General features: G+C 72.1%; 110 protein-coding genes and 4 pseudogenes (2 of these 114 running past the window's edge). 65 read left to right on the top strand and 49 right to left on the bottom strand.

The window, feature by feature from the left end; all coding sequences use genetic code 11:
* Positions 1–1,784, top strand: partial view of a helix-turn-helix domain-containing protein gene (locus QQM39_RS02705; RefSeq protein WP_301994975.1) — the 3' portion only. It extends 25 nt beyond the left edge of the window; the window shows 1,784 of its 1,809 coding nt (coding positions 26–1,809); its start codon lies beyond the left edge, outside the window; it ends in the stop codon at positions 1,782–1,784.
* Positions 1,785–1,813: 29 nt separating this feature from the next.
* Here QQM39_RS02705 and QQM39_RS02700 read toward each other — a convergent pair whose 3' ends face one another.
* Entirely contained in the window at positions 1,814–2,356 is a 543-nt protein-coding gene (locus QQM39_RS02700) for a hypothetical protein (RefSeq protein ID WP_301994974.1), read from the bottom strand.
* 237 nt (positions 2,357–2,593) lie between these two features.
* On the opposite strand from QQM39_RS02700, the gene QQM39_RS02695 reads away from it, so the two are divergent.
* The 4 genes from QQM39_RS02695 (at position 2,594) to QQM39_RS02680 (ending at position 7,453) form a co-directional block, all read left to right on the top strand.
* The gene (locus QQM39_RS02695; protein WP_301994973.1) at positions 2,594–3,772 is read left to right on the top strand and encodes an NAD(P)/FAD-dependent oxidoreductase; all 1,179 of its coding nucleotides are present in this window, start codon (positions 2,594–2,596) and stop codon (positions 3,770–3,772) included.
* Positions 3,773–3,916: 144 nt separating this feature from the next.
* A complete protein-coding gene (locus QQM39_RS02690; RefSeq protein ID WP_302003454.1) occupies positions 3,917–6,016 on the top strand; it encodes a xanthine dehydrogenase family protein molybdopterin-binding subunit in 2,100 nt (699 codons plus the stop codon).
* A gap of 40 nt (positions 6,017–6,056) precedes the next feature.
* Complete coding sequence (locus QQM39_RS02685; protein ID WP_301994972.1) at positions 6,057–6,512, top strand: (2Fe-2S)-binding protein; 456 nt, start codon at positions 6,057–6,059, stop codon at positions 6,510–6,512.
* Between the two features lie 74 nt (positions 6,513–6,586).
* A complete protein-coding gene (locus QQM39_RS02680) occupies positions 6,587–7,453 on the top strand; it encodes a fructosamine kinase family protein (protein WP_301994971.1) in 867 nt (288 codons plus the stop codon).
* 30 nt (positions 7,454–7,483) lie between these two features.
* On the opposite strand, the gene QQM39_RS02675 is transcribed toward QQM39_RS02680, so the two are convergent.
* Complete coding sequence (locus QQM39_RS02675) at positions 7,484–8,347, bottom strand: hypothetical protein (protein WP_301994970.1); 864 nt, start codon at positions 8,345–8,347, stop codon at positions 7,484–7,486.
* Between the two features lie 93 nt (positions 8,348–8,440).
* Positions 8,441–9,277, bottom strand: a complete 837-nt coding sequence (locus tag QQM39_RS02670; RefSeq protein ID WP_301994969.1) for a helix-turn-helix transcriptional regulator — start codon at positions 9,275–9,277, stop codon at positions 8,441–8,443.
* A gap of 101 nt (positions 9,278–9,378) precedes the next feature.
* On the opposite strand from QQM39_RS02670, the gene QQM39_RS02665 reads away from it, so the two are divergent.
* A complete protein-coding gene (locus tag QQM39_RS02665; RefSeq protein WP_301994968.1) occupies positions 9,379–10,086 on the top strand; it encodes an SDR family NAD(P)-dependent oxidoreductase in 708 nt (235 codons plus the stop codon).
* Between the two features lie 59 nt (positions 10,087–10,145).
* Here the strand turns inward: QQM39_RS02665 and QQM39_RS02660 are convergent, their stop codons facing one another.
* Positions 10,146–11,339 (bottom strand): CaiB/BaiF CoA-transferase family protein, encoded by a 1,194-nt coding sequence (locus QQM39_RS02660; protein ID WP_301994967.1) that lies wholly within the window; start codon positions 11,337–11,339, stop codon positions 10,146–10,148.
* Between the two features lie 49 nt (positions 11,340–11,388).
* Positions 11,389–11,847 carry a MarR family winged helix-turn-helix transcriptional regulator gene (locus QQM39_RS02655; RefSeq protein WP_301994966.1) on the bottom strand — a complete coding sequence of 153 codons (459 nt, stop codon included), beginning with the start codon at positions 11,845–11,847 and terminating at the stop codon, positions 11,389–11,391.
* A gap of 154 nt (positions 11,848–12,001) precedes the next feature.
* Between QQM39_RS02655 and QQM39_RS02650 the strand changes: the two genes are divergently transcribed.
* Complete coding sequence (locus tag QQM39_RS02650; RefSeq protein ID WP_301994965.1) at positions 12,002–12,355, top strand: hypothetical protein; 354 nt, start codon at positions 12,002–12,004, stop codon at positions 12,353–12,355.
* 31 nt (positions 12,356–12,386) lie between these two features.
* Here the strand turns inward: QQM39_RS02650 and QQM39_RS02645 are convergent, their stop codons facing one another.
* Both QQM39_RS02645 and QQM39_RS02640 read right to left on the bottom strand, forming a co-directional pair.
* Positions 12,387–13,379: a helix-turn-helix domain-containing protein gene (locus tag QQM39_RS02645; protein WP_301994964.1), complete on the bottom strand. Its 993-nt coding sequence runs from the start codon at positions 13,377–13,379 to the stop codon at positions 12,387–12,389.
* A gap of 182 nt (positions 13,380–13,561) precedes the next feature.
* Complete coding sequence (locus QQM39_RS02640) at positions 13,562–14,536, bottom strand: alpha/beta hydrolase (protein WP_301994963.1); 975 nt, start codon at positions 14,534–14,536, stop codon at positions 13,562–13,564.
* Between the two features lie 235 nt (positions 14,537–14,771).
* Here QQM39_RS02640 and QQM39_RS02635 point away from each other — a divergent pair, with 235 nt between their 5' ends.
* Positions 14,772–15,767, top strand: a complete 996-nt coding sequence (locus QQM39_RS02635) for a TerC family protein (protein WP_301994961.1) — start codon at positions 14,772–14,774, stop codon at positions 15,765–15,767.
* Positions 15,768–15,994: 227 nt separating this feature from the next.
* On the top strand, positions 15,995–16,876 hold the full coding sequence (locus tag QQM39_RS02630) for an LLM class F420-dependent oxidoreductase (protein WP_301994959.1): 882 nt from the start codon (positions 15,995–15,997) through the stop codon (positions 16,874–16,876).
* Between the two features lie 10 nt (positions 16,877–16,886).
* Here the strand turns inward: QQM39_RS02630 and QQM39_RS02625 are convergent, their stop codons facing one another.
* A complete protein-coding gene (locus QQM39_RS02625) occupies positions 16,887–17,105 on the bottom strand; it encodes a hypothetical protein (protein ID WP_301994957.1) in 219 nt (72 codons plus the stop codon).
* 115 nt (positions 17,106–17,220) lie between these two features.
* Between QQM39_RS02625 and QQM39_RS02620 the strand changes: the two genes are divergently transcribed.
* Positions 17,221–18,165 carry a LysR family transcriptional regulator gene (locus QQM39_RS02620; protein WP_302003453.1) on the top strand — a complete coding sequence of 315 codons (945 nt, stop codon included), beginning with the start codon at positions 17,221–17,223 and terminating at the stop codon, positions 18,163–18,165.
* An 88-nt stretch (positions 18,166–18,253) separates the two neighbouring features.
* Here the strand turns inward: QQM39_RS02620 and QQM39_RS02615 are convergent, their stop codons facing one another.
* A complete protein-coding gene (locus tag QQM39_RS02615) occupies positions 18,254–18,817 on the bottom strand; it encodes an NADPH-dependent FMN reductase (protein ID WP_301994956.1) in 564 nt (187 codons plus the stop codon).
* 100 nt (positions 18,818–18,917) lie between these two features.
* Between QQM39_RS02615 and QQM39_RS02610 the strand changes: the two genes are divergently transcribed.
* Genes QQM39_RS02610 through QQM39_RS02595 form a run of 4 tightly spaced genes read left to right on the top strand, consistent with a single transcriptional unit; the run spans position 18,918 to position 23,349 of the window.
* A complete protein-coding gene (locus tag QQM39_RS02610) occupies positions 18,918–19,592 on the top strand; it encodes a TetR/AcrR family transcriptional regulator (protein ID WP_301994955.1) in 675 nt (224 codons plus the stop codon).
* Positions 19,593–19,638: 46 nt separating this feature from the next.
* On the top strand, positions 19,639–20,685 hold the full coding sequence (locus QQM39_RS02605) for a LacI family DNA-binding transcriptional regulator (protein ID WP_301994953.1): 1,047 nt from the start codon (positions 19,639–19,641) through the stop codon (positions 20,683–20,685).
* Positions 20,686–20,703: 18 nt separating this feature from the next.
* A complete protein-coding gene (locus QQM39_RS02600) occupies positions 20,704–21,882 on the top strand; it encodes a 4-hydroxybenzoate 3-monooxygenase (protein ID WP_301994952.1) in 1,179 nt (392 codons plus the stop codon).
* Positions 21,883–21,912: 30 nt separating this feature from the next.
* The gene (locus QQM39_RS02595) at positions 21,913–23,349 is read left to right on the top strand and encodes an aldehyde dehydrogenase family protein (protein WP_301994951.1); all 1,437 of its coding nucleotides are present in this window, start codon (positions 21,913–21,915) and stop codon (positions 23,347–23,349) included.
* 9 nt (positions 23,350–23,358) lie between these two features.
* Here the strand turns inward: QQM39_RS02595 and trxA are convergent, their stop codons facing one another.
* Positions 23,359–23,745 (bottom strand): thioredoxin, encoded by a 387-nt coding sequence (gene trxA / locus QQM39_RS02590; protein ID WP_301994950.1) that lies wholly within the window; start codon positions 23,743–23,745, stop codon positions 23,359–23,361.
* A 131-nt stretch (positions 23,746–23,876) separates the two neighbouring features.
* Here trxA and QQM39_RS02585 point away from each other — a divergent pair, with 131 nt between their 5' ends.
* Entirely contained in the window at positions 23,877–25,310 is a 1,434-nt protein-coding gene (locus QQM39_RS02585) for an NAD(P)/FAD-dependent oxidoreductase (RefSeq protein ID WP_301994949.1), read from the top strand.
* 7 nt (positions 25,311–25,317) lie between these two features.
* On the opposite strand, the gene QQM39_RS02580 is transcribed toward QQM39_RS02585, so the two are convergent.
* Positions 25,318–26,901, bottom strand: coding sequence for an ABC-F family ATP-binding cassette domain-containing protein (locus tag QQM39_RS02580; RefSeq protein WP_301994948.1), 1,584 nt, complete (start codon positions 26,899–26,901; stop codon positions 25,318–25,320).
* 145 nt (positions 26,902–27,046) lie between these two features.
* Positions 27,047–27,691: a peptide deformylase gene (locus QQM39_RS02575; protein WP_301994947.1), complete on the bottom strand. Its 645-nt coding sequence runs from the start codon at positions 27,689–27,691 to the stop codon at positions 27,047–27,049.
* A 170-nt stretch (positions 27,692–27,861) separates the two neighbouring features.
* On the opposite strand from QQM39_RS02575, the gene QQM39_RS02570 reads away from it, so the two are divergent.
* Positions 27,862–29,262: a PepSY domain-containing protein gene (locus QQM39_RS02570; RefSeq protein ID WP_301994945.1), complete on the top strand. Its 1,401-nt coding sequence runs from the start codon at positions 27,862–27,864 to the stop codon at positions 29,260–29,262.
* Positions 29,263–29,324: 62 nt separating this feature from the next.
* On the opposite strand, the gene QQM39_RS02565 is transcribed toward QQM39_RS02570, so the two are convergent.
* From QQM39_RS02565 to QQM39_RS02555, 3 genes are read right to left on the bottom strand one after another with little or no spacing between them, the layout of a single operon-like run.
* On the bottom strand, positions 29,325–29,672 hold the full coding sequence (locus tag QQM39_RS02565) for a tetratricopeptide repeat protein (protein WP_301994944.1): 348 nt from the start codon (positions 29,670–29,672) through the stop codon (positions 29,325–29,327).
* Between the two features lie 55 nt (positions 29,673–29,727).
* Positions 29,728–30,198, bottom strand: a complete 471-nt coding sequence (locus tag QQM39_RS02560) for a MarR family transcriptional regulator (protein WP_301994943.1) — start codon at positions 30,196–30,198, stop codon at positions 29,728–29,730.
* Positions 30,195–30,686: a MarR family winged helix-turn-helix transcriptional regulator gene (locus QQM39_RS02555; protein WP_301994941.1), complete on the bottom strand. Its 492-nt coding sequence runs from the start codon at positions 30,684–30,686 to the stop codon at positions 30,195–30,197. The genes QQM39_RS02560 and QQM39_RS02555 overlap by 4 nt, the downstream gene beginning before the upstream one ends.
* Positions 30,687–30,843: 157 nt before the next feature.
* Between QQM39_RS02555 and QQM39_RS02550 the strand changes: the two genes are divergently transcribed.
* Positions 30,844–31,809 carry a pirin family protein gene (locus QQM39_RS02550; protein WP_301994940.1) on the top strand — a complete coding sequence of 322 codons (966 nt, stop codon included), beginning with the start codon at positions 30,844–30,846 and terminating at the stop codon, positions 31,807–31,809.
* A 663-nt stretch (positions 31,810–32,472) separates the two neighbouring features.
* Positions 32,473–32,994 (top strand): annotated as a pseudogene (locus QQM39_RS02545) (TrkA C-terminal domain-containing protein); the annotation flags it as partial.
* An 85-nt stretch (positions 32,995–33,079) separates the two neighbouring features.
* On the opposite strand, the gene QQM39_RS02540 reads toward QQM39_RS02545, so the two are convergent.
* Entirely contained in the window at positions 33,080–33,283 is a 204-nt protein-coding gene (locus QQM39_RS02540; RefSeq protein ID WP_302003452.1) for a cold-shock protein, read from the bottom strand.
* A 910-nt stretch (positions 33,284–34,193) separates the two neighbouring features.
* Between QQM39_RS02540 and QQM39_RS02535 the strand changes: the two genes are divergently transcribed.
* Both QQM39_RS02535 and QQM39_RS02530 read left to right on the top strand, forming a co-directional pair.
* On the top strand, positions 34,194–35,078 hold the full coding sequence (locus tag QQM39_RS02535) for a universal stress protein (protein ID WP_301994939.1): 885 nt from the start codon (positions 34,194–34,196) through the stop codon (positions 35,076–35,078).
* A gap of 292 nt (positions 35,079–35,370) precedes the next feature.
* Positions 35,371–36,066, top strand: coding sequence for an ester cyclase (locus QQM39_RS02530; protein ID WP_301994938.1), 696 nt, complete (start codon positions 35,371–35,373; stop codon positions 36,064–36,066).
* A gap of 363 nt (positions 36,067–36,429) precedes the next feature.
* On the opposite strand, the gene QQM39_RS02525 is transcribed toward QQM39_RS02530, so the two are convergent.
* The 3 genes and pseudogenes from QQM39_RS02525 to QQM39_RS02515 all read right to left on the bottom strand — a co-directional run bounded on the left by QQM39_RS02525 (position 36,430) and on the right by QQM39_RS02515 (position 38,875).
* A complete protein-coding gene (locus QQM39_RS02525) occupies positions 36,430–37,188 on the bottom strand; it encodes a hypothetical protein (RefSeq protein WP_301994937.1) in 759 nt (252 codons plus the stop codon).
* 328 nt (positions 37,189–37,516) lie between these two features.
* A pseudogene (locus tag QQM39_RS02520) lies at positions 37,517–37,702 on the bottom strand (trehalase-like domain-containing protein); the annotation flags it as partial.
* A 33-nt stretch (positions 37,703–37,735) separates the two neighbouring features.
* Entirely contained in the window at positions 37,736–38,875 is a 1,140-nt protein-coding gene (locus QQM39_RS02515; RefSeq protein WP_301994936.1) for a CdaR family transcriptional regulator, read from the bottom strand.
* Positions 38,876–39,073: 198 nt separating this feature from the next.
* On the opposite strand from QQM39_RS02515, the gene QQM39_RS02510 reads away from it, so the two are divergent.
* From QQM39_RS02510 to QQM39_RS02490, 6 genes are all read left to right on the top strand, one after another.
* The gene (locus QQM39_RS02510; protein ID WP_301994935.1) at positions 39,074–40,417 is read left to right on the top strand and encodes a nodulation protein NfeD; all 1,344 of its coding nucleotides are present in this window, start codon (positions 39,074–39,076) and stop codon (positions 40,415–40,417) included.
* Positions 40,414–41,202 carry a slipin family protein gene (locus tag QQM39_RS02505; protein WP_301994934.1) on the top strand — a complete coding sequence of 263 codons (789 nt, stop codon included), beginning with the start codon at positions 40,414–40,416 and terminating at the stop codon, positions 41,200–41,202. The genes QQM39_RS02510 and QQM39_RS02505 overlap by 4 nt, the downstream gene beginning before the upstream one ends.
* Positions 41,203–41,270: 68 nt before the next feature.
* Positions 41,271–41,672, top strand: coding sequence for a DUF3040 domain-containing protein (locus QQM39_RS46040; protein WP_367668872.1), 402 nt, complete (start codon positions 41,271–41,273; stop codon positions 41,670–41,672).
* Entirely contained in the window at positions 41,659–42,117 is a 459-nt protein-coding gene (locus tag QQM39_RS02500; protein WP_301994933.1) for a CBS domain-containing protein, read from the top strand. Before QQM39_RS46040 ends, QQM39_RS02500 begins: the two co-directional genes overlap by 14 nt.
* Before the next feature lie 59 nt (positions 42,118–42,176).
* Positions 42,177–43,541, top strand: coding sequence for a Na+/H+ antiporter NhaA (gene nhaA / locus QQM39_RS02495; protein WP_301994932.1), 1,365 nt, complete (start codon positions 42,177–42,179; stop codon positions 43,539–43,541).
* Between the two features lie 152 nt (positions 43,542–43,693).
* On the top strand, positions 43,694–44,824 hold the full coding sequence (locus QQM39_RS02490; protein WP_301994930.1) for a site-2 protease family protein: 1,131 nt from the start codon (positions 43,694–43,696) through the stop codon (positions 44,822–44,824).
* A 999-nt stretch (positions 44,825–45,823) separates the two neighbouring features.
* Here QQM39_RS02490 and QQM39_RS02485 read toward each other — a convergent pair.
* From QQM39_RS02485 to QQM39_RS02470, 4 genes are read right to left on the bottom strand one after another with little or no spacing between them, the layout of a single operon-like run.
* Positions 45,824–46,141, bottom strand: a complete 318-nt coding sequence (locus QQM39_RS02485) for a helix-turn-helix transcriptional regulator (RefSeq protein WP_301994929.1) — start codon at positions 46,139–46,141, stop codon at positions 45,824–45,826.
* Positions 46,142–46,151: 10 nt separating this feature from the next.
* Positions 46,152–46,565, bottom strand: a complete 414-nt coding sequence (locus QQM39_RS02480) for a tyrosine-type recombinase/integrase (RefSeq protein ID WP_301994928.1) — start codon at positions 46,563–46,565, stop codon at positions 46,152–46,154.
* The gene (locus QQM39_RS02475) at positions 46,535–47,230 is read right to left on the bottom strand and encodes a hypothetical protein (protein ID WP_301994927.1); all 696 of its coding nucleotides are present in this window, start codon (positions 47,228–47,230) and stop codon (positions 46,535–46,537) included. The genes QQM39_RS02480 and QQM39_RS02475 overlap by 31 nt, the downstream gene beginning before the upstream one ends.
* Positions 47,208–48,173 carry a YafY family protein gene (locus QQM39_RS02470; protein WP_301994926.1) on the bottom strand — a complete coding sequence of 322 codons (966 nt, stop codon included), beginning with the start codon at positions 48,171–48,173 and terminating at the stop codon, positions 47,208–47,210. Before QQM39_RS02470 ends, QQM39_RS02475 begins: the two co-directional genes overlap by 23 nt.
* Before the next feature lie 92 nt (positions 48,174–48,265).
* On the opposite strand from QQM39_RS02470, the gene QQM39_RS02465 reads away from it, so the two are divergent.
* From QQM39_RS02465 to QQM39_RS02455, 3 genes are all read left to right on the top strand, one after another.
* A complete protein-coding gene (locus QQM39_RS02465; protein WP_301994925.1) occupies positions 48,266–48,631 on the top strand; it encodes a VOC family protein in 366 nt (121 codons plus the stop codon).
* Between the two features lie 90 nt (positions 48,632–48,721).
* Positions 48,722–49,705: an IS481 family transposase gene (locus tag QQM39_RS02460; RefSeq protein WP_302003451.1), complete on the top strand. Its 984-nt coding sequence runs from the start codon at positions 48,722–48,724 to the stop codon at positions 49,703–49,705.
* A 9-nt stretch (positions 49,706–49,714) separates the two neighbouring features.
* Complete coding sequence (locus tag QQM39_RS02455) at positions 49,715–50,035, top strand: hypothetical protein (protein ID WP_301994924.1); 321 nt, start codon at positions 49,715–49,717, stop codon at positions 50,033–50,035.
* A 193-nt stretch (positions 50,036–50,228) separates the two neighbouring features.
* Here QQM39_RS02455 and trxB read toward each other — a convergent pair whose 3' ends face one another.
* Genes trxB through QQM39_RS02440 form a run of 3 tightly spaced genes read right to left on the bottom strand, consistent with a single transcriptional unit; the run spans position 50,229 to position 52,348 of the window.
* Positions 50,229–51,251 carry a thioredoxin-disulfide reductase gene (gene trxB / locus QQM39_RS02450; RefSeq protein WP_301994923.1) on the bottom strand — a complete coding sequence of 341 codons (1,023 nt, stop codon included), beginning with the start codon at positions 51,249–51,251 and terminating at the stop codon, positions 50,229–50,231.
* A complete protein-coding gene (locus QQM39_RS02445) occupies positions 51,248–51,667 on the bottom strand; it encodes an arsenate reductase ArsC (RefSeq protein WP_301994922.1) in 420 nt (139 codons plus the stop codon). Before QQM39_RS02445 ends, trxB begins: the two co-directional genes overlap by 4 nt.
* 51 nt (positions 51,668–51,718) lie before the next feature.
* Positions 51,719–52,348: a low molecular weight phosphatase family protein gene (locus QQM39_RS02440; RefSeq protein WP_301994921.1), complete on the bottom strand. Its 630-nt coding sequence runs from the start codon at positions 52,346–52,348 to the stop codon at positions 51,719–51,721.
* A gap of 75 nt (positions 52,349–52,423) precedes the next feature.
* On the opposite strand from QQM39_RS02440, the gene QQM39_RS02435 reads away from it, so the two are divergent.
* The 5 genes from QQM39_RS02435 (at position 52,424) to QQM39_RS02415 (ending at position 55,606) form a co-directional block, all read left to right on the top strand.
* The gene (locus QQM39_RS02435) at positions 52,424–52,732 is read left to right on the top strand and encodes a helix-turn-helix transcriptional regulator (RefSeq protein ID WP_301994920.1); all 309 of its coding nucleotides are present in this window, start codon (positions 52,424–52,426) and stop codon (positions 52,730–52,732) included.
* Positions 52,729–53,835: an ACR3 family arsenite efflux transporter gene (gene arsB / locus QQM39_RS02430; protein WP_301994919.1), complete on the top strand. Its 1,107-nt coding sequence runs from the start codon at positions 52,729–52,731 to the stop codon at positions 53,833–53,835. The genes QQM39_RS02435 and arsB overlap by 4 nt, the downstream gene beginning before the upstream one ends.
* Positions 53,835–54,086: a DUF2180 family protein gene (locus QQM39_RS02425; RefSeq protein WP_301994918.1), complete on the top strand. Its 252-nt coding sequence runs from the start codon at positions 53,835–53,837 to the stop codon at positions 54,084–54,086. Before arsB ends, QQM39_RS02425 begins: the two co-directional genes overlap by 1 nt.
* Positions 54,086–55,150: an ArsO family NAD(P)H-dependent flavin-containing monooxygenase gene (locus tag QQM39_RS02420; protein ID WP_301994917.1), complete on the top strand. Its 1,065-nt coding sequence runs from the start codon at positions 54,086–54,088 to the stop codon at positions 55,148–55,150. The genes QQM39_RS02425 and QQM39_RS02420 overlap by 1 nt, the downstream gene beginning before the upstream one ends.
* Positions 55,151–55,267: 117 nt before the next feature.
* On the top strand, positions 55,268–55,606 hold the full coding sequence (locus QQM39_RS02415) for an STAS domain-containing protein (protein ID WP_301994916.1): 339 nt from the start codon (positions 55,268–55,270) through the stop codon (positions 55,604–55,606).
* Positions 55,607–55,657: 51 nt separating this feature from the next.
* Here the strand turns inward: QQM39_RS02415 and QQM39_RS02410 are convergent, their stop codons facing one another.
* The 3 genes from QQM39_RS02410 to QQM39_RS02400 form a co-directional block, all read right to left on the bottom strand.
* Positions 55,658–56,035, bottom strand: coding sequence for a helix-turn-helix transcriptional regulator (locus QQM39_RS02410; RefSeq protein WP_301994915.1), 378 nt, complete (start codon positions 56,033–56,035; stop codon positions 55,658–55,660).
* Positions 56,036–56,121: 86 nt separating this feature from the next.
* Positions 56,122–56,643 carry a hypothetical protein gene (locus QQM39_RS02405; RefSeq protein WP_301994914.1) on the bottom strand — a complete coding sequence of 174 codons (522 nt, stop codon included), beginning with the start codon at positions 56,641–56,643 and terminating at the stop codon, positions 56,122–56,124.
* Positions 56,559–57,104: an FAD-dependent oxidoreductase gene (locus QQM39_RS02400; RefSeq protein WP_302003450.1), complete on the bottom strand. Its 546-nt coding sequence runs from the start codon at positions 57,102–57,104 to the stop codon at positions 56,559–56,561. The genes QQM39_RS02405 and QQM39_RS02400 overlap by 85 nt, the downstream gene beginning before the upstream one ends.
* Positions 57,105–57,485: 381 nt before the next feature.
* On the opposite strand from QQM39_RS02400, the gene QQM39_RS02395 reads away from it, so the two are divergent.
* Positions 57,486–58,295, top strand: coding sequence for a thioesterase II family protein (locus tag QQM39_RS02395; protein WP_301994913.1), 810 nt, complete (start codon positions 57,486–57,488; stop codon positions 58,293–58,295).
* Positions 58,296–58,306: 11 nt separating this feature from the next.
* Complete coding sequence (locus tag QQM39_RS02390; protein ID WP_301994912.1) at positions 58,307–59,338, top strand: GDP-mannose 4,6-dehydratase; 1,032 nt, start codon at positions 58,307–58,309, stop codon at positions 59,336–59,338.
* 76 nt (positions 59,339–59,414) lie between these two features.
* On the opposite strand, the gene QQM39_RS02385 is transcribed toward QQM39_RS02390, so the two are convergent.
* The gene (locus tag QQM39_RS02385) at positions 59,415–61,310 is read right to left on the bottom strand and encodes an ABC transporter ATP-binding protein (protein ID WP_301994911.1); all 1,896 of its coding nucleotides are present in this window, start codon (positions 61,308–61,310) and stop codon (positions 59,415–59,417) included.
* Positions 61,307–63,034, bottom strand: a complete 1,728-nt coding sequence (locus QQM39_RS02380) for an ABC transporter ATP-binding protein (protein WP_301994910.1) — start codon at positions 63,032–63,034, stop codon at positions 61,307–61,309. The genes QQM39_RS02385 and QQM39_RS02380 overlap by 4 nt, the downstream gene beginning before the upstream one ends.
* A gap of 167 nt (positions 63,035–63,201) precedes the next feature.
* Here QQM39_RS02380 and ccrA point away from each other — a divergent pair, with 167 nt between their 5' ends.
* From ccrA to QQM39_RS02350, 6 genes are all read left to right on the top strand, one after another.
* Positions 63,202–64,557 (top strand): crotonyl-CoA carboxylase/reductase, encoded by a 1,356-nt coding sequence (gene ccrA / locus QQM39_RS02375; protein ID WP_301994909.1) that lies wholly within the window; start codon positions 63,202–63,204, stop codon positions 64,555–64,557.
* Positions 64,554–65,762, top strand: a complete 1,209-nt coding sequence (locus tag QQM39_RS02370) for a cytochrome P450 (protein ID WP_301994908.1) — start codon at positions 64,554–64,556, stop codon at positions 65,760–65,762. The genes ccrA and QQM39_RS02370 overlap by 4 nt, the downstream gene beginning before the upstream one ends.
* 170 nt (positions 65,763–65,932) lie before the next feature.
* Positions 65,933–92,980 (top strand): type I polyketide synthase, encoded by a 27,048-nt coding sequence (locus tag QQM39_RS02365; RefSeq protein WP_301994907.1) that lies wholly within the window; start codon positions 65,933–65,935, stop codon positions 92,978–92,980.
* Between the two features lie 125 nt (positions 92,981–93,105).
* A complete protein-coding gene (locus QQM39_RS02360; RefSeq protein WP_301994906.1) occupies positions 93,106–113,304 on the top strand; it encodes a type I polyketide synthase in 20,199 nt (6,732 codons plus the stop codon).
* Positions 113,305–113,322: 18 nt separating this feature from the next.
* The gene (locus QQM39_RS02355) at positions 113,323–118,491 is read left to right on the top strand and encodes a type I polyketide synthase (RefSeq protein WP_301994905.1); all 5,169 of its coding nucleotides are present in this window, start codon (positions 113,323–113,325) and stop codon (positions 118,489–118,491) included.
* A 50-nt stretch (positions 118,492–118,541) separates the two neighbouring features.
* Complete coding sequence (locus QQM39_RS02350) at positions 118,542–119,726, top strand: cytochrome P450 (protein ID WP_301994904.1); 1,185 nt, start codon at positions 118,542–118,544, stop codon at positions 119,724–119,726.
* 69 nt (positions 119,727–119,795) lie between these two features.
* Here the strand turns inward: QQM39_RS02350 and QQM39_RS02345 are convergent, their stop codons facing one another.
* From QQM39_RS02345 to QQM39_RS02330, 4 genes are read right to left on the bottom strand one after another with little or no spacing between them, the layout of a single operon-like run.
* Entirely contained in the window at positions 119,796–119,990 is a 195-nt protein-coding gene (locus QQM39_RS02345; RefSeq protein ID WP_301994903.1) for a ferredoxin, read from the bottom strand.
* 33 nt (positions 119,991–120,023) lie between these two features.
* Positions 120,024–121,232: a cytochrome P450 gene (locus QQM39_RS02340; protein ID WP_301994902.1), complete on the bottom strand. Its 1,209-nt coding sequence runs from the start codon at positions 121,230–121,232 to the stop codon at positions 120,024–120,026.
* Positions 121,229–122,290, bottom strand: a complete 1,062-nt coding sequence (locus tag QQM39_RS02335; protein WP_301994901.1) for a DegT/DnrJ/EryC1/StrS aminotransferase family protein — start codon at positions 122,288–122,290, stop codon at positions 121,229–121,231. The genes QQM39_RS02340 and QQM39_RS02335 overlap by 4 nt, the downstream gene beginning before the upstream one ends.
* Positions 122,287–123,669 (bottom strand): glycosyltransferase, encoded by a 1,383-nt coding sequence (locus QQM39_RS02330; RefSeq protein ID WP_301994899.1) that lies wholly within the window; start codon positions 123,667–123,669, stop codon positions 122,287–122,289. Before QQM39_RS02330 ends, QQM39_RS02335 begins: the two co-directional genes overlap by 4 nt.
* Positions 123,670–123,949: 280 nt before the next feature.
* Between QQM39_RS02330 and QQM39_RS02325 the strand changes: the two genes are divergently transcribed.
* A complete protein-coding gene (locus QQM39_RS02325; RefSeq protein ID WP_301994897.1) occupies positions 123,950–126,712 on the top strand; it encodes a LuxR family transcriptional regulator in 2,763 nt (920 codons plus the stop codon).
* A gap of 6 nt (positions 126,713–126,718) precedes the next feature.
* Here the strand turns inward: QQM39_RS02325 and QQM39_RS02320 are convergent, their stop codons facing one another.
* Together QQM39_RS02320 and QQM39_RS02315 are read right to left on the bottom strand one after the other, a co-directional pair.
* Entirely contained in the window at positions 126,719–128,341 is a 1,623-nt protein-coding gene (locus QQM39_RS02320) for a bifunctional 3-(3-hydroxy-phenyl)propionate/3-hydroxycinnamic acid hydroxylase (protein WP_301994896.1), read from the bottom strand.
* Between the two features lie 96 nt (positions 128,342–128,437).
* Positions 128,438–129,466, bottom strand: a complete 1,029-nt coding sequence (locus QQM39_RS02315; protein WP_301994895.1) for an FkbO/Hyg5 family chorismatase — start codon at positions 129,464–129,466, stop codon at positions 128,438–128,440.
* 263 nt (positions 129,467–129,729) lie between these two features.
* Between QQM39_RS02315 and QQM39_RS02310 the strand changes: the two genes are divergently transcribed.
* The 8 genes from QQM39_RS02310 to QQM39_RS02275 all read left to right on the top strand — a co-directional run bounded on the left by QQM39_RS02310 (position 129,730) and on the right by QQM39_RS02275 (position 200,784).
* A complete protein-coding gene (locus QQM39_RS02310; protein ID WP_301994894.1) occupies positions 129,730–137,601 on the top strand; it encodes a type I polyketide synthase in 7,872 nt (2,623 codons plus the stop codon).
* Positions 137,602–137,652: 51 nt separating this feature from the next.
* Positions 137,653–165,579 carry a type I polyketide synthase gene (locus QQM39_RS02305; RefSeq protein ID WP_301994893.1) on the top strand — a complete coding sequence of 9,309 codons (27,927 nt, stop codon included), beginning with the start codon at positions 137,653–137,655 and terminating at the stop codon, positions 165,577–165,579.
* A 25-nt stretch (positions 165,580–165,604) separates the two neighbouring features.
* Positions 165,605–195,415, top strand: coding sequence for a type I polyketide synthase (locus QQM39_RS02300; RefSeq protein WP_301994892.1), 29,811 nt, complete (start codon positions 165,605–165,607; stop codon positions 195,413–195,415).
* 90 nt (positions 195,416–195,505) lie between these two features.
* Positions 195,506–197,200 carry a 3-hydroxyacyl-CoA dehydrogenase family protein gene (locus QQM39_RS02295; RefSeq protein ID WP_301994891.1) on the top strand — a complete coding sequence of 565 codons (1,695 nt, stop codon included), beginning with the start codon at positions 195,506–195,508 and terminating at the stop codon, positions 197,198–197,200.
* A gap of 81 nt (positions 197,201–197,281) precedes the next feature.
* Positions 197,282–197,761 (top strand): hypothetical protein, encoded by a 480-nt coding sequence (locus QQM39_RS02290; protein WP_301994890.1) that lies wholly within the window; start codon positions 197,282–197,284, stop codon positions 197,759–197,761.
* A 973-nt stretch (positions 197,762–198,734) separates the two neighbouring features.
* Positions 198,735–199,352, top strand: coding sequence for a PAS domain-containing protein (locus tag QQM39_RS02285; protein ID WP_301994889.1), 618 nt, complete (start codon positions 198,735–198,737; stop codon positions 199,350–199,352).
* On the top strand, positions 199,349–199,540 hold the full coding sequence (locus tag QQM39_RS02280; RefSeq protein ID WP_301994888.1) for a hypothetical protein: 192 nt from the start codon (positions 199,349–199,351) through the stop codon (positions 199,538–199,540). The genes QQM39_RS02285 and QQM39_RS02280 overlap by 4 nt, the downstream gene beginning before the upstream one ends.
* Positions 199,541–199,782: 242 nt before the next feature.
* Positions 199,783–200,784: a beta-ketoacyl-ACP synthase III gene (locus QQM39_RS02275; RefSeq protein WP_301994887.1), complete on the top strand. Its 1,002-nt coding sequence runs from the start codon at positions 199,783–199,785 to the stop codon at positions 200,782–200,784.
* 72 nt (positions 200,785–200,856) lie between these two features.
* Here the strand turns inward: QQM39_RS02275 and QQM39_RS02270 are convergent, their stop codons facing one another.
* The 3 genes from QQM39_RS02270 to QQM39_RS02260 form a co-directional block, all read right to left on the bottom strand.
* Positions 200,857–201,309 carry a DUF6069 family protein gene (locus tag QQM39_RS02270; RefSeq protein ID WP_301994886.1) on the bottom strand — a complete coding sequence of 151 codons (453 nt, stop codon included), beginning with the start codon at positions 201,307–201,309 and terminating at the stop codon, positions 200,857–200,859.
* 198 nt (positions 201,310–201,507) lie between these two features.
* Positions 201,508–201,699 (bottom strand): hypothetical protein, encoded by a 192-nt coding sequence (locus QQM39_RS02265; RefSeq protein WP_301994885.1) that lies wholly within the window; start codon positions 201,697–201,699, stop codon positions 201,508–201,510.
* On the bottom strand, positions 201,692–202,432 hold the full coding sequence (locus QQM39_RS02260; protein WP_301994884.1) for a class I SAM-dependent methyltransferase: 741 nt from the start codon (positions 202,430–202,432) through the stop codon (positions 201,692–201,694). Before QQM39_RS02260 ends, QQM39_RS02265 begins: the two co-directional genes overlap by 8 nt.
* A gap of 152 nt (positions 202,433–202,584) precedes the next feature.
* Between QQM39_RS02260 and QQM39_RS02255 the strand changes: the two genes are divergently transcribed.
* A complete protein-coding gene (locus tag QQM39_RS02255; protein ID WP_301994883.1) occupies positions 202,585–204,189 on the top strand; it encodes an FAD-binding oxidoreductase in 1,605 nt (534 codons plus the stop codon).
* 2,111 nt (positions 204,190–206,300) lie between these two features.
* Here the strand turns inward: QQM39_RS02255 and QQM39_RS02250 are convergent.
* The 5 genes from QQM39_RS02250 to QQM39_RS02230 form a co-directional block, all read right to left on the bottom strand.
* A complete protein-coding gene (locus tag QQM39_RS02250) occupies positions 206,301–207,011 on the bottom strand; it encodes a GntR family transcriptional regulator (protein ID WP_301994882.1) in 711 nt (236 codons plus the stop codon).
* A gap of 39 nt (positions 207,012–207,050) precedes the next feature.
* Positions 207,051–208,391, bottom strand: a complete 1,341-nt coding sequence (locus tag QQM39_RS02245; protein WP_301994881.1) for a Gfo/Idh/MocA family protein — start codon at positions 208,389–208,391, stop codon at positions 207,051–207,053.
* A gap of 77 nt (positions 208,392–208,468) precedes the next feature.
* Positions 208,469–209,752, bottom strand: a complete 1,284-nt coding sequence (locus QQM39_RS02240; protein ID WP_301994880.1) for an ABC transporter substrate-binding protein — start codon at positions 209,750–209,752, stop codon at positions 208,469–208,471.
* 80 nt (positions 209,753–209,832) lie between these two features.
* Positions 209,833–210,723, bottom strand: a complete 891-nt coding sequence (locus QQM39_RS02235) for a carbohydrate ABC transporter permease (RefSeq protein WP_367668866.1) — start codon at positions 210,721–210,723, stop codon at positions 209,833–209,835.
* Between the two features lies 1 nt (position 210,724).
* Positions 210,725–211,702 (bottom strand): carbohydrate ABC transporter permease, encoded by a 978-nt coding sequence (locus tag QQM39_RS02230; protein ID WP_301994879.1) that lies wholly within the window; start codon positions 211,700–211,702, stop codon positions 210,725–210,727.
* Between the two features lie 642 nt (positions 211,703–212,344).
* Here QQM39_RS02230 and QQM39_RS02225 point away from each other — a divergent pair.
* The gene (locus QQM39_RS02225) at positions 212,345–212,872 is read left to right on the top strand and encodes an FCD domain-containing protein (protein WP_301994878.1); all 528 of its coding nucleotides are present in this window, start codon (positions 212,345–212,347) and stop codon (positions 212,870–212,872) included.
* Between the two features lie 63 nt (positions 212,873–212,935).
* On the opposite strand, the gene QQM39_RS02220 is transcribed toward QQM39_RS02225, so the two are convergent.
* Complete coding sequence (locus QQM39_RS02220; protein WP_301994877.1) at positions 212,936–213,601, bottom strand: GntR family transcriptional regulator; 666 nt, start codon at positions 213,599–213,601, stop codon at positions 212,936–212,938.
* A 98-nt stretch (positions 213,602–213,699) separates the two neighbouring features.
* Between QQM39_RS02220 and glyA the strand changes: the two genes are divergently transcribed.
* The 12 genes and pseudogenes from glyA to QQM39_RS02160 all read left to right on the top strand — a co-directional run bounded on the left by glyA (position 213,700) and on the right by QQM39_RS02160 (position 226,927).
* Complete coding sequence (gene glyA, locus QQM39_RS02215) at positions 213,700–215,025, top strand: serine hydroxymethyltransferase (RefSeq protein ID WP_301994875.1); 1,326 nt, start codon at positions 213,700–213,702, stop codon at positions 215,023–215,025.
* Complete coding sequence (locus QQM39_RS02210; RefSeq protein ID WP_301994873.1) at positions 215,022–216,242, top strand: sarcosine oxidase subunit beta family protein; 1,221 nt, start codon at positions 215,022–215,024, stop codon at positions 216,240–216,242. Before glyA ends, QQM39_RS02210 begins: the two co-directional genes overlap by 4 nt.
* Before the next feature lie 23 nt (positions 216,243–216,265).
* Positions 216,266–216,562: a sarcosine oxidase subunit delta gene (locus tag QQM39_RS02205; protein WP_301994872.1), complete on the top strand. Its 297-nt coding sequence runs from the start codon at positions 216,266–216,268 to the stop codon at positions 216,560–216,562.
* A complete protein-coding gene (locus tag QQM39_RS02200) occupies positions 216,559–219,435 on the top strand; it encodes a sarcosine oxidase subunit alpha family protein (RefSeq protein ID WP_301994871.1) in 2,877 nt (958 codons plus the stop codon). Before QQM39_RS02205 ends, QQM39_RS02200 begins: the two co-directional genes overlap by 4 nt.
* Positions 219,428–220,036 carry a sarcosine oxidase subunit gamma gene (soxG, locus tag QQM39_RS02195; protein WP_301994870.1) on the top strand — a complete coding sequence of 203 codons (609 nt, stop codon included), beginning with the start codon at positions 219,428–219,430 and terminating at the stop codon, positions 220,034–220,036. Before QQM39_RS02200 ends, soxG begins: the two co-directional genes overlap by 8 nt.
* A gap of 86 nt (positions 220,037–220,122) precedes the next feature.
* Positions 220,123–220,983: pseudogene (gene purU / locus QQM39_RS02190) on the top strand (formyltetrahydrofolate deformylase); the annotation flags it as partial.
* Positions 220,976–221,213 (top strand): annotated as a pseudogene (locus QQM39_RS02185) (DUF6766 family protein); the annotation flags it as partial. The pseudogenes purU and QQM39_RS02185, both read left to right, overlap by 8 nt.
* Before the next feature lie 44 nt (positions 221,214–221,257).
* The gene (locus tag QQM39_RS02180; protein WP_302003448.1) at positions 221,258–222,004 is read left to right on the top strand and encodes an SOS response-associated peptidase; all 747 of its coding nucleotides are present in this window, start codon (positions 221,258–221,260) and stop codon (positions 222,002–222,004) included.
* Between the two features lie 153 nt (positions 222,005–222,157).
* A complete protein-coding gene (locus tag QQM39_RS02175; protein WP_301994869.1) occupies positions 222,158–223,099 on the top strand; it encodes a zinc ABC transporter substrate-binding protein in 942 nt (313 codons plus the stop codon).
* Positions 223,100–223,110: 11 nt separating this feature from the next.
* The gene (locus QQM39_RS02170; protein WP_301994868.1) at positions 223,111–223,944 is read left to right on the top strand and encodes a metal ABC transporter ATP-binding protein; all 834 of its coding nucleotides are present in this window, start codon (positions 223,111–223,113) and stop codon (positions 223,942–223,944) included.
* Positions 223,941–224,813, top strand: a complete 873-nt coding sequence (locus tag QQM39_RS02165) for a metal ABC transporter permease (RefSeq protein WP_301994867.1) — start codon at positions 223,941–223,943, stop codon at positions 224,811–224,813. The genes QQM39_RS02170 and QQM39_RS02165 overlap by 4 nt, the downstream gene beginning before the upstream one ends.
* A 113-nt stretch (positions 224,814–224,926) precedes the next feature.
* Positions 224,927–226,927, top strand: a complete 2,001-nt coding sequence (locus QQM39_RS02160; protein ID WP_301994865.1) for a heavy metal translocating P-type ATPase — start codon at positions 224,927–224,929, stop codon at positions 226,925–226,927.
* A 15-nt stretch (positions 226,928–226,942) separates the two neighbouring features.
* Here the strand turns inward: QQM39_RS02160 and QQM39_RS02155 are convergent, their stop codons facing one another.
* The 3 genes from QQM39_RS02155 to QQM39_RS02145 form a co-directional block, all read right to left on the bottom strand.
* A complete protein-coding gene (locus tag QQM39_RS02155) occupies positions 226,943–228,010 on the bottom strand; it encodes a LacI family DNA-binding transcriptional regulator (RefSeq protein ID WP_301994864.1) in 1,068 nt (355 codons plus the stop codon).
* Positions 228,011–228,110: 100 nt separating this feature from the next.
* On the bottom strand, positions 228,111–230,483 hold the full coding sequence (locus QQM39_RS02150; RefSeq protein WP_301994863.1) for a beta-galactosidase: 2,373 nt from the start codon (positions 230,481–230,483) through the stop codon (positions 228,111–228,113).
* Positions 230,480–230,686: the 3' end of a glycoside hydrolase family 35 protein gene (locus QQM39_RS02145; protein WP_301994862.1), read on the bottom strand. 1,560 nt of this gene lie beyond the right edge of the window; only the last 207 of its 1,767 coding nucleotides appear in the window; its start codon lies off the right edge, out of view; its stop codon occupies positions 230,480–230,482. Before QQM39_RS02145 ends, QQM39_RS02150 begins: the two co-directional genes overlap by 4 nt.

The raw sequence follows: 230,686 nt of genomic DNA, 5'->3' as shown, positions 1-230,686 counted from the left end.
CCCTCGCCCCTCTCCGCCATGCGCGCGAACGGTTCCTGACGGGGCGCCCGCTCCCGGACGGTGTACCTGAGGATGTCGTCGCGGCGTGGCGGCGCGCCCGGTTCTTCGGCGTACGGCCCGATCTCGACGGCCCGGCGGGGGAGCCGGCGCACCCCGTCGACTCGCCCCTGCTGGAAGCGGCGCGTCCCGTGCTCACGCGTATCGCGCAGGCCCTCGACGCCGGACGGTCGGCCCTCGTGCTCACCGACGAACGGCTGAGGGTGCTGTGGTCGGCCGGCAGCGCGCCCGGCGACGACGCGTGCCGCGACCTGTCCGAGCGGGAGGTCGGTCACAACAGCGCCGCGCTCGCCCTGCGCACCCGGCGCCGGGCGGACGTGCACGGTCCCGAGCACTTCCTCGACGTGTGGCAGGACGTCTGCGCGGTCAGCGTGCCGCTGCTCTCCCCGGAGACGGGACAGGCGCTCGGCACTGTCACGGTCGCCTCCGGCCTGTGCGCCGGCTGCCGCCCGCACCCCGGCGCCGCCCTCGCCGAGGCGGCCGCCACGGTGGTGGAGGCGGAACTGCGGGCACGCGCGCGTACCCCGGAACGGGCACTGCTGGACGCGTATGAGCGGGCCGCGCGGGGGCGCGAGCGGGCGGTCGTCGCACTGGACGGCCGCAACCGCCTGGTGAGCGAGGCGGCGGCACGCCTTGCCTCGCCGCAGGCGCTGGAGGCGTTGGAGCGGGGCGCGCGGGCGTGGGGGAGGGAAGGCGGGAAGGGAAGCGGGAAGGGAGGCGGAAGGGCGGCCGGTGAGTCGTACGAGATCTCGCTTCCCGAGGACGCCGGCTGCACCGCCGAGATCACTCCGGTACGGCATGAGGGCCACGCCCTCGGCCTGGTCGCCGTGCTCGCACCACGCGCCGTGGAGCCGGCGCCGCCGCTGCCGCGTCGGGGGAGCGCGCCGGTGGGGAGTTCGGTGCCGTGGCGGCACGCGGTCGCGCAGGCGACGGCCTTGGCCCGGACCAAGGGACCCCTGCTCGTCGTGGGTGAGCGGGGAACGGGCAAGACCACGCTCGCTCTCGAACTCCTCGACGGCATGGCCCCGTTGGTCCTGGACGCCGCCGAATCACCCGAACTCGGCTTCAAGCACGACGGGCGCAGCGAGACGGGGGTCCTCCCGGCCGAAGGCTGGGGCAGGGTCGGCGACCGCCCGCTGCTCCTGCGGCACGCCGAACGGCTGGCCCAGCCGGACGTCGCCGCCCTCAACTCCCTCCTCGACGAACGCCCCGACGTCCACCTGGTCGCCACCTACACTCCCGGCCCCTCGCCGGGCCCCTGTCTGCAGCGCCTCCTCGACACCCTCGCGGCCCGCTCGGTGACCCTGCCCGCCCTGCGCGAACGCCCCGAGGACATCAGGGAGTTGCTCCCCGCACTCGTACCCGGCCCGGCGCCCGGTAGCCCGCCGCTGACCTGGACGCTGGAGGCGCTGCGGGCGCTGGAGCAGCACCCCTGGCCCGGGAACGTCACCGAACTCGCCCACCTCGTACGGGCGTTGGCGAGTCAGCGGCGGGTCTGCGGGCCGGTGCGGCGCGGCGAACTGCCCGATCCCGTCCGGGAGGGGCCCGCGGGACGCAACCTCAGCCCGATGGAGCTCGCCGAGCGGGCCGCGATCCTGGAGGCGCTGCGCCGCCACGGCGGCAACAAGGCGCGCGCCGCGGCGGCGTTGGGGATCGCCCGGGCGACCCTCTACCGGAAGCTGCGGGGGTACCAGGGGCGGGACGCCTCGATCACCCAGAAGCCCTGATCGCCCGCAGCCCGGTCCAGATGCAGCCCTCAGCGCGCCCCCGTCCAGTTGTGCGCCACGTCGACCACGATCCGGTCGGTCGCCACCCAGACCCGGAACGGCAGCCGTGCCCGGACGCCGAGCCCGATCTGCGTGTCCCCTTCGAAGCTGCCGGCGAACCGTGCGTCCCTGAAGGTGCGGTAGCCCGTGAGGTCCACGCCCTTCAGACGCTGACCCGCGCGCACGGGATACGTGGGCTGCCCGGTGTCGGGGTCATAGGCGGGGGCGGCCACCCGCACCTCGATGACGGCTCCGCCGCCGACGGGAATGTGGTTGCCCGAACCGTCCTGGTAGAGGCGGCTGACGTACCTGACGGAATAGCCGAGGCCGCGGGTGCCCGCGCCGGGGACATCGACGACCATGCGGTCGAAGCAGGCGTGCCGGCCGGTCCTGATGTTCGTCACCGACTCCGACGTGGCGGCGGAGCGGGTCTTGGCCTGACTGCCCCAGCCGGTGGGGCAGGCCGTGGTCTGGGTGGTGGTGGCCGTCGTGGCGTCGGCCGGGACCGCCGCCACACCCAGCGTGGCGGCCATGAGCGCGACTGTCGTCGCCCATGCGGTTCTGTTTCGTCCCATTGCGTCCCCTAGAAGGGTGTTGTGTCTGATATTAGGCAAGACATTCGGGTCGGCGGAATGGTTGCACCGTTCCGGAGGTCATCGGTCCGGGCTGTACAACGATCGGCGGCTCGCTCGGGAACCCGCACCGGGCCCGGGACGTTCCACGAAGGACGGCTGCTGCTCACGGGGGCGGCATGCATACCAGGGGGCGATGTGACGCGGTTGATCGTCATCGGGGGCGGGATCGCCGGTGCCGGAGCGGCTCTTGCCCTGCACAAGGCCGGATTCGACGTCACGGTGCACGAGGCGCACCCCGACTCCGCCGAGGACATCGGCGCGTTCCTCACCCTCGCGAGCAACGGCATGCGTGCCCTGGCCCAGGTCGACGCCTCGGCGGCGGTCACCGCGATCGGCTTCCCGCTGACCTCGATGCGGGTCCTCGACGACACGGGAGCCGAGGTGGCCCACGTGCCGCTCGGCGAGGCAGCCACCCCGCACCTCGGATACCGGTGCCTGCGCCGCGGCGACCTCAACGCCGCCCTGCAGGCCGAGGTCGAGCGCCGGGGCATCGTCCTCCGGCACGGCACCCGCCTCGCGTCGGTCGAGGACGGCCCGCACGGCGTCACCGCCCACTTCGCCGACGGCAGCACGGCGACCGGCGACCTGGTCATCGGGGCCGACGGCCTGAACTCCACCGTCCGCCGGCTCACCGCCCCCGAGGCGCGCCCGGGTTATGCCGGCCAGTACGTCTTCTACGGCTACACCGGCGCCGCACCCGCATCCGCTCCCGCATCCGGCGACGGCGAGACCATCACCATGGTGCGCGGCAGCACCGTCGCCTTCGGGTACGCGGTGTCGCCGGAGGGGGAGACGTACTGGTTCGCACGCGTCTCCGACGCCCCCTTGGCCGCTGACGCCGTCGCGCACGGCACCCCCGCCCAGTGGCGCGACCTGCTGCTGCCGCTGCTCCGCAAGGACTCCACCCCCGCCGCGGACCTCGTCGCGGCCACCCCCGACCACCTCATGGTCACCAACGCCACCGAACTCCCCACCGGGACACCTTGGCGCTCCGCCCGGACCCTGCTCATCGGCGACGCCGCCCACGCCGCGTCCCCCGCCACCGGGCAGGGCGCCTCGATGGCCCTGGAGGACGCCGTCGTCCTCGCCAAGTCCCTGCGCGACGCGCCGGACACCGACGCCGCGCTCCGGCTCTACGAGACGCTCCGCCGCCCCCGCGTGGAACACAACATCACCGTCAGCGGCAACATCTCCCGCGGCACCCACACCCCCTCGGGCCCCGGCCCCCGAGGCGCGAGTGCGAACCGGCCGGGCGACGACGAGCTCATACGGCACCTGGAGTGGGGCACCGACCTCTGGCAACTCGCGCCGTAGATCGATGCGGTAACCGACGCGGTGATCGATGCAGCGGCCAACCGGCGCAACCCCGGAGCGCACCGGCCCCTCATACAGATCGAACCAGCCCGGGTTCGCGGAGAGGAGCGCCTGTTGGCCCGCCAGTTGTCCCGCCGCCAGTTCGTGGTCTACTCGCTCGCGGCGACCACCCTGACCGTCGCGGCCCCGCTCGGCTGCGACGGCTCGACCGCGGAAGGCGCCGAGGAACCCGCGGACGGCGGCCGTGGATCGTCCGACGTCCTGGTGACCGGCACCGACGCGGAGATGCTCGTCCTGGAGGTCACCCCGGCCAACAGGGTCGTCGTACGGCTGCCGCGCGTCGAGGTCGGCCAGGGCGTCACCACCGCCGTCGCCATGATGATCGCCGAGGAGCTGGACGCCCGGCTCGCCGACGTGGACATCCCGCTCGCGGACGCCCGCAGCGAGGGCAACCAGTTCACCGGCGGCTCCAGTTCGGTCAGTTCGCTGTACGGACCGGCCCGGCAACTGGCCGCCACCGCCCGCGCCAAGCTCGTCACCGCGGCCGCCCGCCGCTGGCACGTCCCCGCGCGGACCCTGAGCACCCGGGGCACCAGAGTCTTCGCCCCGGACGGACGCACCGCCACCTTCGGATCGCTGACCAGGAGCGCCGCCCGGATCACCCGGCCGACCGTGTCGACCCGGCCCAAGCCGGCGACCGAGCATCGGGTGATCGGACGGCCGACGACCCGCATCGACGCCCGCGACATCATCACCGGCAAGGCGAAGTACACCGGAGACCTCACGGTGGCCGGAGCGAAGCCGACGGTCGTGGCCCGGCCGCCGACCATCGGCGGGAAGGTCGCCTCGGTCGACTCCCGGGCCGCCCGCGCCCTGCCCGGTGTCCACGCGGTCGTCCGGATCGACGGCGGTGTCGCCGTGGTCGCGGACACCTTCCACCACGCCTTCCAGGCCAGGGACGCCCTGCGGATCGAGTGGGCGCCGGGCCCACTGGCGGACCTCTCCGACGCCCAGATCCGCTCCCGGCTGCGGGCCGCGGTGCCGAAGCTTCCGACCCCGCCGCGCGGATCCGCGCAGACCGGGGCCGAGTTCGAGTTCGCGTTCGTCAGCCACGCGCCGATGGAGGTGCTCACAGCCGTGGCGGACGTACGCGCACAGCGGGCCGAGATCTGGTTCTCCTCCCAGACGCCGCAGTCGGCACGCGAGGAGATCGCCTCGGCGACCGGCCTGCCGGTGTCGAAGGTCCGGGTCCATGTCCTGCGCGGCGGCGGCTCGTTCGGGCGCCGCCTGAACTACGACGCCGCGATCGAGGCGGCCCTGATCTCCAAGAAGGCACGCCGGCCGGTGAAGCTGATGTGGAGCCGGGCCGACGACATCCGGCACGGCAGAATGCGCCCGGCCACCCACCACCGGATCCGGGCCAGCCATGCCCAGGGCAGAGTGGTGGCCTTCGCCCATGCGACGGCCTCGGTCAACGAGTCCTTCGAGAAGCAGGGTCTGTCCACTCAAGGCGGCGTGCGCTCCGCCGTACGCGCCCCCGCGGCGGCCCCGCTTCCCAGCGACAGCGGCCTCTACAACTTCGGCCGCCTCTCCGGCGACTCGGGCTCGGTCGATCTCGCGATCCCGCTCGGCGCCTGGCGCTCGGTGGACTCCGGCACGGTGCGCACCGCCGAGGAGATCGTCGTCGACGAGGTCGCCCGCAGCCTCGGGAAGGACCCGGTCGCCTTCCGCCGTACGACACTGCGGAGCAAGACCGTCAAGGCCGTCCTGGACAAGGTCGCGACCGCCGGGAAGTGGGGCCGGACCATGCCACCGGGGCACGCCCAGGGCGTCGCCCTGCACGAGGAGTACGGCTCCTGCGTGGCCTGCCTCGTCGAGATCGACGCCGTCGACCCCAAGAACCCCCGGGTGACCAAGGTCGTGATGGCGGCCGACGTCGGAACGGCCGTCAACCCGCGCGGACTTGAGGCCCAACTCATGGGCACCGCCGTCGACGGGATCTCCACGATCCTGAGCGCCGGCCTGCACATCGACCGGGGCGCCGTCCGCGAGAGCAGCTTCGCCGACTTCCACTACGCCCGCCAGCGGCACGCCCCCCAGCACTTCGAGGCGCACATCATGCCCTCCCGGCGCGACCCCGGCGGAGCCGGCGAACTCGGCGTCCCGGCCGCGGCCGGCGCCGTCGCCAACGCCTACGCCCGCGCCACCGGCACCAAGCCGCGCCGCTTCCCCCTCGACTTCTGAGCCGCCTTCGGCTTCCGAGCCACTTTTCGAGAAGGTACCGATGCCGTCCTACTCCTTCACCCTCAACGGGACACGCGTCACCGTCGAGGCACCCGCCGACATGCCCCTGCTGTGGGTGCTGCGCGACCTGCTGAACGTCACCGGCCCCAAGTACGGCTGCGGCGTGGGCGCCTGCCGCGCCTGCACCAGCCATCTCGACGGCGACGAGATCCAGCCCTGCGTCGTCCCGGTCGCCGACTGCGCCGGCCGCAAGGTCACCACCATCGAGGGCCTGGCCGACGGCGACCGGCTCCACCCCGTTCAACAGGCCTGGCTCGACTGCGACGTCGCCCAGTGCGGCTTCTGCCAGCCGGGCCAGATCATGGCCACGGCCGCCCTCCTGAAGAAGACGCCCCGCCCGACGGACGCCGACATCGACCGGATCGAGAACGTCTGCCGCTGCGGCACCTACTCCCGGATCCGCGAGGCGATCAAGAAGGCGGCCGCCGACAGTTGACCCGCCGGGAGTTCGCCGGCCGACAGCTGACCGGGTGACTTCAGTACGGCCGAAGGCCGCCGTACCCTGATCGCGTGCACAACTCCTGCGAGGGTCCGGGCGCCACGGCGGCGCGGTTCACCGGGCTTGCGGTGACCGGCGAGCGACAGCTCTCCGGGGCGCTCGCCGAAGTCACCCTGGACGGCGGCCGAGTGGTGATGGTCAAGCGCGGCGACGGCCATCGCGCCGCGCAGGCGGAGGCGGCGGGACTGCGCTGGCTGGCCGACGCCCACGCCGTCCGCATCCCGGCCGTGCACGGCCACGACGGGCAGTGGCTGGTCACCGACCGCGTGGCGACCGGCCGGCCCAGCGCGGACGCGGCGGAACACCTCGGCAGCGACCTGGCCGCCCTGCACGCCGCCGGTGCACCCGCGTTCGGCGCCCCACCGCCCGGCGGCCCCGAGGACGCGTACATCGGGCTCGCCCCGATGCGCAATGTCACCGGCCCCGACTGGCCCCGCTGGTACGCCGAGCACCGGGTGCTGCCGTATCTGCGCCGCGCGGTCGACGACGGCACGGTCCGCAGCGCGGAGGCGCCCGTGATCGAGCAGGTCTGCGAGCGGCTCCCCGAACTGGCGGGCCCCGCCGAACCGCCCGCCCGGCTGCACGGCGACCTCTGGAACGGCAACGTCCTGTGGGGCGCCGACGGGCACGCCTGGCTGATCGATCCGGCCGCGCACGGCGGCCACCGCGAGACCGACCTGGCCATGCTCCACCTCTTCGGCTGCCCCCGCCTGGACCGGATCCTGGACGGCTACCAGCGGACGGCCCCTCTGGCCGAGGGCTGGGCCGACCGCATCGCCCTGCACCAGCTCTTCCCGCTCCTGGTGCACGCCGTCCTCTTCGGCCGCGGTTACGCGGAACAGGCCCTCACGGCGGCCAGGGCGGCCTTGACGAGGTGACCCGCACGAGTCCCGCACAGGAGCAGTGACTCAGCCGGTGCCGCGCAGGGGACGGCCCGTGAACGCGTCCAGCAGGGTCCGGTCGCCGAGCGGGCGGTCCAGTTCGACCGTCACCTTCTTGGCCAGCAGTTGGAGCGTGCAGGGACCGTCACTCGTTCCGACGATGTAGCCGGACAGGACCACGCTGCCGTCCGTCTCCAGCAGGTCCACGGCGGGTCCGTCGTCGCAGGCCCCGTGGTGCGCCAGTACGGTGACGGACCGGCCGTCCGGGGCCACCTCGACCAGCTTGTCGAGTTCCCACAGATCGTCGCTGAGGTGGTCGGCCGGTCCGATGGGCGGCTTCGGAGGCTTCGAAGGGTTGAGGGCGACCTGCGTGAGCGGGGTGTCATAGCCCTCGAGGGTGAACAGCCAGACCGGCACGGTGGCCGGGCCGCGGCTGGTGGCCAGCGTCGTCTCGCTCAGCTTCGCACCGGTCACGGTGAGGCGCGGCGCGGACGAGTCGCCGCCGTCCAGCTTCTCGTACGCCTCCCGTGCCCCCATGAGCGGCAGCGTGAGCGAGTCACCGTCCCGCCATGTCACCTTCGCGTCCTTCTTCGGGGTCTCGGGGAGGTCACCGCGCAGCACGAAGTTCTGGGTGAGGTACGCCTCCTTGTCGGCGTCGTTGTGGAAGGCGTCCTCCGGCAGCCGCATCTGGTCCCCCATCGGGTAGTAGCCCTTGCTCCAGATCTCGGCGGCCGCTGAACCGTCCCACGCCTTGGCCACCTTGAGGGCGCGAGGCCTGGTGTCCGGCGTCGGTTCGGATGCGCCCGAGCCTGCCGCGCCGGGGCCGCAGCCGGCGGTGAGCAGGCCGAGCGCGGTGAGCAACTGGACGGTGCGTGAGGCGGTCGTACGCATGGATTCCCCCGAACGGACTGTGATGGACGCGGCAGCAGGGACGGTGCCGGGCCGCCCCGACACTGTGACGCACGCGGGGCGCGCCGCGTTCGGTCAGAGCAGTGACCGGGTGCCGAGGACGGCGAGCAGCGCCAGTTTCTCGGCCGCCTCGGTGCCCGGCTCGGCCGAATACACGAGGATGCGCAGGTCGTTGCCCTCGACGCGGAGCAGGTCGCAGTCCAGTGTCAGCAGGCCCACCTGCGGATGTTCGATCGTCTTGCGGGAGGCCTCGAGCCGGCCGACGACGCCCGCGTCCCACAGCTGCGCGAAACGCTCGCTGCTCGCGCGCAACTCGCTGATCAGGTGCCGCAGTTGACAGTCGGCGGGATACCTGGCGGCGGTCGCGCGCAGCTCGGAGACCATGCCGATCTCGAAGGCACGCCGTTCCTCGGGCGTGTGCCGGACCCGGGTCGGCGCACCGCGGAAGTTGCGCCATGCCCCGTTGCGCTCGAAGCCGCGCCGACCGTGGGGGTCGCCCATCAGCGCCGCGTACATCGGGTTGGCCAGGAGCAGGGTGTGGGCCGCGTCGGTGACGCCGACGGGCGTGTCCACCAGCCGGTCCAGCAGCCGCTGGACACTGGGTGTGATGTGCGCGGGGACGGTGTCGGGCCCCGGCGGCGCCAGCCCGGCGAGCTGGAACAGATAGGCCCGCTCGTCCCCCGACAGCCGCAGTGCCCGGGCCAGGGCCTCGACGACCTGCCCGGAGGGGCTGGTCGCCCTGCCCTGTTCGAGGCGGGTGACGTAGTCGACCGATATCCCCGCCAGCAGGGCCAGCTCCTCGCGCCGGAGTCCGGCCGCACGCCGCTGTCCGCCGACGGGCAGCCCGGCGGCCTCCGGGGCGACCCGATCGCGCCAGCGGCGCAGCGCCCGTCCCAGTTCCGTCGCCGTCATGCCCCCAGTGAACACCGCCGTTCGCGGCGGTGCCTGGTACTGGGAGTCCCAGGAAGAAGGGTCTCCTGGCTGTCCGGCCGGCCGTACAGCACCGTGGCGGCATGACCACCACACTGATCACCGGCGCCAACAAGGGGCTGGGGTTCGAGTCCGCCCGCCGGCTCGTCGCCGCGGGCCACACCGTCTACGTCGGCGCCCGGGACGCCGAGCGCGGACGCCGCGCCGCCGAACGGCTCGGCGCACGCCACGTCCGGATCGACGTCACCGACGACAGCTCCGTCCAGGCCGCCGTGCAGACCGTCGAGGCCGACGGAGGCCTCGACGTCCTCGTCAACAACGCGGGCATCGAATACCGAGACGAGAACAACGCCGTGCCCGGTGCCGCGGACCTGACCGCCGACGCCATGCGGACACTGTTCGAGACGAACGTCTTCGGAGTCGTCCGCGTCACCCACGCCTTCCTGCCGCTGCTGCGGAAGTCGGCCGCGCCGGTCGTGGTCAACGTCAGCAGCGGCCTCGGCTCGGTCACCCACGTCTGCGATCCGGATCACCCCGCGTACGCCTACCCGGGCGTCGCGTACCCCGCCTCGAAGGCCACCGTGAACATGATCACCGTGCAGTTCGCGAAGGCGTTCCCGGATATGCGGATCAACGCCGTGGAGCCGGGCTTCACCGCGACCGACCTGAACGGGCGCACCGGCACCCAGACCGTCGAGGAGGGCGCCGAGATCATCGTGCGCATGGCACAGCTCGGTCCCGACGGCCCGACCGGAGGCTACTTCGACATCAACGGGCCGCTGCCCTGGTGACGTTGGACCGCCGACGCACTCCGCCCCCTCAGATGACGGCCCTCTCAGGTGACAGCCCCTCAGATGACGGCGTCCGCGCGCAAGGTCTCGATCTCCTCGCCGCTACGCCCGAGTTCGGTGAGGATCGCCTCGGTGTGCTCGCCCACCGCAGGCACCGGCTCCATGCGCGCGGGCAGTCCCGCGAGGTCGGCCGGCGGCAGCAGGGCCTGCACCGTCGCGCCCCCGGGCACGGCCACGTCGCGCCAGCGGTCCCGGGCGGCGAGGACCGGGTGCTCCAGGAACGCGGCGACGTCGTTGACCCCGGCACAGGCGATGTTGATGGACTCCAGGTCCTTGAGGATCTCCTCGGCGCCGGAGCGGGCACAGCGCTCGGCGACGACGGCGTTGAGCTCGTCGCGATGGGCCACGCGGGCGGAACTCGTCGCGAAGTGCGGATCGTCGGTCAGCTCGGGCCGGCCGAGGAACTCCGCACACAGGACGGCCCACTCGCGCTCGTTCTGGATCGAGAACAGCACCTGACTGCCGTCGGCGGCCGTGAAGGCGCCGTACGGCGCGAGGGTGGGATGCTGGGTGCCCAGCCGCCGGGGCTGGCTGCCGCCGTACTGCGTGTAGTAGGCGGGCTGGCCCATCCACTCCGCCAGCGCCTCGAACAGGGACACCTCCACAGGGTGGGCCGTGCCCGTGGTGGCGCGCGTGAACAGGGCGGTGAGGATGCCGCTGTAGGCGTACATCCCGGCGGCGATGTCGGCGACGGAGATGCCGACCCGCGCGGTCTCGTCGGGCGTCCCGGTCAGCGACACCAGACCCGTCTGGCACTGCACCAGCAGGTCGTACGACTTCCGGTCGGCCCACGGTCCGGACGTGCCGTAGCCGGAGATCGTGCACGGGATCAGCCGTGGCCACCGCTCGCCGAGCGCCTCGACACCGAGGCCGAGGCGGTCGGCGGCGCCCGGCGCCAGGTTCTGCACGAACACGTCTGCGCCGTCGAGGAGTCGGTGCAGGATCTCGCGGCCGCGGGGGTCCTTGAGGTCCAGCGTGAGGGACTCCTTGGACCGGTTGAGCCACACGAAATAGCTGGAGTGCCCGTGCACCGTCGTGTCGTACCGGCGGGCGAAGTCGCCCTCCCCGGGCCGCTCGACCTTGATCACGCGCGCCCCGAGGTCGGCGAGCTGCCGGGTGGCGTACGGGGCGGCCACGGCCTGTTCCAGGCTGACCACGGTGATGCCGGACAAGGGGAGAGGGGGCGCGCTCATGCGGGCCATTAGTACGTGCCTGTCAGAGGGTCCGTCAACGGGCCGCAGGTCAGGCGGGCACCCGGAGCGTCTCCACGGCTCGCACCAGCGGGGTCAGTTCGGGATTCTTGGCAGCCTCGTCGAGGGCTTCGCGCAGCGCGGCCTCGTTGGTCGGCCGTGCCTCTTCCAGGAGCTTGCGGCCTGCTTCGGTGACGTCGGTGTAGATGCCGCGGCGGTCGGTGGGGCAGAGGTAGCGGGAGAGCAGGCCGCGGTCCTCGAGGCGGGTGACGAGCCGGGTGGTGGCGCTCTGGCTGAGGACGACGGCGTCGGCGACCTGCTTCATCTGCAGATGCCCGCCTTCGCCGTCGTGCTGGCGGCCGAGCACGTCGAGCAGGGAGTACTCGCGCACGCTCAGGTCGTGCCTGCTCTGCAGAGCGCGCTCGATGTGCGCCTCGATCCTGCCGTACAGCAGGGAGAGGGCGCACCAGCCCTGGGCGAGGGCGGTGAGCGCGGGGTCCGTGGCGGTCATGGCGCCGGTGTCCTCCGTCCCGAGGTGAATGACGTCCAGGATATGCCATACGTGAAACTTCCAGCGAAGGCGTGTAGGGCGCGCCTGCAAGCATCGCGGGGACTCGGTGAAACTCCGTGCCGTCGCGCCCGCGGTGTGGGTATCGTCGGCTGCCATGATCAGCTCGCGCCCGACCACCACCTTGTGGCGACCCACCGGCCCCGAGGAGCTGGACCTGGTGCGCGCACGCGACTGGCGTGCCTGGCCGCCGCGGTTGCCCGAACAGCCGATCTTCTACCCGGTGCTCAACGAGGACTACGCGGTGAAGATCGCCCGGGACTGGAACGTCAAGCACGACGGCGCCGGCTTCGTGACCCGGTTCGAGGTCGAGTCGGAGTTCCTGCGCCGGTACCCCGTCCAGCAGGCGGGCGGCGAGACGATTCTCGAGCTGTGGGTGCCCGCCGAGGAACTCGACGAGTTCAACGCCCGTGTCGTCGGCACGATCGAGGTCGTGCACGAGTTCCGGTGACGGCGGCGACCCCCTGAGGTCGCGGCCTGCCCTAGGGCCGCGCCAGGTGCCGCATCGCCAGCGCCAGCCCCAGCCGGAACCGGCCTTGCGGAGTGCGCAGCGGCCAGCCCAACAGGTGCTCGGCATGCACCAGTCGCTCCTGGAGTGTGGAGTGGTGGACGTTGATCTCGGCCGCCGCCGCCCGCAGGCTCACCGTCGAGGCGACGGCGTGCAACGTGGTGAGCAGCCAGGGCGCGGCCGCCGCGGCCGCCTCCAGGGCCTGCACGTCGGGTGGCGGCTCGGCGCCCGGTACGACCAGGTCGGCGAGGAGCGCGACATCGCCCAGTTCGTCTGCGTGCACGACACCCGGGCCCGGGTCCTGTGCGGTGGCCTCGGCCGTGAACCGGAGCGCGATGCGGGCCTGCGCCCAGGAGCGCGGCAGGTCGAGCACCGGGACGGCGGGACCCACACCCACGCGGCCGGCGGGCGGCTCGGCGTCCGGGAGCGCAGGGACGATGCGGGGGCGGTCCTCCAGCAGGGCGAGGACACGGGCCCGAGCGGCGGTGTCGAGGCCCAGACGGCGGGCCGCGTGCAGCCGGGCCGCCTCCGGAGCCGTGGCGTCGAGGACGGTCTCGACCAGCGCGGGATCATCGGCCGGCGCCCGCCCGCGCGTCCGGTCGAGAACGAGCCGTATCGCCCCGGCGGCCCGCTCCAGGATCACCGCGTCGACGACACTCGGCTCCGCTTCCTGAGCCCGCTCCAGCCACAGCGCCGGGGCGCCGCCCGGCGTCAGCGCGGCGGAGGGCCAGGCGGCATCCGGGGGCAGCTCGCTCTCCCGCCGCGTCCCGTCGGCCTCGACCCGCACATGCACCCGCCGATCCGCGTCCACCAACCGCGCCGGCACCCCGGCCAGCACGGCGGCACCGCGCACCAGCGCCTCCAGCCCGGCCCGCGACTCGGCGAGCCGATCGAAGTACGCGATGACCCGGACGGCGGCACCGGCATCCGGATCCAACGCGGTCAAGCGTCCGGCCAGCTCTCTCATAGGCCCATGGTGCGGCATGGCGTCAAGCGGAACCGCGTCCGCTTCAAGGCGCCGGGAAGGCCAACCCCCCAAGGGGCGCGGGGAACTGCGCGACAAGCCACCTACGACCCGCACCCGCGAAGCCACAGAACCCGGCAGAGGAATAGGCGCACCACAGCCCCCGCTCCAGCGCCCCCGGCGTTTCAGCTGCTCAGCAACCTCGTCAGCCACGCCAGATGCGCCCCCCGGCACGCCTGCGACAGCGCCGCCTGAGGGGCGAAGCCGTCGAAGCCGTGGAACCCGCCGGGCCACACGTGCAACTCGGCCACCCCACCGGCCTGCCACAGCCGCGAGGCATAGGCGACGACCTCGTCACGGAACGTCTCCGCGGAACCGACGTCCAGGAAAGCCGGGGGCAGCCCGGCCAGATCCTCCGCGCGGGCCGGCGCCGCATACGCCGGCACGTCGGGCCCCCCGCGGCGCTCGCCGAGCAACGCCGTCCAGCCGGTCTCGTTGGCCGTACGGTCCCAGACGCCGAGCCCCGCCATCTGGTGGACGGACGGCGTGTCATTGCGGTCGTCCAGCATCGGGCACATCAGCATCTGGCCGATCGGCTCCGGGCCCCCACGGTCCCGCGTCAGCAGCGCCAGCGCCGCGGACAGTCCGCCGCCCGCGCTGGCACCGGCGACGACGATCCGCCGCGGGTCGCCGTCGAGTTCGGCGGCGTGCTCGGCCGTCCACTCCAGACCGGCGTACACGTCCTCGATCTGCGCCGGATACGGGTGCTCGGGCGCGAGCCGGTACTCCACGGACACCACGACCGCGTCCAGCTCCTTCGCCCAGGCCAGAGGCACGTCGACGCCGACGCGGTTGTTGCCGATGACCAGACCGCCGCCGTGGACGTGGTAGATCACCGGTCGCGGGCCCGCGACCGGTGGGGCGGCCGGCCGGCAGATCAGCAGGGAGATCTCGGGCGCCCCCGCGGGACCCGGCACCGCCCTGTCCTCGATCTCGAAGAAGCCGTCCATGGTCAGATCCAGCTGGGCCAGCATCTGGATCCCCGGACCCTGGCGGATGTCGGCTATCTCGTCCATCGTGAGGCCGGGCGAGATGACGTCCTTGATGAGTTCCAGGGCGGCGGCGAGCTCGGGATCGAACGGGGGCGGGACGTGGGTCATGGCTTCTCCTCACACGGGGGCACCTGATGCCCGGGCGGCTCTGTCGTCATGATCAACGCACCGGCCCCGACCGGAGGGCCGCCGTTCGGCGGAACCTGCCCGCCGTACGGCGGGTGGCACCCGGCGTAACCCGGAGATTGCCAGGACATGACCCGCTGTTCACCTGCTGTAGGTGGAAGTCATCACCATCGGCGACAACGCTGTCAAGGCCCCACCTGCACCAGGAGTACACCAAGTGAACGTCTCCCTCTCCGTCTGGCTGCTGACCGTCGTCGCCCTGTGCGCGCTCGTCGCCGTGGACTTCTTCATCGGTCGCAAGCCCCACGACGTCTCCATCCGGGAGGCGGGCACGTGGACGGTCGTCTGGATCGTCCTTGCCTGTCTGTTCGGCCTCGGCCTGTTCCTCTACGGCGGTGGCAAGCCGACGGGCGAGTTCTTCGCCGGGTACATCACCGAGAAGTCGCTGAGCGTCGACAACCTCTTCGTCTTCGTCCTGATCATGGGGAAGTTCGCGGTGCCCTCGCAGTACCAGCAGCGCGTGCTGATGGTCGGCGTGATCATGGCCCTGGTGCTGCGCGCCGGGTTCATCGCGGCCGGCGCGGCGATCATCTCCGCGTTCTCCTGGGTGTTCTACCTCTTCGGCGCCTTCCTGATCTGGACCGCCTGGAAGCTGGTCCAGGACGCCCGCAAGGAGGAGCACGAGGAGGAGTACCAGGAGAACAAGCTGCTGAAGATGGCGGAGGAACGCTTCGGCGTGGCCGACCGCTACCACGGCACCAAGCTGTTCATCACCGAGAACGGCAAGCGGATCATGACCCCGATGCTGGTCGTGATGCTCGCGATCGGCTCCACGGACGTCCTGTTCGCGCTCGACTCCATCCCCGCCATCTACGGGCTGACGCAGGACCCGTACATCGTCTTCACCGCCAACGCCTTCGCCCTGATGGGTCTGAGGCAGCTGTACTTCCTCATCGGCGGCCTGCTGAAGAGGCTGGTCCACCTCAGCTACGGCCTGTCGATCATCCTCGGCTTCATCGGCGTGAAGCTCGTGCTGCACGCGCTGCACGAGTCCGGCGTCCACGTCCCCGAGATCAGCATTCCCTTCTCGCTCGGCTTCATCGTGCTGGTCCTCGCGGTCACGACGGTGACCAGCCTGCGTGCTTCGAAGAAGCAGGAGCAGGCAGAGGCCGAACGCGCGGCGACAGATCCCACGCGAGCACCGCGGCGCTGACCCTCGCGACCAGCGCGCACCCGCCGGTCCACCCGAAGCGGCCATGGGCGCGGCCATGGGCGCGGCCGGCCAGGAGCCGACCGTGCCACCGAGGCGCGCGCAGGCCATGTACGGCGGGTGCCGTACCGCACTCGGCGACCGACTCGCCGGCCGGGCTTGACTTGGAGAGCGCTCGACGTCCTAGCGTCGTCGGAGTCGGTATCAGGGCGGGTGAACGGAGACAGGTCATGCGGGTCGGCGTGCACATCAACCGGTTCGACCATCCCGGAGGAGGCCCCGCGCTCGGCGCCGAACTCGCCGCCGCGGGCGCCGCCGCCGAGGCGGGCGGCGTGAGCTGGCTGTCGGTGATGGACCACTACTTCCAGATGGAGTTCAACGACCGCGCCGAGGACCCCATGCTGGAGGCGTACACGACCCTCGGCTTCCTCGCCGCCCACACCTCCACGGTCCGCCTCGGCGCCCTGGTGACCGGCGTGACCTACCGCCATCCCGGCCTGCTCGCCAAGATCGCCACCACGCTCGACGTGCTGTCCGGAGGCCGGGCCACCCTCGGGATCGGCGCCGCCTGGTACGGCCGGGAGCACGAGGGGCTCGGCGTGCCGTTCCCGCCGGTCGCCGAGCGCTTCGAGCGACTGGAGGAGGCCCTGCGGATCTGCCTGCAGATGTGGGACCCGCAGGCCGACGGCCCGTTCGAGGGCGAGCACTACCGGCTGGCCGAGACCCTGTGCGTGCCCGCCCCGGTCAGCGCCCCGCACCCCGAGATCATGATCGGCGGGGGCGGGGAGAAGAAGACGCTCCGGCTGGTGGCCCGCTACGGCGACGCCTGCAACCTGTTCTCCACGTCCCCGGAGGAGGTCGGGCACAAGCTCGACGTGCTGCGCGGCCACTGCGACACCGAGGGACGCGACTACGACGAGATCCGCAAGACCGTCCTCTACATGGGCGAGGCGGCCGCCGGGGGCGACCTCGACGCCTTCACCCGGGACATCGCGGGCTACTCGAAGCTCGGCATCGACACGGTGATCCTCGGCCCGCGCACCGGCGAACCGGCGGCGTTCATCGAGAACTTCGCGGCCCCCGCGGTCCCACGGCTGGCCGAACTCGACTGATCCGCCGCGCTCAACGGCACGGCGCGTCCGACCGGGCGTCGGCCGGGCGGCCGCGCGAGACGATCCGCATCCCCCGGGCGTCGACGACCCGGACCTGCAACGAGCCGCAGCCGCACCGCGTCCACACCGTGCTGCCCGCCGCCGTGCTGTGCCGGGAGACCACCTGGAAGGGCTCGGCGCCGTCGGGCCACCCGCAGTGCGGGCAGATGGTGCCGGTGGTGCTGGTCATGGCGACTCCTCGTGTGTCGTGGCTGGTTGACCGTCGCGACACAACCAAGGGTGCGGTGCGGCCTTCGTACAAGTCCAGGTTGACTTTCTGGACCTCACCTTGAAGCGTGGGCTTCATGATTGACCTGCGCCGACTGCACGTCCTCAGGGCGGTCGCCCACTACGGCACGGTCACCGCGGCCGCCCGCGCCCTGCACTTCACGCCCTCCGCCGCCTCCCAGCAGATCCGGCAGCTGGCCCGCGATCTCGGCGTCGACCTGCTGGAACCGCAGGGGCGCGGGGTGCGCCTCACCGCGGCCGCCGAGAGCCTGCTCGCGCACGCGGACGCGATCCAGGCCCGCTGGGAGGAGGCCGAACTCGACCTGCGCGCCGAGTACAGCGCGCCCACCGGACAGCTGCGCGTCATCGGCTTTTCCACGGCCGCGTCGGTGCTGCTGGCGCCCATGGCCGTACGGCTGCGGGAGCGGTATCCGCAGCTGACCGTACGGATCCAGGAGACGGGGGTGCCGGAGAGCTTCGACCTGCTCTTCGAGGGGGAGGCCGACCTGGCCGTGGTGGAGGTCACCCCGCACAACCCGCCGCTGAGCGACGCGCGCTTCGACCAGCAGCCGCTGCTGGACGACCCGTACGACCTCGTCGTCCACGACGACCATCCGCTGGCCGGACGCGAGCGAAGCGAGATGGGGGTCCCCCTGCCCGAAGGGTGGGGGAGTGTCGACCTCGCGGAGGCGGCGCACGAGGACTGGATCGCGCCGATGCCGGAGAGCGCCTGTCGCCCGCATGTGATGTCGGCGTGCGCGGCGGCCGGGTTCACCCCCGGCGTGGCCCATCTCGCGCGGGACTGGAACGTCACCGCGCACCTGGTCGCCCACCGGCTCGGCGTCGCCCTGGTCCCACGGTTGGCCCAGCTGCCTCCGCACCTGCCGATCACCCGGGTGCGCTGTGCGGGCGACCCCCATCGCAAGGTGCTCACCTGCACACGCCGGGGCTGCCGGGAACGCCCGGCGGTGAAGGCGGCGCTGGAGGAGCTGCGGGAGCTCGCGGTCACGGCGGTGGTCTGACGTGAGGGGGTGGCAGGAGGTCGCGGCCCGGTATGACGAGAGGCCGGAGCTCTGGGCTCCGGCCTCTGCGGGGGGACCTCCGGTCCGATCAGGCGGCAGCCGCCTCGCCCGCGTGCCCGTGGACGCGGGCGATGACCTCGGTCAGCTGGGCGGCGACCTCGGCGTCGTCGACCGGGTGCGTCTCGGCGAAGCGGGTCAGCGAGCCGGGGATCGCCAGCTTGACGTCCTCCAGCACCTTGCCGCCGGCGATGCCCACCGACTTGCGGGTCTCGTCCTGCGCCCACACGCCGCCGTACTGGCCGAAGGCGGTGCCGACCACGGCGACCGGCTTGCCGCCGAAGGCGCCGGCGCCGTACGGGCGGGACAGCCAGTCGATGGCGTTCTTCAGTACGGCCGGGATGGTGCCGTTGTACTCGGGGGAGAAGAGCAGGAACCCGTCGGCGGCCTGCGCGGCCTCGCGCAGCTTGGTGGCGGCGGCGGGGACGCTTCCCTCGACGTCGATGTCCTCGTTGTAGAAGGGGATGTCGGCGAGGCCCTCGAAGAGCACGACCTCAGCGCCCTCGGGAGCGAGCTTGACGGCCGCCTCGGCCAGCTGACGGTTGTGCGAACCGGCGCGAAGGCTGCCGACGAGCGCGAGGATGCGAACAGACATGCGGACTCCAAGTTGCTGAAACACTGCCGTGACGATCCGGACCGAGGTCCGCTTACGTTTCTAGCACCTTAACCGGACCGCGGTCCAGTTTCATTCCCCGATGCTTTACGCTGGTTTCATGTCCGCCGTTCTGCCGCCCTTCCCCCAGCCGCAGGAGCCCGTCGACAGGCCTCAGTGGCTGGAGGTCGGTTCCGCCGCCGACGAGCCCTGCCTGCGCGCCGACGCGGCCCGTAACCGCGCCCGGCTGCTGGAGGCCGCCGCCCGGCTGATCGCGGAGCACGGCGCGGCCGGGGTCACCATGGAGGCGGTGGCCGCGGAGGCCGGCGTGGGCAAGGGGACGGTCTTCCGCCGCTTCGGCGACCGCACCGGTCTGCTGACGGCGCTGCTGGACCACTCCGCGAGGAAGCTGCAGGCCGATTTCCTCGGCGGGCCGCCGCCGCTGGGCCCCGGGGCGCCGCCGGTCGAGCGGCTGCGGGCGTTCGGCGTGGCGGTGCTGTACCGCGCGGCCGAACAGCTGGACCTGCAACTGGCCGCCCAGCCGGAGCCGACCCGCCGCTACTCCCACCCCTCGCTCCGGGCGCTGCACACCCACGTCACGGTGCTGCTGCGGCAGATCCTGCCGGACGCCGACTGCGATCTCCTCGCCCAGACGCTCATGGGATACCTCGACCCCGCCCTGGTCCACCACCTGACCAGGCAGTGCGGTATGCCCATGGAGCGGCTGGAGAAGGGCTGGCTCGACCTGGTCAACCGTGTGACACACACGGGGGCGTGAACGCCCGCAGACCCTGACCCGGGCCCCGCTCACAGGCTCTGCGAAGATGCCGTACGTCATGGTGCAGATACCGAAAACGCCCGCGCCCGCTTCCCCCGCACAGCGCTCGGTACCCACGAGCGCCGATGTGGCCCGCCTGGCCGGCGTCTCGCGCGCGACCGTCTCCTATGTCCTCAACAACACCAGCGCCGTCCGGATCAGCGAACCCACGCGTCGCCGCGTCCACGACGCCGCGAAGGAACTCGGCTACGTCCCGCACGCGGCGGCCCGCAGCCTGCGCGCCGGGCACAGCCGCATGGTCCTGACGCCCGCGCCGAGCTTCCCCGTCGGCTCCCTGTACGGCCAGTTCCTCGGCGACCTCCAGACGGCGCTCGGCCGCCTCGACTACACCGTCGTGCAGCACGGCAGCGTCGGCCTGCACGGCGACGAGGCCGCCCGCGCCTGGGCCGAGCTGCGCCCCGTCGCCGTCCTGGTGTCGGGCTCCGGCCTCGGCCCGAAGGGCGTGACGGTGCTCAAGCGCTCCGGCGTCCGGGCCGTGGTCTCGCTCGGCCCCGAGTCCGTCGAGGGTGCCCACGCCCTGCTGATGGACTACGAGGCCGTGGGTCACTGCGCGGGCAGCCACCTGTACGACCGCGGCCGGCGCCGCATCGGCGTCGTCGTGCCCGAGGAGGACGGCCTGGAGTCCTTCTCCACGCCCCGCCTCGAAGGCGTACGGCGCGCCCTGCACGGCACGGACGCCTCCGTGACCGAACTTCCCCTCGCCTACACGGAGGAGTCCGCCGCCCGGCTCGCCGCCCGCTGGCGCGACCTCGGCCTCGACGCCGTGTTCGCCTACAACGACGAGTACGCGATGCTGCTGATGCGCGCCCTGCAGGACGAGGGCGTCCGCGTCCCCGCCGACACGGCCGTCATCGGCGCCGACGACCTGATGCTCGGACGGCTGCTGCGGCCTAGGCTGAGCACCGTGCACATCGAGCTGCCGTCCGGCCGCGAGCTCGCGGAACTGGTCGACCGCGCGGTGCGCAACCCCGGCGCCGCACCCGAGACGCACAAGGTGCTGGGAGCGACGGTGGTGCACCGCGAATCCAGCTGAACCCAGGGGAGGCGGGACATGCGCACGACCGTCGGCATCATCGGAGGCGGCCCCGCCGGACTGCTGCTCGCCCGCCTGCTGCACCGCGCCGGCGTCGACTGCGTCGTCCTGGAGAGCCGCACCCGGGAGTACGTCGAGCGGCGCCAGCGGGCCGGGATGCTGGAGCAGGGCACGGTCGACGCGTTGCGCGAGGCCGGCGCCGCCGAGCGGCTGACGGCGGAAGGCCTGGTGCACCAGGGCATCGAGCTGCGCTTCGAGCGGGAACGCCACCACATCGACTTCCCGGCCCTCGCCGGCGGCCGTACGGTGACGATCTACGCCCAGACCGAGATCGTGAAGGACCTCGTCGCCCTCCAACTCGCCGACGGCCCACCGCTGTTGTTCGAGGCCGAGGCGCTCGCCGTCGAGAAGCCTCAGAGCGCCACGCCCGTCGTACGGTTCCTGCACGAGGGCCGCGAGCAGACGCTGACCTGCGAGTGGGTCGCCGGCTGCGACGGCTTCCACGGCATCTCCCGCGACGCGTTCCCGGCCGAGGCGAGCCGCTCGTACGGGCACGACTATCCGTACTCCTGGCTCGGGGTTCTGGCCGAAGTGCCGCCGTCCTGCGACGAGTTGATCTACGCGCGCGGTGAACGTGGCTTCGCCCTGCACAGCATGCGGTCGGCGTCGGTCTCCCGGCTCTACCTCCAGGTCCCCGACCACACCGACCCCGACGACTGGCCCGACGACCGCGTCTGGGACGAACTCGCCGCGCGCTTCGCCATCGACGCCGACTGGACCCTCCATCGCGGACCCATCACCGCCAAGTCCGTGACGACGATGCGCAGTTACGTCCACGAACCGATGCGCCACGGACGGCTCCTGCTCGCCGGGGACGCCGCCCACATCGTCCCGCCGACCGGCGCCAAGGGCCTCAACCTCGCCGTGTCGGACGTACGGGTCCTGGCCCGCGGCCTCGTCGAGCTGCACCGCACAGGGAGCGCGCAACTCCTCGACAGATACTCCGAGTTGTGCCTCCAGCGGGTGTGGCAGGCGACCCGTTTCTCGGACGACATGACTAGGATGTTGCATGTTCAACCAGACGGGGATGCGTTCGACCACCGGATGCAGCTCGCGCGGCTGCGCCGGATCACGGCATCCCGTCACGCGGCCGCCGAACTGGCGGCGAACTACTCGGGACTTCCGCTCCCCCTGTGAGTCCCGCCGGTGATCGAACGGAGAGTCGCAATGCCGTTGCTCGACCCGAAGGCCTGGCAGTCCAGTTCACTGTCGGGAGATGAGTACGCCGTCACCGAGCCCGCCACCGGCGACACGCTCGGCACCGTCACCCTGGCCGGCGCCGAGGACGTCGGTACGGCCGCCGGGGCCGCCCGCGCCGCCCAGGCCGAGTGGGCACGCCTCCCGCACTTCGTCCGCGCCGCCGTGCTGCGCAAGGCCGGCGACCTGTTCACGGCGCACGCCGACGAGCTGCGCGAGTGGCTCGTGCGTGAATCCGGCTCGATTCCCGGCAAGGCCGACTTCGAGCTGCACGTCGCCTCCCAGGAGTGCTACGAGGCCGCCGCCCTCGCCTCCCGCCCGGCCGGGCACATCCTGCCCAGCGAGGCGCCCCGGCTGTCGTACACGCGCCGGGTCCCCGTCGGCGTCGTCGGCGTGATCGCCCCGTTCAACGCCCCGCTGATCCTCTCCATCCGCTCCGTCGCCCCGGCCCTCGCGCTCGGCAACGCGGTCGTGCTGAAGCCGGACCCGCGCACGGCGGTCTGCGGCGGCCTCTCCCTCGCGGCGATCTTCGCCGAAGCGGGCCTGCCCGAGGGGCTGCTGCACGTCCTGCCGGGCGGTCCGGAGGTGGGCCAGGCGCTGGTCGCCGACCCGCGCGTGCCCGTCATCTCCTTCACCGGGTCCACGGCCGCGGGCCGGGCCGTCGGCGAGGCCGCCGGGCGTCATCTCAAGCGCGCGCACCTGGAGTTGGGCGGCAACTCCGCCCTGATCGTGCTGGAGGACGCCGACATCGACGCGGTGATCTCCACGGCCGCCTGGGGTTCCTTCTTCCACCAGGGCCAGATCTGCATGACGACCGGCCGCCACCTCGTGCACCAGTCCCTGTACGAGGAGTACGTCGAGCGGCTCGCCGCCAAGGCCGACGCCCTCGCCGTCGGCGACCCGCACCGCGCCGAGGTCCACCTCGGCCCGCTCATCGACTCGGGCCAGCTGGGCAAGGTGCACGGCCTGGTGGAGGCCAGCACCTCCCGGGGCGCCAAGCTGGCCGCGGGCGGCACCCACGAGCAGCTCTTCTACCGGCCGACCGTGCTCGCCGGCGTCGACGACCAGACCCCCGCGTACACCGAGGAGGTCTTCGGCCCCGTCGCGCCCGTACGCCCCTTCAGCACCGCCGACGAGGCCGCCGCCCTCGCCGCGGCGAGCTCCTACGGCCTCTCCCTCGGCATCGTCACCGGTGACGCCGCCCGCGGCCTCGACCTGGCCGAGCGCATCCCGACCGGCATCGTGCACATCAACGACCAGACCGTGAACGACGAGGCCGTCGCGCCCTTCGGTGGCATCGCCGCCTCCGGTACCGGCGCCCGGTTCGGCGGCGAGTCCAACCTGGAGGCGTTCACCGACGTGCGCTGGACGACGGTGCGCGGCGACGTGGCGGCGTACCCCTTCTAGACCTGGGCTCTACTGGCCGTTCTGCTCGGCCTGTGCCTGCTGAGCGGCCACGGCCTGGTGGACCTCGTCCATGTCGAGCTTCCTGGCCTGCCCGATGACGTCCGCCAGGGCGGCCTCGGGCAGCGCCCCGGGCTGCGCGAACACGGCGACCCGGTCACGGACGATCATCAGCGTCGGAATCGACTGGATCCCGAAGGCGGCGGCCAGCTCCGGCTGCGCCTCGGTGTCGACCTTGCCGAACACAAGATCAGGGTTCTCCTCGGCCGCCTTCTCGTAGACCGGGGCGAACTGACGGCACGGCCCGCACCAGGACGCCCAGAAGTCGATCAGGACGAACTCGTTGTCCGTGACCGTCTCATCGAAGTTCTCCTTGGTGAGCTCCACGGTGCTGCTCATGGCGTATTCCCTCTTCCTGGTGTCGGGGCGAAGCCGTCGGCGACAACACGACCGTACGGTGGTGTATTCCGTCGTATCTCCGCGCGCGTACCCGTGTGGCCAGGCAGCACACCACCCGTAAGACTGACCCCATGACGGAAACGGATTCCATCGCATACGACGTCGTAGTGCTCGGGGCCGGGCCCGTGGGGGAGAACGTCGCCGACCGCACCCGCGCGGCCGGCCTGTCCACCGCGGTCGTGGAGAGCGAGCTGGTCGGCGGCGAGTGCTCGTACTGGGCGTGCATGCCCAGCAAGGCGCTGCTGCGCCCGGTCATCGCCCAGGCCGACGCCCGCCGCCTGCCAGGCCTCAGCCAGTCGGTACAGGGCACCCTCGACGCGGCCGCGGTCCTCGCCCGACGCGACGAGTACACCTCGCACTGGCAGGACGACGGCCAGGTCGGGTGGCTGGACGGTATCGGCGCCGACCTCTACCGCGGCCACGGCCGCCTCGCCGGACCCCGCGCCGTGGAGGTGACCGGCTCCGACGGCGTGCGCCATGTTCTGACCGCCCGGCACGCCGTGGTCGTCTGCACCGGCAGCGGCGCCCAGTTGCCCGACCTGCCCGGACTCGCCGAGGTCAAGCCGTGGACCAGCCGCGAGGCCACCAGCGCGAAGGCCGCGCCGGGCCGGCTGGTCGTCGTCGGCGGCGGCGTGGTCGCCACCGAGATGGCCACCGCCTGGCAGGCCCTCGGCTCCCGGGTCACACTCCTGGTCCGCGGCAAGGGCCTGCTGTCCCGCATGGAGCCCTTCGCCGGCGAACTGGTCGCCGAGGCGCTCACCGAGGCGGGCGTCGACGTCCGCACCGGCACCTCCGTCGAGGCGGTGACCCGGGAGAACGGCACGGTCGTGGTCGTCACCGGCGGAGGCGACCGCATCGAGGCCGACGAGATCCTCTTCGCCACCGGACGCACCCCGCGCACCGACGACATCGGCCTGGACACGGTCGGCCTGGAACCCGGCTCCTGGCTGGAGGTCGACGACAGCCTCCGCGTCACCGGCAGCGCATGGCTGTACGCGGTCGGCGACGTCAACCACCGCGCCCTCCTCACCCACCAGGGCAAGTACCAGGCGCGCATCGCGGGCGCCGCCATCGCCGCCCGCGCCTGCGGCGTGCCCCTGCTGGAGTCCGACCCCTGGGGCGCCCACGCCGCGACAGCCGACCACGCCGCCGTCCCGCAGGTCGTCTTCACCGACCCCGAGGCCGCCGCGGTGGGCCTGTCCCTGGCGGAGGCCGAACAGGCCGGCCACCGCGTGCGCGCCGTCGACGTCGAGTTCTCCTCGGTGGCCGGCGCGGGACTGTACGCCGACGGCTACCGAGGCCGCGCCCGCATGGTCGTCGACCTGGAACGCGAGATCCTCCTCGGCGTCACCTTCGTCGGCCCCGGCGTCGGCGAACTCATCCACTCGGCGAGCATCGCCGTCGCCGGCCAGGTACCGATCGGCAGGCTGTGGCACGCGGTTCCGTCGTATCCGACGATCAGCGAGGTGTGGCTGCGGCTGCTGGAGTCGTACCGCGACAACTGAGCCCGCCTCATCCGGCCACCCACTCGAGGTACTCCTCGCTCCACAGATCCTCCTCGCAGTCCGGTAGCAGCAGGACCCGGTCCGGGCGCAGCGCCTCGATGGCGCCCGCGTCGTGGGTGACCATGACGATCGCGCCCGGATACGTGCCCACCGCGGCCAGGACCTCGGCCCGGGAAGCGGGGTCGAGGTTGTTGGTGGGCTCGTCCAGGAGCAGCACGTTGGCGCCGGAATGGACCAGGCCCGCCAGGGCCAGGCGAGTCTTCTCCCCTCCGGAGAGGACACCGACCCGTTTGTCCGCGTCGTCGCCGGAGAACAGGAACGCGCCGAGGACACGCCGGACCTCACCGTGGGTCAGATGCGGGGCAGCCGAGGCCAGTTGTGTGCGCGCCGTCGCATCCGGGTCCAACGTGTCGTGTTCCTGGGCGAAGTAGCCCAGGCGCAGTCCGTGCCCGTGGACCACCCGGCCGCCGTCGGGACGTTCCTGACCGGCCAGGACGCGCAACAGCGTGGTCTTTCCCGCGCCGTTGGGCCCGAGAACGACCAGACGGCTGCCCCGGTCGACGGCCAGATCGACGCCCGCCAGCACGCGGTGGTCGCCGTACGCCTTGCTGAGGCCGACGGCGCCCAGGGGGATACGGCCGCACGGCTCCGGTTCGGGCAGCCGGATTCTGGCCACCTTGTCGCTGCGCCGGGCCGGTTCGAGGTCGGCGAGCATACGGTCGGCGCGGCGGGCCATGTTCTTCGCGGCCACGGCCGTCGCCACGCGGGCGCGCATCTTCTCGGCCTGAGCGTGCAGCGACGCCGCCTTGCGCTCGGAGTTCGCCCGCTCCCGAGCCCGCCGCCGCTCGTCGGCCTCCCGCTGGGCGAGGTAGGCGTCCCAGCCGGTGTTGTGCACGTCGATCGTGGCGCGCTGCGGATCCAGGTGGAACACCCGGTTCACCGTGGCGGCGAGCAGGGACGTGTCGTGGCTGATCAGCACGAGCCCCGCGTGATGGCCGGCCAGGAACGTGCGCAGCCAGGCGACCGAGTCCGCGTCCAGGTGGTTCGTCGGCTCGTCCAGCAGCAGGGTGCCGTGCCCCGCGAACAGGATGCGGGCCAGCTCCACGCGACGGCGCTGTCCGCCCGACAGCGCACCCAACGGCCGGCCCATCAGCCGGGCCGGAAGCCCGAGACCCGCGGCCACCCGGGCCGCCTCGGCCTCCGCGGCGTAACCGCCGGCGGCCTGGAACCGGGCCTCGACGCGCACATAGGCGTCCATCGCACGCCGCGTACCGTCGGCCATGGCCTCCTCGGCACGGCGCAGGGCGCGTACGGCCCCGTCGAGGCCCCGCGCGGACAGGATCCGGTCGGTGACGGTGATCGTCGGGTCGGCGGCGCGGGAGTCCTGGGGCAGATGCCCGACCTCGCCGGTGCGGGTCACCGTCCCGGCGGCCGGGGGCAGCGTGCCGGCCAGCGTGTTCAACAGGGTGGTCTTTCCGGCGCCGTTGCGGCCGACCAGGCCGATGCGGTCGCCGGGGGAGATGTGGAAGGAGATGCCGGACAGCAGCAGACGCGCGCCGACGCGCACGTCGACACCACTGATGGTGATCATGAAAAGACGCTCCGAACAAGCAATCCGAACAAGCAAGAGGACACACGGGTGGCGTGGAACCGGGTCCTCGGCTAGGAGATTCGGGGCGTAGACATGCGGTCAGGCTAACGCGGGCGCCGGGCCGGACGCCTGCGAATTTTCTCGGTCACGGCAGCTCGAAGCCCAGCGCCTCGGCGGCCCGCGCGGGCGTCGGCTCCGCCCAGCGCTCCGCGATCGCCTGGTTCGAGGCGAGCGAGCGCAACTCGGCCCGGTCCAGGTAGAGAACCCCGTCGAGGTGGTCCGTCTCGTGCTGCACGATACGGGCGGGCCACCCCGTGAACACCTCGTCGACCGCCCGCCCTTGCTCGTCCTCGCCCGTCAGCCGCACCTCGGCGTGCCGGGCCACCACCGCCTGATAGCCCGGCACACTCAGACAGCCCTCGAAGAACGCGGCACGAGCGGCGCCGACCGGCTCGTACGACGGGTTCACCAGCACCCGGAACGGCTGCGGCACCCGCCCGCGCGCCAGCCGCACCTCCTCCGGCACCGGCGCCGGGTCCTCGATCACCGCGATCCGCAGCGCCACACCGACCTGCGGTGCGGCGAGGCCGACGCCCGGCGCCGCGTGCATGGTGATCCGCAGCGCCTCGACGAAGCGGGCCAGCAGCGCCGGCTCCAGCTGGCCGTCGAAGCGTTCGGTGGGACGCCGCAGCACCGGGTCGCCGGCCGCCACGATGGTCAACGGGCCCTCGGTGGCCAGGAGTTGCTCGACCTGCTCGGCCAGGGGTGCGCGATCGCTCGGAGTTGCCATCGCGCCAGCATGCCACGGCGCACCCGCCACTCACCGACTCGCCTGTGATGTACGCCACTTAACAGGCCGGGAACTCGACGGCCCCTTCGCCCGACTACTGGACCGCTACCGCAGACAGAGAACGTCCCCACTCCCCGTCCCACTCCCCGTCACTCCCGGAGATGCCGCCGATGTCCACCGCTCCCTCGACCGCCACCGAGGAGACGACGCAGCCCGACGCCCCGGCCTCGGCGCCCCGCAGATGGGCACCGCTGCGCCCGCTCGTCCTGCGTCTGCACTTCTACGCCGGAGTGCTCGTCGCGCCGTTCCTGCTCGTCGCCGCGGCCACGGGCTTCCTGTACGCCGGCGCGTTCCAGGCCGAGAAGGTCGTGTACGTCCACGAGATGACCGTCCCGGTCGGCGACGCGAAGCTGCCGATGTCCGAGCAGGTCGCCGCCGCGCGCAAGGCCCATCCCGAGGGCACGGTCTCGGCGATCCGGCCCTCCCCGGCGGACGACGCGACCACCAGGGTCCTGCTGTCCGGCGTCAAGGGCGTCGACGCCGACCACACGCTCGCCGTGTTCGTCGACCCGTACACCGCGAAGGTGCGCGGCGCCCTCGAACAGTACGGCTCGACCGGCGCGCTGCCCCTGCGCACCTGGATCGACGAGTTCCACCGCGACCTGCACCTCGGCGCGAACGGCCGCCTCTACAGCGAGCTCGCCGCGAGCTGGCTGTGGGTGATCGCGGGCGGCGGCCTGATGCTGTGGTTCTCCCGCCGCCGCGCCCTGCGCAAGGTGCGCGGGACCAGCGGGCGCCGCCGCACGCTCGGTCTGCACGGCACGGTCGGCGTCTGGGCGGCGGCCGGGTTCTTCTTCCTCTCGGCGACCGGTCTGACCTGGTCGGCGTACGCCGGCGCCAACATCGACGAGCTGCGCACCTCGCTCGGCCAGGCCACCCCGTCCGTCTCGGCCTCGGCGGGCGGCGATCACGCGGCTCACGGCGCCGCCGCGGGCACCGGCGGGAGTGGCGAGCACGGCGTCGGTCTCGACAAGGTCCTGGCCGCCGCGCGCGCCGAGGGCCTGGGTGACCCGGTGGAGATCGTGCCGCCCGCCGACGCCTCGTCCGCGTACGTGGTGAGGCAGGTGCAGCGCAGCTGGCCGACGAAGCAGGACTCGGCCGCGATCGACCCGGCCACCGGCGAGGTCGTCGACGTGCTGCGGTTCGCCGACTACCCGGTGCTGGCCAAGCTGACCCGCTGGGGCATCGACCTGCACACGGGCGTCCTCTTCGGCCTGGCCAACCAGATCGCCCTGATGCTGCTCGCGCTCTCGCTGATCGTGCTGATCGTGTGGGGCTACCGCATGTGGTGGCAGCGCGGCCGCGGCTCGGCTTTCGGTCGCCCCATCCCACGGGGCGCCTGGCAGCAGGTGCCCCCGCAGATCCTGGTCCCGCTGGTGGCGGTCGTCGCCGTACTCGGCTACTTCGTGCCGCTGTTCGGTATCTCGCTGGCCGCCTTCATCGTGGTGGACGTCGTCCTCGGAGAGGTGGCCCACCGGCGGGGGAAGCGGACGCCCGCGGAAGCGAACTAGCGGGAGGAAGGACTTGGGGCCCGGTTCCGGGGGAACCGGGCCCCGAGCAGTGCTCGCACTGTTCAGAGCCGCTCGAAGTCACCCGCCAGCGCCGCGGCGAGGCGCATGTGCGGCTCGGCTTCCTCGTGCCGCCCCTGCCGTTGCAGGGTGCGTCCCAGCATCAGCCGGGCGTAGTGCTCGACAGGGTCGCGCTCGACGATGACGCGCAACTCGTCCTCCGCGCGCCGCAGTTGGGCCGAGTGGTAGTACGCGCGTGCCAGCAGCAGCCGCGTCGCGGTCTGCTGCGGGGCCTCCTCGACCAGTTGGCCGAGGACGCGCGCTGCGGCGGCGTAGTCCTTGGCGTCGAAGAACATCTGCGCGCGCTCCCAGCGCTCGGCCGGTGTTCCGTGGTCGTAGTACGTCGTGTCCACTCGTGCCTCCTCCGACTTCGACGCTGTCAACGGAGCCGGTTGGTTCAATATTCCACTACTGGGTCACTGCTTCACTGGGGCGCTGGGCCGTGGCGGCGAGTTCGGCGTTGGCCCGCTCGGTGATCAGGGTCAGCACGCGTCCGGCGGCGGCCAGGTCCTCGGTCGGGATACCGGCGTAGATCCGGGCGGTGATGGGGGCGGTCGCGGCGGAAGTCCTGTCGTGCAGCTCCTGTCCGGTGTCCGTGATCCGCACCTGGGACGGCCCCTGAGGGGCCAGCAGTTCCGCGGCGATCAGCTCGTCGACCACGGAGTGTGCCTGCGCGGCGTCGATCTTCAGCGCGCCTACGACACCGTCGATGACGTGGCCCCGCTCGACCGGCCCGTCGGCGACGGCGGCGAGTCGGAGCGTGACCGACTGCTGGAATGTCGCGCCGTGGCGGTCCAGCGCGCGCTCGAGGACCGCGCGGGCGGCGTAGTGGGCCAGAGCTATGACTCGGGGGTCGACCAGGGGAGTGGTGGCGGTCATGACTGCTCCTTGTCGGACTCGCTGTCGGTGGCAAGCGGGCCAAGAGGTGCGTCGAGCAGGGTCGCCAGGTCGTGTGTGAACTCCCGGGTGCGGGCGCTGTCCAGGCCGCCGAGCGGCGCCAGCAGCTGCTGCAGGAGCCCCTGGACGACCTTGATCGCCTGCCGGGTCCGCTCACGTCCCTGTTCGGTCAGCGCCAGCTGCACCGCGCGCGGGTCGCGGGGATCCCGGGTGCGTTCGAGGAGGCCGGCGGTTTCCAGGGAACGTGCCAGCTTGGAGACGTACAGCGGTTCGAGCCCGGTGTGGTCGGCGAGGCGCCGCTGACTGGGACGCTCTCCGCGGCGCTGCATGCCGTACAGCGAGGCCACCAGCGCGTACTGCGCGTGGGTGAGCCCCAGCGGGGTCACGGCCCGGTCGACCGCGACCCGCCACTTCGTGGACAGGCGCCACACCAGGAAACCGGGCGAGACGTTCTCGGAACCCTTACTCATGACAAATACCGTACATGGCTACTATGTACATGGCTACTATTTTCGGGAACGCATCGGGAACGCATCGGGAACGCATCGGGAACGCATCGGGATTGCATCGAGACAGGCCCGGGTGACGGACTGACGAAGCGACCCCGGCGGGGCTAGTTTGGGCGACATGAGCAATCTTGATCGCGAGCCGGTGCCCGCCGTCTGCGGCGGCCGCGGTTTCGTCGTGGCGGAGCCCGTACGCGAACTTCTCAGCCCTCGCCACGTCAAGCTCGGCGAGTCCACCGAAGTCCGCCGTCTGCTGCCCAACCTGGGCCGACGCATGGTCGGTGCCTGGTGCTTCATCGATCACTACGGCCCCGACGACATCTCCGACGAGCCCGGGATGCAGGTGCCGCCGCACCCGCACATGGGGCTGCAGACGGTGAGCTGGCTGCACGAGGGAGAGGTGCTGCACCGGGACTCCACGGGCAGCCTCCAGACGATCCGTCCGCGCGAGCTGGGCCTGATGACCTCCGGCCGGGCGATCAGCCACTCCGAGGAGAGCCCCAAGTCCCACGCCCGCTACCTGCACGGCGCCCAGCTGTGGGTCGCCCTCCCGGACAGCCACCGCCACACCGACCCGCACTTCGAGCACCACGCCGAGCTGCCGGTCGTCACGGCCCCGGGCCTGCGGGCCACGCTGATCCTCGGCGGCCTCGACGGCGCGACCTCACCCGGCACGACGTACACCCCGATCGTCGGCGCCGACCTCGCCCTCTCACGCGGCGCCGACGTACGCCTCCCCCTGGAACCCGACTTCGAGTACGCCGTCCTGTCCATGTCCGGCGAGGCCCACGTGGACGGCGTGCCGGTACTGCCCGGCTCCATGCTCTACCTCGGCTGCGGACGCACTGAACTCCCGCTGCGCGCGGAGTCGGACGCCGGGCTGATGCTCCTCGGCGGTGAGCCGTTCGAGGAGGAGTTGATCATGTTCTGGAACTGGATCGGGCGATCTCAGGAAGAGATCGTACAGGCGTGTGAGGACTGGATGGAAGGGACACGGTTCGGGGAGGTGAAGGGGTACGACGGGGCTCCACTGCCCGCACCGACCCTGCCGCCGGTGCCGTTGAAACCGCGGGGAAGAGTACGCTGACCTGCGGGAATGCCTCAGCTTTGGTGGCCGCCGACGGAAGGCGGTCGGGTAATTCCTACTGCCTTCCACCTGCCTGCCGGAAGGCGTCCGAACAGCCGGCACGCTCAAGCCGGTGCGGTTGGCGATTCCACAGTGTGGCTGTCTGTGGGCAGCGGTGACAGGACTCTTGCTGACTCAATGCTGACCTTGCTGACGCCTCGTCAGGCTGGGGCGGGAGTTACTTTTCCAGCTTCAGTGCCTGCGCAGGCGTATGCAGATTCGATGGCGTCCGGACCAATTCGGTGGCGTCCGGACCAATTCGGTGGCGTCCGGACCAATGCTGACCTGGCTGGCGGTCGAGTCAGGGCTTGCGGAAGGGCGGCGTCGCTCACGCTGCCGCCTTGTGGAGATCCCACATGACTCCGGTGTCTCCGCTGTCCGCCGGCCGCCGCTCGTGTCCGACCCGAGAAGCGCTGCGCCGGAGAGTGACTAGCAGGTTCTTGGTCTGCTGGTGGTACAGCGCTCACGGGAGCGTGACCTGCGAGAGCGTTGGATCGGAAGGGGTGCGCTCGGGTTGTGGCCCGCGTATGGTCCGGATCTTGGTTGGGAGCCGACGGGGGGCAGGGCGAGGGCAGGGAGCGTCGCGAGATGAGTCGTAGTCTGTGGAGCCGTAGGAGCGAGATCCTCTCCTGGGCCGGGCTGCGCGGCGCGATCCCGATCGTGCTGGCCACCTACCCCATCGTCGAAGGCGTCACCGACGCCCGGCACCTGCTGAACATCGTGTTCGTGCTGGTCGTACCGTTCACTCTGCTCCAAGGCCCCAGCTTGCCCGCCGCCGCTCGCCGGCTCGGCGTGACCCGCCCCGACGCATGCGCGAGGTCCGGGTCGAGACCGCACCACTGGACGTACTCGACGCCGACCTGCTCACCGTCACCATCCCGCCGGGCTTCCGGCTGAAGGGCGTGGCCGTCTTCGAACTGAGGCTGCCGCCCCCGACCGTGCTCACCCTGATCGTCCGCGACGGAACCACCATCGCTCCGCGCCCGGCACCGTACTGCGCACCGGCGACGAACTGCTGCTGATCACCACGCCCCAGACCCGGGAGGCCGCCGAACGACGGTGCCCGCGATCGGCCGCCGCAGCAGACTCGCCCGCCGGCTCGGCGAACACGGCCACCCCCGACCTCCCGGCCTCGGTGCCGACTGAAACGGGCGGCAATCCCGGCGGCGCGGGCACTGGGCCGCCGGACGGCGCTTAATGAGCATCCAGCGCTGTACGCGCCGGATCCGCGTCAGGCGGGAGTGACGTTTTCGGCTTGGGGTCCTTTGGGGCCTTGCGTCACGTCGAACTGGACCTTCTGGCCCTCGTTGAGCTCGCGGTATCCGGTGCTGGCGATGGCCGAGTAGTGGACGAACACGTCGGGGCCGCCGCCGTCCTGGGCGATGAAGCCGAAACCCTTCTCTGCGTTGAACCACTTCACAGTGCCCGTAGCCATTTCGATCTCCTTCACGGGCCCAGCGCGAGTCCGCTTCTGTGCCATTGAGCTTCGATAGGTAGCGAGTTTCCCGGGGCTGCGGGAGGCAAACTCTGGCCATCCGTGAGGGTGTGACTTCACTTCTCGGCGAAGACAGGCCGCGACATCGCCCGCCGCGACTATCTTCCCCCGCCCGAGCGGGATGCGGCCCACCCCGCTGTCGAGGCGCTCGCCCCGTGCCGGGGACACTGGAACGCCACGGTCACCCCCGCTTGCCTCCTTGACGCACCTCGTCTCAGGCGCTTTCTCCGCACGTGAGCGGGGAAGTACCGGAAAATGAGAGGCGCCGCTGCGCCATCTCGCCGGGTGAAGGGTGGACCGCATGACCCCCTGGGTCCGTCGTGCCGTGTACGCGGTGGTGCTGCTGGTGGCGCTGGCCGCCACGCTCGTCGCCGCCACCTGGCTCGTCAACCAGTTCTGATGTCGATCGTCCGCGGCCCCGGTGCTCGGGCACAAGGGAACCGTGGAGCGGCAGGAGCAAACGGCTGGGAGTCCGAGGAGGCGCCACGGCGCCACTGGCGGCCGAGGTCCTTGCCCTGACCAAGAAGGGGAACCAGCCCTGCTTGGACGGACGGGTCCCCGTCACCTTGCGCACAGCGAAACAGGTCAAATCTGTCCTGCGGGCGCCCGAAAGCCTGTCAGCGCCGCCGATCTTGCGCACGGAGTGCGGAGCCCAGCACGAGTCGTTTGGTCCAGATCCTGGCCGCCTCCCTCGAGGCCATGAGCGCGCCCAGCAAATGGGAGCGGGTGGCGCCCCGGCCGCGGGGGCTGGGTGGACGGACGCTGAGTGCTCGACGACACGTATGAGCCGCGCCGGCTCGGCGGCGGGAGAATGGGAGGGCATACCGGCGCGCGGAAGGCGGTGGGAACCATGGAGCTGCCCCTGGTCGTGGGGGTCGACGGCTCGGAGCCCAGCCTCCACGCCGTCGACTGGGCCGTGGACGAGGCGGTCCGTCACGGATTCCGGCTGCGTGTCGTCCACGCCTCGCTGTGGGAGCGGTACGAGCGTGGGGCTCTGGCGGACACCCCCGGAGTCGTCTCGGATGTGGTGACCGAGCAAGATTTCGCCCAGAGCATTGTGGCGCGAGCGGCTCAGCGTGCCGGGCGGCGCGCGCCGATGCTGGAGATCAGCACCGACGTGGTACCGGAGGATCCCGTGGCGGCGCTGCTGAGCGAGGGACGCCGCGCCAGTGCCGTCGTGACCGGTGAACGAGGCAGGGGCCCGATCCGGGAACTCCTTCTGGGATCGGTCAGCCTCTCCCTCGCCGCCCGGGCCCCCTGCCCGGTTGTCGTCGTACGCGGCCGGGCGCAGAACACAGAAGCCGCCATCGGTCGTATCGTCCTGGGCGTCGGCGGTACCACAGCGCCGGCAGCGGTCCGGTACGCCTTCCGGGAGGCCGCGGTGCGCAGGTGCGAGGTCGAGGCCATACGGGCCTGGCGTCGCCCGGCGCACAGGACTGCGCCGCATCCGCTGCTGACCGGGGAGCCCGCCCATGCCGAGGAGGAACACGCCTCGGCTCTGCTCGACGAGGCGTTGGACGGCGTTGCCAAGGAGTACCCCGGCGTGATCGTGCACCGCGCGCTTGTCGAGGGCTCCGCACGCCACACGCTGGTGGCCCGGTCGTCGGCGGCCGATCTCCTGGTCATCGGGGCCCGTCGGCGTCACGGCCACCTCGGACCGCAGCTCGGCCTGGTGGGACACGCGGTGTTGCACCACTCCGAGTGTCCGGTGGCGGTGGTTCCGCAGCAGGAGTGAAGGTTCGCCTGAGCCGGACGGGGACGCAGTCTGGAAACCAGGGGCGCCGTACCGACGACGGGCCGACGGGCGCCCATCGCCGGGCTGGGTGCCCCGGAGGACTTGGCGGTCGCAGGCGGTCGCGTACACGGGCTTCTCGCTGTCCGAAGTTGATCAGCGGCGTACCGCAGGCCACGGCAGTTGCCCTGCGGGCATGCGGGCGGTGGCGAAGAGAGGCAAGGGCAAAGAGCCGGGTATAGCCTGAATTTTGCCGATTGATTGGCATGTGTCACTCAACACGCGGGAGAGGCTCATGACCTTCGTCCAACTCATCGACTGCAAGACCAGCAACGTCGATCAACTCAACCAGCTGATGGACAGCTGGGTCGAGGCGACCCAGGGCAAGCGGACTGCCACGCACTCGATCGTCGGGCGGGACCGCGCGGACTCCGCCCATGTCGTCGAGATCGTGGAGTTCCCGTCCTACGAGGAGGCGATGAAGAACTCCAACCTCCCCGAGACCAACCGCATCTTCGAGGAACTTGTCGCCGCCTGCGAGGAGACGCCCACCTTCACGGACCTCGACGTCGTACGGGACGAGCAGCTCAACAAGCTCGTCGTCCGCCGCTTCTTCGACGAGGTCATCAACGCCAAGAACCTCGACCTCGCCGACGAGCTGTGCACCGGCAACTACCGGGAGCACGACCCCTCCCTCTCCTCCTACGACGTGGACCTCGCCCAGGCCAAGCGGGAGAACGGCGAGATCCTGGACGCCTTCAATCCCCGGCTCACAGTGGAGAGCATGATCGCCGAGGGCGACCTGGTGACCTGCCGGATCACCTTCCAGGGTCGGCACACCGGCACCTACCAGGGACTGGAGCCCACCAACCGGGACGTCGCCGGAACCGGGCACGCCACGTTCCGCTGCCAGGGCGGCAAGATCGCCGAGAGCTGGTGGAACTGGGACGACCTCGGCCTGCTGCGGCAACTGGGGGCCGTGGAAGCCTGACCCGTCCCAGGCTCTGGTTGCGTGAGGCGGCACGCCGAGTAAGGGGCGGTCTTATGGAGGCCGCCCCTCGATCGTGTGCCGTGGCCGTCGGTAACGGCAGCGGCGAGGAAACTCGCGATGTGATCACCGAGCGCTCGGCCGTCGCCCGGCACGCCGTAGCAGCTGTCCTGCGACGACACCGAGAGCCGCAACGCCTTCGACGACCTCGCGGGCGCCTACGGCCTATGCCCTTCGCCGGGTTCGTCGACCTGCTGGCGGACGCCTGCGCCGCGAACCTTTGTCAGCGACGACCGGTTCGCTTGCGCCGGCCCCGGCCGACTGCTGCGCGAACTCTCCTGCGCGGTCGCCCGCTTGCCCTGGCCTTCAGGATGCACCGCCCAATTGTTCCAGCTCCTCCCCATCGACTACGTCCTCAGATGATGGAGCGGTCGCCGAAACGGGCTTGTCGTAATCGGTCAGTGTGAGATCGCCGGGCTCGTCCCCGCCTTCTGTGACGACCCTGAGGATGTAGGGCTCGTCCTCCGTGGCGACGTAGGTGTTCGTGGTGGTGCCGTCCTCTTCCTTGGTCAGTGTGATGGCTGGTTTGCCGTCGACCTCGGTTTCCCCTCCCTTACTCACCCCGTCGCTGACGTACGTCTCGAAAGCTTGGACCAGGGCGTCGATGTCGCAGAGCTCGGCCGCATCACCAGCGCCGTACGCCCCGGGCGGCACCTTGAGCCAGCGGCCATCGATCAAATTGATCAGCTCTTGCGCGTCGACACCCTCCTCTTCCGCCGTCCTGGTCCAGAACGCGTCGTCACCGTTGACGTAAGTGATGTCCTCGATCTTGATGAGCCGGAGAGTGCCACCGTTGATGCCGAGGGTGCCTGTGCATTCCCCTTGCTTGTCCACGGCGAGATCGATGCGGATCTTGTCCTGATCGCTGCGACCCGAGCCCTTTATTCGGAGCGAGTCAGCGCCCTTGGTGGTGTCCATCGCCTTTTCCGCGATCTCTTGCGGGGGGAGGTCCTCGACGTTGTTCGGGTCCTGCTGGGCGCTGACGGCCGTGAGTCCGGCGACCGCAAGCATTGTGGTGCAGGCCGCTGCCGTCCCTCTCGCCAGACTCCGGTGCTGGGGAGCCATGGTTGTCTCCTGTCGTCGAACTGGCTGCCTACTCCACGATGTGACTGGCCTCCGGAAAGCGCCTGGTGATCACGCGGTTCGGAAATGCCGATGAGAAGTGACAACACTGGCGGCCGCGGTCCATGGCATCGAGACCGAAACGGTCCCTCGCGGCTCGCTGCTGGGATGATTTCTGGGCCACGCGGAGTGTCGAGGTCTCCGGAGGCAGCAGTGGTGCATCCATCTGAAGCAAGCTACGGAGTTCTGGCAGGAGCGAGTCCGGAACTCGTGGAGCGCGCAGGGGCTGTGGCTAGAGGCTATTTGCTCGTGCTGGCACCGGGGGACAGAAGAAGGAACCGCCGCGGTGGCGGTCGAGCAGTGAGCAGAACAGGGGCGGCGCGTCGAAGCGGGGCACACACATGAAGCTGATGGCGCCGTCGCGGCCCACCAGGGCACAGCCACGGACGTCGCCGATCAGGCCGTGGTCTTCGATCGGCAGATACCCCTGCTGGGGCACCGGCGAGGGCTCACTCATGTCTGTCCTGGTACCCACTGAGGGCGGAGCGGGTCATTCGGCGGGCTGCAGGGGGCGCGAGGGCCAGTTGAGGAGGCGGGCGCCGAGCGCGGCGGTTTGCAGGATGTAGCGCTGGTCGGGATCGGTGGGGTCGTGGCCGGTGAGCTCGCGGATGCGGGTCAGCCGGTAGGTGACCGTGCGCACGCTCACCGCGAGCTGGCGGGCCGTGGCGGTGTTCAGGCAGCCGCTGGCGAAGTACGAGGTCAGGGTGTCCAGGAGTGCCCTGGGCCCGCCGCGTGCCCCTTCGAGGCCGCCGAGGACGGTGGCCACAAGGTCGGTGATGGCCGCGCGGTCCCTGCCGAGAACCTGGAAGACCAGCAGGTCCGAGGCGTGCACGAGCGGGGTGGTGAGGCCGAGCAGGGCGGTGAGGTCGAGGGTGCCGCGTGCTTCCTGGTAGGAGCGGACGATGCCGCTGGGGCCGGGCCGCGGCCGGCTGACAGCGACCTGGTACGACTCGTCGACAGCATCCCCCACCTTGGCGGCGAAGCAGTCGGGAACCTCCGACACCGCGCCGGGCGACACGCACACGAGCAGGCCGTCCTTGGTGGTGATGAGCACGTCCTGCGTCCGGAATCGGCCGGTCAGCGCTTCCTCGACATAGCGGGTGGTGTCATCGCCTGCCTCGAACGCGCTCTCGGCACGGGCGACGGTCACCTGGTGCGGTCCTATCAGCCGCAGCCCGAATCGTTCGGCCCGTTCGGCGAGTCGGCCGAGGTCGGTGCGGCCTTCGAGGAGATCGCCGACGAATTCCCGCCGCGTCGCCTCCTCGCCTCGGATGGCTGCCCGGTGGGCGGTTTCGTAGCCCTCGGTCAGCGCAACCGTTGCGTCACCGATCGCCCTGATCACGGCGGAGGCGACCTCTTTGAGGCCCTGAGGGTCCGTAGCCTGCCGGAAACCGGGCAGGTCCATCCAGGCGCGGCAGACGGAGTCGAGGTAGTCGGCGACCAGGAACCGCAGCGCCGTGCCGCGGTCGGCCGCGGCGGCGGCGAACTGTCGCAGACCCGCGAGATCCTCCTCAGTCAGTCGCCGTTTACTGAGGGAGACCGCTGCGAGGTGCTCCACGTGGCGGCTCATGTCCGCCACCGAGGTTGGAGGCTTGCTCTCGGCGGCGGGTGCGGCATTCGGTGCGGGCACCGTGGCACCTGTCGCCGCACGCGGTTCCTGGCGGCCTTTTCGCGACGGCATGCTCCCATTTTGCCGAACAGCAGCAAAACGGGGGTCCGTGAGACGTCCTTGGTTGGCCGCCGTCGGCAGGCGTCCGGCTGAGCCGCGAGGGTAATCCGTGGGTAAAGCGCCTGACGGATACCCAAGCGAACAAGGGGGTACCGCGCTGTGCCCCGAAGCCGCCTCCTGTTCCGGAGGATTGCCGGGATCCTCCTGGTGGCGTTGGGCTGCCTTCTCGCGGCCCCCGCGGTGAGCGCGGCGCAGACGCCGACGGTGCTCGTGATGCGGATCGACGACACGATCACGCCGGTCGTCGCCGATCACCTTGAGGAAGGGCTGCGCACCGCCGAGCGAGAGGGCCACGTGGCGCTCCTGGTCGAAATGGACACCCCGGGTGGGCTGCTGCAGTCGACCAGGGAGATCGTCCAGGGCGTCCTCGCCTCCGACGTTCCGGTGATCGTCCATGTCACCCCCTCCGGCGCGCGGGCGGCGTCGGCCGGCGCCTACGTCGCGCTGTCGGCGCATGTCGCCGCCATGGCGCCCGGCACCCATATCGGGGCCGGCACGCCGGTGACCGGGCAGGGCGAGGAGGCGAGCGAGAAGGTCGTCAATGATGCGGTCGCCTTCGCGGTCTCGATCGCCGAGCAGCGTGGGCGCAGCACGGATTTCGCCCGGGACATGGTCCGCGACGGCACATCGGTGTCCGACCAGGAGGCCCTGCGGATCAAGGCCGTCGATCTCGTGGCGCCGTCCCGCGATGCGCTCCTCACCGAGTTGGACGGCCGCAGTGTCATGGTCGGCCCCGACGCCGCGGAACGCGAGGTCGTTCTGCACACGGCGGGGGCACAGGTCGTAGAGCACGAACTCGGCTTCTTCGGCGAGCTGCGCCAGCTCCTGGCCAGCCCGGAGCTGGCGTACCTGTTCCTGTCGATCGGCACGCTGGCCGTGATCTACGAGCTGGCCAGCCCCGGCATGGGTATCGGCGGAGTCCTCGGCCTCATCCTGCTCGTTCTCGGGTTCGTCGCGCTGAGTGTGCTGCCCTTCAATGTCGGCGGGCTGCTGCTCCTGCTCCTCGCCGCCGCCCTGTTCGCTGCGGAAGTGATCACCCCGGGGGTGGGGGTCTTCGCCGCCGGGGGGACGGTGTCCCTGTTGTTCGCGGGAGTGCTGCTCTTCCGCGGTGAGCTCGGCGTGGATCCCGCCGTGCTGTGGCCGACCGCCCTGGTGGTGGGAGGCGGCTCGGTCCTCGCCGGCCGACTGGCCTGGCGTGCCCGCAGAACGCCGGCGACAACCGGGCACCAGGCGCTGGTAGGCCACGAGGCGGTCGTACGGCGCGCCGCAGGCGGCACGGGCCAGGTGTGGCTCGAAGGGGCCTGGTGGACCGTCCGCGGCCGCGATGCCCCGGTCGCCGAAGGACAGCACATCCGCGTGGTCGACCACGTCGGCCTGGAACTGATCGTCGAACCCGTCGAGCCCGCACCGGGCCAAGGCACGGAACAGGAGGACCGACCATGAACTCAGCACTGCTCGGCATCATCCTCGGCGCAGCCGTCCTGCTCCTGCTGCTCATGGCTGCCGTGAAGATCGTCCCCGAGTACGAGCGTGGAGTGATCTTCCGCCTCGGCCGGATCATCGGCGCCAAAGGGCCGGGGCTGTTCTTCATCATTCCCGTGGTGGACCGCATGGTCCGCGTGTCCTTGCGCACCATCACGATGGACATCCCGCCGCAGGACGTCATCACCAAGGACAACGTCACCGTACGGGTCAACGCCGTCACCTACTTCAACGTCGTCGACCCCAACCGCTCCGTGGTGGCCATCGAGGACCACATCAAGGGAACCTCCCAGATCGCCCAGACGACGCTGCGCAGCATCCTCGGCCAGGTCGACCTGGACGAGCTGCTGATCAACCGGGACGAGATCAACCAGCGACTCCAGCGGATCATCGACGACGTCACCAACCCGTGGGGAGTCAAGGTCACCCTCGTCGAGGTCAAGGACGTCGAGCTGCCCGAGGCCATGCGGCGCGCCATGGCCCGGCAGGCCGAGGCCGAGCGCGACCGCAGGGCCAAGGTCATCCACGCCAAGGGCGAGTTCGAGGCCGCCCAGACACTGGCCGATGCCGCGGAACGGCTCGAAGGCCACCCCGCGGCCATGCACCTGCGCATTCTGTCGACCATGGCCGAGATCTCCAGCGAGCGGAACTCCACCCTCATCTTCCCGCTCCCGATGGAGGTGCTCCGCCTCGTCGACATGCTCCGGCCACCAGACGCAGCGCAGAGCGGCGCACGCACCGCATAGCCAGGACCCCGCCGAGCGGCCGCGCGCTCTGCGGGGAGTCCTCAGCCTCAAGGACAGAGGTGATCGGCATGAACCCCTCGATGGACGACCGGCGCATCCTCGCCGAAATCGAGCGACGCCTCACCCGGGACGACCCCGAACTCGTCTCGCTGATGGACGCGCTGAACCACCAGTTCCCTCACGAACCGGATGACGCCGACGACCACGGCGCAGGGCACGGCCCACGCCGGAAGGTCATCGTGGCACTGCTTGTCGCAGCGCTGGCGGGCCTGATCCTCACCGCACTCCTCACCAAGCCACCCCCGGCCGACGACAGCCCGGGACCACCGGCAAGGGGCCTCGCTCCGGCCGTAGCTGTCGTTACCCAGCGCCGTGCCCCTCGGTCTCGGACAGGCACCGGGCCAACACTGCCCGCGCAACGGGCGTCAGCAACCGAACTCCCAAGGAGGGGGACTCATGCGTGCACGTGATCTCGCGCAACCGTACGTGTCGGTCAGCACGGACACCGATGCCGTAGAAGCGCTGAGACTGCTCGTCGAGCATGGTCTGCCGGGTCTGCTGGTTGTCGGCCGGGCCGGGCAGCCGTTCGCCATGCTGCCTGCCAGCGACGTGGTCAGGACGGTGGTTCCTGGCTACATCCAGGAGGACCCGGTGCTCGCCGCCGTGATCGACGAGCCGCATGCCGATCGCCTGTGCCGCGCACTGGCGGGACGCACGCTCGCCGACAGCCTCCCGACGGGAAGGCCCTTTCTGCCCACTGCCGCTCCCGATCGCACGGCCATGGAGCTCGCAGAGCTGATGGCCCGGACCCGAAGTCCGCTCGTCGCCGTCGTCGAACGGGATGCCGGGAGCCCTGGCCGCCTCCTCGGTGTCGTCACCGCAGCCCACCTGCTGGAACGGCTCCTCCAGGTGTGAGCAGCCCTGCCGGCTCGAAGTGCCGGGACGCGCTGCTGGATCACTGAAAGGTCAACCGCATGCCCGGTGGCAACCGCAAGAACCGCACCTTCCTCGGACGTCTCCCGCTGCCCGAGCGTACGTTCGTGACGGACGCTCTGCGCACCGAGACCGTCGGTGGCATGGTGCTGCTCGCTGCGGCCGCCATAGCGCTGGTCTGGGCCAACACACCGCTGAGCAGCGCATACGAGTCGATACGCGACTTCCACTTCGGCATCGAGGCACTGGGCCTGGATCTCTCCGTGGCCCACTGGACAGCCGATGGACTGCTGGCAATCTTCTTCTTCGTGGCCGGTGCCGAACTCAAGCGCGAGCTGGTGGTCGGCGAACTGCGCCACCCGGGGACAGCGGTCCTGCCCGTGGTCGCAGCCGCCTGCGGCATGGCCATACCAGCCCTGCTCTACGGCCTCGTCGCCACCTCCTTGGGAGGCACCTGGAACGGCTGGGCCGTCCCCATGGCCACCGACATCGCCTTCGCGCTCGGCGTCCTCGCCGTGATCGACACCCACCTGCCCTCCGCGCTGCGCGCCTTCCTGCTGACGCTCGCGGTCGTCGACGACCTCGGTGCCATCGTCGTCATCGCCCTCTTCTACACCTCGACGATCAACTTTGCCGCCCTCATCGGCGCCGTACTCGGCCTGGGGCTGTTCTTCCACCTGCACGACCGACGCCGGGTGCACGGCTGGTACTGGTACCTGCCGCTCGCCCTGGTGATCTGGGGCCTGACGTACGCCAGCGGCGTGCATGCGACGGTGGCGGGAGTCGCCATGGGACTGCTGCTGCGGGTGGCGAAGGACGGCGAGCGAGGCCGGCGTCCGGCCGAGCACATCGCGCACCTGGTCCGCCCCGTCTCCGCTGGGGTGGCCGTCCCTGTGTTCGCGCTGTTCGCGGCGGGCGTCAGCGTGTCCGGCGACACGCTGGGAGATGTGGTCAGCAGGCCTGAACCGCTGGGCGTGGCCCTGGGCCTGGCCGCCGGCAAAGTACTGGGTATCTTCGGCGGCTCCTACCTCGCGGTCCGCTTCACCCGGGCACGCCTCAGCCCGGATCTGGCCTGGGCGGACGTGATCGCCGTGGCGATGCTGGCCGGCATCGGCTTCACCGTATCGCTGCTGATCGGCGAACTCGCCTACCCGAACCCCGCGGACCTGGAGCACATCAAGGCCGCTGTCCTCCTGGGCTCCCTGGCCTCCGCCCTCCTGGCGTGCGTGCTGCTGAGAGCACGGAACAGCAAGTACCGGCGGCTCTATGAGGAAGAGAACCTCGACGAGGACGCCGACGGCATTCCCGACATCTACCAGCGCCACAGCGCCGCTCCGGACACTCCGAACGAGGACCGGACCCGCCGCAGCGGCAACTCAGGTAACCCAGCCGCACGCGAAAGGTGATCCCACGTGCCCAGGAAAGCCATGCCTTCGGCCACTCGCCCACGGCGGGTGAGATTGTCAGCGGGGGGACACCGTGCCGGCTCAATCCCGTGGACGCCCAGGCATGTCGGCACGGGCACAGGAGTGTCGGCTTCAGTCCCCAGGAGACAGTGATGAACGGCTCGGTACGGATGGGACGCGTTCGCGGGGTGCCACTGCGCATCCACTGGACGGTGCCCCTGCTCGTGCTGCTCTTCGGATACAGCCTGGGCAGCCACACGCTCCCCGCCGCGGTCCCGGAACAGTCGAATGCCGCATACACCGTCGCCGGCCTGGTCGGAGCCTTGTTGCTCCTGGGGAGCCTGCTGGCGCACGAGGCCGCCCACGCGATCACTGCCCGGAAGAAGGGCATCGAAGTCCAGAGCATCACCCTGTGGGCACTGGGCGGGATGACCGAGATGGGCCGGCCGCGTGGGGCCGGCGCGGCCTTCCTGGTCGCCGTGACGGGGCCGCTCACCAGCTTCCTTGTCGGTGCGGCGGCGCTCGGGGCGGGCATCGGGCTCGACGCGGTGTCCGGCTGGGCGATGCCCGCGGCCGTCCTGGTGTGGCTCGGCTGGGTGAACGTCGTTCTGGGCGTGTTCAACCTGCTGCCGGCCGCGCCGCTCGACGGCGGACGAGTGGTGCAGGCGCTGATGTGGTGGCGTACCGGGGACCGGGACCGGGCCGAACAAGCAGCCGCGCGCAGCGGACAGGTCCTCGGCATCCTGCTGATCGCTCTCGGATTGATCGCTGTCCTGCGCGGCGCCTTCGGCGGTCTGTGGCTGGCCGTCATCGGCTTCTTTGTCATGATCGTCGCCGGCGCCGAACGTCAGCGCGCACGGCTGATCCCCGCTCTGCGCGGAGTGAAAGCGGCCGATGCCATGTCGAGTCCTGTGGAGACCTGCCCTGACTGGTTCACCGTGGCACGCTGCGTCGAAGACGTGGCTGTGCGGACCCACCACTCGACGCTCGTCCTGACCAACTTCGAGGGGCGCCCCAGTGGCCTGCTGCATCTGCCTCAGCTCGCACGGATCCCCGCCGAGCAGCGGCAGACACTGCGCGTGCGTGACGTGGTGAACCCGCTGGCACACGCCACGACCTGCGCGCCGGACGACCTCCTGGAAGACGTGCTCGAAAAGCTCCGCCCGGGCAGCGGCCTGCCCATCCTCGTCACCGACGGCCAGCACCTGGTGGGCATCATCACCGCGCGCGACATCTCCCGGATCGTCCAGCGCCACACACTCCGCGGAACGGAGAACCACTGATGGCCAACCCCCGCTAGACCGCGCGGACAGCCGGAGACACCTCGGCCATCGGTCGTCTGACGGCGGCCGATCGACAAGTGCCGCAAGCGCCGGCGCACAAGTCTCCACAGCGACGGCCACGTGACCGGATGCCCCGGGATCCCGGCAGTGGGAGACGGCGCCCGGCGAGCGGCGCGTAGGGCATTACCTCACGCGCACCGTCGCTCTCCAGCAGACAGACGGGCAGACTCCCCGCCTCGACGTCGGTTGCCCGGAAGGGGGTGCCGGGGGTGTCCTGCAAGGCGAGCAGGATGCGCAGTCCGCGACCGAGGCCGAAGGCGGATCCCTTCTTCAGCCCGTGGCGCCGTGCGTAGTCATCGGCTGCCCCCTCCAAGGCCGCTGCGATCCCCGGGGCGTCGACGTCGGGGAACCCGTGTTGCTGCCCGCGTCGCAGATCACGCCCGTGCGGTGGGAACAGCACGAGTTGCCGGTGCGGGACTGGGACCAACGGTGGTGGCGGATCGGTCGAGAACGCAGGCTGCTGGTTTTTCGGGGGTGGGCCATGCGTCAGTTGCAGGCGTCGTTCCATGTCGGCCAGGAATAATTGCTGCCCGTGCCGGTTCGCCGCCTCCAGCTCCAAGGCGCGCTTGGGGTGCCGCAGCAGCCGGGCCTGCCTCCAACACAAGCGACAGGAACGGTCGCGTAGGCATCGTTCCCGTCTGCAGATCCGGCACGGCCGCGGTCCGGGGTAGGTCCTACGCCGGCCTCGGCACCCCAGGCACAGCCCGCCCGAACCCCGCAGCATTCCCCACGCGAGACAGTCCGGGCAGGATGCTGGGAGTTCAGGAGAACTTCGGTAGCAGCTACGGCATTTGTAGGCTGTCCAGTAGTCCTCCGTCGAGCCGCATTGTTGGCACGGTGGCGGGTCGCACGGTTGCGGCCGACAGCGATGACAGTACTTCGAGTGGTGATTGGCCACCGGCCGCTCGCGGCACGTCGGGCAGGTCCTCGGCGCTGTCATCAGATCGGCGGGAGGGTTCGGCCGCGCCCGAGCCACGGGACAACTGTCGGAGATCCGGTCGCGGCCTGTGGTCCGGACCTCGGCCGGCGGGCTGCCGCCACTTCCGGTTCATGGATCAGCAGGTCTGCGGTCGTGCAGTTCAGCACCGCGCAGATGATGTCCAGGTCATCGAGTCGGACCGTGGTGGGCGTTCCCGTCCACAGCGCAGACATTTTCCCCGTACTGATCTCCAATCCGGCCTCCGCCAGGCGGCGACGCATCTCGGTGGACTTCCAGATCCCCTGCTCGGCGGCTTTTATCCGCAAGTTCCAGCGCATACCCTCCTCCTCAGCCCAAGCCCAGCCGAGACGCGACCCGCTGGTTCGCCGCGACCCACGTCTGCTCGATGTGGTTGTCACGCACGTTGATGTACCGGGTCGTCGTGGACAGCCACTCGTGGCCCAACAGCTCCTGCACAGCCTTCAGATCGACACCCTGCAGGTAGAGCGAGGACGCGCAGAAGTGCCGAAGCACATGCGGCGTCGGCCTCCCGGACCAGGAGGGCAGGAACGCATCGACCGCGCCCTTCAACCCCGACCGCAGCGCGTCATCTCCGGCCCGGCGGCAGAACCCCGTATAGGGATCACGGCGCTCGCTGGGGAACATCGGGGCGTCGGGGTCGGCGTAGTCGTCACCGAACCGATGCCGCACATCAGCAAGCCACCAATCCATCAGGATGTCCATCGAGTTGATGGCTGGCACAAGGCGAGCTTTCGGCCCACGCCCTCGGCTGCCCTTACCATGCCGGACGTGCAATTTGCCGAAGTCGCCCAGGTCTGGCCGTCTGGCCGCCAGTCGCGAATATCCAGCTTGACCGTCTCGCCGATCCGCGTACCGACCCTGCGCCACAGCGAGGCGGCCATGTAGTCCCGGGCGGCCGGCAGGAACTTCCGCGCCTGCGGCCGTGATTTCCGCCATCCGGCGAAAAGTTGGTCCACCTCCCCCTCCGACGGTGGGATTCGCGGCGTCCCGTACTCGCTCTTGGCCGGGCGGTTGTACTCGTCGATCGGCTGAACCAGCACATGGCCGGTCAGCGCGTGCACGTCGCCCTGGTGTCGGGCGATCAGGAAGTCGAAGAACTGGGCGAGCGTCCATGCCTTGCTCTGGACCGTGCTGTGAGCCAGCCGCTTCACCTTGCGTTGATGGGCAAGGAATCGGTCTGCGTCCTCCGGTGCTGTGGCCCATACCGGCTGGCTGAGGAACCGCACGAACTCGAAGATTGCCCGGCGGTCGTCTGCGATGGAGTCGTCGCTTGGCCCCGCGCCGACTCCGGCCAGCAGGAACTGGTCGACCAGTTCCTGCTCGAAGTCTTCGTATTCCTGTGCCGTCTCTGGCTGTTGCGGGTCAGGACGTTGGTGACGGCGCATAGTGGTGGGCAAGATTGGTGGCGAGGTCGCGGAGGTGAGCCCTGGCTTCGGTGGGGCCGTGCACAGTGATGGCGCTCCCGAACGGCAGTAGTGCTCGCACGTCCTCCAGATGCAGGAAGCGGATCGTCACCTTGCGGCCGGTGGCGGATTCTTCATGGTCGTCCCGGACGAGTCGTAGGCCAAAGATCCGTTGCGCTCGCTCGATCTGGGTCTGGTCGATGGTGGCGCTGACCTCTATCGCGTGGTTGTGTTCCCACTGAGCAATGAGCGCTGCAGCGACGGTGGCCAGGGTCTGGCTCTCGCGGATCCGTCGTGGCTGGTCGACTTCTTTCCACGTCGTGATCCGTTCGAGTCGGTACATCCGTGGCACTCGGGCACAGTCGGCGACGAGGTACCAGATGCCGGCCTTGGCGAACAGCCCGTAGGGATCCACGACCAGGTCGCGTGGGCATGACTCGCGTGGGCTGTCGTACTCGATCCGTAGCCGGCGACCTCGCCGCACTGCGCCGATCAGCGAAGCCGGAGTCGTGCCGAAAGCTCGTGCCTGACGCCAGGGACGGCTGTCCACGTGCACTACGTCGGTGAGCGGCAGGACCTCATGAACTCGACGTGGCTGTGTAGCGGCGATCTTGGAGAGCGCGCGCCGGCTTTCGACCGATGTGTTGAGCTCCGCGCGTTGCTTCTCGTCCAGCCCGGTGAGCGACAGATGATCCCGCTCGTCCGGTGTGAGTCGCGTGAGGTCGAGTCCGGATCCGGGCAGCATGGTCACGCCTCCGAGGCGGCCCCGGTGTGCGGTCACCGGCAGACCGGCGTCGCGGAGCCAGTTCAGATCTCGGGTGATGGTTCGAAGGGACACCCCGAGCGCTGAGGCGAGTTCCTGTGTGGTCACGGCATCCCTCGATGTGAGGAGCAGCATCAGGGTGAAGAAGCGGTCTGGGGTCACACACCAATTTTTTCAGGAATTGCGACACGATGCGGCGCATATCCCGGTCAGGCTGGTGGATGCGTACCTACCACCGGTGAGAAGGAACAACCGTGACCACATCCGTCGTGTCCATCGTCTACGTGAACGACGCTCCCACCGCAGCTCGTTTCTACGGCGACCTCCTCGGCATGAGCCCCTCGTTCGAGACTCCGGGATACATCACCTTCGACCTCGGGCCAGGCGCTGACCTCGGTCTGTGGTCTGGCCAGTTCGAGCATCTGTCACCGGACGTCCCGCGCACCAGTGAGGTGTGCCTGGCCATCGACGGTGGACCCGACGAACTCAACGCGACCTTTGAGCAGTGGAAGTCCAACGGGGTCACGATCCTGCGCGAGCCTCATGATGCGGGGTTCGGGCTGACCTTCCTCGCAGCCGATCCTGACGGGAACCGTATCCGCGTCGCACCGCAGTACTGAAAGGCCGCAATGCGGCAGGCGCGCACGATAGGTGTCGCGCCTGCCGTCGTCTGACTTCGAGAGGACGACGAGTGCCCCACGCGAGCGCCCCTGAGCGTCGAGGGCCGTAGGCGGCTCGTGAAGCGGTGCCAGACACGTCCCATCGCCCACGTCGCCGCTGAGATGGGTATCTCTCGCGCATGCGCCGGCAAGTGGGTAAATCGCTGTCGGCTACACGGTGATGCGGGATTGCAAGACCGGCCGTCGAGTCCGCACCGGAGTCCGAACGCGACACCGGCATGGGTCATCGAGCAGATCGAGTCCTGGCGCCGCGGGCTCAAGTGGTCCGCGCAACGGATCACCGACGAACTTGTCAGTATCGGTTTTGTGATCGACCGGCGAACTGTCAGCCGACACCTGACCCGGCTCGGCCTCGGCAAACGCCGCTTCATCGACCCAGGCGGTGAGAACAACCGGAAGCCGGAGAAGATCACTGCCCGCCGGCCCGGACACATGGTGCACCTGGATGTGAAGAAGGTCGGCCGGATCCCTGATGGCGGCGGGTGGCGGATCCATGGCCGGGACAGCGATCAGGCCAAGGTCGCTAGTCGGGCGAAGTCGGCCGGGGCAAAGCGTGGCTACGTCTACCTGCACTCCGTCGTCGATGGTTTCTCACGGCTCGCCTACACAGAACCGCTGGGCGATGAGAAGGGCGCGACGGCTGCTGCTTTCCTCGCCCGGGCGAAGGTCTGGTTCGCCGCCCACGGCATCAACCACATCCACCGGGTCGTCACCGACAATGGCGCTTGCTACCGCTCCGGCGACTTCGCCCGCATCGTCGGGCAAGGCACCCGGCATCAGAGAACCAGGCCATACACACCTCGGCACAACGGGAAGGTGGAGCGCTACCAGCGCATCATGGCCGAGGAAGTCCTCTACGCCCGCGAGTTCACCAGCGAGGACGCCCGGTCAGCCGCGATCGCAGTGTGGAACATCCACTACAACTACCACCGGCCGCATAGTGCTGCCGCCGGAAAGCCGCCAGCAGCACGCCTCCGCGAGAGCGTCACCAACGTCGAGCCCTCGTACTTCTAGGTTTACCGGGTGAGCAAGCGGCCTCAGCTTCCAGGTGATCCCTCCGACCTGTACCTGCGCATCTACTCCGACGACGAACTCTGCGACACCCCGCAGGCCGACACGCTGGAGCGATGGAGCGTGTCCGTCCTCCACCGCCGGTCTGTGCACGACGGAGGCCAGGGGCCGGCGGCCACGAGCAGCTGCGTCACCGTGGAGTGCCCCGCGTGCACGGTCGAGGACGCCACCGTGGGGTCGGTGACGTTCTACCGGGTGCACCTCGACCGCGGACGGAGTGCGTACTTTATCCCGCCATTTCCTGACCGGCAGCTGCTTGCCATGGCGGTGTAAACGCCCAGTTCAAGCGGTGAGCAAGGACGGAAGTGTTGCAACAACGGTGTTGCGTCTCGGGGGCCTCGACTTCGGCAAGAGAGTGCTGGCCGCGCCGCCTATACGTACGTCGGTCAACTGAGCACTGTTTAACCGTTGGCCAACTGGCCACGGGCCCGGGCCTCGCCGAACGGCAAGGCCCGGGAACAGGGCTTCACGCGGCGACCGGGTGGATGCCGCTGTCGGTAGGTACGGTGCTGTGTGCGCCGGCGCGGTCGGCGAGGGCTGCGATGTATCGCTCGGCGTCCAGGGCTGCGGCTGCACCGGTTCCGGCGGCGGTGATCGCCTGGCGGTAGGTGTGGTCGACGGCGTCTCCAGCGGCGAAGACGCCGGGGAGGTTCGTTTGCGTGGACGGGGCGGCGACCGTGATGTAGCCCTCGGCGTCGAGGTCGAGTTGGCCGGTGAACAGTTCGGTGCGCGGGTCGTGGCCGATCGCGATGAACAGCCCCGTGACGTCGAGGTCGCGCGTGGTGCCGGTGGAGACATCGCGCAGGACGACGCCGGCGAGCATGCCGTTCGTCTCCTTGATCTCGGCGATCTCGGCGATCTCGCTGTCGAAGGCGAAGGAGATCTTGTCGTCGGCGAAGGCCCGGTTCTGCATGACCTTGGAGGCGCGCAGTGTGGGGCGGCGGTGGACGACGGTGACGGAGCGGGCGAAGCGGGTGAGGAAGGTCGCCTCTTCCATGGCGGTGTCGCCGCCGCCGACGACCACGATGTCGCGGTCGCGGAAGAAGAAGCCGTCACAGGTCGCGCACCAGGACACGCCTCGGCCGGACAGCTCGTCCTCCTTGGGCAGGCCGAGCTTGCGGTAGCCGGAGCCGGTCGCCACGATCACGGTCTTCGCTCGGTGCACGGTGCCAGCCGAGTCGGTCAGCAGCTTGATGTCACCGGTGAGGTCGACGGACACGATGTCGTCGTCGATCATCTCGGCGCCGAACTTCTCGGCTTGGGCCCGCATGTTCTCCATCAGGACGGGGCCGTCGATGCCCTCGGGGAAGCCGGGGAAGTTCTCGACCTCGGTCGTGGTGGTGAGCGAGCCGCCGACGAAGATGCTGCTGCCGAACAGCAGGGGCTTGAGCTGCGCGCGGGCTGCGTACAGGGCGGCGGTGTATCCGGCGGGGCCGGAGCCGATGACGATGACCTCGCGCACGTCGTCGGGGCGCGTCGCGGTGGTCACGCCTCCTGCTTGGCGTCGATCTCGGCGATCAGGGCCTCGATGCGGGTCTTGATCTCGTCGCGGATGGGGCGGACGGCCTCGACGCCCTTGCCCGCCGGGTCCTCCAGGGCCCAGTCGAGGTACTTCTTGCCGGGGAAGATCGGGCAGGCGTCGCCGCAGCCCATGGTGATGACGTAGTCGGACGCCTGGACGGCCTCGGTGGTCAGGATCTTCGGCTTGGCGTCGGCGATGTCGACGCCAACCTCGGCCATCGCCTCGACGGCGGCGGGGTTGACCTGGTCACCGGGGATGGATCCGGCGGAGCGGACCTCGATCCGGTCGCCCGCGAGGTGGTTGAGGAATCCGGCGGCCATCTGTGAACGGCCGGCGTTGTGGACGCAGACGAACAGCACGGAGGCGAGCGGGGCGGCAGGCATGGGTTCTTCCTTCACGAAGTGGTTCAACAGCGGGTGCGGTCGCGTGGTCAGTCAGGCGGGCAGGGTTGCCAGCAGATCGGTGATGCGAGCGTCGATGTCGTCGCGGATCTGGCGAACGAGGGCGAGCGGGGCGCCGTCGGGGTCGGGGACAGGCCAGTCGAGGTAGCGGCGGCCGGGCACCACCGGGCAGGCGTCCCCGCAGCCCATGGTGATCACGATGTCGGCGGCCTGGACGACCTCGTCGGTCAGCGGCTTGGGGAAGCCTGCCGGATCGGCGCCCGCCTCGTCCAGGACCTGCACGATGTGCGGCTCGACGCCGCCGGCCGGGTGGGTGCCCGCGGAGGAGACAGTGACCCGACCGGCCGCCCGGTGCTCCAGCAGCGCGGCCGCGAGCTGGGAGCGTCCGGCGTTGTGGCTGCACACGAACAGCACCCGCGGTAGCCCGGAACCCGGCGCGCCCTGGACATGAGCGAGGGCGTCGAGGCGTTCGGCGGTGAAGCGCTCAGCCAGCACCACCAGGTGGGTGTGCACGCGCGCCGTCGCGGCAAGACGGCGGTAGGAGTCGGCGAGCAGGCCCTGCACGGTCTCGACCGCGAAGCGGCCGGCGTGCCGGGTGGCCAGCCGGGCCGCGCCTGCGGCCAGGCGCTCATCGGGCAGGACAGGAGGCGAAGAGGCGGACATGGCAAGACCCTTTCCCTGGGCCTGAAGGTCAGCCCGGACTGGTATCAGCACCGGGTGATGTGACAGTATCAGCCCATGATGACGTCAGTCGACACTGACCTGATCCGGGTGCTGGCCGACCCGCTCAGGCTCCAAATCGTGACCCTGCTCGCCAAAGAGACGCTGTGCACCACCCACCTCGTGGAGGAGACCGGCGCCCGGCAGACGAACCTCTCCAACCATCTGAGAGTGCTGCGCGAGGCGGGGGTCGTCGAGACGGAGCCATGCGGCCGGTACACGTACTACAAGGTCAAGCCCGATGTCATCGCCCAGCTCGCCGGCCAGTTCGCCGACCTGGCCGAGTCCGCCCGTAATGCCGCCGACAACAAGAGGGCCTGTCCGTGACCCGCACTGAAGTACCCGCGACCACCGAGGAATCGGTTGTCGCGAAGCTGTCGACGCTCGACCGCTTCCTCGCCGTCTGGATCCTCGCCGCGATGGCCCTCGGGCTCGGCCTGGGCCGGGCCATCCCCGGCCTGAACGACGCCCTCGCCAAGGTCGAGATCGGCGGCATCTCGCTGCCCATCGCCGTCGGCCTGCTGATCATGATGTATCCGGTCCTGGCCAAGGTCCGCTACGACAAGCTCGACGCCGTCACCGGCGACAAGAAGCTCATGGTCTCGTCGCTCGTCATCAACTGGATCGTCGGCCCCGCGATCATGTTCGCGCTGGCCTGGATCTTCCTTCCGGACCTGCCCGAGTACCGCACCGGCCTGATCATCGTCGGCCTCGCCCGCTGCATCGCGATGGTCATCATCTGGAACGACCTCGCCTGCGGCGACCGCGAAGCGGCAGCGGTCCTGGTCGCGTTGAACTCTGTCTTCCAGGTCCTGGCGTTCGGCCTGCTCGGCTGGTTCTACCTCGACCTGCTGCCCGGCTGGCTGAACCTGGGCAACGGCGAACACCTTGACATCTCCATGTGGAAGATCGCCCTGAACGTCGTCATCTTCCTCGGCATCCCGCTGCTGGCCGGCTTCCTCACCCGCCGCATCGGCGAACAGAAGCTGGGCCGCGAGAAGTACGAGACGGGCTTCCTTCCCAAGATCGGCCCGTGGGCGCTGTACGGCCTGCTCTTCACGATCGTCATCCTCTTCGCCCTGCAAGGGAAGACCATCACCTCGCAGCCGCTGGACGTGGCCCGCATCGCGCTCCCGCTGCTGGTGTACTTCGCGGTGATGTGGTTCGGCACCTTCGCGCTCGGCAAGGTCATCGGCCTCGCCTACGACCGCACCGCGACCCTCGCCTTCACCGCGGCCGGCAACAACTTCGAGCTGGCCATCGCCGTCGCCATCGCCACCTTCGGCGTGACGTCCGGTCAGGCACTGTCGGGCGTGGTCGGGCCGCTGATCGAGGTCCCGGTCCTGGTGGCGCTGGTGTACGTCTCCCTGGCCTGGCGACGGAAGTTCAGTGCGAGCCGGCAGCTGACGGCAGCACCGCAGGAGAGCTGATGCACTGCCTGGACTGCACCGGCATCGGGGCGCAAGTCGCCGCGGTCGGCCTCTGCTCCCAGTGCGGAGCCGCCGTCTGCGCGGTCCATGCCGAAGCTTCCGAGCAGTTCCTCACCTGCACGAAGCCGATCTCCCGTCCGGTGGCCACCGAGCCACCGGTGCGGCGGCTGCTGTGCGGTACCTGCGCCGCGGCTCACCGCGCTCACGCGGCGTGCTGCCCGCAGACCGCGCACACCATCCGGACCTCGTGATGAGCGCCCAGCGCACGCAGGTGGTGATCGTCGGCGGCGGCCAGTCCGGACTTGCCGCCGGCTACCACCTGCGCCGCCACGGCGTGGACTTCGTCATCCTCGATGCCGAGGCCACGCCGGGCGGCGCCTGGCAACACACCTGGGACTCGCTTCGCCTGTTCTCCCCAGCCGCCTACTCCTCACTGCCCGGCCGTCTGATGCCCGCGCAGCCCGGCGAGACCTACCCGGACGCCGGGCACGTGGTGGACTACCTCGCCGACTACGAAAAGCGCTACGAGCTGCCCGTCCAGCACGGCGTCCACGTGAAGGCCGTGCGCCGCGACGGTGACCGACTGCAGGTGGAGACCGACGCGGCCAACTGGTCGGCGCGGGCGGTCATCAGCACCACCGGCACCTGGTCGCGCCCCTTCATCCCCGCCGTCCCCGGACGCGGCGCCTTCACCGGAACGCAGCTGCACACCGTGGGCTACCGCAGCCCGGCCGACTTCGCCGGGCAGCGCATCATCGTGGTCGGCGGCGGCAACTCCGGTGCACAGATCGCCGCCGACCTCGCCCTCGGCGGCATCGACATGACGTGGGTGACCCAGCGCCCGCCCCGGTTCCTGGCCGACGACATCGACGGACGCGTCCTCTTCGACGTCGCCACCGCCCGCCGCCGCGCGCTCGACAAAGGTCACACGGACACCGGCGGCGTCGCCTCCCTCGGCGACATCGTCGCCGTCCCGCCCGTGCGGGCTGCCCGGGACGCCGGACGCCTCCAGGCCCGGCCGATGTTCACCCGGCTCACCGCCACCGGCATCCAGTGGGCCGACGGCAGCCGCGCCGAGGCGGACACGGTCATCTGGTGCACCGGATTCCGCCCGGCCCTGGCACATCTCGCCCCGCTCCAACTGCGAGGACCGCGCGGCCACATCGCCACCGACGGCACCCTCGCCCTCGGCGAACCCCGGCTGCACCTGCTCGGCTACGGGGACTGGACCGGGCCCGCCTCCGCCACCCTCATCGGCGTCGGCCGCCCCGCCCGGGACGCTGCCCGCACCATCGCGCAGCTCCTGCGCGAATAGGGCACGCGGCCAGACGCCGGCCTGCGCGATCGCTCGGGCCCGTCATTCGCGCCCCGGCGCACAGACGGTGCGCTTGAGAGAATGGAATACGCACCCGCGCCTGCTGAGGAGGTCGCCGTGGCAGACGAACACGCCGCGCGGCCCCAGGCGAGAACGGTGACGATCTCCGAGGCTGACGAGCAGCGCGCCATCCTGACCTTCTCCGGCGTGCTGGACGCGCACGCGCTGCGCGAGCTGGAAGAACGACTCCTCGACCAGCGCCTGAGGCAGGCCCATTCCTGGGTGCTGGAGATGAGCGACCTGGAGCAGACAGACCTCGCCTGTGCCTACGCCTTGCTCCGCGCGGTGACGCGTGCACCGCAGCCGGCGGCCCTCACCGTCCGCGGCGCCCGCCGCAACGTCCAGCGGACCCTGCGGCATGCCGGCGTCGACGTGGTAGCGACGACCGAAGAGTAGCCGACGACCTGGTCGCACACGCACGGGTCCCGGCCGTCCCCAGGCTGAAGGTCAGGCCGCCGGGACAGCCGTGGTCAGCAGCTTGCCCATCGCGGCGAGCACTGACGGCTCGACCCGGTAGTACACCCAGGTCCCACGCCGCTCAGAGGTCAGCAAACCGGCTTCCTTCAGCTTCTTCAGGTGATGGCTCACCGTGGGCTGAGAGACGCCGACGTCAGAGATGTCGCACACGCACGCCTCGCCGGACTCGTGCGAGGCCACGGCGGAGAACAGCCGCAGCCGCACCGGGTCACCGAGCGCCTTGAACATCCGCGCAGCCGTCTCGGCCTCCTTCGCGGTGAACGGACGCTCGGTCAGCGGCGGGCAGCACGGCACCACATCCTGAGCGGTGTCGGGCTCCAGCAGCGGCAACACCTTCGCATTCGACATGCATCTATGTTGACATACATCGAACCAGCGGGCGAGGGGCGGCCGACAGGCCCGCGGGGCGCCCCTCGCCCGCCGAGGGGGATGCGTCAGAGTCCGGCTGCGGCCGGGGCCTTGCGGACGTACGCGGCCAGCGCGTCGATCACGTACTCCGCGTCCCGACACACCCCGCGCAGCGTGTTGGAGGCGAAGGAACGCTGGAACTCCAGGCCGAGGTAGACCAGCCCCGGGTGGGTGGCCGATATGCCGCCGCTGTGCAGCGGTGTACCCGCCGCGTCGAGGGCGCCTAGCTTGGCCAGGTAGGCCAGGTTCGGCCGGTATCCGGTGGCGAGCAGCACGGCATCGACCTCCTCCCGGAGTCCGTCGGCCCAGACGACCGCGTCACCGTCGAGGGCGGCGCACATGGGTCGCCGCTGCAGACGTCCCTCCTTGATGACCCGTTCGTAGAGGCCGGTGTCGAGCACGAGGGTGCCGCCGACGAAGTGGATGAGCCACTCGGGCGGCAGGTGATCGAAGCCGGTGGTCGTCAGCCAGTGGTGCAGGTCCTTGCCGTCGCGCAGTTGCGGGAGGAAGCGGACGGGGCGCGGGTGGCCAGGGTCACCCGGGCGCACTCGCTCAGTTCATGCCCGATCTGGACGGCGGAGTTGCCGCCGCCCACCACCACGACCCGCTTGCCCGCGTACGGTGCGGGGTCGCGGTAGTCGGCGACATGCCGCAGCTCGCCGGCGAAGCCCTGCTGCCCGGGAAGCTCGGGCCGCAGCGGGTTACCGAAGGCTCCGGTCGCGGCGACGATGCCCGCCGCACCGAGGCTGCGGCCGTCGGTGGTGCGCAGGGTGTAGCCGCCGCCGTCGCTCTCCACGCTCTCAACGCGCGTGTGGGTGCGGATTTCGGCGTCGAGGCGATCCGCGTAGCGGGTGAGGTAGTCAATGACCTCGTCGCGGTGCGGGTAGCGGTCGCCGTCGCCGCCGAAGGACAGGCCCGGCATGGCGCTGTACCGCGCGGGCGAGAACAGCGTGAGGCTGTCGTAGTAGCCGGGCCACGAGCCGGCCGCCTGCCCGGACGCCTCCAGCACCACCGGAACCAGTCCCCGCGAACCGGGACCAACCGTCCAGCAGGGGGTCGATCTCGGCCGGGTCCGCCCAGCCGCGGGCGGCGGCCGCCTGGAGCAGCAGCGGCATGGCGATCCGCTCGGAGCCGTCCGTCCAGTCCGACCAGCCGTTGGCGGACAGGGTCAGCCCGGTGCGGGTGTCCACCGGCACGTGCACCGCCTGCGCCAGGGACTCCTCGGCCGTCGTGTACAGGTCGGCGAAGGGGGTCTGGATGCCGAGCCCCGTGATCGTCAGGACCAACAGGCAGCAGAGCGACGACCTTTCGGTACGAGGTACAGGAGGTGCGCGGGGCTGTCGGCAGACTAGGGCTTTTCTCAGGTGGGACGCTGGTTGGATCCGGAACCATGCCCCTCGTATCGGATACCGATCTCTGGTTGCGCCGTTTCCACGACGCGCCGCAAGGTGCCGCGCCCCGTGTGGTGTGCTTTCCGCACGCCGGCGGTGCGGCCAGCTGGTACCGGCCGCTCGCCACCGGGCTGGCCACGCGCGCCGAGGTGCTGGTGGTGCAGTACCCGGGCCGCCAGGACCGTCACAACGAGCCCCTGATCGACGACGTACACGTCCTGGCCCGGCGCATCACCGAGGTGGTCGCCCCGCTGCGCGACCGCCCGCTGGTGCTGTTCGGGCACAGCATGGGCGCCTCCGTGGCGTTCGAGGTCGCGACGGCGCTCCAGGCCGGGTCGGCGGAGGTGGCCCACCTCTACGTGTCCGGGCGCCGGGCGCCGCAGCACTCCCACGACGAGCAGGTGCACCGGCTCGACGACGCGGGCGTGATCGCCGAGGTGCGCCGGCTGGCCGGCACGGACTCGCGCGTCTTCGACGACGAGGAACTGGTCCGCATGGTGCTGCCCGCGATCCGCGGCGACTACCGCGCCGCCGAGACCTACCGCTACCGGCCTGGACCACCGCTGACCTGCCCGGTCACGGCGCTCACCGGGGACGCCGACCCCAAGACGACCGTCCAGGAGGCGGCCGACTGGCAGGAGCGGACCACGGGCCCGTTCCAGCTGCGGGTGTTCCCCGGCGGCCACTTCTTCCTCGCCGAGCACAGCACAGCGGTGATGGACCTGCTTTCCGGCGAATCACCTAGTGCTCGGCGCTCTACTTTGACACCAGTTCCGGGTCCGTCCCCTCGCGGACCTTCCGCGTGCTGAGAGGAAACCGGATGACCAGGCGTGCACTCATCACCGGCATCACCGGGCAGGACGGCTCGTACCTCGCAGAGCATCTGATCAGGCAGGGCTATCAGGTGTGGGGACTGATGCGAGGTCAGGCCAATCCGCGCAAGTCGCGGGTGGCCCGGCTGATGTCCGAACTGTCTTTCGTCGACGGCGACCTGATGGACCAGGCGTCCCTGGTCTCGGCGGTGGACCTCGTCCAGCCGGACGAGGTCTACAACCTCGGCGCCATCTCCTTCGTACCGATGTCGTGGCAGCAGGCCGAACTCGTCACCGAGGTCAACGCCATGGGCGTGCTGCGCATGCTGGAGGCGATCCGCCAGGTCTCCGGCCTGTCCGCCTCGCGGCACGCCACCGGCAAGCAGATCCGCTTCTACCAGGCGTCGTCCTCGGAGATGTTCGGCAAGGCCGCGGAGACCCCGCAGCGCGAGACGACCATCTTCCACCCGCGCAGCCCCTACGGCGTGGCCAAGGCGTACGGCCACTTCATCACCCGCAACTACCGCGAGTCGTTCGGCATGTACGCCGTCGGCGGCATCCTCTTCAACCACGAATCCCCGCGCCGCGGCGCGGAGTTCGTGACCCGCAAGATCTCCCTGGGCGTCGCCCGGATCAAGCTGGGCCTCCAGGAGAAGCTCCCCCTCGGCAACATCGATGCCCTGCGCGACTGGGGCTTCGCCGGTGACTACGTGCGGGCCATGCACCTGATGCTGCAGCAGGAAACGCCCGACGACTACGTCGTCGGCACCGGCGAGATGCACTCGGTGCGCGAGGCCATGAGCCTCGCCTTCGAGCACGTCGGGCTCAACTGGCAGGACCACGTGTACATCGACCCCACCCTGGTGCGTCCCGCCGAGGTGGAGATCCTCTGCGCGGACACCACCCGCGTCCGCCAGGAACTGGGCTGGAAGCCCGAGGTCGACTTCACGTCGCTGATCCGGATGATGGTCGACGCCGACCTCAAGCACGTCGCCACCGAGCACGAGTACGGCGAACTGCTGGCAGCCGCCGGCTGGTAGCCCGCGGGACCCACCGCAGACCCCGAGCGGGGCGCGCACCCGGTGCGCGCCCCGCTCGTTCTTGCCCTCTTACCGCTCAGGCGGAGTGGAGCTTGGCGTAGAACCCGCCGCGGGCCAGGAGTTCGGCGTGCGTGCCGCGCTCCACCACGTTGCCGCCGTCCATGACGACGATCAGGTCGGCGCCCCGGACCGTGGACAGGCGGTGCGCGATCACAAAGCTCGTGCGGCCCGCCCGCAGGGACACCATGGCCTGCTGGATCAGCGCCTCGGTGCGGGTGTCGACCGACGAGGTGGCCTCGTCCAGGACCAGGATCGCCGGCTGCGCGAGGAAGGCCCGCGCCAGCGTGATCAGTTGCCGCTCGCCGGCGCTCAGACCGCCGTGGTCGTCGTCCAGCACGGTGTCGTAGCCGTCCGGCAGGGCGCGCACGAACCGGTCCACGCACATGGCCCGGGCGGCGTCCACGACCTCCGCACGGGTGGCCCCCGGGCGGCCGTAGGCGATGTTCTCGGCGATGGTGCCGTGGAACAGCCAGGTGTCCTGCGACACCAGGCCGATGCGCGAGCGCAGGTCCGCGCGGGTCAGGGCGGTGGTGTCGACGCCGTCCAGGAGGATGCGGCCGGCGTCGGGGTCGTAGAAGCGCAGCAGCAGGTTGCCCAGGGTCGTCTTGCCGGCGCCGGTGGGGCCGACGATCGCCACCAGTTGGCCCGGCTCCGCCGTGAGCGACAGGTTCTCGATCAGCGGCTCGTCGGGCAGGTAACGGAACGACACGTCCGAGAACTCGACCCGGCCCTGCACCGAGGCCAGGCGCTTCGGGGAGGCCGGGGCGGGCGACTGCTCGGGCTCGTCGAGGAGTTCGAAGACGCGGCGGGCCGAGGCGATGCCGGACTGGACCTGGCCGGAGAAGTTGGACACGTCGATGATCGGGCGGCTGAACATGCCCGAGTACTGGATGAACGCCTGCACGTCGCCGATCGTCACCGTGCCCGAGGCGACCCGCAGCGCGCCCACCACCGCCACCAGCACGTAGTTGAGGTCGGTCACGAAGCGCGTCGTGGGAGCGACGAGGCCGGAGAACGCCTGGGCGCGGTAACCGGAGTGGTACAGCGCCTCGTTGTGCTCGTCGAACCGCTCCTCGGCGAGTTCCCGGCGGCCGAACGCCTTGACCAGGGAGTGACCGCTGTAACTCTCCTCGACGTGGGCGCTCAGCTCGCCGGTGCTCATCCACTGCTGCTGCACGCGCGGCCACGCCCGCCTGCTGATCCAGGTCGCGAGCGCCAGCGCCACCGGCACGCTGAGCAGCACGAACAGTGCCAGCTCGACGGAGATCACCAGCATGATGGCCAGCACACCGACGACCGAGAAGACCGAGTTGATCATCTGGCCGATGGTCTGCTGCAGAGTGCGCTGGAGGTTGTCGATGTCGTTGGTGACCCGGCTGAGCACCTCTCCGCGCGGGTTGCGGTCGAAGTAACCCACCGGCAGGCGGGTGAGCTTGGCGTCGACGTCCTCGCGCAGCCGGTGCACCGCGTGCTGCACCACCGCGGCGGCGAGCCGCCCCTGCGCCAGCATGCACAGCGAACCCGCCACGTACAGCGCGACGATGATCGCGAGCACCACGCCCAGCGCACGCAGGTCCACGCCCTGGCCCGGGGTGACGTCGGCGGTGCTGATGACGTTGGCGAGGGTGTCCTTGCCGTCGGCGCGCAGATGCTCCAGCACCTGCTCCTCCGACGCGTTCGCGGGCAGCGAGCGGCCCACGAGACCGGCGAAGATGAGGTCGGTGGCGTCGCCGAGGAGTTTGGGGCCCAGCAGGTTCAGCACGATCGAGGCGGTGCCGAGCAGGGCCATCGGGACGAGCTTGGCCCGGTAGGGCCGCAGCAGGCCCAGGAGCCGTCCGGTGGTGGCGGGTTCGTGTCTCTCGGCGGGTGCGGGTACGGCCGCCGGGGGCGCCTCGCGGGTCGGGGCGGTCATCGGATCTCCTGGTGGACGGGCTGGGAGAGCGCGATCTCCCGATAGGTGGGGTTGTCCCGCGACAGCTGTGCGGGCGTGCCGGAACCGACCACGTGTCCGTCGTCCAGCAGCAGGACGTGGTCGGCGTCCTCGGCCGCGCCCACCCGCTGCGTCACCAGGAGCACCGTCGCATCGGCGAGTTCGGTCGCCAGCGCGGCCCGCAGCCGCGCCTCGGTGCCGTGGTCGAGGGCGGAGAAGCAGTCGTCCAGCAGGTAGATGCCGGGGCGTCGGACCAGCGTCCGGGCGATCGCCAGACGCTGGCGCTGGCCGCCGGAGAGGTTGGAACCGCCCTGCGCCACCGGCGCGTCCAGCCCGATCCGCTCGACGAACTCCCGTGCCTGGGCGACCTCCAGCGCGTGCCACAGTTCGGCGTCCGTGGCGTCGGGGCGGCCGAAGCGCAGGTTCGAGGCCACGGTGCCGCTGAACAGGTGCGGCTGCTGCGGCACATGGCCGACGGTCCGCGACAGCACCGCCGGGTCGAGGGCGCGTACGTCGACGCCGTGCACCCGGATGTGGCCGGCGGTGACGTCGTACAGCCGCAGCACCAGGTTCAGGAGGGTCGACTTGCCGCTGCCGATGCTGCCGAGGATCGCGACCTTCTGACCGGGCCGGACGACGAGGTCGACGTCGCGCAGGACGGGCTTCTCCGCACCGGGGTAGCCGAAGGCGGCGCCCCGCAGTTCGAGGTGGCCGGGGGCGGGAAGCTCCCGCACCGGACGCTCGGGCGCCGGCACGCTGGTGCGGGCGTCCAGCACCTCCTGGATGCGCCCGGCCGAGACGGCGGCCCGCGAGCCCTCGGTGAACACCATCACCGCCATGATGATCGAGACGATGATCAGCGTGACGTAGCTGAGCAGCGCGGTGAGGGCGCCCAGCTGCATGTCGCCGGCGTCGATCCGCCGCCCGGAGACCCAGATGATCACCACGGTCAGGACGTTCATCACGATCATCACCACGACCGGCATGGCCGCGATGATCCGCCCCACCCGCAGCGACACCTCGAACAGCTCGTCGTTCGCGCGGTCGAAGCGGGCACGCTCATGGTCGTCGCGGACGAACGCGCGGATCACCCGCACCCCGCTGATCCGCTCGCGCAGCAGGTGGTTGATGCGGTCCATGGACTTCTGCATGCGCGCGTAGAACGGGCTCAGCCGGCCCAGCACCACCGTCAGGCTCGCGATCACGGCCACCACGAGCGCGACGACGACCACGGACACCGCGACGTCCTGGAGGACGGCCAGCACGACTCCGCCCAGGCACATGATGACCGCCGACACCGCCACGTCCGCCGTCGTCAGGACGATGGTCTGCACCTGGTGGACGTCGTTCACGGTGCGGGTGAGGAGCGAGGGCGTGCCGATCTCGCCCACCTCGCGCGCCGACAGGCCGAGCACGGCCCGGAAGACCCGGCGGCGCAGATCGCGTCCGAGGCCGGCCGCGCACCGGGCGGCGAACACGACGGCGCCGGCGGCGGTGACGATCTGCACCACGGCGACGGCCAGCATCACCGCGCCGATGGTGAAGATGTACTCCACGTCGCCGGTGAGGATGCCGTGGTCGATGACGGCGGCGTTCAGGGTGGGCAGCAGCAGGGTGGCCACGGTCTGGATCAGTTGCAGCACCAGCAGGGCCACAAGCCCTCGGCGGTAGGGCCGCAGATGGGTTTTCAGGAATCCGATCAGCACACGGCACTCCCCTTGAGGTCCAGGGCGACACGGTTTGCCCGACCAGCAGACCGCACGGGGAGCGTGGGGGATCACTAGACTTCCGCGGCCCAAGGACTCGCAGAATCCCTAGTGTTCCCGCTCCTACGGTGGTGTCAGACCCTGAGGCCGTTGTGAGGAGTGCCCGGATGAGTGAGATCCTGAGTGCCATCGAGTCGGATGACGCGGGGCCCCGGGATTTTGAAGCCCTGCCGGTGCCCGACAGCTACCGGGGGGTCGTGGTCCGCCGCGAGGACGTGGGCATGTTCGAGGGACTGCGGACCCGGGAGAAGGACCCGCGCCGGTCGCTGCGCCTCGAAGAGGTGCGGACCCCCGAGGTGGGGCCGGGCGAGGCGCTGATCGCGGTGATGGCGTCGTCCGTCAACTACAACACGGTGTGGTCCTCGATCTTCGAGCCGCTGCCCACCTTCACCTTCCTCAAGCGGCTCGGCGGCAAGCACGACCTGCCCCACCATGTGCTCGGCTCCGACCTCGCCGGCGTCGTGCTCCGCGTCGGCACGGGCGTCACCGCATGGCAGCCCGGCGACCGCGTCGTGGCGCACTGCCTGGACGTCGAACTGGAGCACCCGGACGGCCACGGCGACACCATGCTCGACCCGCAGCAGCGCATCTGGGGCTTCGAGACCAACTACGGCGGCCTCGCCGAGCTCGCCCTGGTCAAGGCCAACCAGCTGATGCCCAAGCCGGAGCACCTCACCTGGGAGGAGGCGGCGGCGCCGGGCCTGGTCAACTCCACCGCGTACCGGCAGCTCGTCTCCGCCAACGGCGCGAACATGAAGCAGGGCGACACGGTCCTGATCTGGGGCGCCTCCGGCGGGCTCGGCTCCTACGCCACCCAGCTCGCCCTCAACGGCGGCGCGACGCCGGTGTGCGTGGTCTCCTCGCCGCAGAAGGCGGAGGTCGTCCGCAGGGCCGGCGCCGAGCTGATCATCGACCGGTCCGCCGAGGGATACCGGTTCTGGAGCGACGAGCACACCCAGGATCCCAGGGAGTGGAAGCGGTTCGGCGCGCGGATCCGCGAACTGACCGGCGGCCAGGACCCGGACATCGTGTTCGAGCACCCCGGCCGGGAGACCTTCGGCGCCAGCGTGTACGTCGCCAGACGCGGCGGCACCATCGTCACCTGCGCCTCCACCAGCGGCTTTCTCCACCAGTACGACAACCGCTATCTGTGGATGCACCTCAAGCGCGTCATCGGCACCCACTTCGCCACCTACCGCGAGGCATGGGAGGCGAACCGGCTGGTCGCCCAGGGGCGGATCCACCCGACGCTGTCCACGGTGTACCCCCTGGAGGAGACCGGGCAGGCCGCGTACGACGTGCACCGCAACACCCACCAGGGCAAGGTCGGCGTGCTGTGCCTGGCGCCCTCGGAGGGGCTCGGCGTGCGCGACCACGCGCTGCGCGACCGCCATCTGGACGCCATCAACCGGTTCCGGATCTCCGACGCCCGCCGCTCGGAGGATGGAGCCCCGCTGCGATGAACGACCAGTCTTCCGTGCCGGCGGCGTGCCCGTTCCCGTCCCCGCGCGACCCGCACCACCCGCTGGACCTGCCCCCCGAGTACGGCCGCCTGCGCGAGGACGACCCGGTCCGCAGGGTCGAGACCCCCGCCGGCGACACCGCCTGGCTGGTCAGCCGCTACTCCGACGTGCGCGCGCTGCTGGCCGACCCGCGGTTCAGCGCCGAGGTGATGAACCCCGGCTACCCCCGCTACCTCTTCCCGGTCGACCCGCAGCCGGGTGCGTTCGTCACCGTCGACCCGCCGGAGCACACCCGCTACCGGCGAATGATCATGAGCATGTTCACCAAGAAGAAGGCCGAGAGCATCCGGCCCGCGGTGCAGAAGCTCGTGGACGAACGCATCGACGCGCTGCTCGCCGGACCGCAGCCCGCCGACCTGGTGTCCGCCTTCGCCCGGCCCATTCCGCTCACCGTCGTGTGCGAACTGCTCGGCGTCCCCTACAAGGACCGGATGGCCTTCGGACGCTGGATCGGCACCCTCGTCGAGACCACCTCCAGCCAGGCGCACCGCAACGCCGCCGCCGGCGCCCTCTTCGGCTACCTCACCAAGCTCGTGATGCAGAAGGAGCGCGAGCCCAGCGACGACGTGCTCGGGCTCCTGGTGGAGAACCAGCTCAAGACCGGTGAGATCCGACGCGAAGAGGTCGTCGTCATCGGCATGATGCTGCTGTCGGCAGGCTATGACACCACCGCCAGCTCCATCGCGCTCAGCGTGCTCGCACTGCTCGAACACCCCGACCAGCTGGTGAAACTGCGCGAGAACCCCGACCTGGTGGTCGGCGCCGTGGAGGAACTGCTGCGCCACCAGAACGTCATGCAGTGCGGCGTGGGCCGGGTCGCCAAGGAGGACGTGGAGATCGCCGGGCAGGTGATCAGGGCGGGCGAGGGCGTCATCGCCCTGCTCTCCTCGGCCGACCGCGACGAGAGCGTCTACGCCGACGCCGACCGGCTCGACATCACCCGCAAGGACAGCACCCCGCTGGCCTTCGGGCACGGAATCCACAGCTGCATCGCGAAGTTCCTCTCGCGCGTGGAACTCCAGGTGGCCGTCCTCACACTGATCACTCGCATTCCGACGCTGAAGCTCGCCAAGCCCGCGCAGGAACTGCGCTTCCGTGACGGCGCCATCGTCTACAGCCTGCGGGAGCTGCCCGTGACCTGGTGACCGACCGTCACGTCGTGCACCCCGTCACCCGGCGCGCGCCGGCCCTCCGAGGCCGGCGCGGCCTTCGACGGTTTCCGGGGGATGCCACCCCCGCTTTCTAGGGGGATGCCACCCCGCGCCGAACAAGACTTTCCAGCACGTCGCTGTCGCCTGTCGAGATGGGTTGAGAGATGGACAACGAACAGAAGCTCCGGGACTACCTTCGACGGGCCAGTACGGACCTTCAGCGCACTCGACGGCGGCTTCAGGACCTCGAAGCGGCGGCGCAGGAGCCGATCGCCGTCGTCGGCATCGGCTGCCGCTTCCCCGGCGGGGTGAAGAGCCCCGAGGACCTGTGGCGCATGGTCGTCAGCGGCGAGCACGGCATCCGCCCGTTCCCCCAGGACCGCGGCTGGGACCCGGACATGCTCGCCCTGTCGGCCACCGGCCAGGGCGGCTTCCTCGACGGTGCCGGAGAGTTCGACGCCGACTTCTTCGGCATCTCGCCGCGCGAGGCGCTGGGCATGAACCCGCAGCAGCGGGTCCTGCTGGAGGTCACCTGGGAGGCGCTGGAGCGGGCCGGCATCGACCCGCACACCCTCAAGGGCAGCCAGACCGCGGTGTTCGCCGGCGCCATGAACCAGGACTACCAGCTCGGTCCCCGCGACGGCGGCGAGGGCATGGTCCTGCTCGGCAGCTCCAACAGCGTCATCTCCGGACGCATCTCCTACACCCTCGGCCTCGTCGGGCCCTCCGTCACCCTCGACACCGCCTGCTCGTCGTCGCTGGTGGCGATGCATCTGGCCATGCAGGGGCTGCGCGCCGGCGAGTGCTCGCTCGCGCTGGCCGGCGGCGTGACCGTCATGGCGAACCCGGCGACGTTCATCGAGTTCTCCCGCCAGGGCGGCCTGTCCTCGGACGGCCGCTGCCGCTCGTTCGCCGACTCCACCGACGGCACCGGCTGGGCCGAGGGCGTCGGCATGCTCGTCCTGGAACGCCTCTCGGACGCGCAGCGCAACGGCCACGAGGTCCTCGCGGTCCTGCGCGGCTCGGCCGTCAACCAGGACGGCGCCTCCAACGGCCTCACCGCGCCCAACGGCCCCTCGCAGCGACGCGTCATCGAGCAGGCCCTCGTCAGCGCGCGGCTCACCAGCGACCAGATCGACGTCGTCGAGGCGCACGGCACCGCCACCACCCTCGGCGACCCCGTCGAGGCCCAGGCGCTGCTCGCCACCTACGGCCGGGACCGCGACGCGAACCGGCCGCTGCTGCTCGGCTCCGTGAAGTCCAACCTCAGCCACACCCAGGCCGCCGCCGGAGTCGCCGGCGTGATCAAGGCCGTCATGGCGATCCGCCACGGCGTCGTCCCGCAGACCCTCGGCGTCGACCGGCCCTCCTCACACGTCGACTGGGACTCCGGCGCCGTGGAACTGGTGCGGGAGAACCGGCCCTGGCCCGAGACCGGGCAGCCCCGCCGCGCCGCCGTCTCCTCGTTCGGCCTCAGCGGCACCAACGCGCACACCATCATCGAGCAGGCCCCGCCCGCCGAGGCACCCACGCAGGAGCAGGCCCCGGTGCCCGCGGGCACCGTGCCGGTCCTCGTCTCGGGCCGCTCCCGGGAGGCGCTGCGCGCCCAGGCCGCGCGGCTGCTGACCGTCGTCGACCAGCACCGCGCACTCGACCTCGCCCACTCGCTGGCCACCACCCGGTCGAGCTTCGACCACCGCGCCGCGATCACCGGCGACATCCGGGCCGGCCTCGCCGCCCTCGCCGCCGACGAACCGGCCGCCGGGCTCCTCCAGGCCACCGTGGCCCGCTCGAGGTGCGCGTTCCTCTTCACCGGCCAGGGCGCCCAGCGCCTCGGCATGGGACGCGAACTGTACGAGCGCTTCGCCGTCTTCCGGGAGGCGTTCGACGCCGCCCTGGCCCACCTCGACCTCGCGCTGCGCGACATCGTCTGGGGCGACGACGTCGAGATCCTGAACCAGACGCGGCACACCCAGCCCGCGCTGTTCGCGTTCGAGGTCGCCCTCTACCGCCTGGCCGAATCCCTGGGCCTGAAGCCCGACTTCGTCGCCGGGCACTCGATCGGCGAGATCGCCGCCGCGCACGTCGCCGGAGTGCTCTCGCTGGAGGACGCCGCCCGCCTCGTCACCGCCCGCGGCGACCTCATGCAGGCACTGCCCGCCGGCGGCGCCATGCTGGCGGTCACCGCCACCGAGGACGAGGTCCTGGCCCACCTCGGCGACGCCGAGTCGGACGGCCGACTCCCCGCGGGACAGGTCTCCGTCGCCGCCGTCAACGGCCCCCGCTCGGTCGTCGTCGCCGGAGCGGCCGACGCCGTCGCCGCGATCGAGGCGCACTTCACCGCCGAGGGCCGCAAGACCAAGCGCCTCGCGGTGTCGCACGCCTTCCACTCGCCGCTGATGGACCCGATGCTCGCCGACTTCCGCGCCGTCGTCGCCGACCTCACCCTGAACCCGCCGCTCATCCCCCTGATCTCCCACGTCACCGGCGAGCAGGCCCGTGTCGAGCAGGTCACCTCCGCCGACTACTGGGTGGACCACGTCCGCCGCGCGGTGCGGTTCGCCGACGGCGTCCGCTGGCTGCACGAGCACGGCGTCACCACCTTCCTCGAAGTCGGCCCCGACGGCGTCCTGTCCGCGCTGGTGCAGGAGAGCGCCGACGACGTCACCGCACTGCCCCTGCTGCGCTCCGGCCGCCCCGAGACCGACACCGTCACCGCCGCCCTCGCCGCCCTGCATGTGCGCGGCACCACCGTGAAGTGGGCCGAGTACTTCGCCGGCACCGGCGCCCGCCGAGTCGACCTGCCGACGTACGCCTTCCAGACCCGGACCTACTGGCCCAAGGGCGGCAGCTTCGGCTTCGACCCGCGCTCGGCCGGCCTCGGCGCCGCGCAGCACCCGCTGCTCACCGCCGCGGTCTCGCTCGCCGACTCCGACGGGGTGCTGCTCACCGGCCGCCTCACCCGCACCACCCACCCGTGGCTGGTCGACCACGCCGTGCGCGGCACGGTCCTGCTGCCCGGGACCGCCTTCCTCGAACTCGCCGTCCGCGCCGGCGACGAGGTCGGCTGCGACCGCGTCGAGGAACTGACCCTCACCGCGCCGCTCGCGCTGCCCGAGACCGGCGGCGTCCAGGTGCAGCTGTGGATCGGCAAGCCGGACGCCGACGGCCGCCGCACCGTCACCGTCCACTCCCGCCCGGACGGCGAGGAGGACGAGCCGTGGACGCAGCACGCCACCGGCGTCCTCACCTCACCCGCCCGCGCCACCTCCTTCGACACCACCGTGTGGCCGCCCGCCGACGCCCGCCCCCTCGACATCGCCGGCTGCTACGACCAGTTCGCGGGCATGGGCTTCGAGTACGGGCCCGTGTTCCAGGGGCTCCAGGCGGCCTGGCAGGGCGGCGACGGCGCCCTCTACGCCGAGGTGCGGCTGCCCGAGGACGCCGACGCGGCGGGCTTCGGCCTGCACCCGGCGCTGCTGGACGCCGCCCTGCACGCCGCGCTCGCCGCCGGGGAGGGCGACGCCGGACTGCCGTTCTCCTGGGAGGGCGTGTCCCTGCACGCCACCGGCGCGAGTGAACTGCGCGTGCGCCTGACCCGCAGCGGCGACAACACCTACGCCATCGCCGCGGCCGACGCCTCCGGCGAACCGGTCGCCACCGTGGACTCGTTGGTCGTACGGCCCGTCGGCGCACCCTCCGCCGCCACCGACCGCGACGCGCTGTTCACCGTCGACTGGGTGCCCGTCACCGTGCCCGCGGAGCCCACCGCGTTCTCCGTGCTGGGCGAGGACGTGTTCGGGCTCGGCGGTGTCGACGACGCCGACGTGCTCGTCGTGCCCCTGCTCGGCGACGCGGACGTCGTCGGCTCCGTGCACACGCTCACCGAACGCGTCCTCAGCCTGCTCCAGGAGGAGCGCGAGGAACGGCTCGTCTTCGTCACCAGCAACCGCGACCTCGCCTCCGCCGCAGTCTGGGGCATGGTCCGCTCCGCCCAGTCCGAGGCCCCCGGCCGTCACACCCTGCTCGAACTCGACGGCACCGAAGCCTCGCTGGCGGCGCTGGGCCAGGCGATCGGCTCCGGCGAACCGCAGCTCGCCCTGCGCGACGGCGAGGCCTACGCGCCCCGCCTGACCCGCGCCGAAGCCGCCGAACCGCAGGCCGACTGGGGCGACAAGGTCCTGGTCACCGGCGGCACCGGCGGCCTCGGCACGCTGATCGCACAGCACCTCGTGACGGCGTACGGCGTCCGCGAACTGGTGCTGGTCAGCCGCAGCGGCACGGCCGACGTCTCCGAACTTCGGGCGCTGGGCGCCGAGGTGACCGTCGCCGCGTGCGACGTCGCCGACCGCGAGGCGCTGGCGGAGCTGCTGCGCGAGCACCCCGTCAGCGCGGTCGTGCACGCGGCCGGCGTCCTCGACGACGGCGTGCTCTCCTCCCTCACTTCCGAACGGCTCCACCCCGTGCTGCGCCCCAAGGCGGACGCGGCCTGGCACCTGCACGAACTCACCCGGGACCTGGACCTCAAGGCGTTCGTGCTGTTCTCGTCCCTCGCCGGCACCTGGGGCACCCCCGGCCAGGCCAACTACGCGGCGGGCAACCACTTCCTCGACGCACTCGCCGAATACCGGCGGGCCGAGGGCCTGCCCGCCGTGTCGCTCGCCTGGGGCGCCTGGGCGGGGGCCGGCATGCTCGCCGACACCGACGCCGAGCGCATGGCCCGCACCGGCATGCCGCCGCTCACCGTCGAGCAGGGACTGCGGCTGTTCGACGCCACGGTCGCAGGCTCCCACGCCACCGCCGTACCCGCGCGGTTCGACCTCGCGACACTGCGCCGGGGCGGCGAGGTGCCGCCCTTGCTGCGCGGCCTGATCCGCACCCGCGTCCGCCGCGCCGCCACCGGCTCGCAGACCGCCGACACCCTCGTCCGCCGCCTCGCCCAACTGCCCGCGGACGAGCGCGGCGACGCCCTGCTCGACCTGGTGCGCACGCAGGTCGCCGCGGTGCTCGGACACGCCTCGGGCGCCGAGATCGAGCCGACGCGCCAGTTCCAGGACCTCGGCTTCGACTCGCTCACCGCGGTCGAACTGCGCAACCAGCTCACCGCCGTGACCGGTCTCAGACTGCCCGCGACGATGGTGTTCGACTACCCGACCCCCACCGCGCTCGCCGCCCACCTGCTGGACGACCTCTTCGACGGCGCGGCCGAGATCACCGCCCCCACCGCGGTCACCGACGTCTCCGACGACCCGATCGTCATCGTCGGCATGGGCTGTCGCTACCCCGACGGCATCGGCTCGCCCGACGACCTGTGGCGGCTGGTGTCGGAGGGCGGCGACGCCGTCACCGGCCTGCCCGCCAACCGGGGCTGGGACCTGGAGAACCTGTACCACCCCGACCCCGAGCACCCCGGCACGACGTACTCCCGCTCCGGTGGATTCCTGCACGACGCCGGCGAGTTCGACGCCGGGTTCTTCGGCATGTCGCCCCGCGAGGCCCTGGGCACCGACTCGCAGCAGCGCATCCTGCTGGAGGTCGTCTGGGAGGCGATCGAGAACGCGGGCATCGCCCCGACCTCGCTGCGCGGCAGCCAGACCGGTGTCTTCGCCGGCGTCATGTACAACGACTACGGCGCCCGGCTCGGCGGCGGCGACTTCGAGGGCTTCCAGGGCGCCGGCACCTCGCCGTCCATCGTGTCCGGCCGGGTCTCCTACACGCTCGGCCTGGAGGGGCCCGCCGTCACCGTGGACACGGCGTGCTCCTCGTCGCTGGTGGCCATGCACTGGGCGATGCAGGCGCTGCGCGCCGGTGAGTGCTCGCTCGCGGTGGCCGGCGGTGTCACCGTCATGTCGACGCCGACCGCGCTGATCGAGTTCTCCCGGCAGCGCGGCCTGTCCCCGGACGGCCGGTGCAAGGCCTTCTCCGACTCCGCCGACGGCGTCGGCTGGGCCGAGGGCGCCGGTGTGGTCGTACTGGAACGGCTGTCGGACGCCCGGCGCAACGGCCACCGCGTCCTCGCCGTCGTCCGTGGCTCGGCCGTCAACCAGGACGGCGCCTCCAACGGCCTGATGGCCCCCAACGGCCCCGCCCAGCAGCGCGTCATCCGCGCGGCCCTGGCCTCCGCCGGGCTCACCCCGGACGCGGTGGACGCGGTCGAGGCGCACGGCACCGGCACCACCCTCGGCGACCCCATCGAGGCGCAGGCCCTGCTCGCCACCTACGGGCGGGACCGCGACGACGACCGGCCGCTGCTGCTCGGCTCGGTGAAGTCCAACATGGGCCACACCCAGGCCGCGGCGGGCGTCGCCGGCGTCATCAAGATGGTCATGGCGATGCGCCACGGCCTACTGCCGAGAACCCTGCACGTCACCGAGCCGTCCACGCATGTCGACTGGACCGAGGGCGCAGTCCGGCTGCTCACCGAGAACACCGAGTGGCCGCAGGCCGACCGCCCGCGCCGGGCAGGCGTCTCCTCCTTCGGCATCAGCGGCACCAACGCGCACCTGATCCTCGAAAGCGCCGATGCCGCGCAGCCGCGCCGCGAGGCGGAGGAGCCGCCCCGTGAGTCCCCGCAGGAGGCAGGCGAGTCCCTGCAGCAGGTCCGCGGGCCCTTCGTCCTGTCGGCCCGTACCCGGCGCGCGCTGCGCGGCCAGGCCGCCCGGCTGCGGTCGTTCGTGGCCGGCGACACCTCGCTCGACCTCACCGACCTCGCGTACTCGCTGGCGACCACCCGCTCCGCGTTCGAGCAGCGGGCGGCCGTCGTCGCCGAGGACCGCGAGGGGCTGCTGCGGGCGCTGACCGCGCTGGCCACCGAGCACACGGACAGCGCGCTCGTCGAGGGCGAGGCCGCGCCGGGCAAGGTCGCGTTCCTGTTCTCCGGACAGGGCACCCAGCGCCTCGGCATGGGACGTGAACTCGCCGAGCGCCACCCGGTGTTCAGGGACGCCCTGGACGAGGTGCTGCAGCGCCTCGACGTCCGCGACGTCATGTGGGGCGAGGACCAGGAGGAGCTGAACCGGACGGGACACGCGCAGCTCGCGCTGTTCGCCGTCGAGGTCGCCCTGTTCCGGCTCGTGCGCTCGTGGGGGATCAGGCCGGGCGCGCTCGCCGGGCACTCGATCGGTGAGGTCGCGGCCGCGCATGTGGCGGGTGTGTTGTCGCTGGAGGACGCGTGTGCGCTGGTGTCGGCGCGGGCGCGGTTGATGCAGGCGTTGCCGTCGGGTGGGGCGATGGTGGCGGTGGAGGCGACCGAGGAGGAGGTGGCTGCGTACCTGGATGGTGCGGTGTCGATCGCCGCGGTCAACGGGCCGTCGTCGGTGGTGGTCGCGGGTGACGAGGCCGATATGGCGCGGGTCGTGGAGCGGTTCGCGGACCGTCGTACGAAGCGGCTGAAGGTGTCGCATGCCTTCCACTCGCCGTTGATGGACCCGATGCTGGACGACTTCCGTGCCGCCATCGCGGGGCTGTCGTTCAACGCCCCCGAGATCCCGCTCACCACCAGCGGTGACGTGACCGACCCGGAGTACTGGGTGCGGCACGTGCGCGAGACGGTGCGATTCGCCGACAACGTCCAGGCGCTGCGCGACTCGGGTGTCACCACCTTCCTGGAGATCGGCCCCGAGAGCGCCCTGTCCGCCCTGGTCGACGAGGCCGTCCCGGTGCTGCGCAAGGACCGGGGCGAGGAGGAGGCCGTGGTCGCCGCCCTGGGCCGGCTGTTCACGGCCGGGGTGGGCGCCGACTGGCGCACCTGGTTCGCGGGCGCCCGCGAGATCGTCCTGCCCACCTACGCCTTCCAGCACGAGTACTACTGGCCGCTCGGCGCGCCGCAGCAGCCGCCCGCCGCCTCCGACACCTCGGCCGACCCCGCCGACGCCACCCTGTGGGCCGCCGTCGAACGCGGTGACGCCCGCGAACTCGCCGCACTGCTCGGGCTGGACGCCGACCAGCGCTCCTCCCTGGACTCCCTGATCCCGGTGCTGTCGTCCTGGCGGCACGGCAACCAGGAGAAGACTCTCCTCGACTCCTGGCGCTACCGGGTGCTGTGGGCGCCGCTGCGGGCCACCGCCACCCCGGTCCTGGTCGGTCGCATCGCCCTGTTCACCTCCGGCGGCACCGACCCCGAGCCGTACCGCGCCGCGCTCGCCGCGCATGGCGCCGACGTCACCGTGGTCACCCTGGATGATCCGGCCGACGACCCCTCCGACCCCGCCGATGTCGCCGCCGTGGGCGAACTCCCCGACTGCGACGGCGCGGTGTCGCTGCTCGCGCTGGACGAGCGTCCGCACGCCGCGCTCACCGTCGGCCTCGCGCTCACCGTCGAACTCGTGAAGAGGCTCGACGCCCCGCTGTGGACGGTCACCTCCGGCGCGGTCGCCGCAGGTCTCGGCGACGAGGTTCGTTCGCCCGCCCAGGCGGCGGTGTGGGGCTTCGGCCGGGCCGCCGCACTGGAGTACCCGCAGCGCTGGGCGGGCCTGATCGACCTCCCGGACACCCTCGACGAGAACGCCCTGCGCCGTCTGGTCACCGTCGTCGCCGGACTCGACGGCGAGGACCAGGTCGCCGTCCGCTCGACCGGTGTCCTAGGCCGCCGCCTCGCCCGCCGACCGGTCGACGCGCTGCCTGCCGGCCTCCCCGTCTCCGGCACGGTGCTGATCACCGGCGGCACCGGCGGCCTGGGCGCCACCACCGCCAGGTGGCTCGCCGGACGCGGTGCCGAGACCCTCGTCCTGACCAGCCGACGTGGCCCGGACGCGCCGGGCGCCGCCGAACTCAGGGCGGAGCTGGAGGAGTTGGGGTCCCGGGTGGAGATCGTCGCCTGCGACGTCGCCGACCGCGCCGCACTCCAGCACCTCCTGGACGGCATCGACGACCTCACCGGCGTCGTGCACGCCGCCGGCACCCCCCAGCAGGCGCCGCTGGAGCACACCGACCTGACCGCGTTCGCGGACGTGCTGGCCGCAAAGGTCGACGGTGCCCGACACCTCGACGAACTCGTCGGTGACATCGGCTTCTTCGTCCTGTTCGGCTCGATCGCCGGCGTGTGGGGGAGCGGCGGCCAGGCCGCCTACGGTGCGGCCAACGCGTACTGCGACGCGCTCGCCGAGCATCGCAGGGCACGTGGTCTCGCGGCCACGTCCATAGCCTGGGGACCCTGGGCCGAGGTCGGCATGGCGACCCACGCCGCGATGTCGGAGCACCTGTCCAAACGAGGCCTGACCCTCCTTCCGCCCGAGCAGGCGGTCACCGAACTCAACCGTGCCCTCGTGCACGGCGACACCTGCGTCACCGTCGCCGACGTCGCCTGGGAGAGCTACTTCCCGGTCTTCACCTCGGTGCGGCCGAGCCCGCTGCTCGCCGACCTGCCCGAGACGAAGGCGCTGCTCACCGGGGCCGCCGAACCCGCGCGGCACGACTCCGACTTCGTGCGCGGGCTGCGCGATCTGCCGGAGGACGACCGGCGGCGCCGCATCGTCGACCTGGTCCGTGCCGAGGCCGCGGCGACGCTGGGCCACGGCTCCGCCGACGAGGTGGGCGAGCACCGCGCCTTCCGCGACATCGGCTTCGACTCGCTCACCGGCGTCGAACTGCGCAAGAAACTCTCCGACGCCACCGGGCTCCCGCTGCCCGCCACGCTGGTCTTCGACTACCCGACCCCCGCGGTCCTCGCCGACCACCTGCTCGCCGAACTGCTCGGCGCCACCGAAGCCGACACCGTCTGGACCGCCCACCGCGACGGCTCCGACGAACCCATCGCCATCATCGGCATGTCGTGCCGCTTCCCCGGCGGCGCCGACACCCCGGAGCGGTTCTGGGACATGGTGCTCGCGGGCACCGACGCGATCACCGAGTTCCCCGGCGACCGCGGCTTCGACATGGGCCAGTTGTACGACCCGGACCCCGACCGACCCGGCACGACGTACACCACCGCCGGCGGCTATCTGCCGGACGCCGGCGACTTCGACCCGGCGTTCTTCGGGATCTCGCCGCGCGAGGCCACCGGCATGGACCCGCAGCAGCGGCTGCTGCTGGAGACCACCTGGGAGGCGGTCGAGCGGGCCGGCCTCGACCCCGCCGCGCTGCGCGGCGACCGGGTCGGCGCGTTCATCGGGTCCAGCTACATCGAATACGGCGGTGGCGACGGCGGCGGCAGCGAGGGCTACGCCGTCACCGGCAGCAGCCCGTCGGTGCTGTCGGGCCGGGTGTCGTACGTGTTCGGCTTCGAGGGCCCGGCCGTCACCGTCGACACCGCCTGCTCGTCGTCCCTGGTCGCCCTGCACCTGGCCTGCCAGTCGCTGCGGTCCGGGGAGAGCACGTACGCCGTCGCCGGCGGCGCCACCGTGATGCCGAACCCGAAGCCGCTCATCGCGTTCTCCCGGCAGCGCGCCCTGGCGAAGGACGGCCGCTGCAAGGCGTTCGACGACTCCGCCGACGGCATGATCCTGTCCGAGGGCATCGGCATGCTGTTCCTCGCGAAGCTCTCCGACGCGCGCCGGGGCGGGCTCCCGGTGCTGGCCGTCGTACGCGGCTCCGCGGTCAACCAGGACGGCGCGTCCAACGGACTGTCGGCCCCCAACGGCCCTTCCCAGCAGCGCGTCATCCAGCAGGCCCTGGCCAACGCCGACGTGCTGCCGTCCGAGGTGGACGCCCTGGACGCCCACGGCACCGGCACCGCGCTCGGCGACCCCATCGAGGCGCAGGCACTGCTCAACACCTACGGCCGCGACCGCGACGCCGACCGGCCGCTGCTGCTCGGCTCGGTGAAGTCGAACATCGGCCACACCCAGTCCGCGGCCGGTGTGGCGTCGGTGATCAAGATGGTGATGGCGCTGCGGCACGAGGTCCTGCCGCAGACCCTGCACCTCAACGCGCCGTCCTCGCACGTCGACTGGAGCTCCGGCGCGCTGTCGCTGCTCAAGGAGCCCACGCCGTGGCCGGAGACGGGCCGCGCGGCGCGCGCCGCCGTGTCGTCGTTCGGCATCAGCGGCACCAACGCCCACGTGATCCTGGAACAGGTGCCGGGCGACGACGCCCCGGTCGCCGAAGAGGTGAGCGAGGCGCCCGTCCCGGTCCTCGACGGCACGGCCGTCGCCCCCTGGGTCGTCTCCGCGAAGTCCGACGCCGCGCTGCTCGCCCAGGTGGAGCGGCTGCGTGAGGTGCCGGGCAGCCCGCACGACATCGGGTTCTCGCTCGCCCACCGCTCCCTGTTCGACCACCGCGCGGTGCTGCTGGACGGCGTCGAGATCGCGCGCGGCGTCGCGGACCTGGAACGCAAGGTCACCTTCGTCTTCCCCGGCCAGGGCACCCAGTGGGTCGGCATGGGCGCTCAACTGCTCGACGAGTCACCGGTGTTCGCCGCCCGGCTCGCCGAGTGCGCCGCCGCACTGCGCCCGTTCACCGACTGGTCGCTCATCGACGTCATCCGCGGCGGCGGCTCGCTGGACCGCGTGGACGTCGTCCAGCCCGCCTCCTGGGCGGTGATGGTGTCCCTCGCCGAGGTGTGGAAGGCGTACGGCGTCACCCCCGACGCCGTGATCGGCCACTCCCAGGGCGAGATCGCCGCCGCCGCGGTGTCCGGCGCGCTGTCGCTGGAGGACGCCGCGCGCGTGGTGGCGCTGCGCAGCCAGGCCATCGGGCGCACCATGTCCGGCTCCGGCAGCATCGTGTCCATCGCGCTGTCCGCCGCCGAGATCGAGCCGCGCCTCGCCGAATGGGGCGACCGGCTTTCGCTCGCCGCCACCAACGGCCCCCGCTCGGTCGCGGTCTCCGGCGACCTGGAGGCCCTGGACGCGCTGTGCGGGGCGCTCGCCGAGGAAGGCGTCCGCGTGCGCCGGATCGAGGTCGACTACGCCTCGCACTCCGCGCAGGTGGAGGTGCTCCGCGAGGAACTCCTGCGCGACCTGGCGCCTATCCGGCCGCTGGAACCCGGGGTCCCGTTCCTCTCCACGGTCACCGGCGAGTGGAACAACGCCACCACCGACGCCGAGTACTGGTTCACCAACCTGCGCCGCACCGTGCGCCTCGCCGAGGCCGTGGACACGCTCCTCGCGGCCGGGCACCAGGCGTTCATCGAGGTCAGCTCGCATCCCGTGCTCACCCCTGGCGTACAGGACGCCGCGCAGGACGCGGGCCGGCGCGCCGTCGTCACCGGCACCCTGCGCCGTGACGCGGGCGGCGCCGCCCGGGTGCTCGCCTCGGTCGCCGAGGTGTGGGTGCGCGGGATTCCGGTGCGCTGGAAGGAGCAGTTCGCCGGGGCGCGCCGCGTCGACCTGCCGACGTACGCCTTCCAGCGTGAGCGGTTCTGGACCGGCCCGGCCATGCCGCCGCAGGCCGCCGGTGCCGCCGACCCGGCCGACGCCGCGTTCTGGACAGCGGTCGAGCAGTCCGACCTCGCCACGCTCACCCGCTCACTGCACCTCGACGAGGAGACCCTCGCCGCCGTCCTGCCCGCGCTCACCACCTGGCGTCAGGCGGGCCGTGACCGCTCCACCACCGACGCCTGGCGCTACCGGGTCACCTGGAAGCCCCTGCGCGGCCTCAACGGCGCCACCCTCACCGGCACTTGGCTGGTCGTCGCCGCCGACGACAGCGACGACGCCGACGTGGTCGCGGCCCTGGAAGCCGGGGGCGCCGAGGTCCGCCGCATCACGCTCGGCGAGGCCGACGCGGACCGTGCCGTCCTCGCGGCCAGGCTCTGCGACCTCGCCGACGCCGACCTCGCCGGCATCGTCTCGCTGCTGCCCGCCGCCGAGCGGCCGGCCACGCTCGGGCTGCCGCTCGGCCTGCTCCTCACCGTCTCCTTGATCAACGCCCTCGGCGACGCGGGCATCACCGCGCCCGTCTGGAACCTCACCCGCGACGCCCTGTCCACCGGCCGCTCCGACACCGTCACCCACCCCGGCCAGGCCCAGGCCCTGGGCATCGGCTGGACCGCCGCGCTGGAACACCCGCAGCGCTGGGGCGGCTCCATCGACCTGCCCCTCGCACTCGACGCCCGGGCCGGCCGGCGCCTGGTCGCCGCCCTCACCGGGGCCGGTCAGGAGGACCAGCTGGCGATCCGCGCCTCGGGCACCCTCGCCCGCCGGATCGTGCGCGCCCCCGCCCGCCCCGACAAGCGGCGGGAGTGGACGCCGCGCGGCACGACGATCATCACCGGCGGCACCGGCACGCTCGGCCCGCACGTGGCCCGCTGGCTCGCCCACCTGGGCGCCGAGCACCTGGTGCTCACCAGCCGCCGCGGCCTCGACGCGCCCGGCGCCCGCGAACTCGCCGCCGAACTCGCCGAGATCGGCACCCCCACCACGGTGGTGGCCTGCGACGTCGCCGACCGCGATGCCGTCGCCGCCCTGCTCGACGACCTGCGCGCGAACGGCCACGACATCCGCTCGGTGATCCACACCGCCGCGGTCATCGGCCTGCACTCCATCGGCGGCGCCACCCCCCAGGCACTCGCCGACATCCTCAGTGCCAAGGTGGACGGCGCCCGCCACCTCGACGAGCTGCTCACCGAGGACCTCGACGCGTTCGTGCTGTTCTCGTCGGTCTCCGGCATGTGGGGCAGCGGCGACCACGCCGCCTACGTCGCCGGCAACGCCTACCTCAACTCGCTCGCCGCCGCCCGCCGGGCCCGCGGCCTGCGCTGCACCGCCGTCTCGTGGGGCATCTGGTCCGACGACCTCGGCCTCGGCCGCGTCGACACCGAGCAGATCCGGCGCAGCGGCCTGGAGTTCATGCCGGCCCGCCTCGCGCTCGCCTCGCTGGAGCGGGCGATCGAGGACGACGAGACCGAGCTGGCCATCGCCGACGTCGCCTGGGACCGCTACCACCCCGTGTTCACGGCCGTCCGGCCCACCACGCTCTTCGACGAGCTCCCCGAGGTGCGGGCGCTCACCACGGCCGCCGCACAGTCGGCCGGAAACGAGCAGGCCGACGGGTTCGCGGCGAAGCTGCGCGCCCTGCCGCCCGCCGAGCGGCAGCAGACCCTGCTCGACCTCGTACGCGCCCAGGCGGCCGGCGTGCTCGGAATGGCGAGCCCCGACGCGCTCACCGAGCACCGGGCCTTCCGCGAGGCCGGCTTCGACTCCATCACCGCCGTCGACCTGCGCAACAAGCTCGCCGCCGCGACCGGCCTCACCCTGCCCACCACGATGGTCTTCGACCACCCGAGCCCCCTCTCCCTCGCCGAGTTCCTGCTCGCCGAGATCCTCGGCTCCGACCCGACGGCACAGCAGCCGGTCGTCGCGGCCGCGGCCACCGACGAGCCCATCGCCATCATCGGCATGGCCTGCCGCTACCCCGGCGGCGTCAGCTCGCCCGAGGACCTGTGGCGGGTCGTGCTCGACGGCGTCGACGCCATCTCCGGCTTCCCCGCCGACCGCGGCTGGGACGCCTCCGCGCTCTACAACCCCGACCCCGACGCCCCCGGCGGCGCCTACTCCGTGCAGGGCGGATTCCTGCACGACGTCGCCGACTTCGACCCCGGCTTCTTCGGCATCTCGCCCCGCGAGGCCCTCGCCATGGACCCGCAGCAGCGCCTCCTCCTGGAGACCGCCTGGGAGTCCATGGAACGCGCCGGCATCGACCCGCACACCCTGCGCGGCAGCCGCACCGGCGCCTTCATCGGCGCGAGCTACCAGGACTACTCCTCCGGCGGCTCCGGAGCGGCCCCCGGCGACGAGGGCCACATGATCACCGGCACGCTCTCCAGCGTGCTGTCCGGCCGGGTGTCGTACCTCTTCGGCCTCGAAGGCCCCGCCGTCACCCTCGACACCGCCTGCTCGTCCTCCCTGGTCGCGATGCACCTGGCCTGCCAGTCGCTGCGCGACGGCGAGAGCAGCCTCGCCCTCGCCGGCGGCGTCAGCGTCATGGCCACCCCGGGCGCCTTCGTCGGCTTCAGCCGGCAGCGCGCCCTCGCCAAGGACGGCCGCTGCAAGGCCTACTCCGACTCCGCCGACGGCATGACCCTCGCCGAGGGCGTCGGCCTGGTCCTGATGGAACGCCTCTCCGACGCCATCGCGGCCGGCCACCGAGTCCTCGCCGTCGTCCGCGGCTCCGCCATCAACCAGGACGGCGCCTCCAACGGCCTCACCGCACCCAACGGCCCCTCCCAGCAGCGCGTCATCCGCCAGGCCCTGGCCAACGCGCGCCTCGCACCGTCCGACGTGGACGCCATCGAGGGCCACGGCACCGGCACGGACCTCGGCGACCCCATCGAGTCGCAGGCCCTCCTCGCCACCTACGGCCAGGACCGCGCCGCCGACCGGCCGCTGCTGCTCGGCTCCGTGAAGTCCAACATCGGCCACACCCAGATGGCCTCCGGCGTCGCCTCCGTCATCAAGATGGTCCAGGCACTCCAGACCGGCATCCTGCCCCGCACCCTCCACGTCGACCAGCCGTCCACCAAGGTCGACTGGTCCACCGGGACCGTCGAACTGCTCACCGAGCAGCAGCCCTGGCCCGAGACCGGCCGCGCCCGCCGGGGCGCGGTGTCGTCCTTCGGACTCAGCGGCACCAACGCGCACCTGCTCCTGGAACAGGCGCCGCCCACCGCGGACCCGGCACCGGAACCCGCCCCGACCCTGGTCCCGGTACTGCTGTCGGCACGCGCCGACGAGGCCCTGCGACAGCAGGCCGCACGGCTGCTGGAACTGGACGCCAACCCCGTCGACCTCGCCGGATCCCTGGCCCGCCACCGCTCCACCTTCGAGCGGCGCGCCGTCATCGTGGCGCACGACCACGCCGGACTCGTACGCGGCCTGACCGCACTGCGCGACGACCTCCCGGACGCCTCCCTCGTCCGCGGCACCGCCGCCCGGGGTCGTACGGCACTGCTGTTCACCGGCCAGGGCTCCCAACGCCTTGGCATGGGCCGCGAGTTGTACGACACCCACTCCGCGTTCGCCGACGCCCTGGACGCCGTCTGCGTCCACCTCGACGCCGAACTGGACCGGCCGCTGCGCGAGGTGATGTGGGGCGAGGACCAGGACACCCTCGACCGCACCGGATACGCCCAGCCCGCGATCTTCGCACTCGAAGTCGCCCTGTACCGCCTGGTCGAGTCGTGGGGCGTCACGCCCGACCACCTCGCCGGGCACTCGATCGGTGAGGTCGCGGCCGCGCATGTGGCGGGTGTGTTGTCGCTGGAGGACGCGTGTGCGCTGGTGTCGGCGCGGGCGCGGTTGATGCAGGCGTTGCCGTCGGGTGGGGCGATGGTGGCGGTGGAGGCGACCGAGGAGGAGGTGGCTGCGTACCTGGATGGTGCGGTGTCGATCGCCGCGGTCAACGGGCCGTCGTCGGTGGTGGTCGCGGGTGACGAGGCCGATGTGGCGCGGGTCGTGGAGCGGTTCGCGGACCGTCGTACGAAGCGGCTGAAGGTGTCGCATGCCTTCCACTCGCCGTTGATGGACCCGATGCTGGACGACTTCCGTGCCGCCATCGCGGGGCTGTCGTTCAACGCCCCCGAGATCCCGCTCACCACCAGCGGTGACGTGACCGACCCGGAGTACTGGGTGCGGCACGTGCGCGAGACGGTGCGATTCGCCGACGCCGTACGGCAGTTGGAGAGCCGGGGCGTGCGGACGTACCTGGAACTCGGACCCGACGGCGTGCTGTGCGGCATGGCGGGGGAGAGCCTGACCGAGGACGCCGTACTGGTCCCGGCGCTGCGCGGTGAGCGGCCCGAAGCCGCCACCCTGCTCATCGCGCTGGCGGGCGTGCATGTGCGCGGCACCGCGGTCGACTGGCGGGCGTACTTCGACGGTGCCGGAGCGCGCACCGTCGACCTTCCGACCTACCCGTTCCAGCACCGGCGCTACTGGCCGGAGCCCGTCGCGCCGCAGTCGGCGCAGGCCGCCGGCGACAGTGTCGACGACACGTTCTGGGACGCCGTCGAGCGCGAGGACTTCGCCGCGCTCGCCGAATGGCGCACCCGCAAGCTCCGGTCCACCGTGGACTCCTGGCGCTACGGCGTCACCTGGAAGCCGCTCACCGCGACCGGCGTGGCGACCGGGCCGTGGCTGGTGCTGACGGCGGACGGCCACGACGCCGCCGACGTCCGGGACATCGTGGCCGCGCTCGGCGCCGGAACCGAAGTGATCGAGGCCGACACCGACCGGGCCGCGCTCGCCGCCCGACTCGACGGCGGCTCCTACGCCGGTGTGCTCTCGCTCGTGGCGCTCGGCACCGACACCGAGACCGCCCTCGCCCGTACCACCCTCGTCGTGCAGGCACTCGGGGACGCGGGCGTCGACGCCCCGCTGTGGGTAGCCACCCGCGGCGCGGTGTCGGTCGGCGGTTCCGAAACCGTCACCCGGCCCGAACAGGCCGCCGTGTGGGGTCTGGGCCGGGTCGTCGCCCTCGAACACCCCACCCGCTGGGGCGGTTCGGTCGACCTGCCGGAGCAGCTGGACCGCAACTCCCTGCGCCGTCTCGCGGGCATCCTCGCCCAGCGCGGCGAGGACCAGGTCGCGGTGCGCCCCTCCGGCACCTACGGCCGCCGCCTGAGCCGCAAGGCCGTCCACGGCACCGCGCGCGAGTTCCGCCCCGGCACGGCCCTGGTCACCGGCGGCACCGGCGGCATCGGCGCGCACGTCGCCCGCTGGCTCGCCGCCCACGGCGCCGAGAAGATCGTCCTGGTCAGCAGGCGTGGCACGGACGCGCCCGGCGCGGCCGAACTCGCCGCCGAACTGGGCGAGAAGGCCGTCATCGCCGCCTGCGACGTCGCCGACCGCGACGCGCTCGCCGCCCTGCTTGCCGAGCACCCGGTCACCTCGGTGTTCCACACGGCCGGCGTCGTGGACGACGGGCTGGTCGAGACGATGGCACCGGACGCCTTCGCGAGCGTGCTGCGCGCCAAGGAGACCGCCACCCGCAACCTGCACGAACTGACCGCCGACCTGGACGCGTTCGTCCTGTTCGCCTCCACCGCGGGCGTCATCGGCGCCGCCGGACAGGGCAACTACGCGGCGGCCAACGCCTTCCTCGACGCCTTCGCCGAACACCGGCGCGCCCAGGGCCTCGCGGCCACCTCCGTGGCATGGGGCCCGTGGGCCGAGGCCGGGATGGCCGTCGACGGCGCCGGGGTGTCCGAGCGGCTGCGGCGCGGCGGGTTCACGCCTCTGGCGCCGGACCTCGCGATGGCCGCGCTGCGCCAGGCGATCGAGCACGGCGACGCCTCGGTGACGGTCGCCGACATCGACTGGGAACGCTATCTGCCGGCCCTGGCAGGCCTGCGGCCCGCGCCGCTCGTCGACGACCTGCCCGAGGTCAGGCGCCTGCGCACCGCCGAGGACACCGCCGGGGCCGAGCAGCCTCAGGTACGCGGCCGGCTCGCGTCCCTGCCCGCCGCGGATCGCGCCCGCGCCGTACTCGACCTGGTACGCGGCCAGATCGCCGCCGTCCTCGGGCACGCGAACGCCGCCGAGGTCGACGTCGACCGGGCCTTCCTGGACCTCGGCTTCGACTCGCTGACCACGCTGGAGCTGCGCAACCGCCTCCAGGCCGCACTGGAGCTGACGCTGCCCGCGTCCCTGCTCTACGACTACCCGACCCCGGCGGAGCTGGCCGAGTTCCTGCGCGCCGAAGCACTGGGCGGGACAGGGGCCGAGTCCGGCACCTCGGCGCCCGCCGTGACGGCCGCCCCGCTCGACGACGACCCGATCGCCGTCGTCGGCATCGGCTGCCGCTTCCCCGGCGGCGTCGGCTCGCCGGAGGAGATGTGGCGGCTGCTGGCCGAGGGACGGGACGGCGTCAGCGCGTTCCCCGCCGACCGCGGCTGGGACCTCGACGCCCTCGGCGCCGGCGCCTCCGCCGCCCTGGAGGCCGGATTCCTCGACGCGGTCGCCGACTTCGACGCCGGCTTCTTCGGCATCTCGCCGCGCGAGGCCCTGTCCATGGACCCGCAGCAGCGACTCGTCCTGGAGACCGCCTGGGAGGCCCTGGAGCGGGCCGGCATCGACCCCTCGCGCCTGCGCGGCAGCAGCACCGGCGTGTTCATCGGCACCAACGGCCAGGACTACGAGAACGTCCTGCGCCGCGCCACCGAGGACACCGTCGCCGAGGTCCAGGGATACCTGGCCACCGGCAACACCGCGTCGGTGATGTCCGGCCGGCTGTCCTACGTACTCGGCCTGGAGGGCCCGGCCGTCACCGTCGACACCGCCTGCTCCTCCTCCCTGGTCGCCCTGCACTGGGCCGCCAAGGCGCTGCGCGGCGGCGAGTGCACGCTCGCCCTCGCGGGCGGCGTGTCGGTCATGTCCAGCCCCGACTCGTTCGTGGAGTTCACCACCCAGGGCGGCCTCGCCCCCGACGGCCGCTGCAAGGCCTTCGCCGAGGCCGCCGACGGCACCGCGTGGTCCGAGGGCGCCGGTCTGCTCGTACTGGAGCGGCTGTCCGACGCGGTCGCCAACGGACACGACGTCCTTGCCGTCGTCCGCGGCTCGGCCGTCAACCAGGACGGCGCCTCCAACGGCCTCACCGCGCCCAACGGCCCCTCCCAGCAGCGCGTGATCCGGCAGGCCCTCGCCGACGCAGGCCTCTCGCCCGCCGACATCGACGCCATCGAGGCGCACGGCACCGGCACCACGCTGGGCGACCCGATCGAGGCGCAGGCCCTGCTGTCCACGTTCGGCGGCACGGACCGGCCGGCCCCGCTCTACCTGGGCTCGGTCAAGTCGAACATCGGCCACGCGCAGGCCGCCGCCGGTGTCGCCGGCGTCATCAAGATGGTGCTCGCGATGCGACACGGCATGCTGCCCAGGACGCTGCACGTCGACGCGCCCACCTCGCACGTCGACTGGTCCTCGGGCACGCTGGCGCTGCTCGGCGACTCCGTCGACTGGCCGGAGAACGGGCATCCGCGCCGGTCCGGTGTCTCGGCGTTCGGCCTCAGCGGGACCAACGCCCACGTCATCCTGGAGGAGGGCCCCGCCGCCACGGCCCCGGCCCCGGCCGACGCGGATCGAGCCCCGGGCACCCCGTGGCTGGTCTCCGCGAAGTCCGAACACGCCCTGCGCGCCCAGATCGAGCGGATCAGGACGGTGGACGCCGCCCCGCTCGACATCGCCTACTCACTGGCCACCACCCGAACCGCCTTCCCGCACCGCGTCCTCCTCGTCGACGGCACAGAGATCGCCAACGGCACCGCCCGCAAGGCCGCCGCAACGGCACTGCTGTTCTCCGGGCAGGGATCCCAACGGCTGGGTATGGGACGGGAGTTGTACGAGCGGTTCCCGGTCTTCGCCGACGCCCTGGACGACGTACTGGCACATCTGGAGCCGGGGCTGCGGGAGGTGATGTGGGGTGAGGACGCGGAACTGCTGAACCGGACCGGCCACACGCAGCCCGCACTGTTCGCGCTCCAGGTCGCGCTGTACCGGCTGGCGGAATGGCTGGGCATACGGGCCGACCACCTCGCCGGTCATTCCATCGGTGAGATCGCGGCGGCCCATGTGGCCGGTGTCCTCGCCCTGGAGGACGCCGCGAAGCTGGTGACGGCCCGGGCGACGCTGATGCAGGCGTTGCCTGCCGGGGGCGCCATGGTGGCCATCGAGGCGACGGAGGAGGAAGTCGCCGCGCAGGTCACCGAGTCGGTATCCATCGCGGCCGTCAACGGCCCGTCGTCCGTGGTGATCGCGGGCGAGGAGACCGAGGTCGAGCGGATCGCCGAAGCCTTCGGCGACCGCAGGACCAAGCGGCTGAGGGTCTCCCACGCGTTCCACTCGCCGCTGATGGACCCGATGCTGGACGACTTCCGCGCCGCCCTCACCGGGCTCACCTTCCATGAGCCGACGATCCCGATCGTGACCAGCGGCGATGTGACCGACCCGGAGCACTGGGTCCGCCACGTCCGCGAAACCGTCCGCTTCCACGACCACGTCACCGCGCTGCGCTCCGACGGCGCCACGACGTTCCTGGAGATCGGCCCCGACGGCGTACTCTCCGCGCTCGTCGAGGACGCCGTGCCCGCACTGCGCAAGGACCGCGACGAGCGGGACGCGTTCGCCCTCGCCCTCGGTCACCTGTTCCTGCGGGGCACCGGCATCGAGTGGGAGAGGTACTACGAGGGCACCGGCGCCCGCCGCGTGGCACTGCCGACATACGCCTTCCAGCGTGAGCGCTACTGGCCGCACACCATCTCGTCCGCGCAGCCGGCCCGCGCCGCCGTGGACGGCTGGCTGTACGACGTGACGTGGGCCCCGGTCGCGGCGGGGACCGGCGCGCCGCAGGGGCGTTGGCTTGCGCTGGTGCCGGAGGGCGACGCGTGGGCGGCCGAGGCCGTTGCCGCGTTCGGCGGGGATGCGGAGGTGGCCCACGAGGTGCGGGCCGGCGACTACGCCGGGGTGCTCTCGCTGCTGCCCACCGGTCCGGCTCAACTGCTGGCGGACCTGGCGGAGGCCGGGGTCACGGCGCCGCTGTGGTGCGTCACCCGGGGCGCGGTCGCGGTCGGCGACGAGCCACTGCGCAGCCCCGCCCTGGCCCCGGTCTGGGGCGAGGGTCAGGTCGCCGCGCTGGAGCACCCCGAGCGCTGGGGCGGCCTGGTCGACCTGGCCGAGCCCGTCGCCGACTGGTTCGCCCGGATACCCGAGGGCGAGGACCAGGTCGCGATCCGCGCCGACGGAGTCCACGCCCGGCGGCTGGCCCGTACGACCGTCACCGCGCCGTCCTGGACGCCGCGCGGCACGGTCCTCGTCGTCGGCGCCGACGGCACGATGGGACGGCATGCGGTGCGGTGGCTGGAGGACGAGGGAGACGACGTCGTCGTCAGCCACGATCTCGACGACCTGGAGCGGGCCGACGCCGTCCTCTACGTCGGCGAGGACACCCCGCTCGACGTCCTGTACGACCTCGACGAACGGCTCGGCGACCGGGAGCTGGACGCCTTCGTGGTGTTCGGGTCCGTCGCCGGGATCTGGGGCGCGCGGGGGCAGGGTCCGCAGGCCGCGCACGGCGCGCTGGTCGACGCGTTCGCCCGCGGGCGGCGCGACCGGGGCCGTACGGCACTGTGCGTGGCGTGGGGCCCGTGGGCCGACACGACCGACCCGAGCATGACCGCGCACCTGCGGCTGAGCGGCATGCCGGTCATGCCCGCCCGGCAGGCGCTGTCCGCGCTCGGGCTCGCGGTCGCGGCCGGGCGCGGCACGGTCGCCGTGGTGGATGTGCGCTGGGAGACGTTCGCGCCCGCGTTCGGCCCCAGCACCGTCTTCGCCGCCCTGCCCGAGGCCCGCGTCGAGGCCGCCGAGCCCGACTCCGCCCTCGCGCAGCGGCTCCTTGAGCTGCCGGAGTACGAGCGGCAGGGCGAGGTGCTCACGCTGGTGCGCGAGCGCGCGGCCGTGGTGCTCGGCCACTCCGGGCCCGACGCGATCGAACCGGACGTGCCGTTCCGCGACCTGGGCTTCGACTCGCTCACCGCGCTCGACCTGCGCAACCAGATCGGCGCCGCGACCGGCCGCACCCTGCCCGCGACGCTCGTCTTCGACCACCCGACACCCGGCGAACTCGCCACCCACCTGCTCGACGAGGTGCTCGGCACCACCGAGGACCCGGCCGAGGGCGTACTCGTCCCACGGACCAGGGCCCTCGACGAGCCCATCGCCATCGTCGGCATGGGCTGCCGCTACCCCGGCGGCGTGACGAGCCCCGAGGACCTGTGGCGGCTGCTCCTCGACGGCATCGACGCCACCGGCGACATGCCGGCGGACCGGGGCTGGGACCTGGCCGCGCTGGCCGCCGGACAGAGCGCCACCCGGCGCGGCGGATTCCTGTACGACGTCGCCGACTTCGACCCGGACTTCTTCTCCATCTCGCCGCGCGAGGCCCTCGTCATGGACCCGCAGCAGCGCCTCGTGCTGGAGACGGCCTGGGAGGCACTGGAGCGCGCGGGCATCGACCCGGGCCTGCTGCGCGGCACCGACACCGGCGTGTTCGTCGGCGGCGGCAGCGGCGAGTACCGGCCCTCCCCGGAGGAGACCGGCCTGGAGTGGCAGACCGCGCAGTCCGCGTCGCTGCTGTCCGGCCGCCTCGCCTACACCTTCGGCCTCCAGGGGCCGACGGCATCGGTCGACACCGCGTGCTCCTCGTCCCTGGTCGCCATGCACCTGGCCGCGCAGGCGCTGCGTGCGGGCGAGTGCTCCATGGCGCTGGCCGGCGGTGTGTGCGTGATGTCGACGCCGGTCGGGTTCATCGAGTTCAGCGCCCAGGGCGCCCTGTCCGAGGACGGTCGCTGCAAGGCGTTCTCCGACGACGCCGACGGCACCGGCTGGGCCGAGGGCGTGGGCATGCTCGTACTGGAGAGGCTGTCGGACGCGCGTCGCAACGGCCACCAGGTCCTCGCGGTGGTCCGCGGCAGCGCCATCAACTCCGACGGCGCCTCCAACGGCCTGACCGCACCCAGCGGCCCCGCCCAGCAGCGGGTCATCCACCATGCGCTCGCCGCCTCCGGACTGCGCCCGAACGACGTGGACGCCGTCGAGGCGCACGGCACCGGCACCAAGCTCGGCGACCCGATCGAGGCCCAGGCGCTGATCGCCGCCTACGGCCGGGAGCGGGCCAACCCGCTGCTGCTCGGCGCCGTCAAGTCCAACCTCGGCCACACCCAGGCCGCCTCCGGTGTCGCCGGTGTGATCAAGATGGTCATGGCGCTACGGGCGGGCGAACTGCCCCGCACGCTGCACGCCGAGAAACCCACCACGCACGTCGACTGGAGTGCCGGCACGGTCAAGTTGCTGTCGGAGCGGACACCGTGGCCCAACACCGGCCGGGTGCGCAGGGCGGGTGTCTCGTCGTTCGGCGCGAGCGGCACCAACGCGCACGTGATCATCGAGCAGGCCGAGCCCGAGCCCACGAAGCCGGTGGAGCACACGGCCGGAGTGCTGCCGGTGCTCGTCTCCGGGCGTACCCCCGCAGCGCTGCGCGACCAGGCCGCCCGCCTGCTCACCACCGCGTCCACCGCCGAACCCGCCGACCTGGCCTACTCGGCGGCGACCGGCCGCGCCGCCTTCGAGCACCGGGCGGTGGTCCTCGCCGACGGCCGGGACGACCTGCTGGCCGGCCTCACCGCACTGTCGGAGGGTGTCCGCACCCCGCACGTCGTCGTCGACGAGGCCGCCCGGGCGGGCAAGCTCGCCTTCCTGTTCGCCGGACAGGGCTCGCAGCGGCTCGGCATGGGCCGCGCACTGTACGAGCGGTTCCCGGTGTTCCGGGCCGCGCTGGACGAGGTCACGGAGCTCCTCGACCCGGCGCTGCGGGAGGTCGTCCGCGGCGACGACGAGGCGGCACTGAACCGGACGGGCAACGCCCAACCGGCACTGTTCGCCGTCGAGGTCGCCCTCTACCGGCTCGCCGAGTCGTGGGGGCTGCGGCCCGACTTCCTCGCCGGGCACTCGATCGGCGAGATCGCCGCCGCGCACGTCGCCGGGGTGCTCTCCCTGGCGGACGCGTGCACGCTGGTGTCGGCGCGGGCCTCGCTCATGCAGGCCCTGCCGGCCGGCGGCACCATGGTCGCGGTGCAGGCGTCGGAGGACGCCGTCCTGCCGCACCTCACCGACGGTGTCACGATCGCCGCGGTCAACGGGCCGGAGTCGGTGGTCGTCGCCGGTCCCGAGGAGACGGTCGACGCCGTCGTGGGCCGCTGGAAGCACCGCGGGCTGCGGGTGTCGCACGCCTTCCACTCGCCGCTGATGGACCCGATGCTCGACGAGTTCCGCAAGGTCGTCACGGGTCTGGCCTTCGCCGCGCCGACCATCCCGGTCGTGGCCGGGGGAGACCTGACCGACCCCGAGTACTGGGTACGGCACGTCCGCGAGGCCGTGCGCTTCGCGGACAACGTCCGCACCCTCGCCGAGCGCGGCGTCACGACCCTGGTCGAACTCGGCCCGGACGCCACCCTGTCGGGCCTCGTCCCGGACAACGCCCCCGGCACCGTGGCGATCCCGCTGCTGCGCAAGGACCGCGACGAGGAGACCACCGCCGTCACCGCGCTCGCCAGGCTCCACGCCCGCGGCGTACACGTCGACTGGGCCGGCTTCTTCGGCGGCGGCAACCGCGTCGACCTGCCCACCTACGCCTTCCAGCACCAGCGGTTCTGGCCCTCGACCATGACCGGCACCGCCACACGTTCGGCCGCCGCCGAGCCCGGCAGCGACGACGCCGCGTTCTGGGCCGCCGTCGAGGGCGAGGACTTCGGCGCGCTGGAGCAGGTGCTCGACGTCGACGGCGGCGCGCTCTCCCAGGTGCTGCCCGCCCTGCTCGACTGGCGCCGACAGCACAACGACACGGCGGTCGTGGACAGTTGGCGGCACCGGATCGCCTGGAAGCCGCTGGACGGCGGCTCCGGTACGCCGGCCGGACGCTGGCTGGCCGTGACCCCGGCCGGCGACGACGCCTGGGCGGCACGGGTCGTGGCCGCGCTCGGCGCCGACGTCGTCACCGTCGCGGTCGACACCCCCGACCGCGCCCGGATCGCCGAGGCCCTCGCCCCCCTCGGCACCGGCTTCACCGGCGTGGTCTCCCTGCTCGGCCTCGCCCCCTCGGACCCCGGCGGCACACCGCAGGGCACCCTGCTCACGGCGGCGCTGATCCAGGCGCTCGGCGACGCGGGCCTGACCGCACCGCTGTGGTGCGTCACCCGCGGCGGCGTGGCCGTCAGCGCCGCCGAGGCGCCGGACGACCTGACGCAGTCGGCGATCTGGGGCCTGGGCCGGGTGGCCGCGCTGGAGTACCCGGAGCGCTGGGGCGGCCTGATCGACCTGCCCGCCGAACCCGCCGAACCTGCCGGATCCGCCGGACTCGACGACCGCGTCCTGCGCGGCCTCGCCTCCGTCCTCGCCGGACTCGACGGCGAGGACCAGGTGGCCGTACGGGCGAGCGGCGTCTTCGGCCGCAGGCTCCTCCCCGCGCCCGCCCCCGCGCCGGCCCGCGTCTGGCAGCCGCGCGGCACGGTCCTCATCACCGGCGGCACCGGCGCGCTCGGTGGCCACGTCGCCCGCACCCTCGCCCGCGAGGGCGCCCGCCACCTGCTGCTCCTCAGCAGGCGCGGCCCCGACGCCCCCGGCGCCGAGGAACTGAGCACCGACCTCCGCGACTTGGGCGCCGAAGTCACCATCACCGCCTGCGACGTGTCCGACCGGGCCGCCCTGCAGGCGGTCCTGGACGGGGTGGACGACCTGACCGCCGTGGTCCACACGGCGGGCGTGCTCGACGACGGCGTCCTCGACAAGATGACGCCCGAACGGTTCCAGGACGTGTTCCGCAGCAAGGCCGACCCGGCGCTGCTGCTGGACGAGCTGACCTCGGGCCTCGACGCGTTCGTGCTGTTCTCGTCGGCGTCGTCGGCGGTCGGCAGCCCCGGCCAGGCCAACTACGCCGCCGCGAACGCCATGCTGGACGCGCTAGCCGAACGGCGCCGGGCCCATGGCCTGGCCGCCACCTCGATCGCCTGGGGCGCCTGGGGAGGCGGCGGCATGGCCGACTCCGAGGACGCCGTGGCCAACGCCCAGCGCGCGGGCATCGCGGCGATGGACCCCGAACTCGCCTGCACGGCCCTGCGTCAGCTGGCCGCGGAGGACGGGGCGACCGCGGTCGTCGCGGCCGTCGACAAGGGCCGCTTCTCCGGCGGCTTCCGGCCCAACCCGCTGCTGCGGGAACTCGCCGGACCCCAGGAGACGGCGGCACCCGAAGCGGCACCCTCCGGCGCACTGCGGGAGCAGCTCCTCGGCCTGGCGCCGGCCAAGCGCCACGAGACGCTGCTCGACCTGGTCCGCACCCAGGCCGCCGAGGTACTGGGCCGGACCGACACCGACGCGGTGCGCGCGGACCGCCCGTTCCGCGACCTCGGTTTCGACTCGCTCGCCGTGGTCGAACTGCGCAACCGTCTGGGCGCGGCGACCGGACTGAGCCTCGCCTCCACGCTGGTCTTCGACCACCCCTCGCCCGCCGAGCTGGCCACCCACCTTCTGGACCAGCTGGTACCCGAGGACGCGGCCGAGACCGACGGCGAAGAAGCCGAGATCCGCGACCTCCTGGCCAAGGTGCCGCTCACCCAGCTGCGCGAGATCGGCGTACTGGAACCGCTGCTGCACCTCCTCGGCAAGTCCTCGGCCGAGGAGAGCGACGACACCGGCTCGATCGACGACATGTCCGTCGACGACCTGGTGCAGGCGGCACTCGAAGGACAACTCGGCGGGCAATTGGACGGACAGCTGGACGGACAGCTCGACTGACGTCCGCCGACGGCCGGTCGTCCCGCACGGACGACCGGCCGTTTTTCTGAGGAAATCGCTACTGGGTTGGCTGCTGCAATTGCGGTCGGACGACTTCGGATGACTGCGGACGACGGAGCTGATGGATGAACACCTCCAGCGAGAAGGTTGTCGAGGCACTGCGCGCCGCGATGAAGGACGCGGAGCGGCTGCGCAGGCAGAACCGGCAACTGGTCGCCGCCGCCACCGAACCGGTCGCGATCGTCGGCATGGCCTGCCGCTTCCCGGCCGGCATCGACTCCCCGGAACAGCTGTGGGAGCTCGTGGCCGCCGGGCGCGACGCCATCACCGGATTCCCCACCAACCGGGGCTGGGACATCGCCTCGCTGCTGGGCGGCGAGGTCGACGAGCGCGGCAACAGCCTGAGCGTCCAGGGCGGCTTCCTGCCCGCCCTCGCCGAGTTCGACCCCGGCTTCTTCGGCATCTCCCCGCGCGAAGCGGTCACCATGGACCCGCAGCAGCGCCTGCTCCTCGAGACCTCCTGGGAGGCCATCGAACGCGCGGGCATCGACCCGACCACCCTGCGCGGCTCCCGCACCGGCGTGTTCGTCGGCACCAACGGCCAGGACTACCAACACCTGCTGATCCGCGGCCTCGACGACGCCACCGGCGACGTCGGCACCGGCATCGCCGCCTCCGCCGAGTCCGGCCGCATCTCCTACGCCCTCGGCCTGGAGGGCCCCACCGTCACCGTCGACACCGCCTGCTCGTCCTCGCTGGTGTCACTGCACCTCGCCGTGCACGCCCTGCGCGCCGGAGAGTGCTCCCTGGCGCTCGCCGGGGGCGTCAACGTGATGTGCACGCCCGGTTCGCTCGTCGAGTTCAGCCGCGCCGGCGGCCTCGCGCGCGACGGCCGCTGCAAGGCGTTCTCCGACGACGCCGACGGCACCGGCTGGTCCGAGGGCGTCGGCATGCTGACGCTGGAACGCCTCTCCGACGCCCTCGCCCACGGGCACCCGGTGCTCGCCGTGGTGCGCGGCAGCGCGGTCAACTCCGACGGCGCCTCCAACGGCTTCACCGCCCCCAACGGCCGCGCCCAGCAGCGCGTCATCCGCCAGGCCCTGGACCGCGCCGGGGTGGCCGCCGGCGAGGTGGACGCCGTCGAGGCCCATGGCACCGGCACCCCCCTCGGCGACCCCATCGAGGCCCGCAGCCTCCTCGCCACCTACGGCCAGGACCGCGACGTACCGCTCTACCTGGGCTCCGTGAAGTCCAACATCGGGCACACCCAGGCCGCCGCCGGTGTCGCCGGTGTCATCAAGATGGTCATGGCCATGCGCCACGGCGTCGTGCCGCGGACTCTGCACGTCTCGCGACCGTCCACACACATCGACTGGGTCACCGGTTCGGTGCAGTTGGCCACCTCCGACATCGAGTGGCCCATCACGGACCATCCGCGCCGCGCTGCCGTCTCGTCCTTCGGCGTCAGCGGCACCAACGCGCACGTGATCCTGGAGCAGGCGCCCGCGGCGGACACTCCCGAGCCCGCGGCTCGCCCTGCGCACGCGGTGCCGTGGATCGTCTCGGCCAAGTCCGATGAGGCGTTGAGCGAGCAGGTTGGGGCGCTGCGGGGTATCGAGGGCGACGCGGCCGACATCGGCTTCTCCCTGGCGACCACGCGGTCGTTGTTCGAGCACCGGGCGGTGGTGCTGGACGGCGAGGAGATAGCCAGGGGAGTGGCGGGCGGCGCGAAGCCGGCGGCCGTGCTCTTCTCCGGGCAGGGCTCTCAACGGCTGGGCATGGGACGGGAGTTGTACGAGCGGTTCCCGGTGTTCGCGCGTGCTCTGGACGACGTACTCGCGCATCTCGACCCGGCGCTGCGGGACGTGATGTGGGGCGAGGACGAGGAGGCCCTGAACCGGACCGGTTGCACACAACCGGCGTTGTTCGCCTTCGAAGTCGCGCTGTACCGGCTGGCCGAGTCCTTCGGCGTGCAGGCGGAGAGCCTTGCCGGTCATTCGATCGGTGAGATCGCGGCGGCGCATGTGGCGGGTGTCCTCAGCCTGGAGGACGCGGCGAAGCTGGTGTCGGCGCGGGCGGCGCTGATGCAGGCGCTGCCGCCCGGGGGCGCGATGGTGGCGATCGAGGCCACCGAAGAGGAAGTCGCCGCGCAGCTCACCGAGTTGGTGTCGATAGCGGCCGTGAACGGCCACTCCTCAGTGGTGATCGCGGGTGACGAGACCGAGGTCGAGCGGATCGCCGAAGTCTTCGGTGGCCGCCGGACCAAGCGGCTGAAGGTCTCCCACGCCTTCCACTCGCCGCTGATGGACCCGATGCTGGACGACTTCCGTGCCGCCATCGCCGGGCTGACGTTCCGGGAGCCGCAGATCCCGATCGTGACCAGCGGCGATGTGACCGACCCGGAGTACTGGGTCCGCCACGTGCGCGAGACGGTCCGTTTCCACGACCACGTCACCGCCCTGGGCTCGAAGTCCCTCCTGGAGATCGGCCCGGACGGCGTCCTGTCCGCGATGGCCGCCGCCGCGGGCGCGGTTGCCGTCCCCGCGCAGCGCAAGAACCTCGACGAGCCGACCGCCTTCGTCACCGCCCTGGCCCGCCTGCACGTGACAGGCACCGCAGTCGACTGGGTGCCGTTCTACGAGGGCGGCCGCCGCTCAGACCTCCCCACCTACCCCTTCCAACGGCAGCGTTACTGGCCGTCGGTGTCGGTCAGCGCCGGTGACGCCCACGGACTGGGGCTCACGCCCGCCGACCACCCCCTGCTCGGCGCCGCCATGACCGTCGCCGGGTCCGGGGAGCTGATCCTCACCGGGAGCCTGTCGCGGGCAACCCACCCGTGGCTGGCGGACGCGCCGCTGTTCCCCAGTGCCGGGGTGGTCGAGCTGGCCTTGCGTGCGGCGGACCAGGCCGGCTGCGAGCGGATCGCGGAACTCACCACTGTCGCCCCGCTGGTGCTGCCCGAGGCGGCGCCCGTGCAGGTGCAGTTGTGGGTCGGACGGCCGGACTCGGACGGGCGGCGGGAGCTGCGGTTCCACTCGCGGCTCGGCGACGGCGAGTGGATCGAGCACGCCACGGGTGTGCTCGCGCCGGGGGAGCGGACCGAGCGGTTCGACGCCTCCGTGTGGCCGCCGCGGGGCGCCAAGGTCGTCGGCATCGACGGCTTCTACGACGACACCGACCACGGCGAGGCGTTCCAGGGCCTCAGGGCGGTCTGGCGGCGCGGTGACGAGGTGTTCGCCGAGGTCGCCCTGCCCGGCGAGGCCAAGGGGTTCGGTATCCACCCCGCGCTGCTCGACGCCGCCGTGCACGCCGCCGCCCACCTGGGCCTCGACGGCGTGGCCACCCACTGGCGGGACGTCGGCCTGCACGCCTCGGGCGCCGCCGTGCTGCGCGTGCGGCTGACGGCGACCGACGGCGGGGTCACGCTCTCCGCCGCCGACCCGGCCGGCGCGCCCGTGCTCTCCGCCGCCCGTGTCACGGTCCAGGAGGTCGGCGAACTCGCAGCGCGCACCGACGCGGACTCGCTGTTCCGGCTCGACTGGGTGCCCCAGGAGGTGCCGGCGCCCGGCGGGGAGCGCTGGGCGCTGCTCGGGGAGGACGCCTTCGGGCTCGACGTGCGGGACTTCGTGTCGTCGTCGGCGGACGGGGCCGACCCGGACGTGAACACCGACCCGGACGTGGTCCTCGTACCCCTCATGGGGGAGCCCGGGCCCGAGTCCGCACACGCACTCGCCGCGCGGGCACTGGAGATCGTCCAGGAGTGGCTGCCGACGAGGGCACGCCTGCTGTTCGTGACGCGTGGCGCGGTGTCCGGCGAGGACGTGTCGGCGGGCGCCGTGTGGGGCTTGGTGCGCTCGGCGCAGTTGGAGCACCCGGGCCGGTTCCTGCTCGTCGACCTCGACGGATCGGCGGAGTCGGCCGCCGTCCTGCCGGGCCTGCCCGCGCTCATCGACGTCGGTGAGACACAGGTCGTGGTGTACGACGGCGAGGCGCGCGTCGGCCGGCTGGCCAAGGCTCCCCGGTACGAGGGCGAGGCGCCCGACTGGACCGGCACCGTCCTGGTCACCGGCGGCACCGGCGGGCTCGGCGCGATCATGGCGCGGCACCTCGTGGAGCGCGGCGCCCGCAAGTTGCTGCTGGTCAGCAGGCGAGGGCAGGACGCGCCCGGGGCGGCGGAGCTGCGGGGCGAACTCGTCGCGCAGGGTGCGGAGGTGACCGTACGGTCCTGCGATGTCGGCGACCGCGAGGCGCTGGCCGCGCTGCTGGCCGACGTCGACGACCTCCGTGCCGTCGTCCACACGGCGGGCGTGCTCGACGACGGCGTCATCGGCTCACTGACCGCGGACCGGCTCGGCACCGTGCTGCGGCCCAAGGCCGACGCGGCCTGGCATCTGCACGAACTGACCCGGGACAAGGACCTCGCGGCGTTCGTCCTGTACTCGTCGGTGTCCGGCCTGCTCGGCGCCGCCGGGCAGGCCAACTACGCGGCGGGCAACACCTATCTGGACGTGCTCGCCGCGCACCGCCGGTCCCTCGGCCTGCCCGCGCTGTCGCTGGCGTGGGGCGCCTGGGACTCCGGCGCCGGCATGACCGCCACCCTGGACGCCACCGCCCTGCGCCGGATGCCCGTGCTGTCCGTCGCCCAGGGCCTGGCCCTGTTCGACGCGGCGCTGCGCTCCGACGAGCCGCTGCTCGCGCCCCTGGCCCCCGGCGCCTCCGGCGGCAGCGGCCCCGTACCGGCGTTGCTGCGCGGACTCACCCGCGCCGGGCGCCGCGTCGCCGCCACCGCGTCCGGCGACACCGCCCAGCGGCTCGCCGGGCTGGCCGGCGAGGAACGGCAGCGGCTGCTGCTCGACCTCGTGCGCACCGAGGCCGCCAAGGTCATCGGGTACGACTCGGCCGACTCCGTGGGCGCCGAGAAGGAGTTCCGCGCGCTCGGCTTCGACTCGCTCACCGCGATCGAGCTGCGCAACGCCCTCACCGCGGCGACCGGGCTCGCCCTGCCCGCGACCCTGATCTTCGACTATCCGACCCCGGCCGTGCTGGCCGGTCACCTGCTGGCCGAACTCCTCGGCGAAAGCGGCGAGTTGGAGGCGGTGGCGCAGGGCGTCGCCGACGCCGACGACCCGATCGTGATCGTCGGCATGGGCTGCCGTTTCCCCGGCGGAGTGCGTTCGCCCGAGGAGCTGTGGCGGCTGCTGTACGACGGCGAGGACGCCATCTCCGGCTTCCCCACGGACCGCGGCTGGGAGCAGGAGGCCCTCGCGGCGGGCGGCACGGGCGAGGGCGGATTCCTGTACGGGGCCGCCGAGTTCGACGCCGGTTTCTTCGGTATCTCCCCGCGCGAGGCCCTCGCCATGGACCCGCAGCAGCGCCAGCTGCTGGAGGTGGCCTGGGAGGCGGTCGAGCACGCCGGCATCGACGCCGCCACCCTGCGCGGCACCAGGACCGGTGTGTTCGTCGGCACCAACGGCCAGGACTACACCAACCTCGTCCTGCGAGCGCGCGGCGACATCGAGGGCCATGCGAGCACGGGCCTCGCCGCCGCCGTGATCTCCGGCCGCCTGTCGTACGTGTTCGGCTTCGAGGGGCCCGCCCTCACCGTCGACACCGCGTGCTCGTCGTCGCTGGTCGCCCTGCACCTCGCGGCACAGTCCCTGCGCTCCGGGGAGTCCGCACTCGCCCTGGTCGGCGGTGTCACGGTCATGTCGACGCCGATGAACTTCGCCGGCTTCCACGCCCAGGGCGGCCTCGCGGCCGACGCCCGCTGCCGTGCCTTCTCCGACGACGCCGACGGCACGGGCTGGTCCGAGGGCGCCGGCATCGTCGTACTCGAACGGCAGTCGGATGCGCTGCGCAACGGGCACCGGATCCTGGCCGTGGTGCGCGGGTCGGCCGTCAACCAGGACGGGGCGTCCAACGGGCTCACGGCGCCGAACGGTCCGGCGCAGCAGCGGGTGATCCGGCAGGCGCTGGCGAACGCCGGGCTGTCCGCGGCGGACGTGGACGCCGTGGAGGCGCACGGCACCGGCACCCGGCTCGGCGACCCGATCGAGGCGCAGGCGCTGCTCGCCGCCTACGGACGCGACCGCGAGACGCCGCTGTACCTGGGCGCCGTCAAGTCCAACCTGGGGCACACCCAGGCGGCGGCGGGCGTCGCCGGTGTCATCAAGACGGTCCTGGCGCTGCGGCACGGGGTGCTGCCCAGGACGCTGCACGTGACCGAGCCGTCCTCGCACGTCGACTGGTCGGCGGGCGCGGTCTCGCTGCTCACCGACAACACCCCGTGGCCGCGGGCGGACCGGCCGCGCCGGGCGGGCGTCTCCTCGTTCGGCCTCAGCGGCACCAACGCGCACATCATCCTGGAGCAGGGGCCCGTCGAACCCGCCGCCCCGGCCGCCGGGCCCCGCACGGAACCGGTCCCGTGGCTCGTCTCCGCGAAGTCCGAGGCGGCGCTGCGGGCCCAGGTCGAGCAGGTGCGCGCGCTGACGGGCGGCGACCCCGTCGACATCGGGCACTCGCTGGCCGCCTCCCGGACCCTGTTCGAGCACCGGGCCGTACTGCTCGACGGCACGGAACTCGCCTCCGGCGTCGCCGCCGACCGGACCCTCGCCGTGCTGTTCTCCGGGCAGGGCGCCCAACGCCTCGGCATGGGACGGGAGTTGTACGCACGGCAGCCGGTGTTCGCCGCCGCACTGGACGAGGCCCTTGCCCAGCTCGACCCGTCGGTCCGCGAGGTCATGTGGGGGGACGACGAGGCGGCGCTGAACCGGACCGGGCACACCCAGCCCGCCCTGTTCGCCGTCGAGGTCGCCCTCTACCGGCTGATCGACTCCTACGGGGTCAGGCCGCGACTGCTGGCCGGGCACTCGGTCGGCGAGATCGCCGCCGCCCATGTCGCCGGGGTGCTCGACCTGGCCGACGCGGCCCGGCTCGTCGCCGCCCGTGCCCGGCTGATGGAGGCGCTGCCCGCCGGCGGCGCGATGATCGCGATCCGGGCCACCGAACAGGAGGTCCTGCCGCATCTCACCCCCGAGGTGTCGATCGCCGCGGTCAACGGCCCCAACTCCGTGGTCGTGGCCGGAGTCGAGACCGAGGCGGCGCGGGTCGCGGCCCACTTCGAGGGCATCGGGCGGAAGGCGACGCGGCTGCGGGTGTCCCACGCGTTCCACTCGCCGCTCATGGACCCCATGCTGGAGGACTTCCGCGCCGCGATCGCCGACCTGACGTTCCGTGAACCGAGCATCCCGGTCGTGACCAGCGGCGACGTGACCGATCCCGAGTACTGGGTGCGCCATGTGCGCGACGCGGTCCGCTTCCACGACAACGTCGTACGGCTGCGGGAGCGTGGCGCGACGGCGTTCCTGGAGGTCGGCCCCGACGGCGTGCTGTCCGCGCTGGTCGAGGACGCGGTGCCGGTGCTGCGCCGGGACCGCGACGAGGCGACCGCGCTGCTCACCGCCCTCGCCCGGCTGCACGTCAGCGGCGTCGAGGTCGACTGGTCACCCTGCTACCCCGGCGGGCGGCTCGTCGACCTGCCGACCTATCCGTTCCAGCACGAGCGGTACTGGCCCGAGACCGCCGACGCCGGGGCGATGGTGCAGGACCCGGCCGACGCCGCGTTCTGGGCCGCCGTGGAGAGCGCGGACGTCGCCTCCCTGTCCGCGACCCTCGGCCTCGACGCCGACACCCTCGACGGCGTGCTGCCCGCGCTGTCCGCGTGGCGCGGCCGGCGCAAGGCCCGCTCCACCGTGGACTCCTGGCTGCACCGCGAGACCTGGCAGCCCGTCACCGGACTGACCCCCGCCACGGGCCCCTGGCTGGTCATCGTGGCGCGCGACGCGGCCGACGACCCGTGGGTCACCGCCGTCGTCACCGCCCTCGGCGATGCCACCCGCCTGGACGTCCCGGCGGCGGCCGACCGTTCCCAACTCGCCGTGCTGCTCGCCGAGTTCGACACGAGCGGATACACCGGCGTCGTCTCCTTGATGGCGCTCGACGACCCGGGCGACCAGACTCCGGCCGTCGCCACCGCCACCCTCCTGCAGGCCCTCGGTGACGCCGGGATCACCGCGCCCCTGTGGGCCGTGACCCGCGCGGCGGTGTCCGTCGGCCGCGCCGACCCCGTCGCCCACCCGTGGCAGGCCGGCGTCTGGGGACTCGGCCGGGTCGCCGCCCTGGAACACCCCGGGCGCTGGGGCGGCCTCGTCGACCTGCCCGAAGAGCTCGACGAACGCGCCGTACGGCGCCTGCTGACCGTCCTCGGCTCGACCGAGGACCAGGTCGCCGTACGCGACTCCGGTGTCTTCGGCCGACGTGTCGTCGTGGCGCCGCGCGCACCCGGCGGCCCCGAGTGGGAGCCCTCCGGCACCGTGGTCGTCACCGGCGGCACCGGCGCCCTCGGCCGCCACGTCGCCCGCGACCTCGCCGCCCGGGGCGCCGCCCGCGTCGTCCTGCTCAGCCGCCGGGGCCCGGACGCGCCCGGCGCCGCCGAACTCCGCGCGGAACTGGGCGGACTCGGCGCGGACATCGTGATCGCCGCCTGCGACGCCGCCGACCGCGAGGCCGTCGCCGCGCTGTTGGACGGCATCGACGACCTCACCGCCGTGGTCCACGCCGCCGGTGTCCTCGACGACGGCGTCCTGGAGGGCCTGTCGCCCGAGCGGTTCGCCGACGTCTTCCGCGCCAAGGCGCAGGCCGCGTTCGTCCTCGACGAGCTGACCCGCGCACGCGACCTCGACGCCTTCGTACTGTTCTCCTCGGTCGCCGGCGCGGTCGGCAACCCCGGGCAGGCCAACTACGCCGCCGCCAACGCCGTCCTCGACGCCCTCGCCCAGCGCCGGCGCGCCGCCGGTCTCGCCGCGACCTCCGTCGCCTGGGGAGCGTGGGCCGGCGACGGCATGGCCGGAGGCGAACGCGCCGCGGCCGCCATCCGGCAGACCGGCGCCACCAGCCTCGACCCCGCCCTCGCGCTCGAAGCCCTGCGGCACGTGGTCGCCGAGCCCGCCGCGACCGCCGTCGTCGCCGATCTGCGCCACCCGCAGCTGCTCAGCGCCCTGCTGAGCCTGCGCCCCACCCCCGTCCTCGGCGAACTGCCCGGCGCCCGCGGCGTGCTCGACGCGCTCGACGCCGCCCGGCGCGACAGCGAGTCCGCCGGCGCCGCCCTGCGCGGCAGCCTGCGCGCCCTGCCCGAGGGCGAACGCATCGCACCCGTACTGGAGTTGGTGCGCACCCGGGCGGCGGCCGTGCTCGGCCACTCCGGCAAGGAGGCCGTCGCCGCGGACAAGGCGTTCCGCGACATCGGGTTCGACTCGCTCACCGCCGTCGACCTGCGCAACCAGCTCACCGAGGTCACCGGGCTCGCCCTGCCCGCCGGACTCGTCTTCGACCACCCCAGCCCCCGCGCCCTCGCCGAGTTCCTCCTCGGCGAACTCCTCGGCACCGGGGCCGACCTGGCCGACACCGACGTGGTCCGCACCACGGACGACATCGCCATCGTCGGCATGGCCTGCCGCTTCCCCGGCGGCATCGACTCGCCCGAGGACCTGTGGACGCTGCTCGTCGAGGGACGGGACGCGATCACCGAGTTCCCGGCCGACCGCGGCTGGGAACTCGGCGCCCTCGCCAGCTCCACCGGACGCGGCGGATTCCTCACCGGCGTCGCGGACTTCGACCCCGCCTTCTTCGGCATCTCGCCCCGCGAGGCCCTCGCCATGGACCCGCAGCAACGGCTGCTCCTCGAAACGTCCTGGGAGGCGGTCGAACGCGCCGGCGTCGACCCCGGCTCGCTGCGCGGCAGCCGCACCGGCGTGTTCTACGGCACCAACGGGCAGGACTACCAGCACGTCGTGATGGCCTCCGACGAGGACCTGGAGGGCCACGCCGGCACCGGGCTCGCGGCCAGCGTGATCTCCGGGCGCGTCTCCTACGCGCTGGGCCTCGAAGGGCCCGCCGTCACCGTCGACACCGCCTGCTCCTCGGCGCTGGTCGCGCTGCACCTCGCCGCGCAGGCGCTGCGGGCCGGGGAGTGCTCGCTCGCGTTCGCCGGCGGGGTGACCGTGATGGCGACGCCGACCAGCTTCTCGGGGTTCTCCCGGCAGGGCGGGCTCGCCCCGGACGGCCTGTGCAAGGCGTTCTCCGACGACGCCGACGGCACCGGATGGTCCGAGGGCGTGGGCGTCCTCGTCGTCGAGCGGCTCTCCGACGCGGTGGCCGCAGGGCACCCCGTCCTCGCCGTCGTACGCGGCTCCGCCTTCAACCAGGACGGCGCCTCCAACGGCCTCACGGCGCCGAACGGCCCGTCGCAGCAGCGCGTCATCCGGCAGGCGCTGGCCAGCGGCGGACTGCGGCCCGCCGACGTCGACGCCGTCGAGGCCCACGGCACCGGCACCACCCTCGGCGACCCCATCGAGGCCGAGGCCCTCATCGCCGCCTACGGCCACGACCGGCCCGCCGACCGGCCGCTGCGGCTCGGCTCCGTCAAGTCGAACCTGGGCCACACCCAGGCCGCGGCGGGCGCGGCCGGCGTCATCAAGACGGTGCTGGCGCTGCGGAACGGCGTGCTGCCCCGGACCCTCCACGTCACCGAACCGTCGTCGCACATCGACTGGTCCACCGGCGCCGTATCGCTCCTGACCGAAACCACGGACTGGCCCGCGACCGGCGGCCGGCCGCGCCGCGCCGGCGTCTCCTCGTTCGGCATCAGCGGCACCAACGCGCACGTGATCCTGGAGGAGGCACCCGCCCGGGAACTGCCCGCCCCCGAGGCTCCCGCCGCCCGCCAGGGCGCCGCGCCCGCCCCCGAGCATGCGCCACCGGCCCCGTGGATCGTCTCCGCGAAGTCCCCGGCCTCGCTCCGCGCCCAGGTCGAGAAGACGGCCCAACTCCCGGGCGACCCCGCCGACATCGGCTACTCGCTGGTCGCCTCCCGGACCCTGTTCGAGCACCGCGCGGTGCTGCTCGACGGCGCCGAGATCGCCTCCGGCGTGGCGGCCGAGCAGACCCTGGCCGTTCTGTTCTCCGGGCAGGGCTCACAGCGTCTCGGCATGGGCCGCCAGCTGTACGAGCGGTTCCCGGTCTTCGCCACCGCCCTGGACGACGTACTCGTCCACCTCGATCCGGCCCTGCGCGAGGTGATCTGGGGCGACGACGCGGAGGCACTGAACCGCACCGGGAACACCCAGCCCGCGCTGTTCGCCGTCGAAGTCGCCCTGTACCGGCTCCTGGAGTCCTTCGGCGTCCGGCCCGCGCTCCTCGCAGGCCACTCCATCGGCGAGATCGCGGCGGCCCATGTCGCCGGGGTGCTGTCGCTCGCCGACGCCGCCGAACTGGTCACCGCCCGCTCCGCCCTCATGGACGCGCTGCCGCCCGGCGGCGCGATGGTCGCCGTACAGGCCACCGAGGCCGAGGTTGCCCCGCACCTCACCGCGAACGTCTCGGTCGCCGCCGTCAACGGGCCCGACTCCGTGGTCATCGCGGGCGACGAGCACGAGGTGCTGCGCATCGCCGAACGGTGGAGGCACAAGCGGCTGAAGGTGTCGCACGCCTTCCACTCCCCGCTGATGGACCCGATGCTCGACGACTTCCGTACGGCTCTCGCCGGGCTCTCCTTCCACGAGCCCGCGATCCCGCTGTTCACCAGCGGCGATGTCACCGACCCCGAGTACTGGGTCGCCCACGTCCGGGACGCGGTGCGGTTCGCCGACAACGTGGACCGGCTGCGCGCGGCGGGCGCCACCAGGTTCCTGGAGGTCGGGCCCGACGGCGTCCTGTCGGCCCTCGTCGACGGTGCCGTGCCCGCGCTGCGCAGGGACCGTCCTGAGGCGACCGCCCTGGCCACCGCCCTCGCCCGGCTGCACGTCGACGGCGTGCCCGTCGACTGGGCGCCGTGGTTCCCGCAGAGCCGCCTCGTCGACCTGCCCACCTACGCCTTCGACCACCAGCGCTTCTGGCCCCGCGCCTCCGTCGGCGGCCGCGCAGGCGACCCCACCGCGTACGGGCTGGCCCCGGGCGGCCACCCGCTGCTCGGCGCCTCGGTGTCCGTCGCCGGCACCGACGAACTGGTGCTGTCGGGCCGGCTGTCCCCGGCGCTCCAACCGTGGCTCGCCGACCATGTAGTCGGCGGCGCGGTGCTGTTCCCCGGCACCGGGTTCCTCGACCTCGCCATCCGCGCCGGCGACGTCACCGGCTGCGACCGCGTGGACGGACTCACCATCGTCGTACCCCTGGTCCTGCCCGAACGCGACGCCGTGCCCGTCCAGGTCCGCGTCGGCGCCCCCGACGACAGCGGCCGGCGCGCGGTGAGCGTCCACTCCCGCCCGACCGGCTCCGACACCTGGGTCCAGCACGCGAGCGGCACCCTCGCGGAGGGCCCGCACCAGGCCGCCCTCGACACCGCGCAGTGGCCGCCCGCCGGAGCTGACCCCGTCGACCTGGACGGCTTCTACGACACCCTGGGCGAGGCCGGCCTGTCCTACGGGCCGGTGTTCCGGGGCCTGAAGGCCGCCTGGCGCGCGGGCGGCGACGTCTACGTCGAGGTCGCGCTGCCCGACGACGCCGAGGACGCGGCCCGGTTCGGTGTGCACCCTGCCCTGCTGGACTCCGCCCTGCACGCCATCACGTTCGTCGAGGGCGCGGGCCAGGGCCTGCCCTTCGAGTGGAACGGCGTGTCCCTGCACGCCATCGGCCCGTCGCGGCTACGCGTACGACTGTCGCCCGCCGGCGGCGACGCCGTCTCCGTCACCGCGGTCGACGCCGAGGGCGCCCCGGTCCTGTCGGCCAAGTCCCTCGTGGTGCGCAGACCGTCCACCGAACGGCCCGCACCCGGCGCCGACCTGCGCGACTCCCTGTTCCGCGTCGAGTGGACCCGCATACCGCTCCCCGACACGGACGCCGAAGCCGCCGACATACGGATCGTCGAGGTCACCGGCGGCACCGACGCCGCCTCCGCGCACACCGAGACCGCCCGGGTGCTGGAGCTCCTCCAACAGGCCGACCAGCGCACGGTGTTCGTGACCCGCGGCGCCGCCGCCATCGGCGACGAACCCGTCACCGACCTCGGCGCAGCCGCCGTGTGGGGCCTGGTGCGCAGCGCCCAGGCCGAGAACCCCGGCCGGTTCCTGCTCGTCGACCTCGACGCCGGCGGCAAGCTCAGCCCCGGCATGCTGGTCACCGAGGAACAGCAGCTGATCGTGCGCGACGGCGTCACCCACGCCGGCCGACTCGCCCGGATCGCCGGCGGACCGTCCCTCGTGCCGCCCGTGGGCGTGCCGTGGCGGCTCGACACCACCGCCAAGGGCAGCGTCGACGCACTGACCCTCGCCCCCTGCCCCGAGGTCGCCGAACCCCTCACCGGCCGACAGGTGCGCGTCGCCATCCGCGCGGCCGGCCTCAACTTCCGCGACGTCCTCAACGCACTCGGCATGTACCCGGGCGAGGCAGGCTCGTTCGGCGCCGAGGCAGCGGGCGTCGTCGTCGAGACCGGCCCCGAGGTGACCGGGCTGCGCCCCGGCGATCCGGTCTTCGGCATGCTGTTCGGCGGCATGGGCCCGCTCGGCGTCATCGACGAGCGCTACCTCACCCGGCTCCCCGACGGCTGGACCTTCGAACAGGGCGCCTCCGTACCGCTGGTGTTCCTCACCGCGTACTACGCCCTCGTCGAACTCGGCCAGGTGCGCCCCGGCGAGAAGGTGCTCGTCCACGCAGGTGCCGGCGGGGTCGGCATGGCGGCCGTCCAGGTCGCCCGGCACCTCGGTGCCGAGGTCTTCGCCACCGCGAGCGAGGGCAAGTGGGACGTGCTGCGCGGCCTCGGCCTCGACGACGACCACATCGCCTCCTCCCGCGACACCGCGTTCGAGACCAAGTTCGCCCAGTCCGGTCGGTCCGGTCGGTCCGGTCGGTCCGGTCAGTCCGGCCAGTCCGGCCAGGGCATCGACGTCGTACTCAACGCGCTGACCGGCGAGTTCATCGACGCCTCGCTGCGGCTGCTCGGCGCGGGCGGCCGGTTCCTGGAGATGGGCAAGACCGACCTGCGCGAGGACCCGCCCGGCATCGCCTACCGGCCCTTCGACCTCGGCGAGGCCCACCCCGACCACATCCAGCGCATGCTGCTCGCCCTCGTCGAGCTGTTCGACCAGGAGGTCCTGGAGCCGCTGCCGATCAGCACCTGGGACGTACGGCGGGCCCGGGACGCGTTCCGGTACATGAGCCGCGCCCAGCACATCGGCAAGATCGTCATCACCGTGCCGGGCGGCTGGGACCCCGACGGCACGGTCCTGATCACCGGCGGCACCGGCGGGCTCGGCGCGGAACTCGCCCGCCACCTCGTCGAGCGCGGTGCCCGCAGGCTGCTGCTGCTCAGCCGACGCGGCCTGGATGCGCCCGGCGCGCTGGAGCTGCAGGCCGAACTGCTGGCCCACGGTGCCGACGTCACCGTCGCCGCGTGCGACGCCGCCGACCGGGACGCGCTCGCGGCCGTCCTGGACGGCGTGGACGACCTCACCGCGGTCGTCCACACGGCCGGTGTGCTGGACGACGGCGTGATCGCCTCGCTGACCCCGGACCGGCTCGGCGCGGTGCTGCGGCCCAAGGCGGACGCCGCCTGGAACCTGCACGAGCTGACCCGGGACAAGGACCTCGTGGCGTTCGTCCTGTACTCGTCGGTGTCCGGTGTGCTCGGCACCGCGGGGCAGGGCAACTACGCGGCGGGCAACGCCTTCCTCGACGCCCTCGCCCAGTACCGGCGCTCGCTCGGGCTGCCCGCGCTCTCCCTGGCTTGGGGCGCGTGGAGTTCCGAGGCCGGCATGACCCGCACGATGGACGCGGCGGCGCTGGAGCGGCTGGAGAAGTCCAGCATGCCGCCGATGCCCCTGGAGCACGGCCTCGCCCTGTTCGACGCAGCCACCGCGGTCGACGAACCGCTGCTGGTGCCGGCCCGCGTCATCACCGGCACCGTCACCACCGGCTTCCTGCCGCCGCTGCTGCGCAACCTGCTGCGGGGCCGCCGTACGGCCACCTCGGGCGGCACGGCGGCCGGGGCGCTGCGGCGCCTCGACGACGCCCGCCCCGCCGACCGGGTGCGCGCCCTCGTCGACGTGGTGCGCGGCGAGGCGGCAGCGGTGCTCGGGCACGCCTCGCCGGGCGCCGTGGACGCCGACCGCGAGTTCCGGGCCCTCGGCTTCGACTCGCTGACCTCGGTGGAACTGCGCAACCGCCTCGGCGCGGCGACCGGCCTGACGCTGCCCGCGACCCTGGTGTTCGACTACCCGACCCCGCAGGCACTCGGCGAGTACCTGGTCCCCGAGGTGTTCGGCGGCCCGGCAGGCGCCGAGGAGCCCGACCTGCCGTCCGGCGCGGCACGGCACGACGGCGAGGCGGTCGCGATCGTCGGCATCGCCTGCCGCTTCCCCGGCGGCGTCGACGGCCCCGAGGACCTCTGGGAGCTGGTCGCCGGGGGCCGTGACGCGATCACGCCGTTCCCCACCGACCGGGGCTGGGACGAGAACCTGGTCGGCGAGGGCGCCGGCCGCAGCGTCACCGGACAGGGCGGCTTCATCGAGGGCATCGCCGACTTCGACGCCGCGTTCTTCGGCATCTCGCCTCGCGAGGCCGTGTCCATGGACCCGCACCAGCGCCTCGTCCTGGAGACCTCCTGGGAGGCCCTGGAGCGCACCGGCATCGACCCGGTGGCGCTGCGCGGCACCCGTACCGGCGTCTACATCGGCGCCTCCGGGCAGGACTACGCGCACCTGATGCTCAACTCCGAGCAGTCCCTGGAGGGTTACTCCGGCACCGGCACCTCGCCGAGCGTCATCGCCGGCCGGCTGTCCTACGCGCTGGGCCTCGAAGGCCCGTCGATGACGGTCGACACGGCCTGCTCCTCGGCGCTCGTCTCCCTGCACCTGGCCGTGCAGGCGCTGCGCGGCGGGGAGTGCTCGCTGGCGCTGGCCGGCGGCGTGCAGGTGATGTCGGCGCCCGGCGCGTTCATGGAGTTCAGCCTGCAGAGCGGGCTCGCCCCCGACGGCCGCTGCAAGCCGTTCTCCGACAGCGCGGACGGCACCGCCTGGTCCGAGGGCATCGGCGTGCTCGTCGCCGAGCGGCTCTCCGACGCCGTGCGCAACGGGCACGAGGTGCTCGCCGTCGTACGCGGTTCGGCGATCAACCAGGACGGTGCGTCCAACGGCCTGACCGCGCCCAACGGTCCCTCGCAGCAGCGGGTGATCCGGCAGGCGCTGGCCTCCGCCGGGCTCACCGCCGCCGACGTGGACGCCGTCGAGGCGCACGGCACCGGCACCACCCTCGGCGACCCCATCGAGGCCCAGGCCCTCATCGCCGCCTACGGCCAGGATCGCGACGCCGACCGGCCTCTGCTGCTCGGCTCGATCAAGTCGAACATCGGCCACACCCAGGCCGCCGCCGGCGTCGCCGGGGTGATCAAGATGGTGATGGCGCTGCGCCACGAAGTGCTCCCGAGCACCCTGAACGTCACCGAGCCGACCACCCACGTCGACTGGTCCGCCGGATCGGTGTCCCTGCTCACCGAGGCCACCCCCTGGCCCACCGCGGACCGGCCGCGCCGCGCGGGCGTCTCCTCGTTCGGCCTCAGCGGCACCAACGCGCACGTCATCCTGGAGCAGGCCCCGCGGTCCGCTGAGAAGGCGCCGACCCCCGCCCCCGACACGGCACGACCGCCGGCCGCCTGGACCGTCTCCGCCAAGTCCGAAGCGGCGCTGGACGCCCAGCTCACCCGGCTCCGCGCGGTCGAGGCCGACCCGCTCGACGTCGGACTCTCCCTGCTCGACCGGTCCCGGTTCGAGCACCGCGCCGTACTCCTGGACGGCCACGAGATCGCCCGCGGCCGCGCCGGACGGCCCGAACTCGCCGTGCTGTTCTCCGGCCAGGGCGCCCAACGCCTGGGCATGGGACGGGAGTTGTACGACCGGTTCCCGGTGTTCCGTGCCGCGCTGGACGAGGTGCTGGCGCTCCTGGAGCCGGGGCTGCGCGACGTGATCTGGGGCGAGGACGAGGAGGCGCTGAACCGGACCGGCCACACCCAGCCCGCGCTGTTCGCCGTCGAGGTCGCCCTCTACCGGCTCGTCGAGTCCTACGGCGTCCGGCCCGCCTTCGTCGGTGGGCACTCCGTCGGCGAGATCGCCGCCGCCCACGTCGCCGGCGTGCTCACGCTGCGGGACGCGGCCACGCTGGTCACCGCGCGCGCCCGGCTGATGCAGGCGCTGCCCGCGGGCGGCGCGATGATCGCGATCCAGGCGACCGAGGACGAGGTGGCCCGGCTCCTCACCGCGAACGTCTCTATCGCCGCCGTCAACGGGCCCGACTCCGTCGTGCTCGCCGGTGACGAGAGCGAGGCCCGGCAGATCGCCGACGACTTCGCGAAGAACGGGCGGAAGACCAAGCGGCTGCCGGTCAGCCACGCCTTCCACTCGCCGCTGATGGAGCCGATGCTCGACGACTTCCGTGAGCTGCTCGCGGACCTGTCGTTCGCCCCGCCGCAGATCCCCGTGGTGTCCAACCTGACCGGACACCTCGTCACCGGCGACGAGCTGTGCTCGCCGCACTACTGGGTCCGCCACGTCCGTGCGCCCGTCCGCTTCGCCGACGGCGTCGCCGCGCTCGAAGCCGCAGGCACGGACACGGTCCTGGAGGTAGGTCCCACTGGTGTGCTCTCGGCCCTGCTCACCGAGTCCGCCTCCGCCGCGGCGATCCCGCTGCTGCGCGGCGACCGGGACGAACCCACCGCCCTGCTCACCGCACTCGCCCGGCTGCACGTCACGGGCGTGCACGTCGACTGGACGCCCCTGTTCGAGGGCACCGGCGCACGCCGGGTCGCGCTGCCGACGTACGCCTTCCAGCACGAGCGCTACTGGCCGACGCCGCTGCGGCAGACCGGCGACGTGAGCGCCGTCGGTCTCGGCCCCGTCGACCACCCCATCCTCGGCGCCGCCATGGCCGTCGCCGGATCGGACGCGGTGGTGTTCACCAACCGGCTCCCGGTCGGCTTCCCCGAGACCGCGTTCGCCGAGATCGCGTTCCGCGCCGCCGACCAGGTGGGCCTCGGCACCGTCGAGTCCCTCACCGTCACCGCCCCGCTGACAGCGGGCGTGCTCCAGGTGTGGGTGGGCGCACCCGACGGCGACGGCAGGCGGGAGCTGACCGTTCACTCCCGCTCCGCCGACGACGGGCCCTGGACTCCGCTCGCCTCCGGTGTCCTCGCGCCGGGCGAGCATGTCGCCGACTTCACGGGCGACGGCTGGACGCCCGTCGAACTGCCCGAAGGCGCCGCCGACGCCCAGTTCTACGGCGTGCACCCGGCGCTGCTGGACTGCGCCGTGCGGGACGGCGAGGCGGACCGGGTGCCCCTGGAGTGGCACGGCGTCTCCCTGCACGCCGTCGGCGCCTCGGCGCTGCGCGTGCGGTGGGGCGCGGACGGCTCGTTCGCCGCCGCCGACGGCAACGGAGCGCCGGTCCTCTCCGCCCGGTCGGTCACCTTCGGCGCCCCCCTCGCCGAACGCGCCGCGCAGAAGGACCTGTTCCGGCTCGACTGGGTGCCCGCGCAGCTCGACGCGGCCGGTGCGCCGACCGTGGCACGGGTGACGGACCTCGCCGAGGTCGGCACCACCGTGCCCGACGTCGTCGCCCTCGCCCTGGAGGCCGGCGAAGGCGAACTGCCGGGCACCGCACACGCGCTCGCCGGGCGCGCCCTGGCCGTCGTACGCGACTTCCTCGAAGACGACCGGTACGCCGACGCCCGCCTGGTGTTCACCACCCGCCCCGGCGACCTCGCGGCGGCCACCGTGTGGGGCCTGGTGCGCTCCGCGCAGTCCGAGAACCCCGGCCGACTCCTGCTCGTCGAGAGCGACGACCCGGCGCCCGCCCTGCCGCTCGCGCCCGCGCTGCTCGACTCCGGTGAGACCCAGGTCGTTCTACGCGACGGCGAGGTGCTGGTCGGACGGCTCGCCCGGGTCACCGGCGACGGCACACCGCGCGACTGGGACCCGGACGGCACCGTCCTGATCACCGGCGGCACCGGCGGCCTCGGCGCCGCACTCGCCCGCCACCTGGTGACGCGACGCGGCGTCAGGAACCTGCTGCTCGTCTCACGCCGGGGGCCGGACGCACCGGAGGCCGAGGCGCTGCGCGCGGAACTCTCCGCGCACGGCGCCGAGGTGACCGTCGCCGCGTGCGACGTCGCCGACCGTGCCGAGGTCGCCGAGCTGGTCGCGTCGGTGCCCACGCTGACGGCGGTGGTGCACACCGCGGGGGTGCTCGACGACTGCGTGATCGGCTCCCTGACCCCCGAACGGCTCGACGCGGTGCTGCGCCCCAAGGCCGACGGCGCCTGGAACCTGCACGAGGCGACCCGCGAGCACCGCTTGGCGGCGTTCGTCCTGTACTCGTCGGTGGCCGGTGTCACCGGCGCCGCCGGACAGGCCAACTACGCGGCGGCCAATGCCTTCCTCGACGCCCTCGCCGCCCACCGGCACGGCCTCGGCCTCGCCGCCACCTCCCTGGCGTGGGGGCCGTGGGCGCAGGACAGCGGCATGACCGCCCACCTCGCCGAGGGCGCCATGGACCGCCTCGGACGCTCCGGGATGCCACCGCTGTCCGAGGCACAGGGCCTCGCGCTGTTCGACGACGCCATCGCCCGCGAGGACGCGCTGCTGGTGCCCGCGCTGATCGCCACCGGTCGCACCGACCGGCCCGTCGAGGTCGCGGCGGTGCTGCGCGGCCTGGTGCGCGGCGGCAAGCGCACCGCAGGCGGCGGCACGACCGGGGCCGCACCCGACCTGGCGGGCCTGCTCGCCGAGCTGCCGCCCGAGGAGGGCGCGAAGTACCTGCTGGACCTGGTGTGCGGACACGCCGCCGGCGTCCTCGGGCACGCCACACCTGCCGCGATCGACGCCGACAAGGAGTTCCGCTCGCTCGGCTTCGACTCGCTCACCGCGGTGGAACTGCGCAACAGCCTGTCGTCGGCGACCGGCCTGAAGCTCGCCGCCACCTTGGTGTTCGACCATCCGACCCCGCAGGAACTCGCCGACCAGCTGGCCGGCGAACTGCTGGGCGCCGCCCCCGAGACCCCGGCGATCACCGCCGAACTCGACCGGCTGGAGGCGGCCCTCGCCGCCGGCACCCACGACGACCTCGCACAGTCGGGCGCCCTGGCCCGGCTGCGCAACCTCCTCGCCCAGTACGGCGGATCCGCCGCGCCCCAGGAGGAGACGGCGGTGGCCGACCGCCTCAGCGCCGCGAGCACCGACGAGGTCCTCGCCTTCATCGACAACGAACTCGGCCGACGTACCGAGAGCTGACCAGGAAGGTTTGCGGCGATGCCGAACGACGAGAAGCTCGTGGAGTACCTGAAGTGGGTCACCGCCGACCTGCACCAGACCCGGCAGCGGCTGGAGAAGGCGGAGAACGCCCGGCACGAACCGGTGGCGATCGTCGGCATCGCCTGCCGGTTCCCCGGCGACGTCCGCTCGCCCGAGGACCTGTGGGACCTGGTGTCCTCGGGCCGGGACGCCGTCTCCGGCTTCCCCACCGACCGGGGCTGGGACCTGGGCACGCTCGCCGGCGGCGACAGCGCCACCCTGCAGGGCGGATTCCTGTACGACGCGGCCGAGTTCGACCCCGGCTTCTTCGGCATCTCCCCGCGTGAGGCGCTGGCCATGGACCCGCAGCAGCGGCTGCTGCTGCAGACCTCGTGGGAGGCGATCGAACGCGCCGGGATCGACCCGGTGACGCTGCGCGGCAGCCGGACCGGCGTGTTCGTCGGCACCAACGGCCAGGATTACGGCCATGTGCTGATCGCCTCGCAGGAGGACGTCGAGGGCCACGCCGGCATGGGTACGGCGGCCAGCGTGATCTCCGGCCGGGTCTCCTACACGCTCGGCCTGGAAGGCCCCTCGCTCACCCTCGACACCGCCTGTTCCTCCTCGCTGGTCGCCCTGCACCTGGCGGCGCAGGCGCTGCGGGGCGGCGAGTGCTCCCTCGCCCTCGCGGGCGGCGTCACCGTCATGACGACGGCGTCGAACTTCGCCGGGTTCACCCGCCAGGGCGGCCTGGCGGCCGACGGCCGCTGCAAGGCGTTCTCCGACGACGCCGACGGCACCGGCTGGTCCGAGGGCATCGGCGTGCTGCTCGTCGAGAAGCTGTCCGACGCCCGCCGCAACGGCCACCCCGTGCTCGCCGTGCTCGCGGGCAGCGCCATCAACCAGGACGGCGCCTCCAACGGGCTGTCCGCGCCCAACGGCCCCGCCCAGCGCGAGGTGATCCGCGCCGCGCTCGCCTCCGGCGGCCTCACCCCGTCCGACGTGGACGCCGTCGAGGCGCACGGCACCGGCACGACACTCGGCGACCCCATCGAGGCACAGGCGCTGATCGCCGCCTACGGACAGGGTCGTGAGACGCCGCTGCGGCTGGGCGCGATCAAGTCGAACATCGGTCACACCCAGGCCGCCGCCGGCGTCGCCGGGGTGATCAAGACGGTGATGGCGCTGCGCCACGCCGAACTGCCGCCCACCCTGCATGTCACCGAGCCGACCTCGCACGTCGACTGGACGGCCGGGAACGTCGAACTGCTCACCTCCGCCGTGCCGTGGCCGCCCACGGAGAAGCCGCGCCGGGCCGGTGTGTCGTCGTTCGGCGTCAGCGGCACCAACGCGCACGTGATCATCCAGGAGGCGCCGGTCGAGGAGGCATCGGCTGAGGAGGCATCGGCTGAGGTGGGGCCGGCTGAGGAAGCGCCCGCGGCCGGTGAGCGCCCGGCCGCCTCTGCGGTCCCCTCCTCGGTCCCGTGGCTGGTCTCCGCCAAGTCCGACACCGCCCTGAACTCCCGTGTGGAGCAGGCACAACAGCTTTCCGGCGACCCCGTCGGCGCTGTCGATATCGGGTACTCCCTGCTGACCACCCGCTCCACCTCCTTCGAGCACCGAGCCGTACTCCTCGACGGCGACGTGCTCGCCCGGGGCACGGTCACCCGCCGCCCGCTCGCCGTGCTGTTCTCCGGCCAGGGCGCCCAACGCCTGGGCATGGGGCGCGAGTTGTACGACCGCTTCCCGGTGTTCCGCACCGCCCTCGACGAGGTGCTCGCGCTCCTGGACCCCGGGCTGCGCGACGTGATCTGGGGCGACGACGAGGCGGCCCTGAACCGCACCGGCAACACCCAGCCCGCACTCTTCGCCCTCGAAGTCGCCCTCTACCGCCTGCTGGAGTCCTACGGCATCAAGCCCGACCACCTCGCCGGGCACTCGATCGGCGAGATCGCCGCCGCACATGTCGCCGGAGTCCTCACGCTGCGGGACGCGGCCACGCTGGTCACCGCCCGAGCCCGCCTGATGCAGGCCCTGCCCGCAGGCGGCGCCATGGTGTCCGTGACGGCCACCGAGGCGGACGTTCTCCCGCACCTCACCGCGCACGTCTCCGTCGCCGCCGTCAACGGCCCCGACTCCGTGGTGATCGCCGGCGACGAGAGCGAGGTCCTGCGGATCGCCGAACGCTGGGAGCACAAGCGGCTGCGCGTCAGCCACGCCTTCCACTCGCCGCTGATGGAGCCGATGCTCGACGAGTTCCGCCACTCCATCAAGGACCTCGCCTTTCACACGCCGCGCCTGCCCATCGCCACGACCGGCGACGTCACCTCGCCCGAGTACTGGGTGCGGCACGTGCGGGACGCGGTGCGGTTCGCCGACCACGTCGCCGCGATCGGCGACGCCACCTTCGTCGAGGTCGGCCCGGTCGGCGTGCTCTCCGCCCTCGTCGACGGCTGTGTGCCCCTGCTGCGCCGGGACCGGCCCGAGGACACCGCCCTCGTCACCGCGCTCGCCCGGCTCCACACGGCCGGCGCGAAGGTCGACTGGTCGTCGTTCTACGCCGGTGGCCGCCGGATCGACCTGCCCACCTACCCGTTCGACCGGCACCGGTTCTGGCCGCAGTCCACCATGGCGCCGGGCGGCCCGTACGCCGGACCGCAGCAGGCCCACCGCCCCGCGCTCCACGAGGTCGACTGGGTCACCGCCCCGCTTGACGGCGTGCCCGTGGCCACCGCCCGCTGGGCCGTGGTCGGCACCGACGAGTTCGACGTGGCCCACGTCCTCTACAGCGCGGGCCAGACCGTCACCGGCTACGGCGAGACCCTGGCCGACGCCGCGGGCCAGGCCGCCGCGCCGGACGTGTTCGTCGTGTCGGTGTCGGGTGCCGAGACGCCCGACAGCGTGCGGGACACGACGACCCGGGTCCTGACGGTGCTTCAGGAGAGCCTGCGGTACGAGAGCGCCCGCGTGGTGTTCGTCAGCCGGGGCGCGGCAACCGGCGAGGACCTGGCCGCCGCCGCGGCGTGGGGCCTGGTGCGCACCGCACAGGCGGAGCACCCCGGCCGGTTCACCCTGGTCGACCTCGACGCGTCGGACGTGTCGATCGCCACGGTCGTACGGCTGGTGTCGTGGGACGAGCCCCAGGTGCTGGTCCGCGACGGCGTCGTCAAGGTCGCCCGCCTCGCCGAACTGCCCGCCACCGCGCCGTCCGCCCCCGCCTGGAACCCCGAGGGCACGGTCCTGATCACCGGCGGCACCGGCGGCCTGGGCGCCGCACTCGCCCGCCACCTCGTCGCCCGCCACGGCGTACGGCACCTGCTGCTCGCCGGCCGCCGCGGCCCCGACGCGCCCGGCGCGGGCGAACTGCGCGCCGAACTCGAGGCGCGGGGCGCCTCGGTCACCGTCGTCGCCGCCGACGTCTCCACCGAGGAGGCCGTCGCGGAACTGCTCGCCGCCGTGCCCGCCGCCCACCCGCTGACCGGTGTCGCACACACCGCCGGCGTGCTGGACGACGGCCTCGTCGACACCCTCACCCCCGCACGCCTCGACGCGGTGCTGCGCCCCAAGGCCGACGGTGCCTGGCATCTGCACCGGGCCACCCGGGACCTGGACCTCGCGGTGTTCGCGCTGTACTCGTCGGTCGCGAACGTCATGGGCGCCGCCGGGCAGGGCAACTACGCCGCCGCCAACGCCTACCTGGACGCCCTCGCCGTCCGTCGCCGGGCCGAGGGGCTGCCCGCCGTCTCGCTGGCGTGGGGTCCCTGGGCGCAGGACAGCGGCATGACGAGCGGGCTGAGCGAGGCCGCCATGGAACGCATCGCGCGCTCCGGGATGCCGCCCCTCGCGGCGGAGCAGGGCCTCGCCCTGTTCGACGCGGCGCTCGCCCGCGACGAGGCACTGCTCGTGCCGATGTACGTCAACCCGGCCGGCCGGCGGGCCCACGGCCCCGTCGCCCCGCTGCTGCGCGGCCTCCTCACCGACGCGCCCACCGCGGTGCCCGCCGAGAAGGCCGCCGTCACCGTCCTGGACCGGCTGCGCGGCGCCGGCCCCGAGGCCCGCGAGACCATGCTGCGCGACCTCGTCGTGGGCACCTCGGCGGCGCTGCTCGGCCACCCCGACCCGAGCGCCGTCGACCCGGAGAAGGACTTCCTGGAGCTGGGCTTCGACTCGCTCATCGCCGTCGAACTCCGCAACCAGCTGGGCGAACTGCTGGGCGGCCGCAAGCTGGCGGGCTCCATCGTCTTCGACAACAAGACCCCGGCGAACCTCGCCCGGACCCTGCTCGCCGACCTCGGCACGCTCCAGGGCCCGGCCGAGGCCTCCGCCGGTACCGGCGCCGCCGTCGACCCGTCCGACACCGTGTTCGGGCTGTTCATGGAGTCGGTGTCGACCGGCAAGGTGCTGCAGGGCCTGAGCCTGCTCAAGGCCGTGGCGAACCTGCGCCCGATGTTCGAGACGCCGGCCGAACTGGAGGACCTGCCCACGGCGGTGACCCTCGCCCACGGCCCGGCGCTGCCCAAGCTGATCTGCATCAGCGCGCCCGGCGCGACCGCCGGCGTCCACATGTACGCCCGCCTCGCGGCGCACCTGCGCGGCAAACGGCAGGTGTCGGCGCTGCCGCTGATCGGGTTCGAGCCGGGCGAGCCGCTGCCCAAGGACACCGCGGCCGCCGTGCGCTGGGTCGCCGAGAGCGTGCTGCACGCCGGCGACGGTGAACCGTTCTGCCTGGTCGGGCACTCCTCCGGCGGCACCCTGGCCTACCTCGCCGCGGCTGTGCTGGAGGAGACCTGGGGCATCGCCCCCGAAGCCGTGATCATGCTCGACACGCTGAGCCTCAACTACGACACCAACGAGGGCCTCGACTTCGACTCGGTCACCACCAACTACTTCACCACCATGGACTCGCCCGCGGTGAACCTGAACAGTGCGCGCCTGTCGGCGATGGCCCACTGGTTCGTCCGCATCACCGACACCGGCCTGCACCCCACCGTGCCGAAGATGCTCGTGCGGTGCGGCCGGGAAGTGGACGGCACGGAGTTCACGACCACCGGCCAGGAGGTGTCCGTACCCGCGGACGAGATCCGCATCGTGCCCACCGACCACATGGCCATGGTCAAGGAGGACGCCGCCCTGACCGCCGGCGTGATCGAGGACTGGCTCACCACCCTGGCCACCGACCGGCCCTAGCCACCCCCCACCAGCGGGCCCCAGCCACCCCCACCAGCGGGAAGGATCCCATGCCTCTCTCACAGCAACTGCCCCTGATCGGGGTCGAACAGCCCTCGATCCTCGCCTTCAGCGACATCCGCCTGCGTCTGCAGGAACAGGCCCCCGTGTGCCGCATCCTCACGCCCGCCGGCGACGAGGGGTGGCTGGTGACCCGCCACGCCGAGGTCAAGGCGCTGCTGCAGGACCACCGCCTCGGCCGCTCGCACAAGGATCCGCAGAACGCGCCCCGGTTCTTCCGCAACCCGATGCTGGACATGCTCGTCACCAGCGACGACGTGGAGACCGAGCGGCGCGCCCACGAGAACAAGCGTGTCCTGTACACCAAGAGCTTCGCCGCCCGGAAGGTCCTCGACCGCCGCTCCCGCGTCGAGGCGATCGCGCACGCCACGCTCGACGGGATCATCGCCGCCGGACCGACCGCGGACCTGCACGAGTCCTACTCGATGGAGTACTCCCAGCAGGCGCTGTGCGACATGGTCGGCGTCCCCGCCGAGGACCGCCGGCGGCTGCTGGCCATGATGGACACCGTCGGCGACACCGACCGGCAGCACGCCGAGTCCGGCATGGACGCCCTGTTCGGCTACGCCGCCGAGCTCGGCGCCAAACGCCGTGACGAACCCGGCGACGACGTGATCTCCCGCTTCATCGACTCCGGTCTCACCGACGAGGAGATCGGACTGCACACGGTCACGCTGCTGTTCACCGGCCTGTCCGGGCTCGCCTCCCACCTCGACTTCGGGGTGCTGCTGTTCCTGCGCAACCCCGACCAGCTCGCCCTCGCCATGGCCGACCCGAACGTCATGGTCCGGGCGGTCGACGAGGTCATGCGGGCCACGATCGGAAGCCCCGTGCTGCCCCGGTACGCGAGCGAGGACATCGAGATCGGCGGGGTCACCATCGCCGAGGGCGACCTGGTGATGCTCGACTTCTCGCTGGCCAACCACGACGCCCGCGCCTTCGAGGAGCCGTCCCGCTTCGACGTCACCCGCACGCCCAACCCGCACTTCACGTTCGGGCACGGCATGCGGCACTGCACGGGCGCGCCGCTGGTGCGCATCATCCTGGCCGTCGCCTACACCGCGCTGTTCTCCCGCCTGCCCTCGCTGCGCCTCGCGGTGCCGGAGGCCGAACTGGAGTCCCACCCCGGCGGCCGGCTGGCCGGCGGTCTGGCGAGGTTCCCCGTCACCTGGTGACCCGCACGAAAAGCGGCCCCCGCCCAAGGGCGGGGGCCGTTTCGATGCTCGGGAGCGTTCGGGGGCGGGTCACTCGTGCACGGTGATCGCCTGAGCCGGACAGACCGACCTGGCCATCCGCGCAGAACGCTCCTCCGGCCCCTCCGGTTCCTCCTGCAGGAGTTCCACGAAGCCGTCGTCGTCCTGGTCGAACACCTCGGGCGCGGTCAGCACACACTGCGCCGCCCCGATGCACTTGTCGGTGTCCACACTGATGCGCGTCATGATCTTTCCTCCGGGAAGGGCGCTTGAGGGGCGCTACCACCGCACCGGCAGTGCGTGGAGTCCGAAGAGCACCCCGTCGTACTTGAACGGCAGTTCCTCCGGCGGAACCGCGATCTGCAGGGTCGGGATGCGGGCGAACAGCTTCTGGTAGGCGACCTCCAGCTCCAGACGCACCAGGTTCTGCCCCAGGCACTGGTGGACGCCGTAGCCGAACGCCACATGCCCGTGCGCGGACCGGGACGGGTCGAACACATGCGGGCGGTCGAAGGCCGCGGGGTCGTGGTTGGCGCCGGCCACCAGCGGTACGACGCCCTCGCCGGCCCGCAGCAGCCGGCCGCCGATCTCGATGTCCTCCACCACCACGCGCAGCGCCACCAGGTCGGCGACCGAGTGGAAGCGCAGCAGTTCCTCGATCGTGCGCTCGTCGCCGATCCACCGAGGGTCGTTCAGCAGGGTGACCGCGCCGAGGGCGATGTTGTTGGCCGTCGTCTCGTGGCCGGCGATCAGCAGCAGCATGGCCACGCCGGAGAGCTCCTGCGGGGACAGCAGCCCGCCCTCGACCAGCTTGCTGATCAGGTCGTCGCCGGGCCGCTTGGTCTTGATCGCGATCAGCCGGTTGAGGTAGCGCAGCAGTTGCTGGGAGGCGTTGTCGCGTTCCTCGTCGGTCGAGTTGATGGTGACGAGGACCTTCGTCTTGGCCTCGAAGAAGCCGCGGTCCACCTTGGGCACACCGAGCAGGGACGAGATCACCAGCGACGGCACCGACAGCGCGAAGTCCTCGACGAGGTCGGCGGTGTCGCCCCGGGCGAGCATCCGGTCGATGGTGTGGTCGACGATCTCCTCGACGACCGGCCGCAGCGCGCGGATGCGGCGCACCGTGAACTCGGGGATCAGCGCCTTGCGGAACTTGGTGTGGTCCGGCGGGTCGAGCGCCACGAACCAGCCCGGCACCTCGTCGGCGGTGGGCACGCCCCCGGTGCGCGACGGCCTGGGAAAGCCCGGGTGCGCGGGGTTGGCGCTGATGCGCGGATCGGTGAGGATCCGGCGCACCTCCTCGTGCCGGGTCACCAGCCACACCGTGTCGCCCGAGGGCAGCGCGGCCTTCACCAGGCCGGGCCGCTGCCGGAACTCCGTGTACTCGGGGGGCGGGAACGGGGCGCCGGGGCGGCGCAGCACGAACGGGACGATCTCGTCCTCGTCCTCGGCGTCGGCCTCGGCGCCGGCCGTGGGGGAGGAGGTCATGACGACACCTCGTAGAACGCGCGGACCTGCGCCACGATGAACTCCTGGTCTTCCTCGGTCAGTTCGGTGTGCGTCGGCAGATACAGGCCGTCCTCGGCGAAGCGGTTCGCGTTCAGCGTCGGCCAGACCGGGTCCAGATAGCCGGGCTGCCGGCTCATGGGCTTGAAGAACAGGCGGGTCTCGATGCCCCGGCCGGCGAGGAACTCCCGGAGTGCCTCCCGGCGTTCGGCGCGCAGGTCGTACATCCACAGCACGTCCCGCTCCGGCATCAGGGTGATGCCGTCGATGCCGCGCAGTCCCTCGTCGTAGCGCTTCTCGATCCGTGCCCGGGTGGCCAGGATCTCGTCCAGCCGCTCGGTCTGGGCCAGCGCCACGGCCGCCTGGAGGTTGGTCATGCGGAAGTTGTAGGCGAGCTTCTTGTGCAGGAAGCTGTGGTCCCGGGTGAACGCCATGCCGCGCAGATGCGCCATCTGGCGGGCCAGATGGGGGTCGTCGGTCAGGCAGATGCCGCCCTCGCCCGCCGAGATGATCTTGTTGGCGAACAGGGAGAACGCGGCTATATCGCCGGTCGGCGCGATGCCGTGCGCCTCCGCGGAGTCCTCCACCACGCGCAGGTTGTACTCGTACGCCAGCTCCAGGATCGCGTCCATGTCGCAGCGCCGGCCGTAGATGTGCACCGGCATGATCACCTTGGTGCGCGGGGTGATCTTCTCCTCGATCCTCGTCACGTCGATGTCGAGGTCGTCGGCGCAGTCCACGAACACCGGTGTCGCGCCCGTGTAGGTGACCGCCCACGCCGACGCGATCATCGTGAACTCCGGCACGATCACCTCGTCGCCGGGACCGACCCCGAGGGCGCGCAGCGCGAGCGTCAGCGCGGTCGTCCCCGAGGAGCAGGCCACCCCGTGGGCCACCCCGTTGTAGGCGGCGAACGCCTCCTCGAACCGGGGCACGTAAGGCCCTTGCGAGGAGATCCAGCCGCTGGTGACGGCCTGGGTGACGTAGTCGAGCTCATTGCCCTTCAGCGACGGCATCGACACGGGATACGTGAAGCTCATCGACTCACTTCCGAAGACAGCGCGGGCAGGTCCAGGATCAGGTCGGCGGCGGCGGTCCGGCCGCCGGCGGCCTGTTGCAGCGCGGCCAGACGCCGGGCGTTCTCGGTGAACGCGGGGTCGTCGAGCACGCGCGTCAGCTTGTCGAGCACGTCGTCGGGGTCGACGGTGTGCGGCTTCGACAGCGTGAGCCCCACGCCGAAGCTCTCGGCGCGCACGGCCTGGTCGTAGCAGTCGACCCACAGCGGACGGGACACCATCGGCTTGCCGAAGTGGATGCTCTCCGTGTACGCGTTGCCGCCCGCGTGGGTGAAGAACACCTTCACGTTCGGGTGCGCCAGCACGTCCAGCTGCGACGGCACCCAGGTCTCGACCCGCAGGTTCCCCGGCAGGTCCGCGGGCAGATGGGCCTGTTGGTCGCGCGGCAGCTTCCACAGCACCGCGTGCCGGCCCTCCAGCCGCCGGGCCACCTCCACGAACGCCCGCACCTGCCCGGCCGTGAGCCGGGTGATCGTGCCGAGGCCCATGTAGACCACGGACCCCTGCGCGTCGAGCCAGGCGGACAGCTCGCCGGGCGGGCACTGCGGCAGCGGCGGCACCAGCGCGCCGACCGTGCGCAGCTTCGCCGGGAGGTCGAAGGCGTAGTCCATCTCCGGGATCGAGTAGCACAGCACCAGCTCGGACCGCTCCACGCGGCAGAACTGGCCGTACGCCTCAGGGGCGATGCCCAGCTCCGCCCGCACCCGCGCGTCGACCGCGTTGCGCTCCTTGTTGAACTTCCCGAACGCCATGGCCAGCGTCCGCCACTGGAACAGCCTGTTCTGCCACCGCTGCGGGAACGACATGTCGGCGGGCAGGCCCGAGTGCGGCACCGGGAAGCCCTTGGGGGTGTGCGAGGGCCCGATCGGCACGGCCGAGGTCAGCAGGTTCGACGGCACGAACGGGTCGCTGAGCACGAACGGGATCCCCTTGGAGATGGCGAGCTCCCAGCCGAACTGGCACATGCTCTCCACGACCATCAGGGCCGGCCGGATCTTCTCCACCGCCTCTTCCAGCGCCCGGTACTTGGGCACCCGCAGCGCGGGCCGGTCGGTCTGCTCGATCACGGCGCGCCGCGCCTTGAACCGCGACCGCTGCGTCACCGCCGCATACGTGCTGTCGTCCCAGGTCACCGAGGACATCTCGGAGACGACCTCGCCCAGGGAGAAGAACTCGACGGGGGAGCCGACCGCCGTCGCCGCGACCTCCTCGCGCGCCTTGTCGTCGGTGGCGAACCACAGGTCGGCCACGCCACGCCGGGACAGTTCCTCCGCGAGCACCAACATCGGGTTCAACAGACCGCTCTCGGGCAGGCTGACGAACAAGATCGGCCGCTGACTCATGGCTGCACCCTTCAGGCGGCATGACGGAATCTGGCACCGCGGAATCTGCTGGTGGCGCCGAGCCTGCCCGACGCCGTGTGCCGGTGTCGCCGGGTGCGGGCCATGTCGAGGTGAAGCCCTAGAGTTGCCGCCCGCCCGATGTCCAGGTGATGCCCTAGAACCTCTGTGCTGCGCTTTCGGCCCCCCGTCCGAGGCCGCGACGATGAGCACGCGAGCCTGACGGGCATCGCGACGCCGCGCGGACTCCGTCGGAAGGGCCCCAGGTGAGAGGTGCAGCGACATGACCGGCACGGACCGGCGCGCCGAGACGGGGTGCACGGGACTGATCGAACGCGACGCCCAGTGGGCCGGCCTCACCGCGCTGCTGTCGGACGCCGTCGCCGGATCGGGCCGGGTCGCCCTCGTGACGGGCCCGGTGGCTTGCGGCAGGACCGAGCTGCTGCACCGGTTCGGCGAGCGCTGCGGCGAACGGTTCGTGTCCGCGACCTGCTCGGCCCTCGAACGCGACCTGCCCTTCGGCGTGGCCGGCCAGCTCCTGCATGCGCTCGGCGCGCCTGCCCAGGTCAGGGACCTGCTCGACGCGGCGGCCCGGACCGCGGGACCCGCGACCGCCCACCAACTGCACACGCTGTGCCTGGCGTTGCTCGACCTCGCCGCGGACAGCCCGCTGGTGATCGGCGTCGACGACGTGCAGCACGCGGACCCGCAGTCACTGCACTGGCTGCTGTCGCTCGTCCGCCGCCTCGGCCGGGCCGGCATCCTGCTGCTCCTCGCCCGCACGGCGAGCCCCGGCGCCGCCCACTCCCCGCTGCACACCGAGCTGTCACGGCACCCGCACTGCCATGAGATCGGCGTGGCGCCCCTGTCGGAGGCGGGCATGGCCGACCTGTTCGGCGGCGCCGACGCGGGCCGCGAGGCCATGGCGCTCACCGGGGGGAACCCGCTGCTGGCCCGGTCCCTGCTCGCCGACCGGCGGACGGCCGGGCCGGACGCGGACGGCGTGCCGGCGCCCGGCCCCGGGTTCCGCCGGGCCCTCGTCAGCTGTGTCCACCGCTGCGAGCCGTACGTCGTGGCGGTCGCCCGCGCGCTCGCCGTCACCGGCGCCCACGCCACCGTCGAGCGGCTGGGCCGCCTCGCCGGCCTCGATGTCGAGGCGGTGCGCTCGGCGCTCGACCTCCTGACCGATGCCGGGCTGCTGGCCGACGGCCGCTTCCGCACCGACGCCGCCCGCACCGCCGTACTCGACGACATGCCCGCCGACGAACGCGGCCGGACCCACCGGACCGCCGCTCTGCTGGTGCACGACGAGGGAGCGCCCGCGACCGAGGTGGCGCCCTACCTGCTGCGTGCCGACGGGGCCGACAGGGCCGACGAGAGCTGGGCGGTACCGGTGTTCGAGGAGGCCGCCGAGCACGCGCTGCGCGAGGAACGGATCGACACGGCGCTGCGCTGCCTCGAACGCGCCCACCGCGCCTGCCCCGAGGCACACCGGCAGGCGGCGATCGCGGCGAAGCTGGTGCGCGTGGAGTCGCGGGTCAACCCCGCCGCCGCGGGCCGCCGGCTCACCACCGTCACCGACGCGATGCGCGCCGGGCGGCTGTCCGACCGCGATGTGCGCTCCCTGGTGCCGCCCCTGCTGTGGCACGGGCGCGTCGACGAGGCGGCCGAGGCGATGGAACGGCTGCGGCGCGCCCGGCACCAGCCGGGCACCGCCGACCGGACCACCGAGCTGTGGCTGGCCTGCACCCACCCGCCGCTCGCCCGACGCACCCGGCCACCCGCCGGGACCGACCGCGACAGCGGACCGGCCGGCCGCACCACCGGCCCGGCACTCAGGGCCGTGACGGCGCTGACGACCGTCCTCACCCAGGGGCCCGACGAACACGCCGTCACCGACGCCGAGCACGTGCTGCAGGTCGCGCGGCCGAGCGACGGCATGTCCTGGGGGCCCCAGACGGCACTGCCCGCGCTGCACGCCCTCGTGCACGCCGGCCGCCTCGACCTCGCCCGGTCCTGGTGCGACAAACTCCTCGACGACGCCCGGGCCAGGGACCTCGCCGTGGCACAGGCGCTCTACGCCGGGGTGCGCGGCGACATCGCCCTGCGCGAGGGCGACCTCGCCGGGGCCCACGCCCACGCCCGCGACGCGCTCACCCTCATGCCCCCGGGCGGCTGGGGAGTCGCGGTCGGCGTCCCGCTGGGCGTCCTCGTCGAGACGGCGACCAAGCAGGGCAGGCACGAGGAGGCCGCCGCCCACCTCACCCAGCCCGTGCCCGACGCCATGTTCCGGAGCCGCTACGGCCTGCCCTACCTGCACGCCCGCGGCCACCACTACCTGGCCACCGACCGGCACTACGCCGCGCTCGCGGACTTCCTCTCGTGCGGCGAGCTGATGACCGAGTGGGGCATCGACCAGTCGGTACTCGTGCCATGGCGTACCAGTGCCGCCGAGGCGTGGCTGCGGCACGGCAAGAACCGCGACGAGGCCAAACGGCTCCTGGGCGAACAGCTCGCCCGGCTCGGCCCGGAGACCTCGCGCACCCGCGGCGTGGCCCTGCGCCTGCTCGCGGCAACCACCGCGCCCCAGCACCGGCCCCGGCTGCTCGACGAGGCCGTCGCCGTCCTGGAGGAGTGCGGCGACCAGTACGAACTCGCCCGCGCACTGGGCGACTTGAGCAACGCGCACCAGGCGCTGCGCGAGCACCGGCGGGCCTGGAGCGTCGCTCGGCGCGCCTGGCACGTGGCGAACGTGTGCGACGCGACGGCGCTGCGCGACGAACTCCTGCCCAGCCGGCGCGGGCCCGACGACGAGTCACCCGAGGAACAGCCGCCGACCGACCCGATCTCCCGGCTCACCGACGCGGAGAGGCGGGTGGCGGCGCTCGCCGCGGTCGGCCTCACCAACCGGGAGATCGCCGGCAAGCTGTTCATCACCCCGAGCACCATCGAGCAGCACCTCACCCGGGTCTACCGCAAACTCAACGTGAAGTACCGCAAGGACCTGCCGACCGGCCTGCACAGCCATCTGCCGGACACGGCCTGAACCGTCTCAGACCAGGTGCAGCCGCTCGCGCAGTTCACCGACCAGCACCGGCAGGTCGGCGCGGTCCCCGGCGAACCCGAACACATAGTGGTCCGGCCGCACCAGCACCCCCGTCTGGCGGGTCTGCGCCAGGTAGGGCAGATACGTCCGCTGCACGTCCACCACTTCGTGATCCCGCGCCCGCTTCGGCGGGATCCCCGCCGGCAGGACCCGGACCAGGCGCGTCCCGATCGACTTGAGGAAGTCGAGGTCGCCCTCGGACAGCGTCTCGTACGGGTCGACGGTCGTGATCAGCTGGAAGCCCCGGCCGACCACCTCGTCGAAGCGGTCCTTGACCGTGCCGCGCGCCACCACGCCCTGCGGGGACAGCTCACCGGCCCGCGGCGCCACCGACCCCGAGGCGTCACGGCGTACGACGCCGTCCTCCAGGGCGAACCACGACGGTGACAGCGACGGCGCGTCGGGCCGGGAGTGCAGGCCGATCAGATAGGCGTCGCGGCGTGCGGCGGCCGCGTGGTCGAGTTCGGAGACGATCCTGCCGACCTCGATGGACATGTCGATGGTGTGCCGCACCTGCCGGGACCGCTCCGCCTGGTACACGTCGAGCAGCGTGTCGCGGGCCGTGCCGCGCAGCACGAGGTCCAGCTTCCACGCCAGGTTCGCCGCGTCCCGGATGCCCGAGCACATGCCCTGCCCCGCGAACGGCGGCATCAGGTGCGCCGAGTCACCGGCCAGCAGCAGCCGTCCGGCCCGCCAGCTGTCGGCGAGGGCCGCCTGGAACGTGTAGACGATGTTGCGGGTCAGATCGGCGTTCTCGGGCGTCACGTCGTACGGTGCGAGCAGTTGCCACATGCGTTCGTGGGTGCTGAGCTCCTCGACGGACTCGCCCGGCAGCCGCATGAACTCCCAGCGGCGGTGGCCCCGGCCGGAGGCGACGATCGTGGTCGGCCGGTTCGGATCGCAGATCTGGACGTCGTTGGGGCGGAACGAGCGCGGCTCGTGGAACACGACGTCGACGAGCAGCCAGTCGTGCGCGAAGCCGAGGTCGGTCAGCTTCGCGCCCATGGCGTCGCGCACGAAGCTGTTCGCGCCGTCGCATCCGACGACGTACGACGCCGTGACCCGCCCGTCCGCCGGCCCGCCGGCGCCCGGGGCGGTGATCTCGACATGGTCGCCGTGGTCGGTGATCTGCCGCGCCTCGTGCCCGAACAGGGCGGTGACGTTCGGCAGTTCGGCCACGTGCGCGCGCAGCGCCTTCTCGAACGTCGGCTGATGCATGACGGTGGCGATCGGCCAGCCGTCGCGGCCGGGCTCGTACGGTGCCTCGAAGCTGAACAGCTCCCGGCCCGCGCCGTTCTGGAACATGTACTGCCCGAGCGGCTCGCCCAGTTCCATCAGCTCGGCGCCGATGCCCGCCGTGGCGAACGTGCGCGCGGTCTCGCCGTCGAAGGCGACCACGCGCGGGAACGGGTACTGGTTCTCGTACTTCTCCAGGATGACGACCTGCCATCCGCGGTGGGCCAGCAGGATGGACAGGACGAGTCCCACCGGGCCGCACCCGACCACCGCGACGTCCGCGGTGAGACCGGAGGCGGCGGGGCCGGAGCGCGCTGCTGAGGACGGCATCATGGGGGGCATCTCCGCGGTCGGGAAACGGAATCGATCACGCCTCCCGGATGATAGGGCCGAGGTGTCGAGGTGATTGCCCAGTTGTGCGACAGGGCTTCAGGGGACGATTCCCTCGATCTCCACCAGGAGACCGGAACGGCAGACGTCGACGTTCAAATAGGCGGTCCTCGCGGCGGGTGAGAAATACTCCGAGCACATTCGTTGTACGACGGGAATGTCCTCGCGGTGGCGCACGTACACCTTGATGTTGTCGAGGTCGCTCAGTCCGGTGCGCCGCTCGATCTCATGGGCGGCGAGATTGTCCCGGGAAATGAGGTGGGCGATGTTGTCCAGCGAGAGTTCCACCTGCCTCACCAGATCGCCCTCGTGCAGCGTCTCGTGCCCTCGTATGCTCGCGGTGCCCGACACGTAGAGCTGCCCGCCGCTGCGGTCGGTGTGCGTCTCGGCGAGGTAGGTGGCGCGCGCGAACTTCGGCGGGCGCGGGCCGTACTGCTGCGGGTAGTGGTAGGCGGACACCTGCTTGGAGTTCTCCACCGAGGTCGGCGCGGCCGACCGGCTGACCAGGAAGTAGAAGGAGATCCCGCCGCCCAGCGCGCCGATGCCGGTGGCGGAGGGCACCTCCTGGTCCCCGAAGTGGAACAGCTCGAACGCCTCCGCGCGCCCCCGGCAGAAGTCGCGGTAGACCTCCAGGCCGTCGGCGTTGTCCCCGTTGATGTCGGCCACGAAGTTCCACATCCGGAAGCAGTTCTTGTAGCCGAGGCCGTCCATCAGCTCCAGCGCGGTGCAGTACGCGGCACGGGTGGCTTCCGTATAGCGACCGGCCTGGGGGATGCGGCCGGCCACGATCAGATACTCGCCGTCGTGCGCGTAGGCGACCTCCCGCACCACTCCGGTCTCCACCGGCCGGTCGGTGGTCCACACCTCGGCGAACGCCTCGTCCGCCGTGTGCGCCATGTGCAGGCCGATCGTCAGCGCGCCGTTCTCGATGCCCGGATCGGCCGGCTCGGTCGTGTAGTTGACGACTCCGAGGACGTTCCCGCCGAGCACCGCGTCGGTGACATCGGCCGGATTCATGAAAGTGGAGGAAGGAAGGCCGAGGCCGACCGCCGGATTCACCTGAGTCATCGAAGAACGCCCTTCTCGGGATCAGGAAATCGATCGGCCTCATTCGTAGCACCCGCAGTACGGGCATTTCGGGCCCGCCCGGCGTGGACCTTTGGAGCTGCGTGCGGATAGGGGGGTCATAGGGGTGGTTCCGCCCGGTGCCCCGGATTCGATAGGGGGAGCCCTTCCGGCGGCCCGAGGACTCGGATTTTTCCTACTTGTTGTTCGGGCATGCTCGACGTCAGCATCGCGCCTGTCGCCCGTAATGAGGGAGCGTCGTCGGAATGTTTCGCACCGAACTGATCCGGCCCCTGTCCGACCTGCTCCGCGATCACGCCGAGCGCATCCCCGGCAAGGTCGCCTTCCAGGACCACCGGCGGACCGTGACGTACGCGGAGCTGGAGCGGCGCACCCGGCGCCTCGGCGGACATCTGGCCGACCTGGGCCTGCAACCCGGCGACCGCGCGCTGATCCACCTCGGCAACGGCGTCGAGATCGTCGAGAGCTACCTCGCCGTCACCCGTGCCGGCGGCGTCGCCGTGCCGTTCAACCCGCACTGCGCCGACGCCGAACTCGCCTACGCCGCCGACGACAGCGGCGCCCGCGTGGTCATCACCGACCCTGCCCACCTGGAGCAGGTACGCACCCTGCTGCCCGGCCGCCCCTACCTCAGGGTCGTCGTCACCGGCGACGCCCCCGAACCTCGCCCGGGCAGCGGCGCGTTGGTGTCGTACGACGACCTCGTCGGCCGCGACCCGGCGCAGCCCGCCCGCGACGACCAGGGCCTGGACGAGGCCGCGTTCATGCTCTACACCTCCGGCACCACCGGCAAGCCCAAGGGCGTGCTGTCGACCCAGCGCTCTTGCCTGTGGTCGGTCGCCGCCTGCTACGCACCTGTCGTCGGCCTCTCGGAGGACGACACGGTGCTGTGGCCGCTGCCGCTGCACCACTCCCTGGCCCACGTGCTGTGCGTGATCGGCGTGACCGCGACCGGCGCCACCGCACGCCTCCTCGACGGCTTCTCCGCCGACGAGGTGCTGCACGCCCTCGACGAGGACACGTACACCTTCATGGCCGGCGTCCCGACCATGTACCACCACCTCCTGGAGGCGGCCCGCTCACGCCCCGCGCCCCCCGGCGCGACCACCCTCACCCGCTGCCTCACCGCCGGCTCCAACTGCCCCACCCCGCTGCGCGCCGAGTTCGAGACGGTCTTCGGCATCCCCCTCCTCGACGGCTACGGCTCCACCGAGACCTGCGGCCTCATCACCGTCAACTGGCCGCACGGCACCCGCATCCCCGGCTCCTGCGGACTGCCCGTGCCCGGGGTGACGGTGCGTCTGGTCGACCCCGACACGGCCGAGGACGTCGCGCAGGGCGCCGAGGGCGAGGTCTGGGTGCGCGGCCCCAACCTCATGCTCGGCTACCACAACCAGCCCGAGGCCACCGCACAGGCGATGCCGGGCGGCTGGTACCGCACCGGCGACCTCGCGCGCCGCGACGCGTTCGGCTACCTCACCATCACCGGCCGGGTGAAGGAACTCATCATCCGCGGCAGCGAGAACATCCACCCCGGCGAGGTGGAGCAGGTCCTGCTGAAGGTGCCCGGCGTCTTCGACGCCGCCGTCGTCGGCACCCCGCACGACGTGCTCGGCGAGGTGCCCATCGCCTTCGTCGTCCCCGCCGAGGACGGCTTCGACCCGGAACAGCTCTACGACGCCTGCCGCGCCCAACTGTCCGGCTTCAAGGTGCCCGAGGCCGTCTACGAGATCGACCACATCCCGCGCACCAGCTCCGGCAAGATCACCCGGCACGTCCTGCGCGAGCGCCCCGCACGGCTGCGCGCGGCGAGCGGCGGCCAGCACGAGGCACTGCTGCGCATGGACTGGGCGCCACTGCCCTCGCTACGCACCGCCGGACTCCAGGCCGCCGCACGCTGGGCCGTCGTGGGACCGGACCGCTTCGGCCTCACCGCCGCCCTCACCGCCACCGGACTCCAGGTCACCCCGCACACCGATGCCGCCGCCCTGCACACCGCCCTGGCGGACGGCGAGCCCGCGCCGGACGTGGCCGTGCTGTGCCTCCCCGACGACCTGGACCCCGGCGGCCGACTCGCCCGTGCCGCGCACACGGCCACCGACGAGGTGCGCGACATCCTCCAGACCTGGGCCGGCGACGACCGCCTCGCCCCCTGCCGCCTGGTCGTGCTCACCCGCAACGCGGTCGCCGCCGGCGAGGAAGGCGTGCGCGACCTCCTGCACGCCCCGGTGTGGGGGCTGCTCCGCTCACTGCAGGTGGCCCACCCGCACCGGTTCACCCTCGTCGACATCGACGCCGACGACACCGCGCCCGGCGTGCTGCCGTCCGCCGTCGCCACCGACGAGCCGCAGCTCGCAGTGCGTTCCGCAAGCGTGCTGGCACCGCGTCTGAAGCGGGTGTCCGCCACCGTCAACTCCGGCATCGCGCAAGGAGTCGACCCCCAGCGCACCGTCGTCGTCACGGGCGCGGCCGGCCCACTGGGCGCCGCCCTGGCCCGGCACCTCGTCGCCGCCTACGGCGCCCGGCACCTGCTGCTGATCAGCCCCCGCGGCCGGGGCGACGACACCACCGCCCGGCTGGAGGGCGAACTCACCGCACTCGGGGCCCGGGTGGCCGTCGCCGCCTGCGACGTGACCGACCGCAAGGCCCTCGCCGAAGCTCTGGGCCGACTGAAGCGGCCCGTCGGCGCGGTCGTCCACTGCGACGGCGAGTACGCGGACGCCCCCGGCGCCACCGAGCCAGGCGCACACGACGCGTTCCGCACGGCTGTCTCCGGCGCGGTCAACCTGCACCAGCTCACCAAGGACGGCGACGTACGCGCCTTCGTGATGCTGTCCACCGTCGCCGGCGCCCTCGGCCTGCCCGGCTCGCAGGAGCACGCGGCGGCCAACGCCTTCCTCGACGCGCTGGCCTGCTACCGCCGCGACCGCGGCCTGCCCGCCCTGTTCCTCGCCGCCGGTTCCCCCGACGCGCCCACCACCACGGGCCACGTGCGTGACCTGCCCCACCAGGAGTTCACGGCGATGTTCGACATCGCCACCGGGGCCGGGATGACCCAGGCCGTGATCATGCGCATCGACAGCGCCGCCCTGCGCGAGCGCACCGCACAGGCCGAAGTGCCCCCGCTGCTGCGCGGACTGATCGACGTCTCCGCACCCCTGACGGCACCGGACGATCACCGGCTGACCGAACTGCGGCAGCAGCTCACGGCCCGGACACCGGAGGAGCGCGACACCTTCCTGCTCGACCTCGTACGCACCGAGGTCGCCGCCGTGCTCGCCCTGACCGGCACCGAACGCGTCGCCCCGCGCAGGACGTTCCGAGAACTCGGCCTCACCTCCGCCCACGCCGTGGACCTCCGCAACCGGCTCACCACCGCCACCGGCCTGCACCTGGCCGTACCGGTCGCCTTCGACCACCCGACGCCCACCGCGCTCGCCCGCCACCTCAGGGCCGAACTCCTCGGCGAACGCCCCGCCACGGCGCCCACCGACGCCGCACCCGTACCGCTGGACGAACCGATCGCGATCGTCGGCATGGCCTGCCGCTTCCCCGGCGGCATCACCTCCCCCGAGGACCTGTGGCGGATCGTCGACACCGGCACGGACGTCGTGTCCGCGTTCCCCACCGACCGCGACTGGGACCTGGACGCCCTCGCCGCCGGCGCCAGCCACACCCGCCACGGAGGATTCCTCTACGACGCCGCCGACTTCGACGCCGGTTTCTTCGGCATCTCACCGCGCGAGGCCCTGGCCATGGACCCCCAGCAGCGGCTGCTCCTCGAGGTGTCCTGGGAGGCCCTGGAACGCGCCGGCATCGACCCGGCGACGCTGCGCGGCACCGACGGCGGCGTGTTCACCGGCGTCATGTACCACGACTACGGCACCGGCCTGACCGCCGCGCCCGAGGGCACCGAGGGGTACTGGACCACCGGCACCGCCGGCAGCGTCGTCTCCGGTCGCATCGCCTACACCCTCGGCCTGCAGGGCCCCGCCGTGACCGTCGACACCGCCTGCTCCTCCTCCCTGGTGGCCCTGCACTGGGCGGCACGCTCACTGCGCCAGGGCGAGTGCTCCCTCGCGCTGGCCGGCGGCGTCACCGTCATGTCGACGCCGGCCACGTTCGTCGAGTTCTCCCGGCAGGGCGGCCTCTCCGCCGACGGGCGCTGCAAGGCGTTCAGCGACAGCGCCGACGGCACCGGCTGGTCCGAGGGCGCCGGCCTCGTCGTACTGGAACGCCTGTCCGACGCGCGCCGCAACGGACACCGCGTGCTGGCCGTGCTGCGCGGCAGCGCCGTCAACCAGGACGGCGCCTCCAACGGCCTGACCGCACCCAACGGGCCCTCCCAGCAACGGGTCATCGGCCAGGCGCTCGCCGCCGCCGGACTCACCCCCTCCGGCATCGACGCCGTCGAGGCCCACGGCACCGGAACCACGCTCGGCGACCCCATCGAGGCTCAGGCGCTCATCGCCGCCTACGGCCAGGACCGGCCCGCCGACCGGCCGCTGTGGCTCGGCTCGGTCAAGTCCAACATCGGCCACACCCAGGCCGCGGCCGGCGTCGCCTCTGTCATCAAGACGGTGCTGGCCCTGCGCCACGGCGTCCTGCCCAAGACCCTGCACGTCACCGCCCCCTCCACCCTCGTCGACTGGAGCACGGGCGGCGTCGAACTCCTCACCGCCCCCACCGCGTGGACAGCCCCCGGCCGCCCCCGCCGGGCCGGCGTCTCCGGCTTCGGCGTCAGCGGCACCAACGCGCACCTGATCCTGGAGGAGGCCCCCGCCTCCGCATCCGCGCCCGAGGCCGAGCCGGACGATCCGGCGGACGCGCCCTCGGTTGCGCCCTCCGTCGTGCCCTGGGTCGTGTCGGCCCGGACCGCCCCAGCCCTCGACACCCAGCTCGACCGCCTGGCCGCGCTGGAGGCGGCCCCGCTGGACGTGGCGCTGTCGCTGGCGACGACCCGGACCGCGCTGGAGCACCGGGCGGTGCTCGCCGACGGCACCGAGATCGCGCGCGGCACGGCCCAGGACCGGCAGCTCGCGCTCCTCTTCTCCGGACAGGGCTCGCAACGGCTGGGCATGGGCCGGGAGTTGTACGAACGGTTCCCGGTGTTCGCGGCCGCGTTCGACGCCGCCCTCGCCGAACTGGACCCCGGGCTGAGCGAGGTGATGTGGGGCCATGACGCCGACGCGCTGAACGAGACCCGGCACACCCAGCCCGCCCTGTTCGCCGTCGAGGTCGCGCTGTACCGCCTCGTCGAGTCCCTCGGGGTGACCCCCTCCTTCGTCGCCGGGCACTCCATCGGCGAGATCGCCGCCGCCCACGTCGCGGGCGTGTTCACCCTGGCCGACGCCTGCCGCTTGGTGTCCGCGCGGGCCCGGCTGATGCAGGAACTGCCGGCCGGCGGCGCGATGGTCGCCGTCGAGGCCACCGAGGACGAGGTGCTGCCGCACCTGACGGACCTGGTGTCGATCGCCGCCGTCAACGGCCCCCGCTCGCTGGTCGTCGCGGGCGACGAGGCCGAAGTGCGCACGCTCGTCGAGCGGTTCCCCGGCCGCAAGACTAGGCGTCTCCTGGTCAGCCATGCGTTTCACTCGCCCTTGATGAACCCGATGCTGGAGGACTTCAGGGCCGCCGTCGCCGACGTACCGGCCGCCGAGCCGCGCATTCCGGTGGTGTCGAACCTGACCGGCCGGCTCGCCGCGCCCGGCGAGCTGACCTCGCCGGACTACTGGGTCCGCCATGTCCGCGAGACGGTCCGCTTCCACGACGGGGTACGGACCCTGGGCGACCAGGGCGCGACGGCCTTCCTGGAACTGGGCCCGGACGGGGTGCTGTCCGCGCTGGTACGTGACGCGCTCGACGACCTCTCCGGCACAGCCCCAGCCGACGACGTGCCGGTAGTCGCGCTACTGCGCAAGGACCGCCCGGAGGAGGCCGCCGCGGTGACCGCCCTGGCCCGGCTGTACACCGCCGGGACGCACGTCGACTGGGCGCCTCTCTTCGACGGCACCGACGCACACCGCGTCGACCTGCCCACGTACCCCTTCCAGCGGCAGCGCTACTGGCCCGAGCCCGCCGCCCGCCCCGCCGACCCGGTCGACGCGGAGTTCTGGGACCTCGTCGACGGCGGCGACCTGGCCGCCGAGCTCGACCTGGCCCCCGACACCGCCGCCGCCGTGGCTCCCGCGCTGGCGTCCTGGCGCTCCCGCAGGCAGGGCCGTTCCGCTCTGGACGGCTGGCGCTACCGCGAGTCCTGGACCCGGTTGTCCCCGCCACCAGGTGACGTGCCCGGCGCGTGGCTCGTCGTCGTACCGGCGGGGGAGCGGGACGCCTGGACCTCGGCGGTCGTGGACGCCCTGGGCGCCACGGTCCTGGAGGTCGGCGCGCCGGACCGCACGGCGCTCGCGGAGCGGCTGCGCGGCTTCCCCGGCACGGGCGTCGTGTCGCTGCTGGGCACGGGCCCGCAGACGTCGGGCGACGACACCCCCTACGCCCTCTCCGCCACCCTCGCACTCGTCCAGGCGCTCGGCGACGCCGACGTCCCCGCGCCCCTGTGGGCCGTGACCCGGGGCGCGGTGTCGACCGGCGACGGCGACCCGGTGACCGACCCCGCGCAGACGGCGCTCTGGGGCCTCGGCCGGGTCGTCGCGCTGGAGCACCCGCGGCGCTGGGGCGGCCTCGTCGACCTGCCCGAAAGCGTCGACGCGCGAGGACTGCGCGCCGCCCTGGGCAACCCGCTCGGCGAGGACCAGCTGGCCGTGCGCGGCGACGCCGTCCTCGGCCGCCGCCTGATACCCGCACCCCGCGCGGGCCGCACCGGAGGATGGACACCCTCGGGCACGGTCCTGATCACCGGCGGCACCGGCGCACTCGGCGGCGCGGTCGCCGAGGCACTGGCCGCCCGGGGCGCCGAGCACCTCGTCCTCGCCAGCCGCCGGGGCCCGCAGGCACCCGGCGCCGACGAGCTCGTGGCCCGCTTGACGGAGTACGGCGCCGAGGTGACCGTACGGGCCTGCGACGTCGCCGACCGCGAAGCCGTACGCGAACTGCTGGCCGGCATCCCCAGCCTCACCGCGGTCGTGCACGCCGCCGGCATCGACACCGGCGACGGACCCATCGCCTCCCTCACCCCCGAGCGGCTGCACGCCGTACTGACCGCCAAGCTCACCGCGGCCCGCCACCTGCACGAACTCACCTCGGACCTCGACGCGTTCGTCCTGTTCTCCTCGGGCGCGGCAGCCTGGGGCAGCGGCGGACAGCCCGCCTACGCCGCCGCCAACGCCTACCTCGACGGCCTCGCCCAACTGCGCCGCGCCCAGGGACACCCCGCGACCTCCCTCCAGTGGGGCACCTGGGACGGCGCCGGCATGGCCGCCGACCCCGAGACGGCCGAACAACTGCGCCGACACGGCATGCTGCCGATGGAGCCGCGGCTCGCGCTGACCGCGCTGAGCGAGGCGGTCGCGGACGGCGAGACCGTCCTGACCGTCACCCGCACGGACTGGCGACGCTTCGCCCCCGGCTTCACCGCCGCCCGCCCCGCGCCCCTCCTGACGGAGATCCCGGAGTTCAACCGGGCCCTCACGGACATGGACGAGGACCAGGCCGGTGAGGCCCCCGCCCTCGCCGACCGGCTCTCCGCCCTGCCCGAGGACGAACGGACCGCCACCGTGCTCGACCTGGTGCGCACCCAGGCCGCCGCCGTCCTCGGACACCCCGGCGTCGACTCGATCAGCGTCGACAAGGCGTTCCGCGACCAGGGCTTCGACTCGCTGACCGCCGTCGAGATGCGCGACCGGATCAGGGCCGCCACCGGCCTGCCGGTCCCGTCCGGGCTGGTCTTCGACCACCCGACGCCGCGCGCCGTGGCCGAACACCTGCTGTCCCGGCTCGCCGCACCCACCGGCTCGGCACTGACCGAACTCACCCGGCTGGAGGCGGCGTTGCCCTCCGCGCCGGCCGCCGACCAGGACGCCGTCCGGGAACGCCTGGAAAAGGTCCTCGCGAGCCTGCGCACGCCGGCCGCGCCGCGTTCCTCCGAGGACGACATCAACAGCGCCTCCGTCGAGGACCTCCTGTCGATCATCGACGACGAGTTGCTCGACCCTTCGTGACTTGCTGTGCCCGCATGACTTGTTGTGCCCGCGTGAAATGAGGACGGACCAGTGCAGGAAGAGCAGCAGGACAAGGTTGCCGACTACCTGAGGCGAGTCACCGTCGAGCTGCGCCGGGCTCGCGAACGCATCCTCGAACTGGAACGCGACCGCACCGAGCCCATCGCGATCGTCGGCATGGCGTGCCGATTCCCCGGCGGTGTCAGCACCCCCGAGGACCTGTGGCGCGTGGTGGCCGAGGAACGCGACGTCCTCTCCCCGTTCCCCACCGACCGCGGCTGGGACATGGAGACGTTGCGCTCCGGTGCCTCCCTCGCCACCGAGGGCGGCTTCCTCGGCACGGCGGCCGACTTCGACGCCGACTTCTTCGGCATCTCCCCGCGTGAGGCGCTGGGCATGGACCCGCAGCAGCGCCTCATGCTGGAGGTGGCCTGGGAGGCACTGGAGCGGGCCGGCCTCGACCCGGCCGCGCTGCGCGGCAGCCAGACCGGCGTGTTCGTCGGCACCAACGGCCAGGACTACGCCGACCTGGTGTCCGTGGACGGCGACGGGCACGCCTCCACCGGCCTCATCGCATCCGTCCTCTCCGGCCGCATGTCCTACACCTTCGGCTTCCAGGGCCCCGCCGTCAGCGTCGACACCGCCTGCTCGTCGTCCTCGGTCGCCCTGCACCTCGCCTCCCAGGCCCTGCGCGGCGGCGAATGCTCCCTCGCCCTGGCCGGCGGCGTCACGATCATGGCCACGCCGCACGCCTTCGTCGAGTTCACCCTGCAGCGCGGACTCGCCGCCGACGGCCGCTGCAAGGCGTTCTCCGACGCCGCCGACGGCACCGGCTGGGCCGAGGGCGCCGGCGTACTCGTACTGGAACGCCTCTCCGACGCGGTGCGCAACGGGCACCGGGTGCTGGCGGTGGTGCGGGGTTCGGCGGTCAACCAGGACGGCGCGTCCAACGGCCTGACAGCGCCCAACGGTCCGTCGCAGGAGCGGGTGATCCGGCAGGCGCTCGCCTCGGCCGGCCTGTCCGCCGCCGAGGTGGACGCGGTCGAGGCACACGGCACCGGCACCGCTCTGGGCGACCCGATCGAGGCCCACGCCCTCATGGCCACCTACGGCCAGGACCGCGACGCCGACCGCCCGCTGCTGATCGGCTCGGTCAAGTCCAACATCGGCCACACCCAGGCCGCCGCCGGCGTCGCGAGCGTGATCAAGGTCGTGTACGCCATGCAGCACGGGCTGTTGCCGAGGACGCTGCACGTGGACGCGCCGTCGTCGCACGTCGACTGGTCGGCGGGTGCGGTGGAACTGCTGACGTCCGCCACGGCCTGGCCGGAGATGGGGCGCCCGCGTCGGGCCGGTATCTCGTCGTTCGGTGTCAGTGGGACGAACGCGCACGTGATCCTGGAGGCGGCGCCCGCGGAGGAAGCGCCCGAGCGCGGGGCAGGTCCTGTGCACGGGGTGCCGTGGCTTGTCTCGGCCAAGTCCGAGGGGGCGTTGGGCGAGCAGGTCGAGGCGGTGCGGGGTGCCGAGGGCGCCGCCGCTGACATCGGGTTCTCCTTGCTGGCCTCGCGGTCGTTGTTCGAGCACCGGGCTGTGTTGCTGGACGGCGAGGAGATAGCCAGGGGGGTGGCGGGCGGCGGGAAGCCCGTGGCCGTGCTGTTCTCCGGGCAGGGGTCTCAACGGCTCGGTATGGGCCGGGAGTTGTATGAGCGGTTCCCGGTGTTCGCGCGTGCTCTGGATGACGTACTCGCTCATCTCGACCCGGCGCTGCGGGGGGTGATGTGGGGCGAGGACGAGGAGGCGTTGAACCAGACCGGTCATACGCAGCCTGCCCTGTTCGCCTTCGAGGTCGCGCTGTACCGGTTGGCCGAGTCCTTCGGTGTGCAGGCCGCTCATGTGGCCGGTCATTCGATCGGTGAGATCGCGGCCGCGCATGTGGCGGGTGTCCTGAGCCTGGAGGATGCGGCGAGGCTGGTGTCGGCGCGGGCGTCGTTGATGCAGGCGTTGCCGCCCGGGGGCGCGATGGTGGCGATCGAGGCCACCGAAGAGGAAGTCGCCGAACATATCGGCGAGTTGGCGTCCGTTGCTGCCGTCAACGGGCCGTCCTCGGTGGTGATCGCGGGTGACGAGGCTGAAGTCGAGCGAATCGCCGGACACTTCGGTGACCGCAGGACCAAGCGGCTGAAGGTCTCCCATGCCTTCCATTCGCCGTTGATGGAGCCGATGCTGGACGACTTCCGCACGACGGTCAGCCAACTCACCTTCCACACGCCGACGATCCCGTTCACCGCCAGTGGGGATGTGACGGACCCGGAGTACTGGGTGCGGCATGTCCGCGAGACGGTCCGTTTCCACGACCACGTCACCGCGTTGGGCGCGAAGGCGTTCCTGGAGATCGGTCCCGACGGCGTACTCTCCGCGCTCGTCGCGGACGCCGTGCCCGCCCAGCGCAAGAACCTGGACGAGGCGACCGCCTTCGTCACCGCTCTGGCCCGGCTGCACGTCACCGGTATCCCGGTCGACTGGACGCCGTTCTACGAGGGCGCCCGCCGTGTGGACCTCCCCACCTACCCCTTCCAGCGTCGGCGCTACTGGCCCTCTGCCTCCGGCCGCGCGGTCGACGCCTCCGGGCTGGGCCTGACCGCCGTCGAACACCCGCTGCTCGGCGCGGCGGTCGAGGTCGCGGGCGGTGACGGTGCCCTGTTCACCTCGCGGCTGTCGGTGAGCACGCACCCGTGGCTCGCGGACCATGTCGTGGCGGGCCGGGTGCTGTTCCCCGGCACCGCCTTCGTCGAGCTGGCGCTGCGGGCCGGCGACGAGGTGGGCCTGGACCGGCTGGACGAGCTGACCCTGTCGGTGCCGCTGGTGCTGCCGGAGCGCGGGTCGATCCAGGTGCAGGTCGCCGTCGGGGCGCCGGACGGCACCGGGCGCCGCCCGGTCACGGTGTACTCGCGGCTCGACGCCGACACCCCCTGGCTGGAGCACGCCACCGGGTTCCTCGCGGCGGGCACCGTCCACGACGACTTCGACGCGACCCCGTGGCCGCCGCCCGGGGCCGAAGCGGTCCCCGTGGACGGGTTCTACGAGCGCTTCGCCGACGCCGGTTTCACCTACGGCCCCGCCTTCCGGGGCGTGCGAGCGGCATGGCGGCTCGGCGACAGCGTGTACGCCGAGGTCGCGCTGCCGGAAGGCACCGGCCCCGGTACGGACGCCGACGCGGCGGCATACGGACTGCACCCGGCGCTGCTGGACTCGGCGCTGCACGCCGCCGAGTTGAGCCCGGCCGGCGGCGGTCTGCCCTTCGCATGGCAGGGCGTGTCCCTGCACGCCACCGGCGCGACCGCGCTGCGGGTACGGATCCGGACCCGCGACGAGTCGGTCTCCGTGGCCCTCGCCGACGGCACCGGAGCCCCGGTCGCCTCGGTCGACTCCCTGGTCACCCGCCCGCTGCCCAGCGGCGACCTCGGCACCTCGATCGCGCGCGAGGCGCTGTTCCACGTCGACTGGACGCCGGTCGAACTGCCAACCGAGGGCGCCGCCGACGTCGTACTCGAACACCTCTCGGCGCCTTCGGACGACGTCGTCGGCTCGGCGCACGAGATCACCAAGCGGGTCCTGGCGAAGATCCAGGAGTGGCTCGCCGACGAGCGCCCCGAGCGTCTGGTGTTCGTCATCCGGGCCGGTGACCTGGCCGCCTCCACCGCGTGGGGTCTGGTGCGGTCGGCGCAGGCCGAGCACCCCGGCCGGTTCGGCATCATCGACTCCGACTCCGACTCCGACACCGACCTCGACTACGACTCGGATTCGGTTGAACTCGTCGCCCGGGCCATGAGCCTCGATGAGCCTCAACTACGCATCCGCGGTGGCGAGGTGGCCGCTCCGCGCCTCACCCGCCTCCTCCCGGCCGACACCCCGGCGGGCGTCCCGGCGGGCACCCGGCCCGAGTGGGACGGCCAGGTGCTGATCACCGGCGGCACCGGCGGGCTCGGCATGCTCGTCGCCCGCCACCTCGTCACCGCCCACGGCGTGCGTGACCTGCTGCTGGTCAGCCGCCGGGGGGAGGCGGACACCGGCGAGCTGGAGGCGCTGGGCGCGCGGGTCGTCGTCGAGGCGTGCGACGTCGCCGACCGGGACGCCGTCGCCGCGCTGCTGGCACGGCACGAGGTGCGGGCCGTCGTGCACACGGCGGGCGTGCTGGACGACGGTGTCGTGGAGTCGCTGACCGGCGAACGTGTCGACACGGTGCTCGCGCCCAAGGTGGACGCGGCCTGGCACCTGCACGAACTCACCGCCGACCTGTCCGCCTTCGTCGTCTTCTCCTCCGTCGCCGGCACCCTCGGCACCGCAGGACAGGGCAACTACGCGGCCGCCAACACGTTCCTGGACGCCCTCGCCGAACATCGCAGGGCGGCCGGGCTGCCCGCGACCTCGCTGGCGTGGGGCCCGTGGCTGGCCGGCATGCTGTCCGGCGCCGACGCCGACGCCGACCGCATGGCCCGTACCGGCATCCCCGGCATCACCGCGGAGCAGGGCGTCGAACTGTTCGACGCCGCCCTGAAGGCCGGTGCGGCGGCCGGTACGGCGGCCGTGGTGCCGGTGCGCCTCGATCTGCCGGTGCTGCGCGGACGCGGCGAGGCCGCGCCGATCCTGCGCGGCCTGATCCGGGTCCGCGCCCGGCGCGCGGTCGCCGGTTCGGACACCGCCGCGTCCCTCGCGCAGCGGCTGGCCGCACTGCCCGCCGAGGGACGGCGCGAGGCCGCGCTGGACCTGGTGCGCGGCCAGGTCGCGGCCGTGCTCGGCCATGTCGGCACCGACGAGATCGACCCCGGCCGGGCCTTCCAGAGCCTCGGCTTCGACTCTCTGACCGCTGTCGAACTGCGTAACCAGCTCACCACCGCGACCGGCCTGCGCCTGTCCAGCACCCTGATCTTCGACTACCCGAACGCCGGCGCGCTGGCGGACCACCTCCTGGACGAACTGTTCGGCACCGACGCGCCCACGCCGGACCTGCCCGCCGCGGCCGATGCGTCCACCGCGGCCACGGCGGCCCTGTCCCACGACCCGATCGTCATCGTCGGCATGGCCTGCCGCTACCCCGGCGGCGTCGCCTCCCCCGAGGACCTGTGGCGCCTCGTCTCCGACGGCGTCGACGCGGTCAGCGGCTTCCCGACCAACCGCGGCTGGGACGCGGACGCGCTCTACCACCCCGACCCCGACCACACCGGCACCTCGTACACACGGTCCGGTGGCTTCCTGCACGACGCGGGCGAGTTCGACCCGGCGTTCTTCGGGATGTCCCCGCGCGAGGCACTCTCGACCGACTCGCAGCAGCGCCTGCTGCTGGAGACCTCCTGGGAGGCACTGGAGCGCACGGGCATCGACCCGCTGACCCTGCACGGCAGCCGCACCGGCGTGTTCGCCGGCGTCATGTACACCGACTACTCGGTGCTGATCAGCGGCTCGGAGTTCGAGGGCTACCAGAGCATGGGCAGCGCGGGCACCTTCGCCTCCGGCCGCGTGTCCTACACCTTCGGCTTCGAGGGCCCGGCCGTCACCGTCGACACCGCCTGCTCGTCCTCCCTGGTGGCACTGCACCTGGCCGCGCAGGCGCTGCGGAGCGGCGAGTGCACGCTGGCGCTCGCCGGCGGTGTGACGGTGATGTCGACGCCGTCGACCTTCATCGAGTTCTCCCGCCAGCGCGGCCTTTCCGCCGACGGCCGCTGCAAGTCCTTCGCCGACTCGGCCGACGGTGTGGGCTGGGCCGAGGGCGCCGGCATCGTCGTACTGGAACGGCAGTCGGACGCCATCCGCAACGGTCACCGGATCCTGGCCGTCGTCAAGGGCTCGGCGGTCAACCAGGACGGTGCGTCCAACGGGCTCACGGCGCCGAACGGTCCGTCGCAGCAGCGCGTCATCCGGCAGGCTCTCGCGAGCGCCGGTCTGTCCACCGCGGACGTCGACGCCGTCGAGGCACACGGCACCGGCACCACGCTGGGCGACCCGATCGAGGCGCAGGCGCTGCTCGCCACGCTCGGTCAGGACCGCGATGCGGACCGGCCGCTGCTGCTGGGCTCCGTGAAGTCCAACATCGGGCACACCCAGGCCGCCGCGGGTGTCGCCGGTGTCATCAAGATGGTCATGGCCATGCGCCACGGGTTGTTGCCGAGGACGCTGCACGTGGACGCGCCGTCGTCGCACGTCGACTGGTCGGCGGGCGCGGTGGAGCTGCTGACCTCCGACACGCCATGGCCTGAGGTGGATCGGGTACGCCGGGCCGGTATCTCGTCGTTCGGTGTCAGTGGGACGAACGCGCACGTGATCCTGGAGCAGGCGCCCGCGGCGGACGTCCCCGAGCCCGCGGTCGGCCCTGCGCACGCGGTGCCGTGGATCGTCTCGGCCAAGTCGGACGAGGCGTTGAGCGAGCAGGTCGGGGCGCTGCACGGCGTTGAGGGCGCCGCCGCCGACGTCGGGTTCTCCCTGCTGACCGCGCGGTCGTTGTTCGAGCACCGGGCTGTGCTGCTGGACGGCGAGGAGATCGCCAGGGGAGTGGCGGGCGGCGGGAAGCCCGTGGCCGTGCTGTTCTCCGGGCAGGGGTCTCAACGGCTCGGTATGGGCCGGGAGTTGTATGAGCGGTTCCCGGTGTTCGCGCGTGCTCTGGACGACGTACTCGCTCATCTCGACCCGGCGCTGCGGGGGGTGATGTGGGGCGAGGACGAGGAGTTGCTGAACCGGACCGGTTCCACGCAACCGGCGTTGTTCGCCTTCGAGGTGGCGCTGTACCGGCTGGCGGAGTCCTTCGGTGTGCAGGCCGCTCATGTGGCCGGTCATTCGATCGGTGAGATCGCGGCGGCGCATGTGGCGGGTGTCCTGAGCCTGGAGGATGCGGCGAGGCTGGTGTCGGCGCGGGCGTCGTTGATGCAGGCGTTGCCGCCCGGGGGCGCGATGGTGGCGATCGAGGCCACCGAAGAGGAAGTCGCCGCGCAGCTGACCGAGTTGGTGTCGATAGCCGCCGTCAATGGCCCGTCTTCCGTGGTGATCGCGGGCGATGAGGCCGAGGTCGAGCGGATAGCCGAAGGCTTTGCTGATCGCAGGACCAAGCGGCTGAAGGTCTCCCATGCCTTCCACTCGCCGTTGATGGAGCCGATGCTGGACGACTTCCGCACGGTCGTCGGCCAACTCGCCTTCCACGCCCCGGCGATCCCGTTCATGGCCAGTGGTGATGTGACCGATCCGGAGTACTGGGTGCGGCATGTCCGCGAGACGGTCCGTTTCCACGACCACGTCACCGCGTTGGGCGCGAAGGCGTTCCTGGAGATCGGTCCCGACGGCGTACTCTCCGCGCTCGTCGCGGACGCCGTGCCCGCCCAGCGCAAGAACCTGGACGAGGCGACCGCCTTCGTCACCGCTCTGGCCCGCCTGCACGTGACAGGCACCGCCGTCGACTGGGCGCCGTTCTACGAGGGCGGCCACTGTGTGGACCTCCCCACCTACCCCTTCCAGCGCCAGTACTTCTGGCCCGAGCCCACGCCCAGGACGGACGTCGCCGCCGCCGGTCTCGGATCCGTCGAACACCCCCTGCTCGGCGCTGCCGTGGAGCTCGCCGGAGCGGCCGGGCATCTCTTCACGTCGCGGCTCTCGCTGCGTACGCACCCGTGGCTCGCCGACCATGCCGTGCGCGGCGAGGTGTTCGTGCCGGGTGCCGCCCTGGTGGAGCTGGCGCTGTGCGCGGGTGACGAGGTCGGCTGCGACCGGGTCGAGGAACTGACGCTCGCCGCACCGCTGGTGCTGCCCGCGCGCGGGTCCGTGCAGGTGCAGGCCTGGGTCGGTGCGGAGGTGGACGGACGCCGTTCGTTCACCGTCCATGCGCGGCCCGAGGACGACGCCGACGGGCCCTGGACGCCGCACGCGACGGGCACGCTGGCCGTCGGGACGGGCGGCAGCGACTTCGACACGACCGTGTGGCCGCCGGCCGCCGAGCCCGTCGAGGTCGACGGCGCGTACGAGCGGTTCGCGGACCTCGGCTTCGAATACGGCCCGCTGTTCCAGGGCCTGCGTGCCGTGTGGCGCGCGGGCGACACCGTGTACGCCGAGGTCGCGCTGCCGGACGGCACCGACGTGCGGGGCTTCGGCCTGCACCCGGCGCTGCTCGACGCCGCCCTGCACGCGGCGCTGCTCGTCGACGGCGGCGCCCGGCTGCCGTTCTCGTGGGAGGGCGTGTCGCTGCACGCCACCGGCGCCTCGTCGGTACGGGTGCGACTGACCCGGGGCGCCGACGGGTACGCCATCGCGCTGGCCGACACCACCGGCGCGCCGGTCGCGAGCGTCGACGCGCTCGTCGTGCGGGAGGACACGGCGGCGGCGCGGGCCGTGGGTCCGGAGCGGGACGCGCTGTTCCGCGTCGACTGGGTTCCCGTCGATGTGCCCGTCGAGCCCGCGACCGGGGTCGTCATCGAGCCCGTCGTCGCCGTCGCCGAGGAAGGCGTCGTCGAGTCGGTGCGTCGGCTGACCGCGCGGGCGCTTGAAGCGATGCAGCAGTGGATCGCCGAGGAGCGGCCCGAGAAGCTCGTCTTCGTCACCGGCGCCGGGTGCCTCGCCGGGGCGGCCGTGCGCGGCCTGGTGCGGTCGGCACAGACCGAGCACCCGGGCCGGTTCGGCATCATCGACACCGACAGCAGCACCGTTGAATCCGACACCGACTCCGACGAACTCGTCGCCCGGGCCCTCGGCATCGACGAACCCGAACTGTCCATCCGTGACGGCGTGGTGCGCGCCGCCCGGCTCGCCCGGGCCACAGCGGGGGAGCGGGAGGTCGCCTGGGAAGGGCCGGTGCTCATCACCGGCGGCACCGGCGGCCTCGGCGGGATCGTCGCCCGGCACCTCGTCGACGATCACGGCATCCGCGACCTGGTCCTGGTCAACCGCAGCGGCAGCCGGCCGGAGTGGGTGGACGGGCTGGACGCCGACGTCACGGTGGTGGCGTGCGACGTCGCCGACCGCGAGGCGCTCGCCGCGCTGCTGGCGGAGCACCCGGTCCGCTCCGTCGTGCACGCGGCCGGCACCCTCGACGACGGGGTCGTCGAGTCGCTGACCCCCGATCGCCTGGACACGGTGTTCGCGCCGAAGGCCGCCGCCTGGCACCTGCACGAACTCACCGAGGACCTCTCGGCGTTCGTGGTCTTCTCCTCCGTGGCGGGCACCATCGGCAGCGCAGGCCAGGGCAACTACGCCGCCGCGAACGCGTTCCTCGACGCCCTCGCCGAGCACCGCCGGGCGGCCGGCCTGCCCGCGCTGTCGCTGGCGTGGGGCGCCTGGGAAGGCGGCATGGCGGGTGCGCTGCCCGAGGCGGACGTCGAGCGCATGCGCCGCGCCGGGCTGCCGCCGATCACCGTCGGGCAGGGCGTCGCGCTGTTCGACGCGGCACTGGCGAGCGACGAGGCCGTTCTGGTCCCGGCGCTCCTGGACCTGTCGGTGCTGCGGGCCCGGGGCGAGGTACGGCCGCTGCTGCGCGGTCTGATCCGTACCCGCGCCAAGCGTTCGGTCGCCGGGTCCGAGACGGCCGTGTCGCTGGTGGCGCGGCTGTCGGCGCGGGCGGACGGCGAGCGTCTCGAAGCGCTGCTGGAGCTGGTGCGCGGCGAGATCGCCGGGGTGCTCGGGCACGCCGGAGCGCACGCCGTCGACGCCGAGCAGCAGTTCGCCGACCTCGGCTTCGACTCGCTCACCGCGGTCGAGCTGCGCAACCGCCTCGGCACGGCGACCGGGCTGCGGCTGCCGGCCACGCTGATCTTCGACTACCCGACCGCCGCCGCCCTCGCCTCTCACATCAAGGGCGAGCTGTTCGGCACCGACGCACCGGCCGCGCTCGTGCCGGTCGCCATGGCGACCCCGGCCGACGACGACCCGATCGTGATCGTCGGCATGGCGTGCCGCTACCCCGGTGACGTCACCACCCCCGACGAACTGTGGCAGCTGGTGCTGGGCGGCACCGACGCGATCAGCGGCTTCCCGGCGAACCGCGGCTGGGACCTGGACGCCCTCTACCACCCCGACCCCGACCACCTGGGCACCTCGTACACCCGCTCGGGCGGCTTCCTGCACGACGCGGCGCTCTTCGACCCCGAGTTCTTCGGCATGTCGCCCCGCGAGGCGCTGGCCACGGACACCCAGCAGCGGCTGCTGATGGAGACGGCGTGGGAGGCGCTGGAGCGGTCCGGCATCGACCCGGTCGCGCTGAAGGGCAGCCGGACCGGCGTCTTCACCGGCCTGATGTACAACGACTACCAGTCCCTCCTCGGCGGCGGTGACCTCGAAGGCCACCAGGGCCAGGGCAGCGCGGGCAGTGTGGCCTCGGGCCGGATGTCGTACGTCTTCGGCTTCGAGGGTCCGGCGGTCACCATCGACACCGCCTGCTCGTCGTCGCTGGTCGCGATGCACTGGGCGATCCAGTCGCTGCGCAGCGGCGAGTGCGACCTCGCGCTCGCGGGCGGTGCGACGGTGATGTCGACGCCGTCGACGTTCATCGAGTTCTCCCGCCAGCGCGGCATCTCCGCGGACGGCCGCTCCAAGGCGTTCTCCGGCTCCGCCGACGGCGTGGGCTGGGCCGAGGGTGTCGGCCAGCTCGTCCTGGAGCGGCAATCCGACGCCCTGCGCAACGGGCACCGCATCCTCGCGGTCGTCCGCGGGTCGGCCGTCAACCAGGACGGTGCGTCGAATGGTCTGACGGCGCCGAACGGGCCTTCGCAGCAGCGCGTCATCCGCCAGGCCCTCGCCTCCGCCGGCCTCACGACGGCGGACGTGGACGCCGTGGAGGCACACGGCACCGGCACCCCGCTGGGCGACCCGATCGAGGCGCAGGCCCTGCTCGCGACCTACGGCCAGGACCGCGACGTTCCGCTCTACCTGGGCTCCGTGAAGTCCAACATCGGGCACTCCCAGGCCGCCGCCGGTGTCGCCGGCGTCATCAAGATGGTGCTCGCGATGCGGCACGGTGTGCTGCCGCGCACCCTGCACATCACCGAACCCTCCTCGCACATCGACTGGGAGGAGGGCTCCGTCGAACTGCTCACCGAGCAGACCGCGTGGCCGGCGGCCGACCGCCCCCGCCGCGCCGGTGTCTCGTCGTTCGGTGTCAGCGGCACCAACGCGCACGTCATCCTGGAGCAAGGCCCCACCGTCACCGAAACCCCGGCCCCGCGCCCCACGGACGGGGACGTCCCCCGGCTGGTGTCCGCCAAGTCCGAGGCCGCGCTGCACGAGCAGCTCGAACGGATCAAGGGCCTGGACGGCGACCCGCTGGACATCGCCCACTCGCTGAACGGCAGGACGACGTTCGAGCACCGCGCCGTCGTCCTCGGCGACGGCCCGGACGACACCGTCACCGGCCGGGCCGGCATCAGCGGCCGCACCGTGTTCGTGTTCCCCGGGCAGGGCTCCCAGTGGATCGGCATGGGCCGTGAACTCCTCGGCTCCCACGAGGCGTTCACCCGCCGCCTCACCGAGTGCGCCGAGGCGCTGCGGCCGTACGTGGACTGGTCACTGCTCGACGTCCTGCGCGAGGAGCAGTCCCTGGAACGGGTCGACGTCGTCCAGCCCGTGCTGTGGGCGGTGATGGTGTCCCTCGCGGAGGTGTGGCGCTCGTACGGAATCGAGCCCGACGCCGTCGTCGGCCACTCCCAGGGCGAGATAGCCGCCGCGGCCGTCGCCGGAGCCCTGAGCCTCGACGACGCCGCGCGCATCGTGGCCCTGCGCAGCCAGGCCGTCGACGAGGCGCTGTCCCGGCGCGGCGGCATGCTGTCCGTGTCGCTGCCCGCCGACCGGATCCGGCCGCGCATCGAGAAGTACGGCGACCGGATCGCCGTGGCCGCGGTCAACGGCCCCGGCTCCACCGTCGTCGCCGGCGAGGTCGCCGCGCTGGAGGAGATCGTCGCCGACTGCCAGGCCGAGGACATCCGCGCCCGCATGATCGCCGTGGACTACGCCTCGCACACCCCGCAGGTGGAGGAGATCCGCGAACGCGTCCTGGCCGACCTCGCCCCGATCACGCCCCGCACCGGTGACGTGCCGTTCTACTCGACCGTCACCGGCACCCGGATCGACACCGCGGGACTCGACGCCGAGTACTGGTTCACCAACCTGCGCCACACCGTGGAGTTCGAGCGGGCGACCCGCGCCCTGCTCGCCGACGGCCACCGCTTCTTCGTCGAGCCGAGCGCCCACCCCGTCCTCACCGTCGGCATCGAGCAGACCCTGGAGGCCGAGGGCGTCGACGCCGTCGCCCTGGGCACCCTGCGGCGCGGCGAGGGCGGCCGGCGACAACTCCTCACCGCCCTGGCGCAGGCGCATGTGCGCGGCCTGACCGTCCGCTGGGACGACCTGTTCACCGGCGGCACGACGGTCGACCTGCCCACCTATGCCTTCCAGCGGCAGCGCTACTGGCCGGCCACCGTGACCGGCGCGGGCGACGCGACGGGCCTCGGCCTCACCGCGGTGGCGCACCCGCTGCTCGGCGCGGCCGTCGACCTGGCCGGCGCCGACGGCATGCTCTTCACCAGCCGCCTGTCCCCGGGCACCCACCCCTGGCTCACCGACCACGCCGTCGGCGGGCGGGTGCTGCTGCCCGGCACGGCATTCGTGGAACTCGCGCTCCGCGCGGGCGACGAGGTCGGCTGCGACCGCCTCGACGAACTCACCATCTCGGCGCCCCTCGTCCTCGACCACGCCGTCCAGCTCCAGGTGTCCGTCACCCCACAGGAGACCTCGCAGGAGAACGGCCGCCACCGCGTCGCGATCCACTCCCGCCCCGACGACGACACACCGTGGACGGAACACGCCTCCGGCACCCTGAGCGACGGCGCGTACACCAGCGACTTCGACGCCGCCGTCTGGCCGCCGACGGGTGCCGAGCGGGTCGACATCGAAGGCTGCTACGACACCTTCACGGACCTCGGCTTCGAGTACGGCCCCGTCTTCCAGGGCCTGCAGGCCGTGTGGCGGCGCGGCGACGAGGTGTTCGCGGAGGTGGCGCTGCCCGAGGAGGTGGAGCCCGGCACCTTCGGCATCCACCCTGCCCTCCTCGACGCCGCCTTGCACGCCGCGCTGCTCACCCGCGACGGCGCCGGACTGCCCTTCGCCTGGGAGGGCGTGTCCCTGCACGCCACCGGCGCCACGACCCTCCGGGTACGCCTCACCCCCCGGGCCGACGGCATGGAGCTCACCTTCGCCGACACCGAGGGCGGCCCCGTCGCGTCCGTCGAGTCCCTCGTCGTACGCCCCCTCGCGCAGACGCCGCTCGACGACATCCACCGGGACGCGCTGTTCCGCGTCGACTGGACGCAGGTCACGCTGCCCGACGCCACATCCGCCGACGTCGCCGACGTCGTGGTCGAACACGCCCTGGGCGCCGATGACACCGGCGACCCCGACGACGTGATCGGGTCCACGCATGCCCTCACCACCCGGGTCCTCGGCCTGCTCCAGGAGTGGATCGCCGAGGAACGCCCCGGCAGGCTCGCCGTCGTCACCCGCCACGGAGACCTCGCCGGGCAGGCGGTGTGGGGCCTGGTGCGCTCCGCGCAGACCGAGCACCCCGGCCGGTTCCAGCTCATCAGCGTCGACAGCGACAGCGACGCCGACCTCGCCGCCGTACCGCCGCAGGCACTCGCCTCCGACGAGCCGCAACTGCGCCTGCGCGACGGCAAGGCGTACGCGCCTCGCCTCGCCCGCGCCGCCGCCGCACAGGACGACATCGCCTGGGCGGGGCCGGTGCTCGTCACCGGCGGCACCGGCGGCCTCGCCGGCGTCATCGCCAGGCACCTCGTCCACCGGCACGGCATCCGCGACCTGGTCCTCGCCAGCCGCAGCGGCCGTACCCCGGAGTGGGTCGCCGAGCTCGACGCGCACGTGGACGTCGTCGCCTGCGACGTCGCCGACCGGGACGCACTCGCCGACCTCCTGGCCCGGCACGAGATCCGCTCCGTCGTGCACACCGCGGGCGTGCTCGACGACGGCGTCGTCGAATCGCTGACGCCGGAGCAGCTCGCCACCGTGCTCAGGCCCAAGGTGGACGCGGCCTGGCACCTGCACGAACTCACCGCGGACCTCTCGGCGTTCGTCGTCTTCTCCTCCGCCGCCGGACTGCTCGGCGGCGCGGGGCAGGGCAACTACGCGGCGGGCAACGCCTTCCTCGACGCCCTCGCCGAGCACCGTCGCGCCCTCGGTCTGCCCGCCGTCTCGCTCGCCTGGGGCACCTGGGACTCCACGGCCGGCCTCACCGGCACCCTCACCGAAGCCGACCGCGAACGCCTCGTGCGCGCCGGAATGCCGCCGCTGTCGGCCGAGCAGGGCACGGCCCTGTTCGATGCTGCCCTCGCCACCGCCGAACCGGTCCTGCTCCCCGCCCGCCTCGACCTCGCGACCCTGCGCGCCCAGGGAGACGTCCCCGCGCTGCTGCGCGGCCTCGTCCGCACCCGGACCCGCCGCACCGCCGTCGGCTCGGCCGCCGCGTCCGGCCTGGTGCAGCGCCTGCGCCCGCTCGGCGACGCCGAACGGATCGACGCGCTGACCGACATCGTCCGCACCCAGGTCGCCGCCGTCCTCGCCCACGCCGACGGCACCACGTTCGACACCTCACGGGCCTTCCGCGACCTCGGCTTCGACTCGCTGACCGCCGTCGACCTGCGCAACCGCCTCGGCAACGTCACCGGGCTGCGGCTGCCGGCCACACTGGTCTTCGACTACCCGACCACCGCCGTGCTCGCCGAGTTCCTGCGCGACGAGCTGTTCGGCAGCGACCAGGCCGCGGCCGTACGCGTGCACACTGCCGTGGACGACGACCCGATCGCCGTCGTCGGCATGGCCTGCCGCTTCCCCGGCGGGGTCACCACCCCGGAGGAGCTGTGGCAGCTCGTCCTGGACGGCACCGACGCCATCTCGGAGTTCCCCGCCGACCGCGGCTGGGACCTGGACGCCCTGTTCGCGGCCGACGCCGAGACCGGCACCTCCGCGACCCGCCTCGGCGGATTCCTGCACGACGCGGGCGAGTTCGACCCGGCGTTCTTCGCCATGTCACCCCGTGAGGCCCTCGCCACCGACGCCCAGCAGCGCCTGCTGCTGGAAACGTCCTGGGAGTCCCTGGAACGAGCCGGCATCGACCCGCTCTCGCTGCGCGGCAGCGCGACCGGGGTGTTCGCCGGCGTGATGTACAACGACTACGCCCAGCTCCTCGGCACCGAGTTCGAGGGCTACCACGGCACCGGCAGCTCCCCCTCCGTCGCCTCGGGCCGCGTCTCGTACGTGCTCGGCCTGGAAGGCCCCGCCGTGTCCATCGACACCGCGTGCTCGTCGTCGCTGGTCGCCACCCACCTCGCCGTGCAGTCCCTGCGACAGGGCGAGTGCGACCTCGCCCTCGCCGGCGGCGTCGCGATCATGTCGACGCCGGCCACCTTCGTCGAGATCTCCCGCCAACGCGGCGTCTCGGCGGACGGCCGCTCGAAGGCCTTCTCCGACGACGCCGACGGCACCGGGTTCTCCGAGGGCGTGGGCATGGTCGTGCTGGAGCGGCTGTCGGATGCGGTGCGCAACGGGCATCGGGTGCTGGCCGTGGTGCGGGGCTCGGCGGTGAATCAGGACGGTGCGTCGAATGGTCTGACGGCGCCGAACGGTCCGTCGCAGCAGCGGGTGATCCGGCAGGCGCTGGCTTCCGCCGGTCTTTCGACTGCGGATGTGGACGCGGTGGAGGCGCACGGTACGGGGACGTCGCTCGGCGACCCGATCGAGGCGCAAGCCCTGTTGGCCACGTACGGCCAGGACCGTGATGTACCGCTCTACCTGGGCTCCGTGAAGTCCAACATCGGGCACACCCAGTCGGCGGCGGGTGTTGCCGGCATGATCAAGATGATCAAGGCCCTGGAGCACGGGGTGCTGCCGCGGACGTTGCATGTCACCGAGCCGTCGTCGCATGTGGATTGGGCTGCGGGTTCGGTGGAGTTGTTGACGTCGGCGGTGGAGTGGCCCGGTGGGGAGCGTCCGCGTCGGGCGGGTGTGTCGTCGTTCGGTATCAGCGGGACGAACGCGCATCTGATCCTGGAGGCGGCTGTCCCCGAGGTGTCGGCGGAGTCCGGTGCCGTGGCTTCGGGGCTTGGGGTTCCGTGGGTGGTGTCGGCGCGGTCTGAGCGGTCGTTGGATGCTCAGGTTGCGCGGTCGGAGGCTCTTGGGGCCGACAGCGTCGATGTGGGCTGGTCTTTGCTGGGGCGGTCGGTGTTTGATCACCGGGCGGTTCTGGTTGGCGGGCAGTTGGTGCGGGGTGTGGCCGGTGAGGCCGGCCCTGGTCCGGTGTTCGTGTTCCCCGGTCAGGGCTCGCAGTGGGCGGGGATGGCGGTCGAACTGCTGGATTCCTCCGAGGTGTTCGCGCACTGGATGGCCGAGTGCGACCGGGTGATCGGGTCCTTCGTGGACTGGTCGGTCGTGGATGTGCTGCGGGGTGATGCGGAGCTGTTGGAGCGCATCGAGATCTTGCAGCCGGTGTTGTTCGCGGTGATGGTGTCGTTGGCGCAGACGTGGCGGTCGTTCGGTGTGGAGCCGGGCGCGGTGGTGGGTCATTCGCAGGGTGAGATCGCGGCGGCTTTCGTGGCGGGTGCGTTGAGCCTTGAGGATGCCGTGCGGATCGTGGTGCTGCGCAGTCAGCTGTTCGCGGACGAACTCGTCGGCCGTGGTGCGGTCGCTTCGGTGGCGCTGCCGGTGGAGGAAGTCCGTCTACTGATCGAGGCCTGGCCGGGACTGTCGGTGGCCGGGATCAACGGTCCGAATGCGTGCACGGTGGCTGGTCCGGAGGCTGAGCTGGGCGAGTTCGTGGATGTGTGTGTGGGCCGGGGTGAGCGGGCGCGGATCGTGCCTTCGACGGTGGCGTCGCATGGTCCGCAGGTGGAGCCGTTGCGGGAGCGTCTGCTGGAGCTGCTGGCGGGGACGACTCCCCGGTCGGCGGGTATCCCGTTCTACTCGGCGGTGAGCGGTGAGCGGATCGACACGATCGAACTGGGGCCGGAGTACTGGTACTTGAATGCCCGTCGGCCGATTGAGTTCGCGAAGGTCACCCGGGCGTTGATCGATGACGGTTACCGCGTGTTCGTCGAGTCCAGTGCGCATCCGGTGCTGACGATGCCGCTGCAGTCCACCGCGGATGATCATGGCGTGGCGGATGTCGTGGCGGTCGGTTCCCTGCGCCGGGACCAGGGTGGCCCGGCCAGGTTCGCTCTCTCCCTCGGAGAGGTGTGGGCCGCGGGCATCGAGGTCGACTGGCAGGTGTTCTACGAAGGCACCGGAGCCCGCCGCATCGACCTCCCCACCTACGCTTTCGACCGCCAGCGCTACTGGCCGGAACCCCTGCGACCGGGTGCGGCCGAGAGCGACCCCGTCGACGCGGAGTTCTGGACCCTCGTCGACAACGGCGAGCTGGACACCATCGGCATCACCGACGAAACGCTCGCCGACACGCTGCGGACCTGGCGTGCCCAGCGCAAGGCCCGTTCCACCATCGGCGGTTGGCGCTACCGCGACCAGTGGGCGCCCGTCACGGTGTCCGGGACGCCGTCCGGGACATGGCTCGTCGTCACCCCGGCCGGCGTGACCGATGCCGACGTGATCGCGGCCGTCGGCGCGCACGCGGACGTCGTACGGGTCGAGGTCGACGCGGATGCCGACCGGGACCGACTCGCCGCCCGGCTGGTGGACCTCGCGGTCGCGCCGAGCGGAGTGGTGGCCCTGACCGGCCTCATCGGTACGCCGGACCACCCGACCGGTCTCGCCCTGACTGTCACGCTGCTGCAGGCGCTGGCCGATGCGGGCATCTCCGCGCCGGTGTGGGCGGTCACCCGGCAGGCGGTGTACGACGAGGTCGCGCACCCGACGCAGACCGCGCTGTGGGGACTCGGCCGGGTCGCCGCACTCGAACTGCCGTACCGCTGGGGCGGGTTGATCGACCTGCCGGAGGAGATGGACGACCGGGCCGCGACGCGTTTCGTGGCGGTGCTCACCGGCACCGAGGACCAGGTCGCCGTCCGGCAGGGCGGTGTCTTCGCCCGACGCCTGGTGCGGGCCACGGCCCAGAACGGGCCGGAGTTCCGCACCACCGGCACCGCTCTGATCACCGGCGGAACCGGCGCGCTGGGCGGCCATGTCGCCCGCTGGCTGGTCGAGGCCGGAGCCGAGCACGTCGTACTGACCAGCCGCCGCGGTGCCGCGGCGCCCGGTGCGCAGGAGCTGCGGGCCGAACTGGAGGCGCTCGGTGCCCGGGTGACGATCGAGGCCTGCGACGCGGCGGACCGCGCCGCGCTCGAAGCCGTCGTGAACGGTGTCGACGACCTGACCGTCGTCGTGCACGCGGCGGGCGTCGGCACGGGTGACGCACCGGTCGGCGAGCTGTCGTTCGACGCCGTCACCGGCATCCTGGACGCCAAGATGGCGGCGGCCTGGCACCTGCACGAGCTGGCGCCGGACGCCAGGTTCATCCTGTTCTCGTCCGGCGCGGCGAGCTGGGGCAGCGGCGGACAGCCCGCCTACGCGGCCGCCAACGCCTACCTCGACGGGCTCGCCCGACTGCGCCGCGCCCAGGGCCGCCACGCCCTGTCCATCGCGTGGGGTGCGTGGGCCGACGCGGGCATGGCCGCCGACCACGGCCTGTACGACGAGCTGGCCCGCCGTGGCATCGGGTCGATGGCGCCCGAGCTGGCGATGGCCGTGCTGCGGCAGGCGGTCGCCGACGACCAGACGCAGCTCACCGTCACCGACATCGACTGGGCGACGTTCGCCCCGAGCTTCACCGCCGAGCGGCCGAGCCCCCTGCTCAACGGCATCGCGGAAGTACGCCAGGCCCTCGCCGACAGCCCGGTGGAACGGGACGAGTCGGCCCTCAAACAGCGGCTCTCCGCGCTGTCCGCCGTGGAGCGCGACCGGGCCCTGCTCGACCTCGTGCGCACCGAGGCCGCCAAGACCCTGGGCTACGCGGAGACCGACACGTTGCCGGCCGGGCGGGCCTTCCGCGAGCTGGGCTTCGACTCGGTGACCGCCGTCGAGATGTGCAACAAGCTCAAGGCCGTCACCGGCCTGCCGCTGCCCACGACCGTGGTGTTCGACCACCCGACCGCGACCGCGCTGGCGGGCTACCTGCGGGAGGAACTCTTCGGCAGGACCGACGCCCCCGCCGAGGTGCGTGCCGCCACGGCCGCCTCCGACGACCCGATCGCGATCGTCGGCATCGGCTGCCGCTACCCCGGTGGCGTCACCCGGCCGGAGGAGCTGTGGCAGCTCGTGTCCGACGGCCGCGACGCCGTCTCCGGCTTCCCCACCGACCGTGGCTGGGACCTGGACAGCCTGGCCAGCGCCACGTTCGAGGGCGGATTCCTCGACGCCGTCGCGGACTTCGACGCCGGCTTCTTCGGGATCTCGCCGCGTGAGGCCGTCGTCATGGACCCGCAGCAGCGTCTGCTCCTGGAGACCTCCTGGGAGGCGCTGGAGCGTGCGGGCATCGACCCGGTCACGCTCAAGGGCAGTCCCACCGGTGTCTTCGTCGGTACGACAGGACAGGACTACGAGTCGCTGCTGAACCGCTCGGTGGAGGAGACCGGCCCCTACGCCACCACCGCGTTCTCCGCGAGCGTGCTGTCCGGCCGTATCTCCTACCTGCTCGGCCTGGAGGGCCCGGCCGTCACCGTCGACACCGCCTGCTCGTCGTCGCTGGTCGCGATGCACTGGGCGGCGCAGGCGCTGCGCAGCGGCGAGTGCGACCTCGCGCTCGCCGGCGGTGTCGCGGTGATGACCACGCCGAACGCCTACTCCGCCTTCACCGCCACCGGAGGTCTCGCCCCCGACGGCCGCTGCAAGGCGTTCGCCGACGCCGCCGACGGCACCGGCTGGTCCGAGGGCGCGGGCGTGATCCTGCTGGAGCGCCTGTCCGACGCCCGGCGCAACGGCCACGAAGTCCTCGCCGTTCTGCGCGGCTCGGCCGTCAACCAGGACGGTGCGTCGAATGGTCTGACGGCGCCGAACGGGCCGTCGCAGCAGCGGGTGATCCGGCAGGCCCTCGCCAACGCCGGGCTCTCCGGGGGCGACGTCGACGTGGTCGAGGCGCACGGCACCGGCACCACGCTCGGCGACCCCATCGAGGCGGGCGCGGTGCTCGCCACGTACGGCCAGGACCGCGAGACACCGGTCCTGCTGGGCTCCATCAAGTCCAATATCGGCCACCCGCAGTCGGCCGGCGGCGTCGCCGGCGTCATCAAGATGGTCATGGCGCTCCGGCACGGAGTCGTACCCCGCACCCTGCACGTCGACGCGCCGTCCACCAACGTCGAGTGGGGGACCGGCAGCGTCGAACTCCTCACCGAACGCCGTGACTGGCCGGCCACCGGCCGCGCCCGCCGGGCCGGGGTGTCGTCGTTCGGCGTCAGCGGCACCAACGCGCACGTGATCATCGAGCAGGCGCCGGAGTCCGCCCCGGAGCCGGATGAGCCGGTGCGCGTGACGCCGGGTGTCGTCCCGGTCCTCGTGTCGGGCCGCACCGAGCAGGCTCTCGCCGACCAGGTCGCCCGCCTCGCCGCGGTCGATGCCGGTCCCCTCGACATCGCCTACTCCCTCGCCACCGGTCGTAGCCGGTTCGAGCACCGGGTGGTCCTCGCGGACGGAGCGGAGATCGCCCGGGGCGAGGCCACCGAGCAGCAGCTCGCGTTCCTGTTCTCCGGGCAGGGGGCGCAACGGCTGGGCATGGGCCGGGAGTTGTACGAGCGGTTCCCCGTCTTCGCGGGCGCGCTGGACGACGTACTCACCCACCTGGACCCGCAGTTGCGCGAGGTGATGTGGGGTGCGGGCGCGGAGCTGCTGAACCAGACCCGTCACACCCAGCCCGCGCTGTTCGCCCTCCAGGTGGCCCTCTACCGGCTGACGGAGTGGCTCGGTGTGCGGGCCGATCAGCTGGCGGGCCATTCCATCGGTGAGATCGCGGCCGCGCATGTGGCCGGGGTGCTGTCGCTGGAGGACGCCTGCACGCTGGTGTCGGAGCGGGCCCGGCTGATGCAGGCGCTGCCCGCGGGCGGCGCGATGCTGGCGATCGAGGCCACGGAGGAGGAAGCCGCCGCGCATCTCACCGACGGTGTGTCGATCGCGGCCGTCAACGGGCCGACGTCCGTGGTGATCGCGGGCGACGCGGCCGAGGTCGAGCGGATCGCCGAACACTTCGCCGACCGCAGGACCAAGCGGCTGCCGGTCAGCCACGCCTTCCACTCGCCGCTGATGGAACCGATGCTGGACGACTTCCGTGCGGTGGTCGGCGGCCTGACGTTCCACGAGCCGGCGATCCCGGTCGTGACGACGGGTGACGTGACCGACCCCGACTACTGGGTCCGTCATGTCCGTGCGGCGGTGCGGTTCCACGACAACGTCACGGCGCTGCGCGAGGCGGGCACCACGGCGTTCCTGGAGATCGGCCCTGACGGTGTGCTGTCCGCGATGGTCGCCGAGACGGCCCCGGATGCCGTGATCACCCCGGTGCTGCGCAAGGACCGCGACGAGGAGTCCGCGCTGATCACAGGCCTGGCGCGGCTGCACGTGAGCGGCGTGACCGTGGACTGGGTGCCGCTGTTCGCCGGTACCGGCGCCCGCCGCGTGGACCTGCCGACGTACGCCTTCCAGCACGAGCGCTACTGGCCGACGCTGCTGGAGGCCACCGCCTCCGCGCAGCCCGCCGTGGACTCCTGGCGGCACCGCGAGTCCTGGACTCCGGTCACGCCGACGGGCTCGGTCACCGGCACCTGGCTGGTCGTGGTGCCGGCCGGTCTGGCCGACGACGCGTGGGCCGTCGAGGTCGCCGCGGCGGTCGGCGGCACGATCGTCGAGGAACTGCCCGAAACGCCGTACGACGGCGTCGTCTCGCTGCTGGCACTGTCGGACGGCACCGACGCGGGCGGTGTCCCGGCCGGCGTGTCCGGCACGCTGGAACTCGTCCGGACGCTGGCGCGCCGCGGCATCGCCGCCCCGGTGTGGGCGGTCACACGCGGCGCGGTCTCGGTCGCGGGCGAGCCGATCGCCGACGTGGGACAGAGCGCTGTCTGGGGCCTCGGCCGCGTCGCCGCGCTCGAACTGCCCGTTCAGTGGGGCGGCCTGGTCGACGTACAGGGTGCACCCGAGCTGCTCGCCGCCGTACTCACGGGCGACGAGGACCAGGTGGCCGTCCGACCCGAAGGCGTCTTCGCCCGCCGATACGGCAAGGCACCGCGCCCGGCCGGTACGGCTTGGCAGCCGACCGGCACCGTCCTGATCACCGGCGGTACCGGCGCGCTCGGCGCGCACGTCGCCCGTGACCTCGCCAAGCGGGGCGTGGAGCGGGTCGTTCTGGCCAGCCGCCGGGGCCTGGACGCGCCCGGCGCCGCCGCGCTGCGGGACGAACTGCGCGAGCACGTACGGGCCGACGTGGTGGCCTGCGACGTCGCCGACCGCGACGCCGTCCGCGCCCTCCTCGCCGACCTGCCCGGACTCACCGCCGTCGTGCACACCGCCGGTGTGCTGGACGACGGAGTGATCGAGTCGCTGACGCCGCAGCGGTTCGCGGACGTGTTCCGCGCCAAGGTCGCCTCCGCGCTCGTCCTCGACGAGCTGACGCGCGAGCTGGACCTCGATGCGTTCGTCCTGTTCTCGTCCCTCGCCGGCGCGATCGGCAACCCCGGCCAGGCCAACTACGCCGCCGCCAACACCGTCCTGGACGCCCTCGCCACCCGGCGCCGGACCGACGGCCACGCCGCGACCTCCATTGCCTGGGGCGCCTGGGCCGGAGCCGGCATGGCCGCAGGGGAGGGTGTCGGCGCCGACCTGCAGGGCCTCGCCATGAACCCCGCCCTCGCCGTGGAGGCGATGTGGCGGGCCGTCGGCGAACCCGACGCGACCATCGGCATCGCGATCCTGCCGGACGCCGTGCCCGCGGCCGCGAGCCGGGCACGCGAGCCGCGCGGCGACGCCGGCCTGCTCGCCAGGCTGCAGGACGCGGACGAGCCGCTGGACGTGATGCTCGACGTCGTCCGCACGGCCGTCGCGGCAGTGCTCGGCTACGCCGGCCCGTCCGCCGTGGGCGTCACCAAGCCCTTCAGCGGCCTCGGCTTCGACTCACTCACCGCCGTCGAACTGCGCAACAAGCTGGGCACGGCAACCGGGCGCAACCTGCCCGCGAGCCTCGTCTACGACTACCCGACGCCCCGCGCGCTCGCCGAGCACCTGCTCCACGAGGTGCTCGGAGTCGCCGCCGACGCCGCCGTGGTCGCCCGCGGTCCCGTGCGCGACGACGAGCCGATCGCCATCGTCGGCATGTCCTGCCGGTTCGCCGGCGGGGTGACGACGCCCGAGGAGTTCTGGGAGATGCTGGTCGAGGGACGCGACGGCATGGGCGCGTTCCCGACCGACCGCGGCTGGGACGTCGAGTCGGTGCTGGCGACGAGCGTCACCAGCGAGGCCGGATTCCTCGACGGCAGCGCGGACTTCGACCCCGCGTTCTTCGGCATCGCCCCGCGCGAGGCGCTGGCGATGGACCCGCAGCAGCGGTTCCTGCTGGAGACGACCTGGGAGGCACTGGAGCGCGTCGGCGTCGACCCGGACTCCCTGCGATCCACCCCGACCGGCGTGTTCGTCGGCACGAACGGCCAGGACTACGCGACGCTGCTCACCAACTCCGCCGAGGACACCGAGGGCCATGCCGCCACCGGTCTCGCGGCGAGCGTGATCTCCGGCCGCCTCTCCTACACCTTCGGCTTCGAGGGCCCGGCCGTCACCGTCGACACCGCCTGCTCCGCGTCCCTGGTGGCGATCCACCTGGCCACCCAGGCGCTGCGTGGCGGCGAGTGCACGCTCGCCGTCGCCGGCGGCGCGACCATCATGACCACCCCGCTCGCCTTCGCCGAACTCACCCGCCAGGGCGCCCTCGCCAAGAACGGCCGCTCGAAGGCCTTCTCCGACGACGCCGACGGCGCGGGCTGGTCCGAGGGCGTCGGCATGGTGGTCATGGAGCGGCTGTCGGATGCGGTGCGCAACGGGCATCGGGTGCTGGCGGTGGTGCGTGGGTCTGCGGTGAATCAGGATGGTGCGTCGAATGGTCTGACGGCGCCGAATGGTCCGTCGCAGCAGCGGGTGATCCGGCAGGCGCTGGCTTCGGCCGGTCTTTCGACTGCGGATGTGGACGCGGTGGAGGCGCACGGTACGGGGACGTCGCTCGGCGACCCGATCGAGGCGCAGGCCCTGCTGGCCACGTACGGCCAGGACCGCGAACAGCCCCTCCTGCTCGGCTCCGTGAAGTCCAACATCGGCCACACCCAGGCCGCCGCCGGCGTCGCCGGTGTCATCAAGATGGTGCTGGCCCTGCAACACGGAGTGCTGCCACGGACGTTGCATGTCACCGAGCCGTCGTCGCATGTGGATTGGGCTGCGGGTTCGGTGGAGTTGTTGACGTCGGCGGTGGAGTGGCCCGGTGGGGAGCGTCCGCGTCGGGCGGGTGTGTCGTCGTTCGGTATCAGCGGGACGAACGCGCATCTGATCCTGGAGGCGGCCGCCGTCGGCTCCGAGGAGGCTGTTGCTGAGCCGGTGCCTTCGGGGCTTGGGGTTCCGTGGGTGGTGTCGGCGCGGTCTGAGCGGTCGTTGGATGCTCAGGTTGCGCGGTTGGAGGCTCTTGGGGCCGACAGCGTCGATGTCGGGTGGTCTCTGCTGGGGCGGTCGGTGTTTGATCACCGGGCGGTTCTGGTTGGCGGGCAGTTGGTGCGGGGTGTGGCCGGTGAGGCCGGCCCCGGTCCGGTGTTCGTGTTCCCCGGGCAGGGCTCGCAGTGGGCCGGTATGGCGGTCGAACTACTCGACTCCTCCGAGGTGTTCGCGCACTGGATGGCCGAGTGCGATCGGGTGATCGGTTCCTTCGTGGACTGGTCGGTCATCGATGTGCTGCGGGGTGATGCGGAGCTGCTGGAGCGCATCGAGATTCTGCAGCCGGTGTTGTTCGCGGTGATGGTGTCGTTGGCGCAGACGTGGCGGTCGTTCGGTGTGGAGCCGGGCGCGGTGGTGGGTCATTCGCAGGGTGAGATCGCGGCGGCTTTCGTGGCGGGTGCGTTGAGCCTTGAGGATGCCGTGCGGATCGTGGTGCTGCGCAGCCAGCTGTTCGCGGACGAGCTGGTCGGCCGGGGCGCGGTCGCCTCGGTGGTGCTCCCGGTCGAGGCGGTGCGTGAACTCATCGGTCGCTGGGCTGGGTTGTCGGTGGCCGGGATCAATGGCCCGAACGCCTGCACGGTGGCTGGTCCGGAGGCTGAGCTGGGCGAGTTCGTGGACGTGTGCGTGGGCCGGGGTGAGCGGGCGCGGATCGTGCCTTCGACGGTGGCGTCGCACGGCCCGCAGGTGGAGCCGCTGCGCGAACGCCTGCTGGAGATGCTGGCGGAGACGACCCCCCGGTCGGCCGGTATCCCGTTCTACTCGGCGGTGACCGGTGAGCGGATCGACACGACGGAACTGGGCCCGGAGTACTGGTACTTGAACGCCCGCAGGCCGATCGAGTTCGCGAAGGTCACCCGCGCGTTGATCGACGACGGCTACCGCGTGTTCGTCGAGTCCAGCGCCCACCCGGTGCTGACCATGCCGCTGCAGTCCACCGCCGACGACCACGGCGCGGCGGACGTCGTCGCGGTCGGTTCCCTGCGCCGGGACCAGGGCGGCCCGACCAGGTTCGCCCTCTCCCTGGGCGAGGCATGGGCCGCGGGCATCGAGGTCGACTGGCAGGTGTTCTACGAAGGCACCGGAGCCCGCCGCATCGACCTCCCCACCTACGCCTTCGACCGCCAGCGCTACTGGCCCAAGGCGGCCGTCAGCTCGGGCGCGGCCGACCCGGTCGACGCCGAGTTCTGGACCCTCGTCGACAGCGGTGACCTCGCTTCCGCGCTTGATGTGGACCCGGACGCGGCGGCGGCCGTGGCGCCCGCGCTGTCCGCATGGCGTGGGCGGCAGAAGGCCCAGTCCACCGTGGACTCGTGGCGGTACCAGGATTCCTGGGAGCGGCTGCGCGGTGTCCCCGTCGCCGGTATCACGGGGACCTGGCTCGCCCTCGTTCCGGCCGGCATCGACGGGGCGGACCAGGCCGACAAGGCATGGACCGAGTCCGTGCTCGCGCCGCTCGGCGCCGACGTCGTACGCATCGATGTCGCACCGGACACCGAACGGGCAACCCTCGCCGCCCGGTTGGCCGGTCTTGAGCCCGCCGGAGTGCTGTCCCTGCTCGGTACGGCCGACCGGCCGTACCCCGGGTTCGACGCCACGTCGTCGGGCCTGGCGCTGTCGGTACTGCTCGTGCAGGCGCTCGGCGACGCCGGGATCACGGCGCCGCTGTGGGCCGTGACCCGGGGAGCGGTCACGACCGGCGCCGACGACACGGTCACCAGCCCCGCCCAGACGGCGCTGTGGGGACTCGGCCGGGTCGCGGCCCTGGACCTGCCGCACCGGTGGGGCGGCCTGGTCGACCTTCCCGAGGAGATCGACGACCGTATCGCCGAGGGCCTGGTCGCCGCGCTCAGCAACGGGGGTGGAGAGGATCAGCTCGCCGTGCGCGCCTCCGGCGTTCACGGTCGGCGGCTGGTGCCCGCGCCGCGTGGGCAGCGGGGCGAGGAGTGGCAGCCGCGCGGCACGGTGCTCATCACCGGTGGCACCGGCGCGCTCGGCGGTCATGTCGCCCGCTGGGTCGTCGACGCCGGCGCTGAGCACGTCGTCCTCACCAGCCGTCGCGGGGCCGCGGCGCCCGGCGCGCAGGAGCTGCGGGCCGAGCTCGAAGCGCTCGGCGCCCGGGTCACGCTCGCGGCCTGCGACGCCTCCGACCGGGCGGCGCTGGCCGCGCTGCTGGAGCAGATCCCGGCCGAGCACCCGCTCAGGGGGGTCGTGCACGCGGCCGGTGTCGTCGAGGGCAACGCTCCAACCGACGCGCTCGGCATCGACCAGCTCGACCGGCTGCTGCGGGCCAAGACGACGTCCGCGTGGAACCTGCACGAACTCACCGCGGACAACCCGGAGATCGAGGCGTTCATCCTCTTCTCGTCCGGTGCGGCGAGCTGGGGCAGCGGGGCACAGCCCGCCTACGCGGCGGCCAACGCCTACCTGGACGGCCTCGCGCACCACCGCCACGGTCTGGGCCTCGCGGCCACGTCCGTCGCGTGGGGTGCCTGGGCGGACAGCGGCATGGCCGCCGAGAACGCCGAGGGCGCGGAGCAACTGCGCCGCCGCGGCCTGCACACCATGGCGCCGGAGCTCGCGATCAGGGCACTGCGGCAGGCGGTCGCCGACGGCCGGACGCAGCTCACCGTCACCAACACCGACTGGGAGAAGTTCGCGCCCAGCTTCACCGCACAGCGGCCCAGCCCGCTGCTCGACGGCATCCCGGATGTGCGCAGGCTGGCCGAAGCCGAGGCGCAGCAGCCGTCCGACTCCGGGTTCAAGGAGCGGCTGGCCGCGCTGCCCGCGTCCGAGCGCGGCCGGGTCCTGCTCGACCTGGTCCGCGCCGAGGCCGCAGCGACGCTCGGCTACGACGAGGCCGACGCGTTCTCGGCGAACCGGGCCTTCCGCGACGTCGGCTTCGACTCGGTGATGGCCGTCGACCTGCGCAACCGGCTGAAGGCGGCCACCGGGGTGGCGCTGCCCGCGACCCTGGTCTTCGACCACCCGACCCCGGCGGCCCTGGCGCAGTTCATCCGCACCGAGCTGCTGGGCGAGACGGGCGAGCAGCGGGCGGACGATCCCGAGGCGCACATCCGCGAGACCCTCGCCTCGATCCCGATCAGCCGACTGCGCAAGGCCGGCCTGCTGGATCTCGTGCTCCAACTTGCACAAGACAGTGGGGAAATCACGAGCACTGATTCTGTTGTGCTTGATCCCGAGGCGGACTCGATCGACGACCTCGACGGCGAAGCACTGCTGCGCCTGGCGACCGAGAACTCCGGGAACTGACGGCCGACCCCCAGAAGGAAGCGCGATGACCTCCTCTGCCAACCAGTACGTCGAGGCACTTCGGTCGTCACTGAAGGAGGTCGACCGGCTGCGGAAGCAGAACCAGCAGCTGATCGCGGCGGCGGTGGAGCCCATCGCGATCGTCGGCATCGGCTGCCGGTACCCCGGCGGGGTGGCCTCGCCGGAGGACCTGTGGCAGGTGGTGGCCGAGGGGCGCGACGTCATCGGCCCGTTCCCGGCCGACCGCGGCTGGGACACGGCGGCGCTGGCGAGCGCCACCGCCGAGGGCGGCTTCCTGGACGACGTGGCGGGCTTCGACGCCGGACTGTTCGGGATCTCGCCGCGGGAAGCCGTCGTCATGGACCCGCAGCAGCGCCTCCTCCTGGAGACCTCCTGGGAGGCGCTGGAGCGGGCGGGCATCGACGCCTCCTCGCTGCGGGGCACCCAGACCGGCGTGTTCCTGGGCACCACCTCCCAGGACTACGCCGACCTGCTTGCCCGGTCCGCCGAGGACGTCGGTCTCTACGCCACCACCGCGTTCGCCGCGAGCGTGCTGTCGGGCCGTATCTCCTACCTGCTCGGCCTGGAGGGCCCGGCCGTCACCATCGACACCGCCTGCTCCTCGTCCCTGGTCGCGCTGCACCTCGCGGCCCAGGCGCTGCGCGGCGGCGAGTGCGACCTGGCGCTCGCCGGTGGCGTCGCGGTCATGACGACGCCCGCCGGGTTCGCCGCGTTCACCTCCCAGGGCGGTCTCGCCGGCAACGGCCGCTGCAAGGCGTTCTCCGACGACGCCGACGGCACCGGCTGGGCCGAAGGCGTCGGCGTGCTGGTGCTCAAGCGCCTCTCCGACGCGCGGCGCGCGGGGGACAGGATCCTGGCCGTGGTGCGCGGCTCGGCCGTCAACCAGGACGGAGCGTCGAATGGCCTTACGGCGCCGAACGGGCCGTCGCAGCAGCGCGTGATCCGCAAAGCGCTGGCCAACGCCGGCCTGTCCGCCGCCGACGTGGACGCAGTCGAGGCGCACGGCACCGGCACCACGCTCGGCGACCCCATCGAGGCGGGCGCGGTACTCGCCACGTACGGCCAGGACCGCGAGAACCCGGTGCTGCTGGGCTCCATCAAGTCCAACATCGGCCATCCGCAGGGCGCGGCCGGTGTCGCCGGCGTCATCAAGATGGTCATGGCCCTCCAGCACGGACTGCTGCCCCGGACCCTCCACGTCGGCACCCCGTCGACCAACGTCGAATGGGACTCCGGCAAGGTGGAGCTGCTGACCTCCGCGCGGCCCTGGCCCGCCGCCGACCGGCCCTCCCGCGCGGGAGTGTCCGCGTTCGGCGTCAGCGGCACCAACGCCCACGTCATCATCGAGCAGGCCCCGGCACAGCCCGACACCGCCGAGGAAGCCACCGTCACCCCCGGCATCGTCCCGTGGGCGGTCTCCGCTCGCTCGGCCACCGCCCTGCAGGCGCAGCGAGCCCGGCTCACGACCGCGGCCGCCACCCTCTCCCCGGTCGACGTCGGCCACACCCTCGCCACCACCCGCGCCGCCCTCGAACACCGCGCCGTACTACTCCCCGACGGCACCGAACTCGCCACCGGCGTCGCCAACGCGGAGACCGGTCTCGCCGTACTCTTCTCGGGGCAGGGATCGCAACGGCTCGGTATGGGGCGGGAGTTGTACGACCGCTTCCCGGTCTTCGCGGGCGCGCTGGACGACGTACTCGCCCACCTGGACCCGCAGTTGCGCGAGGTGATGTGGGGTGCGGACGCGGAGCTGCTGAACCAGACCCGTCACACCCAGCCCGCGCTGTTCGCGCTCCAGGTGGCCCTCTACCGGCTGGTGGAGTCGTGGGGGATCACCCCGGACCAGCTGGCGGGCCATTCCATCGGCGAGATCGCGGCCGCGCATGTGGCCGGGGTGCTGTCGCTGGAGGACGCCTGCACGCTGGTGTCGGAGCGGGCCCGGCTGATGCAGGCGCTGCCCGCGGGCGGCGCGATGGTGGCGGTCCAGGCGAGCGAGGCGGAGGTGCTGCCGTATCTCACCGACCGTGTCTCGATCGCCGCGGTCAACGGCCCGTCCGCCGTGGTGGTCGCGGGCGACGAGACGGAGGTCGCGGAGGTCGTCGCCCGGCTCGGTGACCGCAAGGCCAAGCGGCTGCAGGTCAGCCACGCCTTCCACTCGCCCCTGATGGAACCGATGCTGGAGGACTTCCGCACCGCCGTCGGCGGCCTGTCCTTCAACGACCCCTCGATTCCCGTGGCCGCCACGGGAGACGTGACCGACCCCGAGTACTGGGTGCGGCACGTCCGCGAAGCCGTGCGGTTCCACGACAACGTACGCCGCCTGCACGACCAGGGCGTGACCGCCTTCCTCGAACTGGGCCCGGACGGCGTGCTGTCCGCGATGGTCGCCGAGACCGCCCCCGACGCGGTCGCCGTCCCCGTGCTGCGCAAGGACCGCGAGGAGGAGTCCGCGCTGGTCACAGGGCTGGCGCGGCTGCACGTGAGCGGTGTGACCGTCGACTGGGCGCCGCTCTTCGAGGGCACCGGCGCCCGCCGCGTGGACCTGCCTACGTACCCGTTCCAGCACGAGCGCTACTGGCCGCGCCCCGCCGCCCCGACCGGTGACGTCCGCGCCGCCGGCCTGGGCACCGTGGAGCACCCGCTGCTCGGCGCGGCGGTCGAACTCGCCGACTCCGCCGGGTTCCTGTTCACCTCCCGGCTCTCCTTGAACACCCACCCGTGGCTCGCCGACCACGTCGTCGGCGGACGCGTGCTGTTCGCGGGCACCGCGTTCCTCGAACTCGCCGTACGCGCCGCCGACGAGGTCGGCTGCGAGCGCGTCGACGAACTCACGCTGGCCGCGCCCCTCGTGCTGCCCGAGCAGGGCGCCGTACAGGTGCAGGTCTCCGTCGGAGCCCCCGACGAGACCGGCCGGCGATCCGTCGCGGTCTTCTCCCGCCCCGAGGGAGACATCGATTCCCCGTGGCTCCAGCACGCGAGCGGTGTGCTGGGGCCCGGAGCCCCCACGGTCACGTTCGACGCCGCGCAGTGGCCACCCGCCGGCGCCGAACCCGTCGACATCGAGGGCTCCTACGACCGCTTCACCGAGCTGGGCTTCGACTACGGGCCCGTCTTCCGCGGCCTGCGCGCGGTGTGGCGAGGCGGCGACGGCGTCGTCTTCGCCGAGGTCACGCTGCCCGAGGACGCGGACGCCACCTCCTACGGACTGCACCCCGCCCTGCTCGACGCGGGCATGCACGCCGCCGGATTCGGTGACCTCGGCTCCATCAGCCGGGGCGGACTGCCGTTCTCCTGGCAGGGCGTGACCCTGCACGCCTCCGGCGCCTCGACGGTACGGGTGCGGCTGGCGCGCGGCGCCGACGGCTCGATGGAGATCGCCGTCGCCGATCCGGCGGGCGCGCCGGTGGCATCCGTGGAGGCGCTGCAGACCCGGCCCGTCCCGGCCGACGAGCAGGGCACGCCGACCGCCTCCGGCGTCGAGCGCGACTCGCTGTTCAAGGTCGAGTGGACCCCCGTCGAGCCGACGACGCAGAGCGTGGGACGGAGCGTCGCGGTCCTCGGGCCGGACGCGCTCGGCCTCGGCCAGAACGTGGTGGACCCCGGTCTGGGACCCGTGTACGACGACCTGGACGCCGTAGCCGCGGACGCGGATGTCGACGACGTGCTCGTGCCGTTCGCCGGCGGTGCGGACGTGCACACGGCGGTCTCCCGCGCCCTGGGCCTCGTCCAGGACTGGCTGCGCCAGGACCGGCCGGGACGGCTCGTGTTCGTCACCCGTGGCGCGATCGAGGGAGACGACCTCGCCGCGGCGGCCGTACGCGGCCTGGTCGGCTCGGCCCAGTCGGAACACCCCGGCCGGTTCGCGCTGGTGGACGTCGACAGCGTGGACGCCGACACGGCGGACGTCGACGCCCCCGACCTGCTGTCCGCGGCCCTGGCCACGGGCGAACCCAGCCTGGCCGTCCGCGACGGCGAGGTGCGCGCCGCACGGCTGGCCCGCGTGGCACTGCCCCTGGAGACCCTCACCTGGAACGGCCGCGTGCTGATCACCGGAGGCACCGGCGGCCTCGGCGCGGTCCTGGCCCGGCACCTGGTCGAACGGCACGGCGTACGCGACCTGCTGCTGGTCAGCCGACGCGGCCCCGACGCCGACGGCGCGCGGCAGCTGACCGCCGAACTGACCGGGCTCGGCGCGCACGTCGAGATCGAGGCCTGCGACGTGTCCGACCGGGCCGCGCTGGCCGCCCTCCTCGAACGGCACCCCGTGGGCGCCGTGGTGCACACGGCGGCCGTCCTGGACGACGGCGTCGTCGAGGCGCTGACCCCGGAGCGCGTCGGCACCGTCCTGCGGGCCAAGGCCGACGCCGCACGGCACCTGCACGAACTGGCCGGTGACGTCTCGGCGTTCGTCCTGTTCTCCTCCGCGGCCGGCACCTTCGGCGGCGCCGGCCAGGCCAACTACGCCGCCGCCAACGCCTACCTGGACGCCCTCGCCCGCCACCGCAGGTCCCAGGGCCTGCCCGCCGTGGCGCTGGCGTGGGGCGCCTGGGAGCAGTCGGTCGGCATGACGAGCGCCATGTCCGACGCCGACCTGCGGCGCGTCGAGCGCTCCGGCATGCCGCCGCTCACCGTGACGCAGGGCCTCGCCCTCTTCGACGGAGCCGTGGCCGCCGCCGAGCCCGTCCTGCTGCCCCTCCGCCTCGACCTGCCCACCCTGCGCCGCCTCCCGGAGACGCCCCCGCTGCTGCGCGGCCTGATCAAGTCACCGCGCCGCCGCGCCGCCGCCGTGGGGGCCGGGGCCGCCACCGGACTCGCCCAGTCGCTGGCCCGGGCCACCCGCGACGAGCGCCTGACGGCGCTGCTGGACGTGGTCCGCGCCGACGTCGCCACGGTGCTCGGCCACGGCGGCGCCGACGACGTCGACCACACCCGAACGTTCCAGGGCCTCGGCTTCGACTCGCTCACCGCCGTCGAACTGCGCAACCGCCTCACCGCGTCGACCGGCATCCGCCTGCCCGCCACGCTGATCTTCGACTACCCGAACCCGGCCGCGCTGGCCGCCTACCTGAGCGACGAACTGTTCGGCGACGACCAGGAAACCGCCGGGCCGCTGCCCGCGCCGCTGCCGACGACCGACGACCCGATCGTCATCGTCGGCATGGCCTGCCGCTACCCGGGCGACGTCGCCTCCCCCGAGGACCTGTGGCAGCTGGTGATCGAGGGCCGCGACGGCGTCACCGGCTTCCCGGACAACCGGGGCTGGGACCTGGAGTCCCTCCACCACCCGGACCCCGACCACCCCGGCACCACCCACGTCATGCGGGGCGGCTTCCTGCACGACGCCGACCTGTTCGACCCCGACTTCTTCGACATGTCGCCCCGCGAGGCCCTGGCCACCGACGCCCAGCACCGCCTCCTCCTGGAGACGGCATGGGAGGCGTTCGAACGGGCGGGCGTGGCACCGACCTCGCTGAGCGGTTCGCGCACCGGCGTCTTCGCCGGCGTCATGACCAACGACTACAGCACCCTCGTCGGCGACGAGGCCTTCGAGGGCTACCAGGGCACCGGCACCGCGCAGAGCGTGCTCTCCGGCCGCGTCGCCTACACCTTCGGCCTGGAGGGCCCCGCGGTCACCGTCGACACCGCGTGCTCGTCCTCCCTGGTCGCCCTCCACCTGGCCGCGCAGGCGCTGCGGGGCGGCGAGTGCGACCTCGCCCTCGCGGGCGGTGTGACGGTGATGTCCACCCCCGGCTCCTTCGTGGCCTTCTCCCGCCAACGCGGCCTCGCGGCCGACGGCCACTGCAAGTCCTTCGCCGACGGCGCGGACGGCACGGGCTGGGGTGAGGGCGTCGGTCTGCTGGTCCTGGAGCGTCAGTCGGACGCCGTCCGCAACGGCCACCGGATCCTGGCGGTGGTGCGGGGCTCGGCGGTGAACCAGGACGGTGCGTCGAACGGTCTGACCGCGCCGAACGGTCCGTCGCAGCAGCGCGTCATCCGGCAGGCGCTCGCATCGGCCGGACTGTCCACCTCCGACGTGGACGCGGTCGAGGCACACGGTACCGGTACGACACTGGGCGACCCGATCGAGGCGCAGGCCCTGCTGGCCACCTACGGCCAGGACCGCGAACAGCCCCTCCTGCTCGGCTCCGTGAAGTCCAACATCGGCCACACCCAGGCCGCCGCCGGCGTCGCCGGAGTGATCAAGATGGTGCAGGCGATGCAGCACGGCGCACTGCCGCAGACCCTGCACGTCGACCAGCCCTCGTCGCACATCGACTGGTCCGCCGGAGCGGTGGAACTCGCGGTCGAGCGGACCCCGTGGCCGACCGCCGACCGCCCCCGCCGGGCCGGTGTCTCGTCCTTCGGCGTCAGCGGCACCAACGCGCACGTCATCCTCGAACAGGGCCCTGCCGCCGCCGAACCGGCGACCACGGACGCCACCCCTGGCAGGACGCCGTGGATCGTCTCCGCGAAGTCCGAGGTGGCGCTGCGCGGGCAGGTCGAGCGGGTCCGGGAGCTCGACGGGGATCCGGTGGACGTCGGGTTCTCGCTGCTGACGACGCGTACGTTGTTCGACCGTCGTGCGGTGCTGCTGGACGGTGTCGAGCTTGCCCGGGGCGTGGCCGGCCGTAAGCCGCTTGCGTTGCTGTTCTCGGGTCAGGGTTCGCAACGGCTCGGTATGGGGCGGGAGTTGTACGGCCGCTTCCCGGTGTTCGCGGAGGCCTTGGACGCCGTACTCGTCCATCTCGACCCGGCCTTGCGGGACGTGATGTGGGGTGGGGACGAGGAGCTGCTGAACCAGACCGGTTATACGCAGCCTGCGTTGTTCGCGCTTCAGGTGGCTCTGTACCGGTTGGTGGAGTCGTGGGGCGTTGAGCCCGATCACCTGGCTGGTCATTCCATCGGTGAGATAGCGGCGGCGCATGTCGCGGGTGTGTTGAGCCTGGAGGACGCGTGCCTCCTCGTCACGGCGCGTTCCAGTCTGATGCAGGAGCTGCCTGCTGGTGGTGCGATGGTCTCGGTGGTGGCCTCCGAGGAGGAGGTGCTGCCGCACCTGACCGACAAGGTCTCCATCGCTTCCGTCAACGGCCCGGCCTCCGTGGTCATCGCGGGTGACGAGGCCGAGGTTCTTGAGATCGCCGGGCGTTGGAAGTCCAAGCGGCTGCGGGTGTCCCACGCCTTCCACTCGCCGCTGATGGACCCGATGTTGGAGGACTTCCGGGAGGCGATCGGCGAGATCGAGTTCCGTGAGCCGCAGATCCCCTTCGCGGCGTCCGGCGATGTGACCGATGCCGAGTACTGGGTGCGGCACGTCCGCGAAGCGGTCCGCTTCCACGACAACATCCAGGCTCTCGGCGGTGTGACCTTCCTGGAGATCGGCCCGGACGGAGTGCTGTCCGCCATGGTCGCCCAGGACACGGCTGACGCGGTCGCGATCCCGGTCCTGCGCAAGGACAAGCCGGAGGAGGACGCCGTACTCACCGCCCTCGCGCGGCTTCACGTCCACGGCACCCACGTCGACTGGACGTCCTTCTACCCGGGCGGCACCCGCGTCGACCTGCCCACCTACGCCTTCCAACGCCGGCGCTTCTGGCCCGAGGCGTCGAGCACGTCGGACGTGCGGTCCGCCGGCCTCGACTCCGTCGGCCACCCCCTCCTCGGCGCGGCTGTCGAACTCGCCGGAGCGGAAGGGCTCCTGTTCACCTCGCGGCTGTCGCCCCGCACCCACCGCTGGCTCGCCGACCACACGCTGCACGGCCGCACCCTCCTGCCCGGTGCCGCGCTCGTCGAACTCGCGCTGCGTGCCGGGGACGAGGTCGGCTGCGGCCGGGTCGAGGAACTGACCCTGTCCGTGCCGCTCGTCGTCGAGGGCGCGACCCAGCTCCAACTGCGCGTCGGCATCGCCGACACCGCCGGACGCCGGCCCGTCGCCGTGCACACCCGGCCCGAGAACGCGGCGGACCAGCCGTGGACCGAGCACGCGACCGGCTTCCTCGCCCCGGCCGCGGAGACAGCGGACTTCGACGCCGCCGTCTGGCCGCCGGCCGATGCCGAACGGGTCGACATCGAGGGCTGCTACGACGCCTTCGCGGACCGCGGCTTCGAGTACGGCCCGGTCTTCCAGGGCCTGCGTGCTGTCTGGCGGCGCGGTGACGAGGTGTTCGCGGAGGTCGCGCTGCCCGACGGCGTGGAGCCCGGCACCTTCGGCATCCACCCGGCGCTGCTCGACGCCGCCCTGCACGCGGTGGCCTTCGCGCGGCAGCGCACCGAGGGAGCCGTGCCGTTCTCGTGGGAGGGCGTCTCGCTGCACGCGGAGGGCGCGACCGCGCTGCGGGTGCGCCTCACGACGAGCGGGGACAACACCCTGTCCCTCGCGCTCGCCGACACGGCCGGAGCACCCGTCGCCTCCGTCGGCTCCCTGCTCACCCACGCCGTCTCGGCACAGCAGCTCGCCGCCACCACCGACTCGCTGTTCGGCCTGGACTGGACCCCGATCGCGCTGCCCGAAGCCCCCGACGCCGACGCCGTGGTCGAGTACCTGGTGAGCGACGGCGACGTCGTCGCGTCGGCCCATGAGCTCGCCGCTCGCGCGCTCGCCCTGGTGCAGCGGTGGATCGCGGAGGACCGTGCCGAGCGCCTTGTCTTCGTGACGCGTGAGGGTGATCTGGCGGCGTCGGTGGTGTGGGGTCTGGTGCGGTCGGCGCAGTCGGAGCATCCGGGCCGGTTCGTGCTGGTCGACACCGACACCGATACTGACGGCGACCTGCCCACGGGCGTACTCAGCGGCGCCGAGCCGCAACTCCGGATCCGTGACGGCGTGGTGAGCGTCCCGCGCGTCGTCCGCCTCACCGCCCCCGCCGAGCCCGTGCGGCTTGAGGGGCCGGTGCTGGTGACGGGCGGTACGGGTGGTCTGGGTCGGGTGATCGCGCGTCATCTGGTCGAGGCGCATGGTGTGGATGAGTTGGTGTTGGTGAGCCGCCGGGGTGAGGCGGATGTCAGTGAGCTGGAGGCGGCCGGGGCGAGTGTGTCGGTCGTGGCTTGTGATGTGGCGGATCGTGCCGCGGTGGCGGATCTGCTGGAGCGGTATCCGGTGCGTTCGGTGGTGCATGCGGCCGGTGTGCTGGACGACGGTGTGGTGGAGTCACTGACGCCGGAGCGGCTGGAGGCCGTTCTGCGGCCGAAGATCGACGCGGCCTGGCATCTGCACGAACTCGCCCAGGACCTCAGCGCGTTCGTCCTCTACTCCTCGGCGTCCGGCCTCTTCGGAACGGCCGGACAGGCCAACTACGCCGCGGGCAACACGTTCCTCGACGCCCTCGCCGCCCACCGCCGCGCGCTCGGCCTCCCGGGCCTGTCCCTGGCGTGGGGCGCCTGGGACCAGACCGGCATGCTCGACGGAGCCGACGCTGAGCGGCTGAACAGGTCCGGCATGCCGCCGATCACCCCTGACCAGGGCATCCAGCTGTTCGACGCCGCCCTCACCACCGGCGATGCGCTGGTGCTGCCGTTGCGCCTCGACACCGCAGCCCTGCGTGCGCGCGGCGAGATCCCCGACGTCCTGCGCGGACTCGTCCGGACCCGCACCAAGCGGACCGCCGCCTCGGCCACCGCCGCTTCCCTCGTACGACGGCTCGACGCACTCCCCGAGCAAGCCCGCCTGGAGTCGCTGCTGGAACTGGTGCGTACCGAGGTGGCCGCCGTACTCGGCCACGCGGGCGCCGGTACCGTCGACCCCGAACGCGCCTTCCAGAGCCTCGGTTTCGACTCCCTCACCGCGGTCGAGCTGCGCAACCGCCTCGGTGCGGTCACCGGACTGCGGCTGCCCGCGACGCTGACCTTCGACTACCCGACCGCCGCCGTACTGGCCGCCCACCTCGCGGACGAGCTGTTCGGCGCCGACCGGGACACCGCCGGGCTGCTCCCCGCGCCGCTGTCGACGACCGACGACCCGATCGTCATCGTCGGCATGGCCTGCCGCTACCCCGGCGGAGCGAACTCGCCCGAGGACCTGTGGCGGCTCGTCGCCGACGGCGTCGACGCCATCACCGAGTTCCCGGCCAACCGGGGCTGGGACCGCGACGCCCTCTACCACCCCGACCCCGACCACCTCGGCACGACGTACTCCGTCTCCGGCGGATTCCTGCACCAGGCGGGCGAGTTCGACCCCGAGTTCTTCGGCATGTCCCCGCGTGAGGCCCTCGCCACCGACTCACAGCAGCGCCTGCTCCTGGAGACGACCTGGGAGGCGCTGGAACGCACCGGTATCGACCCGACGTCCCTGCGCGGCAGCGCGACCGGCGTGTTCGCCGGCGTGATGTACAACGACTACGCCTCCCTCCTGGACGGCGACGACTTCGAGGGCCACCAGGGCCAGGGCAGCGCCGGCAGCGTCGCCTCCGGCCGGGTGTCCTACACGTTCGGCTTCGAGGGCCCGGCGGTCACGGTCGACACCGCGTGCTCGTCGTCGCTGGTGGCGCTCCACCTCGCGGCACAGGCCCTGCGGCAGGGGGAGTGCACCCTCGCCCTCGCCGGCGGCGTCACCGTGATGTCCACCCCCACCACCTACGTCGAGTTCTCCCGCCAGCGCGGCCTGTCCGCCGACGGCCGCTGCAAGGCGTTCGGCGCCGGGGCGGACGGCACGGGCTGGGGTGAGGGCGTCGGTCTGCTGGTGCTGGAGCGTCAGTCGGACGCGGTGCGCAACGGTCACCGGATCCTGGCGGTGGTGCGGGGCTCGGCGGTGAACCAGGACGGTGCCTCCAACGGCCTTACGGCGCCGAACGGTCCCTCGCAGCAGCGCGTCATCCGGCAGGCGCTCGCATCGGCCGGGCTGTCCACATTCGATGTCGACGCGGTGGAGGCGCACGGTACGGGTACGTCGCTCGGCGACCCGATCGAGGCGCAGGCCCTGCTGGCGACGTACGGCCAGAACCGCGATGTGCCCCTGTACTTGGGCTCGGTGAAGTCGAACATCGGCCACACCCAGGCCGCCGCGGGTGTCGCGGGCATCATCAAGATGGTCAAGGCGCTGGAGCACGGCGTGCTTCCGCGGACGCTGCATGTGGAGGAGCCGTCGTCCCAGGTGGACTGGGAGTCGGGGTCGGTGGAGCTGCTGGGCGGTCCTGTCGAGTGGCCTTCAGCTGACCGGCCGCGTCGCGCGGCCGTGTCGTCGTTCGGCGTCAGCGGCACCAACGCGCATGTGATTCTTGAGCAGCCGGTCGGGGAGTCGCCGGTCGGGGAGACGTCGGTCGCCCCGGACACGGAGCCCGTCGGTGGCGTGCCGTGGCTGGTGTCCGCCAGGTCCGAGGCGGCGCTGTCGGGCCAGATCGAACGCATCAAGGAGCTCGACGGGGATCCGGTGGACGTCGGGTTCTCGCTGCTGACGACGCGTACGTTGTTCGATCACCGTGCGGTGCTGCTGGACGGTGTGGAACTCGCCCGAGGTGTGGCCGGGCGTAAGCCTTTTGCCTTCCTGTTTTCGGGGCAGGGGTCGCAACGGCTGGGGATGGGGCGGGAGTTGTACGACCGGTTCCCGGTGTTCGCGGAGGCCTTCGATGCCGTACTCGTCCATCTCGACCCGGCTCTGCGGGAGGTGATGTGGGGTGAGGACGAGGGGCTGCTGAACCAGACCGGTTACACGCAGCCCGCTCTGTTCGCGCTTCAGGTGGCGCTGTACCGGTTGGTGGAGTCGTGGGGTGTGAGGCCGTCTCACCTGGCCGGCCACTCCATCGGCGAGATCGCCGCGGCGCACGTCGCGGGTGTGTTGAGCCTGGAGGACGCGTGCCTGTTGGTCACGGCCCGTTCCAGCCTGATGCAGGAACTGCCTGCCGGTGGTGCGATGGTCTCGGTGGTGGCCTCCGAGGCCGAAGTGCTGCCGCATCTGACCGACAACGTCTCCATCGCCGCAGTCAACGGCCCGGCGTCCGTGGTGATCTCCGGTGACGAGGCCGAAGTCCTCAAGATCGCTGAGCGCTGGAAGTCGAAGCGGCTGAGGGTGTCGCATGCCTTCCACTCGCCGCTGATGGACCCGATGCTGGATGGTTTCCGGGAGATGCTGGACGGCGTCACCTTCCACGCCCCGCAGATTCCCTTCACGACCTCCGGCGATGTGACCGACGCCGAGTACTGGGTGCGGCATGTCCGCGAGGCGGTCCGCTTCCACGACAACGTCCAGGCGCTGGGTGACGTGGCCTTCCTGGAGATCGGCCCGGACGGTGTGCTGTCCGCGATGGTCGCCCAGGACGCACCTGAAGCAGTGAGCATCCCGGTACTCCGCAAGGACAAGCCGGAACCGACCGCGGCCCTGACCGCCCTCGCGCGGCTGCACGTCCACGGCACCCACGTCGACTGGACGTCCTTCTACCCGGGCGGCACGCGCATCGACCTGCCCACCTACGCCTTCGAACACCAGGTCTTCTGGCCGGCCACCGCACGCCGCAAGGGGGACGTGGGCGCGGTCGGCATCACCGCCGTGGAGCACCCGCTGCTCGGTGCGGCGGTCGATGTCGCCGGCTCGGACGGGCACCTGTTCACCAGCAGGATCTCGCTGAACACGCACCCGTGGCTCGCCGACCACAGCGTCTTCGGGCAGGTGCTGCTGCCCGGCACCGCATTCCTGGAGCTCGCGCTGCGCGCCGGGGACGAGGTCGGCTGCGACCGCGTCGACGAACTGACCCTCGCCGCACCGCTGGTGCTGCCGGAGCGGGGCGCGGTGCGGTTGCAGGTGTCCGTCGGTACGGCGGACGAGTCGGGGCGGCGCACCGTGGAGGTCTTCTCGCGGCCCGACGGCGAGGACGCCCCGTGGACGCGGCACGCCGACGGCTTCCTCGCGGCCGGCACGCACACGGACGACTTCGACGCCACCGCGTGGCCGCCGGCCGCCGAACCCCTGGACATCGCCGGGGCCTACGAACGGTTCGCCGAGGCCGGGTTCGACTACGGCACGGTGTTTCAGGGGCTGCGGACGGCGTGGCGGCGCGGTGACGAGGTGTTCGCCGAGGTCGCGCTTCCGGAGGACGTGGACGCCTCGGCATTCGGCGTGCACCCGGGGCTGCTCGACGCGACGTTGCACGCCGGAGGGTTCTTCGAGGGCAGCGAGGCCGGTCTGCCCTTCTCGTGGGAGAACGTGTCGCTGCACGCCACCGGTGCCTCGTCGCTGCGGGTCCGGCTGACCCGTACCGGCTCCGCCTGGCGCATCGCCGTCGCCGACTCCATCGGCGCACCGGTGGCCACGATCGGTGCGCTGGTGACGCGTGCGGTGTCCGCCGAGCAGATCGGCCGGGCGGACCGTGACTCCCTGTTCCGTCTCGACTGGGTGCCGGTCGCACTGCCGGACGCCGCCGACGGGCACGCCGAGATCGTGCGGATCACCGGAGGCGCGGACGTCGTCGGCTCCGCCCACACCGAGGCCGCTCGCGCGCTCGCCCTGGTGCAGCGGTGGATCGCGGAGGACCGTGCCGAGCGCCTTGTCTTCGTGACGCGTGAGGGTGATCTGGCGGCGTCGGTGGTGTGGGGTCTGGTGCGGTCGGCGCAGTCGGAGCATCCGGGCCGGTTCGTGCTGGTCGACACCGACGGCGACGTCCCCGCGGGCGCGCTGACCGGCGAGGAGCCCCAGCTCAGGATCCGGGGCGGCGCGGCCTTCGCGGCACGCCTCGCCCGCGCGTCGGCGGAGGTCACCTCTGAGCCGGTGCGGCTCGAAGGGCCGGTGCTGGTGACGGGCGGTACAGGTGGTCTGGGTCGGGTGATCGCGCGTCATCTGGTCGAGGCGCATGGTGTGGACGAGTTGGTGTTGGTGAGCCGCCGGGGTGAGGCGGATGTCAGTGAGCTGGAGGCGGCCGGGGCGAGCGTGTCGGTCGTGGCTTGTGATGTGGCGGATCGTGCCGCGGTGGCGGATCTGCTGGAGCGGTATCCGGTGCGTTCGGTGGTGCACGCCGCGGGTGTGCTGGACGACGGTGTGGTGGAGTCACTGACGCCGGAACGGCTGGAGGCCGTACTGCGTCCGAAGACCGACGCGGCCTGGCACCTGCACGAACTCGCCCAGGACATCGGCGCGTTCGTCATCTTCTCCAGCGCCGCCGGCACCTTCGGCGCCGCAGGGCAGGCCAACTACGCCGCGGGCAACGCCTTCCTGGACGCCCTGGCCGCCCACCGCAAGGCCAACGGCCTGCCGGCTGTCTCGCTCGCCTGGGGCGCGTGGAGCGGTACGGGCATGCTGTCGGACGCCGACGCGGAACGCATGGCACGAGTCGGCACCCCGCCGCTCAGCCCCGAACAGGGCCTCGCGCTCTTCGACACGGCGATCGCCTCCGGCGAAGCCGCCCTCCTGCCGCTCAGGCTCGACCTCCCGGCCCTGCGCGGCCACGGCGAGATCCGCCCGCTGCTGCGCGGCCTGATCCGCACCCGCACCCAGCGTGCGATCGCCGGCTCCGAGACGGCGTCGAGCCTCAGCCGACGACTCGGCGCACTGACGGACACTGCCCGTCTCGACGAGCTCGTGAACCTGGTGCGCGGCGAAGTCGCCGCCGTACTGGGGCATGCGGGTGCCGACGGCGTCGATCCGGCGAAGGCGTTCCAGAGCCTCGGGTTCGACTCCCTCATGGCGGTCGAACTGCGCAACCGCCTCGGCGCGGTCACCGGACTGCGGCTGCCCGCGACGCTGACCTTCGACTACCCGACCACCGCCGTACTGGCCGCTCACCTCAAGGACGAGCTGTTCGGCACGGACGCACCCGCCGCACCTGTTCCGGTGGCGGCGACGGCCCAGGCGGACGACCCGATCGTGATCGTCGGCATGGCCTGCCGCTACCCGGGCGGGGTCACGAACCCCGAGGAGCTGTGGGACCTGGTGCTGGACGGCACCGACGCGATCACCGGCTTCCCGGAGAACCGCGGCTGGGACCTCGACGCCCTCTACCACCCCGACCCCGACCACGTCGGCACGTCGTACACCCGCTCCGGCGGCTTCCTGCACGACGCCGACCAGTTCGACCCCGAGTTCTTCGGGATGTCCCCGCGTGAGGCGCTCGGCACCGACGCGCAGCAGCGCCTGCTGCTGGAGGCGACCTGGGAGTCGCTGGAGCGGGCGGGCATCGACCCGACCTCGCTGAAGGGCAGCCGGACCGGCGTCTTCGCGGGCGTCATGTACAACGACTACTCCCTGATGCTCGACGGTGACGCCGAGGGCTACCAGGGCACCGGCGGCTCACCGAGCGTGGTCTCGGGCCGGGTGTCCTACACGTTCGGCTTCGAGGGCCCGGCGGTCACGGTCGACACCGCGTGCTCGTCGTCGCTGGTGGCGCTGCACCTCGCGGCGCAGTCGCTGCGGCAGGGGGAGTGCACCCTCGCCCTCGCCGGCGGCGTCACGGTCCTTGCCTCGCCGGGAGCGTTCATCGGGTTCTCCCGCCAGCGCGGCCTGTCCGCCGACGGCCGCTGCAAGGCGTTCGGCGACGGTGCGGACGGTGTGGGCTGGGCCGAGGGCGTCGGTCTGCTGGTGCTGGAGCGTCAGTCTGACGCCATCCGTAACGGTCACCGGATCCTGGCGGTGGTGCGAGGCTCGGCGGTGAACCAGGACGGTGCCTCCAACGGCCTTACGGCGCCGAACGGTCCGTCGCAGCAGCGCGTCATCCGGCAGGCACTCGCATCCGCAGGCCTGTCCACCGCGGACGTCGACGCCGTCGAGGCCCACGGCACCGGAACGACACTGGGCGACCCCATCGAGGCCCAGGCCCTGATGGCGACCTACGGCCAGGACCGCGACGTACCGCTCTACCTGGGGTCGGTGAAGTCCAACATCGGCCACACCCAGGCGGCCGCGGGCGCCGCCGGCATCATCAAGATGGTCAAGGCGCTGCAGCACGGGGTTCTGCCCCGGACGTTGCACGTGGACCAGCCGTCGTCCCAGGTCGACTGGGAGGCGGGCGCGGTCGAGCTGCTCGACAGTGCCACCGAGTGGCCGTCGGTCGACCGGCCGCGTCGCGCGGCGGTGTCGTCGTTCGGTGTCAGCGGCACCAACGCGCATGTGATTCTTGAGCAGCCGCTCGTGGAGGCGCCGGTTGCGGAAGGACCACGCGGCCAATTCGCGCCGTGGCTGGTGTCCGCGAAGTCCGAGGCGGCGCTGCGGGAGCAGGTCGAACGGGTCAAGGAGATCGACGGTGACCCGGTGGACATCGGGCACTCGTTGCTCACCACGCGTACGACCTTCGACCACCGTGCCGTGATCCTCGACGGCGTCGAGCTCGCCCGGGGCGTGGCTGTCCGTAAGCCGCTTGCGTTCCTGTTCTCGGGGCAGGGTTCGCAACGGCTGGGTATGGGGCGGGAGTTGTACGACCGGTTCCCGGTGTTCGCCGAGGCCTTCGACGCCGTACTCGTCCATCTCGACCCGGCCTTGCGGGACGTGATGTGGGGTGGGGACGAGGAGCTGCTGAACCAGACCGGTTACACGCAGCCCGCTCTGTTCGCGCTTCAGGTGGCTCTGTACCGGTTGGTGGAGTCGTGGGGCGTTGAGCCCGATCACCTGGCTGGTCATTCCATCGGTGAGATAGCGGCGGCGCATGTCGCGGGTGTGTTGAGCCTGGAGGACGCGTGCCTCCTTGTCACGGCGCGCTCCAGCCTGATGCAGGAACTGCCTGTCGGCGGTGCGATGGTGGCGGTCCAGGCGACCGAGGCCGAGGTGCTGCCGCACCTGACGGAGAAGGTGTCGATCGCTGCCGTGAACGGCCCGGCATCGGTGGTCATCGCCGGTGACGAGGCCGAGGTTCTGGGGATCGCCGGGCGGTGGAAGTCGAAGCGGTTGAGGGTGTCGCATGCCTTCCACTCGCCGCTGATGGACCCGATGCTGGATGACTTCCGGGAGATGCTGGACGGCGTCACCTTCCACGCCCCGCAGATTCCCTTCACGACCTCCGGCGATGTGACCGACCCCGAGTACTGGGTGAACCATGTCCGGGACGCGGTCCGCTTCCACGACAACGTCCAGGCTCTCGCCGACGCGACCTTCCTGGAGATCGGCCCGGACGGCGTCCTGTCCGCGATGGTCGCCCAGGACAAGCCCGACGCGGTCGCGATCCCGGTCCTGCGCAAGGACAAGCCGGAACCGACCGCGGCCCTGACCGCCCTCGCCACCCTGCACGTCCACGGCACCCCCGTCGACTGGACGTCCTTCTACCCGGGCGGCACCCGCGTCGACCTCCCCACCTACGCCTTCCAGCGCCAGCGCTACTGGCCCGCCCCGGCGAGCCCGAAGAGCGACGCCACCGGCCTGGGCCTGGTCGGCATGGAACACCCGCTGTTGGGCGCGGCCGTCGAACTGGCCGAGGACGAAGGCGTCGTCTTCACCAGCAGGCTCTCGACGAGCACGCACCCGTGGCTCGCCGAACACGAGATCATGGGCCACCGCCTGGTACCGGCGGCCGTGCTGGTCGAGCTCGCGCTGCGCGCCGGTGACGAGGTCGGCTGCGGCCGCGTCGACGAACTGACCCTCGTGACGCCGCTGCCCCTGCCGGACCGTGGCGGTGTGCAGGTCCGGCTGCGGGTGGCCGCCGAGGACGCGGCGGGGCGCCGTACCTTCACCGTGCACGCCCGGCCGGAGGCCCACGTCGAGGAGCCGTGGACCCAGCACGCCTCCGGTGTGCTCGCGACGGGCGAGCGGCCCCCGGCCGACTTCGACGCCACCGTGTGGCCGCCGGCCGGCGCCGTCGCGATGGACCATGAGGACTGCTACGACCGCTTCGCCGGGGCGGGCTTCGCCTACGGGCCGACCTTCCAGGGGCTGCGGGCGGCGTGGCGTCTGGGCGAGGAGGTCTACGCCGAACTCGCCCTGCCCGACGACGCGGCCCCGGGCGGCTACGGGCTGCACCCGGCGCTGCTCGACGCGGCCCTGCACGCCGCGCTGCTGGACGAGACGGCCGAGGCCGGGCTGCCGTTCAGCTGGGCGGGCGTCAGCCTGCACGCCACCGGGGCATCGCGGCTGCGCCTCAGGATGACCCGGGACGCGTCCGGCACGACCCGCACCCTTGCGCTCGCCGACCCCACCGGCACGCCGGTCGCCTCGATCGACTCCCTCGTCGTCCGCCCGGTCGCCGCCGACCGGCTCGGCGCCCAGAACATCGGCCGCGACGCCCTCTTCGGAGTCGAATGGGTGCCCGTCGGCACCGAGGACGCGGTGCCGGCCGGCTCCGTGGCGGTCCTCGGCGACGACCCGTTCGGACTCGGCTTCGAGACGGTGGCGTCCCCGGGCGACACCGAGGCCGGAGTCGTACTCCTGCCCGTCGTCGGAGACGGAGACGGCGACGTGGTGGGGGCGGCGCACACCGCCACCGCGCGCGTCCTCGCCGCCCTGCAGGACTGGATCGCCGCCGAACGGCCCGGCAGGCTTGTCGTCGTCACCCGTGACGCCACGGTCGGCGGCGACCTCGTCGGTGCGGCCGTCTGGGGCCTCGTGCGGTCGGCGCAGTCCGAGCACCCCGGCAGCTTCGGTCTGATCGACATGGTGGGCGCGGCCGACGACGAGGTTCGTACCGCGACCGACGCCGACCTGATCGCGGCGGCCCTTGCCATCGACGAGCCTCAACTCGCCCTCCGTGACGGCAAGGTACTGGCCGCCCGCCTGGGCCGGGTGCACGTCGCCCAGGAGGCGGCCGTCTGGGAGAGCCCCGTTCTCATCACGGGCGGTACCGGCGGCCTCGGCCGGATCATCGCTCGCCACCTGGTCGAGCGGCACGGTGTGACGGAGCTCGTCCTGGCCAGCCGCACCGGCCAGGCCGACGTGACGGAGCTGGAGGCGGCCGGGGCGACCGTGTCGGTGGTCGCCTGCGACATCGCCGATCGGGATGCGCTCGCCGAGCTACTGGACCGGCATCCGGTCCGCTCTGTCGTCCACGCTGCGGGTGTGCTCGATGACGGTGTCGTCGCCTCGCTGACCCCGGAGCGTCTCGACAGCGTGTTGCGGCCGAAGGCCGACGCGGCCTGGAACCTGCACGAACTCCTCGGTGATGTCGCGCAGTTCGTGTTGTTCTCCAGCGCTGCCGGTGTCTTCGGCAATGCCGGACAGGGCAACTACGCGGCGGGCAACGCCTTCCTCGACGCTCTGGCCGCTCGCCGTAGGGCTGAAGGGCTGCCCGCGGTGTCCCTCGCCTGGGGTGCCTGGGAGACCGGCATGCCGGCTCCGGACGACGCCGAGCGCATGGCCCGCTCGGGCATGCCCGCCATCAGCGCGGACCACGGCGTGGAACTGTTCGACGCGGCGCTCGCCACCGGCGAACCCCTGGTGCTTCCCGTGCGGCTGGACCTTCCGGCGCTGCGCGGTCACGCAACCGTCGCCCCCCTCCTGCGCGGGCTCGTCCGCATCAAGGCACGCCGGGCCGTCGCGGGCTCGGAGGCCGCGTCCTCGCTGGTCGCACGCCTCGCCGCCCTCGACGCGGCGGCACGCCGCACCGAACTGGTCGGCCTGGTGTGCGCCCAGGCGGCGCAGGTGCTGGGCCATGCGGGTGTCGACGCGGTCGACTCCGCGCGGGCCTTCCAGGACCTCGGCTTCGACTCGCTCACGGCGGTCGAGTTCCGCAACCAGCTGACGGCGGCCACGGGCCTGAAGCTGCCCGCGACGCTCGTGTTCGACTACCCGACCGCACTGGCCCTCGCCGACCACCTGCACGCCGAACTGTTCGGCTCCGTGGCGGACACCGCCGAGCTCCTGCCCGCACCCGTGTCCACCACCGACGACCCGATCGTCATCGTCGGCATGGCCTGCCGCTACCCCGGCGGAGTCGACTCGCCCGAGGACCTCTGGAACCTGGTGGTCAGCGGCGACGACGCCATCACGCCGTTCCCGACGAACCGAGGCTGGGACCTGGACACCCTGTTCCACCCCGACCCCGACCACCTCGGCACGTCGTACACCCGCTCCGGCGGCTTCCTCCACGACGCCGGGCTCTTCGACCCCGAGTTCTTCGGGATGTCCCCGCGTGAGGCGCTCGGCACCGACGCACAGCAGCGGCTGCTCCTGGAGACGACCTGGGAGGCCCTGGAGCGCACCGGCATCGACCCGACGTCCCTGCGGGGCAGCCGGACCGGTGTGTTCGCCGGCGTCATGTACTCCGACTACGCCCAGATCCTGGAGGCCGACGCCGAGGGGCACCAGGGCGCCGGCACCTCGCCCAGCGTGGCGTCCGGCCGTGTGTCCTACACGTTCGGCTTCGAGGGCCCGTCGGTCTCCGTGGACACGGCGTGCTCGTCGTCGCTGGTCGCGATGCACTGGGCGATGCAGGCGCTGCGCTCCGGCGAGTGCACCCTCGCCCTCGCCGGCGGTGTCACCGTTATGTCCACACCGGGCGCCTTCGTCGGCTTCTCCCGGCAGCGCGGGCTCGCGCAGGACGGCCGCTGCAAGGCCTTCTCGGACAGTGCTGACGGCGTCGGCTGGTCGGAGGGCGTCGGCCTGCTGGTGCTGGAGCGCGAGTCCGACGCCATCCGCAACGGTCACCGGATCCTGGCCGTCGTCAAGGGCTCGGCCGTCAACCAGGACGGTGCCTCCAACGGGCTCACGGCGCCGAACGGTCCGTCGCAGCAACGCGTCATCCGGCAGGCACTCGCATCCGCAGGCCTGTCCACCGCCGACGTGGATGCCGTCGAGGCCCACGGCACCGGAACGACACTGGGCGACCCCATCGAGGCGCAGGCCCTGATGGCGACCTACGGCCAGGACCGCGACGTACCGCTCTACCTGGGGTCGGTGAAGTCCAACATCGGCCACACCCAGGCGGCCGCGGGCGTCGCGGGCATCATCAAAATGGTCAAGGCGCTGGAGCACGGCGTGCTCCCCCCGACGCTGCACGTCACCGAGCCGTCGACACACGTCGACTGGAGCGAGGGCGCCGTCGAGCTGATCGGCGACCCGACCGGCTGGCCGACCGTCGGGCGCCCGCGCCGGGCCGGTGTCTCGTCGTTCGGCCTCAGCGGTACGAACGCGCACGTCATCCTGGAGCAGCCGGTCGCACAAGCACCCGTCGCACCGGCAACCGCTGTCGAGGCCCCCACCTCCGACGTGCCGTGGCTGGTGTCCGCGAAGACCGAGGCGGCTCTGTCAGGCCAGATCGACAGGGTCCGGGAACTCGACGGCGACCCCGTCGACATCGGCCACTCGCTGCTCACCAGCCGTACGCTCTTCGACCACCGTGCGGTGCTGCTGGACGGCATCGAACTGGCCCGGGGCCGGGCCCGCTCCGGTCGCCCCCTCGCCCTGCTCTTCTCCGGTCAGGGTTCGCAGCGGCTCGGTATGGGGCGGGAGTTGTACGACCGTTTCCCGGTGTTCGCGGAGGCGTTCGACGATGCCCTGATGTACCTCGACCCTGCGCTGCGTGAGGTGGTGTGGGGTGAGGACGAGGGGCTGCTGAACCAGACGGGCTACACCCAGCCCGCTCTGTTCGCGCTTCAGGTGGCGCTGTACCGGCTGGTGGAGTCGTGGGGTGTGAGGCCGGATCACCTGGCCGGTCACTCCATCGGCGAGATCGCCGCGGCGCACGTCGCGGGTGTGTTGAGCCTGGAGGACGCGTGCCTGTTGGTCACGGCCCGTTCCAGCTTGATGCAGGAACTGCCCGCCGGTGGCGCGATGGTCTCGGTCATGGCCTCCGAGGCCGAAGTGCTGCCGCATCTGACCGACAGCGTCTCCATCGCCGCAGTCAATGGCCCGACATCCGTGGTGATCTCCGGTGACGAGGCCGAAGTCCTCAAGATCGCTGAGCGTTGGAAGTCGAAGCGGCTGAGGGTGTCGCACGCCTTCCACTCGCCACTGATGGACCCGATGCTGGAGGACTTCCGGGAGGCGATCGGCGAGATCGAGTTCCGTGAACCGCAGATCCCCTTCACCACGTCCGGCGATGTGACCGACCCCGAGTACTGGGTGAACCACGTCCGGGACGCGGTCCGCTTCCACGACAACGTCCAGGCTCTCGCCGACGTGACCTTCCTGGAGATCGGCCCGGACGGTGTGCTGTCCGCGATGGTCGCCCAGGACAAGCCCGACGCGGTCGCGATCCCGGTCCTGCGCAAGGACAAGCCGGAGCCGACCGCGGCCCTGACCGCCCTCGCCACCCTGCACGTCCACGGCACCCACGTCGACTGGACGTCCTTCTACCCGGGCGGCAGGCCGATCGACCTGCCCACCTACGCCTTCGAGCACCAGGCGTTCTGGCCCGCCGTACGCATCGGCGGTGACGACGCGTCCGGCATCGGCCTGGTGGCCCTCGGTCACCCCCTGCTGAACGCCTCGGCGGAACTCGCCGACGGCGAGGGCTTCCTGTTCACCAGCCGCCTCGCCCTGCGCACCCACCCATGGCTGGCCCACCACGTCGTGAACGGCAGCGTCATGGTGCCGGGTGCGGCCCTCGTCGAACTGGCCGTGCGGGCCGGCGACGAACTCGGGCTCGACCGGCTGGAGGAGCTGACGCTGTCCGCGCCGGTGATCCTGCCGGAGACCGGGGGCCTCGCCCTGCAGACACGGGTGTCCGCCGAGGACGAGTCGGGCCGTCGTACCTTCACCGTGCACGCCCGGCCCGCCGAGGCCGTGGACGTGCCGTGGACGCAGGTCGTGTCCGGTGCGCTCGCCGGTGGCGAGCGTCGGATCGACTTCGACACGAGCGTGTGGCCGCCGGCCGGCGCCGAGACGCTCGACGTGACGGGCTGCTACGACCGGTTCGCCGGGGCCGGGTTCGCCTACAGCGGGCCCTTCCGGGGCCTGAAGGCGGCATGGAGGATCGGCGACGACACATACGCCGAGGTGGCGCTGCCCGACGACGTCAACGTCACGCCGTACGGACTGCACCCTGCCCTGCTCGACGCGGCCCTGCACGCCTTGCTGCTCGACGAGAGCGGCACCGCCGGGCTGCCGTTCGCGTGGGAGAACGTCTCCCTGCACGCGACCGGCGCCTCCGCGCTGCGGGTGCGTCTGACCCGCAACGCCGCCGGAACGTCGATCGCGCTCGCCGACCCGGCGGGCAACGCCGTCGCCTCGGTCGAGTCGCTGGTGGTGCGGGCGGTCACCCACGAGGAGACCGGTGCCCGCCGCCAGGACGCGCTCTTCGCCGTCGAGTGGACGCCGGTCGCCGTGCCGCCCGCCGAGGCGGGCCGGAGCGTCAGCGTTCTCGGCCCCGACGTGCTCGGGCTGTCGGTCGGCCGGGTGGAAGGCCGGCTCGCGCTCGCCGACACGTCGGTCGTGCTGGTGCCGCTGTCCGGCGAGCCCGGCGCGGACGGCGCGCACCGCACCACCCGCCAGGTGTTGGGGCTGCTGCACGAGTGGATCGCCGACGACCGCGACGGCCGCCTGGTGTTCGTCACCCGGGGCGCGGTCGACGGCGACGACCTCGCCGGCGCCGCCGCCTGGGGCCTGGTCCGCTCGGCGCAGTCCGAGCACCCGGACCGCTTCGGCCTGATCGACCTCGACGCCGAGGAGTCCTCGCTCGCGACGCTGCTCGCGGTGCTCGACCTCGACGAGCCGCAACTGGTGATCCGTGAGGGCGAGGCCCGCGCCGCCCGCCTGGGCCGGGTGCACGTCGCCCAGGAGGCGGCCGTCTGGGAGAGCCCCGTTCTCATCACGGGCGGTACCGGCGGCCTCGGCCGGATCATTGCCCGGCATCTGGTCGAGCGGCACGGTGTGACGGAGCTCGTCCTGGCCAGCCGCACCGGCCAGGCCGACGTGACGGAGCTGGAGGCGGCCGGGGCGACCGTGTCGGTGGTCGCCTGCGACATCGCCGATCGGGATGCGCTCGCCGAGCTACTGGACCGGCATCCGGTCCGCTCTGTCGTCCACGCTGCGGGTGTGCTCGATGACGGTGTCGTCGCCTCGCTGACCCCGGAGCGTCTCGACAGCGTGTTGCGGCCGAAGGCCGACGCGGCCTGGAACCTGCACGAACTCCTCGGTGATGTCGCGCAGTTCGTGTTGTTCTCCAGTGCCGCCGGTGTCTTCGGTAACGCCGGACAGGGCAACTACGCGGCGGGCAACGCCTTCCTCGACGCTCTGGCCGCCCGGCGCAGGGCTGAAGGGCTGCCCGCCGTGTCCCTCGCCTGGGGTGCCTGGGAGACCGGCATGCCGGCTCCGGACGACGCCGAGCGCATGGCCCGCTCGGGCATGCCCGCCATCGGCGCCGAACGCGGCGTGGAACTGTTCGACGCCGCCGTAGGCAGTGACGCGGCGGCCGTGCTGCCGGTCGAACTCGACCTCGCGGCCCTCAAGGCCGAGGGAACCGTGCGGCCGTTGCTGCGCGGTCTGATCCGCGTCAAGTCGCGCCGCAGGATCGCCGGGGCGGAGACCGCATCCGGCCTCGTCCAGCGGCTGTCCGCCCTCGACGAGGCGGGCCGCACCGCGGCGCTCGTGGACCTGGTGCGCGGCGAGGTCGCCGCGGTCCTCGGCTATGACACCACCGCCGCCGTCGACCCGGAGCGAGCCTTCCAGGAACTGGGCTTCGACTCGCTCACCGCGGTCGAGCTGCGCAACCGCCTCACCGCGGTCACCGGACTGAAGCTGCCCGCCACCGTGGTGTTCGACTACCCGTCCGCCCACCAGCTCGCGGCCTACGTCAAGGACGAACTCCTCGGCGCTCAGGCCCCGGCGGACAACCTGCCCGCCGTGTCCACTGCGGCCCTGTCCGACGACCCGATCGTCATCGTCGGCATGGCCTGCCGCTACCCCGGCGGGGTCACGACCCCCGAAGAGCTGTGGCAGCTGGTGCTCGACGGCACGGATGCCATCACGCCGTTCCCGACGAACCGAGGCTGGGACCTGGACACCCTGTTCCACCCCGACCCCGACCACCCCGGCACGTCGTACACCCGCTCCGGCGGCTTCCTGCACGACGCCGACCAGTTCGACGCCGAGTTCTTCGGGATGTCCCCGCGCGAGGCACTGTCGACCGACGCCCAGCAGCGGTTGCTGCTGGAGACGGCGTGGGAGGCCCTGGAGCGCACGGGCGTCGACCCGGTGTCGCTGCGGGGCAGCCGGACCGGTGTGTTCGCCGGCGTCATGTACAACGACTACACGCAGCTGATCGGCGGCGCCGACACCGAGGGCTACGGCAGCACCGGCGCCTCGCCGAGCGTGGTGTCCGGCCGTGTCTCGTATGCGCTCGGGCTGGAGGGCCCGTCGGTGTCCGTGGACACGGCGTGCTCGTCGTCGCTGGTCGCGATGCACTGGGCGATGCAGGCGCTGCGCTCCGGCGAGTGCACCCTCGCCCTCGCCGGAGGTGTCACGGTGATGTCCACGCCGGGCTCGTTCGTCGGGTTCTCCCGACAGCGCGGGTTGTCCGAGGACGGCCGCTGCAAGGCGTTCGGCGACGGCGCGGACGGCGTGGGCTGGGCCGAGGGCGCCGGCCTCGTCGTACTGGAACGGCAGTCGGATGCGGTGCGTAACGGTCACCAGATCCTCGCCGTGGTCAAGGGCTCGGCGGTCAATCAGGACGGTGCGTCGAATGGTCTGACCGCGCCGAACGGTCCGTCGCAGCAGCGGGTGATCCGGCAGGCTCTCGCGAGCGCCGGGCTGTCCACCGCGGACGTCGACGCCGTCGAGGCCCATGGCACCGGTACGACACTGGGCGACCCGATCGAGGCGCAGGCCCTGCTGGCGACCTACGGCCAGGACCGCGAGATCCCGCTCAAGCTCGGTGCCATCAAGTCGAACATCGGTCACACCCAGGCCGCCGCCGGCGTCGCCGGAGTGATCAAGATGGTGCAGGCGATGCAGCACGGCATCCTGCCCAGGACACTGCACGCGGACACGCCCTCGTCGCACGTGGACTGGACGGAAGGCGCCGTCGACCTGCTCACCGACACCACCGAATGGCCCGGGGTCGACCGCCCCCGGCGCGCGGCCGTGTCCTCCTTCGGCATCAGCGGCACCAACGCGCACGTCATCCTGGAGCGGGGACCCGCGGTGGACTCCCCGGCCGCCCCGGACACCGAGCCCGTGCGAGGCGTCCCGTGGCTGGTGTCCGCCAAGACCGAGGCGGCGTTGTCGGGCCAGATCGAGCGGGTCCGGGAACTCGACGGCGACCCGATCGACATCGGCCACTCGCTGCTCACCGCCCGATCGAGGTTCAGCCACCGCGCAGTCCTGCTCGACGGTGTGGAACTCGCCCGAGGCGCGGCCGCCCGCAAGCCCCTCGCCTTCTTGTTCTCGGGGCAGGGCTCGCAACGGCTCGGTATGGGGCGGGAGTTGTACGACCGCTTCCCGGTGTTCGCGGAGGCCTTCGACGCCGTACTCGTCCATCTCGACCCGGCGCTTCGTGAGGTGATGTGGGGCGAGGACGAGGAGCTGCTGAACCAGACCGGTTACACCCAGCCCGCTCTGTTCGCGTTGCAAGTGGCCCTGTACCGGTTGGTGGAGTCGTGGGGCGTGAGGCCCGATCACCTGGCCGGTCACTCCATCGGCGAGATCGCGGCGGCTCATGTCGCGGGTGTGTTGAGTCTGGAGGACGCGTGCCTCCTCGTCACGGCGCGCTCCAGTCTGATGCAGGAGCTGCCTGCTGGTGGTGCGATGGTCTCGGTGGTGGCCTCCGAGGAGGAGGTGCTGCCGCACCTGACCGACAAGGTCTCCATCGCTGCCGTCAACGGCCCGGCCTCCGTGGTCATCGCGGGTGACGAGGCTGAGGTGCTGGAGATCGCGTCGCGTTGGAAGTCCAAGCGGCTGCGTGTGTCGCATGCCTTCCACTCGCCGCTGATGGACCCGATGCTCGACGACTTCCGCGAGGTGGTCGAGGACATCAACTTCGAGGCCCCGGGCATCCCGTTCAGCACGTCGGGCGATGTGACCGACCCCGAGTACTGGGTGCGGCACGTGCGCGACGCCGTACGCTTCCACGACAACGTCCAGGCACTGGGTGACGTGGCCTTCCTGGAGATCGGCCCGGACGGTGTGCTGTCCGCGATGGTCGCCCAGGACGTGGCCGACGCGGTCGCGATCCCGGTCCTGCGCAAGGGCAAGCCGGAGGAGACCGCGGCGCTGACCGCCCTCGCGCGGCTGCATGTCGGCGGTGCCGATGTCGACTGGACGTCCTTCTACCCGGGCGGAAAGCTCATCGACCTGCCCACCTACGCCTTCCGGCGGCAGAGCTACTGGCCCAAGGTCGCCGAAGGCGCGGGCGACGTACGGGCCGCCGGTCTGCGCGGTGTCGTACACCCGCTGCTCGGTGCGGCCGTCGAACTCGCCGGTTCCGCGGGCCACTTGTTCACGAGCAGGCTCTCGCTGCGTACGCACCACTGGCTCGCCGACCACGTGATCATGGGCCGGGCCCTGGTGCCCGGTGCCGCGCTGGTCGAGCTGGCGCTGCGCGCCGGTGACGAGCTGGGCTGCGACACCGTGGAGGAGCTGACGATGGCCGCGCCGCTGGTCCTGCCCGAACAGGGCGGTGTCCAGGTGCAGGTGTCCGTCGGCACCGCCGACGACGACGGCCGACGTACCGTGACGGTCTACTCGCGGCCCGAGGACACGGACCTGCCCTGGACCGAGAACGCCACCGGCCTCCTCGCCACGGGCGGTCGGCCCGCCCCGTCGGACCCCGCGTCCGACCTCGGGTCCGGCACCGCCGAGTGGCCGCCGGCCGGCGCCGAGGCCATCGACCTCGACGGCGCGTACGACCGGTTCGCCGAGGTCGGCTTCGGCTACGGGCCGGCGTTCCAGGGGCTGCGGCGGGCGTGGCGGGCGGCCGGCGCGGTCTATGCCGAGGTCGCCCTGCCCGAGGGAACGGAAGCCGGCGGGTTCGGCCTGCACCCGGCACTGCTCGACGCCGCCCTGCACACCGCGTTGCTCGGCGGCGAGGAGCGGGGCGGGAGCGGCGGATCCGCTGCGCTGCCCTTCTCGTGGGAGGGCGTCTCGCTGCAGGCCACCGGTGCCTCGGCGGTACGGGTGAGGATGGAGCGCGACGAGAGCGGGGCGATGTCGATAGCCCTCGCCGACTCGTCCGGCACTCCGGTCGCCCAGGTGGAGTCCCTGGTGGTGCGGGAGGTCTCCGCACAGCAGCTGGCGGGCTCCGGCGTCGGGCGCGACTCGCTGTTCACCTTGAACTGGACGCCCATCGCGGCGAACACCGCCTTCGACGAGCCGGTCGCGGTCGCCGGTGAGGACGCCTTCGGCCTTGCGGACAGCTTCGTCGGCGGCCGAGTCCACCCGGACATCGCCGCCGCGGACGCGGACGTGGTGCTGGTCGAGGTCGTCGCCGTCTCCGAGGACGTCGTGGACTCGGCGCACGCGGCGGTGTCCGACGCACTGGTGAACATCCAGGAGTGGCTGACCGCCGAACGGTCCGGACGGCTGGTGTTCGTCACACGGGGTGCCATCGCCGCAGCCGACGGGGATGTCCCGGACGTGGTGGGCGCCGCCGTGTGGGGCATGGTGCGCGTGGCGCAGTCCGAACACCCCGGGCGCTTCGGCCTGCTCGACCTCGACGACCGGCGCTCGTCGCTCGCCGTGCTGCGCCAGGCCGTCGCCGTCGAGGAACCGCAGGTCGTCATCCGCGACGGGGAGGTTCTGGCCGGACGGCTGGCCCCCGCGCCGCAGCCGCAGGAGGAGCAGACCTGGACGGGGCCCGTCCTCATCACCGGCGGCACCGGCGCGCTCGGCCGGATCATCGCCCGGCACCTGGTGGACCGGCACGGCGTCACCGAGCTGGTGCTGGCCAGCCGCAAGGGCGAGGCCGACGTGAGTGAACTGGAGGCGGCCGGCGCGACCGTGTCGGTGGTCGCCTGCGACATCGCCGACCGGGACGACCTGAGGGCGCTGCTCGACCGGCACCCGGTCAGGTCGGTCGTGCACGCCGCCGGTGTCCTCGACGACGCCACGGTCGAACAGCTGACGCTGGACCGCATCGACCCGGTGCTCCAGCCCAAGGCCGACGCGGCCTGGTTCCTGCACGAACTCGCCGGCGACCTCGACCACTTCGTGCTGTTCTCCTCGGTCGCGGGCACGCTCGGCAACCCGGGGCAGGCGAACTACGCGGCGGGCAACGCGTTCCTCGACGCCCTCGCCGCCCGCCGCCGGGCCGAAGGACTGCCCGCCGTCTCGCTGGCCTGGGGCGCCTGGGACACCGGCATGCTCACCGCGCAGGACGCGGCCCGCATGGCCCGCGGCGGCCTGCCCGCGCTCACCGAGGAGCAGGGCGTACGCCTCTTCGACGCGGCGCTCGGCACCGGGCTGACGGTCCTGCTGCCGGTCCGCCTGGACCTGGCGGTGCTACGGGACCTGGGCGAGCCGGCGCCACTGCTGCGCGGTCTCGTCCGGACGAAGTCCAGGCGGGCCGTCGTCGGACAGGAGACCGCCGACTCTCTGGTGCGCCGGATGGCGGGACTCACCGAGGACGAGCGCACGGCGATGCTGCTGGAGGTCGTCCGGGGTCAGGTCGCCGAAGTGCTCGGCCACGGCGCCGGTGAGGAGATCGAACCCGAGCGCCAGTTCCAGGAGCTGGGCTTCGACTCCCTCACCGCCGTCGAGCTGCGCAACCGCCTCGGCACGGTCACCGGTCTGCGCCTGCCCGCCACGCTGGTGTTCGACCACCCGACCCCGAACGACCTGGTCGAGCTGCTCCGCTCCGAGCTGAACATCGGCGAACCCGCCCAGGGAACACCGGCCCTGCTCGCCGAACTCGACAAGATCGAGAAGGCGTTCGCCGACGCCACGGGCGGCTTCGACGAACGGTTCCACCAGCAGGTCGCCGGCCGCCTGGAGGTGCTGCGCACCAAGTGGGCGGAGCTGCGCAACGGAGACACAGGCGACGGCGGGATCGACCTGGAGACGGCGTCCGACGACGAGATGTTCGCCCTGCTCGACTCCGAGTTGGGGCTGTAGCCGACACAGAGCCGGGCCGGCCGACCGGCCGGCCCGGCCCCAAAGGGCCCATTGGTCCCAAAGATCCCATCAAGTAAGGAGTACGACGCCATGACGGAGCTCGTGATCGGGATAGTGGGGCTCGGCTCGCTGGGCGAGGGGCTGGCCCGTGCGTTGCTCGGCAACGGCACGGAGGTGATCGGCGTCGACCACGACCCGGCCGTGCTGGCCCGGGTGGGTGACCGACTGGACGGGCCGCTGCTCACGCTCGGCGACAGTCCGCTGCTCACCCTCGGCACCGAACCGGCCGACCTCAAACGCGCCGACGTGGTGATCGAGGCCGTACCGGAGGACCGGGCCGCCAAGGAAGCCGTGCTGCGTGGTCTGGTCGAGCTGGTCGAGCCCGGCACGGTCCTGCTCACCACCACGTCCACGCTGTCGGTGGCCGAGCTCGCGATCGCCTCGGGGGCTCCGGACCGGGTCGTCGGCCTGCGCTACTTCCTGCCGCCGCCCGAGGGCGGCAACGCCGCGCTCGTCGAGACCGCCATGGCGGCACGGCGGACGTCCGAACTGGCACGCAGCGTGGCCGCTCTCGCGGACACGGAGGTGGTCTCCCTCGGCGGCCGGCCGAGCGAGGTGGCCGCCGCGCTGGTCCACACATGGCTGAACCGGACCGTCGACCTCGCCGCCGAGGGCTATGCCGACGTAGCGGACATCGACACCGCCATGAGACTCGGCTGCGGCCTCGGGCAGGGCCCGTTCGAGATGCTCGATCTGATCGGTCTCGACACCGTCCAAGCCTCGCTCACGGCCCTGGGCGTCAAGCCCGCCGCGCTGCTCGACCGGCTGGTGGCCGAGGGACGCCTGGGACGCAAGACCGGGCACGGATTCCACCGGTACGACGATGCCGGCGCCCGGGTGCGGACCGGCCGCGTCACCGCCGTCACCGGAACACCCCGCGCGATCACCCGTGCCGGTGTGGCCGGCTCCGGCACCATGGCGCGCGGTATCGCCGAGGTCCTGGCCGTCGCGGGCCTCCCCACCACTCTCGTCGCCCGCACCGCGGACAAGGCCGAGGCCGCCCGGAACGCCGTCGCCGCCTCCCTCGCCCGGTCCGTCAGGAAGGGCCGCATCACCGAGCAGGACCGGCTGGACATCCTCGCCCGGCTCACCACGGGAACGGACTACGCGGGCCTCGCGGACGCCGGCCTCGTCGTCGAAGCCGTCGCCGAGGACATGGCCGTCAAAGCCGCGGTGCTGCGCGCGATCGACGCGCACCTCCCACCGGGCGCCGTCATCGCCACCACCACCTCCAGCCTGTCCGTCACCGAGATCGCCGAGCACACCGGTTGGCCCCGCGATGTGATCGGCCTGCACTTCTTCAACCCGGCACCCGTGATGCGGCTGGTCGAAGTGGTGCGCACCCACCACACCGACCCCGATGTGCACGCCACGGCACACGCGCTGGTGGCACGGCTGCGCAAGACGGCCGTCGACTGCACGGACCGCACCGGGTTCATCGTGAACTTCCTGCTGTTCCCGTACCTCAACGACGCCGTGCGCCTGCTCGCCCGCACCGATGTCACCGTGGCCGAGATCGACGCCGCGGTCAGCACGGCGTACCCGTACCCGATGGGGCCGTTCACCCTGCTCGACACGATCGGACTCGACGTTTCGCTCGCGATCATGGAGATGCTCAGCGGGTCGCAGGGCGCCCCGGCCGAGCCGCTGCGGCAGTTGGTGGCCGCCGGCCACCTGGGACGCAAGACCCGGCGCGGGTTCCGAGTGGCCGAACCGGTGGAGTGAGACTTTCGTGTCGTCGGAGCTACGCTTGACGACAGGACGTGGGGGGCGGCCATCGCCCGCCGAGAGGTGGTTGGGGGTGTCATGACTCAGGAGGCGTTCGGGGAGCGACGGCACGTCGCCGTCTTCAGCGACCCCGAGCACGGGCAGGAACTGTCCATGTTGGCACTGATCGAGGAACTCGTCCGGCGCGGCCACCGGGTCACCTGGGCGACCGGGTCCGAGCTGGCCGCGCGGCTGGCCATTTCGGGGGCGACGGAAGACGGTTGGGACGTCGTGGGGTTCCTCGACGACAGCAGTTCGCCGGTCGACGTCGCACGGGGGTACTTCGCCGACGACCTGCCGGACGTCGTCATCTACGACAAGACCGCCCACGCCGTCGCGGCGGCCATCGAGCCGAGGGCGGCCGGGGAGATCGAACTCGTGCAGGACGAGTTCGTCGACGACGAGTTCCTCGACTTCCTCACCCGCTTCGGGCTGGCGTTCGTGTCCGGAGGGCCCGGGCTGTACCGGCTCGTTCCGGTGTGCTTGGAGCGCTCGGCCCGGCACCAAGGGCACCGGTGACCGGCTCGCCGGAGGCGGATCCGGATCAATGATTGCCTAAGGCACTCACATTGACGCGCGTCACCTTGTGAGGTGCGGTGGTGTGCGGTTTCGGTGCACCTCTGTTGTTCGTGCGGGAAAGTGGCTCGAATGAGTCGGGCTATTTCTAGAGAATGGGAAGAACATGTGAAGAGTTCCGCAATAATTTTCGCGGCCCAGGGGTGCCGGTTCATCAAGACTTGGTAACCTAATTTGGGTTGCAGTGGGTGCCTGCAGGTGCGCACGTCATAGGCGCTTTCTGTCTGTTCCCTGTCGGTCGGCGCCGCTCCAGCCCGCAATTGTGAACTTCCGGCACCGGTGGTGATGCGAGAGGGTTCACGCGTAACGGAGCTGCAATGGAGCGGAAATGGGCCGTGAAACCCAAGGTGGATCTTGGCGGAAAAAGGCCTGTCGGTGCAGGGATCCCAGGGGCCGCCGCGCGGCGTAAGGGCCCTGGTGGCAGCCGGAGGGGTGTCGAGGTGTCCCCCAAGTCGCGTGGTGGGTGGGTCGATCCGACCGGCGGTGCCCGGCGGTGCGCCCTCGGTACTTGGCCGGGTTGTGGTGTGGGTGCTCGCGCAGTCCAAGGTTGATGGGGTTGTCGGAACCCACATCTCACGTTGTCCTGCGGCTCTGGTGACCTGCACCTTTCTATAGAATGTCGGATTTCGCCCGAGTTTCCTCTGTGTGTGATGCGTCGATGAGAACCCCAGGTTACTGACGGATAGTCATCAAATGGTGGGATGGCTTCATTGACCCTGCGATCCGAATTTCCTTACGATCAAGCCCGGGGATTCCCAGAATTCCTCCCGGACGGGCGTCGACTTTCCGGGCGGAGCTAGGATTCGGTACCTCAAATTTAGCTCAAGTGAGGACAGCTTCTATGCAGACTGCCGCCGCTGACTATCTCGGAATTGACCAGTCCACTGGTCCGGCAACGGCTACGAACGTGCCCGAAGTGGATGTGTTCAGAACGCTCCTGGACCGGTCCGGCCTCCTCCTCGCGAGCCTGGACCCCCAGATGCGCGTCGTCGAGGCGAACGAAGAGTTCGTCGACCAGTTCGGCTGCGACCGGCAGACCCTGATCGGCAGCAGCTTCTACGACCTGCTGCATCCCGGTGTGCACGCCCCCATGCGCAAACAGTTCCAACGCCTCCTCGACGGGCGCCGCGAACGCTTCGTCGAGCACCTCGTCGGCATAGGGCCCCGGCAGGCCGTGTTCACCGGAGACATCACTGGCATCGCCGTGCACGCCGCGTGCGGCGAGCTCGTAGGGTTCGTCGTCGTCGTGAACCCGGAGGAGGCCGTACAGCTCAACGCCGTCGTCGTCGACCGCACCCGCATCCTCAGCGAGATCGACGCCCGCATCCTGGAAGGCATAGCCAGCGGCGAGTCCACGATATGCCTCGCCTCCCGCCTGTTCCTCAGCAGGCAGGGCGTCGAGTACCACGTCGGCACCATGCTCAAGAAGCTCAAGGCACCCAACCGCGCCGCCCTCGTCAGCCGCGCATACAGCCTCGGCGTCCTGAGTGTCGGCAGCTGGCCGCCGAAGGTGTCGCCCGACTATGTGAAGTGACCGCCCCGGACGAGCCGGATCCGGACGCCGACGGCCAGGGCCACCGCCCAGAGCCGTCCCGGAACGCCGACGCCCGTCCCCGCACCGAACTCGCCACCCACCGCACCACGTACCACCGCTCGGTCCGTGGACTCCCAGCAGTGGCGCCCATCCGTTCCGCCGCCCGGGCCGTGCACCGCACGACCTGAAGCCCGTCCCCCCACCCGCAACCACCGCGCGCCTCGCGCGCCCCGTGGTCTCATCCCGAGTCGATGGCATCCGTCGGCTCACCTCATTCCTCCCAAGACCGGCGGTCGTGCCCGCCCGCCCGCTGTAGCGCGGCGGGCGGGCCGTCGCACGCCTTTCACTCATGTGCCTCTGCGCCCCCATCTCTCCCAGCCGCTCGCTGCCCACAGCGCCGCTGGACGTCGACCCGTGAGGAAGGACGAGAATGCCGGCAGCGATAGTCGCGGGACTCGGATCATGGCTCCCGCCGAGGGCAGTGACCAACGAGGAACTCACCCACAGACTCGCCACCACGGACGAGTGGATCCGCAGCCGCATCGGCGTCGCCGTCCGACACATGATCGACCCCGGCACGGCGACATCGGATCTCGCCGTCGAGGCTGGCCGGCGCGCCCTACGCTCGGCGGGCGTGCCCGGAGCGGGCGCCGTACTGCTGGCCACCACCACCCCCGACCGGCCCTGCCCCGCGACGGCACCCGAGATCGCCTCCCGCCTCGGCCTCGGCACCGTGCCCGCCTTCGACCTCGCCGCCGTCTGCACCGGCTTCGTCTACGGCCTCGCGGTCGGCGCCGGTCTCATCGCATCCGGACTCGTCGAGTCGCTGCTCGTGATCGGCGCGGACACCTACTCCACGATCCTCGACCCCGAGGACCGCACGTCCTCCGTGATCTTCGGGGACGGCGCAGGTGCGGTGCTGCTGCGCGCCGGTGATTCCGAAGAGCCGGGCGCGCTGGGCCCGTTCGACCTCGGCAGCCACGGCGAACTCGCGGACCTCATCACCGTTCCCGGCGGCGGATCGCGGCAGCGCTCTTCGCCGGCCCCGGCCGACCCGGGCGACCAGTACTTCAGGATGGAGGGCCGCGCGGTCTTCGCCAACGCCGTCGCCCGGATGACCGCCTCGTCGCGGTCCGCGCTGAAGAGCGCCGGGCTGCAGACGTCCGACGTGGACCGAGTCGTCGCGCACCAGGCGAACGCCCGCATCCTGGACGCGGTCGCCACTGAACTGCGGGTGGACCGCGACCGCTTTGTGTCCAACATCGCCCGCGTCGGCAACACCTCAGCCGCCTCGATCCCGCTGGCCCTCGACCACGGTCTACGCGACGGGGAACTGCGGGCCGGCCACCGCGTGCTGCTGACCGCCTTCGGCGGCGGCCTCACCTGGGGGTCGACATCGCTGACGTGGCCCGAGATCGCCCTCGCGGACTAGCGGGGCACCTCGGCGGGGCCGGGCATCAGCGCGGCCCCGCACCACAACTTCCCGAACAGGGCACGTACTTGCTCAGGCCCCGAGCGGCGCGTGGACTTCATCGGTCGGCGAGGTACGGTCCTCCGTCAGGGGCATGACACGCCGAAAGATCGGCACGGCGATCACCGCGACCACCACGTGCATGACCATGAGCGCGAATACGCCGAGCACGTCCGCGCCATCGAGGAAGAACACCGGAACGTCGGCGAGGAAGGACACCCCGACCACGGTCGGCACCAGCTTGCGCAGCACTGCCCGGGGACGCTCGGAACGCCGGCGGATCCGCGCCCACACGACGGCGCCCACGATCACGCCGAGGGTGGTGAGCACCACGTACCCCTTGGGCTGCAAGCCCTGGATCACCTGCGGATCCGAGCCGAGGCTCCGCGCCACCCACGACACCAGGGCATTGCCCGCGCTGCCCAGTACCGCCGCGGCGACGGTACCCAGTACGACCTGGCCGCGATGGAGTTTCTCAATGGTCATGGCACTCCCGTGTCGTCGAGGAGAAGGGGCGGTCCGCCCGACGATAGGGGCGCCGCATCTGGCATGCGGCAAGGAAGTTGCGCGCTTTGCGCTCAGAGCATCACCACCGAGCGCAGGACGTAGCCGTGGTGCATCCGCTCGAACGCCTTCTCCACCGCGTCGAGCTGGATGGTCTCGGTCACGAACAGCATCGGGAAGTCACGCGAAGACGTCCGGCAGCGGCACTTCGAGCTTCATCCGGGCGGTGGTGGGGGACCGGGCTCGCGGCGCGGGGTGGCCCGGAGCCGTCGCCATGGCGGCGTCGACGGCCGTCGCGGGGCGGCGGTCCTGCTGTTGACACGCACCGACCAGGGCGCCTGAAACCAGCCAGCCTGAACCGGCGTCAGCCAACCGGCTTCTCCCACACCGACACATGCTTGCCGCTCTCGCTGGTGAACGGCTCGCGCGTCCAGTCCTGCCACCGGTCGCGCAGCCGGAGTCCGGCGAGGCGGGCCATCAGGTCCAGCTCGGCGGGCCAGATGTAGCGGAACGGGATGGACCAGTGTTCGGCACGGCCATCGGTGAGGGTGACGTAGTTGGAGCTCATCGCCTGCGTGGCGACGTCGTAGGTGTCGAACGCCCAGCGCGACTCGCTGATGTGGAACGGTACGGCGTTCTGCCCGGCCGGGAGTTTCCGCAGCTCGGGAACCATGACCTCGACGACGAAGCAGCCGCCCGGCGCCAGGTGCGCCGCCACGTTGCGGAAGCAGTCGACCTGGGCGTCCTGGGACGTCAGATTCATGAGCGTGTTGAAGACCGGATACGCCGCGGAAAAGCTCTTCTCCACCCGCGTCGACGCGAAGTCCCCGATCGTCACGTCGATCGCGTCGCCGCCGGGCTTGGCGCGCAGCCGGTCCACCATGGCGCGGGACATGTCGATGCCGTGCACCGGCACACCGCGGCCGGCCAGCGGCAGCGCGATGCGGCCGGTGCCGATGCCGAGTTCGAGCGCCGGGCCGCTGCCTGCGAGTTCGGCCAATAGGTCGACCGCGGAGCCCACCACGTCGGGACGGGACATGTCCGCCGTCGACTCGTCGTAGGTGGCCGCGATGTTCTCTCCGAAGTAGCCGTCCGCATCGATCACTTCGCGACCGTACTGCTCCTCGCACGCCCGAAGCACCCGGTTTTTTCGGGGTGTTGACCCCACCGCGCAAGGGGTGCTGGGACGACTGACGTCGGCTTTCTCGCCGCCTACCTTCGTGTCCGTCGAGCGAGAACCAGCACCGAGGAGTCTCAATGAGCCTGTTCAGCAGGAGGAACGTGCTGCGCGGTGGATTGGCCGCCACGACGGCGGGCGTCGCGGCCCCCGCGCTGGGGGCGGGGGCCGCGGCGGCGTCGGGCGAGGGGACGTCCTGCCCTCCGCCGCCCGGCCCGGCCATGGTCGGGCGCGGCGATCCGCGGTACCGGTCCCTGGCGTCCCGTGGCTACAACCGCCGGTTCGTGGGCGAACCGGAGCACGTCTGGGTGGTCGGCACGACCGCGCACGTCGTGAGGGCCGTGCAGCAGGCGGTGGACAGCGGCCGGCGGATCACGGTCCGCAGTGGCGCCCACGGCTTCGAGAACTTCGTCGCCGACCCGGCCGTGGAGGTGGTCGTCGACATGTCCGCCATGAACGGCGTCTCGTACGACCCCGGCCGCCGTGCCTTCGCCGTCGAGGCCGGGGCCCTGCTGGGCGAGGTGTACCGCAGGCTGTACCTGGGCTGGGGAGTGACGATCCCGGCCGGCTGGTGCGCCGACGTCGGCATCGGTGGGCATGTCCTGGGCGGTGGCTACGGCCCGCTGTCCCGGCTGCTGGGCCTTTCCGTCGACCACCTGTACGCCGTCGAGGTCGTCGTCGTCGACCGCGCCGGCCGGGCACGCGGCGTGGTGGCCACAGGCGAACCCTCCGATCCCCACCGGGACCTGTGGTGGGCCCACACCGGCGGCGGAGGCGGCAGCTTCGGCATCGTCACCCGCTACTGGTTCCGGACACCGGGCGCCGACGGCGACGACCCGTCCGGCCTGCTGCCCGCCCCACCCTCCAGCGTGCTGAGTTTCTCGGTCTCCTGGGACTGGCAGAAGCTGGACAGGACGTCCTTCGCCCGACTGGTCCGCAACCACGGCGAGTGGGCCGAACGGCACAGCGCCCCCGACTCGCCGTACCTCGCCCTCTACAGCGAACTCGCGCTCACCCGCCGCCCGTCGGGCACGGTCTTCATGATCGGCCAGGTGGCCGCGGACTCCGGCGCCGAACGGATGCTGGACGAGCATCTCGCCGCGATCAACCGGGGCGTTCCGGTGCAGCCGGTCCGCACGGTGCGGAACCAGTCCTGGCTGGCCGCCGCCCTGGCCGGCTCACCGGGCGACCCCGGCCCCGTCTACCGGCTCAAGGTCAAGTCGGGCTTCCTGCGCCGACGTTTCACCGACCGGCAGATCGACGTCCTGCACCACCACCTCACCCGCGACGACTACGACTACCCGGGCGGCAGCCTGAGCCTCTACACCCACGGCGGCAGGGTCAACACCGTGGCGCCGGACGCGACCGCGACCCCCCACCGCGACGCGAGCATCAAGATGTTCTACGTCAACGGCTGGGAGGACGCCCGCGACGACGCCCGGCACATCGGCTGGCTGCGCGAGCTCTACGAGGACCTGTACGCCGACACCGGCGGCGCCCCCGCATCTGCCGACGGCACCTTCATCAACTACCCGGACACCGACCTCGCCGACCCGGCCCGGAACACCGGCGCCCCCTGGCACGCCCTCTACTTCGGCGACAACTACCGCCGCCTGCAACGCGTCAAGGCGAAGTGGGACCCCCGTGACGTCTTCCACCACGCCCTGTCGATCAGGCGAGCGTGACCCGGTCCGGGCGAGCAGGTTGCCCAGGCGCCGGGCCGCTCAGTCCTTCCAGTCGAGCTGATGCTCCGGCGTGCCGACCGACCTCCCGTACGCGACCGCCTCCGCCTGCCCCGCCTCGTCGCCGCGCCGGTAACGGCTGATCCGATATGCGGCTGGCGCCGCGTGGCCTTCCCGGCGAACACGACGACGCGTTCGTCCCCGGCGGTGAAGTCGGAGTACCAGCCCATCTCCGGCTCCAGCGCCGCCGCCAACGCGTCCGCGAGCCCGGATACGTCGTCGCCGTCGGTCTCCCACTCGACCAACGTCCACAGTCCGGGCTGGCCCGCGGCCGCGCTCGCCGAGTTGTCGATGCAGCTGACCTTGCGCAGGCGCAGGCCCGGCGGCTGGAAGTCGGCGCCGGGGCGGAGGCTCTCGCCGATGAGGTATCCAACGCTCCCTTTGGCACGGCGTTCGAACTTGCACTGGCGGCGCGATTGGTGCAGCAATTGCCCCCAGAAACAGGACGGGTTGGCCTGCTGGACGCCGTGGTTTCGGAGCACCTTCGTGAATTGCAGCACCCCACGGCCGTCCGGCAGGTTCTCCATCACTGGTCCCTATTAATGGATGAACGCCTGACGGGATGGCTTCCTCTGACGGAGGATATTCGTTCCGCAGCCCTGCTGGCTACGCAAATGGGGGTCTGCAAGCGTAGTGGATGATGCACTGCGCTGTTCGGTGATACGCATTCGGCAGCAGCGGCTCGAGTTCTGTCACGAGTGGTATGCGCGCTTGATAACAGCAGAGTCCCTCCTGTGGCGTTGCAGCAGTGCGAGAGAACTCGCAACGGAGCTCACCCGGCCGCATCGCCGCGGACTCTCCGTCTGGGCAGTTCCGCTAATGAGTGAACGCGACTCGTCGCGTGATCTGCTCCGTGGTTTGTCGGACAGCGATCCGCTGACGAAGGCTCTGCGCGGACAGTTGGGGCCAGCGGCCGCCCAGATAGTTTTAACCGAGGTGCGCCATTGCTTGGGCATCGCCACAGATGCCGTATCAGCCTCCACTGTGGTGGCCGTCGACCCTTTCGGCCATCCGTTTCAGTACAAGGTAACGCCAGCTCAGTCATGGAGTGACTACGAACGCGGGCTATTCTCTTCCATAGGTGCGACTGCACGTGACGGACGCTTGCTAGATCAAATCGTGCTACTTCTACGCAAAACAGAGGAAAGTTTCCGGCAGGGGTCTGTGCACTCTGCGGAGCGGCATCAGCCTGTCCTGGACTCGCTGATTGCTACAGCACTCGCCGGGCCGTCCAATTTCGATGATGCGCGTCTGCCGGCCGATGTTTTGGTGCACAAGGCAGAGGCGAGCTTTATGTTTGCCCGCGAGGCGCCTTCACTGCCCGGCGGAGCAAAGCTTGCCAAGTGCGTAGGCAGCCTCACCTCCGGAGAAGTCGCCGTTCCGCTGTTACTTTGCTTCTTGCTCCGACATACGGCCGATGCTGCCACCATTGCACTTACACCGCGCTTGCTCGCCCACGCTTGGAGCACCGGTGCCGCACATCTTCAATGGGCAGCTCTCGACATGATTACAAGCAACCGCAGCGTAGCGGACACGAACACAACGGCCGAAATCATTGAACTACTGACCGGCATGAACACGAACGACTTGCTGGTTTCCGGCGCACTCGTCGACGCTCTCCACATTTACGGCCAAATAGATTCTCCGTATCAGGTCCGGGAGATCATGTCGGACATCGCCCGGATTCTCGCCGATCCGGACCACGCAGACGCCCACAGTCACGCTCAACGAATCATCAACAGTCAATTCGAGGACGTACTCGCGGTACCGTTCACAGAGGCGATCGAATCCCTATCTCCTGAAGAGCGAATTATGCTCACAGCCCTCGCTGTACAACAGGGGGACGCAGGATTATTTACGGACGTTCTTCTGCATCAGCTACTTGACAGTCGGGAATCCGCAGCATTGCCTGCATTCCGCTATTGGGCTTCCCACCTCGACGTGCGGGACCCGTTCCGGCAGAACGTCTTCGCGTGTCACGTGCTTGGCATTCAGGGCTGCGCCGCCCACATGTCCGCCCCGCCCCCATTACTGTCTGGCTACGAACGGTCCCGCTACCGGCCGATCGCGTCAGGCCGGGTTGCGATGTCCGGCTCCCGCCCCTCTCCCGTCGCGGATTGCGGGAAGGCCCGGCGCACGAAATCCGCGATGTGGTCGTACAGCAGGTGTGCGGCGCCGCTCGCGTCGCCCTCCAGCGCGCGCGTGAGGATCCGCCGGTGCTCCTCCGCCTCCCGTTCCCAGCTCGGGGTGGACTCCCAGGCCACCACTGAGACCAGCGCCGCCTGGTCGCGCAGGTCGTCCAGCATGCGCACCAGGAGCGGGTTGCCGCAGGGGTGATAGAGCGCGCGGTGGAAATCGCGGTTGGCCAGGGAGCGCTCGGCTCGGTCCTCGGCGGCGTCGGCGCGATCCAGGGCCTCCCGGGCGCCGGCGAAGTCCGAGTGCGCGAGAGTGCTGCGGCGCAGCGCCTCCGGTTCGAGCAGCAGCCGCACGTCGTAGACGGAGCGCGCCATGGTCGCGTCCACGGCGCGCACTGCCGCGCCCTTGAACTCGCTCATCACCACCAGGCCGCGTCCGGCCAGCGTCTTGAGCGCTTCGCGTACGGGGGTCTTGGACACCCCGAACCGCCCGGCCAGCTCGATCTCGACGAGCGGCTGTCCCGGCGGGAGCTGGCCGGTGAGGATGGCCTGCGTCAGGTGTTCGAGGACGAACCGGGTCCGGGAGGGGATGGGAACGGCCGGTGTGGGGCCGGGCACGGGCGCATTCATGCGGCAACAGCTCTCAGGTCTCGGGGCGGCATCGGGTGGTCATGCGAGGCGGGTGCCGTTCTCCGCCAGCCGCACCGGTCGGTGAGTGGCGGCCGAGGTGCTCGCCGCGACGCCGACGAGCACGCTGCGGATGCCGTCGCGGTATCCCGCCTGCCGGCCCAGGGGGTCCCGGGCGGGGCCTCGGAAGACGTCGTCGAGGAGCAGCCGGTCCCCGCCGCCGTGTCCGCCGCCTTCGCCTTCGCCGTCCAGGGAGATCTCCTCCCGCGGGGACCAGTGCCGTTGCAGGGTGAGTCGTTCCCAAGCTCCTTCGGCGTGCTCCTTGTCGCGCGCCGAGGGGTCGACGGCGGCGTGTGGCGGGGTCCAGGCGCGTTCGCAGACCTCCAGCTCGGCCCGGCCCTCGGTGCCGTTCACCGCCACGCGGTACCCCTCGAAGGGCGCGTGGGCGTGCAGCGAGTAGGTCAGCATCGCGCGGTTGTCGTAGCGGACCAGCACCGCCATGGTGTCGTCGATGGTCACTCCGTCGCCGAACACGTCCTGGTCCCGCTGGTAGCCGTCCTCGTGCTCGGCGTCGAGGTAGAGCCGCGCGAGGCGTTCGTCGCGGGACATGTCCAGCAGGAAGGGGTCGGTGTCGGCCGAGGGCGCGCCCGTGCCGCGCGCCGGCCGCGGGCCCAGACCTCGCCTGCGGGCGTTCTCACTGCCGTAGAAGAGCAGGTCCGCCTGGGCGAAGACCAGCTCGGGGTCGGCGTCCAGCCACCAGTTCACCAGGTCGAAGTGGTGGGTGGACTTGTGCACCAGCAGCCCGCCGGAGTGGGCCCGGTCCCGGTGCCAGCGCCGGAAGTAGTCCGCGCCGTGGAGGGTGTCCAGCACCCACTCGAAGTGCACGGAGGTCACCTCGCCGACGGCGCCGTCGGCGAGGAGCCGCCGCAGCGCCGAGTTCCGCGGCGAATAGCGGTAGTTGAAGGTGACGATGGTCCGGGCGGTGCTGCGCGCGGCCGCGGCCGCGATCGCCGCGCAGCCCTCCGCGTCGGTGGTGAGCGGCTTCTCCACCACGACGTCCACGCCGGCGTCCAGGGCGGCGCACACATAGTGGGCGTGAGTGGCGTCCACCGAGGTCACCACCACCGCGTCGGCGCCCTCCAGCATCGCGGTGAAGCCGTCCGGGCCGAAGCACGGCACGGGACTGCGGCCCGTCGCGGCGATGCGCTGGTTGTAGAAGTCCATCCGGGTCCGGTTGACGTCGCACAGCGCGACGATCTCTCCGGTGTCGCTCCAGTCACCGAGCAGCGCGTCGACGTACATCTGCGCGCGGTGGCCGAGCCCTACGACGGCGTAGCGGCGTTTCCCGGACGATTCCACGGGCAGTTCCACAGGCGATTCCACAGGCGGCTCCTCGAAGGCGGGTCTTCGGGTTCAGGCGGTGCACGCACGGCACGCCGGGCGTCAGCGGGACACGGTGCTCAGCCGAGCGTGCTGTTCGCCTCCTCCAGGAACCCTTCGGCGGCGTCCTGCGGGGTCTTGTTGCCGGAGATGACGTCCTGGCCGTAGCGCTTGAGCATGTCGGGGATGTCGGCGGCGCCGTCCGGATACGCCGAGGGCGGATCGGTCAGTTTGTCGCGGACCTTGTCGACGAAGTCGAGCGACGCCTGGTCGGCCGTGGGCAGGTCGCTCCGGATCTCGTCGAGGACCTTGCTGTTCATCGGCAGGCCACGGTCGCTGCCCAGGATCTTGCCGGCCTGCGGGTCGTTGACGAGGAAGTCGATGAGCTTGCCGGCCGCCTGCCGCTGCTCGCTGTGCGCACTGGCGGCCCAGAACATCGCCGGCTGGAGGAACATGCCGCTGCTCGACGCCCCCGGTGCCTGCGGCATCCGCAGCAGCTCGATCTTCTCGCCGGAGGCGACGTTGGCGGCGCTGAGCTGGTTGGTCCAGAACATCCCCATGCCGCCCTTGTTGGTACCGATGAGGGACTGCTCGATGCTGTTGGCGTCCAGCTCGTTGCTGAGGGCGGCGTCGGGGGAGCCCTTGCTCTTGATCATGTCCACGTTGAGCTGGTACCAGTCGGCGAGGGTGCCGGCCGAGACGCCTATCTTGCCGTTGTCGTAGAGCGATTCGCCGCGCTGGGAAGCGAAGGCGGTCAGGTAGGCGTCGTTGAAGTTGATCTGGGTGCCGTAGGTGCCGCTGCCGCCGGCCTTGGTGAGGCGGGTGCTGACGTCCTCGTAGTCCTTCCAGGTCCAGGACGCGTCATCGGGCAGGCTCACCCCCGCCTTCTCGAAGACGGAGGTGTTGGCCATCACGGCCCAGGCGTTGGCGCCGGTGGGGATGGCGTACTGGGTGCCGTCCACGGCGCCGCCGGCAAGCAGCTTCGGATCGAGATCGCCGGTGTTCACCAGCCCCTTCAGATCGGCGAGCGTGTCCTTGCGGGCGAACTCGCCGAGCTTGCGGATCTCGATGGCGAAGACGTCCGGGGCGTCCCCGGCGGCGACCTTGGTGGTGAGCTGGTCGTAGTACGAAGTCCAGTCGGAGTACGACGACTTGACCGTGATATCCGGATTCTGCTTCTCGAAGACGTCGATGGCCTGCTCGGTGATCTTGTGCCGGCTGGCCTCGCCCCACCAGCTGACCTTGAGCGTGACCTTGCCGTCGTCGCCGGACCCCGAGTCGCCTCCGCAGGCGGCGGTGGCGGCCAGGGCGCCGGTGGCCGCGAGTGCTGCGCAGAGTCTTGCCGTCCTCTTTCGATGAAGCACGGAAATCTCTCCTTCGGTGCGTGCCGGTCGGTCGGAATCAGTGGGTGCAGGCAGTGTGTGTGGGCTGCTCCGCGGGCTTGCTATTTCAGGCCGGTGACGGCGACCCCGCGGACCAGGTATTTCTGGCCCGCCAGGAAGAAGCCGAAGATGGGGCCGAGGGAGAGCACCGACATCGCGAACATCGGTCCCCAGGCGGACTGGCCCGACGAGTCGAGGAAGGTGCGCAGGGCCACCGGCACGGTGTGCTTGTCCGGATCGGTGAGGAAGATCAGCTGGCTGAGGAAGTCGTTCCAGGTCCAGATGAAGGTGAAGATGGCGGTGGTGGCCAGCGCCGGCAGTGACAGCGGAACGATGATCCGGCTGAAGATGCGCCAGTGGCCGGCCCCGTCGATCCGCGCGGCCTCGTCCAGGTCGCGCGGCAGTGTCCGGATGAACTGCACCATCAGGAAGACGAAGAAGGCGTCGGTGGCGAGGAACTTCGGCACGATCAGCGGGTAGAACGTGTTGATCCAGTCCAGCTGCTTGAAGAGGATGTACTGCGGGACGATCACCACCTGCAGGGGCAGCATGATGGAGCCCAGCATGAGCGCGAACCATAAGCGCTTCAGCGGGAATTCCATGCGCGCGAAGGCGTACGCGGCCAGTGAGCAGGCGGTCAGGTTCCCCAGTACGGCGCCGCCCGTGATGATCAGTGAATTGACCAGGTAGTGACTGAAGGGGCTGCTGAGCGCGTTCCAGCCGTCGGTGAAGTTCTGTCCCGTGACGCTGGTGGGGATCAGTCCCTGCTCGCGGAAGATGAGCCCCTCCGGTTTGAGGGAGCTGGAGACCATCCACAGCAGTGGATAGAGCATCACCAGGCCGAAGAGGATCAGGCCGAGGTGGATCAGGAGTTTCTTCCCCCGGAGCGCGAGCAGTGCCCTGGCCAGCAGCGTGTTGTTCAGCCCGGCGCGGGCGGCCTTTTCGGTTTTCACCTCAGTTGTCACCGTAGAACACCCAATACTTCGACATCAGGAAGTTCAGTGCGGTCAGGCAGGCGATGATGATGACCAAAAACCAGGCCATCGCCGAGGCGTAGCCCATCTCGAAGGAATTGAAGCCCTTGGTGTACACGTACATCGTGTAGAAGAGCGTCGAGTCCGAGGGACTTCCGTTTCCGCCGCTGACCACGAACGCCTGGGTGAACGACTGGAAGGCGCCGATCAGTTGCAGAATCAGGTTGAAGAAGATGACCGGGGTCAGCAGTGGCATCGTGATGTGGAAGAACTGCCGCACCTTGCCCGCTCCGTCGATACCGGCCGCCTCGTAGTAGCTGACCGGGATCTGCCGCAGACCAGCCAGGAAGATCACCATGGGTGAGCCGAAGGTCCACACGTTCAGCACGATGAGCGTGCCCAGCGCGGTGGACGGGTCGCCGATCCAGCTGTGCCCGTCGACGCCGAACAGGCCGAGGAAGTGGTTGAAGAGGCCGTCGTCCCCGAAGACCTTCCGCCACAGGATGGCGATGGCCACGCTGCTGCCGAGCAGCGAGGGCAGGTAGTACACCGAGCGGTAGACGGCGAGGCCCCGCACGCCCCGGTCCAGCACCAGCGCCAGCAGCAGCGCGAAGGCCAGTTGCAGCGGCACCGAGACGAAGACGTAGATCGTGGTGTTCTGCAACGCCTTCAGAAACCGCGGGTCCTCGCTGAACATCCTGGTGTAGTTGTCCAGGCCGACCCAGTCCGAGCCGCCGATGAGGCTGTAGTCCGTGAACGACAGATAGAGAGACGCCAGCAGCGGCCCCGCGGTGATGAACAGCAGCCCGCCGAACCACGGCGTCAGGAAGAGGTACGCGGCGAGCGCCTCTTTGCGTCGCCGCCGCCTGCGTGCCCGGTCGGCCTCCTGCGCACTCGCGGAGCGTCGGCCGTCGCCTGGCGCCTCGTCCGGGCGCGGACGCACCTGAGTGCCGGTCAAGCAGGCCTCCTGACATCGAGCGAGGGGCGGATGACTCAAGGGCGCATGTCATATATGGCGTATGAAGTACGTCGTATGGCGTGGCAACGTAGAACCGTCCGAGGGAACCGTCAACAGTGCGCGCTGCGATTCGTCGGAGGTGGCTGCCGGGAGGCTGTGGCTTCTCCGTACGGCGGTGGGGGCGGCCGGGTTGGCGCTGACGCTCTCGCGGTGTGCTCGTACGTTCAGTCGGGGCATCTCGTATGCCATATGTGACATGCGTCGTACGTGATCTCGCGTTCAGGTGCGAGCGCAGGTCGGCCGTGGACCGGGCCTCGCCCGGCGACGTCTTCCGAGCGGCGTGGCGTCCCCGACGGTTCCCTCGGGAACTGGGCGACGACCTTCTCGGTGCTCGGGTCGATCACGTCGATGACGCTCTCGGACGATCCGTCGACGAACTTCCCGTCGACGAAGTGCCGGGCCGGAGGAAGGTCGGCCTCGGTGATCAGAGGGGATGCGCCTGCTGCGTCGGACCGTTGCCGTCATGGGGCCGGTGGCGGTGGACATGGTCAGTGACTCCCTGAGTGTGGTGGGGTGGGAAGGCCGGGCCCGTCACGGCCGGGGGGAGTGCGCGCGGGGCTTCAGTCGCCGGCCGAGGAAGGCATGCTCCAACCGCGTCCGGGCGGCGCGACCGCCGTCCCCGCCATCACGGCGAAGGACGTCCTCGATCTGTACGCCCTGCGCGCCGGCCTCGGCGCGCTGCTCATCCGCCGGGTCGCCATGCTCGGCCCGGAGAACCTCGCCGCGGCCACGGCGGCCCTGGCGGAGGTCCGCGCCGCCGCCCGGGACAAGGACCACGCCCGCCCGCGTGAGGTGGATCTGTGGTTCCAGGACGCCCTGGCCCGTACGGCGGACCTCCCGCAGGCCGCCGGCACCTTCGAACGCCTGACGGCCCGGCTGCACATGTTCGTGACGGTTCTGGACATGGACTACAGCCAGGCGTTCGACACCATCACCAACGAGGACACGGCGGTCTACGACGCGTTGCGCAACGCCGACGGGAACGAGGCGGCACGCCTGTGGCGGGTCAAGATCGAGCGCTGCGTCCGCTACATGATCGCCCAGCTGCCCGAGGACGACGTCGCCCCGCACCTGTGGATGTCGCTGGCGGGCAGGCCCCGCCTGCACTGACGCCAACTCCCGTGCGTCCGGGCGGAATCAGGTCCCCGGGTGCCTCTCGGACGGCCGCGTCTCTCAGATGGCCGCGCGAATGGCCCGTTCGAAGTCCTCGACGTGGCTGCGGGCCAGCCGCGCCGCCTTCTCCGGTTCACCGTCGACGATCGCCTCGATCAGCGGTCCGTGCTCCTCGACATGGCCGGCCATGTCGGACAGCCGGTCGATGAACAGGCACCAGATACGGGTGGCCAGGTTGTCGTGGCGGACCAGGGCGTCCTCGAGGTACGGGTTGTGCGCGGCGGCGTAGACCGCGCGGTGCACCTGGAGGTCCAGGTGCATGAGCTCGGTGGCGCCCTGCCGGGCGGAGTCCACGCGCTCCAGCTCGCGCCGCAGAGCCGTCAGCGTCTCCCGGTCCGCAGGCGTGGCCCGCCGCGCGGCCTGGGCGGCGGCCAGGGGCTCCAGCTCCTGCCGCACCTCGGAGATATGGGCCAGGTCGGTGATGTTGACCTCGGTGGCGAAGGTCCCGCGCCGGGGGTAGGTCGCGATCAGGCGCTCGTACTGGAGCCGCTTGAGCGCCTCGCGCACCGGTGTGCGTCCGACGCCGAGGGACTGGCCCAGCTGCTCCTCGTTGATCGGCGCGCCGGGGCGGATCTCGAGCATGACGAGCCGGTCGCGGATGGCGCGGTAGGCCCGCTCGGCCAGAGAGAGTTCCTCGTCCCTCGCCTCGGTCGCCGCGTACTGCATGGAAAATGCCCCCTTGACCTCTCCGTCGAGCTCACATACCTTACCGCAGAGTCTGATATATCAGTTGCTCACCAGCTGGCTCTCAGGATGGTGCACAGATGGCAACGAACCCGTCGCTCACCTCATTCGCCTCCTCCCTCTCCCTCCCGCTCAGCGAACTCGACCCGGACGTCGCCGCCGCGGTGGCCGCCGAACTGCACCGCCAGCAGTCGACCCTGGAAATGATCGCCTCGGAGAACTTCGCCCCGGCCGCCGTCATGGAGGCCCAGGGCTCGGTGCTGACCAACAAGTACGCCGAGGGCTACCCGGGCCGCCGCTACTACGGCGGCTGCGAACACGTCGACGTCGTCGAGCGGTTGGCCATCGCCCGGGTGAGGGAACTGTTCGGCGCCGAGGCCGCGAACGTGCAGCCGCACTCGGGTGCCCAGGCCAACGCGGCCGCGATGTTCGCGCTGCTGAAGCCCGGCGACACGGTTCTCGGCCTCGACCTGGCGCACGGCGGTCATCTGACGCACGGCATGCGCATCAACTTCTCCGGCAGGCTGTACAACGTCGTGCCGTACCACGTGCGCGAGTCCGACCTGCGCATCGACATGGACGAGGTCGAGCAGCTCGCCCTCGCCCACCGGCCGAAGATGATCGTCGCCGGTTGGTCGGCCTACCCGCGCCGGCTGGACTTCGCCGCGTTCCGGCGGATCGCCGACCAAGTGGGCGCGTACCTGATGGTGGACATGGCGCACTTCGCCGGACTGGTGGCCGCGGGCCTCCACCCGAGCCCCGTGCCGTACGCCGACGTCGTCACGACCACCACCCACAAGACCCTCGGCGGACCCCGCGGCGGTGTCATCCTCAGCCGTGCCGACCTGGCCAAGAAGATCAACTCCGCGGTCTTCCCCGGCCAGCAGGGCGGCCCGCTGGAGCACGTCATCGCGGCGAAGGCGGTGGCCTTCAAGGTGGCCGCGGGGGAGGAGTTCAAGGAGCGCCAGCAGCGCACCCTCGACGGCGCCCGCATCCTCGCCGGACGCCTGCTGGCCGACGACGTGGCCGAGGCCGGGATCACGGTCCTGACCGGCGGCACCGAAGTCCACCTGGTCCTCGTCGACCTGCGGGGCTCCGCGCTCGACGGCCGGCAGGCCGAGGACCGGCTGCACCGCATCGGCATCACCGTCAACCGCAACGCGGTGCCGTTCGACCCCCGCCCGCCGATGGTCTCCTCGGGCCTGCGGATCGGCACCCCGGCCCTGGCCACCCGCGGCTTCGGCGAGGCGGAGTTCCGGGAGGTCGCGGACATCATCGCCCAGGCCCTGAAGGAGGAGCAGCTCGGCGACGAGCGCGCGGGCCTGCTGCGTGACCGCGTCGAGAAGCTCGCCGCCGCCTTCCCCCTCTATCCCCACCTGTCCCACCTGAACGGAGACGCGGCATGACCACCGAGGCCCTGCCGGAACACCCGGACTTCCTCTGGCGCAACCCCGAGCCGCGCTCCTCGTACGACGTCGTCATCGTCGGCGCGGGCGGCCACGGCCTGGCCACCGCCTACTACCTCGCCAAGAACCACGGCATCACCAACGTCGCCGTCCTGGAGAAGGGCTGGCTGGCCGGCGGCAACATGGCCCGCAACACCACGATCATCCGCTCCAACTACCTCTGGGACGAGAGCGCGGCGATCTACGAGCACGCGCTCAAGCTGTGGGAGGGGCTCCCCGAGGAACTGGACTACGACTTCCTGTTCAGCCAGCGCGGCGTCCTCAACCTCGCGCACACCCTCCAGGACGTCCGCGAGGGCGTGCGCCGCGTCAACGCCAACCGCCTCAACGGAGTCGACGCCGAGTGGCTCGAACCGGACGAGGTCGCCGAGGTCTGCCCCATCCTCAACGTCTCGCCGCGCACCCGCTATCCGGTCCTCGGCGGCACCTTCCAGCCCCGGGCCGGCATCGCCAAGCACGACCACGTGGCCTGGGCGCTGGCCCGCCGGGCCGACGAGCTGGGCGTGGACCTGATCCAGGGCTGCGAGGTCACCGGCTTCCTCAAGGACGGCGACCGGGTCGTGGGCGTCGAGACGAACCTCGGCCGCATCAAGGCAGGCCGGGTCGGTCTCGCGGCGGCCGGGCACAGCAGTGTGCTGGCCGAGCGGGCGGGCGTACGGCTGCCGGTGCAGTCGCACCCGCTGCAGGCCCTGGTCTCCGAACTGCACGAACCGGTGCACCCCACCGTCGTCATGTCGAACCACGTGCACGTCTACGTGTCCCAGGCGCACAAGGGCGAGCTGGTGATGGGCGCGGGCGTCGACTCCTACAACGGCTACGGTCAGCGCGGCTCCTTCCACGTCATCGAGCAGCAGATGGCCGCCGCCGTCGAGCTGTTCCCGGTCTTCGCCCGCGCGCACGTGCTGCGGACATGGGGCGGCATCGTCGACGTCACCCCGGACGCCTCCCCGATCATCGGCAGCACTCCCGTGGAGAACCTCTACGTCAACTGCGGCTGGGGAACCGGCGGTTTCAAGGCCACCCCGGCCGCCGGCTGGACCTTCGCGCACACCGTCGCCACGGGCGAACCGCATCCGCTGAACGCCCCCTTCGCCCTCGAACGCTTCACGACGGGCGCCCTGATCGACGAACACGGCGCCGCGGCCGTGGCCCACTGAGAGCCCGTGGAGAGAAGGACACCGTGCTGCTGATCAGCTGCCCCTGGTGCGGTCCCCGTGACGAGACCGAGTACCACTACGGCGGACAGGCCCACGTCCCCCACCCCGAGAACCCCGCCGACCTCACCGACGAGCAGTGGGCCGAGTACGTCTTCTACCGCGACAACCCCAAGGGCCCCTTCGCCGAGCGGTGGGTGCACAGCATCGGCTGCCGTCGCTGGTTCAACGTCCTGCGCGACACCGTCACCAACGAGTTGCTCGCCACCTACCGGCTCGACGAGCCCCGCCCCGAGCTGCCCCAGGCCGGAGGGAACCGATGACCGACCAGCACTTCCGGCTCCCGCGAGGGGGCCGCATCGACCGCGGCAGCGTGCTGCGGTTCACCGTCGACGGGCGGGAGCTGACCGGGCACCCCGGAGACACCGTCGCCTCGGCGATGCTGGCGAACGGCCTTGTCGAGGTCGCCCCGTCGCTCTACCGCGGCCGCCCGCGCGGCATCGTCGCCGCGGGCGTCGAGGAACCCAACGCCCTGCTGCGGATCGACGGTTCGTGCTCGGAGGGCATGCTGCCGGCCACGACCGTGGAGCTGTACGACGGCCTGTCCGCCACCACGCTCTCCGGGATGGGCCGACTCGACCCGACCCCCGACCCCGCCGTCTACGACAAGAAGTACGTCCACACCGACGTCCTGGTCGTCGGCGCCGGCCCGGCCGGACTCGCGGCCGCCGCCTCCGCCGCCGGCTCCGGCGCCCGCGTGATCCTCCTCGACGACCAGCCCGAGCCCGGCGGTTCGCTGCTCTCCGGGAGCAGCGAGACGACCGGCGCCCAGTCCGCCCTCGACTGGGTCGCCGACGTCCGCGCGGCCCTCGACGCCGCCCCCGAGGCCGTCGTACTGCACCGCACCATGGCCTTCGGGTCGTACGACGACAACTACGTGCTGGCCCTCCAGCGGCGCACCGACCACCTCGGAGCCGGGGCCCCCGAAGGCGTCTCGCGCCAGCGGCTGTGGCACATCCGGGCCCGCCAGGTCGTCCTGGCGACCGGCGCGCACGAGCGTCCGCTGACCTTCGCCGGCAACGACCGCCCCGGGGTCATGCTCGCCGCGGCCGTGCGCACCTACCTCAACCGGTACGCCGTGGCGCCGGGCTCGCGGGCCGTGGTCAGCACCACCAACGACAGCGCCTACGACACGGTCGCCGACCTCCACGCCGCCGGCATCGACATCGCCGCGGTCGTGGACGCACGCCCCGAGCTGTCCCACCGGGCCGCCGAGGTGGCCGTGGCGACCGGGGTGCGGGTGCTGACGGGCAGCGCCGTGGTCGACACCTCGGGGGACCGCCGGCTCACCGGCGTCACCGTCCAGGCCCTCGACACCGACGGGCAACTCGCCGGGGCTCCACGGTCGTTCGACTGCGACCTGCTCGCCGTCTCGGGCGGCTGGAGCCCGGTGGTGCACCTGCACAGCCAGCGTCAGGGGCGGCTGCGCTGGGACGAGGAGCTGGTCGCCTTCGTGCCCGACGGCGCCGTACGGGACCAGCAGGTCGTCGGTGCGGCCCGGGGGACGTACGACCTCGACGGCTGTCTGGCCGAGGGAGCGCGGGCAGGTGCGCGGGCCGCGACCGACGCCGGGTTCCCGGTGTCCGTACCGTCGCCCGGCGATGTCCGGTCGTCAGGCCCGGTGCGTGCCCTGTGGCTGGTCCCCGCCCCCGACGGCGAACCCGGCGCCTGGGACACCCACTTCGTCGACCTGCAACGCGATGTCACCGTCGCCGATGTCCGGCGCTCCACCGGCGCCGGCATGCGCGGCGTGGAGCACGTCAAGCGCTACACCTCGCTCGGCACGGCCAACGACCAGGGCAAGACGTCCGCTGTCAACGCGATCGGTGTCATCGCCGAGGCGCTCGGCGCGGGCGGGTCGCCCGGGGAGATCGGCACCACCGCCTACCGGGCGCCGTACACGCCGGTGGCCTTCGCCGCCCTGGCCGGACGGGAGCGCGGCGAGCTGTTCGACCCGGAGCGGACCACGTCGATCCACAGCTGGCATGTGGCGCACGGGGCGTTGTTCGAGGACGTCGGGCAGTGGAAGCGCCCCTGGTACTTCCCCCGGCCCGGTGAGGACATGGACACGGCCGTGGCCCGCGAGTGCCGGGCGGCCCGTGAGGGGGTGGCGTTCATGGACGCGTCCACCCTCGGCAAGATCGAGATCTGGGGCGCGGACGCGGGCGAGTTCCTCAACCGCGTCTACACCAACGCCTTCAAGAAGCTCAAGCCCGGCATGGCCCGCTACGGCGTCATGTGCAAGCCCGACGGCATGATCTTCGACGACGGCGTGACACTGCGCCTCGACGACAACCGCTACTTCATGACCACCACGACCGGCGGCGCCGCCGGGGTCCTGGACTGGCTGGAGGAGTGGCTGCAGACCGAGTGGCCCGAACTCGACGTGCACTGCACCTCGGTGACCGAGCAGTGGACGACGATCGCGGTCGTCGGCCCGAAGTCGCGCGAGGTCGTCGCCCAACTCGCGCCCGACGTCGACCTGTCCGCCGAGGCGTTCCCCTTCATGGCCTTCCGCGAGACCACCCTGGCCTCCGGCATCCCGGCCCGCATCTGCCGGATCTCCTTCTCCGGCGAACTCGCCTACGAGATCAACGTCTCCGCCTGGTACGGCCTGACCGTCTGGGAGCAGGTGTGGGAGGCCGGGCAGCCGTACGGCATCACCCCGTACGGCACCGAGACCATGCACGTGCTGCGCGCCGAGAAGGGCTACATCATTGTCGGCCAGGACACCGACGGCACCGTCACCCCGCAGGACGCCGGCATGTCCTGGGTGGTCTCCAAGCAGAAGGACTTCATCGGCAAGCGGTCCTACTCCCGCGCCGACACCGCCCGCACCGACCGCAAGCAACTCGTCGGCCTGCTCCCGAGCGACCGCACGACCCGGCTGCCCGAGGGAACCCAACTCGTCGCGCCGGACGTCGACTTGGCGACCGTGCCCGTGCCGATGCTCGGCCACGTCACCTCCAGCTACCACAGTCCGGCCCTCGGCCGCCCCTTCGCCCTCGCCCTCGTCGCCGACGGGCAGGCAAGGAAGGGCCAGACCATGCTCGCCCCGGTGGGCGAGGAACTGGTGCCCGTCGAGGTGACCGACTTCGTCCTCTACGACCCCGAAGGGACCAAGCGCGATGGCTGAGCCGACGATCGACGCACGGGTGAGCCCGCTGGCGCACCTGGAAGAGCGGATGCGCGCCGCCGCGGTCACCGGCGCGCGCGGCGTCACGCTGACCGAGCGGCCGTTCCTCACCATGGTCGATCTCCGGGTCGACCCCGCTTCCGAAGCGGCCGACCGCATCGCGAAGGCGCTGGGAGCGCCGCTCCCCGGGCGGTGCGGCCAGACCACCTCGTCCGGCCCCCACACGGTCCTCTGGCTCGGCCCGGACGAGTGGCTCGTGCTGTCCCAGGCCGAAGCGGCCGCGGTGACCGCCGAGTTGGGGGAGGCGCTCGGCGGCGACCCGGGCTCGGTCGTGGACGTCTCCGCGAACCGCACCACGCTGGAGCTGAGCGGCCCGGCCGCCCGACAGGTGCTGGAGAAGGGCTGCCCGCTGGACCTGCATCCCCGGTCCTTCGCACCCGGCCAGGCCGTGTCGACCACGGTGGGTCCCATCGCGGTACTGCTCTGGCAGGTCGACGACGGGCCGACGTACCGGCTGTTCCCGCGGTCCTCGTTCGCCGACTACCTGGCGCGCTGGCTCATCGACGCGATGAGCGAGTACCGCGGGCCGGAGGTGCCCTGACGGGTGCCGAGCGTGACGCCCCCGCCGGGGGCACGTACAAGGAGGCCGCAGCGGCCTCGCCGTCAACGTCATCGATTGCTCACACCATGACTCAGATCCCGGCTCCCGCCGAGTCCCCCGCCCACTCGCCCGCCGACGACCCCGCCGCGGCGCAGGTCGAGCACGTGCTCACCGTCGACTGTCCCGAGGCTCCCGGCATCGTCCATGCCGTCTCGCGGTACCTGGTCGAGCACGGCTGCGACATCATCGACAACCAACAGTTCGGCGACCGCCGCGTCGGCCACTTCTTCATGCGGGTGCGCTTCGCCACCCTCGGCGGCGAGCACATCACGCAGATCCTGCGCCGCGACTTCGCCGCGGTGGCCGAGCCCTTCGCCATGCGGTGGCATCTCGAACCGGTGAGCACCCGGCGCCGCGTCCTGGTCATGGTGTCGCGCTACGGGCACTGCCTGAACGACCTGCTCTTCCGCACGCGCAGCGGCGACCTGCCCATCGACGTGGTCGCGGTGGTCTCCAACCACCGCGACCACGAGGAGCTCGTCGCCTGGCACGGCATCCCGTTCTTCCACGTGCCGGTCACCGCCGCGACCAAACCGGAGGCCGAGGCCCGGCTCCTGGACATCGTCGACTCGTTCGACGTCGACCTGGTCGTGCTGGCGCGGTACATGCAGGTGCTCTCCGACGACATGTGCACGCGCCTGTCCGGCCGGATGATCAACATCCACCACTCGTTCCTGCCGAGCTTCAAGGGCGCCAAGCCGTACCACCAGGCGCACGAGCGCGGCGTCAAGCTCGTCGGGGCGACAGCGCACTACGTCACCGCCGACCTCGACGAGGGCCCGATCATCGCCCAGGAGGTCATCGACGTCGACCACAGCCACACCCCCGACGACCTGGCGGCCATCGGCCGCGACGCGGAGTCGGCGGCCCTGGCCCGAGCGGTCCGTCACCGGTACGGCCGCCCACAACGAACAGCGACTGCGCGACCTGCAGGCCCCTCACCTGGGCCCAGTACGTCACCTGCGCGGACTTCTGGAACCGCACCCTGCAGAACTGGCAGTCCGAGCTGCTGGCGGTGGCCTCGATGGTCGTCCTGTCGATCTACCTGCGCCAGCGCGGCTCGCCGGAGTCCAAGCCTGTCGGCGCCGCGCACACCGCGACCGGCGTGGAGGGATGACGAGCCGGAGCGCGGCTCTCTCTCCCGTGCGGCACAGTGGCAGTATGTGCGGCCGCTATGCCTCCACCCGCAGCCCCCAGGACCTCGCCCAGCTGTTCCAGGTGTCCGAGTGGCATCCGGAGGAGACCCTCGCGCCCAGCTGGAACGTGGCCCCGACCGACGAGGTGTGGGCCGTCCTGGAGCGCACGCCACGCGGCGCCGCCCAGGACGAGCCGCCCCGGCGCCGGCTGCGGCCCCTGCGCTGGGGCCTGGTGCCCTCGTGGGCGAAGGACATGAAGATCGGCGCGCGGTTGATCAACGCCCGGGTGGAGACCGTGCACGAGAAGCCCGCCTTCCGCCGCGCCTTCGCCGAACGCCGCTGCCTCCTGCCGGCCGACGGCTTCTACGAGTGGGACGAGGTCAAGGACAGCAAGTCGGGCAAGGTCCGCAAGCAGCCCTACTTCATCCACCCGCAGGACGGGCAGGTGATGGCCCTGGCGGGTCTGTACGAGTACTGGCGCGACCCGGAGATCAAGGACGCCGACGACCCTGCCGCCTGGCTGCTGACCTGCACCATCATCACCACCGAGGCCACCGACGCCGCAGGCCGCATCCACCCCCGCATGCCCCTCGCGCTCACCCCCGACCACTACGACGCCTGGCTCGACCCGCACCATCGGGCCACCGACGACCTGCGCACCCTGCTCACCCCACCGGCAGACGGCCACTTGGACGCCCGCCCCGTCTCTCCCGCCGTGAACAGCGTCCGCAACAACGGCCCCCAGCTCCTGGACGAGGTCCCCGCCCCCTGACCGGAGTAGGGGACGGGCGTAGGTGAGTTCTCGGTAAGGGTTGCTCCCGCGGACGCCCGAGAGGCGCTGTTGACACCCATTTTCATCTAGCGTGGAGCCGAAGCCGGGACGGATGAAGCTCGGCGGACCGTTCGCCTTGCCTCGGAGGTATCCATGCCCGCGTCCTCGTCCCGACGTCTCGCCCCGCTGATAACCGGCACCTGCCTGATCCTCCTCGCGGGCTGCGGCAGTTCTTCGGACTCCGGAAGCGACACCGCCGCAGCGCACAGCCCCGCCGCGGCTTCCGCCGTCCCGGTGGTGGCCTCGACGGACGTCTACGGGAACATGGCCGAGCGGATAGGCGGCGGGAAGGTGGCGGTCACCTCGATCATCAGCGACCCCGACCAGGACCCGCACTCCTACGAGGCCAACACGCAGAACCAGTTGGCGCTGTCCAAGGCGAAGGTCGTCATCGAGAACGGCGGCGGCTACGACGACTTCATCGACCGCATGATGAAAACGAGCGGCGACTCCTCCGCCGAGGTGATCAACGCGGTCAAGGTCTCCGGCAAGAGCGCCCCGGCGGGCGGTGAGCTCAACGAGCACGTCTGGTACGACTTCCCCACGGCCGCCAAGCTCGCCGACCGCATCGCCGCCGCCCTGGCCAAGGCCGACCCGGCCGACGCCGCCACCTTCACCAAGAACGCCAAGGACTTCAAGGAGAAGCTGAAGCCCCTGGAGCAGAAGGAAGCCGAGATCAAGGCCGACCACGGCGGCGAGGCCGTGGCCATCACCGAGCCCGTGCCGCTGTACATGATCGACGCGAGCGGACTGAAGAACGCGACGCCCGCAGCGTTCAGCGAAGCCATCGAGGAAGGCGACGACGTCTCCCCGAGGACCCTGCGGGACACCCTGGCGCTGTTCACCGGCAAGAAGGTCGAGGCGCTGGTCTACAACGAGCAGACCTCCGGCCCGCAGACCGAGAAGGCCGAGCAGGCGGCCAAGACGGCCGGGATCCCGGTCGTCCCCGTGACCGAGACCCTGCCCAAGGGCAAGGACTACCTCGGCTGGATGACCGCCAACGTCGACGCCCTCGCGAACGCGCTGGCCAAGTGAGCCGCCCGGGAGTGTCCGACCCTCGCACGGACACCGCGGTGATCAGCCTGCGCAACGCGGCCCTCTCCTACGGCGAGCGCGTGCTCTGGCAGGACCTCGATCTCGACGTACGGCCGGGCGAGTTCCTGGCCGTGCTCGGCCCCAACGGATCGGGCAAGACCAGCTTCGTACGCGCCCTGCTGGGCGGGCGCCGGCTGTCCGCCGGCACGCTGACGGTCCTGGGCCGTCCGCCCCGGTCCGGCAGCCGGCACATCGGCTACGTCCCCCAGCAGGGGACCCTGTCCGCGCACGCCATGCTGCGCGCCCGGGACCTGGTCCGCTTCGGCATCGACGGGCACGGCTTCGGACCCCGGCTGCGCACGGGCGCCGTACGCCGCCGCGTGGACGAGATCCTCGCCTCGGTCGGGGCCGCCGCGTACGCGGACGTCCCCGTCGGCCTGCTCTCCGGCGGCGAACGCCAGCGCGTACGCATCGGACAGGCGCTGGCCACCGACCCGCGGATCCTGCTGTGCGACGAGCCGCTGCTCTCCCTCGACCTGCACCACCAACGGGCCGTGACCGAACTGGTGGACGCCCGGCGCCGCTCCCACGGCACAGCGGTGGTCTTCGTGACCCACGAGATCAACCCCGTACTGGGACTGGTGGACCGCGTGCTGTACCTCGCCCGCGGCGGCTTCCGGGTCGGCACACCCGACGAGGTGCTGACCTCCGAGGCACTGTCGCGGCTGTACGGAACGCCGGTCGACGTCATCCGCGTCCGGGACCGGATCACGGTCGTGGGCGCGCCCGACGAGGTGGCGCAGCCGCCGCATCACCCCGAACCGCCGCACGGAGTACGGTCATGACCCTCGCCGACGGGATCTGGCAGCAGATCTTCGACTTCGACAACTACGGCGAACTGCTCGCCCTGGTCCGCAACTCCCTGATCGCCGGCGTCGCACTCGGCCTGGTCGGCGGTCTGGTGGGGGTCTTCGTGATCATGCGGGACCTGCCGTTCGCGGTGCACGGGATCAGCGAGCTGTCGTTCGCCGGTGCCTCGGCCGCGCTGCTGCTGGACATGAACATCGTGGCCGGCTCGATCGTCGGTTCCCTGATCGCCGCCGGAGCCATCGGCCTGCTCGGTTCGCGCGCCCGGGACCGCAACTCGGTGATCGGCATCATCATGCCGTTCGGCCTCGGCCTCGGCGTGCTCTTCCTCGCCCTGTACAAGGGGCGGGCGGCGAACAAGTTCGGCCTGCTCACCGGACAGATCGTCGCCGTGGACACCCCGCAGATGTCCTGGCTGCTCGGCACCTCGGCCGTGGTGCTCGTGGCGCTGGCGGTCATGTGGCGGCCGCTCGCCTTCGCCAGCGCCGACCCGGAGGTGGCCGAGGCGCGGGGCGTACCGGTACGGGGGCTGTCGTTCGCCTTCATGATCGTGCTGGGCCTCGCGGTCGCGCTCTCCGTGCAGATCGTCGGGGCGCTGCTGGTCCTCACCCTCGTCGTCACGCCCGCGGCCGCCGCGGCCCGGATCACGGCCTCACCGGTGCTTCTGCCGACGCTGAGCGTGGTGTTCGCGGTGGCCTCGATCGAGGGCGGGATCCTGCTGGCCCTCGGCAGCAGCGTTCCCATCAGCCCGTACGTCACCACGATCTCGTTCACGATCTACCTCGTGTGCAGGGGGGTGGGCGGCTACCGGGCACGGCGGTGGGGAGCCGCGCGCGCCACCGTCTGACATGAGGCCCTGGCCATGAAGGTGCGACTGAAAGCTTCTGGCATGAAGGCATGAAGGCATGAATGACATGAAGACATGAAGGAGTCTTCATCTATTCCTGTATCGTGCCGTGCATGACTTCCACGCTCACCTCGCCCTCGGCCGACCGAGCCGTGTCCGCGCGGTCCGGCGCCGTGCCCCGGCGGCGTACGCGGCTTCTGGCGCTGCCCGAGGTCCGCTGGGCCGCCGCGGCCACCGTGCTGTTCCTGCTCGCGCTGCCCTTGCAGTTCGCCGGAGCACCTGCCTGGACCTGGGGCCCGCTGTACGCGCTGGCGTACGCCACGGGTGGCTGGGAGCCGGGCTGGGAAGGGCTCAAGGCGCTCAAGGACAAGACCCTCGACGTCGACCTGCTGATGGTCGTCGCCGCGCTCGGCGCCGCCTCGATCGGGCAGGTGATGGACGGCGCCCTGCTGATCGTCATCTTCGCGACCTCGGGCGCCCTGGAGGCGCTCGCCACCGCCCGCACCGCCGACTCGGTGCGCGGACTGCTCGACCTCGCCCCCGCCACCGCCACCCGGATCGGCCCCGACGGCACCGAACAGACCGTCCCCGTCGAGGAGTTGGCGGTCGGAGACACCGTCCTCGTGCGGCCCGGCGAGCGCGTCGGAGCCGACGGCCGGGTGCTGGACGGCGCCAGTGAGGTGGACCAGGCGACCATCACCGGCGAACCGCTCCCCGCGGCGAAGCAGCAGGGCGACGAGGTGTTCGCCGGCACCCTCAACGGCACCGGTGCCCTGCGCGTCCGGGTCGAACGCGACGCCTCCGACTCCGTGATCGCCCGCATCGTGCGGATGGTGCAAGAGGCGTCCGAGACCAAGGCCCCCACCCAGCTGTTCATCGAGAAGGTCGAACAGCGCTACTCCCTGGGCATGGTGGCCGCGACGCTCGCCGTGTTCGGTGTTCCGCTCGCCTTCGGCGAGGAGTTCTCCGAGGCGCTGCTGCGGGCCATGACCTTCATGATCGTGGCCTCGCCGTGCGCGGTGGTCCTGGCCACCATGCCGCCCCTGCTGTCGGCCATCGCCAACGCCGGCCGGCACGGTGTCCTGGTGAAGTCGGCGGTGGCGATGGAACGCCTCGGCCAGGTCGACGCCGTCGCGCTGGACAAGACCGGCACCCTCACCGAGGGCACACCGCGCGTCACCGACGTACGGCCGCTGCCCGGACGGGGGCTGGACGAGGACGCGTTGCTGACGCTCGCCGCTGCCGCCGAGCACCCCAGCGAACACCCGCTGGCCCGGGCCGTCGTGGCCGCGGCCCACGAGCGCCGCCTGGAGCTGCCCACCGCGCAGGACTTCGCCTCCGCGCCCGGGGTGGGAGTGCAGGCCCTCGTCGACGGCCGTACGGTCGAGGTCGGCGCCCCGGCCCGCCTGCTCGACAGCGTGGACGGTGACGGCAGCCCGGTCGCTGCGCTCGCCGAGGAACTGGAACAGTCCGGCCGTACCGCCGTCCTCGTGGTCGTCGACGGCGCCCCCGCAGGGATCCTCGGCATCGCGGACCGGCTGCGCCCGGACGCCGCGGCCACCGTCGCCTCCCTCACCGCACTCACCGGCACCGCCCCGATCCTGCTCACCGGCGACAACCCCAGGGCCGCCGCCCGGCTGGCCGCCGAGGCCGGCATCGAGGATGTGCGTGCCGGGCTGCTGCCGCAGGACAAGACGGGCGCGGTCAGGGAGTGGGAGGGCGCGGGCCGCAAGGTGATGGTCGTCGGCGACGGTGTCAACGACGCTCCCGCCCTGGCCGCCGCCCACATCGGCGTCGCCATGGGCCGGGCGGGATCCGACCTCGCCCTGGAGACCGCCGACGCGGTGATCGTCCGTGACGAACTCGCCGCCGTCCCCACCACCGTCGCCCTCTCCCGCCGGGCCCGGAAGCTGGTCGTGCAGAACCTCGTCATCGCCGGGGTGTTCATCGCCGGCCTCGTCACCTGGGACCTGGTCGGCACCCTTCCGCTGCCGCTCGGCGTCGCGGGCCACGAGGGCTCCACGGTCCTCGTCGGCCTGAACGGACTGCGCCTGCTGCGCGAGGCGGCCTGGCAGCGGGCGGCAACCGACGGGACCGACCGAGAGGCCGACTGATGGGATGAGGGCCCGTCAGTGCCCCGGCGCACGGCCGCTGCTGCGACGGACCACGAGGTCGACCGGGACCAGTGAGTCGACCCGGGGCGGCTCGGCGGGGCCGTCGAGCCGGTCCAGCAGCAGGCGCAGTGAACGCGTGCCGATCTCGGCGAAGTCCGTGCGTACGGTGGTCAGCGGCGGCAGGAAGTGCGCGGCCTCGGGGATGTCGTCGTAGCCCACGACGCTGACGTCTTCCGGGACCGAGCGGCCGGCTTCGTGCAGGGCGTGCAGCAGACCGAGGGCCATCTGGTCGTTGGAGACGAACACGGCCGTGACGTCCGGGCGCCGGGCCAGCCGGCGGCCCAGCTCGTAGCCGGAGTCGGCGCTCCAGTCGCCGATCAGCGGGGCAGGGACCTCGACGCCGGCCGCCTCCAGACAGGCCTGCCAACTGCCCATCCGGTGGTCGGCGGAGGTCCAGCCGGTCGGGCCCGCGATATGCCAGACGGTGCGGTGGCCGAGCCCCAGCAGGTGTTCCGTGGCCTTGCGGGCCCCGGTCCGCGAGTCGCCGGTGACCTGCTGGGTGTCGGTGTCGAGGCCGTTCTCCAGCACGACCAGCGGGGTGTCGAGGCGGGTGTCCGCCAGCGCCTTGCCCACCCACAGCTGCGGGGCGATGGCGATCACCCCGTCCGCGCCCTCGGCCGACAGCCGGTTCACCGCCTCGACCACCGTGTCCGGCTCGGCGGTGTCCAGTGCGATCGAGCTCAGCAGGTAACCGGCCTCCTGTGCGGCGGTGTTGATCGCGGTGAGGATGGCGGCGGGCCCGTAGCGGGCGGCGTCGAAGGAGATCACGCCGAGCATCCGGGTCTTCCCGCTGGCCAGCGACCTGGCACTGCGGCTCGGCCGGTAGCCCAGCGTCCGCATGGCCGCCAGAACCGTCTCGCGGGTCTCGGGCCGCACCGACGGATGGTCGTTGAGGACGCGCGAGACGGTCTGCTTGGAGACGCCGGCCAGCCGGGCCACGTCGTCCATCACCGGACGCGAGCCCGCGAAGTTCCGTCTGCTGCGCCCCCTCGGAGCGGTGCCGTCGGCGGAGCTGCGGGTCATGATGGCTGTTTCCTCGACGTCGGCACGGCGGTGGTGTCCCGCCCCGGCAGACCCCCAGCATAGGCAGGCCGACGGGACGGGATCCCGGACGGGCGCAGCCTCAGCCGGTCGGTCGGACCGCCCACGTCCGGCTGCTGATCCACTCGGCCCGCGTCACGGCAGCCGTCCCCGCCGCCTCCCTGGCGTTCTGCGGCACGTGGACCATGGCGTCGGCGTGCAGCGGGAGCACCCGCACCCGCAGCACCGCTCCCGCCGGGAGCCGTCCGATGTCCCAGAACCGCCCCGAGAAGAACTGGTCGGCGACCAGGGTGTCCCCCACGTACGCCCGCCCCACGTCCCCGCTCCAGTGCAGCCGCAGGACGGTGCCGTCCGGGAGATCCTCCGGTACGTCGATGCGGTACTCGGCGGCCACAGAGTCGAAGTACTTGTCCGCGGGCGCGCTCGCCCGGCCCAGCACGCCCGTCGAGGGCTCGGGCGCCGGACCGGCAGGCCGGACGAGGGTGACCGGCACCGCGGAAGCCTCGCCCTCCGCGCCGCCGCCCCCGACGGTGTAGCGGGCGAACACCCCGTCCGCCTCACCGGTCACCGTCCGACCGTCGACCACCAGCGCATGCTCCGGCGCGGGCAGCACGGCGAACGACGGCCGTACGGCAGTGCTGTGCACCCGTACCTCGCCGCGGTCGAAGACGACTCCGTCCGCGCACAGCACCAGCCGCTCGGCGCCCCCTGCCTCGCCCCGGTAGACGGTACGAGCCGTCGCCGCGTCCAGCACCAGCAGACCGACCCGCCGGCCGTCCACCGCCTCCACCTCGACCAGCGCGTCGGTGCCGGGCCGCAGCCCGGTCACCAGGATCCGGCCGTCGGCCTCGGCGACGTCCCCGGACGGCGCGCTCACCGACTTCACCGTGCCCGCGTCCAGGGCGAGTTCGGGCGCGATGCCGTCGGTGGCGGCCAGCACCAGGACCGGACGGCCGTCCGGGCCGAGCGTGCACACCGGCTGCGCGGTCGCCCACTCCAGCCGCACACCCGCGACGTCGAGCCGCAGCGGCCAGCAGAAATAGGCACCCGCGGGCACGGTCACCGGCGAGCTGGGCAGCGTCAACGTCCCTGCGCCGCCCGGGAATTCGACCGTGAAGGAGGTGTCCGGACGGTCGGGCAGGGGTTCGTGCGGCTGGTGGTTGTTGACGAACAGGAAGCCCGAGGTGCCGTCCGCGCGGACCGCCCAGCGCAGGGTGTCCCGGTCGTGCTGGCCGTCGGGCCGCTGTTCCGGCAGCACGGACCCCATGGGGGCGATGAGGTGGCCGAAGTCCGCCAACAGCAGGTGCTGGAGGCGCAGTTCGTCGTACGAGGGGCGGTACTGGCCGTACTCGCCAAGGGGCGTCTGGAAGTCGTACGTCAGGACGGGCAGGTCGTTGGGGTAGCCGGTGGCGTGGGACTCCTGGAGTGCGGACAGCTCCCCGGCCGGATTCGTGCCGCCGTGGAACATGTAGTAGCCCTGCCACACCGAGCCGCAGCCGATCTTGGTGAGCCCGAGCGCGCCGATGTCGGCGGCGTCCAGACGCGGCCGCCGGTGGTAGGCCACCGCCATGCCGCCGCCCAACTCGCAGGTGGCCCAGGGGAATCGGTCCGCGAAGGCGTCCGGGTCGCCGCCCCGGACGGTGGTCGGCCGCAGATCGGCGCCGATGCCCTCGTCGTCGCGTTGGTGGGTGAAGAAGAAGTGCTTGCGGCAGGTGTCGGGCCAGCCGCCGTCCGCCTCGGTCCAGAAGGCCTCGGGGTAGCCGCCGTACAGGGGGAGCAGTTCGTCGCCCGGCAGCTGGACGCCGCCCCACGCGGTCGACGTCCACATCGGCGCGCCGAGGCCGGCTTCCTGGGCCATGCGCTTCAGCGTCCGCAGGTGACCGGGCTGGTCGTAGAGCTCGTTCTCGATCTGGATCGCGATGATCGGGTCGCCGTGGCCGCGGTCGAGGCCGCGCAGCTGCTCGGCGACGGCCGCGAACCAGCCGCGCACCGGCTCCAGATACGCCGGGTCGTCGGTGCGGGGTGTGCAGTCGCGGGCCAGGAGCCAGTCGGGCAGGCCGCCGCCCCGGACCTCCGCGTGGGACCAGGGGCCGATGCGCGGGATGAAGTCCAGGCCGTGGCGGGCGCACAGTTCGGCGAAGCGGCGCAGGTCGCGGTTGCCGTCGAAGCGGACGCGGCCCGCGATCTCCTCGTGGTGGATCCAGATGATGTAGGAGGCCACGGCGGTCACGCCGCCCGCCTTCATCTTCAGCAGTTCCTCCTCCCACTCCCCGGCGGGGTAGCGGGAGTAGTGGAACTCGCCGGAGACCGGGAACCAGGGGCGGCCCCCGCGGGTGAGCCAGCGGCTGGTCACCTCGATCGGGTCGGTGACGCCGGGCGCGTCGGCGAAGGGGAGGTGACCCGTCAGCGGGGGAGCGGCGGGTGCGGGGATGCGCAGGCGGTGTGGGCGGGTCACCAGGTGTTCTCCGGTCCCAGGTCGGCGGTGTCGGTGAGCTGGGCGCGGGTGTCGGTGGTGGCGTGCAGCTCCAGGACGACGAGGTCGTTGATGCCCGGGCGCAGGACCGGGGCGGGGACGTACAGGGTGTGCTGCGGACCGCGGTTCCAGTAGCGGCCGAGGTGGAAGCCGTTGATCCAGGCCTGGCCCTTGGTCCAGCCAGG

Source organism: Streptomyces sp. DT2A-34 (assembly GCF_030499515.1).
Classification (GTDB): Bacteria; Actinomycetota; Actinomycetes; order Streptomycetales; family Streptomycetaceae; genus Streptomyces.
The sequence above is the reverse complement of the archived record's forward strand: the minus strand, read 5'-3'. Positions and strand labels throughout refer to the sequence as shown.

What these genes read in the sequence shown, in the direction of transcription:
- QQM39_RS02660 (WP_301994967.1), bottom strand. Translation starts at nt 11,339, where the DNA reads ATGAGCGCGCCCCCTCTCCCCTTGTCCGGCATCACCGTGGTCAGCCTG.
- QQM39_RS02640 (WP_301994963.1), bottom strand. Translation starts at nt 14,536, where the DNA reads ATGACCCACGTCCCGCCCCCGTTCGATCCCGAGCTCGCCGCCGCCCTG.
- QQM39_RS02685 (WP_301994972.1), top strand. Translation starts at nt 6,057, where the DNA reads ATGCCGTCCTACTCCTTCACCCTCAACGGGACACGCGTCACCGTCGAG.
- QQM39_RS46040 (WP_367668872.1), top strand. Translation starts at nt 41,271, where the DNA reads ATGAACCCCTCGATGGACGACCGGCGCATCCTCGCCGAAATCGAGCGA.
- QQM39_RS02620 (WP_302003453.1), top strand. Translation starts at nt 17,221, where the DNA reads ATGATTGACCTGCGCCGACTGCACGTCCTCAGGGCGGTCGCCCACTAC.
- QQM39_RS02360 (WP_301994906.1), top strand. Translation starts at nt 93,106, where the DNA reads ATGAACACCTCCAGCGAGAAGGTTGTCGAGGCACTGCGCGCCGCGATG.
- QQM39_RS02575 (WP_301994947.1), bottom strand. Translation starts at nt 27,691, where the DNA reads ATGGCAACTCCGAGCGATCGCGCACCCCTGGCCGAGCAGGTCGAGCAA.
- QQM39_RS02200 (WP_301994871.1), top strand. Translation starts at nt 216,559, where the DNA reads ATGACCGACCAGCACTTCCGGCTCCCGCGAGGGGGCCGCATCGACCGC.
- QQM39_RS02225 (WP_301994878.1), top strand. Translation starts at nt 212,345, where the DNA reads ATGCTCCAACCGCGTCCGGGCGGCGCGACCGCCGTCCCCGCCATCACG.
- QQM39_RS02700 (WP_301994974.1), bottom strand. Translation starts at nt 2,356, where the DNA reads ATGGCCGCCACGCTGGGTGTGGCGGCGGTCCCGGCCGACGCCACGACG.
- QQM39_RS02435 (WP_301994920.1), top strand. Translation starts at nt 52,424, where the DNA reads ATGATGACGTCAGTCGACACTGACCTGATCCGGGTGCTGGCCGACCCG.
- QQM39_RS02295 (WP_301994891.1), top strand. Translation starts at nt 195,506, where the DNA reads ATGACGGAGCTCGTGATCGGGATAGTGGGGCTCGGCTCGCTGGGCGAG.
- QQM39_RS02560 (WP_301994943.1), bottom strand. Translation starts at nt 30,198, where the DNA reads ATGACCGCCACCACTCCCCTGGTCGACCCCCGAGTCATAGCTCTGGCC.
- QQM39_RS02445 (WP_301994922.1), bottom strand. Translation starts at nt 51,667, where the DNA reads ATGCCTGCCGCCCCGCTCGCCTCCGTGCTGTTCGTCTGCGTCCACAAC.
- QQM39_RS02390 (WP_301994912.1), top strand. Translation starts at nt 58,307, where the DNA reads ATGACCAGGCGTGCACTCATCACCGGCATCACCGGGCAGGACGGCTCG.
- QQM39_RS02505 (WP_301994934.1), top strand. Translation starts at nt 40,414, where the DNA reads ATGAACTCAGCACTGCTCGGCATCATCCTCGGCGCAGCCGTCCTGCTC.
- QQM39_RS02310 (WP_301994894.1), top strand. Translation starts at nt 129,730, where the DNA reads ATGTTTCGCACCGAACTGATCCGGCCCCTGTCCGACCTGCTCCGCGAT.
- QQM39_RS02365 (WP_301994907.1), top strand. Translation starts at nt 65,933, where the DNA reads ATGGACAACGAACAGAAGCTCCGGGACTACCTTCGACGGGCCAGTACG.
- QQM39_RS02610 (WP_301994955.1), top strand. Translation starts at nt 18,918, where the DNA reads ATGCTTTACGCTGGTTTCATGTCCGCCGTTCTGCCGCCCTTCCCCCAG.
- QQM39_RS02655 (WP_301994966.1), bottom strand. Translation starts at nt 11,847, where the DNA reads ATGACCGCCACGGACCCCGCGCTCACCGCCCTCGCCCAGGGCTGGTGC.
- QQM39_RS02180 (WP_302003448.1), top strand. Translation starts at nt 221,258, where the DNA reads ATGTGCGGCCGCTATGCCTCCACCCGCAGCCCCCAGGACCTCGCCCAG.
- QQM39_RS02330 (WP_301994899.1), bottom strand. Translation starts at nt 123,669, where the DNA reads ATGAGTCAGCGGCCGATCTTGTTCGTCAGCCTGCCCGAGAGCGGTCTG.
- QQM39_RS02585 (WP_301994949.1), top strand. Translation starts at nt 23,877, where the DNA reads ATGACGGAAACGGATTCCATCGCATACGACGTCGTAGTGCTCGGGGCC.
- QQM39_RS02385 (WP_301994911.1), bottom strand. Translation starts at nt 61,310, where the DNA reads ATGACCGCCCCGACCCGCGAGGCGCCCCCGGCGGCCGTACCCGCACCC.
- QQM39_RS02320 (WP_301994896.1), bottom strand. Translation starts at nt 128,341, where the DNA reads ATGATGCCGTCCTCAGCAGCGCGCTCCGGCCCCGCCGCCTCCGGTCTC.
- trxA (WP_301994950.1), bottom strand. Translation starts at nt 23,745, where the DNA reads ATGAGCAGCACCGTGGAGCTCACCAAGGAGAACTTCGATGAGACGGTC.
- QQM39_RS02525 (WP_301994937.1), bottom strand. Translation starts at nt 37,188, where the DNA reads ATGGCTCCCCAGCACCGGAGTCTGGCGAGAGGGACGGCAGCGGCCTGC.
- QQM39_RS02630 (WP_301994959.1), top strand. Translation starts at nt 15,995, where the DNA reads ATGCGGGTCGGCGTGCACATCAACCGGTTCGACCATCCCGGAGGAGGC.
- QQM39_RS02210 (WP_301994873.1), top strand. Translation starts at nt 215,022, where the DNA reads ATGACCACCGAGGCCCTGCCGGAACACCCGGACTTCCTCTGGCGCAAC.
- QQM39_RS02410 (WP_301994915.1), bottom strand. Translation starts at nt 56,035, where the DNA reads ATGTCGAATGCGAAGGTGTTGCCGCTGCTGGAGCCCGACACCGCTCAG.
- QQM39_RS02615 (WP_301994956.1), bottom strand. Translation starts at nt 18,817, where the DNA reads ATGTCTGTTCGCATCCTCGCGCTCGTCGGCAGCCTTCGCGCCGGTTCG.
- QQM39_RS02155 (WP_301994864.1), bottom strand. Translation starts at nt 228,010, where the DNA reads ATGACCCGCAGCTCCGCCGACGGCACCGCTCCGAGGGGGCGCAGCAGA.
- QQM39_RS02570 (WP_301994945.1), top strand. Translation starts at nt 27,862, where the DNA reads ATGTCCACCGCTCCCTCGACCGCCACCGAGGAGACGACGCAGCCCGAC.
- QQM39_RS02580 (WP_301994948.1), bottom strand. Translation starts at nt 26,901, where the DNA reads ATGATCACCATCAGTGGTGTCGACGTGCGCGTCGGCGCGCGTCTGCTG.
- QQM39_RS02345 (WP_301994903.1), bottom strand. Translation starts at nt 119,990, where the DNA reads ATGACGCGCATCAGTGTGGACACCGACAAGTGCATCGGGGCGGCGCAG.
- ccrA (WP_301994909.1), top strand. Translation starts at nt 63,202, where the DNA reads ATGAGTGAGATCCTGAGTGCCATCGAGTCGGATGACGCGGGGCCCCGG.
- QQM39_RS02290 (WP_301994890.1), top strand. Translation starts at nt 197,282, where the DNA reads ATGACTCAGGAGGCGTTCGGGGAGCGACGGCACGTCGCCGTCTTCAGC.
- QQM39_RS02500 (WP_301994933.1), top strand. Translation starts at nt 41,659, where the DNA reads ATGCGTGCACGTGATCTCGCGCAACCGTACGTGTCGGTCAGCACGGAC.
- QQM39_RS02535 (WP_301994939.1), top strand. Translation starts at nt 34,194, where the DNA reads ATGGAGCTGCCCCTGGTCGTGGGGGTCGACGGCTCGGAGCCCAGCCTC.
- QQM39_RS02340 (WP_301994902.1), bottom strand. Translation starts at nt 121,232, where the DNA reads ATGACCTCCTCCCCCACGGCCGGCGCCGAGGCCGACGCCGAGGACGAG.
- QQM39_RS02490 (WP_301994930.1), top strand. Translation starts at nt 43,694, where the DNA reads ATGAACGGCTCGGTACGGATGGGACGCGTTCGCGGGGTGCCACTGCGC.
- QQM39_RS02550 (WP_301994940.1), top strand. Translation starts at nt 30,844, where the DNA reads ATGAGCAATCTTGATCGCGAGCCGGTGCCCGCCGTCTGCGGCGGCCGC.
- QQM39_RS02220 (WP_301994877.1), bottom strand. Translation starts at nt 213,601, where the DNA reads ATGCAGTACGCGGCGACCGAGGCGAGGGACGAGGAACTCTCTCTGGCC.
- QQM39_RS02675 (WP_301994970.1), bottom strand. Translation starts at nt 8,347, where the DNA reads ATGCGTACGACCGCCTCACGCACCGTCCAGTTGCTCACCGCGCTCGGC.
- QQM39_RS02605 (WP_301994953.1), top strand. Translation starts at nt 19,639, where the DNA reads ATGCCGTACGTCATGGTGCAGATACCGAAAACGCCCGCGCCCGCTTCC.
- QQM39_RS02370 (WP_301994908.1), top strand. Translation starts at nt 64,554, where the DNA reads ATGAACGACCAGTCTTCCGTGCCGGCGGCGTGCCCGTTCCCGTCCCCG.
- QQM39_RS02540 (WP_302003452.1), bottom strand. Translation starts at nt 33,283, where the DNA reads ATGGCTACGGGCACTGTGAAGTGGTTCAACGCAGAGAAGGGTTTCGGC.
- QQM39_RS02600 (WP_301994952.1), top strand. Translation starts at nt 20,704, where the DNA reads ATGCGCACGACCGTCGGCATCATCGGAGGCGGCCCCGCCGGACTGCTG.
- QQM39_RS02350 (WP_301994904.1), top strand. Translation starts at nt 118,542, where the DNA reads ATGCCTCTCTCACAGCAACTGCCCCTGATCGGGGTCGAACAGCCCTCG.
- QQM39_RS02645 (WP_301994964.1), bottom strand. Translation starts at nt 13,379, where the DNA reads ATGAGAGAGCTGGCCGGACGCTTGACCGCGTTGGATCCGGATGCCGGT.
- QQM39_RS02175 (WP_301994869.1), top strand. Translation starts at nt 222,158, where the DNA reads ATGCCCGCGTCCTCGTCCCGACGTCTCGCCCCGCTGATAACCGGCACC.
- QQM39_RS02475 (WP_301994927.1), bottom strand. Translation starts at nt 47,230, where the DNA reads ATGCGCCGTCACCAACGTCCTGACCCGCAACAGCCAGAGACGGCACAG.
- QQM39_RS02270 (WP_301994886.1), bottom strand. Translation starts at nt 201,309, where the DNA reads ATGACCATTGAGAAACTCCATCGCGGCCAGGTCGTACTGGGTACCGTC.
- QQM39_RS02315 (WP_301994895.1), bottom strand. Translation starts at nt 129,466, where the DNA reads ATGACTCAGGTGAATCCGGCGGTCGGCCTCGGCCTTCCTTCCTCCACT.
- QQM39_RS02670 (WP_301994969.1), bottom strand. Translation starts at nt 9,277, where the DNA reads ATGACGGCGACGGAACTGGGACGGGCGCTGCGCCGCTGGCGCGATCGG.
- QQM39_RS02160 (WP_301994865.1), top strand. Translation starts at nt 224,927, where the DNA reads ATGACTTCCACGCTCACCTCGCCCTCGGCCGACCGAGCCGTGTCCGCG.
- QQM39_RS02440 (WP_301994921.1), bottom strand. Translation starts at nt 52,348, where the DNA reads ATGTCCGCCTCTTCGCCTCCTGTCCTGCCCGATGAGCGCCTGGCCGCA.
- QQM39_RS02555 (WP_301994941.1), bottom strand. Translation starts at nt 30,686, where the DNA reads ATGAGTAAGGGTTCCGAGAACGTCTCGCCCGGTTTCCTGGTGTGGCGC.
- QQM39_RS02420 (WP_301994917.1), top strand. Translation starts at nt 54,086, where the DNA reads ATGAGCGCCCAGCGCACGCAGGTGGTGATCGTCGGCGGCGGCCAGTCC.
- QQM39_RS02395 (WP_301994913.1), top strand. Translation starts at nt 57,486, where the DNA reads ATGCCCCTCGTATCGGATACCGATCTCTGGTTGCGCCGTTTCCACGAC.
- QQM39_RS02325 (WP_301994897.1), top strand. Translation starts at nt 123,950, where the DNA reads ATGACCGGCACGGACCGGCGCGCCGAGACGGGGTGCACGGGACTGATC.
- QQM39_RS02355 (WP_301994905.1), top strand. Translation starts at nt 113,323, where the DNA reads ATGCCGAACGACGAGAAGCTCGTGGAGTACCTGAAGTGGGTCACCGCC.
- QQM39_RS02425 (WP_301994918.1), top strand. Translation starts at nt 53,835, where the DNA reads ATGCACTGCCTGGACTGCACCGGCATCGGGGCGCAAGTCGCCGCGGTC.
- glyA (WP_301994875.1), top strand. Translation starts at nt 213,700, where the DNA reads ATGGCAACGAACCCGTCGCTCACCTCATTCGCCTCCTCCCTCTCCCTC.
- QQM39_RS02275 (WP_301994887.1), top strand. Translation starts at nt 199,783, where the DNA reads ATGCCGGCAGCGATAGTCGCGGGACTCGGATCATGGCTCCCGCCGAGG.
- QQM39_RS02595 (WP_301994951.1), top strand. Translation starts at nt 21,913, where the DNA reads ATGCCGTTGCTCGACCCGAAGGCCTGGCAGTCCAGTTCACTGTCGGGA.
- QQM39_RS02300 (WP_301994892.1), top strand. Translation starts at nt 165,605, where the DNA reads ATGACCTCCTCTGCCAACCAGTACGTCGAGGCACTTCGGTCGTCACTG.
- QQM39_RS02530 (WP_301994938.1), top strand. Translation starts at nt 35,371, where the DNA reads ATGACCTTCGTCCAACTCATCGACTGCAAGACCAGCAACGTCGATCAA.
- QQM39_RS02625 (WP_301994957.1), bottom strand. Translation starts at nt 17,105, where the DNA reads ATGACCAGCACCACCGGCACCATCTGCCCGCACTGCGGGTGGCCCGAC.
- soxG (WP_301994870.1), top strand. Translation starts at nt 219,428, where the DNA reads ATGGCTGAGCCGACGATCGACGCACGGGTGAGCCCGCTGGCGCACCTG.
- QQM39_RS02250 (WP_301994882.1), bottom strand. Translation starts at nt 207,011, where the DNA reads ATGAATGCGCCCGTGCCCGGCCCCACACCGGCCGTTCCCATCCCCTCC.
- QQM39_RS02335 (WP_301994901.1), bottom strand. Translation starts at nt 122,290, where the DNA reads ATGAGCTTCACGTATCCCGTGTCGATGCCGTCGCTGAAGGGCAATGAG.
- QQM39_RS02485 (WP_301994929.1), bottom strand. Translation starts at nt 46,141, where the DNA reads ATGCGCTGGAACTTGCGGATAAAAGCCGCCGAGCAGGGGATCTGGAAG.
- nhaA (WP_301994932.1), top strand. Translation starts at nt 42,177, where the DNA reads ATGCCCGGTGGCAACCGCAAGAACCGCACCTTCCTCGGACGTCTCCCG.
- QQM39_RS02650 (WP_301994965.1), top strand. Translation starts at nt 12,002, where the DNA reads ATGATCAGCTCGCGCCCGACCACCACCTTGTGGCGACCCACCGGCCCC.
- QQM39_RS02255 (WP_301994883.1), top strand. Translation starts at nt 202,585, where the DNA reads ATGAGCCTGTTCAGCAGGAGGAACGTGCTGCGCGGTGGATTGGCCGCC.
- QQM39_RS02665 (WP_301994968.1), top strand. Translation starts at nt 9,379, where the DNA reads ATGACCACCACACTGATCACCGGCGCCAACAAGGGGCTGGGGTTCGAG.
- QQM39_RS02165 (WP_301994867.1), top strand. Translation starts at nt 223,941, where the DNA reads ATGACCCTCGCCGACGGGATCTGGCAGCAGATCTTCGACTTCGACAAC.